This is a genomic window from Paraburkholderia sp. RHO2, from assembly GCF_050955445.1.
Classification (GTDB): domain Bacteria; phylum Actinomycetota; class Actinomycetes; order Mycobacteriales; family Mycobacteriaceae; genus Prescottella; species Prescottella agglutinans_A.
Genome location: NZ_CP162617.1, coordinates 3,210,385 through 3,441,070 on the forward strand (window position 1 = coordinate 3,210,385; position 230,686 = coordinate 3,441,070).

At 69.7% G+C, this 230,686-nt stretch carries 220 protein-coding genes, 3 tRNA genes, 1 other RNA gene, 2 pseudogenes and 1 riboswitch (2 of these 227 running past the window's edge); of the genes and pseudogenes, 86 read left to right on the forward strand and 140 right to left on the reverse strand.

Annotated elements, in window-relative coordinates:
* The 22 genes from ileS to ABTV10_RS15005 all read right to left on the reverse strand — a co-directional run.
* Positions 1-2,524: the 5' portion of an isoleucine--tRNA ligase gene (ileS, locus tag ABTV10_RS14900; protein WP_499028112.1), read on the reverse strand. The gene continues 662 nt to the left of window position 1, outside the view; only the first 2,524 of its 3,186 coding nucleotides appear in the window; its start codon is at positions 2,522-2,524; its stop codon lies beyond the left edge, outside the window.
* A 252-nt stretch (positions 2,525-2,776) separates the two neighbouring features.
* Positions 2,777-3,055: a hypothetical protein gene (locus ABTV10_RS14905; protein WP_499028114.1), complete on the reverse strand. Its 279-nt coding sequence runs from the start codon at positions 3,053-3,055 to the stop codon at positions 2,777-2,779.
* A gap of 40 nt (positions 3,056-3,095) precedes the next feature.
* Complete coding sequence (gene wag31 / locus ABTV10_RS14910) at positions 3,096-3,920, reverse strand: DivIVA-like cell division protein Wag31 (protein ID WP_433605040.1); 825 nt, start codon at positions 3,918-3,920, stop codon at positions 3,096-3,098.
* Positions 3,921-4,034: 114 nt separating this feature from the next.
* The gene (locus tag ABTV10_RS14915; protein WP_280759057.1) at positions 4,035-4,337 is read right to left on the reverse strand and encodes a YggT family protein; all 303 of its coding nucleotides are present in this window, start codon (positions 4,335-4,337) and stop codon (positions 4,035-4,037) included.
* Positions 4,338-4,441: 104 nt separating this feature from the next.
* The gene (locus ABTV10_RS14920) at positions 4,442-5,047 is read right to left on the reverse strand and encodes a cell division protein SepF (protein WP_433605042.1); all 606 of its coding nucleotides are present in this window, start codon (positions 5,045-5,047) and stop codon (positions 4,442-4,444) included.
* Between the two features lie 129 nt (positions 5,048-5,176).
* Positions 5,177-5,893, reverse strand: a complete 717-nt coding sequence (locus ABTV10_RS14925; protein ID WP_499028116.1) for a YggS family pyridoxal phosphate-dependent enzyme — start codon at positions 5,891-5,893, stop codon at positions 5,177-5,179.
* 26 nt (positions 5,894-5,919) lie between these two features.
* Positions 5,920-6,660 carry a peptidoglycan editing factor PgeF gene (gene pgeF, locus ABTV10_RS14930; protein WP_499028118.1) on the reverse strand — a complete coding sequence of 247 codons (741 nt, stop codon included), beginning with the start codon at positions 6,658-6,660 and terminating at the stop codon, positions 5,920-5,922.
* Entirely contained in the window at positions 6,657-7,895 is a 1,239-nt protein-coding gene (gene ftsZ / locus ABTV10_RS14935) for a cell division protein FtsZ (RefSeq protein WP_499028120.1), read from the reverse strand. Before ftsZ ends, pgeF begins: the two co-directional genes overlap by 4 nt.
* 222 nt (positions 7,896-8,117) lie before the next feature.
* Complete coding sequence (locus ABTV10_RS14940) at positions 8,118-8,945, reverse strand: cell division protein FtsQ/DivIB (RefSeq protein ID WP_499028123.1); 828 nt, start codon at positions 8,943-8,945, stop codon at positions 8,118-8,120.
* Positions 8,942-10,438, reverse strand: coding sequence for a UDP-N-acetylmuramate--L-alanine ligase (gene murC, locus ABTV10_RS14945; protein ID WP_499028125.1), 1,497 nt, complete (start codon positions 10,436-10,438; stop codon positions 8,942-8,944). Before murC ends, ABTV10_RS14940 begins: the two co-directional genes overlap by 4 nt.
* Positions 10,435-11,580, reverse strand: coding sequence for an undecaprenyldiphospho-muramoylpentapeptide beta-N-acetylglucosaminyltransferase (murG, locus tag ABTV10_RS14950; protein ID WP_499028126.1), 1,146 nt, complete (start codon positions 11,578-11,580; stop codon positions 10,435-10,437). Before murG ends, murC begins: the two co-directional genes overlap by 4 nt.
* The gene (gene ftsW, locus ABTV10_RS14955) at positions 11,577-13,070 is read right to left on the reverse strand and encodes a putative lipid II flippase FtsW (protein ID WP_499028128.1); all 1,494 of its coding nucleotides are present in this window, start codon (positions 13,068-13,070) and stop codon (positions 11,577-11,579) included. Before ftsW ends, murG begins: the two co-directional genes overlap by 4 nt.
* Positions 13,067-14,587 carry a UDP-N-acetylmuramoyl-L-alanine--D-glutamate ligase gene (gene murD / locus ABTV10_RS14960; protein ID WP_499028129.1) on the reverse strand — a complete coding sequence of 507 codons (1,521 nt, stop codon included), beginning with the start codon at positions 14,585-14,587 and terminating at the stop codon, positions 13,067-13,069. Before murD ends, ftsW begins: the two co-directional genes overlap by 4 nt.
* A gap of 3 nt (positions 14,588-14,590) precedes the next feature.
* Positions 14,591-15,685: a phospho-N-acetylmuramoyl-pentapeptide-transferase gene (gene mraY / locus ABTV10_RS14965; RefSeq protein ID WP_433605057.1), complete on the reverse strand. Its 1,095-nt coding sequence runs from the start codon at positions 15,683-15,685 to the stop codon at positions 14,591-14,593.
* Complete coding sequence (locus ABTV10_RS14970) at positions 15,682-17,205, reverse strand: UDP-N-acetylmuramoyl-tripeptide--D-alanyl-D-alanine ligase (protein ID WP_499028130.1); 1,524 nt, start codon at positions 17,203-17,205, stop codon at positions 15,682-15,684. Before ABTV10_RS14970 ends, mraY begins: the two co-directional genes overlap by 4 nt.
* Positions 17,202-18,863: a UDP-N-acetylmuramoyl-L-alanyl-D-glutamate--2,6-diaminopimelate ligase gene (locus ABTV10_RS14975; protein WP_499028132.1), complete on the reverse strand. Its 1,662-nt coding sequence runs from the start codon at positions 18,861-18,863 to the stop codon at positions 17,202-17,204. The genes ABTV10_RS14970 and ABTV10_RS14975 overlap by 4 nt, the downstream gene beginning before the upstream one ends.
* A 180-nt stretch (positions 18,864-19,043) precedes the next feature.
* Complete coding sequence (locus tag ABTV10_RS14980; protein WP_499028134.1) at positions 19,044-20,834, reverse strand: peptidoglycan D,D-transpeptidase FtsI family protein; 1,791 nt, start codon at positions 20,832-20,834, stop codon at positions 19,044-19,046.
* 107 nt (positions 20,835-20,941) lie between these two features.
* On the reverse strand, positions 20,942-21,631 hold the full coding sequence (ftsL, locus tag ABTV10_RS14985; protein WP_499028136.1) for a cell division protein FtsL: 690 nt from the start codon (positions 21,629-21,631) through the stop codon (positions 20,942-20,944).
* Positions 21,628-22,644, reverse strand: coding sequence for a 16S rRNA (cytosine(1402)-N(4))-methyltransferase RsmH (gene rsmH / locus ABTV10_RS14990; protein WP_499028138.1), 1,017 nt, complete (start codon positions 22,642-22,644; stop codon positions 21,628-21,630). The genes ftsL and rsmH overlap by 4 nt, the downstream gene beginning before the upstream one ends.
* Positions 22,645-22,917: 273 nt before the next feature.
* Positions 22,918-23,349: a division/cell wall cluster transcriptional repressor MraZ gene (mraZ, locus tag ABTV10_RS14995; RefSeq protein ID WP_348605039.1), complete on the reverse strand. Its 432-nt coding sequence runs from the start codon at positions 23,347-23,349 to the stop codon at positions 22,918-22,920.
* A 518-nt stretch (positions 23,350-23,867) separates the two neighbouring features.
* A complete protein-coding gene (locus tag ABTV10_RS15000; RefSeq protein WP_499028140.1) occupies positions 23,868-24,323 on the reverse strand; it encodes an SCO2097 family morphological protein in 456 nt (151 codons plus the stop codon).
* Positions 24,324-24,498: 175 nt separating this feature from the next.
* The gene (locus ABTV10_RS15005) at positions 24,499-25,044 is read right to left on the reverse strand and encodes an SAV_6107 family HEPN domain-containing protein (protein ID WP_499028141.1); all 546 of its coding nucleotides are present in this window, start codon (positions 25,042-25,044) and stop codon (positions 24,499-24,501) included.
* 152 nt (positions 25,045-25,196) lie between these two features.
* Here ABTV10_RS15005 and ABTV10_RS15010 point away from each other — a divergent pair, with 152 nt between their 5' ends.
* From ABTV10_RS15010 to ABTV10_RS15030, 5 genes are read left to right on the forward strand one after another with little or no spacing between them, the layout of a single operon-like run.
* A complete protein-coding gene (locus tag ABTV10_RS15010; protein ID WP_499028143.1) occupies positions 25,197-25,853 on the forward strand; it encodes a GNAT family N-acetyltransferase in 657 nt (218 codons plus the stop codon).
* Positions 25,853-27,436, forward strand: coding sequence for a phytoene desaturase family protein (locus tag ABTV10_RS15015; protein WP_499035186.1), 1,584 nt, complete (start codon positions 25,853-25,855; stop codon positions 27,434-27,436). The genes ABTV10_RS15010 and ABTV10_RS15015 overlap by 1 nt, the downstream gene beginning before the upstream one ends.
* Positions 27,433-28,248, forward strand: coding sequence for a carotenoid biosynthesis protein (locus tag ABTV10_RS15020; RefSeq protein ID WP_499028145.1), 816 nt, complete (start codon positions 27,433-27,435; stop codon positions 28,246-28,248). The genes ABTV10_RS15015 and ABTV10_RS15020 overlap by 4 nt, the downstream gene beginning before the upstream one ends.
* A 54-nt stretch (positions 28,249-28,302) precedes the next feature.
* Positions 28,303-29,031, forward strand: a complete 729-nt coding sequence (locus tag ABTV10_RS15025; protein WP_499028147.1) for an LppM family (lipo)protein — start codon at positions 28,303-28,305, stop codon at positions 29,029-29,031.
* 11 nt (positions 29,032-29,042) lie between these two features.
* The gene (locus ABTV10_RS15030; RefSeq protein WP_499028149.1) at positions 29,043-30,215 is read left to right on the forward strand and encodes a glycosyltransferase family 2 protein; all 1,173 of its coding nucleotides are present in this window, start codon (positions 29,043-29,045) and stop codon (positions 30,213-30,215) included.
* A 29-nt stretch (positions 30,216-30,244) separates the two neighbouring features.
* On the opposite strand, the gene metF is transcribed toward ABTV10_RS15030, so the two are convergent.
* Positions 30,245-31,216 carry a methylenetetrahydrofolate reductase [NAD(P)H] gene (gene metF, locus ABTV10_RS15035; RefSeq protein ID WP_499028151.1) on the reverse strand — a complete coding sequence of 324 codons (972 nt, stop codon included), beginning with the start codon at positions 31,214-31,216 and terminating at the stop codon, positions 30,245-30,247.
* Positions 31,217-31,389: 173 nt separating this feature from the next.
* Here metF and ABTV10_RS15040 point away from each other — a divergent pair, with 173 nt between their 5' ends.
* From ABTV10_RS15040 to ABTV10_RS15055, 4 genes are all read left to right on the forward strand, one after another.
* Positions 31,390-32,511: a polyprenyl synthetase family protein gene (locus ABTV10_RS15040; RefSeq protein ID WP_433605083.1), complete on the forward strand. Its 1,122-nt coding sequence runs from the start codon at positions 31,390-31,392 to the stop codon at positions 32,509-32,511.
* Between the two features lie 29 nt (positions 32,512-32,540).
* Positions 32,541-34,070, forward strand: coding sequence for a phytoene desaturase family protein (gene crtI, locus ABTV10_RS15045; RefSeq protein WP_499028153.1), 1,530 nt, complete (start codon positions 32,541-32,543; stop codon positions 34,068-34,070).
* A 103-nt stretch (positions 34,071-34,173) separates the two neighbouring features.
* Positions 34,174-35,787: an alpha-(1->6)-mannopyranosyltransferase A gene (locus ABTV10_RS15050; protein WP_499028156.1), complete on the forward strand. Its 1,614-nt coding sequence runs from the start codon at positions 34,174-34,176 to the stop codon at positions 35,785-35,787.
* Positions 35,788-35,800: 13 nt separating this feature from the next.
* Positions 35,801-36,736, forward strand: a complete 936-nt coding sequence (locus ABTV10_RS15055; protein WP_499028157.1) for a phytoene/squalene synthase family protein — start codon at positions 35,801-35,803, stop codon at positions 36,734-36,736.
* 6 nt (positions 36,737-36,742) lie between these two features.
* On the opposite strand, the gene ABTV10_RS15060 is transcribed toward ABTV10_RS15055, so the two are convergent.
* On the reverse strand, positions 36,743-37,111 hold the full coding sequence (locus tag ABTV10_RS15060) for an Rv2175c family DNA-binding protein (RefSeq protein WP_499028159.1): 369 nt from the start codon (positions 37,109-37,111) through the stop codon (positions 36,743-36,745).
* 155 nt (positions 37,112-37,266) lie between these two features.
* Here ABTV10_RS15060 and pknB point away from each other — a divergent pair, with 155 nt between their 5' ends.
* Entirely contained in the window at positions 37,267-39,267 is a 2,001-nt protein-coding gene (gene pknB, locus ABTV10_RS15065) for a Stk1 family PASTA domain-containing Ser/Thr kinase (protein ID WP_499028160.1), read from the forward strand.
* Positions 39,268-39,368: 101 nt separating this feature from the next.
* Here the strand turns inward: pknB and ABTV10_RS15070 are convergent, their stop codons facing one another.
* The gene (locus tag ABTV10_RS15070; RefSeq protein WP_499028162.1) at positions 39,369-40,754 is read right to left on the reverse strand and encodes a class II 3-deoxy-7-phosphoheptulonate synthase; all 1,386 of its coding nucleotides are present in this window, start codon (positions 40,752-40,754) and stop codon (positions 39,369-39,371) included.
* 90 nt (positions 40,755-40,844) lie between these two features.
* Positions 40,845-41,336 carry a polyadenylate-specific 3'-exoribonuclease AS gene (locus tag ABTV10_RS15075; protein WP_433605097.1) on the reverse strand — a complete coding sequence of 164 codons (492 nt, stop codon included), beginning with the start codon at positions 41,334-41,336 and terminating at the stop codon, positions 40,845-40,847.
* 335 nt (positions 41,337-41,671) lie between these two features.
* Between ABTV10_RS15075 and ABTV10_RS15080 the strand changes: the two are divergent.
* A pseudogene (locus ABTV10_RS15080) lies at positions 41,672-42,397 on the forward strand (glycosyltransferase family 87 protein); the annotation flags it as partial.
* Between the two features lie 21 nt (positions 42,398-42,418).
* Here the strand turns inward: ABTV10_RS15080 and ABTV10_RS15085 are convergent.
* The 8 genes from ABTV10_RS15085 to ABTV10_RS15120 all read right to left on the reverse strand — a co-directional run bounded on the left by ABTV10_RS15085 (position 42,419) and on the right by ABTV10_RS15120 (position 48,800).
* Positions 42,419-43,609 (reverse strand): DUF8686 domain-containing protein, encoded by a 1,191-nt coding sequence (locus tag ABTV10_RS15085; protein ID WP_499028163.1) that lies wholly within the window; start codon positions 43,607-43,609, stop codon positions 42,419-42,421.
* 37 nt (positions 43,610-43,646) lie between these two features.
* Entirely contained in the window at positions 43,647-44,309 is a 663-nt protein-coding gene (locus ABTV10_RS15090; RefSeq protein ID WP_499028164.1) for a SanA/YdcF family protein, read from the reverse strand.
* A 14-nt stretch (positions 44,310-44,323) separates the two neighbouring features.
* Positions 44,324-45,061, reverse strand: coding sequence for a lysophospholipid acyltransferase family protein (locus tag ABTV10_RS15095; protein ID WP_499028166.1), 738 nt, complete (start codon positions 45,059-45,061; stop codon positions 44,324-44,326).
* Between the two features lie 167 nt (positions 45,062-45,228).
* The gene (locus ABTV10_RS15100) at positions 45,229-46,191 is read right to left on the reverse strand and encodes an ROK family protein (protein WP_499028167.1); all 963 of its coding nucleotides are present in this window, start codon (positions 46,189-46,191) and stop codon (positions 45,229-45,231) included.
* Positions 46,192-46,240: 49 nt separating this feature from the next.
* Positions 46,241-46,618, reverse strand: a complete 378-nt coding sequence (locus ABTV10_RS15105) for a hypothetical protein (RefSeq protein WP_499028168.1) — start codon at positions 46,616-46,618, stop codon at positions 46,241-46,243.
* A complete protein-coding gene (locus tag ABTV10_RS15110; RefSeq protein WP_499035187.1) occupies positions 46,615-47,877 on the reverse strand; it encodes an ArsA family ATPase in 1,263 nt (420 codons plus the stop codon). Before ABTV10_RS15110 ends, ABTV10_RS15105 begins: the two co-directional genes overlap by 4 nt.
* Positions 47,874-48,308: an SRPBCC family protein gene (locus tag ABTV10_RS15115; protein WP_433605109.1), complete on the reverse strand. Its 435-nt coding sequence runs from the start codon at positions 48,306-48,308 to the stop codon at positions 47,874-47,876. The genes ABTV10_RS15110 and ABTV10_RS15115 overlap by 4 nt, the downstream gene beginning before the upstream one ends.
* 105 nt (positions 48,309-48,413) lie before the next feature.
* Entirely contained in the window at positions 48,414-48,800 is a 387-nt protein-coding gene (locus tag ABTV10_RS15120; protein WP_433605111.1) for a polyketide cyclase / dehydrase and lipid transport, read from the reverse strand.
* 169 nt (positions 48,801-48,969) lie between these two features.
* Between ABTV10_RS15120 and ABTV10_RS15125 the strand changes: the two genes are divergently transcribed.
* The gene (locus ABTV10_RS15125; RefSeq protein WP_499028170.1) at positions 48,970-50,781 is read left to right on the forward strand and encodes an AMP-dependent synthetase/ligase; all 1,812 of its coding nucleotides are present in this window, start codon (positions 48,970-48,972) and stop codon (positions 50,779-50,781) included.
* Positions 50,782-50,849: 68 nt separating this feature from the next.
* On the opposite strand, the gene ABTV10_RS15130 is transcribed toward ABTV10_RS15125, so the two are convergent.
* From ABTV10_RS15130 to ABTV10_RS15145, 4 genes are all read right to left on the reverse strand, one after another.
* Positions 50,850-51,977 (reverse strand): glycosyltransferase family 4 protein, encoded by a 1,128-nt coding sequence (locus tag ABTV10_RS15130; RefSeq protein WP_499028173.1) that lies wholly within the window; start codon positions 51,975-51,977, stop codon positions 50,850-50,852.
* A 43-nt stretch (positions 51,978-52,020) separates the two neighbouring features.
* Positions 52,021-53,388 (reverse strand): peptidase MA family metallohydrolase, encoded by a 1,368-nt coding sequence (locus ABTV10_RS15135; RefSeq protein WP_499028174.1) that lies wholly within the window; start codon positions 53,386-53,388, stop codon positions 52,021-52,023.
* 94 nt (positions 53,389-53,482) lie between these two features.
* A complete protein-coding gene (locus ABTV10_RS15140; RefSeq protein ID WP_499028175.1) occupies positions 53,483-54,508 on the reverse strand; it encodes an NlpC/P60 family protein in 1,026 nt (341 codons plus the stop codon).
* 258 nt (positions 54,509-54,766) lie between these two features.
* Positions 54,767-55,363 carry a C40 family peptidase gene (locus tag ABTV10_RS15145; protein ID WP_499028177.1) on the reverse strand — a complete coding sequence of 199 codons (597 nt, stop codon included), beginning with the start codon at positions 55,361-55,363 and terminating at the stop codon, positions 54,767-54,769.
* A gap of 15 nt (positions 55,364-55,378) precedes the next feature.
* Positions 55,379-55,544, reverse strand: a riboswitch (cyclic di-AMP (ydaO/yuaA leader).
* Positions 55,545-55,999: 455 nt separating this feature from the next.
* Here ABTV10_RS15145 and ABTV10_RS15150 point away from each other — a divergent pair.
* Together ABTV10_RS15150 and ABTV10_RS15155 are read left to right on the forward strand one after the other, a co-directional pair.
* Positions 56,000-57,733: a DEDD exonuclease domain-containing protein gene (locus ABTV10_RS15150; RefSeq protein ID WP_499028178.1), complete on the forward strand. Its 1,734-nt coding sequence runs from the start codon at positions 56,000-56,002 to the stop codon at positions 57,731-57,733.
* 8 nt (positions 57,734-57,741) lie between these two features.
* Entirely contained in the window at positions 57,742-58,017 is a 276-nt protein-coding gene (locus tag ABTV10_RS15155; protein WP_433605125.1) for an Lrp/AsnC family transcriptional regulator, read from the forward strand.
* A 22-nt stretch (positions 58,018-58,039) separates the two neighbouring features.
* Here ABTV10_RS15155 and trpD read toward each other — a convergent pair whose 3' ends face one another.
* On the reverse strand, positions 58,040-59,134 hold the full coding sequence (gene trpD / locus ABTV10_RS15160; RefSeq protein ID WP_499028179.1) for an anthranilate phosphoribosyltransferase: 1,095 nt from the start codon (positions 59,132-59,134) through the stop codon (positions 58,040-58,042).
* A gap of 87 nt (positions 59,135-59,221) precedes the next feature.
* Complete coding sequence (locus tag ABTV10_RS15165) at positions 59,222-59,608, reverse strand: hypothetical protein (protein WP_499028182.1); 387 nt, start codon at positions 59,606-59,608, stop codon at positions 59,222-59,224.
* Positions 59,609-59,839: 231 nt separating this feature from the next.
* Here ABTV10_RS15165 and ctaE point away from each other — a divergent pair, with 231 nt between their 5' ends.
* The 4 genes from ctaE (at position 59,840) to qcrB (ending at position 64,118) form a co-directional block, all read left to right on the forward strand.
* Positions 59,840-60,406, forward strand: a complete 567-nt coding sequence (gene ctaE, locus ABTV10_RS15170; RefSeq protein WP_499035188.1) for an aa3-type cytochrome oxidase subunit III — start codon at positions 59,840-59,842, stop codon at positions 60,404-60,406.
* 63 nt (positions 60,407-60,469) lie between these two features.
* Entirely contained in the window at positions 60,470-61,342 is an 873-nt protein-coding gene (qcrC, locus tag ABTV10_RS15175; protein ID WP_433605133.1) for a cytochrome bc1 complex diheme cytochrome c subunit, read from the forward strand.
* On the forward strand, positions 61,339-62,475 hold the full coding sequence (gene qcrA, locus ABTV10_RS15180; protein ID WP_433605135.1) for a cytochrome bc1 complex Rieske iron-sulfur subunit: 1,137 nt from the start codon (positions 61,339-61,341) through the stop codon (positions 62,473-62,475). The genes qcrC and qcrA overlap by 4 nt, the downstream gene beginning before the upstream one ends.
* The gene (gene qcrB / locus ABTV10_RS15185) at positions 62,472-64,118 is read left to right on the forward strand and encodes a cytochrome bc1 complex cytochrome b subunit (RefSeq protein ID WP_499028184.1); all 1,647 of its coding nucleotides are present in this window, start codon (positions 62,472-62,474) and stop codon (positions 64,116-64,118) included. Before qcrA ends, qcrB begins: the two co-directional genes overlap by 4 nt.
* Before the next feature lie 133 nt (positions 64,119-64,251).
* Here qcrB and ABTV10_RS15190 read toward each other — a convergent pair whose 3' ends face one another.
* Positions 64,252-64,608 (reverse strand): hypothetical protein, encoded by a 357-nt coding sequence (locus ABTV10_RS15190; RefSeq protein ID WP_433605139.1) that lies wholly within the window; start codon positions 64,606-64,608, stop codon positions 64,252-64,254.
* Positions 64,609-65,391: 783 nt separating this feature from the next.
* Here ABTV10_RS15190 and ABTV10_RS15195 point away from each other — a divergent pair.
* A complete protein-coding gene (locus ABTV10_RS15195) occupies positions 65,392-66,822 on the forward strand; it encodes a DUF1254 domain-containing protein (RefSeq protein ID WP_499028186.1) in 1,431 nt (476 codons plus the stop codon).
* Positions 66,823-66,900: 78 nt separating this feature from the next.
* Here ABTV10_RS15195 and ABTV10_RS15200 read toward each other — a convergent pair whose 3' ends face one another.
* Together ABTV10_RS15200 and ctaC are read right to left on the reverse strand one after the other, a co-directional pair.
* Entirely contained in the window at positions 66,901-67,317 is a 417-nt protein-coding gene (locus tag ABTV10_RS15200) for a cytochrome c oxidase subunit 4 (RefSeq protein WP_499028187.1), read from the reverse strand.
* A 36-nt stretch (positions 67,318-67,353) separates the two neighbouring features.
* Positions 67,354-68,418: an aa3-type cytochrome oxidase subunit II gene (ctaC, locus tag ABTV10_RS15205; protein ID WP_499028189.1), complete on the reverse strand. Its 1,065-nt coding sequence runs from the start codon at positions 68,416-68,418 to the stop codon at positions 67,354-67,356.
* Between the two features lie 302 nt (positions 68,419-68,720).
* On the opposite strand from ctaC, the gene asnB reads away from it, so the two are divergent.
* A complete protein-coding gene (asnB, locus tag ABTV10_RS15210) occupies positions 68,721-70,676 on the forward strand; it encodes an asparagine synthase (glutamine-hydrolyzing) (protein ID WP_499035189.1) in 1,956 nt (651 codons plus the stop codon).
* Between the two features lie 74 nt (positions 70,677-70,750).
* On the opposite strand, the gene ABTV10_RS15215 is transcribed toward asnB, so the two are convergent.
* The 3 genes from ABTV10_RS15215 to ABTV10_RS15225 form a co-directional block, all read right to left on the reverse strand.
* Positions 70,751-71,725: a carbohydrate kinase family protein gene (locus ABTV10_RS15215; RefSeq protein ID WP_499028190.1), complete on the reverse strand. Its 975-nt coding sequence runs from the start codon at positions 71,723-71,725 to the stop codon at positions 70,751-70,753.
* A 131-nt stretch (positions 71,726-71,856) separates the two neighbouring features.
* On the reverse strand, positions 71,857-72,207 hold the full coding sequence (locus tag ABTV10_RS15220; RefSeq protein WP_433605149.1) for a HesB/IscA family protein: 351 nt from the start codon (positions 72,205-72,207) through the stop codon (positions 71,857-71,859).
* Between the two features lie 80 nt (positions 72,208-72,287).
* On the reverse strand, positions 72,288-73,355 hold the full coding sequence (locus ABTV10_RS15225; RefSeq protein ID WP_499028192.1) for a glycerate kinase family protein: 1,068 nt from the start codon (positions 73,353-73,355) through the stop codon (positions 72,288-72,290).
* A 108-nt stretch (positions 73,356-73,463) separates the two neighbouring features.
* Between ABTV10_RS15225 and ABTV10_RS15230 the strand changes: the two genes are divergently transcribed.
* From ABTV10_RS15230 to ABTV10_RS15245, 4 genes are all read left to right on the forward strand, one after another.
* On the forward strand, positions 73,464-74,144 hold the full coding sequence (locus ABTV10_RS15230; protein WP_499028193.1) for a DUF3043 domain-containing protein: 681 nt from the start codon (positions 73,464-73,466) through the stop codon (positions 74,142-74,144).
* A 71-nt stretch (positions 74,145-74,215) separates the two neighbouring features.
* Positions 74,216-74,779, forward strand: coding sequence for a bifunctional adenosylcobinamide kinase/adenosylcobinamide-phosphate guanylyltransferase (locus ABTV10_RS15235; RefSeq protein ID WP_499028196.1), 564 nt, complete (start codon positions 74,216-74,218; stop codon positions 74,777-74,779).
* A gap of 25 nt (positions 74,780-74,804) precedes the next feature.
* The gene (cobT, locus tag ABTV10_RS15240; RefSeq protein ID WP_499028198.1) at positions 74,805-75,899 is read left to right on the forward strand and encodes a nicotinate-nucleotide--dimethylbenzimidazole phosphoribosyltransferase; all 1,095 of its coding nucleotides are present in this window, start codon (positions 74,805-74,807) and stop codon (positions 75,897-75,899) included.
* A gap of 2 nt (positions 75,900-75,901) precedes the next feature.
* Positions 75,902-76,663 (forward strand): adenosylcobinamide-GDP ribazoletransferase, encoded by a 762-nt coding sequence (locus ABTV10_RS15245; RefSeq protein WP_499028199.1) that lies wholly within the window; start codon positions 75,902-75,904, stop codon positions 76,661-76,663.
* A 93-nt stretch (positions 76,664-76,756) separates the two neighbouring features.
* On the opposite strand, the gene ABTV10_RS15250 is transcribed toward ABTV10_RS15245, so the two are convergent.
* Positions 76,757-77,860, reverse strand: a complete 1,104-nt coding sequence (locus ABTV10_RS15250) for a branched-chain amino acid aminotransferase (RefSeq protein ID WP_499028201.1) — start codon at positions 77,858-77,860, stop codon at positions 76,757-76,759.
* 51 nt (positions 77,861-77,911) lie between these two features.
* A complete protein-coding gene (gcvT, locus tag ABTV10_RS15255) occupies positions 77,912-79,012 on the reverse strand; it encodes a glycine cleavage system aminomethyltransferase GcvT (protein ID WP_499028202.1) in 1,101 nt (366 codons plus the stop codon).
* A 107-nt stretch (positions 79,013-79,119) separates the two neighbouring features.
* Between gcvT and ABTV10_RS15260 the strand changes: the two genes are divergently transcribed.
* Positions 79,120-80,640 (forward strand): leucyl aminopeptidase, encoded by a 1,521-nt coding sequence (locus ABTV10_RS15260; RefSeq protein ID WP_499028204.1) that lies wholly within the window; start codon positions 79,120-79,122, stop codon positions 80,638-80,640.
* A 60-nt stretch (positions 80,641-80,700) separates the two neighbouring features.
* On the opposite strand, the gene ABTV10_RS15265 is transcribed toward ABTV10_RS15260, so the two are convergent.
* A complete protein-coding gene (locus tag ABTV10_RS15265; protein ID WP_499028206.1) occupies positions 80,701-81,132 on the reverse strand; it encodes a hypothetical protein in 432 nt (143 codons plus the stop codon).
* 212 nt (positions 81,133-81,344) lie between these two features.
* Here ABTV10_RS15265 and sucB point away from each other — a divergent pair, with 212 nt between their 5' ends.
* From sucB to ABTV10_RS15295, 6 genes are all read left to right on the forward strand, one after another.
* Complete coding sequence (gene sucB, locus ABTV10_RS15270) at positions 81,345-83,105, forward strand: 2-oxoglutarate dehydrogenase, E2 component, dihydrolipoamide succinyltransferase (RefSeq protein ID WP_499028207.1); 1,761 nt, start codon at positions 81,345-81,347, stop codon at positions 83,103-83,105.
* 116 nt (positions 83,106-83,221) lie between these two features.
* On the forward strand, positions 83,222-84,112 hold the full coding sequence (locus ABTV10_RS15275) for a TIGR01777 family oxidoreductase (protein WP_499028209.1): 891 nt from the start codon (positions 83,222-83,224) through the stop codon (positions 84,110-84,112).
* Between the two features lie 132 nt (positions 84,113-84,244).
* Positions 84,245-84,745: an SRPBCC family protein gene (locus ABTV10_RS15280; RefSeq protein ID WP_499028210.1), complete on the forward strand. Its 501-nt coding sequence runs from the start codon at positions 84,245-84,247 to the stop codon at positions 84,743-84,745.
* A 143-nt stretch (positions 84,746-84,888) separates the two neighbouring features.
* Entirely contained in the window at positions 84,889-85,698 is an 810-nt protein-coding gene (lipB, locus tag ABTV10_RS15285; protein WP_499028211.1) for a lipoyl(octanoyl) transferase LipB, read from the forward strand.
* 51 nt (positions 85,699-85,749) lie between these two features.
* Positions 85,750-86,763, forward strand: a complete 1,014-nt coding sequence (gene lipA, locus ABTV10_RS15290; protein WP_499028213.1) for a lipoyl synthase — start codon at positions 85,750-85,752, stop codon at positions 86,761-86,763.
* A 60-nt stretch (positions 86,764-86,823) separates the two neighbouring features.
* Entirely contained in the window at positions 86,824-87,579 is a 756-nt protein-coding gene (locus tag ABTV10_RS15295) for a DUF4191 domain-containing protein (protein ID WP_127914026.1), read from the forward strand.
* Between the two features lie 80 nt (positions 87,580-87,659).
* Here ABTV10_RS15295 and ABTV10_RS15300 read toward each other — a convergent pair whose 3' ends face one another.
* The gene (locus tag ABTV10_RS15300) at positions 87,660-88,136 is read right to left on the reverse strand and encodes an RDD family protein (protein WP_433605181.1); all 477 of its coding nucleotides are present in this window, start codon (positions 88,134-88,136) and stop codon (positions 87,660-87,662) included.
* Between the two features lie 237 nt (positions 88,137-88,373).
* Between ABTV10_RS15300 and glnA (ABTV10_RS15305) the strand changes: the two genes are divergently transcribed.
* Complete coding sequence (glnA, locus tag ABTV10_RS15305) at positions 88,374-89,810, forward strand: type I glutamate--ammonia ligase (RefSeq protein WP_499028214.1); 1,437 nt, start codon at positions 88,374-88,376, stop codon at positions 89,808-89,810.
* Between the two features lie 272 nt (positions 89,811-90,082).
* On the opposite strand, the gene ABTV10_RS15310 is transcribed toward glnA (ABTV10_RS15305), so the two are convergent.
* Positions 90,083-90,553: an Imm44 family immunity protein gene (locus tag ABTV10_RS15310; RefSeq protein ID WP_499028216.1), complete on the reverse strand. Its 471-nt coding sequence runs from the start codon at positions 90,551-90,553 to the stop codon at positions 90,083-90,085.
* Between the two features lie 593 nt (positions 90,554-91,146).
* Here ABTV10_RS15310 and ABTV10_RS15315 point away from each other — a divergent pair.
* Together ABTV10_RS15315 and ABTV10_RS15320 are read left to right on the forward strand one after the other, a co-directional pair.
* A pseudogene (locus ABTV10_RS15315) lies at positions 91,147-91,530 on the forward strand (NAD(P)H-binding protein); the annotation flags it as partial.
* A 91-nt stretch (positions 91,531-91,621) separates the two neighbouring features.
* Positions 91,622-92,131 carry an NmrA family NAD(P)-binding protein gene (locus ABTV10_RS15320; RefSeq protein ID WP_499028217.1) on the forward strand — a complete coding sequence of 170 codons (510 nt, stop codon included), beginning with the start codon at positions 91,622-91,624 and terminating at the stop codon, positions 92,129-92,131.
* 80 nt (positions 92,132-92,211) lie between these two features.
* Here the strand turns inward: ABTV10_RS15320 and ABTV10_RS15325 are convergent, their stop codons facing one another.
* From ABTV10_RS15325 to ABTV10_RS15335, 3 genes are all read right to left on the reverse strand, one after another.
* Positions 92,212-92,712, reverse strand: a complete 501-nt coding sequence (locus ABTV10_RS15325; RefSeq protein WP_499028219.1) for a C40 family peptidase — start codon at positions 92,710-92,712, stop codon at positions 92,212-92,214.
* 387 nt (positions 92,713-93,099) lie between these two features.
* Entirely contained in the window at positions 93,100-94,206 is a 1,107-nt protein-coding gene (locus tag ABTV10_RS15330; RefSeq protein ID WP_499028220.1) for an endonuclease/exonuclease/phosphatase family protein, read from the reverse strand.
* A 134-nt stretch (positions 94,207-94,340) separates the two neighbouring features.
* Positions 94,341-94,643: a putative quinol monooxygenase gene (locus ABTV10_RS15335; RefSeq protein WP_433605193.1), complete on the reverse strand. Its 303-nt coding sequence runs from the start codon at positions 94,641-94,643 to the stop codon at positions 94,341-94,343.
* Positions 94,644-94,829: 186 nt separating this feature from the next.
* On the opposite strand from ABTV10_RS15335, the gene ABTV10_RS15340 reads away from it, so the two are divergent.
* Positions 94,830-95,516, forward strand: a complete 687-nt coding sequence (locus tag ABTV10_RS15340) for a GntR family transcriptional regulator (RefSeq protein WP_433605195.1) — start codon at positions 94,830-94,832, stop codon at positions 95,514-95,516.
* 83 nt (positions 95,517-95,599) lie between these two features.
* Here ABTV10_RS15340 and ABTV10_RS15345 read toward each other — a convergent pair whose 3' ends face one another.
* Both ABTV10_RS15345 and ABTV10_RS15350 read right to left on the reverse strand, forming a co-directional pair.
* Entirely contained in the window at positions 95,600-96,688 is a 1,089-nt protein-coding gene (locus ABTV10_RS15345) for an RCC1 domain-containing protein (protein WP_499028223.1), read from the reverse strand.
* 168 nt (positions 96,689-96,856) lie between these two features.
* Positions 96,857-97,096: a LuxR C-terminal-related transcriptional regulator gene (locus tag ABTV10_RS15350; protein ID WP_499028225.1), complete on the reverse strand. Its 240-nt coding sequence runs from the start codon at positions 97,094-97,096 to the stop codon at positions 96,857-96,859.
* A gap of 71 nt (positions 97,097-97,167) precedes the next feature.
* Between ABTV10_RS15350 and ABTV10_RS15355 the strand changes: the two genes are divergently transcribed.
* Positions 97,168-97,317, forward strand: coding sequence for a hypothetical protein (locus ABTV10_RS15355; protein ID WP_499028227.1), 150 nt, complete (start codon positions 97,168-97,170; stop codon positions 97,315-97,317).
* An 82-nt stretch (positions 97,318-97,399) separates the two neighbouring features.
* On the opposite strand, the gene ABTV10_RS15360 is transcribed toward ABTV10_RS15355, so the two are convergent.
* From ABTV10_RS15360 to ABTV10_RS15370, 3 genes are all read right to left on the reverse strand, one after another.
* A complete protein-coding gene (locus ABTV10_RS15360; protein WP_499028228.1) occupies positions 97,400-100,387 on the reverse strand; it encodes a bifunctional [glutamine synthetase] adenylyltransferase/[glutamine synthetase]-adenylyl-L-tyrosine phosphorylase in 2,988 nt (995 codons plus the stop codon).
* Positions 100,388-100,511: 124 nt separating this feature from the next.
* Complete coding sequence (glnA, locus tag ABTV10_RS15365; protein ID WP_499028231.1) at positions 100,512-101,852, reverse strand: type I glutamate--ammonia ligase; 1,341 nt, start codon at positions 101,850-101,852, stop codon at positions 100,512-100,514.
* A 68-nt stretch (positions 101,853-101,920) separates the two neighbouring features.
* A complete protein-coding gene (locus ABTV10_RS15370; RefSeq protein WP_499028233.1) occupies positions 101,921-103,495 on the reverse strand; it encodes an alpha/beta hydrolase in 1,575 nt (524 codons plus the stop codon).
* A 230-nt stretch (positions 103,496-103,725) separates the two neighbouring features.
* On the opposite strand from ABTV10_RS15370, the gene panB reads away from it, so the two are divergent.
* The 4 genes from panB to ABTV10_RS15390 all read left to right on the forward strand — a co-directional run bounded on the left by panB (position 103,726) and on the right by ABTV10_RS15390 (position 107,070).
* A complete protein-coding gene (panB, locus tag ABTV10_RS15375) occupies positions 103,726-104,574 on the forward strand; it encodes a 3-methyl-2-oxobutanoate hydroxymethyltransferase (RefSeq protein WP_499028235.1) in 849 nt (282 codons plus the stop codon).
* A gap of 127 nt (positions 104,575-104,701) precedes the next feature.
* Positions 104,702-105,172 carry a hypothetical protein gene (locus tag ABTV10_RS15380; RefSeq protein ID WP_499028236.1) on the forward strand — a complete coding sequence of 157 codons (471 nt, stop codon included), beginning with the start codon at positions 104,702-104,704 and terminating at the stop codon, positions 105,170-105,172.
* Positions 105,173-105,175: 3 nt separating this feature from the next.
* Entirely contained in the window at positions 105,176-106,132 is a 957-nt protein-coding gene (gene pip / locus ABTV10_RS15385; RefSeq protein ID WP_499028237.1) for a prolyl aminopeptidase, read from the forward strand.
* 44 nt (positions 106,133-106,176) lie between these two features.
* Positions 106,177-107,070, forward strand: a complete 894-nt coding sequence (locus tag ABTV10_RS15390; RefSeq protein ID WP_499028239.1) for a CHAD domain-containing protein — start codon at positions 106,177-106,179, stop codon at positions 107,068-107,070.
* Between the two features lie 12 nt (positions 107,071-107,082).
* Here ABTV10_RS15390 and ABTV10_RS15395 read toward each other — a convergent pair whose 3' ends face one another.
* The 3 genes from ABTV10_RS15395 to rnpB form a co-directional block, all read right to left on the reverse strand.
* A complete protein-coding gene (locus ABTV10_RS15395) occupies positions 107,083-108,519 on the reverse strand; it encodes an RNB domain-containing ribonuclease (RefSeq protein WP_499028241.1) in 1,437 nt (478 codons plus the stop codon).
* Positions 108,507-108,692, reverse strand: coding sequence for a hypothetical protein (locus ABTV10_RS15400; RefSeq protein WP_433605218.1), 186 nt, complete (start codon positions 108,690-108,692; stop codon positions 108,507-108,509). Before ABTV10_RS15400 ends, ABTV10_RS15395 begins: the two co-directional genes overlap by 13 nt.
* Positions 108,693-109,088: 396 nt before the next feature.
* An RNA gene (rnpB, locus tag ABTV10_RS15405) (RNase P RNA component class A) lies at positions 109,089-109,517 on the reverse strand.
* An 86-nt stretch (positions 109,518-109,603) separates the two neighbouring features.
* On the opposite strand from rnpB, the gene ABTV10_RS15410 reads away from it, so the two are divergent.
* Positions 109,604-110,131 carry a DUF1697 domain-containing protein gene (locus ABTV10_RS15410; RefSeq protein ID WP_499028243.1) on the forward strand — a complete coding sequence of 176 codons (528 nt, stop codon included), beginning with the start codon at positions 109,604-109,606 and terminating at the stop codon, positions 110,129-110,131.
* On the opposite strand, the gene ABTV10_RS15415 is transcribed toward ABTV10_RS15410, so the two are convergent.
* Positions 110,115-111,512 carry a dicarboxylate/amino acid:cation symporter gene (locus tag ABTV10_RS15415; protein WP_499028245.1) on the reverse strand — a complete coding sequence of 466 codons (1,398 nt, stop codon included), beginning with the start codon at positions 111,510-111,512 and terminating at the stop codon, positions 110,115-110,117. The two genes, ABTV10_RS15410 and ABTV10_RS15415, sit on opposite strands and share 17 nt — an antisense overlap.
* 321 nt (positions 111,513-111,833) lie before the next feature.
* Here ABTV10_RS15415 and ABTV10_RS15420 point away from each other — a divergent pair, with 321 nt between their 5' ends.
* A complete protein-coding gene (locus ABTV10_RS15420) occupies positions 111,834-112,283 on the forward strand; it encodes a DUF4383 domain-containing protein (protein ID WP_499028247.1) in 450 nt (149 codons plus the stop codon).
* Here ABTV10_RS15420 and ABTV10_RS15425 read toward each other — a convergent pair.
* From ABTV10_RS15425 to cobC, 4 genes are all read right to left on the reverse strand, one after another.
* Positions 112,261-113,382, reverse strand: coding sequence for a bifunctional RNase H/acid phosphatase (locus tag ABTV10_RS15425; RefSeq protein ID WP_499028249.1), 1,122 nt, complete (start codon positions 113,380-113,382; stop codon positions 112,261-112,263). The genes ABTV10_RS15420 and ABTV10_RS15425 overlap by 23 nt on opposite strands.
* Positions 113,379-114,116, reverse strand: a complete 738-nt coding sequence (locus ABTV10_RS15430; RefSeq protein ID WP_499028251.1) for a zinc ribbon domain-containing protein — start codon at positions 114,114-114,116, stop codon at positions 113,379-113,381. The genes ABTV10_RS15425 and ABTV10_RS15430 overlap by 4 nt, the downstream gene beginning before the upstream one ends.
* Before the next feature lie 99 nt (positions 114,117-114,215).
* Positions 114,216-115,361: a Nif3-like dinuclear metal center hexameric protein gene (locus tag ABTV10_RS15435; protein ID WP_499028253.1), complete on the reverse strand. Its 1,146-nt coding sequence runs from the start codon at positions 115,359-115,361 to the stop codon at positions 114,216-114,218.
* The gene (cobC, locus tag ABTV10_RS15440) at positions 115,358-116,416 is read right to left on the reverse strand and encodes an Rv2231c family histidinol phosphate aminotransferase CobC (protein ID WP_499028255.1); all 1,059 of its coding nucleotides are present in this window, start codon (positions 116,414-116,416) and stop codon (positions 115,358-115,360) included. Before cobC ends, ABTV10_RS15435 begins: the two co-directional genes overlap by 4 nt.
* Before the next feature lie 74 nt (positions 116,417-116,490).
* Here cobC and ABTV10_RS15445 point away from each other — a divergent pair, with 74 nt between their 5' ends.
* From ABTV10_RS15445 to ABTV10_RS15460, 4 genes are read left to right on the forward strand one after another with little or no spacing between them, the layout of a single operon-like run.
* Positions 116,491-117,171, forward strand: coding sequence for an HAD hydrolase-like protein (locus tag ABTV10_RS15445; protein ID WP_499028258.1), 681 nt, complete (start codon positions 116,491-116,493; stop codon positions 117,169-117,171).
* A gap of 1 nt (position 117,172) precedes the next feature.
* Positions 117,173-117,634, forward strand: coding sequence for a low molecular weight protein-tyrosine-phosphatase (locus ABTV10_RS15450; protein WP_499028260.1), 462 nt, complete (start codon positions 117,173-117,175; stop codon positions 117,632-117,634).
* A gap of 29 nt (positions 117,635-117,663) precedes the next feature.
* Positions 117,664-118,644 (forward strand): SURF1 family cytochrome oxidase biogenesis protein, encoded by a 981-nt coding sequence (locus ABTV10_RS15455; protein ID WP_499028262.1) that lies wholly within the window; start codon positions 117,664-117,666, stop codon positions 118,642-118,644.
* A gap of 37 nt (positions 118,645-118,681) precedes the next feature.
* Entirely contained in the window at positions 118,682-119,056 is a 375-nt protein-coding gene (locus ABTV10_RS15460) for a hypothetical protein (RefSeq protein ID WP_499028264.1), read from the forward strand.
* On the opposite strand, the gene ABTV10_RS15465 is transcribed toward ABTV10_RS15460, so the two are convergent.
* Positions 119,047-120,042, reverse strand: a complete 996-nt coding sequence (locus ABTV10_RS15465; RefSeq protein WP_499028267.1) for a cobalamin biosynthesis protein — start codon at positions 120,040-120,042, stop codon at positions 119,047-119,049. The genes ABTV10_RS15460 and ABTV10_RS15465 overlap by 10 nt on opposite strands.
* A gap of 70 nt (positions 120,043-120,112) precedes the next feature.
* On the opposite strand from ABTV10_RS15465, the gene ABTV10_RS15470 reads away from it, so the two are divergent.
* The 3 genes from ABTV10_RS15470 to ABTV10_RS15480 are packed head-to-tail and all read left to right on the forward strand — an operon-like array spanning position 120,113 to position 122,616.
* The gene (locus ABTV10_RS15470; RefSeq protein WP_499028269.1) at positions 120,113-120,784 is read left to right on the forward strand and encodes a response regulator transcription factor; all 672 of its coding nucleotides are present in this window, start codon (positions 120,113-120,115) and stop codon (positions 120,782-120,784) included.
* The gene (locus tag ABTV10_RS15475) at positions 120,781-122,046 is read left to right on the forward strand and encodes a sensor histidine kinase (protein WP_499028271.1); all 1,266 of its coding nucleotides are present in this window, start codon (positions 120,781-120,783) and stop codon (positions 122,044-122,046) included. Before ABTV10_RS15470 ends, ABTV10_RS15475 begins: the two co-directional genes overlap by 4 nt.
* Positions 122,047-122,088: 42 nt before the next feature.
* Positions 122,089-122,616, forward strand: coding sequence for a DUF2231 domain-containing protein (locus ABTV10_RS15480; protein WP_499028274.1), 528 nt, complete (start codon positions 122,089-122,091; stop codon positions 122,614-122,616).
* Positions 122,617-122,629: 13 nt separating this feature from the next.
* Here the strand turns inward: ABTV10_RS15480 and ABTV10_RS15485 are convergent, their stop codons facing one another.
* Genes ABTV10_RS15485 through ABTV10_RS15505 form a run of 5 tightly spaced genes read right to left on the reverse strand, consistent with a single transcriptional unit; the run spans position 122,630 to position 126,189 of the window.
* A complete protein-coding gene (locus ABTV10_RS15485) occupies positions 122,630-124,189 on the reverse strand; it encodes a polyamine aminopropyltransferase (protein WP_499028276.1) in 1,560 nt (519 codons plus the stop codon).
* Between the two features lie 2 nt (positions 124,190-124,191).
* A complete protein-coding gene (locus ABTV10_RS15490) occupies positions 124,192-124,698 on the reverse strand; it encodes a DUF350 domain-containing protein (RefSeq protein WP_499028278.1) in 507 nt (168 codons plus the stop codon).
* Positions 124,695-125,105, reverse strand: a complete 411-nt coding sequence (locus ABTV10_RS15495; protein WP_499028280.1) for a DUF4247 domain-containing protein — start codon at positions 125,103-125,105, stop codon at positions 124,695-124,697. Before ABTV10_RS15495 ends, ABTV10_RS15490 begins: the two co-directional genes overlap by 4 nt.
* A complete protein-coding gene (locus ABTV10_RS15500; protein WP_499028281.1) occupies positions 125,093-125,596 on the reverse strand; it encodes a DUF2617 family protein in 504 nt (167 codons plus the stop codon). The genes ABTV10_RS15495 and ABTV10_RS15500 overlap by 13 nt, the downstream gene beginning before the upstream one ends.
* Positions 125,593-126,189 carry a DUF4178 domain-containing protein gene (locus ABTV10_RS15505; protein WP_499028282.1) on the reverse strand — a complete coding sequence of 199 codons (597 nt, stop codon included), beginning with the start codon at positions 126,187-126,189 and terminating at the stop codon, positions 125,593-125,595. The genes ABTV10_RS15500 and ABTV10_RS15505 overlap by 4 nt, the downstream gene beginning before the upstream one ends.
* Positions 126,190-126,340: 151 nt before the next feature.
* Here ABTV10_RS15505 and ABTV10_RS15510 point away from each other — a divergent pair, with 151 nt between their 5' ends.
* Positions 126,341-127,093: a VIT1/CCC1 transporter family protein gene (locus ABTV10_RS15510; protein ID WP_499028284.1), complete on the forward strand. Its 753-nt coding sequence runs from the start codon at positions 126,341-126,343 to the stop codon at positions 127,091-127,093.
* Here ABTV10_RS15510 and ABTV10_RS15515 read toward each other — a convergent pair.
* From ABTV10_RS15515 to ABTV10_RS15535, 5 genes are all read right to left on the reverse strand, one after another.
* Entirely contained in the window at positions 127,070-127,612 is a 543-nt protein-coding gene (locus tag ABTV10_RS15515) for a protein-tyrosine phosphatase family protein (protein ID WP_433605257.1), read from the reverse strand. The two genes, ABTV10_RS15510 and ABTV10_RS15515, sit on opposite strands and share 24 nt — an antisense overlap.
* A gap of 89 nt (positions 127,613-127,701) precedes the next feature.
* On the reverse strand, positions 127,702-128,271 hold the full coding sequence (locus ABTV10_RS15520; protein ID WP_499028286.1) for a hypothetical protein: 570 nt from the start codon (positions 128,269-128,271) through the stop codon (positions 127,702-127,704).
* An 82-nt stretch (positions 128,272-128,353) separates the two neighbouring features.
* A tRNA-Val gene (locus ABTV10_RS15525) sits at positions 128,354-128,425 on the reverse strand.
* A gap of 32 nt (positions 128,426-128,457) precedes the next feature.
* On the reverse strand, positions 128,458-128,922 hold the full coding sequence (locus ABTV10_RS15530) for a peroxiredoxin (protein ID WP_127914073.1): 465 nt from the start codon (positions 128,920-128,922) through the stop codon (positions 128,458-128,460).
* A gap of 88 nt (positions 128,923-129,010) precedes the next feature.
* The gene (locus ABTV10_RS15535; RefSeq protein WP_499028288.1) at positions 129,011-129,463 is read right to left on the reverse strand and encodes a DUF3052 domain-containing protein; all 453 of its coding nucleotides are present in this window, start codon (positions 129,461-129,463) and stop codon (positions 129,011-129,013) included.
* Positions 129,464-129,918: 455 nt separating this feature from the next.
* Here ABTV10_RS15535 and aceE point away from each other — a divergent pair, with 455 nt between their 5' ends.
* From aceE to ABTV10_RS15565, 6 genes are all read left to right on the forward strand, one after another.
* Positions 129,919-132,687, forward strand: a complete 2,769-nt coding sequence (gene aceE, locus ABTV10_RS15540; RefSeq protein WP_499035190.1) for a pyruvate dehydrogenase (acetyl-transferring), homodimeric type — start codon at positions 129,919-129,921, stop codon at positions 132,685-132,687.
* Positions 132,688-132,802: 115 nt separating this feature from the next.
* A complete protein-coding gene (locus ABTV10_RS15545) occupies positions 132,803-134,158 on the forward strand; it encodes a PucR family transcriptional regulator (RefSeq protein ID WP_499028289.1) in 1,356 nt (451 codons plus the stop codon).
* A 128-nt stretch (positions 134,159-134,286) separates the two neighbouring features.
* Positions 134,287-135,204, forward strand: coding sequence for an ACP S-malonyltransferase (locus ABTV10_RS15550; RefSeq protein ID WP_499028291.1), 918 nt, complete (start codon positions 134,287-134,289; stop codon positions 135,202-135,204).
* Between the two features lie 93 nt (positions 135,205-135,297).
* Positions 135,298-135,609, forward strand: coding sequence for a meromycolate extension acyl carrier protein AcpM (acpM, locus tag ABTV10_RS15555; RefSeq protein WP_499028293.1), 312 nt, complete (start codon positions 135,298-135,300; stop codon positions 135,607-135,609).
* 7 nt (positions 135,610-135,616) lie between these two features.
* The gene (locus tag ABTV10_RS15560) at positions 135,617-136,864 is read left to right on the forward strand and encodes a KasA/KasB family beta-ketoacyl-ACP synthase (protein ID WP_499028294.1); all 1,248 of its coding nucleotides are present in this window, start codon (positions 135,617-135,619) and stop codon (positions 136,862-136,864) included.
* A 95-nt stretch (positions 136,865-136,959) separates the two neighbouring features.
* Positions 136,960-138,393, forward strand: coding sequence for an acyl-CoA carboxylase subunit beta (locus ABTV10_RS15565; protein WP_433605271.1), 1,434 nt, complete (start codon positions 136,960-136,962; stop codon positions 138,391-138,393).
* Positions 138,394-138,547: 154 nt separating this feature from the next.
* On the opposite strand, the gene ABTV10_RS15570 is transcribed toward ABTV10_RS15565, so the two are convergent.
* From ABTV10_RS15570 to ABTV10_RS15590, 5 genes are all read right to left on the reverse strand, one after another.
* Complete coding sequence (locus ABTV10_RS15570) at positions 138,548-139,060, reverse strand: DUF3145 domain-containing protein (RefSeq protein ID WP_499028296.1); 513 nt, start codon at positions 139,058-139,060, stop codon at positions 138,548-138,550.
* Positions 139,061-139,203: 143 nt separating this feature from the next.
* Positions 139,204-140,025, reverse strand: a complete 822-nt coding sequence (locus ABTV10_RS15575; RefSeq protein WP_499028298.1) for a serine hydrolase domain-containing protein — start codon at positions 140,023-140,025, stop codon at positions 139,204-139,206.
* Between the two features lie 34 nt (positions 140,026-140,059).
* On the reverse strand, positions 140,060-141,187 hold the full coding sequence (locus ABTV10_RS15580; RefSeq protein WP_433605277.1) for an NDMA-dependent alcohol dehydrogenase: 1,128 nt from the start codon (positions 141,185-141,187) through the stop codon (positions 140,060-140,062).
* A 264-nt stretch (positions 141,188-141,451) separates the two neighbouring features.
* A complete protein-coding gene (locus ABTV10_RS15585) occupies positions 141,452-142,360 on the reverse strand; it encodes a phosphatidylinositol mannoside acyltransferase (RefSeq protein ID WP_499028300.1) in 909 nt (302 codons plus the stop codon).
* Positions 142,361-144,127: 1,767 nt separating this feature from the next.
* Positions 144,128-144,201: transfer RNA gene (locus ABTV10_RS15590), tRNA-Ile, on the reverse strand.
* A 169-nt stretch (positions 144,202-144,370) separates the two neighbouring features.
* Here ABTV10_RS15590 and ABTV10_RS15595 point away from each other — a divergent pair.
* A complete protein-coding gene (locus ABTV10_RS15595; protein ID WP_499028301.1) occupies positions 144,371-145,057 on the forward strand; it encodes a 3'-5' exonuclease in 687 nt (228 codons plus the stop codon).
* Between the two features lie 114 nt (positions 145,058-145,171).
* Here the strand turns inward: ABTV10_RS15595 and ABTV10_RS15600 are convergent.
* Positions 145,172-145,244: transfer RNA gene (locus tag ABTV10_RS15600), tRNA-Asn, on the reverse strand.
* Between the two features lie 136 nt (positions 145,245-145,380).
* On the opposite strand from ABTV10_RS15600, the gene ABTV10_RS15605 reads away from it, so the two are divergent.
* Positions 145,381-145,629 (forward strand): hypothetical protein, encoded by a 249-nt coding sequence (locus ABTV10_RS15605; RefSeq protein ID WP_280761982.1) that lies wholly within the window; start codon positions 145,381-145,383, stop codon positions 145,627-145,629.
* A gap of 18 nt (positions 145,630-145,647) precedes the next feature.
* Here the strand turns inward: ABTV10_RS15605 and dnaG are convergent, their stop codons facing one another.
* Positions 145,648-147,573 (reverse strand): DNA primase, encoded by a 1,926-nt coding sequence (gene dnaG, locus ABTV10_RS15610; RefSeq protein ID WP_499028303.1) that lies wholly within the window; start codon positions 147,571-147,573, stop codon positions 145,648-145,650.
* A gap of 100 nt (positions 147,574-147,673) precedes the next feature.
* Between dnaG and ABTV10_RS15615 the strand changes: the two genes are divergently transcribed.
* Positions 147,674-148,555, forward strand: coding sequence for a hypothetical protein (locus ABTV10_RS15615; RefSeq protein ID WP_499028305.1), 882 nt, complete (start codon positions 147,674-147,676; stop codon positions 148,553-148,555).
* A gap of 14 nt (positions 148,556-148,569) precedes the next feature.
* On the opposite strand, the gene ABTV10_RS15620 is transcribed toward ABTV10_RS15615, so the two are convergent.
* From ABTV10_RS15620 to ABTV10_RS15635, 4 genes are all read right to left on the reverse strand, one after another.
* Positions 148,570-149,859, reverse strand: a complete 1,290-nt coding sequence (locus tag ABTV10_RS15620) for a deoxyguanosinetriphosphate triphosphohydrolase (protein WP_499028306.1) — start codon at positions 149,857-149,859, stop codon at positions 148,570-148,572.
* On the reverse strand, positions 149,856-150,551 hold the full coding sequence (locus ABTV10_RS15625) for a YdcF family protein (protein ID WP_499028308.1): 696 nt from the start codon (positions 150,549-150,551) through the stop codon (positions 149,856-149,858). Before ABTV10_RS15625 ends, ABTV10_RS15620 begins: the two co-directional genes overlap by 4 nt.
* A gap of 230 nt (positions 150,552-150,781) precedes the next feature.
* The gene (locus tag ABTV10_RS15630; protein ID WP_499028310.1) at positions 150,782-151,144 is read right to left on the reverse strand and encodes a hypothetical protein; all 363 of its coding nucleotides are present in this window, start codon (positions 151,142-151,144) and stop codon (positions 150,782-150,784) included.
* A 359-nt stretch (positions 151,145-151,503) separates the two neighbouring features.
* On the reverse strand, positions 151,504-152,340 hold the full coding sequence (locus ABTV10_RS15635) for a hypothetical protein (protein ID WP_499028311.1): 837 nt from the start codon (positions 152,338-152,340) through the stop codon (positions 151,504-151,506).
* Positions 152,341-152,384: 44 nt separating this feature from the next.
* Here ABTV10_RS15635 and ABTV10_RS15640 point away from each other — a divergent pair, with 44 nt between their 5' ends.
* Positions 152,385-154,448, forward strand: a complete 2,064-nt coding sequence (locus ABTV10_RS15640) for a TPM domain-containing protein (protein WP_499028313.1) — start codon at positions 152,385-152,387, stop codon at positions 154,446-154,448.
* Positions 154,449-154,521: 73 nt separating this feature from the next.
* On the opposite strand, the gene ABTV10_RS15645 is transcribed toward ABTV10_RS15640, so the two are convergent.
* The gene (locus ABTV10_RS15645) at positions 154,522-155,913 is read right to left on the reverse strand and encodes a glycine--tRNA ligase (RefSeq protein ID WP_499028315.1); all 1,392 of its coding nucleotides are present in this window, start codon (positions 155,911-155,913) and stop codon (positions 154,522-154,524) included.
* A 188-nt stretch (positions 155,914-156,101) separates the two neighbouring features.
* On the opposite strand from ABTV10_RS15645, the gene ABTV10_RS15650 reads away from it, so the two are divergent.
* Positions 156,102-156,467 carry an ArsR/SmtB family transcription factor gene (locus ABTV10_RS15650; protein ID WP_499028317.1) on the forward strand — a complete coding sequence of 122 codons (366 nt, stop codon included), beginning with the start codon at positions 156,102-156,104 and terminating at the stop codon, positions 156,465-156,467.
* The gene (locus ABTV10_RS15655; RefSeq protein WP_433605301.1) at positions 156,464-156,901 is read left to right on the forward strand and encodes a Fur family transcriptional regulator; all 438 of its coding nucleotides are present in this window, start codon (positions 156,464-156,466) and stop codon (positions 156,899-156,901) included. Before ABTV10_RS15650 ends, ABTV10_RS15655 begins: the two co-directional genes overlap by 4 nt.
* 7 nt (positions 156,902-156,908) lie before the next feature.
* On the opposite strand, the gene ABTV10_RS15660 is transcribed toward ABTV10_RS15655, so the two are convergent.
* From ABTV10_RS15660 to ABTV10_RS15715, 12 genes are all read right to left on the reverse strand, one after another.
* On the reverse strand, positions 156,909-157,316 hold the full coding sequence (locus ABTV10_RS15660) for a hypothetical protein (RefSeq protein ID WP_499028319.1): 408 nt from the start codon (positions 157,314-157,316) through the stop codon (positions 156,909-156,911).
* 28 nt (positions 157,317-157,344) lie between these two features.
* Positions 157,345-158,142: an isoprenyl transferase gene (locus tag ABTV10_RS15665; protein ID WP_433605305.1), complete on the reverse strand. Its 798-nt coding sequence runs from the start codon at positions 158,140-158,142 to the stop codon at positions 157,345-157,347.
* Positions 158,108-158,923: a DNA repair protein RecO gene (recO, locus tag ABTV10_RS15670; RefSeq protein WP_499028323.1), complete on the reverse strand. Its 816-nt coding sequence runs from the start codon at positions 158,921-158,923 to the stop codon at positions 158,108-158,110. Before recO ends, ABTV10_RS15665 begins: the two co-directional genes overlap by 35 nt.
* 42 nt (positions 158,924-158,965) lie before the next feature.
* Positions 158,966-160,087: an aminotransferase class V-fold PLP-dependent enzyme gene (locus ABTV10_RS15675; RefSeq protein ID WP_499028325.1), complete on the reverse strand. Its 1,122-nt coding sequence runs from the start codon at positions 160,085-160,087 to the stop codon at positions 158,966-158,968.
* Positions 160,084-160,488, reverse strand: a complete 405-nt coding sequence (locus ABTV10_RS15680) for a RidA family protein (RefSeq protein WP_499028327.1) — start codon at positions 160,486-160,488, stop codon at positions 160,084-160,086. Before ABTV10_RS15680 ends, ABTV10_RS15675 begins: the two co-directional genes overlap by 4 nt.
* Positions 160,485-161,486 (reverse strand): zinc-binding dehydrogenase, encoded by a 1,002-nt coding sequence (locus ABTV10_RS15685; RefSeq protein WP_499028329.1) that lies wholly within the window; start codon positions 161,484-161,486, stop codon positions 160,485-160,487. The genes ABTV10_RS15680 and ABTV10_RS15685 overlap by 4 nt, the downstream gene beginning before the upstream one ends.
* Positions 161,483-162,826, reverse strand: a complete 1,344-nt coding sequence (locus ABTV10_RS15690; protein WP_499028331.1) for an MFS transporter — start codon at positions 162,824-162,826, stop codon at positions 161,483-161,485. Before ABTV10_RS15690 ends, ABTV10_RS15685 begins: the two co-directional genes overlap by 4 nt.
* Before the next feature lie 86 nt (positions 162,827-162,912).
* Positions 162,913-163,710, reverse strand: coding sequence for an acetoacetate decarboxylase family protein (locus ABTV10_RS15695; RefSeq protein ID WP_499028333.1), 798 nt, complete (start codon positions 163,708-163,710; stop codon positions 162,913-162,915).
* On the reverse strand, positions 163,707-164,711 hold the full coding sequence (locus ABTV10_RS15700) for an alpha-ketoacid dehydrogenase subunit beta (RefSeq protein ID WP_499028334.1): 1,005 nt from the start codon (positions 164,709-164,711) through the stop codon (positions 163,707-163,709). The genes ABTV10_RS15695 and ABTV10_RS15700 overlap by 4 nt, the downstream gene beginning before the upstream one ends.
* Complete coding sequence (locus tag ABTV10_RS15705; RefSeq protein ID WP_433605321.1) at positions 164,704-165,621, reverse strand: thiamine pyrophosphate-dependent dehydrogenase E1 component subunit alpha; 918 nt, start codon at positions 165,619-165,621, stop codon at positions 164,704-164,706. Before ABTV10_RS15705 ends, ABTV10_RS15700 begins: the two co-directional genes overlap by 8 nt.
* An 86-nt stretch (positions 165,622-165,707) precedes the next feature.
* Complete coding sequence (locus tag ABTV10_RS15710; protein WP_499028336.1) at positions 165,708-166,514, reverse strand: IclR family transcriptional regulator; 807 nt, start codon at positions 166,512-166,514, stop codon at positions 165,708-165,710.
* Positions 166,511-167,794 carry a M20 family metallopeptidase gene (locus tag ABTV10_RS15715; protein WP_499028338.1) on the reverse strand — a complete coding sequence of 428 codons (1,284 nt, stop codon included), beginning with the start codon at positions 167,792-167,794 and terminating at the stop codon, positions 166,511-166,513. The genes ABTV10_RS15710 and ABTV10_RS15715 overlap by 4 nt, the downstream gene beginning before the upstream one ends.
* Before the next feature lie 338 nt (positions 167,795-168,132).
* On the opposite strand from ABTV10_RS15715, the gene ABTV10_RS15720 reads away from it, so the two are divergent.
* Positions 168,133-169,434 carry an aspartate aminotransferase family protein gene (locus tag ABTV10_RS15720; RefSeq protein ID WP_499028340.1) on the forward strand — a complete coding sequence of 434 codons (1,302 nt, stop codon included), beginning with the start codon at positions 168,133-168,135 and terminating at the stop codon, positions 169,432-169,434.
* Between the two features lie 8 nt (positions 169,435-169,442).
* On the opposite strand, the gene ABTV10_RS15725 is transcribed toward ABTV10_RS15720, so the two are convergent.
* The 7 genes from ABTV10_RS15725 to ABTV10_RS15755 form a co-directional block, all read right to left on the reverse strand.
* On the reverse strand, positions 169,443-169,955 hold the full coding sequence (locus tag ABTV10_RS15725) for a nitroreductase/quinone reductase family protein (RefSeq protein ID WP_499028341.1): 513 nt from the start codon (positions 169,953-169,955) through the stop codon (positions 169,443-169,445).
* Between the two features lie 24 nt (positions 169,956-169,979).
* Positions 169,980-170,174, reverse strand: a complete 195-nt coding sequence (locus tag ABTV10_RS15730) for a hypothetical protein (protein WP_499028343.1) — start codon at positions 170,172-170,174, stop codon at positions 169,980-169,982.
* A 139-nt stretch (positions 170,175-170,313) separates the two neighbouring features.
* Positions 170,314-171,231, reverse strand: coding sequence for a GTPase Era (era, locus tag ABTV10_RS15735; protein ID WP_499028345.1), 918 nt, complete (start codon positions 171,229-171,231; stop codon positions 170,314-170,316).
* A gap of 2 nt (positions 171,232-171,233) precedes the next feature.
* The gene (locus tag ABTV10_RS15740) at positions 171,234-172,559 is read right to left on the reverse strand and encodes a hemolysin family protein (protein ID WP_499028346.1); all 1,326 of its coding nucleotides are present in this window, start codon (positions 172,557-172,559) and stop codon (positions 171,234-171,236) included.
* A 24-nt stretch (positions 172,560-172,583) separates the two neighbouring features.
* Entirely contained in the window at positions 172,584-173,126 is a 543-nt protein-coding gene (gene ybeY, locus ABTV10_RS15745) for an rRNA maturation RNase YbeY (RefSeq protein WP_499028348.1), read from the reverse strand.
* A gap of 86 nt (positions 173,127-173,212) precedes the next feature.
* Complete coding sequence (locus ABTV10_RS15750) at positions 173,213-174,304, reverse strand: PhoH family protein (RefSeq protein WP_499028350.1); 1,092 nt, start codon at positions 174,302-174,304, stop codon at positions 173,213-173,215.
* Between the two features lie 95 nt (positions 174,305-174,399).
* Positions 174,400-175,065 carry a TetR/AcrR family transcriptional regulator gene (locus tag ABTV10_RS15755; protein WP_433605341.1) on the reverse strand — a complete coding sequence of 222 codons (666 nt, stop codon included), beginning with the start codon at positions 175,063-175,065 and terminating at the stop codon, positions 174,400-174,402.
* A 137-nt stretch (positions 175,066-175,202) separates the two neighbouring features.
* Here ABTV10_RS15755 and ABTV10_RS15760 point away from each other — a divergent pair, with 137 nt between their 5' ends.
* Positions 175,203-176,810, forward strand: a complete 1,608-nt coding sequence (locus ABTV10_RS15760) for an MFS transporter (protein ID WP_499028353.1) — start codon at positions 175,203-175,205, stop codon at positions 176,808-176,810.
* Here the strand turns inward: ABTV10_RS15760 and ABTV10_RS15765 are convergent.
* The 4 genes from ABTV10_RS15765 to hrcA form a co-directional block, all read right to left on the reverse strand.
* Positions 176,801-177,556 carry an alpha/beta hydrolase family protein gene (locus ABTV10_RS15765; protein WP_499028355.1) on the reverse strand — a complete coding sequence of 252 codons (756 nt, stop codon included), beginning with the start codon at positions 177,554-177,556 and terminating at the stop codon, positions 176,801-176,803. The two genes, ABTV10_RS15760 and ABTV10_RS15765, sit on opposite strands and share 10 nt — an antisense overlap.
* A 16-nt stretch (positions 177,557-177,572) precedes the next feature.
* Positions 177,573-178,334, reverse strand: coding sequence for a 16S rRNA (uracil(1498)-N(3))-methyltransferase (locus tag ABTV10_RS15770; RefSeq protein WP_499028357.1), 762 nt, complete (start codon positions 178,332-178,334; stop codon positions 177,573-177,575).
* 18 nt (positions 178,335-178,352) lie between these two features.
* Positions 178,353-179,504 (reverse strand): molecular chaperone DnaJ, encoded by a 1,152-nt coding sequence (gene dnaJ / locus ABTV10_RS15775; protein WP_499028359.1) that lies wholly within the window; start codon positions 179,502-179,504, stop codon positions 178,353-178,355.
* A gap of 108 nt (positions 179,505-179,612) precedes the next feature.
* On the reverse strand, positions 179,613-180,656 hold the full coding sequence (hrcA, locus tag ABTV10_RS15780; protein WP_433605351.1) for a heat-inducible transcriptional repressor HrcA: 1,044 nt from the start codon (positions 180,654-180,656) through the stop codon (positions 179,613-179,615).
* Positions 180,657-180,890: 234 nt separating this feature from the next.
* Here hrcA and ABTV10_RS15785 point away from each other — a divergent pair, with 234 nt between their 5' ends.
* The gene (locus ABTV10_RS15785) at positions 180,891-181,211 is read left to right on the forward strand and encodes a type II toxin-antitoxin system VapB family antitoxin (RefSeq protein WP_433605353.1); all 321 of its coding nucleotides are present in this window, start codon (positions 180,891-180,893) and stop codon (positions 181,209-181,211) included.
* Between the two features lie 12 nt (positions 181,212-181,223).
* On the opposite strand, the gene hemW is transcribed toward ABTV10_RS15785, so the two are convergent.
* Positions 181,224-182,432 (reverse strand): radical SAM family heme chaperone HemW, encoded by a 1,209-nt coding sequence (gene hemW, locus ABTV10_RS15790; protein ID WP_499028360.1) that lies wholly within the window; start codon positions 182,430-182,432, stop codon positions 181,224-181,226.
* A gap of 384 nt (positions 182,433-182,816) precedes the next feature.
* Between hemW and ABTV10_RS15795 the strand changes: the two genes are divergently transcribed.
* The 7 genes from ABTV10_RS15795 to ABTV10_RS15825 all read left to right on the forward strand — a co-directional run bounded on the left by ABTV10_RS15795 (position 182,817) and on the right by ABTV10_RS15825 (position 189,794).
* Positions 182,817-184,526: a nitrite/sulfite reductase gene (locus tag ABTV10_RS15795; RefSeq protein ID WP_499028362.1), complete on the forward strand. Its 1,710-nt coding sequence runs from the start codon at positions 182,817-182,819 to the stop codon at positions 184,524-184,526.
* Positions 184,523-185,236 (forward strand): phosphoadenylyl-sulfate reductase, encoded by a 714-nt coding sequence (locus ABTV10_RS15800; protein ID WP_499028363.1) that lies wholly within the window; start codon positions 184,523-184,525, stop codon positions 185,234-185,236. Before ABTV10_RS15795 ends, ABTV10_RS15800 begins: the two co-directional genes overlap by 4 nt.
* Entirely contained in the window at positions 185,233-186,174 is a 942-nt protein-coding gene (cysD, locus tag ABTV10_RS15805; protein WP_499028365.1) for a sulfate adenylyltransferase subunit CysD, read from the forward strand. Before ABTV10_RS15800 ends, cysD begins: the two co-directional genes overlap by 4 nt.
* Before the next feature lie 2 nt (positions 186,175-186,176).
* Complete coding sequence (locus tag ABTV10_RS15810) at positions 186,177-187,472, forward strand: sulfate adenylyltransferase subunit 1 (RefSeq protein ID WP_499028366.1); 1,296 nt, start codon at positions 186,177-186,179, stop codon at positions 187,470-187,472.
* Entirely contained in the window at positions 187,459-188,229 is a 771-nt protein-coding gene (locus tag ABTV10_RS15815; RefSeq protein ID WP_499028367.1) for a sirohydrochlorin chelatase, read from the forward strand. Before ABTV10_RS15810 ends, ABTV10_RS15815 begins: the two co-directional genes overlap by 14 nt.
* 90 nt (positions 188,230-188,319) lie before the next feature.
* Positions 188,320-189,030: a pentapeptide repeat-containing protein gene (locus ABTV10_RS15820; RefSeq protein ID WP_499028369.1), complete on the forward strand. Its 711-nt coding sequence runs from the start codon at positions 188,320-188,322 to the stop codon at positions 189,028-189,030.
* Positions 189,031-189,275: 245 nt separating this feature from the next.
* The gene (locus ABTV10_RS15825; protein WP_499028370.1) at positions 189,276-189,794 is read left to right on the forward strand and encodes a flavin reductase family protein; all 519 of its coding nucleotides are present in this window, start codon (positions 189,276-189,278) and stop codon (positions 189,792-189,794) included.
* 51 nt (positions 189,795-189,845) lie between these two features.
* Here the strand turns inward: ABTV10_RS15825 and ABTV10_RS15830 are convergent, their stop codons facing one another.
* The 5 genes from ABTV10_RS15830 to ABTV10_RS15850 form a co-directional block, all read right to left on the reverse strand.
* The gene (locus tag ABTV10_RS15830) at positions 189,846-190,793 is read right to left on the reverse strand and encodes a sulfate/molybdate ABC transporter ATP-binding protein (RefSeq protein WP_499028371.1); all 948 of its coding nucleotides are present in this window, start codon (positions 190,791-190,793) and stop codon (positions 189,846-189,848) included.
* On the reverse strand, positions 190,790-191,596 hold the full coding sequence (gene cysW, locus ABTV10_RS15835) for a sulfate ABC transporter permease subunit CysW (protein WP_499028372.1): 807 nt from the start codon (positions 191,594-191,596) through the stop codon (positions 190,790-190,792). The genes ABTV10_RS15830 and cysW overlap by 4 nt, the downstream gene beginning before the upstream one ends.
* A complete protein-coding gene (gene cysT, locus ABTV10_RS15840) occupies positions 191,593-192,426 on the reverse strand; it encodes a sulfate ABC transporter permease subunit CysT (protein WP_499028374.1) in 834 nt (277 codons plus the stop codon). The genes cysW and cysT overlap by 4 nt, the downstream gene beginning before the upstream one ends.
* On the reverse strand, positions 192,427-193,458 hold the full coding sequence (locus ABTV10_RS15845; protein WP_499028376.1) for a sulfate ABC transporter substrate-binding protein: 1,032 nt from the start codon (positions 193,456-193,458) through the stop codon (positions 192,427-192,429).
* 209 nt (positions 193,459-193,667) lie between these two features.
* Positions 193,668-193,862, reverse strand: coding sequence for an Ms4533A family Cys-rich leader peptide (locus tag ABTV10_RS15850; RefSeq protein ID WP_499028377.1), 195 nt, complete (start codon positions 193,860-193,862; stop codon positions 193,668-193,670).
* Here ABTV10_RS15850 and ABTV10_RS15855 point away from each other — a divergent pair.
* The gene (locus tag ABTV10_RS15855) at positions 193,861-194,364 is read left to right on the forward strand and encodes a hypothetical protein (protein ID WP_499028378.1); all 504 of its coding nucleotides are present in this window, start codon (positions 193,861-193,863) and stop codon (positions 194,362-194,364) included. The two genes, ABTV10_RS15850 and ABTV10_RS15855, sit on opposite strands and share 2 nt — an antisense overlap.
* An 81-nt stretch (positions 194,365-194,445) precedes the next feature.
* Here the strand turns inward: ABTV10_RS15855 and ABTV10_RS15860 are convergent, their stop codons facing one another.
* The 3 genes from ABTV10_RS15860 to ABTV10_RS15870 all read right to left on the reverse strand — a co-directional run bounded on the left by ABTV10_RS15860 (position 194,446) and on the right by ABTV10_RS15870 (position 196,147).
* Positions 194,446-195,477, reverse strand: a complete 1,032-nt coding sequence (locus tag ABTV10_RS15860; protein WP_499028379.1) for a sulfate ABC transporter substrate-binding protein — start codon at positions 195,475-195,477, stop codon at positions 194,446-194,448.
* Positions 195,478-195,700: 223 nt separating this feature from the next.
* Complete coding sequence (locus ABTV10_RS15865; RefSeq protein WP_408586374.1) at positions 195,701-195,790, reverse strand: Ms4533A family Cys-rich leader peptide; 90 nt, start codon at positions 195,788-195,790, stop codon at positions 195,701-195,703.
* 132 nt (positions 195,791-195,922) lie between these two features.
* Positions 195,923-196,147, reverse strand: coding sequence for a hypothetical protein (locus ABTV10_RS15870; RefSeq protein ID WP_433605385.1), 225 nt, complete (start codon positions 196,145-196,147; stop codon positions 195,923-195,925).
* A 101-nt stretch (positions 196,148-196,248) separates the two neighbouring features.
* Here ABTV10_RS15870 and ABTV10_RS15875 point away from each other — a divergent pair, with 101 nt between their 5' ends.
* On the forward strand, positions 196,249-198,219 hold the full coding sequence (locus tag ABTV10_RS15875; RefSeq protein WP_499028381.1) for a glycoside hydrolase family 15 protein: 1,971 nt from the start codon (positions 196,249-196,251) through the stop codon (positions 198,217-198,219).
* Positions 198,220-198,269: 50 nt separating this feature from the next.
* The gene (locus ABTV10_RS15880; RefSeq protein WP_499028383.1) at positions 198,270-198,644 is read left to right on the forward strand and encodes a VOC family protein; all 375 of its coding nucleotides are present in this window, start codon (positions 198,270-198,272) and stop codon (positions 198,642-198,644) included.
* A gap of 7 nt (positions 198,645-198,651) precedes the next feature.
* On the opposite strand, the gene ABTV10_RS15885 is transcribed toward ABTV10_RS15880, so the two are convergent.
* Complete coding sequence (locus tag ABTV10_RS15885; protein WP_499028384.1) at positions 198,652-199,584, reverse strand: NAD(P)H-dependent flavin oxidoreductase; 933 nt, start codon at positions 199,582-199,584, stop codon at positions 198,652-198,654.
* Positions 199,585-199,595: 11 nt separating this feature from the next.
* Positions 199,596-201,458, reverse strand: coding sequence for a translation elongation factor 4 (lepA, locus tag ABTV10_RS15890; RefSeq protein ID WP_499028386.1), 1,863 nt, complete (start codon positions 201,456-201,458; stop codon positions 199,596-199,598).
* A gap of 536 nt (positions 201,459-201,994) precedes the next feature.
* Here lepA and ABTV10_RS15895 point away from each other — a divergent pair.
* Complete coding sequence (locus tag ABTV10_RS15895) at positions 201,995-202,552, forward strand: type II toxin-antitoxin system PemK/MazF family toxin (RefSeq protein ID WP_499028387.1); 558 nt, start codon at positions 201,995-201,997, stop codon at positions 202,550-202,552.
* 72 nt (positions 202,553-202,624) lie between these two features.
* Here the strand turns inward: ABTV10_RS15895 and ABTV10_RS15900 are convergent, their stop codons facing one another.
* The gene (locus tag ABTV10_RS15900; RefSeq protein WP_433605397.1) at positions 202,625-203,395 is read right to left on the reverse strand and encodes an aquaporin; all 771 of its coding nucleotides are present in this window, start codon (positions 203,393-203,395) and stop codon (positions 202,625-202,627) included.
* Between the two features lie 326 nt (positions 203,396-203,721).
* On the opposite strand from ABTV10_RS15900, the gene rpsT reads away from it, so the two are divergent.
* The gene (rpsT, locus tag ABTV10_RS15905) at positions 203,722-203,982 is read left to right on the forward strand and encodes a 30S ribosomal protein S20 (RefSeq protein ID WP_433605399.1); all 261 of its coding nucleotides are present in this window, start codon (positions 203,722-203,724) and stop codon (positions 203,980-203,982) included.
* 134 nt (positions 203,983-204,116) lie between these two features.
* On the opposite strand, the gene holA is transcribed toward rpsT, so the two are convergent.
* From holA to ABTV10_RS15960, 11 genes are all read right to left on the reverse strand, one after another.
* A complete protein-coding gene (gene holA / locus ABTV10_RS15910; RefSeq protein WP_499028389.1) occupies positions 204,117-205,094 on the reverse strand; it encodes a DNA polymerase III subunit delta in 978 nt (325 codons plus the stop codon).
* Entirely contained in the window at positions 205,091-207,472 is a 2,382-nt protein-coding gene (locus ABTV10_RS15915; protein WP_499028391.1) for a ComEC/Rec2 family competence protein, read from the reverse strand. Before ABTV10_RS15915 ends, holA begins: the two co-directional genes overlap by 4 nt.
* 16 nt (positions 207,473-207,488) lie before the next feature.
* Positions 207,489-208,364 (reverse strand): ComEA family DNA-binding protein, encoded by an 876-nt coding sequence (locus ABTV10_RS15920; protein WP_499028393.1) that lies wholly within the window; start codon positions 208,362-208,364, stop codon positions 207,489-207,491.
* A gap of 69 nt (positions 208,365-208,433) precedes the next feature.
* Complete coding sequence (locus ABTV10_RS15925; protein WP_499028396.1) at positions 208,434-209,303, reverse strand: DegV family protein; 870 nt, start codon at positions 209,301-209,303, stop codon at positions 208,434-208,436.
* A gap of 4 nt (positions 209,304-209,307) precedes the next feature.
* A complete protein-coding gene (gene octT, locus ABTV10_RS15930) occupies positions 209,308-210,090 on the reverse strand; it encodes a diglucosylglycerate octanoyltransferase (protein ID WP_499028398.1) in 783 nt (260 codons plus the stop codon).
* A gap of 13 nt (positions 210,091-210,103) precedes the next feature.
* Positions 210,104-210,769, reverse strand: coding sequence for a histidine phosphatase family protein (locus tag ABTV10_RS15935; protein ID WP_499028400.1), 666 nt, complete (start codon positions 210,767-210,769; stop codon positions 210,104-210,106).
* Complete coding sequence (rsfS, locus tag ABTV10_RS15940) at positions 210,766-211,185, reverse strand: ribosome silencing factor (protein WP_499028402.1); 420 nt, start codon at positions 211,183-211,185, stop codon at positions 210,766-210,768. The genes ABTV10_RS15935 and rsfS overlap by 4 nt, the downstream gene beginning before the upstream one ends.
* Complete coding sequence (nadD, locus tag ABTV10_RS15945; protein WP_499028404.1) at positions 211,186-211,926, reverse strand: nicotinate-nucleotide adenylyltransferase; 741 nt, start codon at positions 211,924-211,926, stop codon at positions 211,186-211,188.
* A gap of 36 nt (positions 211,927-211,962) precedes the next feature.
* Entirely contained in the window at positions 211,963-213,411 is a 1,449-nt protein-coding gene (locus ABTV10_RS15950) for a vWA domain-containing protein (RefSeq protein ID WP_499028406.1), read from the reverse strand.
* A gap of 13 nt (positions 213,412-213,424) precedes the next feature.
* Positions 213,425-214,336 (reverse strand): AAA family ATPase, encoded by a 912-nt coding sequence (locus ABTV10_RS15955; RefSeq protein WP_499028407.1) that lies wholly within the window; start codon positions 214,334-214,336, stop codon positions 213,425-213,427.
* A 20-nt stretch (positions 214,337-214,356) separates the two neighbouring features.
* Positions 214,357-215,640, reverse strand: coding sequence for a glutamate-5-semialdehyde dehydrogenase (locus ABTV10_RS15960; protein WP_433605417.1), 1,284 nt, complete (start codon positions 215,638-215,640; stop codon positions 214,357-214,359).
* Between the two features lie 71 nt (positions 215,641-215,711).
* Between ABTV10_RS15960 and ABTV10_RS15965 the strand changes: the two genes are divergently transcribed.
* From ABTV10_RS15965 to ABTV10_RS16000, 8 genes are all read left to right on the forward strand, one after another.
* The gene (locus tag ABTV10_RS15965; RefSeq protein WP_499028409.1) at positions 215,712-217,097 is read left to right on the forward strand and encodes an amino acid permease; all 1,386 of its coding nucleotides are present in this window, start codon (positions 215,712-215,714) and stop codon (positions 217,095-217,097) included.
* Between the two features lie 227 nt (positions 217,098-217,324).
* Complete coding sequence (locus ABTV10_RS15970; protein WP_499028411.1) at positions 217,325-218,788, forward strand: MFS transporter; 1,464 nt, start codon at positions 217,325-217,327, stop codon at positions 218,786-218,788.
* Between the two features lie 39 nt (positions 218,789-218,827).
* Positions 218,828-219,700, forward strand: a complete 873-nt coding sequence (locus tag ABTV10_RS15975) for a ribokinase (protein WP_499028413.1) — start codon at positions 218,828-218,830, stop codon at positions 219,698-219,700.
* 50 nt (positions 219,701-219,750) lie between these two features.
* Entirely contained in the window at positions 219,751-220,233 is a 483-nt protein-coding gene (locus ABTV10_RS15980) for an acetyltransferase (RefSeq protein WP_499028415.1), read from the forward strand.
* 51 nt (positions 220,234-220,284) lie between these two features.
* Entirely contained in the window at positions 220,285-222,381 is a 2,097-nt protein-coding gene (locus tag ABTV10_RS15985; RefSeq protein WP_499028416.1) for a RecQ family ATP-dependent DNA helicase, read from the forward strand.
* A 79-nt stretch (positions 222,382-222,460) separates the two neighbouring features.
* A complete protein-coding gene (ectA, locus tag ABTV10_RS15990) occupies positions 222,461-223,042 on the forward strand; it encodes a diaminobutyrate acetyltransferase (RefSeq protein WP_499028418.1) in 582 nt (193 codons plus the stop codon).
* Positions 223,043-223,055: 13 nt separating this feature from the next.
* Positions 223,056-224,315, forward strand: coding sequence for a diaminobutyrate--2-oxoglutarate transaminase (ectB, locus tag ABTV10_RS15995; protein ID WP_499028420.1), 1,260 nt, complete (start codon positions 223,056-223,058; stop codon positions 224,313-224,315).
* Between the two features lie 39 nt (positions 224,316-224,354).
* The gene (locus tag ABTV10_RS16000; protein WP_499028422.1) at positions 224,355-224,771 is read left to right on the forward strand and encodes an ectoine synthase; all 417 of its coding nucleotides are present in this window, start codon (positions 224,355-224,357) and stop codon (positions 224,769-224,771) included.
* A 57-nt stretch (positions 224,772-224,828) separates the two neighbouring features.
* Here ABTV10_RS16000 and ABTV10_RS16005 read toward each other — a convergent pair whose 3' ends face one another.
* Positions 224,829-226,739, reverse strand: a complete 1,911-nt coding sequence (locus ABTV10_RS16005) for a YhgE/Pip family protein (RefSeq protein ID WP_499028424.1) — start codon at positions 226,737-226,739, stop codon at positions 224,829-224,831.
* 155 nt (positions 226,740-226,894) lie between these two features.
* Complete coding sequence (locus ABTV10_RS16010; protein ID WP_499028426.1) at positions 226,895-227,368, reverse strand: VOC family protein; 474 nt, start codon at positions 227,366-227,368, stop codon at positions 226,895-226,897.
* A gap of 70 nt (positions 227,369-227,438) precedes the next feature.
* On the opposite strand from ABTV10_RS16010, the gene ABTV10_RS16015 reads away from it, so the two are divergent.
* A complete protein-coding gene (locus ABTV10_RS16015; protein WP_499028428.1) occupies positions 227,439-228,281 on the forward strand; it encodes an NAD-dependent protein deacetylase in 843 nt (280 codons plus the stop codon).
* Here ABTV10_RS16015 and proB read toward each other — a convergent pair.
* Positions 228,254-229,354, reverse strand: coding sequence for a glutamate 5-kinase (gene proB / locus ABTV10_RS16020; RefSeq protein WP_433605439.1), 1,101 nt, complete (start codon positions 229,352-229,354; stop codon positions 228,254-228,256). The two genes, ABTV10_RS16015 and proB, sit on opposite strands and share 28 nt — an antisense overlap.
* Positions 229,351-230,686: the 3' portion of a GTPase ObgE gene (obgE, locus tag ABTV10_RS16025; RefSeq protein ID WP_433605441.1), read on the reverse strand. 125 nt of this gene lie beyond the right edge of the window; only the last 1,336 of its 1,461 coding nucleotides appear in the window; the start codon falls outside the window, past its right edge; it ends in the stop codon at positions 229,351-229,353. The genes proB and obgE overlap by 4 nt, the downstream gene beginning before the upstream one ends.

The following is a 230,686-nucleotide window of genomic DNA, read 5'->3' on the forward strand; positions in this document are numbered from 1 at the left end:
TCGAACACACGCTGCGCACGTCGTCCATCGCCGCGACCAGCTCCGGATCGGCGGGAAGCTCGGTCTCGGACGGCCAGTCGGCCAGATGCACCGAACGACCACCGGTGAGCCCCCGCCAGATCACCTCGGACGCCATCGGCAACAGCGGCGCCGCCAGCCGGGAGACGACCTCGAGCACCGTGTGCAGCGTGTCGATCGCGTCGCGGTCCTCGTCCCAGAACCGGTTGCGCGAGCGGCGCACGTACCAATTGGTGAGCGCGTCGCAGAACGTGCGCAGCTCGTCGCACGCCCCCGCGATGTCAGTGACCTCGAGCGCGTCGGTGATCGCGTCCCGTGTGGCCGCGAGCTTGGCGAGGATGTACTTGTCGAGCACGTTCGGCGAATCGGTCCGCCACTGGCCGGGCTTGGACGCGTACAGCTGCAGGAAGCTCCACGCGTTCCACAGCGGCAGCAGCGCCTGGCGGACGCCCTCACGGATGCCCTGTTCGGTGACGATCAGGTTGCCGCCGCGCAGGATCGGCGACGACATCAGGAACCACCGCATGGCGTCCGAGCCGTCGCGGTCGAAGACCTCCTTGACGTCCGGGTAGTTGCCCTTGGACTTGCTCATCTTGAGGCCGTCGTCGCCGAGGACGATGCCGTGCGCCGCAACACACTTGAATGCCGGGCGGTCGAACAGCGCGGTCGCCAGCACGTGCAGCGTGTAGAACCACCCGCGGGTCTGGCCGTTGTACTCGACGATGAAATCGCCCGGGTAGTGCGAGTCGAACCAGTCCCGGTTCTCGAACGGGTAGTGCACCTGCGCGTACGGCATCGAGCCGGACTCGAACCAGCAGTCCAGCACCTCCGGAACGCGGCGCATCATCGACTTGCCGGTCGGGTCGTCCGGGTTGGGGCGGAGCAACTCGTCGATCATCGGACGGTGCAGGTCCGTCGGACGCACCCCGAAGTCCGCCTCGAGCTGATCGAGCGAGCCGTAGACGTCGACACGCGGGTACGACGGATCGTCCGACACCCACACCGGGATGGGGCTGCCCCAGTAGCGGTTACGGCTGATGTTCCAGTCGCGCGCACCCTCGAGCCACTTGCCGAACTGGCCGTCGCGGATGTGCTCCGGGACCCAGGTGATCTCCTGGTTGAGCTCGACCATGCGGTCGCGGAACTTGGTGACCGCGACGAACCACGACGGCACCGCCATGTAGATCAGCGGCTGGCCGGAACGCCAACTGTGCGGGTACGAGTGCTCGATCGTCTCGTGGCGCAGCAGCTTTCCGGCGGCCTTGAGGTCCTTGATGATGACCGGGTTCGCATCGAACACCTGCAGGCCCTCGTACGGCGGCACCATCGACGTGAACTTGCCGCCCGGATCCAGCGGCTGCACGATCGCGATGCCGTTGGCCGTCGCGCACTCCATGTCCTCCTCACCGAAGGCCGGTGCCAGGTGGACGACGCCGGTACCGGAGTCGGTGGTGACGTAGTCGGCCGCGAGCACGCGGTGCGCTTCCTCGTGGCCCTTGCCCGGGCCGTGGAAGAAGTCGAACGGCGGCACGTACGACAGCCCGACCAGGTCGGTGCCCTTGTACTCGCCGAGCACCTCGGGGGCCTCACCGAGCTCGCGGGCGTAGTGCCCGACCCGCGCGGCCGCGAGCACGTAGCGCTTGCCGTCGGCGCCGCGCACCAGCACGTAGTCGACGTCGGGGTGGACCGCGATCGCGAGGTTGGAGGGCAGCGTCCACGGCGTCGTGGTCCAGATCAGTGCGTTCGCACCGTCGAGGTCACTGAGGTGCTTCTGGTCGCTCCGCAGGCTCCGCTCCGGCGCGGTGAGCACCATGTCGACGGTGACGGCCGGGTCCTGACGCATCTTGTAGGCGTCGTCGAGGCGGGTCTCCTGGTTGGACAGCGGCGTCTGCTCGTACCAGCTGTACGGCAGTACCCGGAAGCCCTGGTAGATCAGGCCCTTGTCGTAGAGCGCCTTGAACGCCCACATCACGGACTCCATGAAGTCCAGATCCAGGGTCTTGTAATCGTTGTCGAAGTCGACCCAGCGAGCCTGTCGAGTCACGTAGTCGCGCCACTCGTCGGTGTAGCGCAGCACCGACTGCTTGCAGTAGGCGTTGAACTCGGCGAGGCCCATCGCGTCGATCTGCGACTTGTCCTTGATGCCGAGCTGCTTCTCCGCCTCGAGCTCGGCCGGCAGGCCGTGACAGTCCCAGCCGAAACGGCGGTCGACCTTCTTGCCGCGCATCGTCTGGAAACGCGGGACGACGTCCTTGACGTACCCGGTGAGCAGGTGGCCGTAGTGCGGCAGGCCGTTGGCGAACGGCGGGCCGTCGTAGAACACGAAGTCCTCGGCACCGTCGCGGTTCGCGATGCTGGCGCGGAAGGTGTCGTCCGCCTCCCACGCCGCGAGCACCTTCTGCTCGAGCTCGGGGAAGGAGACGGCGCCGGTGGCGCGGCCGCCGACGAGATCGACGCGGGGGTACCCGTCGTTCGTCCGGGGAGAGGTGGATTCGTTACTTGTCACCGCGTGGCTCCTCGTGCCCATCTGCCGGCACGGGGACGACGACGACGCCCTGTGCGTCGCAGCCGCGGTACCACCCCGCTTGCCCGCCGTCGCGCATGCGAGACGAGCCGCTCGATCAAGGCTGTGACGGGCCCACCCGTTCGGGTCTAGTGAGTCGACTGCACATCGCGCGGAGGCGCGACACGCAGAGTCGACCGTTCTTCCGAAAGCTCCCCGGTGATGGCCGGATCAACGCCATGTGTGCGTTTCAGTCTAGCCCTGAGCCGAGTTCCGCCCGGAATCGCCCGGGTCCGACTCGACGTCGCGGCGATGACCGAACGACCGATGCCCGGTCTCCCGGTCCGGTGCCGCGCCGGTCGAATCCGCGGCAGGCGCCGTCCTCCTGCTCGCCAGTGCACTGACGAGCAGGAGGACGGCACCTGCGACGCAGATCGCGATGCATCCCCACGCCCAGACAACGGAGCCCGTCATCAGGGCGACCACCAGCAGTGCGAACCCCACTGCCGCGAGGACCAGCGTCATGACCAGCACGATTCACCCTCTGCTCGAGAGCCGGCCGGCGTCGGCTCGGTCAGTTGTTTCCCTTGGCGAACTGGCCGAAGCCGGACTGCGAACCGGACTGCCCGAAGGCGTCCTGGCCGCCGTCGACCGGCACCGCCGAGCCGCGCTGCTCCAGCTCCTCGAGCTGCGACTCCAGGTACGACTTGAGCCGCACACGGTACTCACGCTCGAACGTCTTGAGCTGCTCGATGCGGCCCTCGAGGACCGAACGCTGCTGGTTGATCGTCGCCATGATCTCGGTGTGCTTCTTCTCGGCGTCCGCCTGCAGCGCGTCGGCCTTCTCCTTGGCCTGGCGCAGCTGGGTCTCCGAGCGGGTCTGCGCATCCGAGAGCAGCGAATCGGACTTCTGCTTGGCGTCCGCGACCATCGTCTCCGACTTGGTGCGGGCATCGGTGACCAGACGCTCCGAGTTGGTGCGGGCGTCGCTGAGCAGCTGTTCCGCCTCGACCTTGGCGTCGCCGGTCAACCGGTCCGCCATCTCCTGCGCGAGACCCAGGACCTTGGCGGCCTGCATGTTGGCGTCCTCGGACGGACGCGGCGCCGCGGCGGGCACCGGTTCCGGCTTGGGCTGCTCGACGACGCGAACCGGCTCGGGCTTCGGAGCCGGCGCCGGGGCCGCCGCCGCGGCCGGACGCGGAGCCTTCTTCGCCTCGGCAAGCTCCTGATCGAGCTCGCCAACGCGCTGACGGAGATCGGCGTTCTCCTCGATGAGTCGCGTCAGCTCCTGCTCGACGAGATCGAGGAAGGCATCGACCTCATCCTCGTTGTAGCCACGCTTCCCGATCGGAGGCTTGCTGAACGCGACGTTGTGCACATCAGCTGGAGTCAGCGGCATGGAAGGATCCCTTCACGCATCATTTGGCGGTCTAGCACGCATTCAGTTCTAGCGCGTTGCGCGTACTCGTTAACCATTTCGTTACTCGTCACACTGTAACTGCGGGTCATTCTGTCACACCAAACCCGAAGGTGACGCCAGTCCCGACACGACCTGCATGAGGATGAACAGCAGAAAAAGCAGCACCATGATCGACAGATCGAGCCGTACCCCGCCGAGCGAGATCGGCGGGATGAGCCGGCGAAGAAGCTTCACCGGCGGGTCGGTGACCGTGAAGATCACCTCCAGGACGACCACGACGAATCCCGTAGGGTGCCAGTCCCTTGCGAATACCCGGATGAACTCGACGATGATCCGTCCGATGAGCAACAACCAGAAGATGAACAGGATCACGTAGATCACCGAGAACACGGCCACACCTTCACTCTGCCTGACGACAACCGGTCGATCAAAACGATTCGACGAGCCGAGGTACGCGTCACACAAGCGGTGCAGTGTGACGCGATTCTCGGCCGCGGGAACTACTTCTGGTTGTAGAAGCCGGTCTCCGCGATGCGGCGCCGCTCCTCGGCGGACACGTCGATGTCGGCGGGCGAGAGCAGGAACACCTTGGTCGCGACCTTGTCGAAGGAGCCGCGGAGCGCGAACGCGAGCCCGGCGGCGAAGTCCACCAGCCGCTTGGCGTCGGCGTTGCTCATCTCGACGAGATCCATGATCACCGGCGTGCCGTCGCGGAACCGCTCACCGATGGTGCGAGCCTCGCCGTAGTCCCGCGGACGCAGCGTCGTGATCTTCGAGAGCGGACCGCCCTCGTCGACCACCGAACGGCGGCTCTCGAGCCGATCCATCCGGGGGTCGACGGCCAGTGCGCCCCGGGTCGCGCCGCGCGCACCCGCGCTGGGCGCCGGACGGGACGGCCGCGCCGGGATCGGCTCGACCCGCGCGGACTGGCGCGGTGCCGGTTCGTAGCGGTCGAAGTCGTCGTCGACCTCGTCACGACGGCTGGACGGGTAACCGGGCTCGGCGTACTCACGGCGAGCGGGCCCGGGCTCGTCGATGTAGTCATCCTCGAATTCGTCGAGGGGAACCATGCCGAAGTAAGCCTTGAACTTGTGCAGAGTGCTCATTGATCGACCTTCCTGGGCGCGGCGGACGGGTACTGATGGAACCTGCGGTCGACCGCAGAGATCTTGGCGGGTGGACTGGCGATCGTTGTGTGGCTGATGTTCATGGTGTGACTGGTGATTATTTCGAGACTACCGGCGGCGGCCGAGGATGGCAGTTCCGACACGCACACACGTCGACCCGTGGCGGACCGCCGCTTCCAGGTCACCGGTCATCCCGGCCGACAACTCGGTGGCGCCCGGATGGGAAACCAGCAGGTCAGCGTGCACGACCTGGAGACGCTCGAACGCCTCGTCGGGATCGGATCCCAGCGGCGGCACAGCCATGAGTCCCCCGAGGGACAGATTCGACGACCCCGCGACGTGATCGGCGACCGCGACCAGCTCCGCGACCGGGACACCGCCGCGGGCCGGATCGGCGTCCAGACTCACCTGGATCAGCGCGCGGAGCGGACCGGACCGCACACCCTCGTCCCGCGCGGCGCCCACCGCGGTGTCGAGGGCATCGGCCAGTCGGACGCTGTCGAGCGAATGCACCGTGTCGGCCCAGCGGCCGACCGATCGGGCCTTGTTTCGTTGGAGACGGCCGATCATGTGCCAGCGAACCGGATCCACGACTTCGGGCGCCGACCGGACCTCGGCGATCTTGTCCCCCGCCTCCGGCTCGCGTGACTCGCCGAACTCCCGGCAGCCGAGCCTGTAGAGAATCCGAACATCCGACGCCGGGAAGAACTTCGTCACCGGCAGCAACATCACCTCGGCCGGATCGCGACCGGCAGCGGAGCAGGCCGCCCCGAGCCGGGCGCGCACCTCCGCCAGCGCCGACGCGATGTCCTCGTGCCTACTCATCGGTGCCATCGTCCAACCAGATCCCGTCACTCGTCTCCGGACGGATCCATCCAGATCACGGCGGCCAATCGGCCGGTGGGGGCACCCCGACGGTGACTGAACAGCGTCGGGTCCTCGATCGTGCACCGCGGATCCTCCGCCACGCCCGAGATCCCTGCCGCGAGCAGCTGCCGACGCAGTCCCGCACGCAGATCCAGTCCGGGCGTGCCCTTGGCGGTCCGTGTCGCGCTGCCGGGCAGGAACTTCTCGACATCGGCCTGCATCGCGGCCGGCACCTCGTACTGGCGGCCACTCGCGGCCGGGCCGAGGAAGGCGCCGATCCGCTCGGGCCGGGCGCCCTGCTCGATCATCGCCCCGATGACCTTGGGCACGATGCCGATCCGGGCGCCGATCCGACCGGCATGCACCGCCGCGATCACACCCGCCTCGTCGTCCGAGAGCAGAATCGGAACACAGTCCGCGCTCAACGTCACGAGCGCGAGACCGGGTTCCTTGGTCACCAGGGCATCCGTCGCCGGCACCGGGCCGTCGACCGGCCCGTCGACCACCGTCACGTTGCGGCTGTGGATCTGTTCCATCCACACCAGCCGCTCGAACGGCAACCCGATGCCGTCGGCGAGGCGACGACGATTGGTCTCCACGGCCGCCGGATCGTCACCGACATGGTCACCGAGGTTGAACGATTCGTACGGCGCCGCGGACACACCACCGGCACGAGTCGTGACGACCCGCCGGACCCGGACACCCGTCACGGAAACCCCGCTCAACGGCGCATGAAGGAAGGAACGTCGACGTCGTCGTCTTCGCCTTCCTCGTTGCCGACCGGCACGACGCGGGGCGCGGGGCTCCCCAGCGGCGGCAGGCTCGACCCGGTGGGCGCTCCCACCGGCTCGCGCGGAGCCGCCGGGGCGGCCGGTGCCACGGGCTCGGCCGGAGCCGCAGCGGCATGTGCAGCCGCCGCGGGACGCTCGGACTGGCCGACCTCGCCGGCACGCCCGGCCCCGATGTTGCCGCGACCGATCGCGGACTGGACCTCGAGGGGACGTTTGACCGGTGCCCCGCCGTCGAAGCCGGCCGCGATGACCGTGACCCGGACCTCGTCGCCGAGCGAGTCGTCGATGACTGTTCCGAAGATGATGTTGGCGTCGATGTGCGCGGCCTCCTGGACCAGCGACGCCGCCTCGTTGATCTCGAACAGGCCGAGATCGGAGCCGCCGGCGATCGAGAGCAGCACGCCCCGCGCACCCTCCATCGACGCCTCGAGCAGGGGCGAGTTGATCGCCGTCTCGGCGGCCTTGATCGAGCGCCCCTCGCCCCGCGCGGAGCCGATACCCATCAATGCGCTGCCCGCACCGGACATGACGCTCTTGACGTCCGCGAAGTCGACGTTGATCAGACCCGGCGTGGTGATCAGGTCGGTGATGCCCTGGACACCGTTGAGGAGCACCTCGTCGGCGCTGCGGAACGCGTCCATCAGGCTCACGGCCGCATCACCGAGCTGAAGCAGCCGGTCGTTGGGGATGACGATCAGGGTGTCGCAGGACTCGCGCAGCGCGGCGATACCGGACTCGGCCTGCGTGCCACGGCGCTTGCCCTCGAAAGAGAACGGGCGGGTGACGACACCGATCGTGAGGGCGCCGAGCTTGCGGGCGATGCTCGCGACCACCGGGGCGCCGCCGGTGCCAGTGCCGCCGCCCTCGCCCGCAGTGACGAAGACCATGTCGGCACCCTTGAGGACCTCTTCGATCTCGTCCTTGTGGTCCTCGGCAGCCTTGCGGCCCACCTCGGGGTCGGCGCCGGCGCCCAGACCGCGGGTCAGTTCACGCCCGACGTCGAGCTTGACGTCGGCGTCGGACATCAGCAGGGCCTGCGCATCGGTGTTGACCGCGATGAACTCGACTCCCTTGAGTCCCTGCTCGATCATGCGGTTGACCGCGTTGACGCCGCCGCCGCCGATACCGACGACCTTGATGACGGCGAGGTAGTTGTGCGGGGGCGTCATGGGCTCTCGCCTTCCGTTGAGTGGGTTTCGCGCTCGTTCTGGGGTCAGTGTCGGAAAACCCTCAACCTCAACCACAGGGTTAAGGTTATGTCAAGTAGTCCAGTGGTGCGAAACGCTATGCAGTGCCAGAGCGTTCCGCCAGCAGGCGCGCCGACACGCGCCAAGTTTTTGCGGGGCGCGAGGCCCCCGAACCGGTATCGGCGCGAGGCTCCGCGTCACCCGTCACTTTACTGTGGGCAACTCGGGACTCGACACATCGAAGATCCGACCGGGCTGTGTCAGAAGCACGGAGACGACCGCCGACTTCCTCTCGGAACCGTCGACACCGCCCCACACCACGACACGGCCGTCCCCCAGCGTAACCGAAACACTCGAAATCGTCGGTGCCGCAACCTCGGAGACCTGCGCTCGAATCGACTCCGGAAGCGCCTCGAGCACCTGCAGCGCAGCCTGCGTCGCGTGGTCATCGTGACCCGGGGTGGGAGTGACCAGCCTCGGCACGCCGAACGGGGGCGGCTCGATCGCGAAGTCAACACCGGTGGTGTCCATCAGGTGCTGCCCGTCCGGGGAATCGAAGTACACCACGGGAATCCGCTCGGTGACCGTGAGCTTCACCGTCGACGGATACTCCCGCTGCACCCGGGCCTCGGCCACCCGCCGGATCTCGGCGACCCGGCGCGCGGCCGCCCCGGTGTCGACCTGCAGCAGCGGCGTTCCCTCCGCGACGCCGAGGACGCTCAGCGCCTCCTCCTCGGTGACCACCCCGTCGCCCACGAACTCGATCTGACGCACCGACATCAGCGGGCTGAACCACAGTGTCGCGAACAGCGCGACCACCACCGTCACACACGCCCCGACGATCAGGAAAACCTTGCGACGCAACGAGCGGGCACGTTCACGCTCGGCCGAACCACGGCCGGGACGGCCGTCACCACCCGCACGCTCCGTCGACGCCGAACGCTCCCGGGTACCCGTCCGGGTGCCGCCGCGCCGATCCCGGCGGGCGTCCGGACGTCCGCCGCGCGATCGACCCCGGCCGTCGGCCGTCACTGCGACCCCGGACCGGATCCCGCTGCCCCGGAACGGCGGACGTGATTGGGCCGGGCGCGCAGCGCGTCGAGGATCTGCCCGCCGAGCATCGTCACGTCCCCCGCCCCCATCGTGATCACGACGTCACCGGGCCCGGCGATGCCCGCGACCTGACGCGGCACCTGGGACCGATCGGGCTGATAGTGAACGGGTTTCGTCATGCCCTGCGCGACCAGCGCACCGCTGACCCCCGGGATCGGCTCCTCGCGGGCGCCGTACACGTCGAGCACCACCACCTCGTCCGCGAGATCGAGGGCCTCGCCGAACTCCTGCGCGAACGTCACCGTCCGCGAGTACAGGTGCGGCTGGAACACCACCACGACGCGGCCCCGCTGCGGATCCTCGGCGACGAGTTCGCGCGCGGCACCCAGCACCGCACGGACCTCCGTCGGGTGGTGGGCGTAGTCGTCGAACACCCGCACGCCCTGCTCCCGGCCGGTGAGCTGGAACCGACGATGGACACCCCCGAAACCCGCGAGTCCCTCGAGCAACTCGTCGACCTGCGCGCCGGAATCCAACGCCGCGAGCAGCGCGGCGAGGGCGTTGAGCGCCATGTGCTGTCCGGGTACGCCCAATCGGAGTGTGCGCGACTCCTTCTCGCCGGCGAGCCGGATCACGGCCACTCCCCCGACGTCCCGCGCCGTCCACGACAGCAGTTCCGCGCCGACCGGAACGCCCTGCGCCGCCGCGACCGCCTCGGAGGTGCCGTAGCCGAGCACCCGGACGTCGCTGCCCGACTCGACCGTGCGACGCGCGAGCGCCGCCGATCCCGGGTCGTCGAGGCACGCCACCAGGAGCCCGCCGGGCGCGATCCGCGCGACGAAGTCGTCGAACACCTGAACGTACGCGTCACTGCTGCCGAAGAAGTCGAGATGGTCCGCCTCGATGTTGGTGACCACCACGACGTCCGGGTCGTACTGGAGCAGCGAGCCGTCGCTCTCGTCGGCCTCGGCCACGAAGACCTCGCCCGAACCGTGGTGGGCGTTGGTGCCCGCCTCGTTGAGCTCGCCGCCGACGGCGAAGGACGGATCGAATCCGCAGTGCTGCAGCGTGACCACGAGCATCGACGTCGTCGACGTCTTGCCGTGCGTGCCCGACACCAGCAGCGTCCGGTGTCCGCGCATCAGCGATGCCAGGACGGCGGGCCGCAGGATCACGGGGACGCCGCGTCGCCGCGCCTCGACGAGTTCCGGGTTGTCCTTCGGGATCGCCGCATGGGTCGTCACCACCGCCGTCGGACCGCCGGGCAACAGGTCGAGTGCGCCGGCGTCGTGCCCGATCCGGACGACGGCGCCACGGGCCCGCAGCGCGAGGACGCCGCGGCTCTCCTTCGCGTCCGACCCGGACACCTGCCCGCCACGTGCCAGGAGGATCCGCGCGATGCCGGACATGCCGGCACCGCCGATGCCGACCATGTGCACCCGCTCGAGACCCGCGGGCAACTGCTCGCTCATCGATTTCCCCTTGCTACGTCTACAACGATCTGCGCGACCGCGGCGGCCGCGCTGCGGTGACCCGCACCGGCAGCGGCACGGCCCATCTCGTCGAGCCGCGCACGGTCACCGAGCAGCGGGACGACGGTGTCGGACACGTACCGCGGCGTCAGGTCGGCGTCCGCGACGATCATCCCACCGCCCGCGGCCACGACCGGCTGCGCGTTGAGTTCCTGTTCGCCGTTTCCGTGCGGCAACGGCACGTAGACCGCGGGCAGCCCGACCGCCGACACCTCGGCGACCGTCATCGCCCCGGATCGGCAGATCACCGCGTCGGCGGCCGAATAGGCGAGGTCCATCCGGCTCAGGTAGGGCACCGCGACATACGGCGCCGCCGGATCGGATGCGACGTCGACCGAGTTCTTGGGGCCGTACGCGTGGAGGACGGAGATGCCCGCGGCGGCCAACTGCGGCGCCGCCCCCACGACCGCCTCGTTGAGCGAACGGGCACCCTGGGAGCCTCCGAAGACCAGCAGGACGGGGCCGTCGGCGGGCAGCCCGAAATGCTCCCGGGCCTTCGCCCGCAACGCGGCTCGATCGAGACCGGTGATCGACGACCGGACCGGGATACCGACGACCTCGGCGTCCTTCCGGCCGCGCGCGGCGACGCCGGACCCGGCGACCGCGGCGAGCACCCGCCGGGCGCGGCGGGCACCGAGCTTGTTGGCGATGCCGGCGCTGGCGTTCGCCTCGTGGATGACGATCGGGATCTTCCGGCGGCGGCCGAACAGTCCCGAACCCGCCGCCAGATAGGCCGGCAGCGCCACGTAGCCACCGAAGCCGACGATCACGTCCGCGTTCGTCCGGTCCAGGACCTCCCGGGTGGCGGCGACCGAGCGACGGATCCGCCCGGGCAGCCGGAGCAGGTCCATCGTCGGCTTACGCGGCAGCGGCACCGGCGGGATCAGCTCGAGCGGGTAGCCGCGCTCCGGCACCAGCGTCGTCTCGAGGCCACGCTCGGTTCCGAGTGCCGTCACCACCGCTGACGGATCGAGGACACGGATCGCATCCGCTACCGCCATCGCGGGCTCGATGTGGCCTGCGGTGCCACCACCGGCCACCACCACCGACAGGGCGGCATTCTCGCGGTTGTCGCCGTTCACCTACGCATTCCTCGCTCTCCCGGACGGGCGTCACGCGATCGTGCCGCCCGCCCACGTTCCGAAACCGGGTCGTATCCCCGGTGTCCTCGATTGTCGTCCACCCGGCGGCCGCCGTCCGACTGCCGCCGGCGGGGGTCGTCGTGGCGCACGCCCCGAGGTTGCGGCCGGGCTGCCCGATCGGCACGCGCCGGTTGCACTCTCTTGCTCTCCGCCCGGCGCACGACGGCCGCACCCCGCGGCCGCGGCGGGATGTACGGGGCCGGCTTCGGCAGCCGCAGCATCCGCGACACGCGGCCGTCCTGGCCGTTGTGCAGCGCCGCCACCGCCTCCGGTTCGTGCCGGGCCGCGTTCGCGACCAGACCGAACATGAGCAGTGTCGTGGCGGTCGAGGTGCCACCTGCCGAGACGAGCGGCAGCTGGAGTCCCGTCACCGGCAGGACACCGACGACGTAACCGATGTTGATGAAGGCCTGGCCAGTGATCCAGGCCGTCGCGGTCGCGGTGAGCAACTGCAGGAACGGATCCGCCGATCGCCTCGCGATGCGCAACCCCGTGTACACGAACAGACCGAACAGGCCGATCACCGCGCCCGCGCCGATGAATCCCAGTTCCTCGCCGATGATCGCGAAGATGAAGTCGTTGTGCGCGTTGGGCAGATAGCTCCACTTGGCGCGGCTCTGCCCCAGCCCCTCACCGAAGAGGCCGCCGTCAGCGAGGGCGTACTTGGCCTGCCGGGCCTGATAGCCCATGCCCTGCGGGTCGTCTCCCGGGTTGAGGAACGCCTGGACGCGCGCGGACCGGTAGCCCGCCGTGAGGGCGAGCGTGACCGCGCCGACGACGCCCGCGCCGAGCACGCTCAGGAACATCTTGAGCGGCAGACCGGCGAACCACAGCAGTGCCAGCAGGATGATCGCGAGCGAGATCGTCGTACCGAGGTCCGGCTGCAGCACGATCAGCACGAACACCAGCATCGCCGCCGGCACCAGCGGGATCAGCATCTCCTTGACCGACGGGTTGTCGCGGCGGCGGGTCGCGAGCAGATGCGCGCCCCACACCGCGAACGCGATCTTCGCCAGCTCGGACGGCTGCAACGAGATCGGGCCGATGACGAACCAGCCCCGGGTTCCCTGCGACTTCGTGCCGATGCCGGGGATGAGCACCAGCACCAGCATCACGATCGTGATGCCGAACGCGGGCAGCGACCACTTGCGCAGCAACCGGACCGGGATCAACAACGCGATGTAGAAGATCACGAAGCCGATGGTCGCGAAGATCAGCTGGGAGACGAACTTTCCGTACGCCGAACCGTCCTGCGCGACGGACTCCACGCTCGACGACGACAGCACCATCACCAGGCCCAGCACCGTCAGCAGGATCGCGATGGTGACGACCAGATGGAACGACGTCAGCGGACGCGCCAGCCACGCACCGATCCGGGTCCGTGGCCCACGGTCGGCCTTCTCGGTGCGGCGCTCGTTCTCGGGTCTCATGGTCGGGATCCGGACTCCCCCGGCGGCGTCTGCTCGTCCGACAACGCGGCGGCGGCCGCCGCGAAACTGCGGCCCCGGTGACCGTACGAGTCGAACATGTCCAGCGACGCGGCCGCCGGCGCGAGTAGAACGACATCACCGGGCGCCGCGAGCGTCGCGGCAGCGCGGACGGCCTCCGCCATCACCGTGTCGGCGTCGGCTCCCGGAAGGTCGAGCCGCACCGAGGCGGGGTTCCCAGCACCCATGGATGCATCGTCTCCCGACCGGACGTGCACGACCGGGACCTCGGGGGCGTGTCGCGCGAGCGCGTCCGCGATCTGGTCCGCGTCGCGCCCGATCAGGACGGCACCGGCCAGCCGGCCCGCGATCTCCTCGACGAGGTCGTCGATGCGCGCACCCTTCAGCAGTCCGCCCGCGATCCACACGACGGACTCGTGCGCGATGATCGACGAGCGCGCCGCGTGCGGATTGGTCGCCTTCGAGTCGTCGACGAACGCCACGTCACCGACAGCCCGCACGAGCTGCGCGCGGTGCGGACCCACCCGGTGCGACCGCAGACCCGCCTCCACCGCCGCCGGTGACACGCCGATCGCGCGGGCCAACGCGGCCGCTGCCAGCGCGTCACACAGCCCGGCCGGTCCGGCAGGACTGATCTCGTCGGCCGCGATCAGCGGGACGGAGTCCGCGAACGCCCGATCGACGAGCATTCCACCGCGCACACCCAGCTCCCCGGTGTCGGGCGCATCGAGCCGGAAGCCGACGGTGTGCCCGTTGCGCGGACGCGACGCCAGTCCCGCGGCGATCTCGTCGTCGAGGCCCACGACCGCGACGTCGCCCGTCAGCGCCTGCGCCTTGGCGTCGATGTAGCCCGGCATGCCGCCGTGCCAGTCCAGGTGGTCCTCGGCGATGTTCAGCACCACGCCGGCGTCCGGGCGCACCGACGGCGCCCAGTGCAGCTGGAACGACGACAGCTCCACCGCGAGCACGTCCGCGCGGGGCTCCTGCGCCCGCAGCGCGTCGAGCACTGGCAGCCCGATGTTCCCGCACGCCGCCGACGGAATGTCGGCAGCCTCGAGGATCGAGTGCAGCATCGACGTCGTGGTGGTCTTGCCGTTGGTGCCGGTCACCACCAGCCAGCGCCGCGGCGGCCCGTACATGCGGGCCCGGTCGACCCGCCACGAGAACTCGATGTCGCCCCAGACGGGGACGCCCGCGTCCGCGGCGGCCGCCAGGACCGGCGCGTCGGGCCGGAAGCCGGGGCTGGTCACGACCAGCGCGAAGCCGGCCACCCGCTGCCGGTCGGCCACCAGGTCGGCGACCGGCACCGTCTCCGCGCCCAGCTCGGCGCACCGCGCGAGGGCGTCGGCATTGGTGTCGGTGACCGTCACCCTGGCGCCGAGGTCGAGCAGTGGGGCGATGACCGCCCGGCCCGAGATCCCGGCACCGGTCACCAGGACGTCCGCGTCCCGCAGCCGGCCCAGGCCGGCCTCGTCGAGGTACGTCTGCTCGAACGGCATGCGTCAGTCCCCGATCGCCGCGAGGTACTCGCTGTAGAACAGGGCCAGGCCGATCGCCGACGCGATGGCGGCCAGCAGCCAGAATCTGATGATCACCTGGGTCTCGGCCCAGCCGCCCAGCTCGAAGTGGTGATGGAACGGCGCCATCCGGAACACGCGCCGTCGGCTCGACCGGAACACCGCCACCTGGATGACCACCGACGCGGCCTCCGCGACGAACAGCGCGCCGATGACGACCATCAGCAGCTCGGTGCGGGTGGTGATGGACAGGCCGGCGAGCATGCCGCCGAGGGCCAGCGAGCCGGTGTCGCCCATGAAGATCTTGGCGGGCGCCGCGTTCCACCACAGGAAGCCGATGCAGGCCGCGGCACCGGCCGCGCACAGCAGCGCCAGGTCCAGCGGGTCACGGACGTCGTAGCAGCCCTTGGCGGGGCCGAGGCTGCCCGGCCCCGTGGTGCACGCGTTGCGGTACTGCCAGAACGTGATGATCACGTACGCGCCGAGCACGAGGCTCATCGAGCCGGCGGCCAGACCGTCGAGACCGTCGGTGAGGTTCACCGCGTTCGACCATGCACTGACCAGCAGGTAACAGAACAGGATGAAGACGATCGAGCCCATGCTCACCGTCGCGATGTCACGCACGTACGACAGGTGCACGCTGCCCGGGGTGAGGCCGCTGCCGCCGCGGAACTGCAGCGCCAGGATGCCGAACGCGACGGCGGCCACCAGCTGACCGACCAGCTTCGCGGTCTTGTTCAGGCCGAGGTTGCGCTGCTTGCGGATCTTGATGAAGTCGTCGAGGAAGCCGACGCCGCCGAGCGCGGTGGTCAGTCCGAGTACCAGCAGACCCGACGCCGACGGGCCCTCCGCGTCGTAGCCGATACCGATCAGGTGCGAGCCCCAGTAGCCGGCCCACAGGCCCGCCAGGATCGCGACCCCACCCATCGTCGGGGTGCCACGCTTGGCCTGGTGGCTGGCCGGACCCTCGGTGCGGATCTCCTGGCCGAAGCCCTGCCTCGAGAAGATCTTGATCAGGACGGGCGTCAACAGGATCGAGACGGCGAGCGCGATGCCCGCGGCGAAGAGAATCTGCCTCACTGCGACGCCTCCTTGTCGGTCGACACCGAACCGGTCACCGGCGCGGCGAGCACAGCGTCCGCGACCTCCCACAGCCCGATCGACTGCGAGGCCTTCACCAGCACGAGATCACCGGCCCGCAGTTCCTGCTCCAACAGAGCGATCGCGCTTGCACCGTCGGGCACGTGGACCGCCTCGTCACCCCACGAACCTTCCATCACCGCTCCCTGGTACATCGCGCGCACAGGACGGCCGGGGCCCACGAGGATCAGCTTGGTCACGTCCAAGCGCACCGCGAACCGTCCGATCGCGTCGTGCTCGACGACTGATTCTGGCCCGAGTTCGGCCATTTCGCCGAGGACCGCCCACGTCCGGCGCGCCGGACCACGCCCCGACTTCGCCATGGACACCAGCGCCTTGATCGCAGCGCGCATCGAGTCCGGGTTGGCGTTGTACGAGTCGTTGACGACGGTGACGCCGTCGGCGCGGTCGCGGACCTCCATGCGGCGCGCGGACACCGGCGCCGCCCCGCCCAGGGCCGCGGCGATCTGCTCGAGCGTCCCGCCGCACTCGAGCGCGACAGCGGCCGCTGCGAGCGCGTTGCCGATGTGATGCTCACCGTGCACCGCCAGGGTGATCGGGACGCTACCGGCCGAGCACGTCAGCGTGAAACTCGCGCGGGCTTGGTCGTCGAGGTGCACGTCGGTGGCGCGGACGTCGGCGTTGCCGGACAGTCCGACCAGCACGACGCGGGCCTTGGTGCGCTTGGCCATCGCGGCGACCAGCGGGTCGTCGGCGTTGAGCACCGCGACGCCCCCGTCGGCCGCCGACGGCAGCGACGCGGGCAGCTCGCCCTTGGTCTCGGCGATCGCCTCACGCGACCCGAACTCACCGAGATGCGCGGTGCCGACGTTGAGCACGACACCGATGCGGGGCGGCGCGGTCTTCGCGAGGGCGGCGATGTGGCCGCGACCGCGCGCCGACATCTCCAGCACCAGGAACCGGGTGTCGGCGTCGGCGCGCAACGCCGTCCACGGGTGACCGAGTTCGTTGTTGAACGACCCGGGCGGGGCCACGACCGGACCGAGCGGCGCCAACACGGCAGCGAGCAGGTCCTTCGTGGACGTCTTGCCCGACGAGCCCGTGACACCCACGACGGTCAGTTCCGACTCGGCCGCGAGTCGGTCGACGCTCGCGCGCGCCAGCTTGGCGAGCGCCTCGAGCACCGCGGCACCGGAGCCGTCGCGGTCGTGCTCGAGCGCCAGCGCCGAACTACCCGACGGGCCCAGCGGCTCGACCACGATGGCCGGGACACCGACGGGGCGGGCCGCGAGCACCGCGACCGCACCAGCAGCGACAGCACCGGCGGCGTGGTCGTGCCCGTCCACCCGCGCACCCGGCAACGCCAGGAACAGTCCGCCCGGCGTGACCTTGCGGGAATCGAACTCCACCGGTCCCGAGACGGTGGCCGACGGATCGTCGACATCGTGGAGCGTCCCGCCGACCGCCTGGGCGATCTGGGCGAGCGTCATCGGGATCATGCGTTTCCTCCGTGTGCGGGGCCTTCTCCGGAAACGATCCGATCGATCGCCTCTCCCAGGACCTCGCGGTCGTCGAATGGGTACTTCACCCCGTGGATCTCCTGGCCGGTCTCGTGGCCCTTGCCGGCGACCAGCACGACATCGCCCGGACGCGCCCAATCGACCGCCGCGGCGATCGCCTCGCCCCGGTCGCCGATCTCGCGGACCTCCCCGCGCTCGGTCGCCGGGACGGCCAACGCGCCCTGGACCAGCGCGGTCCGGATCGTGGCCGGGTCCTCGGTGCGCGGATTGTCGTCGGTGATCACCAGCAGGTCGGCGCCGCGGGCTCCGGCCTCCCCCATCAGCGCCCGCTTGCCGGTGTCGCGGTCACCGCCGGCGCCGACGACGACCGCGATCCGCCCCTCCGTCTGACCACGCAGCGTCGCGATCACGGCCTCGAGCGCCGCCGGCTTGTGCGCGTAGTCGACGACGGCCAGGAATTCCTGTCCACGCTCGACACGCTGCACCCGCCCGGGCACGTCCACTCCGCCGACACCGGCGAGCACCGCATCCACGTCGGCACCGGCCGCCGCGCACACCGCCACGGCGAGGGCCGCGTTGGCGATGTTGTAGTGGCCTGGCAGTCGCAGCGACACCTCGCGCGCTACACCGTCCGGTCCGGTGAGGGTGAAGACCTGGTTGCCCGACGGCTGGGCCTCGGCCGGTCCCGCCGTCCACGTGCCGTCCGCGCGGGTCGACACCGTCGCGACCGCGTCCGAGCGGTCCGGGTGCGCGCGACGCGCGATCTCGGCCATCCGAACGCCCCACTCGTCGTCGACGCAGATCACCGCGCGCTCGGCGCGCACCGTCGAGTCCGCCGCGAACAGCCGGCTCTTCGCGCGGAAGTAGTCGTCGAAGTCCTTGTGGAAGTCGAGGTGGTCCTGGGACAGGTTCGTGAACGTGCCGATCGAGAAGCGGACGCCGTCGACGCGGCCCAGTGCCAGCGCGTGGCTCGACACCTCCATGACCACGGTGTCGATGCCGCGCTCGAGCATCGCCGCGAACAGCGCGTGCAGCTGCGGGGCCTCCGGCGTGGTGAGGGCACTCGGCACCCGATGGCCCTCGACACGGGTCTCGATGGTGCCGACCAGACCGATGCTGCGTCCGGCGGCGGCGAGTCCAGCCTCGACCAGGTACGACGTCGTCGTCTTGCCGGACGTGCCGGTGATACCGATCACCTGCATCTGCTCGGACGGGCGACCGTAGATGGTGGCCGAGACCTCGCCGAGCACGCGGCGCGGATCGGGATGCACGACCACCGGGAGCGGTGCGACGGAGTCGACGGACGCGAGACGCGCTGTGATGGAAGCGAGCCCGGCGTCGTCGGTGAACACGGCTGCAGCGCCCGCGTCGAGCGCGGTCGAGACGAACTCCGCGCCGTGGGTGTGCGCCCCGGGCAACGCCGCGAACAGGTCGCCCGGCCGCACCGCCTGCGCGCGCAGCTCGACACCGGTGACGGTCGCCGGCTCACCTGCGCGGGCCGGCCCCGACGGCACCCATTCGATCCGGGCGCCGATCCTCGCCGCGAGCTCCGCGAGATCGGTCAGCGGCGGATTCGTGGGGCGAAGACCGCTCCCCGGCGCCGTGTCCGGCGTGGAAGGCTGCGGACTCGGAAGCACAGGCGATATGTCCTCTCGGGTCGGTCGGTACGTGCGGGACGGGTTCGATGGTTGTCGCGCGATCCTCGCCGATACGTTCGACGAAGATCGACGTGTCAGATTACCGGCGGTGACGCTCGACGGACGAGCCAGCACGTCCAGCCCGCACATTCACGTGGGAATCGTCACCCCGGCTGGTGGTCAGTCGGCCTGCAGCACCAACCGCCGACCCGGGTCCGGTGACAACGGCACACTCTCCCGCTGCAGCAGCCACGACGCGATGTTGTGGAACAGCGGGGCGGCCGACTGGCCGCCGCCGCCGTCGACGCCGCGCACCGGCGCGTCGAGCATGATGCCGATGACGTAGCGCGGATCGTCGGCGGGCGCGATGCCGGCGAACGTGATCCAGTAGTTCGAGTTCGAGTAGCACTTGCACACCGGATCGACCTGCTGCGCGGTACCGGTCTTGCCGGTGATCTGGTAGCCCTCGACCGCGGCCTGCGGCCCGGTTCCCTGCTGGTAGCCCATCGGGTCCTTCTGGGTGACCGACCGGAACATGTCGCGCACGGTCCGTGCCGTCTCCTCGCTGACCACATACACCGGTTCCGGGCGCTCGGTCTCGGTCCTCGTGCCGTCCGGCGCGACGGTCGCCTTGACGATCCGCGGCGCGATGCGCTCGCCGTCGTTCGCCATCGCCTGGTACATGCCGGTCATCTGCAGCAGCGTCATCGACAGGCCCTGACCGATCGGCAGGTTGGCGAACGTGCCGCCGGACCAGTCCTCCAGTTCCGGGACACTGCCGGCACTCTCGCCGGGCAGGCCGACACCGGTCGTCTGGCCGAGCCCGAACCGGTGCAGCATGTCGGCGTAGCGTTCCTCGCCGACACGCTCCGCCAGCATCAGGGTGCCGACGTTGGACGACTTCCCGAACACGCCCGTCGACGTGTACGGCGCGACGCCGTGCGCCCACGCGTCCTTCACCGACACCCCGGCCATCTGGATCGAGCCCGGCACCTGCAGCACCTCGTCCGGCGTGGTGAGCCCGTACTCGATCGCGGCGGCCGCGGTGACGATCTTGTTGACCGAGCCCGGCTCGAACGGCGAACTCACCGGCAGGTTGCCCATCTGCGCGGTCGGCGGATTGTTGCCGACCCCGATCGCCGGGTTGAACGTGCCGTCGTTGGTCATGGCGAGCACTTCGGAGGTCTTCGCGTCGAGCACCACGACCGAGGCGTTCTTCGCACCGGACAGGTCCTTCGCCTGCTGCGCCTGCTGCTGCACGTAGTACTGCAGATCCGAGTCGATCGTCAGCTCCACCGTGGACCCGTCCACCGCCGGCTGCAGATCGCGCCGACTGCCGGGGATCACCGCGCCGTCCGAACCGCGGTCGTGTGTCTCCTTGCCGTCCTTACCCGCGAGTGTCGAGTCCATCGAGTCCTCGAGCCCGAGCAGACCGTGGCCGTCCCACCCGGTCGCCCCGACGATGTTCGCGGCGAGGGAGCCGCCCGGGTATTCCCGGATGTCCTGCCGCTCGAGTCCGACCTCCGGGAACTCGTCAGCGATGTCGGCGGCCACCGCCGGGTCGACGCTGCGCGCCAGGTAGACGAACGTCTCCTCGCTCTGCAGCTTCGTCAGCAGATCGCTCTCGGGTGCCGTCTCGCCGAGTCGCTCATGGATACCACGCGCGATCTCCTTCAACCGGGTCTCCGGATCGGGAGCGGTCTCGTCCTTGGCGCGCAGTTCTTCCATGTTCTTGCGTTCCCGCACCGGCTGGAAGGTGAGTGACTTCGCATCGAGGGTGTACGCGAGCTTGTTGCCGCTGCGGTCGACGATCGCGCCGCGCACGGCGGGCAGCGTGACGGTGGTGGCCCGCTGGTTGGCCGCCTCCGCCGACAGCCGCGGCGCATCGACACCCTGCACCCACAACAACTGCAGTGCCACGATTCCCAACGCGGCGAGCATGGTCGCCCGCCCGTACTTCAGTCGGAACACGAACGAATCGGTGCGCCTCTGCGACGACGTCCGCCCCCGCGACCTGCGCGGGGGCGGTGACGCAGGCCTGCGCCGGCGTGGGGCTGGAGCGCGTCCACCCGGGGACGTCACTGCCGCGCACCTGCCGGGGGCTGAGTGATGACCGTCACGAGAGTCGATTGTTCACCGCGCGCCTGGATTCGACCGTCATTGACGGACTGCGGTGTGGCGGGGGCCGTCGAGGGCGTCGGCGCCGACGGATGCAGCGCCTGCGGCGACGCCTGGGGCTGCGGAGCCGGCGCTGCGGGAGCGGGCGCGGGAGCCCGGTCCAGCGGCGCGACGGGCTTGCCCTCGGCGGGCTTCGGCGTGCCGATCACGTGCACGGTGCCGTCGGCATCCAGGAGCAGCCGCGCCGGATCCTTGGCCGGGATCAGCCCCTGCTCGGCCGCCTTCTCGGCGAGAACGGGGGCGGAATTGCCGGCGGCAACCTCACGCTGGAGTGCCGCCGTCTGCTCCCGCAGGCTCTGGTTGTGCGCCCGGGCGTCGGCCAGCTGGTACGAATCCTCGGCCGACCGGGTCGTCAGCAGCAGCGTCGTCGCGAGCCCCATGCAGAGCAGACCGAGGATCGTGGCCACGAACGGGACACGCGCGACGAAGGTGCGCGACGACGACCCGAACGAGGACCGACTCGCCGCCGGCGACGCGGCACGGGTGCCGACACCGGCGGTCACCGTGGCACGCTGCTGCCGACGCTCGTACGCCCGTTGCGCCGCGGTGGACCGTCGGACCCGCGTGGCGGAAGCCACCTGAACAGTCATGCCGTCTCCCTCCTCGCGATTCGCTCCGCCGCACGCAAACGCACCGGCGCTGCTCTCGGGTTCTCCTCGATCTCCTGCTCGGACGCGCGTTCGGCGCCGCGGGTCAGAATCCGGAACTCCGGTCCCATGCCCGGCAACTCCACGGGCAGGCCTTCGGGTGTCTTGGACTTCGACAGCGGCGTCAGTTCCTGCTTGACGACGCGGTCCTCGAGGGACTGGTACGACATGAAGACGACACGACCGCCGACCGCCAGGGCGTCGAGGGCCGCAGGGACGGCCGCACGCAGCGAATCGAGTTCGCCGTTGACCTCGACCCGCAGCGCTTGGAACGTCCGCTTGGCGGGGTGGCCGCCGGTGCGGCGGGTAGCCGCCGGGATGGCGTCGTAGATGAGCTCGACCAACGCGGCGCTGGTGGTGAACGGCTGCTTCTGCCGGCGCCGCACGATCTCCGACGCGATCCGCCCCGCGAAGCGCTCCTCGCCGTAGGTGCTCAGGATGCGGGCGAGCTCACCGTGGCTGTACGTGTTCAGCACCTCGGCGGCGGTGATGCCCGTCGTGGGATTCATTCGCATGTCCAACGGCGCGTCGACGGAGTATGCGAATCCGCGGTCTGCCTCGTCGAGCTGCATCGACGACACACCGAGATCGAAGAGGATGGCGTGCACGGTGCCGGTCGAGTCGAGCCCGGCCTGGTCGAGCGCATCGACGATGCCGTCGTACCGGGTGTGCACGAACGTGGTGCGGTCGGCGTAGGGAGCGAGCCGCCCGGACGCGATACGCAGCGCCTCCGGGTCGCGGTCGAGCCCGATCAGGTGCAGGCCGGGATACGTGCGCAGGAAGTACTCGGAGTGTCCACCCAGACCGAGGGTGGCGTCGATCATCACCGCGCCGTCGCCGCGCGGGTTGTCGGCGGTGATGGCCGGTCCCAGCAGTTCGTCCGCGCGGTGCAGCAGAACCGGGACATGACCGAACTCGCCGGGGACGGACTGGTTGTCGTCCTCGCCGTCGACCATGATTCCTCCGGCTCCTGCTCGATAACTCTTGCGGGTGTGCGTTGTGCGGGTGTCGGAGGGGTGGGTTCGCGAATCGTCGGCAGCGGGTCTCCTGCAACGAAACTCGCGAACGTCACTTCTCCGGGGAGAGCGAATGCCTCGAGGTCCCTGTCCGATCGAGGAACCTGGCGCTGGGGAAGAGCGTCAGGGTCCCGGTGGTGAACCTGGCGCTGGGGAAGTGCGTCAGGGTCACACTCGGGCAGAGGCCTCGCGGCACTCGCCGGCGTCGGTGGGCTAGAAGATCCCCTCGAGCGCCTCGTCTCTGGCTTGTGAGTAGCTTTCTTCGTGCTCCGCGAGGTAGGACTCCCACGCTCGGGCGTCCCAGATCTCGAGGAAATCGACCGAACCGATCACGACGCAGTCCTTGGACAGCCCCGCATAGCGGCGATGGTCCGCGGAGAGCGTGATCCGCCCCTGGGCATCGGGGTGCTGTTCGTCGGTTCCCGACGCCAACCCGCGCACGAAGGCACGTGCCTGCGGATTGCTACGGGAAGCCGCGGCTGCACGACGCGCGAGTGCGGTGAACTCCTCACGGGGATACACCGCAAGGCTGTGGTCCTGCCCTTTCGTGACCATCAACCCTCCCGCCAACGCGTCCCGGAACTTCGCGGGCAGCGTGAGCCGCCCCTTGTCGTCGAGCTTCGGCGTGTAGGTACCGAGAAACATCTCGACACCTCCCACCGGGGCCCTGTGGCGAACGTGTGGGTCGATACCGGTTGGTACCGTCCCGCATTTCTTGCGGGTCGCTCACACGATCCGCTGCCCGCCACTTTACCCCACTTCCCTCCACTTTCAATCCGATCAGACCCCGGATTTGACAACTTTCGCCCGATAAGTGCAGCTCACAGCCGCGAGGCGAGGTGGGGGAAGCTGCTGCGCGTGACGGCGAACACGCACGTTGGGCGCCATTGCAAGACCCGGCCGCAGGGCTTCAAGATCAACAAAGGCCCAGCTCGAGCCTTCGCCGGCAGCATCGACCGAACCGGCGAACACCGCCGCGGGGGGCGTTCGATCTCAGCGGTGGGGAGCAGTGGGGAATTCGGGTGGGGAACGGTGGGGAATCACGGTGCGGCGATACGGATGACGCGTGTCGCACCCGGCGGGCCGACACGAAAGGGAGACGAAAAAACGGTGATGGCGCGACCCCGGGGCCACGCCATCACCGTTTTCCGAAAACTTACGACCTACTCCTGTTCGAATCTCCGACGGAATCGGTCTTCCATGCGAGACGAGAAGCCACCTGATTTCTTCCCACCATGGGACTTACGCGGATGCGATCCGCCCGACCCGCCCGGAGTGCCGTCCCCGTCGGGAACCGCCGCCAGATGACTCTTGCCTCCACCGAGGAGAAAGAGGATTCCGGCACCGAACATCACGACGAATCCGATCAAACTGATGATCGGGAATTCGCCCAACCTCACATTCACAGCCACGCCCACGACGAGGAGGACGAGACCCAATACGAAGAGGGCCACTGCCTGCAATCGACGCTTCCCGGAGGGGGCACGCATTCGCCCGCCCCTCACTGTGGACGCGAACTTGGGATCCTCGGCGTAGAGCGCGCTCTCGATCTGGTCGAGCATGCGCTGCTCGTGCTCGGAGAGTGGCACGGTACCTCCCCCGGCACTAAGAGTTGGCACCTCATCCGCGGTGCGGTGAGGTGGGTAACGGACTGACGGTTACCTGAATTCAATAATACGAGGAGAGTCGGCCCCTTACCACCTACTCCGCGGACGAGTTGTCGACGAATCCGTGACGATCTGGGACGGCGCGACCCGCCGCTCCGCCAACGTGTCGGGAATCACCCGCCGGACGCTACGCGGAGGCGCCTCGATCACCGGCATTCAGGTCTACCTCGGGCAGGAAATCTTCCACCGCGGTGAGGAACCGACCCACGTTTCTGTAGAACCCGTCGGCGTCGCCATCCGCCACCACCCGTGTGACGCCGGCCTCGATCGACGCACGCAAGGCGGAATGCCCGGCGAAGTAGTCCGCCCATGCGGCGAATTCCGGCGCCGCCCGGGCCATGAGCACCCACGCGCTTCGTGAACGCGGCCGCCGTGACGCCGCCGCGCGGGCCCGCCCCTCCGACGCGGCCAGGACAGCCGCGGCGCCGCGCAGGGCGGCAAGATAGGCGCAGCGGAAGCGCTCGGTGGGCTCCCCCGCACCCGCCGCCTCGGACAACAGCCTGTCCGCGCGGTCGAGCAATGTCGTCGCCTGCACCAGCACTGGCCGCCGACCGGACGACCCACACCCGGCCGCGATCCGCGACATTCCCGGCGCGGCCACCGACGCCGCCCGGGGCCGCATCCCCGATGCGACCGATACAACCGGCTCGACCTCCGGCCCGACTTCAAGCACCCCCACGCACCTCCCACCGCTCCGAAGTTTCAGGGCCGACGATCCGGCGATGATTCGCTTCCCTCGAACATCACCGGATCGCCGATATCGAACACGTGTTCGACCTATTCAATATAGCTGGCCCCACCGACACGTCGTCAAGGGAGAAGAGGGTGAGCCCGAGCATGGACAGCACCGGCAGCTCCGGCAGCCCCGGCGAGAGCCCCGGCCCGACCCCTGGCCCGACCCCTGGCACGCCGGTCGTCGTCGATCTGTCGGTGTCCGAGATGCGCGCTCGGCTGCCGGAGGCGCTGGCCATCTATGTGGCCGCGATGGGCTATCCACGCGGGACCGAGTACCACCGGGCGCCGATGTGGACCGAACACACCGCGCGGCCCGGCTGGCGGGCGGTGGGCGCAGTCCAGCCCGATCCCGCTCATCCGGACCGGCCCGCTCCCCTCGTCGCGATCGCGTACGGCTACCGCGGCGCACCCGACCAGTGGTGGCAGCAGCAGGTCCGTCACGGCATGCAGTCGACGGGCTGGAGCCGCGACCAGATCGAATACGTCCTGGGCAACTACTTCGAGCTGACCGAACTGCACGTCCATCCGAGCGCACAGGGGCACCGGCTCGGCGAACAGCTCCTGCGCCGGCTCCTCGCGGACCGCCCGGAACGAGGTGTCCTGCTCTCCACCCCCGAGGTGGATCGGGAGGACAATCGGGCATGGCGCCTGTATCGGCGCACCGGGTTCCGGGACGTCGTCCGCCACTTCACCTTCGCGGGCGACCGCCGCCCGTTCGCCGTGCTCGGCCGGGGGTTGCCGCTGTGATGGACGTGATCGTCGTCGGCTCGGGCCACAACGCCCTCGTGTCGGCCTGCTATCTCGCCCGTGCCGGCTGGTCGGTGGAGGTCCTCGAACGTGACACCGTGCTCGGCGGCGCGGTCTCGACCGTCGAGCGGTTCCCCGGTCACCGCGTGGACCGCGGCTCGTCGGCGCACATCATGATCCGACACACCGGAATCATCGAGGAGCTCGATCTCGCCGCCCACGGTCTGCGCTACATCGACTGCGATCCGTGGGCGTTCGCACCCGCCCCGGCCGGTTCGGACCGACCCGGAATCGTCTTCCATCGCAGCCTCGATCGCACGTGCCGGTCCATCGAGGAGTCGTGCGGCGCCGCCGACGCGGCCGCGTACCGGCGCTTCGTGGAGACGTGGGGCCCGCGCACCGCACGCGTCATGCGCGCCTTCTCCGCCCCACCGACCGGCGGGCACCTGCTGCGCTCGTTCTGGGGTCTGGACACGTCCGGCGGCGGCAGCGAGATCTCCCGCGAGTTCCTCACGACGGGCGACGCATTGCTCGACGAGTACTTCGACAGCGAACCGCTCAAGGCGGCTCTCGCGTGGTTCGGCGCGCAGTCCGGTCCGCCGATGTCGGAGCCGGGCACCGCCCCGATGGTCGGGTTCGCGGCGCTGATGCACACGCTGCCGCCGGGCCGCGCGGTGGGCGGCAGCGGCGCGCTCACCACCGCGTTGGCCTCCCGTCTCGCGTCCGACGGCGGCACCGTCACCCTCGGCGACGGCGTCACCGAGCTGCGCCGCGACGCCGACGGGTGGACCGTCGTGACGGAGTCCGGCCGGCGCGTCCGGGCCCGCGCCGTCGTCGCCGGCTGTCACGTGCTGACCACGCTCGACCTGCTCGAACGCGGCGGATACGACCGGGACACCGTCGCCGGGTGGCGACGCCGGATCCGCGTCGGCCCGGGCATCGGCATGGTGCTGCGGCTGGGCACCGACGCGCTGCCGTCGTACCCGAGCGCACCCGCCGGGGAGACCGCGACGTCGGGGCTGCAACTGCTCGTCTCCGATCGCGCGCAGCTGCGGGCGGCGCACGGTGCAGCGCTCGCCGGGGAGCTGCCGCCGGAACCCGCGGTTCTCGCGATGAGCTTCAGCGGCATCGACCCCACGATCTCCCCCGCCGGCGAGCATCAGGTGACGTTGTGGTCGCAGTGGCACCCGTACGCGCTGTCCGGCGGCCGCCGCTGGGCCGATCTCGGCGAACGCGAGGCCGACCGCATCGTCGCGAACGTCGATGCCCTGGCGCCCGGGTTCGCCGACAGCGTCCGCCACCGGCACATCCAGACCCCCGCCGACATCGAACGCGAGATGGGCCTGCTCGGTGGCAACGTGATGCACGTGGAGATGTCGCTGGATCAGATGTTCATGTGGCGGCCGATCCCGGAGCTGGCCGCGCACCGGGTCCCGAACGCCGACACCCTGTATCTGACGGGTGCGTCGACGCATCCCGGCGGCGGCGTGTCCGGATCGAGTGGCCGCAGCGCGGCCCGGGTCGCGCTCGCGGACGCCGGCGGTGGACGGCTGCGTCGAATGCTGCGCAAGACCTTCCGGTGAGCACCGTGACGCCGCTCGTGCGCGCGTCCGCAGTCGTCGCGGCGACCGCGATCGCGGCACAGATCGCGTATCCCCTCGTCGACGGTCGGTCCCGGGACGCCGTCACCGTCGCCGTGGTCGCGCTGCTGGCGGCCGCAGCGATCGTGCATGCCGTGGCGGTCCGAGGCGGCCGGTGGGCGTCGGGCATGGTGCTGGCCACCGCCGGGATCGGGCTGGCGTCGGAAGTGGTCGGGGTCGCGACGGGGATCCCGTACGGCTGTTACGAGTACGCGTCCGGACGACTCGGGCCGTCGATCGCGGAGGTGCCGCTCGTGGTGCCGTTCGCGTGGACCGCCGGCTTCTACCCGGTGTGGTGCGCCGCGTCGCTGCTCACCCGCAGCAGGCCGGCGCGCATCGTCCTCACGACGATCGGAGTCGTCGGCTGGGACCTGTACCTGGATCCACAGATGGTGGCCGACGGGCAGTGGCGGTGGTGTGTGACCGACGCCGGGCTGGTCGGGATCGAGCACATCCCGCTGACCAACTACGCGGGCTGGGTGGTCGTGGCCGCGGCGATGACGGTTCTCGTCGATCTGCTCGACCGTCGCGTACGTCCCGCGCCGGCATCGCCGGCCCGCGACGCCGTGCCGATCGCACTGTTCCTGTGGACGTGGCTCGGCTCGGCCCTCGCCCACGCGGTGTTCCTGGACGCGCCGGAACTGCGGTACTCGGCGGTCTACGGGTTGGTCGCGATGGGCGTCGTCGGCGTTCCGCTCCTGCTGCGGCTGGCCGGTTCGCGCCGCGCCGAATCGGACACCACACCCGCCACCTGACACGAATACCCGTGCCTTGCACGATGATCTCGCCATACCTGGCACCATGTTCCCGTGCAATCGTCCACATCCGGCCCCTCGGTCCGTTCCCGTTCCCGCCTCCGCGTGTTCGCCACCGCAGCCCTCGCGCTGCTCCTCGTACCGCTGCTCGCCGGGTGCCTGCGGGTCCAGGTGTCGATGGGCGTGTCCGCCGACGACAAGGTCTCCGGCCAGATCGTCGCGGCCACCGTGCCGAAGGACGAGAACGACAAGGGCCCGCAGCTGACCCCGCCGGACTCGCTCTCCAACCGCATCCGGGTGCAGGAGTACCGCAAGGACGGTTACGTCGGCTCGCAGGCCTTCTTCAGCGGCCTGTCGTTCGGCGACGTCCAGAAGCTCGGTTCGATGTACAGCGAGACGGGCACCGCGCTGCAGTTGTCGCTGCGGCGCGCCGGCGACCTGGTGAGCCTGGACGGCCGGGTCGACCTGGAGAACGTCCCAGCTCAGGGCACCGACGTGCAGTTCACGATCGCCTTCCCCGCCCGCGTGGCCACGACCAACGGCACCCGTGAGGGCGAGTCGACCGTCACGTGGAAGCTGCCGGCCGGCGACGTCAGCACGCTGCGCGCCGAGGTCCGCTACGCCGACCCCAGTACCCGCAGCTTCGCCGGCTGGGCCGGGATGGCCGCCGGTGTCGCGGTCGCCGTCGCCGCGATCGTCGGCGTCATGGCGTGGGCGACGCGCAATCGCACGCGGCCGCCGGGACCCCCGGCCGAGCAGCCGGTCGCGACGTCGTCGCGGTGACCCTGCACCGCGTGGCTCCACCGCTCCACCGCTTCGACCCCCTGGCCGCCGCCACGCGCATCGGGGCCGGCCTGGCGATCGGCGGCGCCGCCGTCGCCGCCGCGAACGCCGCCGCGCTGCCCCGCCTGCACGCGGCCCCGGTGACCGAACCGGTCACCGTCGTCGTGCCCGCCCGCAACGAGGCCGCTCGGATCGGCGAGCTCGTCGCGGATCTGCGCGCCCAGCGCGGACTCGGCACGCTGCGGGTCCTCGTCCTCGACGACGACTCCACCGACGGCACCGCGGACGTCGCCCGACGGGCGTTCGACGGCGACGGCCGCTTCGCCGTGATCAGCAGCACCGGCGCGCCGGCGCCGGGCTGGCTCGGCAAGACCGCCGCGTGCCGCCGCGCCGCCGAGCATGCGACACGCCTGATGGATCCGCGGCGGCCCGGCGCGCTCGTCTTCCTGGACGCCGACGTCCGGCTGGCCCCCGACGCCCTCGCGGCCGCCGTCACCGAATTGCGGCGCACTGGCGCCCACCTGGTGTCGCCATGGCCCCGGCAGGACGCGGAGTCGGCCGTCGAGCGGCTGATCCAGCCGCTGCTGTGTTGGTCGTGGTTCGCGTCGCTGCCGGTCGCGGTCGCGGCCCGCAACACGCGCCCGTCGATGGTCGTCGCGTGTGGGCAGTTCCTCGTGTTCGACGCCGCCGCGTACTACCGGCTCGGCGGCCATGTCGCCGTCGCGGACAGTTTCACGGAGGACCTCGACATCGCCCGGGCGCTGCGGCGGCGCGGTGAGCGGACCGCCGTGGCCGCCGGACAGCACCTGGCGTCGTGCCGGATGTACACCAGCGCGACGGCCCTGCGCACCGGATACACGCGGTGGTTGTGGACGGCGTTCGGCTCCCCTGCCGGCTCGGCTGCGGTGTCGGCCGCCGCCGCGCTCGCGTACCTGCTGCCCCCGGCCGCCGCACTGTTCGGGCGCGGACGCACCCGGGCGTGGGGTGCGGCGGGGTACGCCGCCGCAGTCGCGTCGCGGCTGACCACGCGCACCGTCGAGACCGGGGCCGGCCCGGGCGTCCGCGACGTGGTGGACGCGGTCGCCCATCCTGCGTCGGTCGTCGGGCTGATCGGTCTCACCGCCGCTTCGCACCGCGCGCACCGGCGCGGACGGCTGCAGTGGAAGGACCGGGCCGTCACCTGAGCTGGGACGGACCGGACGGTGTCACACCGTCACACCGCGGCCGACGCCGACATTCCCAGGTTCGCGAGCACCTCGCTGGTGGCGCGCGCGAAGTTGAGGGTGATGAAGTGCAGGCACGGTGCGCCCTCGGCGATGAGCCGCTCGGCCATCTCGGTCGCGATCTCGATGCCGATCTCGCGCACCGCGGCGCGGTTCTCCTCGGGGCCGTCGCCCGCGGCACGCCGTAGCCGCTCGTCGAGTTCGGCAGGCAACCGCGAGCCGGACAGCTCGAGGCTGCGGCGGGCCGACCGCAGCGACGTGATCGGCATGATCTCGGGGATGATCGGCTTCTCGGCCTGCTCCGGGTCGTACGCCGCGACGCGGTCACGCAGCCGCAGATAGTCCTCGACGTCGAAGAACATCTGCGTGATCGAGTACTCGGCGCCGGCGCGCAGCTTCGACACCAGGTACTTGGTGTCGTGGTCGAGGTCGGGGGCGCGGTAGTGACCCTCCGGGAAGGACGCGACGCCCACGTGGAAGTCACCCATGTCGCGCACCAGGCGGACGAGGTCCTCGGCGTACTCGACACCGTCGGGATGCTTGACCCACTCGCCGAGCGGATCCCCGGGCGGGTCGCCGCGCAACGCGAGGATGTTGCTGATCCCGCGGTCGGCGTACGCGCCGCACATGGCCCGCAGCTCGTCGATGCTGTGGCCGACCGCCGTGAGGTGCGCAACGGGCAGCAGGGTGGTCTCCTCGGCGATCTGCCCGGTCACGCGGACGGTGCGGTCGCGCGTGGACCCCCCGGCGCCGTACGTCATGGACACGAACGCCGGATTGAGCCGCTCGAACGCACGCACGGCGCGCCACAGCCGCTCCTCGGCGGCCTCGTCGCGCGGCGGCGAGAACTCGACGGAGAAGGGGATCCGACCGCTGTCGGAGGAGCGGATACGGTCCACGATCGAAGGGGTCTGGGTCACCCAACCTGCGCTGCTGCGCCCCCGAACGGCATCGAATGTCACCGAACAAGCATAGGTTGACCAGCGCCGGTCGCCCTCATCGCGTCGATGCTCGCGCCTCGGTCACCGCTTCGGGGAGCATCGACGACGCCCACTAAGGTGGGGGCAAGGCTTTTTCCGCGCGGGCCTGGCCGCCGCGCAGCAGTCTGTGCTCGACATCGAGTCCTCGAGTCAACTTGGAGGCAGTCCTGTCCGCCGGAGCCGGTGAGTCCACTCGCCTGACCCAGTCCACCCCACCGCTCACCGATCTGGTCGAGGAGTCGCTCCGCGAGTTCTTCGCATCCCGTGCCGACACGGTCCGGGAGGTCGGTGGCAGCTACTCCGATGCCGTCGCCGCGCTCGAGAGCTTCGTTCTCCGCGGCGGCAAGCGGGTGCGTCCGGTGTTCGCATGGACCGGCTGGCTCGGCGCCGGCGGCGATCCACAGGGCACGCAGGCTCCCGCCGCGCTGCGCGCGGCCGCGGCCCTCGAGCTGGTCCAGGCGTGCGCGCTGGTGCACGACGACATCATCGACGCGTCGACGACGCGTCGCGGGTTCCCCACGGTGCACGTGGAGTTCGCCGACCAGCACAGCGCGCAGCAGTGGAGCGGCGGCTCGGCCGAGTTCGGGCGCGCCGCGGCGATCCTTCTCGGCGATCTCGCGCTGGCCTGGGCCGACGACATGGTCCGCGAGGCCGGGCTGGACCACGAGACCCTCATCCGCATCTCCCCCGTGTGGTCGGCGATGCGTACCGAGGTGCTCGGCGGCCAGTTCCTAGACATCAGCAACGAGGTGCGGGCGGACGAGTCCGTGGAGTCCGCGCTGCGGGTCAACCGGTTCAAGACGGCCGCCTACACGATCGAGCGTCCCCTGCACCTGGGTGCGGCGATCGCCGGCGCCGACGCCGCCCTCGTCGACGCGTACCGCACTTTCGGCACCGACATCGGCATCGCGTTCCAGCTGCGCGACGACCTGCTCGGCGTGTTCGGCGATCCCGACGTGACGGGGAAGCCGTCCGGGGACGACCTGCGGGCCGGCAAGCGCACCGTGCTGTTCGCGGTCGCGCTCCAGCGCGCCGACGAGACCGATCCGGCGGCCGCGGCGGTCCTGCGGGAGGCGATCGGCACCGACCTGTCCGACGCGCAGGTCGAACGGCTGCGGTCGCTGATCACCGACCTGGGCGCGGTCGACGATGCCGAGCGCCGGATCGCCGAGCTCACCGACAGTGCGCTCGCGGCCCTCGACGGCAGTACCGCTACCGACGAGGGCAAGCGTCGGCTGCGGGAGATGGCGATCGCGGTCACCCGCCGGGACGCCTGATCGACGTGGGCGTTCGTACCGTCCGCGGGGTGACCGACCGCGTCGTCGTGGTGGGCGCCGGGCTCGCGGGACTGTCGGCCGCGCTGTACCTGCGCGGCAGCGGCCGCGAGGTCACGCTGCTCGAGCGCGCCGACCGGCCCGGTGGCCGCGTCGGGACGTATCGCGGGCCCGGGTACGTCATCGACAACGGCGCGACCGTCCTGACCATGCCGGAACTGGTCCGCGACGCCCTCGCCGCGGTCGGCGCCGACTTCGACACGACGACTCCCCCGCTGCGCCTGCACCGGCTGGATCCGGCGTATCACGCGCGGTTCGCGGACGGTTCGACGATCGACGTGCATTCGGACCCCGAGCGGATGGTCGCCGAGGTGGCGCGCGTGTGCGGAGCGGAGGAGGCGCGCCGCTACCTCGACCTGCGCCGCTGGCTGGCCCGGGTGTTCGACGCCGAGTTCGACACGTTCATCGACGCGAACTTCGATTCGCCGCTGGACCTGTTCTCGACGCGGAAGTCGGCGACCGACCTGGCGCGCCTGGCCACGGCGGGCGGGTTCGGCCGGCTCGGCAGGCAGGTGGGCCGGCGGGTCACCGATCCGCGGCTGCGCCGGATTTTCACGTTCCAGGCGCTGTACGCGGGTGTCGCGCCGGCCAAGGCGCTCGCGGTGTACGGCGCGATCGCCCACATGGACACCTCGCTGGGGGTCTCGTTCCCTGCGGGCGGCATGCACACGATCGCTGCGTCGATGGCCGACGCGTTCACGTCGGCGGGCGGCCACCTGCACCTCGGCGCCGACGTTGTCCGAGTGGAGCGATCCGGTGAGCGGGCCCGCGCGGTGCACACCGCCGACGGTCGGATCTTCCCGTGCGACGCTCTCGTGCTCACCCCGGATCTGCCGGTCGTCGACGATCTGCTGCGCACGCGGCGGCAGCGTCGGCAGCGGATCTCCCCGTCCGCGGTGGTCCTGCACGGGACCATCCCGCGGGCGACGACGGCGCGTTGGGGCGCCGCGCACCACCACACGATCGACTTCGGTGCCGAGTGGGAACGCACGTTCGCCGAGATCGCGGCCCGTCCCGGTCACGGCCGACTGATGAGCGATCCGTCACTGCTGATCACCCGGCCCGCGGTCACCGATCCGGCACTCGAGCTCACGCGGGACGGCCTGACCCACGAACCGCTGTCGGTGCTGGCGCCATGCCCCAACCTCGACAGTGCCCCGCTCGACTGGGCAGCGCTCGCCGACGCCTACACCCAGGAACTGCTGCAGACCCTCGAGCGCCGCGGCTATCACGGGATCACCCGCGACTTTGTCGTCGATCACACCGATACACCCGCGACGTGGGCCGCCCGCGGCATGGCGGCCGGCAGCCCGTTCGCCCCGGCGCACGTCTTCCGGCAGACCGGGCCGTTCCGGCGCCGCAACCTGGCCTCGCGAGGGACGAACATCGTGCTGGCCGGATCGGGGACGACGCCGGGCGTGGGAGTGCCGACCGTCCTGATCTCGGGGAAACTGGCCGCGGAACGCGTCTGCGGCCGCTCGGAGGCAGGGCTTGCCGGATAATCGCGGACGACCCACTAAACTGACTACCCGTCCCATGCTTCCCGGCCGCCACGACGCGACCGGGCATCACCGAACGCTTCTTCCGGGGGAGGAACCTGCACCGATGTCGGCCTCTTCCGGAATCCCCGACGCCTCGGTCGACCGCCGGTCGTGGCTGCGCGCGAGCGCCGACTACCTGCGGACCCCCGAGGGACATGCGACGATCCTCGGCTTCGCCGGTGCGATCATGATCACATTCGGCGGCTTCGGCGCCGGCAGCGTGCGCCGGCACGACCCACTGCTCGAGGAGCTCCGCCTGTCGTGGCTGCGGTTCGGCCACGGCTACGCATTGTCGACGATCATCATCTGGGCCGGCGTCCTGTCCATGATCATCGCGTGGGTGCGGCTCGGTCGCTCCACGATCAAGGGCCGTGTCGGACTGCGCTCGCTGCTGTGGACGGTGCCGCTGTGGACCGCCCCGATGCTGCTCGCCGTCCCGATGTTCAGCCGCGACGCGTATTCGTACCTCGCGCAAGGCGCGCTGCTGCGCGACGGCTTCGACCCGTACGCGGTGGGCCCGGTGGTCAACCCGGGCATCCTGCTCGACAACGTCAGCAACGTGTGGACGACCACGACGGCGCCGTACGGCCCGATCTCGCTGCTGATCGGCCAGGGTGTCACCACCATCACCGGCGACAACGTCATCGCGGGCACCATGCTGCTGAGGGTGGCGTTCCTGCCCGGTCTGGCGCTGATGATGTGGGCGCTGCCGCGACTGGCCCGACAGTTGGGCGGCAAGCCCACGATCGCGGTGTGGCTCGCGGTGCTCAATCCGTTGGTGCTCATCCACCTCATCGGCGGCGTGCACAACGAGTTGCTCATGGTCGGTCTGATGGTCGCCGGCATCACGCTGGCCCTGGACCGCAAGCACATCGCGGCCATCGCGATCATCGCGCTCGGCGTGGCGGTCAAGGCGATGGCCGGGATCGCACTGCCGTTCATCGTGTGGATCTGGATGATCCACGAGCGGGAGCGCGCCCTGGCCGAGGGCCGGGAGCCGGCGACACCGGTGGCGTCGTTCGTTCGGGCGGCGGGCATCGGAGTTGCTGTGTTCGCGGCCATCTTCACGGCCGCGTCCGCGATCGCCGGTGTCGGTCTCGGCTGGCTGACGGCGCTCTCCGGATCCGCGAAGATCATCAACTGGCTGTCGTTGCCGACGATCATGGCGCACATCGTGACGGTCGGCACCGGATGGTTCACAGGCCTGAGCCTCACCCCGGTCCTCGAGGTCACACGCAGCATCTGCGCGGTCGCCCTCGCGGGCCTGCTGGTGTGGATCTGGTGGCGGTTCCGTAAGACCGAACGCGACGCCGTGATGGGCATCCTGGTCGCCCTGGTCGTGATCGTGATCCTGTCCCCCGCCGCGCTGCCGTGGTACTACTCGTGGCCGCTGGCGATCGCCGCCGGCTTCTCGATGTCGACCCGGACGCTGCAGGTCCTCGTCGGTCTCTCGACGTGGCTGATGCTGGTGTTCCAGCCGGACGGCGGCCTCGGCATGTACTCCTTCTTCCACGTCGCGCTCGCCACGTTCGTCGCGGTGGTGGCCGCGGTCTCGCTGAAGACGGTAGATCCGCTACGGCTGCGGTCGGTGTCGGAGAAGGTGGTGCCCGAGGCGACGGCACGCGTCGCCGAGCATCTGACGGCGCAGGCCCCCGAGCGACGTTCCGCCCCGCTGTGACCCGTCCCGTGCCGTGACCACCACCGTTCCGCTCGACGATCTGCCTTCGGCGTACCGCCGCTGTCGACGCCTCGCGGCCGAGCACGGCCGGACGTACTACCTGGCCACCCGCCTGCTGCCGGTCGAGCGGCGTCCGGCCGTGTACGCGCTGTACGGATTCGCTCGCACCGTCGACGACGTCGTCGATGTGGACTGCGCCGGGCGGGCGCCGGCGGAGCGGGCTGCCGCGTTGGACGTCGTCGAGGCGCAACTGGACGACGCGCTGGCGGGTCGCCCGGTGAGCGACGCGCGTACCGGGCCGGTGGTCCGCGCGCTCGCCGACACCACCCTGCGGTACGCGATCCCCGTCGAGTATTTTCGGGCGTTCCTCGACTCGATGCGGATGGACATCCCGGGTACGCCGGGCTTCCGCGCGGAGTACCCGGACATGACCGCGCTGCGCCGGTACATGTACGGGTCGGCCGCGGTGATCGGGCTGCAGATGCTCCCGGTCCTGGGCACCACCGTGCCGCGGGCGGTCGCGGAACCGTATGCGGCCGCGCTGGGCGAGGCGTTCCAGCTGACCAACTTCCTCCGCGACGTCGGCGAGGACCTCGACCGCGGACGGGTTTACCTTCCCGCCGACGAGCTCGGCGTGTTCGATGTGGATGTCGAGCTGATGCGCCACTGCCGCCGCACCGGCACCGTCGATCCGCGCCTGCGCCGAGCGCTGGCGCACCTCGTCGCGGTCACCCGGGCGCTCTACCGCCGGGCTGAACCCGGGCTCGACATGCTCGAGCCTCGGGTCCGACCGGGCATGCGCGCTGCATACGTGCTGTACGCCGAGATTCTCGACGAGATCGAGAACGGCGGGTTTCGGGTGCTCGATCGCCGGGCGACGGTGCCGCGGCACCGTCGCCTGGCCGTCGCGCTGCCGCTGCTCGCCCGGACGGTCACCGGGCCGCGGTAGGACCCGTCAGAAGGCCATCGACTGGGCGCGGCGGACCACCTCACGGGCCTGGTGCCCGTGCATCGCGTCGATCGGGGTTCCCGGGAGCGTGTCGTCCGCGGTGAACAGCCAGCGCAGGATCTCCTCGTCCTCGTATCCGCCGTCGCGCAGGACGATGATCAGCCCGGACAGCAGCCGGACGGGCTGGCCGTCGTCGCCGAAGAAGGCCTCGGGGATGCCGAGCACGCCGTCACGTTTGACGGCGATCAGGTGGTGGTCGCGCAGCAGCTGGTGCACGCGGGTGACCGCGAGACCCATCCCCTTCGACACGTCTGCCAGCTGCAGCAGCGGAATCGACCGGTCCAACACGTCATCGCAGTAAGGGATAGCACTCACTCCCGTAACGTTATCCGGTCGACGCCGCCGGTACGACCACGGCCTGCATCGCGGAATCGGGACAATGGCCGCGGCTGACTACGATCGAGATGAATCTGTGCACGGAAAGGCTAGGGGGCGCGAGCTTGAATCCCGGAGGTCGAGGGTTGATCGGTGTGGTGCTGGATCGGCGCTATCGCATCGATGCACCGATCGCGCGCGGTGGCATGTCCACCGTCTACCGCGGCATGGACCTGCGACTGGATCGTCCCGTCGCGATCAAGGTGATGGATCCGCAGTTCGCGGCCGATCCGCAGTTCCTCGCCCGTTTCGAGTTCGAGGCGCGCGCGGTGGCCCGGCTCAACCATCCGGGTCTGGTCGGCGTCCACGACCAGGGCAGCGACGGCGAGCACGCCTTCCTGGTGATGGAACTGGTCGAGGGCGGCACGCTGCGCGAACTGCTTCGTGAGCGTGGCCCGATGCCCCCGCACGCGGCGGCGGCCGTTGCCCGGCCGGTCCTCGAGGCCCTGGCCGTCGCGCACCGCGCGGGCCTGGTGCACCGCGACATCAAGCCGGAGAACGTGCTGATCTCGCACGCCGGCGACGTCAAGATCGCCGACTTCGGGCTGGTGCGCGCGATCGCCGCGTCGAACACCACGTCGCGCAGCGTCATCCTGGGCACCGCCCAGTACCTGTCCCCCGAGCAGGTCACCACCGGCACCGCCGACGCGCGCAGCGACGTCTACGCGGCGGGTGTGCTGCTGTTCGAGATGCTCACCGGCGCCACCCCGTTCACGGGAGACACGTCACTGTCGATCGCGTACCAGCGCATCGACAACGACGTCCCGGAGCCGAGCACGCTCATCGAGGGCGTGCCACCGGAGTTCGACGAGCTCGTCGTCCGGGCCACCGAGCGCGATCCCGACGCTCGCTTCGCCGACGCCGGCGCGATGGCGACGCAGTTGCGGTCGGTGAGCACCGAACTGCAGTTGCCGGCCTACCGGGTGCCCGCGCCGCGTCGCACGGCCCAGCCGGCGGCTGTCCCGAACGTCGCGAACAGCCCCGCACCGAACAATGCCGCCACCCGCGCCCTGTCGCCCGCCCCGCAGCCGGAGGCTCCGCCCGGTCACGATCCGACGACCGTGATGGCGACGCCGGCACCCGACACGGGTGGGCCGCACGCGGTTCAGCACACCAAGGTCGTCACGACCGTCACGCCACGGCCGCCGGAGGCGCGGGCCGACGCCACCGACCGCCCCCCGGCGCAACCGCTGGGCGGCATCGAGGCGCGCCTGCGCGGGTCCCGGCGGACGGTGCTCGTGTGGCTGCTGGTGGTGCTGCTCGTCGCGGTCGCCGTCGGATTCGGCGGGTGGTGGCTCGGTTCCGGCCGGTACGCGGCGGTCCCGGTGATCGACGGCCAGGACACTGCCGCCGCCACCGAGACCATCGAGGCCGCGGGACTGACCGCCGAGACGAAGGGCGCGTACTCCGACACCGTCGCGGTCGACGCGCTCGTCGGGACCGATCCGGGCAGCGGCGAGAAGGTGCGACGCGGGTCGGTGGTGACGCTGCTGGTGTCGCTGGGCCGACCCACGGTGCCCGAGGTGACCGGCCGCGGCGACGTCGCCGCGGTGGAGGCCGGGCTGCGGGAACGCACGTTCGTCCCCGTCGACGGCGGAGAGGCGTTCAGTGCGCGGGTGCCGGTGGGCGCGGTCGCGGCGCTCGAACCGACGCCCGGCACGATGCTTCCGGTGGGCTCGCAGGTCCGCATGATCCGCAGCAAGGGCGCCCCGCCCGTGGACGTGCCCGACGTGTCGGGCCTGTCGGAGGACGCGGCCCGCAAGGCGCTCGATTCGGTGGGGATCACGGTGCGCGAGGTGCAGCAGGTCTTCGCCGACGAGATCGACGCGGGCGACGCGGTGGGAACCGATCCGGCGGTGGGTACCACCGTCAAGGCCGGCGCCAGCGTCGTGCTGAAGGTGTCGAACGCGGTGAAGGTGCCGTCTCTGCTGGGCCGCTCGGTGGCGGCCGCGAAGGCCGAACTGGACCGTCTGGGCCTGCCGTACGAGGTGCGGCAGATCGTGAGCTCGGACCGATCGTTGATCATCTCGCAGACCCCCGGCGCCGGCGACCGGGTGGCGCCCGGTAGCACCGTGACGCTCACGTCGCTGCTCTGATCGTCGGGGCGTCGCTGCCCCCGCGATCCCCGGAGACGGCGGAAGGGTCCCTTCACGCGCTGTGTTGCGCCCGAAGGGACCCTTCCGTGGCCGTCGTGGGGCTAGTCGCGCAGCATCTCCGCGACCAGGAACGCCAACTCCAGCGACTGCTGGGTGTTCAGGCGCGGGTCGCACGCGGTCTCGTAGCGACCGGACAGGTCGACGTCCGAGATGTCCTGTGCGCCGCCGAGGCACTCCGTGACGTTCTCACCGGTGAGTTCGACGTGGATGCCACCCGGGTGGGTGCCGAGGCCGTTGTGGATCTCGAAAAAGCCCTGCACCTCGTCGACGATGCGGTCGAAGTGGCGGGTCTTGTAGCCGGTGGTGGCCTCGTGCGTGTTGCCGTGCATGGGGTCGCACTGCCAGATCACCTGGTGCCCGGTGGCCTGCACCTTCTCGATGATGGGCGGGAGCAGGTCGCGGACCTTCTGGTTGCCCATGCGCGAGATGAGCGTCAAGCGGCCCGGCTTGTTGGTCGGGTCCAGACGCTCGACGTACTCGACGGCCTGCTCCGGCGTGGTGCTCGGACCGATCTTGAGGCCGATCGGGTTCGACACCAGTTCGGCGAACGCGATGTGCGCGCCGTCGAGCTGACGGGTGCGGTCGCCGATCCACAGGAAGTGCGCGGACAGGTCGTACAGCTTGGGGTGATCGTCCGAGTTGTCCAGCCGCAGCATGGCGCGCTCGTAGTCGAGCACGAGGGCCTCGTGGCTGGCGTAGATCGGCGCGGACTGCAGGTTGGGATCGGTCACGCGGCACGCGTTCATGAACCGCAGGCCGCGGTCGATCTCGGCGGCGAGGGCCTCGTAGCGGGCGCCGGCGGGCGACGACGCGACGAATTCGCGGTTCCAGTCGTGGACCTTGTGCAGGTCGGCCATCCCGGAACCGGTGAGCGCGCGAACCAGGTTCATCGCGGCGCTGGCGTTCGCGTAGGCGCGGACCAGGCGCGACGGGTCGTGCACGCGGACGGACTCGTCGGCGACGAGCGAGTTGACCATGTCGCCGCGGTACGACTGCAGGCCCAGCGAGTCGGTGTTCGACGACCGCGGCTTGGCGTACTGGCCGGCGATACGCGCGACCTTGACCACCGGCAGGCTCGCGCCGTAGGTGAGCACGACGGCCATCTGCAGCAGCGTGCGGATGTTGCCCTTGATGTGCGGTTCGGTGTTGTCCGCGAAGGTCTCGGCGCAGTCACCGCCCTGCAGCAGGAAGGCCTCACCGCGCGCCACCTCGGCCAGCTTCTGCGCCAGCGCCTCCACCTCGCTCGCCACCGTGATCGGCGGCACGCTCTCGAGGACGGTGCGCATGGCGGCCGCCTGGTCGGCGGGCCACTGCGGCTGCTGTGCGGCCGGCTTGGCGAGTGCGGCGTCGAGCTGCTCACGCATGGCGGCGGGCAGCGGCGGCAGTTCGGGCAAGCGGTCGATCGGAACGTCGACAGTCCAGTTCACGACTACAGGATATTCGCCTCGCCCGCTCCGAGTGAGCGAAGGCCCCCATTGACAGGGAATCGTTGCACCGGCTGCGGCGCGTGATTCCGCTCACCGAACGGCGCGAAACGCCTCGATCGCCTCGAACTTCGCGAGGTTGTGCCGGGCGTCGGCGAGCGCGTCGTGCGCATCGTCCGGTACCGGCGGCAGCGGCGGGCACCCGTGGTAGTCCCAGTGTTGGCGCAGCTCGCGGGTGTAGCGGGGCATGTTCGACGGCAGTTCCGTCATCGCACCCCACAGCTGGCACAGCGCGACGTGGTCGTATGCCGCGACCCACGCCCACAGTTCGGGTTCGATGCCGGGGCGCGGGACGAGGAACTTCATCAGGTCGTCGCGGATCCGCGCGCGGCTCTTCCACAGCGGCGACGCCGGCGGCGGCAGCTTGGGCAGCACGTTGCGGCGCACCCACTTACCGGCCCGTTCCGGATCGAACTCGGTGGACACGGCGTAGAACTCGCGCCCGTCCTCGCAAACCACACCGATCGAGACGAGCTCGATTGTGCGACCATCCTCGATGAACTCGCAGTCGTAGAAGTAGCGCACGGGGGGAGCCTATGCCCGCGCGCCGGGGCACTCGACACCGCGCCCCCTGTTCGTAGAAGGATGGATTGGTGCGCACCCCTACTGACGACTCGGCCGACTCGGCCGGCAGTCCCCCCACCGAGGGCAGCGACCCTACGAATCAGCCGTCCTGGTGGCGTTCACCGCTCGGCGTGGCCGCGGGGATCGTGATCGTCCTGACCTGCGCGTTCGGTGCCACGTACCACCTCGTCGGGATTCCGGGGCTGCGCGACGTCGGCTTCTACTACCGCATCGACCTGGACGTCTACCGGCTGGGCGGGTCCGTGTTCGCCGACGGCGGCCCGCTGTACGGCTCGATGCCGCCGACGCTGTCGGGCGTGGGCCTGCCGTTCACGTATCCCCCGCTCGCGGCGGTGGTGTTCAGCCCGATGTCGGCGATCTCTCTCGAGGCGGCGGGGATCGTGCTGACCGCGCTGTCGCTCGTGGCGCTGTTCGCGACGCTGGTGCTCACGCTCGCGTCGATCGGTGTCGCGCCGCGCACGACGCTGCTGTGGACGGCGTTGGCCGCCGCCGGGGCCGCGCTGACCCTCGAGCCGGTGTACTCGACGCTCGACTACGGCCAGGTGAACATCCTGCTGATGGTGTTCGTCGCTGCGGACTGCCTGCTGAAGAAGACGCCGTGGCCACGGGGCGTGCTGATCGGGTTCGTCGCCGCGGTCAAGCTCACACCGGCAGTGTTCGTGCTGTTCTTCCTCGTCCGCAAGGACGTCCGCGCCGCGGTGACGACAGGGCTCAGCTTCGTGGCGTTCGGCGCGCTCGGGTTCCTGCTCACGCGGGAGGATTCGTGGCAGTACTGGACCGACACGCTGTTCGATTCCGGGCGGATCGGTGGGCCCGCGTACCCGGCGAACCAGAGCATCACCGGCGTCCTCGCACGCCTCGGTCTGGATCCGTCGCTGCGCAGCGTGCTGTGGCTGGCCCTGAGCGCCGCGGTGCTCGTGCTCGCGGCCGTCGCGATGCATCGCGCCTTCTCGGCCGGCGCGACGGCGCTGGCGCTGTGCGTGAACGCGTTGCTCGGGCTGCTGGTGTCGCCGGTGTCGTGGTCACACCACTGGGTCTGGGTCGCCCCGCTGCTGCTGCTCGTCGGCGTCGAGGCGTACCGACGGCGGAGCATCGTCCTGGGCGCCGGCGTCATGGCCAGTTGGGCGTTGTTCGTGATCGCCCCGCACTGGCGGCTCGGACACGGACGCTGGGAGGGCACCGGCTGGCCGTGGTGGGACCAGTTCCTGGCGTCGGCGTACGTGTGGTGGGCCGTCGCGGTGATCGCGGCCGTGGCCGTGTGCCTCCGACGGCGCGGTGCCGCCGTCGGCAACAACGCCGACGGGCCGGTGAAGCTGTCTCCCGTGGCCTGACGTGTCCTCCGCGGCGGTGTCGCGCCACCAGCAGTACACGTACACCGCGAGCGCGCAGACGAGGGTCACCACGACCCACAGGGTCACCGCGATGTCGACCCACGAGCCGATCGGCGGGTTGCCGGGCAGGATGCCGCGCATCGGGACCACCGCGAACAGCATCGCGGCCATCCACCCGAGCATGTCGGTGTGCACCAGTCGACGACGGCGCGCGGTCTGTATCGCGACGAAGGCCGCGAGCACCGCCAGGACGATCATCATCACCAGCAGGATGAGCGCGTAGACGAGGGTGCCGGCCGATCGGTGCACGCTCACGGCCAGGCCGTTGCCGGTCAGCGCGAGTTCCTCGTCGACGACGACGGGGTCGTAGCTCAGCTGCCACCCCTCGATCCGTTCGTCGAGCACCACCCGGGTGCGGTGGACCTCCACCCCGTCCCCCACCCCGCTGTACGCCTCGACGACGAGCGGTTCGATGCCGAACAGGTCGAACGGCCACTTGCCCGACTGCCCGTCGACGATCAACTGCACGTCGCGCGTGGTGGGGGCGGATCCGGCCGGGAACACCAACTCCGACCGGGCCGTGGTCGGCGACATGTGCAGGCTGATGGGCGCCGCCAGGGTGTCGCCGCGCGGGGTGCGAAAGTTCGTGCCCGGCACGATGCCGACCTCCGCGTCGAGCCGATCGGCGGTGGGATGCATCGCCTTCGGCGTGACGACGACGACCACCTCGTCGTCCGCGACCGATTCTGTCGAATCACCAGCACGTTCGTGGTCGGTCAGCCCGTACACGAGCAGGGATCCGGCGTACAGCGTCACCATCACGGCCGCCACGAACGACCAGAACAGGCGGGGCCGGGTGCGTGCGAACGATACGGCTGACACCACTGGGAAGATACCGGGCGCCGGAGCGCCGGGGCCGCTATCGAGCGAGCGCGTCGGCCACCGAATCCACCGGCGGCGACACCACTTTCGGGTCCCGTCCGCGCAGGACGTCCCGCGCCGCCTTGGGGTACGAGAGCAGTTCGCGGATCGAGTTCTTCACCAGCGTCGACCGTCTGCCACCGGCGCGCCCCGCCCGAACACCGTCGGCGTCGATGCCGGCGTGGCGCGCGAGCGCGACGGTGCGGGGCAGGTGGAACGGCTGGGTGACGACGAGGGCCCGCCGGATCCCGAAGGTCCGGGCGGCGCGGACGCTGGTGTCGTACGTGTCGAGGCCATACGGGTCGGCCACGATCCGGCGCGGGTCCACCCCGGACTCGACGAGGTACCCGGTCATCGCCGCGATCTCGTCTCCGGACCGGCCGCGGGCGTCACCGGAGACGAGCACGACGGACACCGCACCGGCCCGGACGAGGCGGGCGGTGGTGTCGAGGCGGCCGCGGAGGAACTTCATGGGCCGTCCGGCACGTACACGGGCGCCGAGCACGATCGCGACCGGCGCGTCGGGTGCGCCATCCACGTCGTACAGGTGCCCCGCGGCGGTGATCCGGATCCACACGGTGGGCGCGGCGAGAACGACGAACGCCGCCGATCCGGCGAGCAGTGCGCTGCCGCGCAGCGCGCGGCGGCCCGGCCGTGGCACCGCGGGCGTCAGGGCTAGCCGGCCTGGGTGTCGGGCATTCGGGCGACGTCGGCTGCCGACTGGGCCGGGTTCGCGTCCGTTCCCTGGTTCTTCACCGTCGCCGCGTAGATGTCCACGTATTCCTGCCCCGAGAGGCGCATCAGCTTGTACATCACCTCGTCGGTGACGGCGCGCTCGACGAACCGGTTGCCGCCCATGCCCTCGAAGCGGGAGAAGTCGATCGGTTCACCGATGCGGATGGTGACCTTCGCGGGCCTCCACATGCGCGAGCCGATCGGGTTGACCTTGGCGGTGCCGATCATCGCGACAGGGATGACCTTGACGCCGGACTCGAGAGCGAGCCGCGCCATGCCGGTTTTGCCCTTGTACAGGCGACCGTCCGGCGAGCGCGTGCCCTCGGGGTAGATCCCGAGCAGCTTGCCCTGCGACAGGACCCGCAGTCCGGCGTCGAGGGCGTCCTTCGCGGCGGACGCGCCGGTGCGGTCGATCGGCACCTGACCGACGGCGGAGAAGAACCACTTCTGGAAGGCACCCTTGAGACCGGTGCCGGTGAAGTACTCGCTCTTCGCGAGGAACGTGATGCGCCGCGGGCACCGCAGCGGGAGGAAGAAGGAGTCGAGCACCGCCTGGTGATTGCTGGCCAGGATTGCCGGGCCGTCCGCCGGAATGTTCTCGGCGCCTTCGAGTTTCGGCCGACCGAGGAGCCACATCACCGGACCCAACAACACGTACTTAAACAGCCAGTACCACATGGCGTCCTTCCGTCCGAGTGCTCCGCCCCCCTGGCCCGTCCGGGCCCCGACCCGCACTCGCCATGCACAAGACTGTACTCAGCAGTCTCGACCACTGCCACAGGTGGCCGGGTCACGCCCGGTTCCGCGCGGACCCGCGGCCGCGGGTTCGGCTGCCGCGCGCGAAACTAGTTCCGCAACGCCGCCCGAGCCAGATCCGCGGCACCGATCATCCCGGCGGCCTCGCCGAGCAGGGTGTGCCTGATCCGGGCGAGCGGACGGTGTCCGGAACCGGTGACGAGCCGCGCATAGTGCTCGCGGGCGTCGTCGAGGAACAGCGGCGCGGAGCTGCCGACGCCGCCGCAGATCACGATGAGGTCGGGGTCGAAGACGTCCGAGACCGTTGCCAGGCCCACCCCGAGCCACTTCGCGAAATCGGCAAACGTGGCCACCGCCAACGTGTCCCCGTCGGACGCGGCCACCGCGATCCGGCGGCCGGTCAGTGCGCCGGGATCGACCGCGACGTCCCGGGCCAGGACCGTCGACGCCGACGGATCCGCCGCGAGCAACTCCAGCGCCGTGTCGACCAGGGCTGTCCCGCTGCAGTACCGCTCCCAGCAGCCACGCTTGCCGCACGCGCAGGCGCGGCCGTCCGGGACCACCTGGAGGTGCCCCAGTTCCGGCGCCACGCCGAAGCTCCCGCGGTAGAGGTGGCCGTCGATCAGCAGGGCCGCCCCGATCCCGGTACCGATCGCGACGACCACGACGTTGCGCCCGCCCGCGGCCGCACCGAAACGCCATTCCGCCCACGCCGCAGCGTTCGCGTCGTGCTCGAGGACGACCGGCAGGCCGAGTCGGTTCCCGAGGCTGCGCGCAACGGGTGCGTCGACCCACGGCAGGTGCGGGGCGAACCGGACCGTCGTGCGGTCGGAGTCGAGGAACCCCGCCACCGCGAGGCCGACCGCCGCGATGTCGTGGCGGCCCGCGAGTTCCCGGACGGCCCGGTCGATGCCGTGTTCGAGGGCGTTCTCGGAGTGCGGCGTCGGAACGTGTGTCGTGTCGAGCACCTCACCGTCACCGTCGACGACGGATGCCCGGATGCTCGTTCCTCCGACGTCGACACCCACGGTGAGAAGTTCGGCGCTGTCCACCTCGCTGATTGTGCCGACTCGGACGCAGAGGCGGTACGCCGGGTACCGCCTATCTCGGCCCGGGGTCCTTGATCGTCACGTCGATCGGCACGAACGCCGACGTCGGCGCCGACGCGGTCGACGACTCCCCCGCGCCCTGGTCCGCTGCGCGGTCGTGGGCGTCGAGCGCCTCGCGCAGCGCCGCCAGCAACGTCGACGCCTGCCCCGCGAGCAGCGTCACGAGGTCGTGCTGTTCGCCGCGGATGAGCGCCGCCAGCGCGCACAGCGGGCACCACGAGCAGGTGCTACAGGTGGCCGCGCCGCCGTCGCCGGCCTCCTCCGCGCGCACCGGCGCGGCAACCTTCTGCAGGATCGGTTCGAGCCGTTCCAGGACGGTTTCCGCGAGCGCCCGCAGTTCCGCGGTGAGTTCGGCGTGCTCTCCGGTCACTGCGGCCACACCGCCGGGTCGGGGACGAACCTCACCACCAGGTCGGACCCGTCGAAGTCCGCGCCCTGCACGATGCACCGGCGCAGCACCGACGCCAGGCGCACACGACGACGTCTGCCGTCCGCCCCCACCAGCAAGTCGTCCTCCACTCGTCCCAACGTCAAGGTCCCGGGGTCGACGAGCGGCAAGTGCATTCGCATCGCGTACACCGATTCCAGGTCGCCCGAACCGGATTCGAGCGCGACCCGCACCGGTGTGCTGTCGCTTCGGGACTCCTCCGACGGATCGACAGCGTCGCCGGCCGAGTAGACCGCGCGCCCCAGTCCGTCGAGGGCATCCCACCCTATCGGCTCGGCGGCCAGATGGGCGGCCGAGAGGACCGCGGCCGTGTCCGCCGACGCCCGGACGGCGGCGACGGCGTCCTGCTGTGCGGTACGGCGCGCGGCGTACCAATTCGCGACGCCACCCGCTTCCCCACCCGAATCGAGTTGCGGCAGAATCTTGTTCACGACGATCGCATCGACGCGCAGACCCGCGAGCGCGGCGGCGGACAGGACGCGCCGGGTCTCGGCGAGACTGACGCGTTCGGCCGACGTCACCACCCGCACCGCGGTCCGGGACCGGTCGGACAGCAGCGCCGAGACCGCCGCGGTCGCGTCGAGGATCCGGTCGAGCATCGCGACCGCGAAGGCCAGGCGCGTGTCCGCCGACGACCCGGCCGTCGCCGCCGTGATGCGCCGGTGTTGCGGCCATACCCGTTCGACGTACCCGGACACCGTTTCCGGGAGCGCCAGCGTCCGCAGCGCATCCGCCGTGGGCGGGCAGTCCACCACGACGACGTCCCAGCGTCCCTCCGCGGCGAGCCGAACGATCTCGCCGAGGCCGAGCAACTCCTCGACGCCGGGCAGCCCGGTCAGTTCCTCCGGGGCGAGATCGCCGATCTGGGCACCGTGATCGTGGGACCCGCCGAGCGCGAGCACCGCGACGAGCCCGCGGTAGCGCTCCTCGAGGAGCGCGAGCGTGTCGATCTCGACGGCGTCGAGCCCGGCCGCCACCGGGGTCTCGTGTCCGCGGCCGACGGGCCGGTCGAGCACGTCCGCCAGCGAGTGCGCCTGGTCGAGCGATGCGAGGAGCACCTTCCGCCCCGTGCCGGCGAGCGCGACGGCCGTCGCGGCGGCCATCGTCGTCCGTCCGGTCCCGCCCTTGCCGAGAAACAGCCGGACCTGGGCACCGCCGCGGCCGGATTCGGCGGCGCTCAGCCCTCCACCCGCTTCTTGAGCTCCTTGAGCGCGGTGTCGGTGATGACCTTCTCCGCCTTGCGCTTGAACAAGCCGATCATCGGGATGGTGAGGTCCACGGTCAGCTCGTACGTGACGCGCGTCCCGACGTTCTCCGGTTCGAGCGTGTACGAGCCGAACTGGGCCTTCTGGATCTCACCGGAGACCAGCTCCCAGCTGACCGACAGCCCGTCGGGCGCCCAGCGGTAGCGCAACACGTACGTGTCCTTGACCATGCCGGCGTCGAGCACGAACCGGACCTGTTCCGCCCGGCCGTCGGGCCCGGACGCGAGGACCTCGACGGACTTCGCCGCCTCCACCCATGCCGGGTAGGAGTCGAAGTCGGCGATCACACCCATGATCTGCTCGGCGGGTGCGTCGATGGTGATCGACCGCTTGGTCTTCTCGGCCATGCCTCGGACGCTTCCTTTCAGAACGGCTCACAGCGACTGGAGGGACGCACCACGCGTCTCACCGCACGTTCATCTCACACGATTGCCGAGCGGGTGCACAATTCCCTACGCGGGTGGCTCGCCCGCAGGTCGCCCGGCCTCGAGGTGCCGCTTGAGTTCGAAGGTCATCTCCTTGCCGGCGAGGCGCCGCGCGTGGTTCATCCCCGCGAGGTCGAGCGACGCCAGTCCCTCCGGGCTCACACCGGTCGGCTCCGCGTGCAGGAAGTAGTGGACGATGGTGCCGTCCATCACCGGCTCGAGCCACACCTCCATCGTCCCGGTGAGCGGTCCTGCGACGGTCCATCGGACGCCCTTCTCGGCCCGGTCCTCGCGCACGTCGAGAACGAGATCCGGCCACCACGCGCGCCAACGCGCGGGCACGGACACGCGGGCAGCCACCTTCTCCGGGGCTGCTGCTACGAAAGTCTGGTCGGCGACCTGAATGCTGCTCACTCTCACAGCTTCACACACGGCCGTCACGGTCCGTGATCTGGACTACACCTGGACGGATGCCCATCTGGCAAGCCGCAGGTAGGTGGCAGTGCCGCACGTCACGCTGCGCCGGTCTATCGTGATGACCAGCAAACCCTACTCGTCAGTATCTGCAGTGTCGGAGGTCGTCGTGCCCGAGTTCAGCGTTCCTGCCACGTTCACCATCCCGGAGGACGCATCCGCGGTCGACTCCGTCTTCACCTACGCGGATACGAAGCCCGGGCACATCGTGTACCGGCGCCTCGTGAACGGCTCCTGGGTGAACGTCACCGCCCGCGAGTTCGCCGACCAGGTCACCGCGGTCGCCAAGGGACTGATCGCGCGCGGCGTCCAGCCCGGCGACCGGGTCGCGCTGATGTCCGCCACGCGCTACGAATGGCCGCTGCTCGACTACGCGATCTGGGCGGCGGGCGGCGTCACGGTGCCGATCTACGAGACCTCGGCGGCCGAGCAGGTGCGGTGGATCCTCGAGGACTCCGGAGCCATCGTCCTGGTTGTCGAGACCGACAAGCACTCGAAGACCGTCGCCGAGGTCGCCGCGGCCGCACCGGATCTGCGCGCGGTGCTCCAGATCGAGCCCGCCCCGGGGAACGAGGGCGCGGTGGCGATCTTCACCGCGGACGGAGCCGACGTCGCGGACGACGAGGTGCGGGCGCGGGTGAAGGCGCTGAAGGCGAGCGACCCCGCAACCCTGATCTACACCTCGGGAACCACAGGACGACCCAAGGGCTGCCAGCTCACGCACTCGAACCTCATCGCCGAGTCGAAGGGCATCGTCGTGTCCAACCTCGGCGAGCTGCTCACGTCGCCGGGCGTGAGCACCCTGATGTTCCTGCCGCTCGCGCACGTGCTCGCCCGCGCGGTCAGCATCGCCGCGTTCGATGCGGGCGCGACGCTCGGCCACACCAGCGACATCCCGAACCTCGTCCCGACGTTCGGCGAGTTCAAGCCGGACTTCATCCTGTCGGTGCCGCGCGTGTTCGAGAAGGTGTACAACACCGCGCGGCAGAAGGCACACAACGAGGGCAAGGGCAAGATCTTCGACGCCGCCGCGAGTACCGCGGTCGCGTGGAGTGAGGCGAAGGACAACGGCGGACCAGGCCTGGTGCTCAATCTCAAGCACGCCGTCTTCGACAAGCTCGTCTACTCCAAGCTGCGCGCCGCGCTCGGCGGCAAGTGCCAGCTCGCGATCTCCGGCGGCGCACCCCTCGGTGCCCGTCTCGGCCACTTCTTCCGCGGCATCGGCGTCACGATCTACGAGGGCTACGGCCTGACCGAGACCACGGCCGCGTTCGCCGTCAACACGATCGGCAACCAGAAGGTCGGTTCCGTCGGAAAGCCGTTGGCCGGCAACTCCGTCCGCATCGCGGAGGACGGCGAGATCATGCTGCGCGGCCCGGTCGTCTTCACCGGCTACTGGCGCAACGAGGCGGCCACCGCGGAGGCCATCGAGGACGGCTGGTTCCACACCGGCGACCTCGGCACCGTCGACTCCGACGGCTACATCACCATCACCGGCCGCAAGAAGGAGATCATCGTCACCGCGGGCGGCAAGAACGTCGCCCCGGCCCAGCTCGAGGACCACCTGCGCGCCCACCCGCTCATCAGCCAGGCGATCGTGGTCGGCGACCAGAAGCCGTTCATCGGCGCGCTCATCACGATCGACGCCGAGGCACTGCCCGGCTGGAACGAGCGCAACGGCAAGCCGGCCGGGACCACGGTCGCGGAACTGCTGGCGGACGCCGACCTCACCGCCGAGATCGACGCGGCCATCGCCGAGGCCAACAAGCTCGTCTCGCACGCCGAGGCCATCAAGAAGTACCGCATCCTGCCGGTGGACTTCACCGAGGAGACCGGCGAGCTCACCCCGACGCTGAAGCTCAAGCGCAACGTCGTGCACCAGAGCTTCGCGGACGACATCGAGCAGATCTACAGCAAGTAGTCCGCCCCCGCCGAAGCCGGCGCGACGCGAGCGCCCGCGGTCCGAAAGGATCGCGGGCGCTGCGCGTTTCAGGCCAGGAGGTTGCGGAGCTTCGCCCCCAGCACATCCCATCGCCAGTGGGCCTTCACCCATTCGCGGCCGGCGGCCCCCATCGCGGCGGCCCGCCCCCGGTCGGACAGCACGGTGATCACCGACTGCGCAACCGCGTCGACCGACGTCCCGTCCACCACGAGCCCGGTCTCGTGCTCGACCACCGTTTCCGGCGCTCCCCCGGACCGCCCGGCGATCACCGGCACCCCGGTCGCCGACGCCTCGAGGTAGACGATGCCGAGCCCCTCGACGTCCAGGCCCGCGCCCCGCGTCCGGCACGGCATCGCGAACACGTCCGCGATCGTGTGGTGCGCGGCCAGTTCTGCGGCCGGCACTCCACCGGTGAACACGACATGGTCGCCGACACCCCATTCGTGGGCGAGTGCCTGCAGGCGTTCGGCGTACGGGCCGCCACCGACGATCACCAGCACCGCGCCGTCGATGCTGCGGCGGATCGCGGGCAGCGCCCGGATCAGCTGGTCCTGCCCCTTGCGGGGCACGAGTCGCGACAGGCACAGGATCGTCGGGCGGTCGCCGAGACCGTAGCGGGCGCGCAACTCGGCCCGTGCCGCCGGGTCGGGACGGAACACGTCCGTGTCGACGCCGGACGGAAGGTGCTCGAGCGCCGCATGCGGCCCGAACGCCGACGCGAACCTGCCGCGCGTGTACTTGCTGACGTACGTGACGGCGTCGGTGTGCTCACCGATGCGCCGCAGGGCCTGCCGCGCGCCGGGCAGCATCGACCAGCCCACCTCGTGGCCGTGCGTCGACGCGAGCACCCGTCGGGCGCCCGCCCGACGGACCGTGGGCGCCAGCAGCGCCAGCGGTGCGGCGGCGCCGAACCACACGCTGTCGCACTCGTACTTCTCGACGAGCTTCGCGGCACGGCGGGCGACGAACGGGGTCGGCACCATCAGAGTCGTCGGGTGCCGGACCACCTCGTAGTGTTGCTCGGCGTCGAAGCGGATGTGACTGTCACCGCGCCAACGCGGCGCGTAGACCACCAGCTCTTCGGCGGGCAGCTGGGCGGCAAAGGTCTGGAGATACGACTGGATTCCACCGGGCCGTGGTGGAAAATCGTTCGTCACCAACAAAGTTCGACGCATGTGTCCACCGTATGTGCCGGAGCCGCCACGCCGGGAGCCAGGGTCACGCGAGCTGCTTCTCGACCCAGACGCCCCACGCCTGCACCAGTTCGTCGGCGCCGATCCCCAACGCGTCGTGGATCCGGCCGTCGAGCTGGTCCGTGGTGGCCTTTCCCTTCGCCAGCTCCCGGTACAGGGAGTCCAGCCTCTCCTCGCCGTACTCGCTGGCGACGAAAGCCGCCAGCGACCAGGAGGATTCGTACGCTCGGCGGGCGGTGTCGCCCCCGGCCCCGAAGTCCGCGTCCGCGGGCAGGGACGACGGCGGACCGTTCTCGGTCACCGCCGCCGACAGGGTCGGCGCCAGGGCGCCGAACGTCGCCTCGATGCCCCGGTACCCGACGTAGTCGGCGTAGCCCTCGAGGATCCACAGCGGCGACCCGTCGGACGTGACCGCGCGCGCCGCCACGTGCGTCAACTCGTGCCGCAGCACCGACACACGGGTGAGGTCCGTCAGCCGGTCGGCCGACCCGGGGCTGAACACGATCCGCTGACCGGACGCGGTCCGCGACCGCTGGTCGACCGCGTCCGACACGGACACCGCGGCGATGTCGGCCCCGCTGTGCGCGGCACCGACGAGCGACGCGAACTCCTCCTGGGACCCGGCGACCAGCACGACCGCCCGACGGGACCAGTCCTGCCCCCACACGTCGGTGACGTGAGCGACGGCCTCCCCGAGGTCGTCGGCGAGGCGGTCCACCATCGCCGACTGCGCCGGGTGCCCGAGGACGATCGACGACCGACCCTCCACCCCCTCCACGGTACGCACGATAACCGGACCGAAATCCCAAGGCCCCCGCCATGTTTCACGATCCGATCCGGGTACGCCGGAGTCGCTGACGAGCTTCCACTCGTCCCCGCGGCGCGCCAGCAGGAGCGCGACGGGCTTGCGCGTCGGCTGGGCGTCGGCACCGGCGATCGCGTACCGGAAGTAGACCGTCGGTGCCCACACGTCCGACGCACCGAGTTCGTCGGCCACGCCGGACGGAACCGGGGACTCGGGGTCGAGCCCGATGTCGTAGCCGAATTCGGAGAACGGCACCTGCGACGCGTTGTTCGCACGCCGGATCTCCGCGTCCAGGAACCCCGGCGCCGCAGCGGGATCGAACAGCCCCGGTAGCGCCGCGGTGTCACCGGAGCGCACCGCGCGCGCCCACTCGTCGAGCACGGCCTGCGCCCCCGCCCGTCGCCCGTCCTCGTAGGGGTTGGCGACCGGCGACGCGCCACGGACGTCGGGCACGTCGCCCTCGTGATCGAACGCCGTCAGCGACAGGACGAGCGCGACGGCGATGCCGAGGCCCGCGAGCCCCACCCACTCCCAGCCCCGCACACGCCGCTTCGGCGGGGGGCTCGAGGTGTGATCGTCAGCGGGCACGTCCGAAAGTGTAGGAGTCGAATACGCGAATGGACCCGATACCCCTGGATATCGGGTCCATTCGCGGACCGTGTATCGGACTGTCGCCGACGAATCAGTAGCGACGCGCCCCGTAGAACGGCATCGATGCCATCGAATCGACCTTCACGGGCGTGCCGTACGTCGACGCGTGCAGGACGTTGCCGTCGCCGGCGTAGATGCCGACGTGGGACGCGTCGTTGTAGAACAGCACCACATCACCGGGCTGCAGAGCGCTCCGGTCGACCGGGATGCCGCCCTCCGCCTGCGCCTGACTCGACCGCGGCAGCGTCTTGCCGATCTGCTGATACGACCACACGACCAGACCCGAGCAGTCGTAGGCGTCGGGTCCTGTCGCGCCCCAGCTGTAGGGCTTGCCCACCTGGGTGAGGCCGGCCTGCAGCGCCGCCGATCCGGATCCGGGAGTCAGCCCCGCCAGGATGCGACCGGCGTCGAACCCGGAGGGGAACGACGTGCCCGCGAGCTGCGCCCGCTCGGCACCGGTGAGCCGGTCGTACGCCGCGGTGACCGAGTCGATCTGCTTCTGCAGTTCGCTCTGCTTGTTCTGCAGCTCGTCGCTCACAACCTTGGCCTGCTCCGTGGCCGCGCGCGCGGCGTCCGCCGACACCCGCGACGCCTCCGCGGCCGCCTCGGCGTCGGTCGCGGCCTGCTTGAACTGCGCGACCGCCTTCGAGGTCTCGTTCGAGATCGCGTCGAGCGCCGACATCTGGTCCAGGAGTTGCTGCGGCGAGTCGCTGACCATCACCGCGAACAACCGGTTGGTGCGGGCGCCCTGGTAGCTCGCGGCCGCCAGCTTGCTCACGGTGGGCCGGAACTGATCCATCCGGGCCTGCGCGGCGGCGAGGGCGTCGCGGTCACCCGCAAGGCGGGCCTCGGCGTCGCGCTGCACGGCCTGCTTGCCGTCCAGGTCGATCTGCGCGTTGTGCAGCGCCTCGGTGGTCTGTTCGGATTCGCGGGACAGCTCGGCGAGCCGCTCCAATGCCTCGGTCGGGTTGTTCACGACGGGGTCTGCGCCGGCCGAGGCGGCGGGCAGTCCGACGAGGGTCAGGGAGAGGACTCCCGTCGCCAGGGCAGTACACATCGAGCGCTTCATCTTCTGCGAGGGCACAGCAGCGCGACTCTCCGTTTCTGGATTCGTCTCCACCGCACAGACCGGCGATGGCTTCCGCAAGGTCTCGAACAGGTTACGGAACGGCATATGTCCGTGTCTACCTGAGAGTAGGACAATTCGTGCATGTCGTGAATGCCACAAACCAGTCGTTACGGACACCCGTGAAATGCACGCGGGGCGGCCCCGACCGAAGTCGGAACCGCCCCGCCTGTAAGTAGTCCTAGCGCATCACGCGTAACGACGCGCGCCGTCGAACGGCATCGACGACACCGGCGCCAGCTTCACGGGCTGACCCGCGGTCGACGCGTGGATGACGTTGCCGTTACCGGCGTAGATGCCCGAGTGGCTGCCGCCGTAGAACGAGATGACGTCGCCGACCTGGAGGGCGTCGCGCGAGACCGGCACGCCCGCGACGGCCTGGTCGTAGCTCGTGCGCGGCAGGTTCAGTCCGGCCTGCTTGTAGGCCCACTGCACCAGACCCGAGCAGTCGAACGCATCCGGGCCGGCCGCGCCGTACACGTAGGGAGCGCCGAGCTTGCTCTCGGCGGCCTTGAAAGCCTTCTCGCCCATGCTGATCACGGGGGCGGGTGCGGCGACCGGCGCAGGCAGGGCGGCGGCACTGCCCGTACCGATGCCCTGCGTGACGGACGCGATCGCGGCGTCGACCTGAGCCTGCGTGACACCGGGAACCTCGACGGTGCCGACACCCGGGACGTTGATCGGGTCGGCCAGCGCCGGCGCTGCGGTGACCGTGACTGCTCCGACGGCAAGTGCGCCGGCAACGGCTGCGCGTCGCGCGGAACGCTTGAAAGTAGATGACGCCACGAGAAAGAGATCTCCGTTTCTTCCGTTCGTCCGCCGACCGAGTTAGCTGACGGGTTCGGGCTGGGAAGATCAGCCCTACCCGCCGACACCGCAGAGCGGCTTCGACGGGATTCACCCCAGAGAAAACTTGGGTTCCCGGCACGTCGCCTCCGGAGAGGCTTCGATTAGGCGGGCCCAGCGATGCCGCTCCGGGTGGGGCGGCAGACTCCGCTAGGTCTCGAGAAGATTACGAAAGCGCATCCGTGATGTCGATTCGAACGCGCGGAATTCGCCGCTTTGGTCCGTTTTGTCCGCCGTCGACGTGAGCCGGACCGCACGAGATCACAGCCGGATAACGACCGGTTGGACTTCCCCGCGATTCGCGGCGCCGTGCCGGCACCCCGGCGGTCGGCGCCCGACCGACACCGCGCGGTGTCGTCACTGGTCACCACCGCTTCCGCGCGCGCGGCCGGTACGGGTCCACCGCTCGGACGGAGCCCGATCCGGGTCCCGCGGAAGCTGCCGAAACCGCTCTCGCACAACGGAGATCGTCACGCGTGCGCACGACGGCCGAAACCGCGAAATGTGACGCTCGTCTCTTCTCCCCGGAACGGGGTACAAAGTCCCTGTCGGTAGCCGGCCCTAGTGTCTCCGAACGTGAGTTCACCGCGCACCGCCCGCTCGACCGACGACGGTCAACTGACCTTCGACGAACTGGACGCCCCGCTGCGCGACACCACTTTCGTGATCGTCGACCTCGAGACCACCGGCGGCAGCGCCGAGACGGACGCCATCACCGAGATCGGGGCGGTCAAGGTCCGGGGCGGCGAGATCCTCGGCGAACTGGGCACCCTCGTCGACCCTGGACGCGCGATACCGCCGTACATCGTGGAGATCACCGGAATCACGACCGCGATGGTGCGCGGGGCCCCGCGCATCGACTCCGTCCTGCCGGCGTTCCTCGAGTTCGCGCGCGGGTCGGTGCTGGTCGCGCACAACGCCGGATTCGACGTCGGCTTCCTCAAGGCCGCGGCCGCACGCGCCGGAATCCCCTGGCCCCGCTTCCAGGTGCTCTGCACCGTCAAACTCGCCCGCCGGGTCCTCAGTCGGGACGAGGCGCCCTCGGTGAAGCTGTCGGCGTTGGCATCGCTCTTCGGCGCCGACACCACGCCGACGCACCGCGCCCTCGACGACGCGCGGGCCACCGTCGACGTCCTCCACGCCCTGATCGGCCGCGTCGGAAACCAGGGCGTGCAGAGCCTGCCGGAACTCCTCGACTACCTGCCGCGGGTGTCGTCGGAGCAGCGCGCCAAGCGCACGCTCGCGAGCCATCTGCCCCGCACCCCCGGTGTCTATCTCTTCCGCGGACCGTCCGACGAGGTCCTCTATGTCGGTACGGCCGTCGATCTGCACCGACGCGTCCGCACCTACTTCACCGGCTCGGAGACGCGCGGGCGGATGAAGGAGATGGTCGCGCTGGCCACCCGGATCGACCACGTCGAGTGCGCCCACTCGCTCGAGGCCGGGGTCCGCGAATTGCGCCTGCTCCGGGCGCACGTGCCGCCCTACAACCGGCGATCGAAGTTCCCCATGCGCGGCTGGTGGGTCACGCTCACCGCGGAGGCGTTTCCCCGGTTCTCCGTGGTCCGCACGCCGACCGCCGACGCGCTGGGACCGTTCCGGTCCCGGACCGACGCGACCGACGCCGCACAGACGGCCGCCGAGGTCTGCGGCGTCCGCACGTGCACGACGCGAATCCCCAAGGGGCACCGGCACGGCCCGAAGTGCCCGCCGCGCGATCTCGGGGGGTGTCCCGCGGTCGCCGACGACGAGGACGGGTACCGCGTCGCGCCGGAACTGGTGCGGGCACTGGTCCGGGGCGAGGACGACGCCCCACTCCGCCGCCTGCGATCGCGCATCGAAGAGCTCGCCGCGAACGAACTGTTCGAGAGCGCGGCCCGGTTGCGCGACCGCACCGCCGCGCTCGGACTGGCGCTGCGCCGTATGCAGCGCCTGGCGGCGCTGGCCGCGGTCGACGAGTTGATCGCCGCCCGCCCGGCAGCCGAGGGCGGCTGGGAGTTCGCCGTCGTCCGTTCCGGGCGCCTGGCGGCGGCGGGCGTCGCCCGGCGCGGAGTCGCACCCATGCCGGTCGTCGAGGCCCTCGTCGCGTCCGCAGAGACCGTTCTCCCCGACGAGACACCGCTACGCGGGGCCTCCCCCGAAGAACTGGGACTCGTCGCCCGGTGGCTCGAGGGCGACGGCGTGCGGATCGTGCGGACCAGCCACGGGTACTGCGAACCCGTCCACGGAGCCGGATCGTGGGAGGAATGGTGCACGCTCGCCCGGGCCGCGCAACCGCCTACTGTGTTGGTCGAACGTCAGCACAGTTAAGGAGCGACATGATCAACGCCATCGTCCTGATCCACGCCGAGGCCGACCGGATCCCGGAGACCGCGCAGGCGGTGGCCGACCTCGACGGCGTGGCCGAGGTCTACTCGTGTGCAGGCGACATCGACCTGATCGCAATCGTGAAGGTCCGTGACCACGCGCAGATCGCGGAGGTCGTCACCGAACGCATCAACAAGGTGCAGGGCGTCCTCAAGACCGCCACCCACATCGCGTTCCAGTCGTACTCGAGCGCGGACGTCGAGGCGGCGTTCTCGATCGGCGAATAGGTCCACCCCCGCCGGGCGTCGCTCAGCGGCGGGCGGCCGCCAGCTCGACCGTCAGTGCCGCCCACCGCTCGAGCAGGGCCGCCGCCGCACCCGAGTCGATCGCGCGGGCGGCCTTCTCCATTCCGGCGGCCAGCGACTCCTCGAGGCCCCTCTCGAGTCCGTCGAAGGCGGCGATCGCTCCGGCAGCGTTGAGCAGCACCGCGTCCCGGACCGGGCCCGCGTCACCGGCGAATATCCCGCGCGCCACCGCCGCGTTGTCGGAGGCGTCACCGCCCCGCAGCGCGTCCAGCGGCACCCGGGTGATCCCGAGGTCGGTCGGATCCAGCTTCCGGGTGGTGACCGTGCCGCCGGTGACCACGTGCACAACCGACGTCGTCGACGTCGTGAGCTCGTCGAGGCCGTCGTCGCCGCGAACCACCAGCGCGGAGTTGCCGCGCTCGGCGAGGACACCGGCGATCACCTCGATCAGGTCCTCGAACGCGCAGCCGATCAGTCCGGCGCGCGGACGGGCCGGGTTGGTCAGCGGGCCGAGGACGTTGAACACCGTCGGGATGCCGATCTCCTTACGCGGCGCACCCGCGAACCGCAGCGCCGGGTGGAAGACCGGCGCGAAGCAGAAGCCGATGCCGACCTCCTCGACGCAGCGCGCCACGTCCGCGGCGCCGAGGTTGATGTGCACACCCAACGCCTCGAGCACGTCGGCGCCGCCGCTCTTCGACGACGCCGCCCGATTGCCGTGCTTGACCACGCGGATACCGGACGCCGCCACCACGACCGACGCCATGGTGGAGATGTTGACTGTGTGCGAGCGGTCGCCACCGGTACCGACGATGTCCACGACGTCGGGCGACACCGGCACCGAGCGGGCGTGTCCGAGCATCGAGTCGGCCAGACCCCGCAGTTCGGCCGGCGTCGGGCCCTTCATCTTGAGGGCGACGCCGAACGCCGCGATCTGCGCCGACGTCGCGTTGTCGGACATGATCTCGTCCATCGCCCACGCCGTGTCGTCGGCCGTCAGGTCACGGCCGTCGGTGAGGGCGCCGAGGACCGCGGGCCAGCTCCGGTCGACCGCGCCCGCCACTCGATCCGTGCCTTGCGCTGCCGACTGCCGCACCATCTCGATCCCTTTCGCTGCCCGTGGTCTCACCCGATGCCCGGTGGGCACCGCCGCACCGCAGCTTAGTGCGCGTCGGCGCGGCCTTGATCACTCACCGGCCGCGGCCGGCTGCAGCCCTTCCCAGCCCAGCGCGGTGCCGCCCAACCGCTGAGCCAACCCGGCCATCCGGGAGCGCTCCTGCGAGCAGTGCAGGGCGTCGAGGATCTGCACCCGCTCGAGCCGCAGGATCACGGCGGTGTCCTCCACCGCCTCGGGATCGCCCGCGGGCGCATACCCGTCCTGGGCCGCGATATCGACGGCCTGTGCGACGGCGTCGGCGGGCAGGCGGAGATGGTGCCGGAGGACGGCGTCGGCGTCGGCCGTCCACGCCGGGTCACCCGCGGCGCCGCGCTCCAGCGCCGTCGAGCAGGACTCCACGTCGTCGAAGCCGGACACCACCACGACGAGGTCCGTGCGGGTCCGATCGAGCGGCACCGGCGCGCGCCTGGACAGAATTCCGCCTATCCAACGAGCGACTCCACGCCTGAGTTCCATGTGCCTACTTTGTCACGTCCACCGACGGCCGCCTCAACCGCGGAGGAATGGCCTCTGACGTGCATCGACGCGCCGAGACAGGACCCGGGTGGCTTTCCTTTACGACGAAGCGTCATACTTCTCAGCGTGACGAGCGCAGTAGGGACTTCAGGATCGGCAATCACCCAGCGCGTGCACTCGCTGAACCGGCCAAACATGGTCAGCGTCGGCACCATCGTGTGGTTGTCAAGTGAGCTCATGTTCTTCGCAGGGCTCTTCGCCATGTATTTCGTTGCACGAGCACAGGCGAATGGGAACTGGCCACCGGAGCCGACCGAGCTCAATCTCGGCTTGGCCGTGCCGGTCACTCTGGTGCTGATCGCGTCTTCCTTCACCTGCCAGATGGGTGTCTTCGCGGCAGAGAAGGGTGACGTCTTCGGTCTCCGGCGGTGGTACCTGCTCACCCTTGCCATGGGCACGTTCTTCGTGCTCGGCCAGGGCTACGAGTACTACCACCTGGTGCACGAGGGCACGACGATCTCGAGCAGCGTGTACGGATCGGTCTTCTACATGACGACCGGCTTCCACGGCCTGCACGTCATCGGCGGTCTGATCGCGTTCGTCTTCTTGATCGTCCGCACCAAGGTCAGCAAGTTCACGCCTGCCCAGGCCACTGCGGCGATCGTCGTTTCGTACTACTGGCACTTCGTCGACATTGTGTGGATCGGCCTGTTCGCCACGATTTATTTCATCCGTTAGCCAGCTGAACGACCAGGCAGCCCCCTGACGCTTCAGTCGTCCCGACATACCAAAGGGATACAGATGAGTTCATCCCCCCCTCCCGCAATCGAGGGTGACATGCCCAACCGCACCACAGCAGGTTCCGCCGCCAAGGCGCGCCGCCAGCGCAAGCTGCGTCGTCGCGTCACCGGCGCGCTGATCCTCATGCTGGGACTCGTGAGCGCCGGATTCCTCGCCTCCGCTCTGACGCCTGCACCGCAGGTCGCCACCGCGAGCGACGACTCCGCAGCGCTGATCCGCGAAGGCAAGCAGCTCTACGACACCTCCTGCATCACGTGCCACGGCGCGAACCTGCAGGGTGTCCAGGACCGCGGCCCCAGCCTGATCGGTGTCGGCGAGGCAGCCGTGTACTTCCAGGTGTCGTCCGGTCGTATGCCGGCCGCTCGCAACGAGGCGCAGGCTGCCCGCAAGCCCGCCAAGTTCGACGCCCGCCAGACCGACGCCATCGGCGCCTACGTCCAGTCGCAGGGCGGCGGCCCGACCCTCGTCCGTGACGAGAACGGCGAGATCGCCCAGTCCTCGCTGCGTGGCGGCGACGTCGCGCGCGGTAGCGAGCTGTTCCGCATGAACTGCGCGTCGTGCCACAACTTCACCGGTCGCGGCGGTGCGCTGTCGTCCGGCAAGTACGCCCCCGTTCTGGATCCGGCCAGCGAGCAGCAGATCTACGCCGCCATGGTCACGGGCCCCCAGAACATGCCCAAGTTCTCCGATCGTCAGCTGACGCTCGAGGAGAAGAAGGACATCATCGCCTACGTCAAGCAGTCGGGTGAAGCCAAGAGCCCGGGTGGTTATGGTCTCGGCGGCATCGGACCGGGGTCCGAGGGCCTCGCCATGTGGGTCATCGGCATCGTCGCTGTCGTCGGCGCAGCACTGTGGATCGGAGCAAGGTCATGAGCGACGCCGGCAGCGGCGGCACGCCGAAGAAGTACACGGACGACGAGCTCGACCGGATGAGCCGGGACGAACTCGTCAAGCTCGGTACCAATCTCGACGGCGTCGATGTGGCGTTCCAGAAGGACCGCTGGGCTGTCGAGGGCACCAAGGCCGAGAAGCGCGCTGAGCGCTCGGTGGCGTTCTGGTTCATCCTCGCCGGCATCTCGGCCATCGCCTTCATCGGCATCTTCCTGTTCTGGCCGTGGGAGTACGCGGGCGAGGGCGACGACACCTACTGGGCGTACAACCTGTACACCCCGCTGATCGGCTTCACCATGGGTCTGGCGATCCTCGGTGTCGGCGTCGGCGCGGTGAAGTTCACCAAGAAGTTCGTCCCTGAAGAGGTCTCGATCCAGGACCGCCACGACGGCGGTTCGGCGGAGGTCGACAAGCGGACCCTCGGGGCCCAGCTGAGCGACACCCTCGACAAGTCGACGATCGGCCGCCGCAAGATGATCAAGCGCAGCCTGATCTTCGGTGGCGTCGGTGTCGGCGTCATGTCCGTCATGCCCCTCGGCGGCATGATCAAGAACCCGTGGGCCAAGGGCGACAACTCCCCGCTGTGGGTGTCCGGCTGGACCCCCCGCTACCCGGGCGAGACGATCTACCTGCGTCGCGACACCGGCCGTCCGCACGACATCGTGCTGGTGCGCCCGGAGGACCTGGACGCCGGCGGCATGGAGACGGTGTTCCCGTTCCGTGAGTCCGAGCGTGGCAACGACGAGGAGCTGTTCAAGGCGCTCCGCGGCATCCGCAACGCCGTCATGCTCATCCGTCTGCGCACCGAGGACGCTCAGAAGGCCGTCAAGCGCAAGGGCCAGGAGAGCTTCAACTACGGCGACTACATCGCCTACTCGAAGATCTGCACCCACCTCGGCTGCCCCACCTCGCTGTACGAGCAGCAGACCAACCGGATCCTGTGCCCCTGCCACCAGTCGCAGTTCGACGCGCTGCAGTACGGCAAGCCGATTTTCGGTCCCGCCGCTCGTGCTCTTCCGCAGCTGCCTATTACTGTGAACGAAGAGGGCTACCTCGTCGCCAACGGTGACTTCATCGAAGCCCTCGGCCCGGCATTTTGGGAGCGTCGACCGTGACCACTACCACTCCATCCAGAGTTGCCGCCCAAGCAGAGGCAGTCGACTCTCGGTACCACCTCGCGGCCGGAATGAAGCGGCAGATCAACAAGGTCTTCCCGACGCACTGGTCGTTCATGCTCGGCGAGATCGCGCTCTACAGCTTCATCATCCTGCTGATCTCGGGCGTCTACCTGACGCTGTTCTTCGACCCGTCGCTGGCCGAGGTCACCTACAACGGTGCATACGAGCCGCTCCGCGGCGTCGAGATGTCCCGCGCGTACGAGACCACGCTGAACATCTCCTTCGAGGTCCGCGGCGGTCTGTTCGTCCGACAGATCCACCACTGGGCCGCGCTGATGTTCGCCGCGTCGATCATCGTGCACCTGCTGCGCATCTTCTTCACCGGCGCGTTCCGTCGCCCGCGTGAGGCGAACTGGGTCATCGGCTCGCTGCTGCTGATCCTGGCGATGTTCGAGGGCTTCTTCGGCTACTCGCTGCCGGACGACCTGCTGTCCGGTACGGGCCTGCGCGCCGCGCTGTCCGGCATCACCCTGAGTGTTCCGATCGCCGGCACCTGGCTGCACTGGCTGATCTTCGGTGGCGACTTCCCCGGCACCCTGATCATCCCGCGCCTGTACGTCGCGCACGTGCTGCTGGTCCCCGGCATCCTGCTGGCCCTGATCGCCGCGCACCTCGCGCTGGTCTGGTACCAGAAGCACACACAGTTCCCCGGCCCCGGCCGCACCGAGCAGAACGTTGTCGGCGTCCGGATCCTCCCGGTGTTCGCCCTCAAGGGCGGTGCGTTCTTCGCGTTCACGTTCGGCATCCTGGCGATCATGGGCGGCGTCCTGCAGATCAACCCGATCTGGAACATCGGCCCGTACAACCCGTCGCAGGTGTCGGCTGGTTCGCAGCCCGACTTCTACATGATGTGGACCGACGGCATGGCGCGTCTGTGGCCGGCGTGGGAGATCTACCTGTTCGACCGGTACACGATCCCCGCCGTGTTCGCTGTCGCCCTGATCATGGGCATCGTGTTCGCACTGCTCATCGCCTACCCGTGGATCGAGAAGAAGTTCACGAAGGACGACGCACACCACAACCTGCTGCAGCGTCCGCGTGACGTCCCGGTCCGCACCGGCATCGGCGCGATGGCCATCGCGTTCTACCTGGTGCTGACGATCTCCTGCGTCAACGACATCATCGCGTACCACCTGGACATCTCGCTCAACGCGATGACCTGGATCGGTCGTATCGGCATGGTGGTCCTGCCTCCGATCGCGTACTACGTCACCTACCGGTTCTGCATCGGTCTGCAGCGCAGCGACCGCGCGGTGCTCGAGCACGGCATCGAGACCGGCATCATCAAGCGCCTGCCGCACGGTGAGTACGTCGAGATCCACCAGCCGCTCGGCCCGGTCGACGATCACGGCCACCCGATCCCGCTGGAGTACCAGGGTGCTGCGATTCCGAAGAAGATGAACAAGCTCGGTTCCGCCGGCAAGCCCGGTTCCGGCAGCTGGGTCACCCCCGACCCGGTCGAGCAGAGCCAGGCTCTCGACGCGGCGCATCACGCAGCCGAGCACGAGCAGCTTCGGATTCTCACGGAGTACCAGGACCGCAACCGCGGAAACGGCTCCGGCGACGGCGAAGCACACTAGTTCGCCGAGACTGACGGGAAAGGCCCGAACCCTCACGGGTTCGGGCCTTTCCCGTTTCGGTGTGCGCGGAGGCGCCGCTCCCCTCCCCCGCCAGGGCTCCTCAGCTGGTCGTCCAGCTGCGGGGTGTTTCGAACTAGGGGGTGTTCAGGTACGTTTCGATGGCCTGCTGGGCCTTCGGGTTGCCGTTGCCGATACCGATGAGGCCTCCGATGACGGCGCCGGTCGGGCCGCCGATGATGCAGCCGGCGAGGCTGCCGGGGAACATCGATATGCAGCCGATGCCGAGGCCTATCGCGGAGCCTGTCGCGGCCCCCGCGGCGCCGCCTTGCTCCCAGCCGATGCCCAACTCGTTCAACATGTTGTCGAGTGCCTGCTGTTTGGTCAGTGGCGGCTGGGTGGTCGGCGGCGGGTCCGCGTGCGCGGTCCCGGCTCCGACGAATACCGCTCCGGTGACGAGCGCTGATGCTGCCACCTTTTTGATCAGGTTCATCGCGATCCCCACCTTGCGGTCGAAGGACGAGTCCGGCCGACTGTAGTCCTGCCGTATCCCGGCCGTCCGGCTAACGGTCCGCACTGTTACCCGGCTGCTGCCATGACGATCTACCGGTCGTCGAGTTGAATGTTCCCGTCGAGGACCTCCACCGGGGTCAGCCACCAACTCGCAGCGCCGTAGGCGTCCCTGTCGACCTGGAGGCAGCGGTTCGCGTGGCGGACGACGTCGTGGATCTTGTGTCGCTGGGTGTCGAATCTCAGCGGCGCTGCGGATCGCTTCGCTGGTAGGCGCCAGGATTCGGGCGACCTCCTTCGAGTCGATCATCTCGCTGGTGCCGGGGCCTAGCTCACTGGGGCAACCGGCGAGATGCAGCGAAGACTAGCGGAACACGCCTCGCTACTTTGACGGATCTCGGGCGCGTCGGCTGGCGTCGCCGATCTAGCCGGTATGCCAAGTTCGATGCTTGCGCTGCACCTCCGAGCGATCGGAGCCTACGAAATGTCCACGGCCCGGATGAATCTCAACTCACGCGATCTTCGTGTGCCCCAGCCAGTTGGCTCGCGAGACTTCCGCAGGGCCCTCGATTCGGTACACCGCCGCGCCCCATCACGACTGCTGGCGCGTGGTGGGCTCGGACGATCGGTCCGGCGCATTCGACGGACCTCCGCATCCTGGACGCCCAGCCGCTGGAGGATCAGTGTCACCCCGTAAGGGTGAGGAGGCGGCGGTGCTGCGGAGCTAACGTCACGCTGACCGACCCATGTCGTGCGAGGAGGAACATTGGAAGAACACGGCACTGCGCTAACACCCGAAGCCTTCGGCGTCGGCGTCCCGGACCGCATCGAGACCCCCATCGGCACGTTCGAGTTCTTCGACGGTGTGCCGCTTCCCGACAGCACGCGACGTCTGTACGACGGACTCGACTTCCTGCGCGGAATCGAGGTGTTCCTCAACGCGGTGCCCGGTGCGTCGCTGGTGGCGATGCGCAGGGGGTTCCGCAGCATCGGCTTGGACGGCCTGGGGACCGTGGCGTACACCGACCCCCGCGCCAACTCGGGCAGCTATTTCCTCACCCCGAACACCGAGACCACCTACGGCACGATGTTCATCGACCTGCGCGCCGGTCCTGTGGTGATCGAACCGCCCACCCAGTCGCTGTGTGTGGTGGACGACTTCTGGTTTCGCTATGTCGCCGACATGGGTATCGCCGGACCGGACAAGGGGGCGGGTGGCAAGTACCTGTTCCTCCCGCCCGGTTACGACGGCGCGGAGCCCGACGGCTACTACACCTACCGGACACCCACCTACACCAACTGGGTCGTGCTGAGAGCGCTCGGCGGCGTCGAGGCGATCAAGCAGACCCGTGTCTACCGGCTCGCCGACGCGGCAGATCCGCCGCAGACCACGTTCGTCAACATCGCGGACAAGAGGTTCAACACGGTGCACGCCAACGACTTCTCGTTCTTCGAGGAGATCGACGAACTGGTCCAGGAGGAACCCGCCGACGCGATCGACCCCGAGCGTGCTGGGCAACTCGCCGCGATCGGAATCCAGCACGGCCGCAAGTTCGCTCCGGACGAGCGTGTGCGCGGCGTCCTGGACGCCGCCGCGAAGACGGCCGCCGGGATCAGCCGGGCGTTGGTCTACGCCCCCCGCAACCCGGACAGCTTCGTGTTCGAGGGAGCCTCCTGGAAGGAGGCATTCGTCGGCGGCAGTTATGAGTTCCTCGACCAGCACGCCCGCCTGCTGGACGCACGCACCCAGTTCCACTACTTCGCCACGGTGATCACGCCGGCGATGGCACACGCGCAGGTGGGCGCCGGGTCCGCGTACACCTACACCGCCGAGGACTCGGAGGGCCGAATCCTCGACGGCGGCAAGACGTATCGGCTCACCCTGCCACCGAATCCGCCGGCGAAGAACTTCTGGTCCGTCGACGTCTACGACACCCAGACCAGATCGCTGCTGCAGACGGACAACCCGTATCCCAGCCTGATGAGTCTGACGGGAACCGTCGAACCCGAATCCGACGGGTCGCTCGTACTGTGGTTCGGACCGACCCCGCCGGCGGGCAGGGAAGCGAACTGGATCCAGACGGTGCCGAACAAGGGCTGGTTCCCGATACTGCGCCTCTACGGCCCCCTCCAGCCGTGGTTCGACAAGATGTGGCGGCCGAGCGAACTCGAGGAGACCCCGCTCCCCCACGCGTGATCCGCTCCGACGCGAGAACGCCGAAGGCGCCGAACCCGGCTGGGGTTCGGCGCCTTCGGCGTCGTTCTGGTGTGAGACCTAGTGCTTCTCGGGTCCGAGGTGGTACTCGAAGACCAGTCCGGCGGCGGCCGCGAGGACGAGCACCACTGCGATGACGATCATCCACGGCTGGAAGAAGGCCAGCGAGATCGCGGCGAACCCGGCGGCACCGGCCAGCAGGATGGGCCAGAAGCTACCCGGGCTGAAGAAGCCCAGATCGCCGGAGCCGTCGGAGATCTCGGCCTCCTCGTAGTCCTCGGGGCGGGTGTCGAGACGACGCGCCACGAACCGGAAGTACGTTCCGACGATGAGGCTCAGACCCGCCGACAGGACGATCGCGGTCAGGCCGGCCCACTCGATTCCGGTGCGCGACATGGCGGTGAAAACGCCGTAGACGATCGCGACGAGAATGAAGAACACCGTCAGGATCTCGAAGAGCTTGGCTTCGATCTTCATATCAGTTGTTGTCCTTGGTCAGGGGGGCTCGGGCGGTCAGTTGCCGTTGGCCGATGCCTCGCGCACGGTGCGGTCGGTGTTGAACGGCGAGGTGGAAGTCGCGGTCGGCGACTCACCGATCGACGCCAGTGCCTCAGCGGTGTTCAGGCCCTTACCGCCTTCCTCGACGGACTTACGAGCCTCGATGTACTTCTCGAACTTCTCCGGCGTCACCGCGCGGACCTCGAAGTTCATCATCGCGTGGAACGTGCCGCACATCTCGGCGCAGCGGCCCACGAACGCGCCTTCCTGCTCGATCTCGCTGATCTGGAAGACGTTGTCCGAGTGATTCTCCTTCGGGTTCGGGTTCACGTCACGCTTGAACAGGAACTCCGGAACCCAGAAGGAATGGATGACGTCCGAGGACGCGAGCACGAACTCGACACGCTTGCCGGTCGGCAGGACAAGGATCGGAACCTCGTTGCTGGTGCCGACGGTCTCGATCTTGTCGTACGCCAGGTAGGACAGGTCCTGGGTGTTCTTGCCGTGGATCGGGCCGACCTTCTCGTTGCCGTGCTCGTCGACGCCCTCCGGCTTCGACGCGGCGAGAGCGGCTGCAGTGGCGGCCTCGTCGGTGCCCTCGTACTTGGCGGTGCCGTCGCCGAGGTCGATGGTCTTGTAACCGAACTTCCAGTTCCACTGGTACGCCGTGACATCCACGACGACGTTCGGGTTGTCCTTCTTCTCGGTCACGTAGTTCTGGACGACCACGGTGAAGTAGAAGAGCACAGCGATGATCACGAACGGCACGGCCGTGTAGAAGAGCTCCAGCGGCACGTTGTATGCCGTCTGACGCGGGAACTCAGGCGAGTCCTTCTTCTTGCGGTGGAAAACGACCACCCAGAAGGTGAGGCCCCACACGATGACACCCATGACGAGGGCGGCGACTACCGACCACGTCCACAGTTCGCGCATACGTTCGGCCTGCGGGGTAACTCCCGATGGCCACCCGAAGCGAAGCACCGAATTGTCGATTGAACAACCCGACAGCAGCATGGCAGCTATGCCCAGAGATGCTGCCAGCCCGGCTCGCCGAAGGATCCGACCTTGCGCCACGTTCACGCCTTCCTGATCGCCGCAATTCCACTAGGGCACACCCGAAGGGAAGGCCCAATTACTACGCAGCGTAGACCAAAGGCGTCGATCCTCCACTGTCGGGTCGGCACCCGTGTTGCAGTCAGGACCAATGACCCTCCACAGTACGCGTCCCACCTGGGATTCAGCTGAGATCTCGACGCACACGTACGGTCCGCCGACGGTCCCGCCTCGAAAACTGCGGCATACTTCCCTGGGGAATTCGCCGCCGCTACGGTGGCGGTCGCGTTCCGACCGACAATCGACTCTGAATCGAGGTATTGGACGCTGTGTGCGGACTGCTCGGACTACTCACCACCGACGGCACCAGCGACGACGCGGTCGCGCGCGTCGATGCGGCCATGCACTGCCTGCGCCATCGCGGCCCCGACGAGCACGGGACATGGCACGACGACGACCTGATCTTCGGCTTCAACCGGCTGTCGATCATCGACCTCGAGCACTCCCACCAGCCGCTGCGCTGGGGTCCGCCGGAGAACCCGGAGCGCTACGCGCTCACCTTCAACGGCGAGATCTACAACTATCTCGAGGTCCGCGCCGAACTCGCGAAGGATCACGGCGCCCAGTTCCGCACCGAGGGTGACAGCGAGGCGATCGTCGCCGCGTACCACTACTGGGGCGCCGACGCGGTCCGCCGGCTGCGCGGCATGTTCGCGTTCGCGGTGTGGGACACCGAGACCCGCGAGCTGTTCGTCGCGCGCGACCCGTTCGGGATCAAGCCGCTGTTCATCGCGACCGGCACGGGCGGCACTGCGTTCGGCAGCGAGAAGAAGAGCCTGCTCGAACTGGCCGACGTCATCGGCATCGACACCGACCTCGATCCGCGGGCGATCGAGCACTACACGGTGCTGCAGTACGTGCCCGAGCCGGAGACACTGCACGCGCGGATCCGCCGCCTCGAGTCGGGCTGCTACGCGCGCCTGTCGCCGGGGAAGGATCCCGAGGTCACCCGCTACTTCACGCCGAAGTTCCCGGCCGTGCCGTTCGCCCCGGGAGCGGAGCAGTCCCGCTACCGGGAGATCGCGGAGGCGCTCGAGGACTCCGTCGCCAAGCACATGCGCGCCGACGTCACCGTGGGCTCGTTCCTGTCGGGCGGCATCGACTCGACCGCGATCGCGGCGCTCGCGATGCGTCACAACCCGAACCTGATCACGTTCACGACGGGCTTCGAGCGCGAGGGCTACTCCGAGGTGGACGTCGCGGCCGAGTCCGCGGCGGCGATCGGTGCCCGGCACGTGGTCAAGGTGGTCTCCCCCGCCGAGTTCGCTGCCGCGATCCCGGAGATCATCTGGTATCTCGACGACCCGGTCGCCGACCCGGCGCTGGTGCCGCTGTGGTTTGTCGCGAAGGAGGCCCGCAAGCACGTCAAGGTGGTGCTCTCCGGTGAGGGCGCCGACGAGCTGTTCGGCGGCTACACCATCTACCGCGAGCCGCTGTCGCTCAAGCCGTTCGAGTACCTGCCGAAGCCGCTGCGCCGGGCCGCGGGCAAGCTGTCCGAGCGCATTCCCGAGGGCACCCGCGGCAAGAGCCTGCTCAACCGCGGCTCGATGACGCTCGAGGAGCGCTACTACGGCAACGCCCGCAGCTTCAACGACGCGCAGCTGCGCGCGGTGCTACGCGACTTCCGACCCGAGTGGACGCACCAGGACGTGACGGCACCGATCTACGCGCAGTCCCGCGACTGGGATCCGGTGGCGCGCATGCAGCACCTGGACCTGTTCACGTGGCTGCGCGGCGACATCCTCGTCAAGGCCGACAAGATGACGATGGCCAACTCGCTGGAGCTGCGGGTGCCGTTCCTCGACCCCGAGGTCTTCGACGTCGCGTCGCGGGTTCCGCTGGATCAGAAGATCACGACCAGGCGAACGAAGAGAGCCGCATCCGCGCCGCATACCACCAAGTACGCGCTGCGGCAGGCGCTCGAGGGCATCGTCCCGGCGCACGTGCTGCACCGCGCGAAGCTGGGCTTCCCGGTGCCGCTGCGGCACTGGCTCGCCGGTACGGAGCTGTTCGACTGGGCTCACCAGCAGATCGCCGAGTCGGGCACCGACCACATCTTCGACAAGGCCGCGGTCACCCGGATGCTGAACGAGCACCGCGACGGCACGTCGGATCACAGCCGCCGCCTGTGGACCGTCCTGTGCTTCATGGTGTGGCACGGCATCTTCGTCGAGAAGCGCATCGTGCCGCAGATCCAGGAGCCGGTGTACCCCGTGAGCCTCTGACGGCGACATAGCCCCGCAGACACGTCCGCCCGGATTCCTCGTCGAGGAATCCGGGCGGACGTGTCTGCGACGCCTTACGGCAGCAGCGTGGCGATCTCGTCGGCGGCGTCCTTGCCGTACGCCTCGGTGAGCCGCTTGATCGCGTCGTCGCGCTGGAAGGTCCACTCCTGGGTGCCGACGGTCTCGAGGACGTGCACGGCGACCAGCGAGCCGAGCTGCGCGGAACGCTCGAGGCTCAGGCCCGCGGAGTGCGCGAGCAGGAAGCCGGCGCGGAAGGCGTCGCCGACACCGGTGGGATCGACCTTGCCGCGCTCGGGCACGACGCCGACGCGGACCCAGTTGCCCTCGGCGTCGACGATCTCGACGCCCTTGGCTCCGAGCGTGGTGACCCGCAGCCCGACCTGGGCGCGGATCTCCTCCTCCGACAGCCCGGTCTTCTGCTGCAGCAGGCCCCACTCGTACTCGTTGGTGAACAGGTACTCGGCGCCATCGATGAGCTTCTTGGCGTCGTCGCCGGACAGCCGCGCGAGCTGCTGGGACGGGTCGGCGGCGAACGGGATGCCGAGCAGGCGGCACTCGTCGGTGTGGCGGAGCATCGCCTCGGGGTCGTTGGCACCGATCAGCACCAGGTCGAGGCCGTCGTGTGCCGCCACGAGTGCTGCCAGCTCTATGTCGCGGGCCTCGCTCATCGCGCCCGGGTAGAACGAGGCGATCTGCGCCATGTCCTCGTCGGTGGTGCAGACGAACCGCGCGGTGTACGCGCTGTCGGACACGCGGACCCCGCTGCAGTCCACGCCACTGGCCTCGAGCCACTGGCGGTACTCGGCAAAGTCGGCACCCGCGGCACCCACCAGCAGCGGCGAGCCACCGAGCACACCCATCGCGTATGCGATGTTGCCGCCGACGCCACCGCGGCGGATCACGAGGTCGTCGACCAGGAAGCTCAGCGAGATGTGCGCGAGCTGATCGGCAACCAACTGCTCGGCGAAGCGGCCCGGGAACCGCATCAGGTGGTCGGTGGCGATGGAACCGGTTACCGCAATAGTCACGCGCGAGTGCCTTTCAGCTTCGGTGGCGTTGTTCAGTTCGGATGGTGAGAAGGGTGCGCAACGCAGTCTGACGCGGAGCCCGCCGGTGAGGCCGACTCCGCGTCAGGATGCGTGATGAGGTTGTGCGGGACTCAGTTGAAGGAGTCGCCGCAGGCACAGGACCCGGTGGCGTTCGGGTTGTCGATCGTGAAGCCCTGCTTCTCGATGGTGTCGACGAAGTCGATGGAGGCGCCCTCGACGTAGGGAGCGCTCATCCGGTCGACGGCCAGGTTGACGCCGCCGAAGTCGACGACGAGGTCACCGTCGAGCGTGCGATCGTCGAAGAACAGCTGGTAGCGCAGACCCGCGCAACCACCGGGCTGCACGGCGATGCGCAGCGCAAGGTCGTCGCGTCCCTCCTGATCGAGCAGCGCCTTCGCCTTGGAGGACGCGGCCTCGGTCATCGTGACGCCGTGCGTGGCGGTCTCGTTCTGCACAGTCATGGGCTCTCCCTGTCGCTCGTGCCAAACCCGTGATCGCTTCAACGGTACTCTGCGTCCCGCTATTCCTCACGTGTCGGGCCTTACTGTGCGAACCCCGACGCACCCCGCCAGTCACCCGCGACGCACGACGTCAACGCCTCGAGCCGCGGCGCCGCCTCCGACATGGCTCGGTCGACGGAGCCGGCGAAGTCCGCGACCGAGAACGCCGCCACGATCCCGGCTGCCCGGACCGTGTCCCGGTCGACTGCGACCTGGCCGGCGATCACGACGGTCGGCACCCCGGCGGCGGTGGCGACCCCGGCCAGTGCGGTGACGAGCTTGCCGCGCAGTGACTGGTGGTCGAACTTTCCTTCGCCGGTGAGCACGATGTCCGATGTCGCCACCTGCCCGGCCTGGTCCGTGCACCGCGCGACGACGGACGCACCCGATTCCCGCACCGCCCCCAGCGCGAGCAGGGCGGCGCCGAGCCCACCGGCGGCGCCCGCCCCGTCGAGGTCGGCGACGTCGTGGCCGGACGCGTCCCGCAGTTCGGCCGCCCACGCCGCGTTGCGTCGTTCGAGGACCTCGATCGCGGCAATGTCGGCGCCCTTCTGCGGCCCGAAGATCCGCGCGGCGCCGTGCTCGCCGAGCAGCGGGTGTTCGACGTCGGTCGCCGCGACCAGGTCGACCCCGGCGAGCCGCGTCCGGGCCCGGTCGAGGCCGCCGAGCGCGGCCACCATTCCGCGGCCGCCGTCGGTGCAGCAGCTACCGCCGAGCCCGACCACGATCCGCCGCGCGCCGGCGTCGACGGCCGCAGCCACCAGCTGCCCGACGCCGCGGCTGTGGGCGCGGAGCGCGCTCTCCGGGGTGGGTGGGCCGCCGAGCAGTCCGAGCCCGACGGCCTGCGCCGATTCGATGTACGCGACGCCGTCGGCGAGCACCCAGCGCGCGTCGGTGACGTCGTCGAGCGGTCCGTCGACCCGCGTGGTGCGAAGACCACCGACCGTGCCGGAAATCACGTCGACGAAACCAGGGCCGCCGTCGGACTGCGGCGCCAGGGCGATGTCGTCGTCGGGCCTGGCGGCGGACCAACCGGAAGCCATCGCGGCGGCCGCCTCTACCGCGGTGAGAGTTTCGCCGAACGAGTCGGGGGCGATCAGCACGCGCATCAGCGCAGTGTATGGCGGCCACTCGACCTCGGCATTTCGACCGTCGTCCTGGAGGTTCGAACCGTGGTCGGTTTCGCCAGGACGTCGGTTATCCCATAGCCTGGTGACGTGAAGCTCCTACGCCGAGGCGACTCCGATAATTCCGACAAGCGCGACGTCGAGGTCATCGAGTCGTCCGCGGAGACCACCACTGGCCGGTCCGGGACGGCCGACACCGGCACGGCATCGACGCCGGGCAAGGGACGCCCGACTCCCAAGCGCCGCGAGGCCGAGGCCAAGCGCCGCGGCCCGGTCGCGCCCGCGCCGCTCACCGCCAAGGAGGCCCGCGCCCGCCGCAAGTCGACCCGCGGTTCCAAGGAGGAGCGCAAGGCCGCGGCCGCAGTGCGTCGCGCCGAGTCGGCCGACCGTCGCGCCCGCATGCTCGCCGGCGAGGACAAATACCTGCTGCCGCGCGACAAGGGCCCGGTCCGCGCGTACGTGCGCGACCTCGTCGACAGCCGCCGCAACCTGGTCGGCCTGTTCATGCCGCTCGCGCTGATCCTGATCATGGCGATGTTCCTCAGCCCCGTCATCCAGAGCTACGTCACGCTGGGCATGCTCGTGATGATGCTGTTCATGGCCGGCGAGGGGTTCTTCCTCGGCCGGATGATCAACAACCGTGTCCGCGAGCGCTTCCCGGACTCGACCGACGGCGGCTTCCGACTCGGCTGGTACGCGTTCGTGCGCGCGTCGCAGATCCGCAAGATGCGCGCCCCCAAGCCCCGTGTGGGCCCCGGCGACGCCGTCTGACCCATGCTCCGTATCGGGCCGGTCCTCGCACTGCGGGGACCGGCCCGACGCGGTTGGTAGCGTCTACCCCCGTGCCCTCCCCCGTTTCGCTCCGCCCACGCCGCACACTCGTGCTCGGCGGCGCCCGATCCGGGAAGTCGGGACACGCGGAGGGCCTGCTCGGCGCCCTCGACGACGATCGGGTTCGCTACGTGGCCACCGCGCGCCGCTACCCCGGCGACGACGACTGGGAGGACCGGATCGATCTGCACCGGCGCCGCCGCCCGGCCTCGTGGACGACGGTCGAGACCGGCGCCGACGGCAGCCTCGTCGACCTGCTCACCGCGCCCGGCGTCCATCCGCCGACGCTCGTCGACGACCTCGGCACGTGGCTCACGTGCGAACTCGACGACGCCGCGGCGTGGGACGCCCCGCGCGGCACGATCGCTCCGCGCGCGGACGCCCTCGTCGACGCGGTCGCCGGATTCGACGGCCGGCTGCTGCTCGTCAGCCCCGAGGTCGGTCTGGGCGTGATCCCCGAGACCCGTTCGGGCCGGTTGTTCCGCGACGAGATCGGCGCCCTCAACTCCCGCCTCGCCGAGGTGTGCGACGACGTCGTCCTGGTGGTCGCCGGTATCGCCCTGACGCTCAAATGATCGGTGCAGAAATGAAAGGTCAAGCGTGACAAGCGAAACCGTGAGTCCGTCGGCTCCCCACTTCGAGCCTCTCGTCCCCCCGGACGCCGAGGTCCGAGCGCAGGCGCAGGCTCGCCAGCTGATGCTGACCAAGCCGACCGGCTCACTCGGCCGGCTCGAGGAACTGTCGGTGTGGGCGGCCTCGTGCCAGGGCGAGTGCCCCCCGCACGTGTTCGCGCGCCCCCGCGTCGTCGTGTTCGCCGGCGACCACGGCATCGCGCAGGGCGGTGTGTCGGCGTACCCGCCGGAGGTCACCGCACAGATGGTCGCGAACATCCGCGCCGGCGGCGCCGCGGTCAACGTGCTCGCGTCCATCGCGGGTGCCGGGGTGCGTGTGGTCGACATGGCGGTGGACACGGACACGGATCCGTCGGTCTCGACTTACAAGGTGCGCCGGTCGTCGGGGTCGATCGACCGCGAGGACGCGATGACCCACGAGGAGACCCTGCGCGCGATCGCGGCGGGGCGTGCGATCGCCGACGAGGAAGTCGACTCCGGAGCGGACCTCCTGATCGCCGGCGAGATGGGCATCGGCAACACCACGCCCGCCACCGTCCTGGTGGCGGCGCTCACCGACACCGAACCGGTCGCGGCCGTCGGGCGCGGCACCGGCATCGACGACGCCGCCTGGATGCGCAAGACCGCCGCGATCCGCGACGCGCTGCGCCGGGCACGGCCGCACGTGCGCGACGCCGTCGGCCTGCTCCGTACGGTGTCGGGTGCGGACCTGGCCGCGATGGCCGGCTTCCTGGCGCAGGCCGCGGTCCGCCGGACGCCGGTGATCGTCGACGGCCTGGTGGTCACGGCGTCGGCGCTCGTGGCGGAGGAGATGGTGCCCGGCGCACGCGAATGGTGGGTGGCCGGGCACCGGTCCACCGAACCGGCGCACACTCTCGCGCTGCGACACCTGGGCCTCGACCCGATCCTCGGGCTGAACATGCGCCTCGGCGAGGGGTCGGGCGCGGTGGCGGCGCTTCCGGTGCTCCAGGGCGCGGTGGCGACGCTCGCGCACATGGCGACCTTCGACCAGGCGGGCGTGAGCAACAACACCGCACCCGAGTCCGAGCCGGAATCGGACTGACGGTGCGGGGCGCGGTCACCGGGCTGTCGCTGGCGCTGTCCTGGCTGACGGTGCTGCCGGTCCGCGGCCCACAGGACATCGGCCGACCCGAGGGGCGCCGCGCGATCGCCGCGGCTCCCGTCGTGGGCACTCTGCTCGGAGCGGTCGCCGCGGGCCTGCTGTGGCTGCTGCTGCGCGGCGATCTCGCAGCCGCGCTCGCGGGCCTGCTGGTGGTCGGGGCGTTGGCCCTGTTCACCCGCGGCATGCATGTCGACGGCCTCGCCGACACCGCGGACGGGCTCGGCTGTTACGGACCGCCCGAGCGGGCGCGGGAGGTCATGCGCAGCGGCGGCGCCGGCCCGTTCGGCGTGGCCGCGCTCGTCGTGACGATCGGCGTCCAGGCCGTGTCCCTCGGCACCCTCGGCGCGGTCGGGGCGTGGTTCGCCGCCGCCGTCGCGGTCGCGGCCGGGCGGGTGTCGGCCGTGTTCGCGTGCCGCCGCGGCATTCCCGCGTCGAGCACGCGGGGTTTCGGCGCGCTGGTGGCGGATTCGCAGCCGACGTGGGTGGCCGCGTCGTGGGCGCTGGTCCTGGCGGTCGCGGCGGCGTGGGCGGTTCCCGAGCGGTGGTGGCAGGGTCCGGTCGTCGTCCTCGTCGCGCTCGCGGCGGCCACGCTGCTGGTGCGACACTGCGTCCGCCGGTTCGACGGCATCAACGGCGACGTGCTCGGCGCGGCAATCGAATTCACGGTTGCGGCGACCGCGGTCGGCTTCCTGCTCGGAGGCTGATCCCGACGATCGCCGTTCCGGTGGCACGGCGAAAGCGCGCGGGCCCTCCCGCCGGAAGCGGAAGGGCCCGTGGGGATTCGTCGGTGCGTGCGCTCAGCGCAGCTTGGTCATCCACTCGTGGGTGTCGGCGAAGGTGCCGCGCTGGATGCCGGTGAGGGTGTCGCGCAGGGCCATCGTGATCTTGCCGGGCTCGCCGTCGGCGATGGTGAACTCGCCCTCGGCCGACTTCACGCGGCCGACCGGGGTGATGACCGCGGCGGTGCCGCACGCGAACACCTCGGTGATCTCGCCCGAGGCGGCCTTCTCGCGCCACTCGTCGGTGCTGATCTTGCGCTCCTCCACCGCGAAACCGGCGTCGGTCGCCAGCGTGAGCAGCGAGTCGCGGGTGATCCCGGGCAGCAGCGAACCGGACAGCGACGGCGTCACCAGGCGCGCGTCGGGTCCCGAGCCGAAGACGAAGAACAAGTTCATCCCGCCCATCTCCTCGACGTACTTGCGCTCGATGGCGTCGAGCCACACCACCTGGTCGCAGCCCTCGTCCGACGCCTGCGCCTGCGCGAGCAGCGACGCCGCGTAGTTGCCGGCGAACTTGGCGGCACCGGTGCCGCCCGGTGCCGCGCGCACGTACTCACGCGAGAGCCACACGCTGACCGGCTTGACGCCGCGCGGGAAGTAGGCGCCGGCCGGGGACGCGATCAACAGGTAGCGGTACTCCTTGGCCGGACGGACACCCAGGCCCGCCTCGGTGGAGAACATGAACGGGCGCAGGTACAGCGAATCCTCGCCGCCGGCGGCGGGCACCCACGCCTCGTCGACGTCGAGCAGCGCATCGATCGAGCCGACGAACAACTCGTCCGGCAGCTCCGGCATCGCGAGACGGCGGGCCGACTGACGCAGACGCTCGGCGTTCGCGGTGACCCGGAACGACGAGATGCCACCGTTGGGCTGGCGGTAGGCCTTGAGGCCCTCGAAGATCGCCTGCCCGTAGTGCAGGACCATGCCGGCCGGATCGAGCGCGATCGGTCCGTAAGGCAGCACCTCGGCGTCGTGCCAGCCACGACCCTCGGTGTACATGATCGACACCATGTGATCGGTGAAGTACCGACCGAACCCGGGCGCCTCCAGAACCTTGCGCCGCGCCTCGTCGGTAGCGGGGGAAGGATGCTGGGTACGCACGAATTCTAGGCCGTCATTCATAAGCCGTGATCCTATCTAACGGAGTTTCGCCGATTGTCTGGTGTCGGCGTGTTACTTGGTGTGGACCGGCACGAACGGCGGCGTGACGACCTCGCAGCGGAGGGTACGCCCGCGCACGTCGACGGTGATCTCGTCGCCTGCCGCGACCCCGGATGCGGTATCCAGCAACGCCAGGGCGATACCTACCTTGAGGGTCGGCGAGAAGGTGCCCGACGTGGTCTCTCCGATCACGGTCCCGTCCTTCGACACGGACTGGCCCTGGCGGAGCACGCCGCGGTCGAGGGCCTTGATCCCCCACATGCGCCGCGCCGGTCCGGCCGCCTTCTCCGCGACGAGCGTCTCGCGTCCCCAGAACTGCGGCTTGTTCCAGCCGATCGCCCACCCGCAGCGGGCCTGCAGCGGCGAGATCTCCAGCGACAACTCGTGACCGTGCAGCGGGTAGCCCGCCTCGGTGCGCAGCGTGTCGCGCGCGCCCAGGCCCGCGACCTCACCGCCCTGAGCGCGGACGGCGTCGACCAGTGCCCGGAACACCGTCTCGCCGTCGGCCCAGCGAGGCAGCAACTCGTAGCCGCGCTCACCGGTGTAGCCGCTGCGGCACACGCGCACCGGCACGCCGTTCCAGTCGGCGTCGACGAAGCCCATGTATTCGATGTCGGTCGGCAGCCCCAGCGCCGCGAGTATGTCGGCGGCCTGGGGTCCCTGCACCGCGAACACCGCGTAGTCGCGGTGCTGATCGGTGATCTCGATCCCGGCCGGCGCGGCGGCCTGCAGGCGGGCGACGACGTCCGCGGTGTTGGCGGCGTTGGGCACGAGGAAGATCTCGTCGTCGGCGACGTAGTACGCGATCAGATCGTCGACGACGCCGCCGGTCTCCGTGCAGCACAGCGTGTACTGGGCCTGGCCGGGTCCGATCTTGCCGAGGTCCGCGGTGAGGGTCGCGTTGACGAACTCCGCCGCGCCGTCGCCCTTGACGAGCGCCTTGCCCAGGTGGCTCACGTCGAACAGGCCCACCGACTCGCGCACCGCGGTGTGCTCGGCGACGGTGCCGGCGTACGACACCGGCATCTCCCAGCCGCCGAACGGGGCGAAGGTGGCGCCGAGGTCGACGTGAACGGAGTGGATGGGGCCCTGCAGCAGCTGCGCGTCGCTCATGAGGCACAACGCTAGCCGACGCCGGCGGGGCATCAGTACGGCAATCCGGGCACTAACATCGGAATTCGGCTACCAACTTCCCAATTGCCCCATCGCAGGAGATGCCCGTGCCCGCAACCTCTTCCCCCACCCGCAACCTCGGACCCGACCTGGTGCTCGCCGGCTCGCTCGGCAAGCGGGTCGACGTTCTGGTGATCGGTCTGACGACCGGCTCCGACGGTCCCGAGGCGCTCGTGGGCGCCGGCGTCGACGAGGAGGTGCTCGCGGGTCTGCTCGACGATCTGCAGGCCGTCGGCGCGACCGGCAAGGCGGAGGAGCTCACCCGCGTGCCGGCGCCCGCCGCGCTGTCCGTGTCGAGCGTGCTGGCCGTCGGCCTCGGCGCCGCCGAGAAGATCGACGCCGAGCAGGTCCGCAAGGCGGCCGGTGTGGCCGCGCGGGCCCTGTCCGGTGTCGCGACCGCCGCGACGACGCTGGCATCGGTCGACCTCGGTGCCGCCGCCGAGGGCTTCTTCCTGGGCGCGTACGCGTTCAGCGAGTTCAAGGGCAAGTCCGCCCCCGCCGCCGACGCGCAGCCGCTCGCCCGCGTCGAACTGCTCGTCGAGTCGCCGCGCGCGAAGGCGTCGAAGGACGTGCTCGCCCGCTCGGCCGCGATCGCCGAGGCCGTCGCCACCGCCCGCAAGCTCGTCAACACCCCGCCGAGTCACCTGTTCCCGGCCGAGTTCGCCGCGCGCGCCAAGGCCCTCGGTACCGCCGCCGGCCTGACGGTGAAGGTCCTCGACGAGAAGGCCCTCGCGAAGGCAGGCTTCGGCGGGATCGTCGGCGTCGGCCAGGGCTCGTCGCGGCCCCCGCGCCTGGTGCAGATGACGTACTCGTCCGGCAAGCGCCGCGGCGTCAAGAAGGTCGCGCTCGTCGGCAAGGGCGTGACGTTCGACACCGGCGGCATCTCGATCAAGCCGGCCGCGGGCATGGAGAACATGACCTCCGACATGGGCGGCGCGGCGGCCGTCGTCGCGACGGTCGTGCTCGCCGCCAAGCTGCGCCTGCCCGTCGACGTCACCGCATGGGTGCCGATGGCCGAGAACATGCCGTCCGCGACCGCGCAGCGGCCCGGCGACGTGCTCACCCAGTACGGCGGCACCACCGTCGAGGTCATCAACACCGACGCCGAGGGCAGGCTGATCCTCGCCGACGCGATTGCCCGCGCCTGCGAGGACAACCCGGACTACCTCATCGATACCGCGACGCTGACCGGCGCGCAGATGGTCGCGCTCGGCAACCGCACCGCCGGTGTCATGGGCACCGACGAGTTCCGCGACCGGGTCGCCACGATCTCACAGGAGATCGGCGAGAACGCCTGGCCGATGCCGATGCCGGCCGAGCTGCGGGCCGACCTCAACTCCCGGGTCGCCGACCTGGCCAACGTCACCCCGCACCGCTGGGGCGGCATGCTCGCGGCCGCGATCTTCCTGAAGGAGTTCGTCGCCGACGGCGTGGAGTGGGCGCACATAGACGTCGCCGGTCCGGCCTTCAACACCGGCGGCCCGTTCGGCTACACCGGCAAGGGCGGCACCGGCGTCCCGGTCCGCACGATGATCTCCGTGATCGAGGACATCGCCGCCCACGGCTAGGGCTGTCCACGCCCCGTGCGTCTCCTCCGTCCGGACAGGCCGGGGAGGCGCACGGGCGCGTCAGTCGAATTCGCGGGCGCGCTCGCGCTTGCGTTCGATCCGGCGTCGGGCGTCGTAGTCGCGCATCCGCTGCGGGTATCCGGTCTTGCGCACGTCGTAGACCGGGATCCGCAGCTCCTCGCCGAGCTTCCTCGCGCCGCGTTCACCGCCGACCTTGCGTCGGGTCCACTCCCCGTCCGCCGCGACCAACACGACCGTCAGCTCGGTGACCGTCGTCCGGGGTTCGACGTACGCCTCGACGCCGTGGTGCGAGCGCGCCCAGTCCGCGAGGTGTCGCGCGTCGGATGCCGCGGCCGGGTCCTGCCGCGATCGCCCGCGAGTGAAACGGTCGAACAACCCCACGTGACTCTCCTCCCGGTGCGCCGCGGACGACTCCACGACGATGTGCCCGATTTTGCCAGCCGACGCGATCGACGACGAGGAAACGCACATGACGCGCCCCTCGCAGGACACGCTCCGGGCATCAATGAAAGGATGGGCGGGGCGGGCAGCACGACGGGTCCGAAGCGCAGCACACCCACCGGAGTGAGGCGCCTCGGAAACGTCGTACACCGCCGCCGGAACCGTGCTTCTCGAGCACAATGGTTTTCGACCACAAGTCGACACTCAACAACACGAACACAACCGTCGAGGAGTCAAAAGAAATGGCCTTCTCCGTCCAGATGCCAGCTCTCGGTGAATCCGTCACCGAGGGAACTGTCACGCGGTGGCTCAAGCAGGAAGGGGACACGGTCGAAGTAGACGAGCCGCTGCTCGAAGTCTCCACCGACAAGGTCGACACCGAGATCCCGTCCCCCGCTGCCGGTGTGCTGACGAAGATCGTCGCGCAGGAGGACGACACCGTCGAGATCGGTGGCGAGCTGGCCGTTATCGGTGAGGCCGGCGAGGCTCCCGCGCCCGCTGCCGCTCCCGCCCCGGCGGCTGCACCCGCCGCTCCCGCGCCCGCCCCGGCCGCCGAGGCCGCCCCGGCTCCGGCCGCGGCACCCGCCCCGGCCGCGGCGCCCGCCGGTTCCGCGTCCGGCACCCCGGTCACGATGCCGGAGCTCGGCGAGTCGGTCACCGAGGGCACCGTCACCCGCTGGCTCAAGGCCGTCGGCGACGAGGTCGCCGTGGACGAGCCGCTCCTCGAGGTCTCGACCGACAAGGTCGACACCGAGATCCCGTCCCCCGTCGCCGGTGTGCTGCTCGAGATCACCGCCCAGGAGGACGACACCGTCGACGTCGGTGGCCAGCTCGCCGTCATCGGTTCCGGCGCTCCCGCCGCTGCTCCGGCTGCTCCCGCGCCGGCGCCCGCTCCCGAGCCCACCCCGGCTCCGGCTCCGGCTCCGGCAGCCCCCGCCCCTGCCCCTGCCCCGGCTCCCGCCGCGGCCGCTCCCGCTCCGGCTCCCGCCGCGGCCGCTCCCGCTCCGGCTCCCGCCGCCCCGGCTGCGCCTGCCGCTGCTGCCCCGTCCGCCGACGCCGCTCCGTACGTCACGCCGCTGGTCCGCAAGCTCGCCGCGGACAACAACGTCGACCTGTCCACGGTGAACGGCACCGGCGTCGGTGGCCGCATCCGCAAGCAGGACGTCCTCGCCGCAGCCGAGGCCGCGAAGGCTCCCGCCGCCGCACCGGCCGCTGCTGCTCCCGCGGCAGCCGCTCCGGCTCCGGCCGCCACCGCCGGCGTCCGCCCCGAGCTGGCCCACCTGCGCGGCACCACGCAGAAGGCCAACCGCATCCGCCAGATCACCGCGGTCAAGACCCGCGAATCGCTGCAGACCACGGCGCAGCTGACCCAGACCTTCGAGGTCGACGTCACCAAGATCGCGGCGCTGCGGGCCCAGGCCAAGGCCGACTTCGCCGAGCGCGAGGGCGTGAACCTCACGTTCCTGCCGTTCTTCGCGAAGGCCGTCGTCGAGGCGCTCAAGGTTCACCCGAACGTGAACGCGAGCTACAACGAGGGCTCCAAGGAGATCACCTACCACGCGGCCGAGCACCTGGGCATCGCGGTCGACACCGAGCAGGGCCTGCTCTCGCCGGTGATCCACAACGCCGGCGACCTGTCGCTGGCCGGCCTGGCCCGCGCGATCGCCGACATCGCCAAGCGCGCCCGCTCCGGTGGCCTCAAGCCGGACGAGCTGGCCGGTGGCACGTTCACCATCACCAACATCGGCAGCCAGGGCGCCCTGTTCGACACCCCGATCCTGGTCCCGCCGCAGGCCGCGATGCTCGGCACCGGCGCGATCGTCAAGCGCCCGGTCGTGGTGCAGGACGAGAACGGCAACGAGTCCATCGGCGTCCGTTCGATGTGCTATCTGCCGCTCACCTACGACCACCGCCTGGTCGACGGCGCGGACGCGGGTCGCTTCCTGACGACCATCAAGCAGCGCCTCGAGGAGGCGTCGTTCGAGGCCGATCTGGGCCTGTAAGGGTCGACGACGTCACGAACTCGACGTGAATCGTCACCGAGGGGCACCATCTCCACGAGGGATGGTGCCCCTCGGCGTTTGTCCGAGCGTCGTTCCCGAGATCGAGGAGGATTCCCATGCGCGTGGTCGTCGCCGGATCGTCCGGCCTGATCGGTAGTGCCCTCGTCGAGGCGCTGCGCCGCGACGGCCACGACGTCGCCCGCCTGGTCCGTCGCCATCCGACGGGCGGCGACGAGTTCGAGTGGAACCCGCAGGCAGGGACTCTCGATGCCACCGCCCTGCGCGGCGCCGACGCCGTCGTGAACCTGTGCGGCGCGGGCATCGGCGACCGGCGCTGGTCGGGCGCGTACAAGCAGGCCCTCCGCGACAGCCGCCTCACCACCACGGATGTACTCGCTCACGCCGTCGTGGATGCGGGCGTCCCGGTGCTCGTCAACGGCAGCGCCGTCGGGTACTACGGCGACACCGGGGACCGGATCGTCGACGAGCGCTCCCCGACGGGCGGCGGGTTCCTGGCCGAGTTGTGTCGTGACTGGGAGGCCGCGACCGCGCCGGCGCGTGACGCCGGCGTCCGCGTCGTGTCGCTGCGCACCGCGACCGTGCTGTCGCCGAAGGGCGGGATGCTCGGTCGGCTGCGTCCGTTGTATTCGGTCGGGCTCGGCGGCCGCCTCGGCAGCGGTCGGCAGTACATGTCGTGGGTCTCGCTCGACGACGAGGTCGCGGCCATCGAGTTCGTCCTCACGCACGACGGGGTGCACGGCCCGGTGAACGTGTGCGCGCCCGAACCCGTCACCAACGCGGCGTTCAACAGCGCAATGGGCCGGGCCCTGCATCGCCCGGCGCCGTGGATCGTCCCAGGCTTCGCCGTGTCGGCGCTGATCGGCGAGTTCGCCCGGGAGGCGGTGCTGATCGGGCAGCGAGCCGTCCCCACCGCCCTCGAGCACGCCGGGTTCACGTTCCGACATGCAACCATCGACACCGCACTCGGGTATGCCCTCGGACGGTGAACTGTCGCGATGCTGCGCATGCGCATGTCACGATGCGTTGAATCCAGCACTGTTGACGTAGGCCAGACTCCGATGCGCGTCCGGTGTGGGCGCCGCACTGACCGGCCTTGCTGCCCGCGCTAGTCTCGAGTGATGTCCACCACGGTCGTCGTCGAGCAGTCCCGCGCGATTCCGATCACGCTCCAGCGAGCCTTCGACGTGACCCTGCCGATCCCGCTTACCGCGATATTCTCCCGGCGCTACGGCCTGCTGCCGCCAATCAAGCGGGTTCGCGGGCAGGACGGGATCTGGGGCCGGGTCGGACAGTCGCGCACCGTCGTCACAACTGACGGCGGAACGATGCGAGAACTGCTGACCGAGATCGATGCACCACACTCGTTCAGCTACCGGCTGAGCAACATCACCGGTCCGCTGAGACCGCTGGTCAACAGCATCGACGGATCTTGGGAGTTCACGCCCAAGGGCACCGGAACCCTCGTCACCTGGCGATGGGTCCTGCACCCCAAGGGTCTCGGCCGGCCCGTGATGCCCCTCGTCGTTTCGATGTGGCGCGGCTACGCCAGGCAGGCATTGGAGTTGCTGTCCGAGCAACTGCTCACGCCGGATTCCGCCGAGCGCCCGCCGGGCGCCTGAGCCGCGGTCCGTCATGTGGATCGGCGAGCAAGGGAGCGGCAGTCCATCTGTCCGGCCCGCCTGATCTGCGCTGCATCTCGACAGAATGTCCCGTCCGGCCCACCGCGCCGGTCCGGGTGCCGTCAGGCGTAACGTCTGGAGCCATGAGCAGTGCCACCGCATCGGCCCGATTCAGTTCCCAGCCGATGGCCGTCGAGGATCTCGGACGCGTCGACTACATGGAGGCGTGGGAGCAGCAGCGCGTCCTCGCCGAAGCCCGTGCGGACGACGAGGGGACCGACACGATGCTCCTTCTCGAGCATCCTGCCGTGTACACCGCCGGCCGGCGGACTGCCCCGGAGGACCGCCCGATGGACGGCACCCCCGTCATCGACGTCGACCGCGGCGGCAAGATCACGTGGCACGGCCCCGGTCAGCTGGTCGGCTACCCCATCGTCAAGCTCGCCGAGCCCGTCGACGTGGTCAGCTACGTCCGGCGGATCGAGCAGGCGCTCATCACCGTGTGCACCGACCTCGGCGTCACCTGTGGGCGGGTGGAGGGCCGGTCGGGCGTGTGGCTGCCGGCCGCGCTCATCGACGGGCAGTGGCTGCCCGAGCGCAAGGTCGCCGCGATCGGCGTCCGGGTGCAGCGCGGGGTCACGATGCACGGCTTCGCACTGAACTGCAACGCCGCCCTCGACGGTTTCGACAACATCGTCCCGTGCGGAATCCGGGACGCCGGCGTGACGACCTTGTCGCGGGAACTGGGCCGCGACGTCACGATCGACGACGTCACCCCGGCGGTCACCGACGCCGTCCGGGCGGCCCTGGACGGGACGCTGCCGGTGACGGTGCACGACATCGAGCGCGTGACGTTCGACACCGCGGCGGTGCCGCGCCTCGACACCGCGGCGGCGCCACGCCTCGATACCGCGGTCCGGACCCCCGAATTCACCACCGTCCGGTTCGGCTGAGGCGCCTGCCCAACCCGGAACGCAAGATCGGTCAGGCGTACGATCGAGGCCGTGAGTGTCGCCCCAGAAGGACGGAAGCTGCTCCGCATCGAGATCCGAAACGCGGAAACTCCGATCGAACGCAAGCCGAATTGGATCCGGACCCGCGCGAAGATGGGTCCCGAGTACACCGAGCTCAAGGGTCTGGTGAAAAGCGAAGGCCTGCACACGGTCTGCGAGGAAGCAGGCTGCCCCAACATCTACGAGTGCTGGGAGGATCGCGAGGCCACGTTCCTGATCGGTGGCGAACAGTGCACCCGCCGTTGTGATTTCTGTCAGATCGACACTGGAAAGCCGGCGGCGCTCGACCGTGACGAGCCGCGCCGCGTCGCCGAGAGCGTCCAGGCGATGGGCCTGCGGTACTCGACGATCACCGGTGTCGCCCGCGACGACCTGCCCGACGGCGGTGCGTGGCTGTACGCGGAGACGGTCCGACAGATCCACGCGATGAACCCGGGCACCGGTGTCGAGAATCTGGTCCCCGACTTCAACGGCAAGCCGGACCTGCTGGCCGAGGTGTTCGAGTCCCGCCCGGAGGTGCTGGCGCACAACCTCGAGACGGTGCCCCGCATCTTCAAGCGGATCCGCCCGGCGTTCCGCTACGAGCGCTCGCTCGGTGTGATCACCGCGGCCCGCGACTTCGGTCTGGTCACCAAGTCGAACCTCATCCTCGGCATGGGCGAGACCCCGGAGGAGGTGCACCAGGCGATGGTGGACCTGCACGAGGCCGGCTGCGACATCATCACCATCACCCAGTACCTGCGCCCGTCGCCGCGGCACCATCCCGTCGAGCGGTGGGTCAAGCCGGAGGAGTTCGTCGAGCACTCCAAGGCCGCCGAGGAGATCGGTTTCGCGGGCGTCATGGCCGGGCCGCTGGTGCGCTCGTCCTACCGCGCCGGCCGCCTTTACGCGCAGGCGATGGCGCACCACGGTCGCGCGCTTCCCGAGGGTCAGGCCCATCTCGCCGAGGAGGGCTCCGCCTCGCAGGAGGCCAGCTCGGTCCTCGAACGTCTCGCCCGCGCCTGACGTGCATGTCCCGTCACCGCGCGCGCGATAGGGCGCGGTGCGGGACGTATCCTGTGAGGTATGGCGAACGGCAGTAAGTCCGGAAAAGCGGGCAAGGCAAGCAAGGAAGCGAAGGCTGCGGCGAAGGCGGCCCGCAAGCAGGCGTCGAAGGAACGCCGGACTCAGCTCTGGCAGGCATTCCAGATGCAGCGCAAGGAAGACAAGCTGCTGCTGCCGCTGATCATCGGCGCCGTGGTGCTGAGCGCGGTTGTGTTCTTCCTGATCGGCCTGATCTTCGGCATCCAGTGGTTCCTGCTGCCGATCGGCATCCTCATCGGTGTTCTCCTCGCCTTCATCATCTTCGGCAAGCGCGTCCAGAAGACGGTCTACGGCAAGGCCGAGGGCCAGGCCGGCGCCGCGGCGTGGGCGCTCGAAAACATGCAGGGCGCGTGGCGGGTCACCAACGCCGTCACCGGCACGACGCAGCTCGACGCCGTGCACCGGGTGATCGGCCGTCCCGGCGTCATCCTGGTCGCCGAGGGTTCGCCGCAGCGCGTCAAGGGTCTGCTCGCGCAGGAGAAGAAGAAGACCGCACGCCTGGTCGGCGACACCCCGATCTACGACTTCGTCGTGGGCAACGGCGAGGGCGAGGTGCCGCTGTCGCAGCTCACCAAGCAGCTCAACAAGCTGCCGCGCAACATCGACACCAAGCGCATGGATTCCATCGAGTCGCGGCTGGCGGCGCTCGGCAGCCGCAGCGGCGCCGCGATGCCGAAGGGCCCGCTGCCTCCCGGCGCGAAGATGAAGGGCATGCAGCGCACGATCCGTCGCCGCTGACCGTCAAAGTTCCACAGCTGAAGGGACCCTTTGTGCGCCGCGAGCGCACAAAGGGTCCCTTCAGCTTGTCGCGGGTGTGCTCAGCGCACGCGGATGAGACCGGTACCAGTCGCGCGGTCGTGCATGCCGCGGCCGTCGACGTCGGTGATGACGGCGGGGACGATGAACACCATCAGTGCCTGGCGGGCCAGCGCCCGGACGAATCCGACCTTGGCCGGGGCGTCGACTCGGGCCACTTGCAGTCCCAGCATGTACTGCCCGGGGGTGAACGAGAACAGCGAGACGCACGCAACGCCCACCACGAACCACAGCATCATCGTGTACGTGCCGAGCCGGGGGTTCTGCAGTGGCTCCTCGCCGATCAGGAGCAGGACGACGCCGGCCGCCGTGAGCCAGTCGATGGCGAGGGCGGCGACGCGGCGACCGGTCGGGGCCAGCGACCCGGGACCTTCGGCCGGCAACCCCAGGAGCTCACCTCGATACGCCTGCGCCGTGGTCTGATTCTTCGGCAGTGCCGCCGAGGGTCCGGAGAGCCAGGAACCGGTCATACGTGCCATGCCGTCCAGGATAGGCGTCGACGTGCACCAACCGGCCCGAGGAGTGGGATCGGTGCTGCTCGTCACACCGCCTGGCCGTGGGAATGCTCACATCGGACCCTGTACGCACGCCGAATACCGACGTGTAACACCGGCGAAACATAGGCTTGATTAACGGGCAACACCGGCTCTCTACCGTCTTGCCTCGACGAAACCGCCGAAACCCGACCGGCAGGTAACCGACTGAAGGAGCACCACGTGGCTTTCACCACGGCCGAAGAGGTCATCAAGTACATCGCCGACCAAGATGTCGAGTACGTCGACATCCGCTTCAGCGACCTGCCGGGCGTCCAGCAGCACTTCTCCATCCCGGCGTCCGCCTTCAACCGAGACGTGTTCGAGGACGGCCTGGCGTTCGACGGTTCCTCGGTTCGCGGTTTCCAGTCGATCCACGAGTCGGACATGATGCTGCTGCCCGACGTCTCCACGGCGCGCATCGATCCGTTCCGCAAGGCCCGCACGCTGAACATGGACTTCTTCGTCCACGATCCGTTCACCCGTGAGGCCTACAGCCGCGACCCCCGCAACGTCGCGCGCAAGGCCGAGGAGTACCTGAAGTCCACCGGCATCGCCGACACCGCGTTCTTCGGCGCCGAGGCCGAGTTCTACATCTTCGACTCGGTCCGCTACGACTCGCAGATGAACGGCGCGTTCTACGAGCTGGACTCGATCTCGGGTGCCTGGAACACCGGCAACGACGTCAACGCCGACGGCAGCCCCAACCTCGGTTACAAGGTCCGCCCCAAGGGCGGTTACTTCCCCGTCGCCCCGTACGACCACTACGTCGACCTGCGTGACGCGATCTCCACGAACCTGACGAACGCGGGCTTCGAGCTCGAGCGCGGCCACCACGAGGTGGGCACCGGCGGTCAGCAGGAGATCAACTACAAGTTCAACACGCTGCTCGCGGCTGCCGACGACCTGCAGCTGTTCAAGTACATCGTGAAGAACACCTGCTGGCAGTACGGCAAGTCGGCCACCTTCATGCCGAAGCCGCTGTTCGGTGACAACGGCTCGGGCATGCACGTGCACCAGTCGCTGTGGAAGGACGGCAAGCCGCTGTTCCACGACGAGGCCGGCTACGCGGGCCTGTCCGACATCGCACGCTGGTACATCGGCGGCATCCTGCACCACGCGCCGTCGCTGCTGGCGTTCACGAACCCGACGATCAACTCGTACCACCGCCTGGTTCCGGGCTACGAGGCCCCGATCAACCTGGTGTACAGCCAGCGCAACCGCTCGGCGGCGGTCCGCATCCCGATCACGGGCAACAACCCGAAGGCCAAGCGCATCGAGTTCCGCGCGCCGGACTCCTCGGGCAACCCGTACCTGAACTTCGCCGCGCAGATGATGGCCGGCCTGGACGGCATCAAGAACAAGATCGAGCCGATGGCTCCGGTCGACAAGGACCTCTACGAGCTCCCGCCGGAGGAGGCCCGCAACATCCCGCAGGCCCCCACCAGCCTGTCCGCCGTCATCGACCGCCTCGAGCAGGATCACGACTACCTGACCGAGGGTGGCGTGTTCACCACCGACCTGATCGAGACCTGGATCTCGATCAAGCGCGAGCAGGAGATCGCCCCGGTCAACCTGCGCCCGCACCCCTACGAGTTCTCGCTCTACTACGACTGCTGAGTCGAGTAGCGCGCTGACCTGCTGCGTTACTGGACGACACCCGCATCCGGCCGCAGCGCGTCCGCAGTAGTTCCCGAGTCGACCCGCTCGGCGATCACCGAACCGATCGCCGAGCGGGTCGACTCGTCTGCATCGGTCCGCCTATGCCCGTAGGTGGGTGTACCCGCGCCCAGCGCTCCCAGCAACCGCCACGTCCACCAGGCTCAGGGACGGCATACGATTCGCTCGCGCGTGCGGATCGACCCGGATCGTGTCGTCGGCGGGGCCCTCGGCTAGTGATGTCCTCGCTGCTCGATCTCGTCGAATCTGTCTCTGAGCAACGGAATGAACGCATCGGCATCGAAGTCTTGGAAGCGGTCCCTGTACTTCATGAGGGTTTGCTCGAGATGACTCACGATATCGTCGCAAAGCTGTGTCCTCGTCTCCCCTTCCGAGAGATGCTCGTACTCGTCTACGACGAGTATCTGATCGACCAGAAGCTTGTCGTCCTTCTTGATATACCGAGCAAGCGACCTCAATCTGCCCTCCTCGACATTGACCTTGTGATAGAAACGCAGGATCAGGCCGAGCGTAATGTGGCTGAACCGGGCATCAAGGTTCCGCAATTGGGGAGCAATTCGATCCTGCCAGGCGTAGTCATTCAGGCTATCGAGCACGTCGTCCAGGATGCCCTGGTTCACAGTGGCCTTTTCCGCCGTTTTCCCTCCTTGCGAGTCATAAGTGATCTTCAAGAAGATTCCCATAATCGAACACCCTTCTACGCCGCCTACCATTGCCTTCGGTTCACCTGTGCGGCGCGAGCGTGTCTGACTTCCCCTTCCGCGTCGTCAGCATCCACGCCCACGCTTCAGGCTGTCGCGCGACAGACCGGACCTAGCAGAACGGACTCCGGTCAGTCAGTCGAAAATGACGCGATTGTTTCGCGCGCCCTGCTGACACGGTCCGGCTCGACCGCGCCAGATGGACTTACGTCAGACTCGCTGTCCGCGCTGAAGCACCCCGCTGGAACACCCTCCGAGCACCAGCACTGAACTGAGCAGCGCAATTGAAGCGACTTTCCGTTTCGTGACGATTCATACCAGACGACGCGTTTCAGATGGGCGGTCCACGCCTGTTTCCACGAGCGACGGGGCTGCTGGGTAACTCACGCACTCACATCAATCAACGAAGCCAACGCCACGACCTGCACAGATCCAGCGGCACAAACGAACGCGCATTTGCGCGGTACCTCCGGACGAGTCCATCCGCGCCGCGGTCCCCGTGATCGGTTTGTGGGTGGACTCGTCTGCGTACGCCGCCGGACACTGGAGTCACCCGTCTGCTCGGAGGATGACCGATGGCTGTCGACGACTTCGTTCTCGTTCCCGGCGCCGGCGGTGTGGGCCGCGTCGTCGTCGGCCAGTTGCGTGCGCACGATGTGCCGGTTCGTGTGATGGTCCGTCACGACGACGCGCGCGCGAACGCCGTGCGCGCGCTCGGGGCGGAGGTGGTGATCGGCGACCTGACCCGCCCGGAGACGGTCGCAGCAGCGCTGGAGGGCGTGCGCCGGCTGTACTTCGCGATGAGCGTCTCTCCGGACCTGCTGCTCGCGACGACCGTGGTGGCCACGGTCGCGCGGGAGTACGGGAAGCTCGAGGCCCTGGTGAACTTGTCGCAGATGACGGTGTCGCAGATGACCGCGACGAGCACCTCGGAATCGCACCAGCAGCGACTGCACTGGCTCTCGGAGCAGGTGCTGAACTGGTCGGGTCTGCCGGTGGTCCACTTGCGGCCGACCGCACCAGCAGCGACTGCACTGGCTCTCGGAGCAGGTGCTGAACTGGTCGGGTCTGCCGGTGGTCCACTTGCGGCCGACCGTGTTCCTGGACAATCCGCTGTTCACCACTCTGGCGGCGCCGTCGATCCGGGAGAACGGCACGCTCGCGCTGCCGTTCGGCACCGGGCGGTCGTCGCCGATCACTGTCGACGACGTGGCGCGGACCGCGGCGACCGTGCTGCGCGACCCGGGCCCGCATATCGGACACGTGTACGAGCTGACCGGGCCGCACTCGCTCGACATGGACGGCGTCGCGGCCGAGTTCTCCCGGGCCCTGGGGCGGTCGGTGACCTACGAGGACGTGCCGCTGGACCGCTGGCGTACCGATGTGCTCGCCAGGGCCGGACTGCCACCGCACACCGAGCAACACATCGCGACCATGGCGCGACTGCACCGGGAGAACCGCTACGACCGCGCCTCCGACGACGTCGTGCGTCTGACCGGGATACCACCCCGGACCGTCGAGGCGTTCGTCGCCGATCGCAAAGACTTCTACCTCGGCTGAGCCCCCTCCCCCAACATGCGACGAGCCCCGTTCACACGGAGAGTGTGAACGGGGCTCGGGTCTGTCGAGCGAGGCTCGGATCAGTAGCGGCTCGCGCCGGAGAACGGCATCGCGTCGATCGACGAGACCTTCACGTTCTCCCCCTCGGTCGGGGCGTGGACGACCTTGCCGTTGCCGATGTAGATGCCGACGTGCTCGTTGCCGTAGAAGCCGACGACGTCACCGGGCTGCAGGTTGGCCTTGGACACCGAGGTGCCGCCGGAAATCTGGTCGTAGCTGACCCGGGGTACGGAGACGCCGGCCTGCTTGTGGGCCCACTGCACCAGGCCGGAGCAGTCGAAGGTGCTCGGGCCGGTCGCGCCCCACACGTACGGGGAGCCGATCTTGGACTGCGCGGCGTTGGCGACGGCCTGGCCGTGCGAGGCCACCTGAGTCGGCTGGAGCGAGGTGTTGCCCCAGCTCGGAGTGGTGAGGGGCTGTGCCATCGCGGGGGCGACGGGGATCATGAGGGCGCCGGCAGTCACTGCACCGAGCAGCAGGCCACGGGTCGTGCGGGTCAGGCGGGTGTTCTTCAGGGCCATTCGAGGGTCCTCCGGGTCTTGCTTGTGGTCCGACACTTGGTCTGGCATCGGTGTTCGGGCACAACCCAGAGTTCCGGCGTTATCGGATCGAGACATCGGTAGAAGTACCCGGACGGGTACCTGTTCCGGCAACCACGTATACGCACCTGCACCCGACCGAACCCGCGCGCCGCCCCGGATAATCGCTTCTGACCAGGTATTTTTCCCTCACTCACACGGGTCCGGTGGGATCGTCCGCGACTGTTCGGTTCGTGAAACAAAGCACGTCTCTCCATCCGACCCGGCAGGCCGGATAACAGTCCGTGCGCGGAAATGGGCGGCTGAAGGAAGAAACATCACGGCCCCGCAACGTGGATTGCGGGGCCCTGATGTGTCTGCCGGGAAGGCTCAGGAAGCCGATCCGCCGAACGACGGCATGCACCGGTAGGTGGCGATCACCGCCTTGTGGTCAGTGGGCCACGGGAACGGCGACTCGACGAAGTTGTCCTTGGAATCCTCCGCCACCCGCTGGTTGCGGACGATCGACGACCGCGGCCCGACAATCCCCGCGGACCGCAGACGCAGGCGGGTGCTGCCGCCCGCGAACACGTAGTCGATGCGATCGCGTTCGTCGGCCTCGGGCGCCCACGTCAGCTTCGACACCGGGACGTCGGGGTTGTCCGACGGCCACGTGAAGCCGGGATGTGTCGCCGGGTTCGGGTACATCGCGCGGTAGGCGTCGACGAAGCCCGCCTCCTCGAGCAGCCGGGTGGACTCCCACGGCAACACCACACCGTTGTGGTCGAACATGTCGCGGGTCGCGGCGGTCCAGTCGAGGTGCGACGGCTCGTTGAAGTCGCCGCCCATGAGGACGGCGCGCCCCTTGTCCTGCTCGGCTGCCGCGTCGGCGAGGAAGGCGGAGATCACCGCGGGGCGCCCGGACGCGGCGTTGACGCGCTGGACGGTGATCGGGTCGGTGACCGGTCCGGTCGGCATCTTGTTCCAGCCGAACTCGGAGAACTCACCCGGCGCGGGCACACCGGCGCCATATCCGCGGGGCAGGTAGGTGGCGTACCACTGGTACTGCAGATGCGCGGCGTAGGTCGCGATCTCGAGGTCGCCGACGGTCACGACCGCCTTGATCATGTAGTCGAGATTCGCCGTCTCCGTGATCGGGAACGCCGAGAGGATCCCGGTGTCCGCCGAGGTCGCCGTCTCGAAGCGCAGGCCCTGCTTGCCAAGCATTTCGGCGAGTGCCGTCGTGGCGCCGCCCGCCTCGGACAACAAGACGATCGAGGCGCGCGTCGATCGGATGATCTCGGCGATCCGCTCGAGCCCGTTCGGGATCTGGGACCCGCCGTGCCAGGTGTTCAGCGACAGCACGCGGACGTCGCTCCAGGGCGCGGCGCCGGCGTGCGGGGCGTTCCGGATCGCACCCGCGCCCAGTGCCGCGGTACCTGCCGCCGCCACGGTCAGGACCTTCATCGCTTGCCGTCGTGTCAGTGAACTCGTCACACCGATCTCCTCGTCTGCCACCCTGCACAGCGATGGGATCAGGCGAGAATGAACGAGTCACGAATCGGGCGACACCGGCGCGCGGGTTCGCGGTGACGACAAACCGAACGTTCCCGTGCTGGAACGCGTTCGCCTCAGGCGGGAAGTTTGCTCGCCAGCACGTCGACCTTGGTGATGGTGGGGTGGGTGACGAGGAGTTCGTCGGCGCGCGCCATCAGGGCCTCCGCGACCCGGCCGGCGAGGTGGGCCTGCCGACCGGTCTCGTCCGGGAAGGCGTCGAAGATGCCGAAGGTCGCCGGGCCGAATCGAAGCGCGAACCACGCCACGGTGTCCGGCTCCTGCCGGACCAGGTCCAAGGCGCTCTCGAGGAACTCGGCGACCTGCTGTTCCTTGCCGCGCTTGGCCTCGACTCGGACCAAGAGGGCTGTGGTGACCATGGGACGCCTCCACGATCGACGAGTTCGATACCGGCACCTCCTACTGTTCTCGCGCGCGCCGAGGCCGTCAACGCGACGGGAACGGTGGTCCGCGAACGTATACATGAGTATTCACCTGTTCAGCGATGGCATAATCGGCACGTCAGACGACAGAACAGATCGATGAACAGATAGATAAGGACGCCAATGACGCGCGAGGACGACCTGACGGATCTGGGAGTGCTGCTGCCGGCAGGCGCCTCGGGACGCTCCGATCAGACGTCCAAGCAGTACCTGCGCCTGCGCGCCGACATCCTCGACGGTACGTTCCCCCGCGGCGCCGCCCTGCACGAAACACAGCTCAGCGAGACGTACGGCGCCTCCCGCACGCCCATTCGGGAGGCGCTCAACTGGCTCGCCCACGACGGCCTGCTCGAACGCGCGTCCCGAGGTTTCCGGGTGCGGTCCGGCAGCCCGGAGGATGTCATCGAGATCTACGCGGCGCGCGTGGCCCTCGAAGCCGAGGCGGCCGGCGCGGCAGCCCTGCGCCACACCGATCTCGACATGGCGCGTCTCGAGCGATTGCACTCCTCGTGCTGCCACACCGACGACGACGCCGCGGCCCGCACCGACAATTTCCGCTTCCACGAGGCACTGTGGCAGGCCGCGCACAACACGACGATCATGACGCTGCTCGTGCGCCTCACCACCCAGCTGCGCATCTACGACAGCGGCCCACCGTCGAACTACGGCGAGCCGGACCTGCTGAATTCCGAGCATGAACAGATCCTCGACGCCCTGCGCGCCCGCGACGAGAGAGCAGCCCGCGAGCACATGCGCACGCACCTCGAACACAGCCGGGAGCAGCGAATCCGTCTGTTCGCCAACGGCTGACGTCCAGGGCAGCGTCGGCACCGCGAGCCCGGTCGTGCACGCGAGCGCACGACCGGGCCTGCCGGTGGGCGGGCCCCAGGCTGTCAGCTACCCATGCCGGGGAACAACTGAGACAGCGACCCGGTGATCATCTCCAGCGAACCGGTGCCGGGATCGGGGCCCGGAACCGGGCTGTGGATCGCGATCGTGTTGTCACCGCCCGCCGCGATCGCGGTGTAGATCCGCCCCTCCGGCGGCGTGGGAACGTTCAACTGCCCCTTGTCGTTCTGACCGATGGCGATCACCTGACCGGTCGACGTCAACGCGGCCGAGTGGAACGAACCCGCCGAGATCGCGGTGTAGGTGTTTCCCGACGGGAAGGCGAGTTGCGGGCTTCCGGCGGAACCCCACCCGACGATCTGGCCGGCGGAGGTCAGGGCGAGCGCATGGAACGGACCCGCCGCGATCGCCGTGTACGTCTGCCCGGCTGGCGCCGGCGGCGCAGATGCACCGCTGTTCTTCAATCCCCACTCGACGATCTCCCCGCCCGACGTCAGCGCAATGGAGTTGAACGTGCCGGCAGCGATCGCCGTGTAGGTCTGCCCGGCAGGCGGTGCGGGCACGTCGGTCTGGCCCTGGGCGTTGTTGCCGAACGCGACCACCTGGCCCGCCGAGGTCAGTGCGAGGGTGTGCCCGCCACCCGCGGAGATCGCGGTGTACGTCTGCCCGGCAGGAAGGGCCGGCGCGACGGTTTCCCCGTATCCGCCGTCGCCGACACCCACGATCTGTCCCGCGGACGTCAGCATGAGCGACGCCGAGCCACCCGCGGAGACTGCCGTGTACTTCTGCCCCTCGGGCAGTGTCGGGATGTTCAGCCTTCCGAGCTGGTTGAGGCCGAAGCCGACCACCTGCCCACCGGAGGTCAACGCCAGCGTGTGGAAGTTGTTCGTCGACACTGCGGTGAAGGTCTGCCCCGCAGGCGGGGCCGGCGGAGTGGTGGCGCCATACGTGGTGTCGCCGGCGCCGACGGCGACCCCGCCCGGCAGCACCGGAACACCCGAGGGTGCCGCCCCCACCGTCGCCACCAGTCCCGTCATCGCGGTCACCGCGAGCAACGGCGTGATCACGGCGCGCTGCGTCCACCGGATACGCAGGCCCGCCGGGTGACGTCTTCGATTCGATCCAATCCTCACAGAGCTCTCCTCTCCAATCGGACTCGAATTCCCGCACGAAGCCGTCGACGATGCCGAGGGGCGGGAATGCAGCCATGAAGACACCGCCGATCCCGGCCATGTCAGCGGATTCGAAAAGTCCAGTCCCGCCGAGCCTTCGGCAGCACCTCCGAGTCCTACTCGGCGTGGTCACGAAAGATCTGCCGCACACCGCTCTCCGCGTGGGTCCGAACAATCAGTTGCCGGTGCGTGTTTCGCGGTCGGAACGGCCCAGCGGCACCCGGTGCCGCATCGACCACGCCCGCACCTGTCGCCGCGAACCGAACCCAGCTCGTGCAGCACGTTGCGCAGGTGGAAGTCGACGGTCCTGATCGAGAGGGTGAGGCGCTGCGCCACCTCCCGATTCGTCAGCCCCTCGCGCCGTTCCACCGCGCCGGATCACGTACACGGCCGTCGCCGCCGGACACCAGCACGCGCTGGCCCTGCGCTCGGACGAGTCGGTGGTCGGGCTCGGCCACGACTACTTCGCGAAGGCGACCGTTCCGCCTCTTCCCCAAGGACTCTCGTACACCGATGTCACGGTCGGCGGCAGGCACTCCCTGCTGCTGCGGTCCGACGGCAGCTCGCTGGGAAGTCTTTTCGGCAGCTGATCCCGCCTGCCGAATGCGGCCGAAGGGACCCTCGCACGGTTCGAGGGTCCCTTCGGTCGTCGGTCGCGACGCCGGTCGGCGTTCACTCGCCCCCGAAGACCCGCTGCACCACTGCCTTCGCGCGACGGGTGACCCGCAGGTAGTTGTCGAGGAACTCGTTGGCGTCGCCGCCCGGCCAGCCGGCCACCTGGGCGACCGCCGAGAGCACCTTGCCCGGGCCCGGCAGCTGATCGGTCGGCTTGCCGCGGACGAGCACCAGCGCGTTGCGCGCCTTCGTCGCAGTGAGCCATGCATCGCGCAGGAGTTCGATGTCGGTCTCGCTCAACAACTCCGCGGCCCCGATCGCGTCCAGCGTCTCGAGGGTCGAGGTGTTGTGCAGCGACGGGACCTCGTGCGCGTGCCGCAGTTGGATGAGCTGAACCGTCCACTCGACGTCGGCGAGTCCGCCGCGACCGAGCTTGGTGTGCGTGGCCGGGTCGGCGCCGCGCGGCAGACGCTCCGAGTCGACGCGCGCCTTGATCCGTCGGATCTCCCGGACGGCCTGCTCCGACACCCCACCCTCCGGGTACCGGGTCTTGTCGATCATGTGCAGGAACCGCAGCCCCAGATCGGCGTCGCCGGCGACGGTGTGCGCCCGGAGCAGGGCCTGGACCTCCCACGACTGCGCCCACTGCGCGTAGTACGCCTCGTACGACGTGAGCGTCCGCACCAGCGGGCCGCTGCGCCCCTCCGGACGCAGGCCGGTGTCGACCTCGAGCGGCGGATCGGTGCTGGGCGCGCCCAGCAGGGTCCGCACCCGGTCGCCGACCAGGTTGGCCCACTTGACCGCCCGCGTCTCGTCGACACCCTCGCGGGGCTCGCATACGAACAGCACGTCCGCGTCCGATCCGTAACCGAGTTCCCCGCCGCCGAGCCGGCCCATGCCGATCACGGCGAACGTCGCGGGTGCGGGCTCGCCCGATTCCGCCTCGCTCGCGCGGATCACCGCGGCCAGCGCCGCATTGAGCACCGCGGCCCACACCGACGACAGCGCGCGGCACACCTGCGGGACCTCGAGCATGCCGAGGATGTCGGCGCTCGCCACCCGGGCGAGTTCGTACCGGCGCAGCGAGCGTGCCGCCCCGATCGCCCGCACCGGGTCGACGTACCGCGACGACGACGAGAGGATGCCGCGGGCGACGTCCTCGGGCTGCGGTTCGAGAAGCCGCGGACCGGACGGGCCGTCGGCGAAGAGCCGGATGACGTCGGGCGCCTTGATCAGCAGGTCGGGAATGTACGCCGACGAGCCGAGCACCGTCATGAGCCGCTGCGCCACCGCCGCCTCGTCGCGCAGCAGACGCAGGAACCAGGTGGCGTCGACGAGCGCATCCGACAGCCGGCGGTACGCGAGCAGTCCGGCATCGGGATCCGAGGTGTCACCGAGCCATTCGAGCAGCGTCGGCAGGAGCAGCGCCTGGATCCGACCCTTCCGCGACGCGCCGCTGGTGAGGGCCGTGAGGTGACCGAGAGCGTTTTCCGGGGCCGAGTAGCCGAGTGCGGCCAGCTGTCGGACGGCGGCGTCCGGGCTGAGTCGCAGCGCCTCCTTGTCGATGCGGGCGACCGATTCGAGCAGCGGCCGGTAGAACAGCTTGGCGTGCAGGCGCCGGACCCGGTGGGAGTTGCGCTTGATCTCCGCCTTCAGCACCCCCAACGCGTCGTTGCGACCGTCGGGACGCATGTGCGCGGCGCGGGCCAGCCAGCGCAGCGCCTCCTCGTCCTCCGGCGGCGGGAGCGTGTGGGTGCGCTTGAGTCTCTGCAACTGCAGCCGGTGCTCGAGCAGTCGCAGGAACTCGTACGACGCCGTCAGGTTCGCGGCGTCGTCGCGTCCCACATACCCGCCGGCGGCGAGAGCGGTGAGCGCGTCGACGGTGCTCTTGACGCGCAGCGAGGTATCGGCACGGCCGTGCACCAGCTGCAGCAACTGCACCGCGAACTCGACGTCGCGCAGGCTGCCGCGTCCCAGTTTGAGCTCGCGCTCGCGCAGTTCGGGCGGCACCGAGTCCTCGACCCGACGCCGCATGGCCTGAACCTCCGGCACGAAGTCCTCGCGCTCGGACGCGGTCCACACCATCGGGGCCACCGCTTCCGCGTACTGCCGCCCGAGCTCGAGGTCGCCGGTCATCGGCCGCGCCTTGAGCAGCGCCTGGAACTCCCACGTCTTGGCCCACCGCTTGTAGTAGGCGATGTGCGAGTCGAGGGTGCGCACCAGCTCGCCGCGCTTGCCCTCGGGGCGCAGTGCGGCATCGACGTCGAAGAACGCCGACGACCCGATGCGCATCATCTCGCCCGCGATGCGGCTCGACAGCGCGTTGGACGGCTCGGCCACGAACACCACGTCGACGTCGCTGACGTAGTTGAGTTCACGGGCACCGCACTTACCCATCGCGATCACCGCGATCCGGGCCGGACACGGCTCGTCCGGGCAGACGGCCGCGACGGCCACCGACAGCGCGGCGGTCAGCGCGGCATCGGCCATGTCCGAAAGCTGATGCCCCACAGTCTGGTACGGGATCACCGGCTCGTTCTCGACGGTGGCGGCGAGGTCCGCGGCGGCCAGGACCATCATCTGGTCGCGATAGCACTTGCGCAGCGCCGCAACAGCTTCGGGCCCCGTGACGGCGGCGCGGTGCAGCATGGGTGCGGCGTTGGGCCCCGTCTCGGGGGTGGCCCCGACGCACGCCAGCAGGCGGCGCGTCAGCTCCGCCTTCGACGGCAGCGTAACGTCTCCCGCCAGCAGCTTCCACGACGCCGGTTCGGCGACCAGGTGATCACCGAACGCGCTCGACGCGCCGATCAGTCCGAAGAGCCTGCCCCGTAGTCCCTTGTCGATGCGCAGCGCGGCATCGAGTTCGGTCCACGCGTCCCCGAGTTCCTCCCGCAGCCGACTCAGCGTGCGCAGGGCCAGGTCGGCGTTCGCGGCTCGCGACAGCGCCCACAGCAACTCGACGCCGTCGAGGTTGGACCATCCCAGTGCGTCCAACTCGGCGGGCGCGGTCGGCTCGATCAGTCCGAGCCGTCCCACCCCGGGCACGGCCGACCTCGCGTACGGCGGCTTCACCGGGGGCCCCCGGTCTGGGCGTCGTCACGAATCGAACGTGGACTGGCCGGATGGGGCACGCGGGTCACCTCTTCGGGATCGGTTGCTCGGGTCGGCCTTACAGACCCAGGTAGGCCTTCAGCTCGAAGGGAGTGACCTGACTGCGGTACTCCTCCCACTCACGCCGCTTGTTGCGGAGGAAGAAGTCGAAGACATGCTCGCCGAGGGCCTCGGCGACCAGTTCGGACCGCTCCATCTCGCGCAGCGCGTCCGCGAGGCTGCCGGGCAGCGGCTTGTAGCCCATCGCCCGACGCTCGGCGTCGGTGAGGGCCCACACGTCGTCCTCGGCCTCCGGCGGTAGCTCGTAGCCCTTCTCGATGCCGCGCAGGCCGGCGGCGAGCAGGACCGCGAACGTCAGGTACGGGTTGCACGCGGAGTCGGGGCTGCGGATCTCGACGCGCCGCGACGACGCCTTGTTCGGGGTGTACATGGGAACCCGGATCAGCGCCGACCGGTTGGACGGTCCCCAGGTGGCCGCCGTCGGGGCCTCGCCGCCGTGCACCAGCCGCTTGTAGGAGTTCACCCACTGGTTGGTGACGGCACTGATCTCGTTGGCGTGCTCGAGGATTCCGGCGATGAACGCCTTGCCGGTCTCCGAGAGCTGCATCGGATCGTCGGGATTGTGGAAGGCGTTGGTGTCGCCCTCGAACAGGCTCATGTGGGTGTGCATCGCCGAGCCCGCCTGGTCGCTGAACGGCTTCGGCATGAACGACGCGCGCACGCCCTCGTCGATCGCGACCTCCTTGACGACGTACCGGAACGTCATCACGTTGTCGGCCATCGACAGCGCGTCGGCGTAGCGCAGGTCGATCTCCTGCTGCCCGGGCGCGCCCTCGTGGTGGCTGAACTCCACCGAGATGCCCATCGACTCGAGCGCGTCGATCGCGTGACGGCGGAAGTTCGGGGCGCGGTCGTGGACCGCCTGGTCGAAGTAGCCGCCGCTGTCGGCCGGGATCGGGGTGGTGCCGTCGACCGGACTGTTCTCGAGCAGGAAGAACTCGATCTCCGGATGCACGTAGCACGAGAAGCCGAGGTCGCTGGCCTTGCCCAGCTGGCGGCGCAGCACGTGCCGCGGGTCCGCCCACGACGGCGTGCCGTCGGGCATCGCGATGTCACAGAACATGCGCGCCGAGTGCTGCGCGCCGTCCTTGTGCGCCCACGGCAGGATCTGGAACGTCGACGCGTCGGGCTTCGCGACCATGTCGGCCTCGGAGACCCGGGAGAAGCCCTCGATCGCGGAGCCGTCGAACCCGATGCCCTCCTCGAAGGCACCTTCCAGTTCCGCAGGCGCGATCGCCACCGACTTGAGGTACCCGAGCACGTCGGTGAACCACAGTCGGACGAACCGAATATCGCGCTCTTCGAGGGTGCGAAGCACGAACTCCTTTTGGCGATCCATGTCCGCGAGACTAAGCACACAGCGTTAAATCTGTGTTACATGGTGAAATTCGTCTCGTCCGCCCCAGCTCAGCACGTCAGGTCCGGATCCGGTGTGGTCAGATCCACGAAGTACGCGGTCACAGGGTCGTCCACGCACGCGACGCCGTCGAACGCAGCGGTGTGCTGAGCGCCCCGGTAGGTGATGAGCGATGCGCCCAACTGCTTGGCGAGGTCGACGCCCGCCTGGTACGGGGTCGCCGGGTCCTCGGTCGTCGACACCACTACCAACGGCGGCAGCCCCTGCACGTCGATGCTGTGCGGCGCGCCGGTGTTCGGCACCGGCCAGAACGCACACATGTCGAGCGGCGCATTGCCGGTCCCGCGGCCGTCGTCGAGGAACGGCGCCGCCTGCCGGTACCGGACGTCCGCCTCCCCCGCGACCGCACGGTCGGTGACCGGCGGGTCGTCGACGCACCGGATCGCATTGAACGCGTCGTTGATGTTCGAGTAGCTGCCGTCGTCGCCACGGCCCTCGTACATGTCCGCCAGCAGCAGCAGGGTGTCCCCGCGGCCCTCGGTCAGTTGAGTCAGCCCACCGCGCAGCGAACTCCACAGGCTCGGCGAGTACAGCGCCTGCTGCACACCGGTGATCGCGTCGTCGTAGCTCAGTCCACGCGGATCCGTCGTTGCCGCCGGACGGGTCAGGAGCGGGTCGACCAGCGCCCGGAACCGGGCGTTCGCCGCGGTGGGATCGGTGCCGAGCGGGCAATCCGGGGAGGACGCGCACTCGGCGGCGAAGGCGTCGAACGCCTGCTGGAATCCCGCACCCTGCAGCACCACCTCCTCCACGGGGTCCTGCTCGGGGTCGAGCGCGCCGTCGAGGACCATCGCCCGCACGTTCTGCGGGAACGTCTCGGCGTACGCCGTCCCGATCCGGGTGCCGTACGAGAACCCGAGGTAGTTGAGCTTCGCGTCGCCCAGCACCGAGCGGATGACGTCCATATCCCGCACCACCTCGCGCGTGCCGACGTGCGCCAACAGCGGCAGCCCCGACCGTTCGGCGCAGCGTGCCGCGTACGTGCGGTTCTCCTGCTCCGACTCGGCGATCCCCTGCGGACTCATGTCGACGTCCGGGTCACGACGCTCGGCGTCGGCCTCCTGCGGGGTCTGGCAGCGCACCTGCGGCGTCGACGCACCCACCCCGCGCGGATCGAAGCCGATGACGTCGAACCGCTCGGCCACCTCGGTGCCGTCGGCCACCGAGGCGCTGCTGAGCCCCGACGCCCCGGGCCCGCCCGGATTGACCAGCAGCGACCCGAGTCGCGCGCCCGTCGCCGGTGAGCGGGAGATCGCGATCTGCGCGGTCTCTCCACCCGGGTCGGCGTAGTCGAGCGGGACCGTGACGGTCGCGCACTCGAGCGTCGGGCTGAGCACCTCCCCGCCGGTCGCGTAGCTGTCGCACGACCCCCACCGGAGGTCCTGGGTGTAGAAGGACTCGAGGCCGGACGGGACGACACCGGCCCCCGGCACGGCCTCCGCAGCGACCGGCGTGCCCGTGACGTTCCGCTCGCCGTCACCGGTCACCCCGGAACTGCAGCCGGCCGCGAGCACGGCCACCGTCCCGATCGCGGCGGCCAGGAGCATTCGGGGTCTGCACTGCATGCAGTCGATCGTGCCACGCCGACCCGAAACACCAGGTCCTCCGCGTTTCGCGCACTTGTCGCGACCGGACCCGGCGCCCCACCGCGGTAAGTGCGAAAAACGCGGGGCGCGGGTGTGACGAACGGCACCGAAACGGCCCTTCGCGGCCCCGCGACGCGGTGGCAGACTTGAGCCGTCATCACCCAACCCGGGGACCCGCGCGCGGGCCTCGAGGCCAGAAAGGGACAACGATGTCCGAAACCGCTCCGTACGGTTCGACCGGCTCCGCCCCCTCCCACGCACCCAAGCGCAAGACTCGGATCCATCACCTGCAGGCGATGAAGTCCGAGGGCACCCGCTGGGCGGAGCTGACCGCGTACGACTACTCCAGTGCCCGCCTCTTCGAGGAGGCCGGCATCCCCGTTCTGCTCGTCGGTGACTCGGCCGCCAACGTGGTGTACGGCTACGACACCACCGTGCCGGTCACGATCGACGAGATGCTGCCCCTCGTCCGCGGCGTGGTGCGCGGCGCACCGCACGCCCTCGTGATCGCCGATCTGCCGTTCGGCACCTACGAGGCGTCGCCACAGCAGGCGCTCGAAACCGCCTTCCGCTTCATGAAGGAGGGTCAGGCCCACGCCGTCAAGCTCGAGGGCGGCGAGCGGGTGGCCCCGCAGATCGCGGCGCTGACCGCGGCCGGGATTCCCGTCCAGGCCCACATCGGCTTCACCCCCCAGTCGGTCAACAGCCTCGGCGGCTTCCGGGTCCAGGGTCGCGGCGACGGCGCCGAGCAGCTCATCGCCGACGCCATCGCCGTCCAGGAGGCCGGCGCCTTCTCCGTCGTGATGGAGATGGTTCCCGCCGAGCTCGCCGGCCAGGTGACCCGCAAGCTCACCATCCCGACCGTCGGGATCGGCGCCGGCAACGAGTGCGACGCCCAGGTGCTCGTCTGGCAGGACATGGCCGGCTTCACGAGCGGCAAGACCGCCAAGTTCGTCAAGCGGTTCGGCGAGGTCGGCGGCGCCCTGCGCGATGCCGCCGCGGCATACGCCGCAGAGGTCGGGGCCGGCACCTTCCCGGCCGCAGAGCACAGTTTCTGAGCCACCGACGTCCAGTGCGAGATTCGGGGGCGGCGACCGAGGGAGTCGGTCGTCGCCCCCGAATCTTTGGCACACTCGACATTCCCGACCGCCGCAGCCGGTCCCCGAGAGAAACCCGAGGTGCACCATGACCGAACGCCGAGGACGACTCGCGGCCACCCTCGCCGCGACCGCGGCGAGGGTGGCCGCGACCGCGGCGCTGGCCTCGCTCGCCGCCGGATGCAGCAGCACCGGCGAGTCCCCGACGCCCGGCAACACCGCGAACACCTCCGACGCGGCGGCGTCGGCGGCACCCTCGAAGCCCGGCTCGTCGGGCGGACAGGTCGCCGGCGTCACCGAAGCGCAGGCCGCTCAGCTGTGCTCGGACATCGAAGGACAGCTGCAGAACTGGCGGACCTACACGCCGACGATCGGCAAGGGCGGCCTGAACACCGTCGTGGTCTCGTGGGCCACCGCGAACGGCATGGACCTGTTGAAGCTCGCCGGCGACCGCGGACAGATCGACACGATCACGTCGGCGCAGTGCCCACAGGTGCGCCAGGGCGCGCTGGAGGCGCTCGAGATCCAGAACCTGGCGTCCGGGCTGATCGGGTTCTGACCGGTGCGGACGCTGTATCCCCCGATCGCGCCGCACGCGACGGGATTCCTCGCCGCCGGTGACGGCCAGCGCGTGTACTGGGAAGTGAGCGGCAATCCCGCCGGCAAGCCGGTGGTGTTCCTGCACGGCGGCCCCGGTGGCGGGACCGATCCGGCGCACCGGCAGTTCTTCGACCCCGCCGCCTACCGCATCGTGCTGTTCGATCAGCGCGGGTGCGGCCGGTCCACCCCGCACGTCGCGGACGGCGCCGACCTGTCGGTGAACACCACCGATCACCTCGTCGCCGACATCGAAACGCTGCGTGCGCATCTCGGCATCGACCGCTGGCAGGTGTTCGGCGGGTCGTGGGGGTCGACGCTGGCGCTGACGTACGCGCAGCGATTCCCGGAGCGGGTCACCGAACTGGTGCTACGCGGCATCTTCCTGCTGCGCCGCAGCGAGATCGACTGGTACTACAACGGCGGCGCCGGGCACATGTTCCCCGAGCGGTGGGAGCAGTTCCTCGCTCCGGTTCCGCCGGAGCAGCGTTCGGGCGACCTGGTCGAGGCCTACCACCGGCTGCTGCACTCCGACGACCCCGACGTGGCGCTCGGCGCCGCGATCGCGTGGTCCAGCTGGGAGGGTGCGACCAGCAGCCTGCTGCCCCGGCCCGAGCGGGTCGAGGAGACGTCCGAGCCGAGGTTCGCGTTGGCGTTCGCCCGGATCGAGAACCACTACTTCCGCAACGCCGGCTTCATCGACGAGGGCCAGCTGCTGCGCGATGCCGCGACCCTGGCGTCGATTCCGGGCGTCATCGTCCAGGGCCGCTACGACGTGGTGTGCCCGGCGACGAGCGCGTGGGAGCTGCACCGCGCATGGCCGGCCTCCGAGCTCCACATCGTCGACGACGCGGGGCACGCCGCAGTCGAACCGGGAATCACACACCATCTGGTGGAGGCCACGGACCGCTTCCGCGCGTGACGGTTTCGGTCGACGTGCACCGTCCGCACTGGTAGACCTGAACCGTGGCAGCACGAAAGCACGGCACCGCTGTCGCCGACGTGATCGTCCCGGCGGCGCGGCAGCACTACGAGCGACTGTCGTCGCTCGCCGCCGACGTGCGCGCCGACGCCCCGGACTCGGTGCACCAGATGCGGGTGTCCACGCGACGCTTGCGCAGCCTGCTGGGCTCGTTCCGACACGCATTCCCGCCCGAAGCCACCGCCACGGCCCGGGACGAACTGCGCTGGCTCGGATCGGTTCTCGGCAAGGCCCGCGACGCCGAGGTCCTCGCTGCCCGGTTCTCGGACCTGATCGACGACCAACCCGCCGATCTCGTGGTCGGGTCGGTGCACCAGCGCCTCGTCGGGACGCAGGAGGACCTGTACCGGGCGGCGCACGCCCACGCGGTCGAGGTGCTCGCGCAGGCGCGGTACGCGGCGCTGTGCGCCCTGCTCGACGAGGTCACCTCGGGCGACCACGCCGTCCCCGCGGAGATGACGCTGCGCGGCGGGCTGGACAAGGCGTACCGGCAGCTCCGCAAGGCCGCGAAGAAGGTACGTGCGCTCGAGCACGATGACGGCGCGGACATCGGCCCCGCCCTGCACCGGGTGCGCAAGCGCGCCAAGAAACTCCGGTACGCCGCCGAGGCCGTCGCGGTGGCGGAGCCGTCCGCCGCCGACCTCGGGGCCGCCGCGAAGTCGCTGCAGACCATGCTCGGCGACCACCAGGACGGGGTCCTCGCGCGCGGGTGGATCGTCGACACGGTCGCGCAGGCCCGCGACGACGACGAGGACACGTTCACGTACGGGCTGCTGTACGCCACCGAGGAGCAGGTCGGCGTCCGCGCCGCCGCCGAACTCCCGCGGCACGTCAAGGCGATCCGACGGGCCCACCGGGAACTCGACTTCACGACCTGACGCCGGAACGGCCTACGCCGGGAACGCGAACTGCACCGAGCGACCGACGACGTCGGCGGCGACCAACCGGACCTTCACCTCGTCGCCCTCCGCCGGATCCCCGGCACACTTGGCGATGACCGAGATCGCGGGCACGAAGACCTCGGCACCGCGCTTGTCCCCCGCCGCCCGCAGGACGGTGGCGTCGAACACCTCCCCGACGCGTCCGGCGAGGAGAACCGCCTCGGTGAGGTCGACGCACGCGCGGTCCACCTTGTTCGCGCGGGCGTCCGACGCCCGCATCACGGCGGGCAGGCTCGGTAGCGCCGCCCGCACCCACTCGGGGATCGGGGTACCGGCGGACACCGCGAGACACACCTCGGTGGTGAACCGGTCGGACAGCCGCCGCAGCGGCGCCGTGACGTGCGCGTAGGAGCCACCGATTCCCGAATGACCTGACACTGCGGGCAACTCGCCGTCGAAGGCGACGTAGTCGGCGCCGCGGAGCAGTGTCGTCGCCTCCGTCATCATCACGAGCGACGCCGCCGTGTTCGGATCCAGCGCGGCGAGCACCTCACCGACGCCGCGACCGTCGCTCCACGGCACACCGAGGGCGCCGGCGGTGCGGCGCAGCGACTCCACCGCGGCGCCGGGCGGTGGCGGCATCGTCCGCAGCAGGCCGACCCCCGCGTCGAGCATCAGTCGCGCCGCGCACATGCCCGTCAGCAGGGACACCTCGGCGTTCCAGTCGTCCGCGTCGGTCCGCGGCTGGATCTCCACCTTCCAGCCGTCACCGTGCCGCACGACGCGCTGCTCGGGCAGGCGCAGTTCGATCGCGCCCCGCTCGATCGCCGCGACCGCGCGCAGTCTGCCGAACTCGGGCAGCGACCGGATCGACGGGTGCAGCGTCCCGGTCTCCGAATGCGCCTGCACCGTCGCGTAATCGAAGCGGGCCACCGAGCGGACGAGAGCCCGCGTGACGGCTACCGACGTGGGCCGGGCCCGCCCGTCCAACTCGATCCGCCACAGCGCCGCCGGACGGACGACGTCGGGCAGCAGGCTGGCCGCATCCTCCGACAGCGCCCGCGGGTGGAGCGGCACCGAACCGTCGGGCAGGTAGAAGGTCTGTCCGCGGTCCCGTGTCGCGCTGTCCAGCGCGCCGCCCGGGCGCACGACGGCGGCCACGTCGGCGATGGCGTAGTGCAGCACGAACCCGGAGGCGGTCCGCTCGAGGTGCAGCGCCTGGTCGAGGTCCATCGACCCCGGCGGGTCGATCGTCACGAGTGCGAGGTCGGTCCGGTCCTCGCGCTCACCGTTCCACGTGTCCACCGCACCGGCCACCTCGGCGAGCACCTCCGGAGAGAACTCGTCGAGGAGGGCGAATTCGGCTCGCACCGAGTCGAAGTCGACACCGTGCGCGGTGACCCGGGCCATCCCGACGGCCCGCGGCCTACCGTTCAATCGTTCCACTCGGCGTCCGCGTCGTCCGCTGCCTTGTTGCGTTCCGCCGCCGTTTGCAGCGCGCGCTCGGCGCTCTCCCGGTCCGGATACGGTCCCATCCGGTCGAAGACGTTGGGCGACTTGCCCTGGCTGACCGACCCGTCCGAGATGCTGAAATACCACTGCTTGTCGTCGTCGCTCATGCCCTCAGTGTGCCCCGCTGCCGGCGCCGCCACCATCGCATCGGCGGACGCTACGTGATCGTTGTGTGAAGTCGCCGTGAAGTTGTCGACGTAGTTCTGTGACAAAACCGCTCGGCCTGCTAATCTCTGCGCGTACGGCGCACTCGCGTCGACGCCCACGCGTCACCGAATCGCCGGTGCACCTGTCCCTCATGTACCGACGCGATGCGTCAGAGATCGGAGTCCTGCATGTCCTACATCATCTTCGACACCCTGCTCCCGTACCTCGGCAAGGCTGACGCCGAGTACTGGGCCAAGCTCCTCATCGTGAACCCGCTCGGCGGCTACTTCCAGTAGCGCGCGTACGACGAAGGCCCCCGGATTCTTCCGGGGGCCTTCGTCGTTACTCGGATTGGGCGGACGAGTCGGCGTGTAAGCCGGATCCTGTCCCCGGCGCTCACGCGCCGGGTGGCGACCATCCATCTGGGCACACCGTCGCCGGGTACCTCGAGCGGTTCACCCGCAGGCTCGGGCGAGCAGCCCTCGAACACCTGCGCAGCCGCACACCGCGTCCTGAGAGGACACCGGTGCGGCCTTCAACCTTGCTCCGGGCGGGGTTTACCTAGCCACCCCAGTCACCTGGGGTGCTGGTGCGCTCTTACCGCACCGTTTCACCCTCACCGACGCTCGCGCGCCGGCGGTCTGTTTTCTGTGGCACTGTCCCGCGAGTCACCTCGGGTTGCCGTTAGCAACCGCCCTGCTCTGTGGAGTCCGGACTTTCCTCGGCACCGGGCCTGACATCTCGAGGATGCCGGTTCCCGTCGCCGCGGCCGCCCGGCCAACTCGTCCGCACGACCAGCCTACTGGGTGAGCGGGCCGGGTCCGAATCGGCACCGCCGGACGATGTCGGTGCGCGCCAGTAGGGTCGCCGCATGACCCGATATGTGGCACTCCTGCGTGGAATCAACGTCGGCGGAATCAACATCAAGATGGCGGATCTGCGCCGGGTGTTCACCGGACTCGGGTTCGACGACGTCAAGACGGTCCTCGCGTCGGGGAACGTCCTGTTCACCACGGAGTCGACGGACACCGCGGCGTTGAAGGCCCGCATCGAATCCGCGCTGCGCGCCGCGTTCGGCTACGAGGCGTGGTTGTTCGTCCTCGACCTGGACACGCTCGCGGCGATCGTCGAGGCGTACCCGTTCGATCCGGAGCGCGACGGCTGGCACCCGTACGTGATGTTCACGGCGGAGCCGGCCGTCCTCGCCGCCCTGCTCGAGGTACAGGGCGATCTCGATCCCGCGATCGAGCGCATCCAGGGCGGCGAGGGCGTCCTGTACTGGGAGGTCGAACGCGGCCGGACCCTCGACAGCACGTTCGGCAAGAACACCGGCAAGCCGAAGCTCAAGGCCGTGACCACCACCCGCAATCTCCGGACGCTGGTCAAGCTCCTCGGTTAGCGCCGGCGGGTTCGAGCGACTCGTCGGCGAACGGGTCGCCCTTGCGGGGCGCGTTGTACAGGTCCTCGTCGAGGATCTTCTCCCGCTTCGCGACGATGGTCGGCACCAGCGCCTGCCCGGTGACGTTGACGGCGGTGCGGCCCATGTCGACGATCGGCTCGACCGCCAGCAGCAGACCGACACCGGCGAGCGGCAGTCCCAGCGTGGACAGGGTCAGCGTGAGCATCACGGTCGCGCCGGTCGTTCCGGCGGTGGCCGCCGATCCGATCACCGACACCACGACGATGAGCAGGTAGTCGGTCAACCCCAGGTCCACGCCGTAGAACTCGGCGACGAAGATCGCGGCGATCGCCGGGTAGACGGCGGCGCAGCCGTCCATCTTGGTGGTGGCGCCCAGCGGCACGGCGAACGACGCGTACTCGCGCGGCACGCCGAGGTTGCGCTCGGTCACGCGTTCGGTGAGCGGCAGCGTCCCGATCGACGACCGGGACACGAAGCCCAGCTGCGTGGCCGGCCACACCCCGGAGAAGAAGTTCTTCACCGACAGCCCGTGCACGCGGATCAGGATCGGGTACACCACGAAGAACACGATCGCGAGGCCGATGTAGACGGCGACGGTGAAGACACCGAGCTGGCCGATGGCGTCCCAACCGTAGGTCGCGACGGCCTTGGCGATGAGGGCCGCGGTGCCGATCGGGGCGAGGCGGATGATCCACCACAGCACCTTCTGCACGATCGCGAGGAGCGCGGCGTTGAAGTTCAGGAACGGCTCGGCCTTCTCCCCCACCTTGAGGGCGGCGATGCCGATCGCGATCGCGACGACCAGCAGCTGCAGGACGTTGAAGCTCAGCGACGTCGTCGCCGACAGACCCGACGCGGCGTCACCGGTGACGGTGGTCTTGGCGCCGAGGCCGAGGAAGTTCTGCGGCACGAGGCCGGTGAGGAACGCCCACCACGAGCCGCCGGTCTTGGGCGCGGTCGCCTGCGCGGCGTCGACCGTGGTGTTGGCGCCCGGCTGGGTGATCAGACCCACCGCAATGCCGACGAGCACCGCGATGAACGCGGTGATCGCGAACCACAGCAGTGTCTGGACCGCGAGCCGGGCCGCGTTCGCGACATTGCGCAGGTTCGCGATGGAACTGACGACGGCGGTGAAGATCAGCGGGATCACCGCGACGGTGAGCAGCGCGACGTAGCTGGAACCGATGGTCTTGACGGTGCCGACGAGCCAGTTCTCGTTGCCGTCGGCGGCGTCGGGCATCGACCGGGCGATCAGACCGATGACGAGACCGAGGATCAGACCGGCGACGATCTGGGGTCCGAACGAGGTTGCCCACTTGGGCAGGGCGCGCCGGGGCGCGTCGAGGGTGGGGGCCGACATGGGGGCCTTTCCGGTGGAGATGTGGAGACGGCGGCGCACGACGACATGCGCGCGACCGAGGGGACGCACGGCGGGCTCAGTGGGATGAGCCGGCCCGGGACTCGAGTGGTCTACCGGGTGTCAGGCGTGACAGACCGCGCTCGCCTGCAGACAGTTGTCGACGTAGCGGCGACAGGTCAGCAGGGCGTTCACAGCGCAAGAGGCTACGCCCCCCACTCGCGCGGAATCCAATCGGGCACCCATGAGGTGGGAGGGGCGGACAATGGAGCGCGACTGTGATGTCGCCGACGCGCACCAACCCACCGCCGAGGAGCGATTGCGATGGACGAGGGCCTGGCCCGAACCACCACCCAACTGGTCACGATCGCCGTCTCGGTGACCGTCCTGGTGATCGGCATCCTCGGATTCGTTCCGGGTGTCACGTCCGGCCTGGGCGACATCACCTTGGCCGGGCCCGGCACGGACGCCCGACTGCTCGGCTGGACCGATGTGTCCGTGCTCCACAACGTCGCACACATCACGACGGGAATTCTCGGTCTGGTGTTGTCGCGGACGCTGGCCGCCGCCGAGATGTTCCTCATCGGCACCGGCCTGGTCGCGATCCTGCTGGGCGTGTACGGACTGGTCATCGACGCCGAGACGGCGTCGAACTTCATGCCGATCGACCGTGCGGCCAGCTGGCTCCACCTCGTCGTCGGGGTGACGTTGGTCTTCCTCGGCGTCGCGGTACCGCGCCACGACGACGGCCCTACAGATGCGACGTATCGTTGACCAGCCGCACCGACGAGCCGCCGTCCGGGTAGAACTCGGCGATGCTGAGCGACGCGAGATCCAGGTGCAGGCGGTACAGCAGCGATGGTCCCACGTCGAGCGCCAGCTGCAGCAGCGTCTTGATCGGCGTCACATGGGTGACCACGAGGATGTTCGACCCGGCGTAGGCGGCGGTCAGCTCGTCGCGCACGGCCTCGATCCGCGCCCGGACCTCGTCGAAGCTCTCCCCCTGGGGCGGCCGCACCGCCGTGTCCGACAACCACCGGCGATGCAGGTCCGGATCGCGCTCCGCGGCCTCGCCGAACGTGAGGCCCTCCCACTTACCGAAGTCCGTCTCGGTCAGACCCTCGTGCACCGTCACCGGTAGTCCGAGCGCGCCGGCCGCCGCCTCGGCGGTCTCCCGGGCGCGGCCCAGCGGCGACGACACCACTGCCGCGATCGCCCCCTTGGCTGCGATCCGCTCGGCGGCCGCCCGCGCCTGCGCGCGGCCGACCTCCGTCAGCGGCGGGTTCCCGCGACCGGAATACCGGCGTTCGACCGACAATTCCGTCTGTCCGTGCCGCAGCAGCAGCATCCGGGTCGGTGCGCCGACGGCACCGGTCCAGCCCGGCGCCGCCGCGGCCGGTCGGGCCGGCGCAGCCTGCTCGGCGTCGGCGTTCTCGTCGGCGACGAACCCCGACGTGATCGCGTCCTCGCCGTCCATCGCCTCGTTGGCGAGGCGGTCGGCGTGGCTGTTCTCGCTGCGCGGAATCCACGTGTAGGTCACCCGTGCGAACGAATCGGCCAGTTCCCGCGACCGCTGCGCCAGCGGAATCATGTCGGGATGCTTGACCTTCCACCGGCCCGACATCTGCTCGACGACGAGTTTGGAGTCCATGCGGACGTCCACCTCGCGCGCGCCGAGGTCGCGGGCCGCGGTCAGGCCCGCGATCAGTGCGCGGTACTCGGCGACGTTGTTGGTGGTCACACCGAGGAACTCACGACGCTCCGCGAGGACGCGACCGCGATCGGCGTCGAACACCACCGCGCCGTAGCCGGCCGGGCCCGGGTTGCCCCGCGATCCACCGTCGGCCTCGACGACGACGCGGCTCAGGGTCACAGACCGGATTCCTTGGTGCGCACCATGATTGCGCCGCACTCGGGGCAGCGGACGACGACGTCGGCGGGCGTGGCCGCGATCCGGGCGATCTCGCCGCGGTCGATCTCGATGCGGCACGCACCGCAGCGGCGGGCCTGCAGCAGCGCGGCGCCGACGCCCTTCTGCTCGCGCTGCTTCTCGTAGATGGCGAGCAGGTCGTCCGGGAACTGGCCGATCAGGGCCGCCCGGTCGGTTTCGCACCGCGCCTGCGACTTCTCCAGGTCGGCGACGGCGTCGTCGCGGCGGCGCTCGGCGTCGATCAGCTCGTCCTCGGCCTGGGTCAGTCGCGCACCCGCGTGGTCGTGGTCCGCCTGCGACGCCTCCCGGCGCTCCATCACCTCGAGCAGTTCGTCCTCGAGCACACTTTGGCGGCGTTCGAGGCTGCTGAGCTCGTGCTGCAGTTCCGACAGCTGCTTCGGGGCCAGAGTGCCGCCCCCGAGCAGCTTCCGGTCGCGCGCCTCGCGCTGGCGGACGGCGTCCACCTCGCCCTCGAGCTTCTTGATGTCGCGGTCCAGGTCGTCGAGCACGATCTCCACGGCCACCGACGAGTCCTTCCGGGAGACGCGCTCGGCCTCGAGGCGCTCGACCTCCTGCTGTTCGGGCAGCGTCGAGCGACGGTGCGCGAGCCGTGCCAGCTCGGTGTCCACACCGGCGAGCTGGAGAAGCTTGGACTGCACTGAGGGATCGACGTTCACGCGTGGAAGCTCCTGCTGTGTTCTTGGTCTTCAGGGGTGCTCGGACGGACCGAGATCAGAGGTCAACCGTACCCCCGAAAACCCCGGACACCGACCACATCAGTGACAGGCCACGGTCCACGGGTCGGTGCGCAGGTCCGTGACCCGCACCTCCCAGCCGTCGACGTCCCCGAAGCGGGCGTCGAGCACGTCCTTGGCCTGCGCGCACCACGGCTGCTCGCTGGCCCAGTGCGCGACGTCCACCAGCGCCGGACCGCCCGTGCGCAGGTGCTCGTCGGCCGGGTGGTGTCGCAGGTCCGCCGTCACGTAGGCGTCGGCGCCGAGCGCGGAGACGGTCCCCAGCAGCGAGTCGCCCGACCCGCCGCACACCGCGACCGTGCGGACGATCCGGTCGGGGTCCCCGGCCGCGCGCACGCCCCACTCGGTGCGCGGCAGCGCCGCCGCGACCCGCGCGGTGAACTCGCGCAGCGTCTGCGGCCGCGGCAGCGCGCCGATCCGGCCCAGCCCGCGGCGGCCCGGGAAGTCCGCGGTCTCGAACACGTCGAACGCCGGCTCCTCGTACGGGTGCGCGCCGCGCAGCGCCGCCAGGATCCGCGATCGCGCGGACCGCGGCGCGATCACCTCGATCCGGTCCTCGACGACCGCCTCGAGGTCGCCGACGGCGCCGACCGCGGGGTTCGCCCCGGCCAGCGGCCGGAACTGGCCCTCGCCGGTCACCGTCCAGCTGCACTCGCGGTAGTCGCCGAGCTCACCGGCGCCGGCATCGAACAGCGCCGCACGCACCCGGGCGGTGTCCGTGGTCGGCACCATCACCACCCACTTGTCGGTGACGGTGTCCGGGATCGGGATCAGCGGGCGGGTGTCGACCAGCCCGAGCGCCCCGGCGAGCGCGTCGGACACGCCGGGATCGGCGCGGTCGGCGTTGGTGTGTGCGCTGTAGAGGGCGCAGCCGCCGCGGATCAGCCGGTGCAGCAGCGCGCCCTTGGGGGTGTGCGCGCCGACGGTGTCCACCCCGCGCAGCAGCAGCGGATGGTGCACCAGCAGCAGCTGCGCACCGGAGTCGAGGGCCTCGTCCACCACCGCGGCGGTCGCGTCGACCGCGACGACGACCCTGCGCACCGCGTCCGCGGGGTCGCCGGCCACCAGGCCCACCGAGTCCCACGACTCGGCCAGCGCCGGCGGGTAGGCGGCCTCGAGTGCCGCGATCACATCGGCAAGGCGTGGAGTGGTCGGGGGTGTCGTCACAGCATCTCCCTCGTCAGCTCGCTCATGGCGGCGATCAACTGTTCGGTCAGCGCTCGCGGCCGCACCGCGATGCGCAGGAAGTCCGGACCCAGGCCCGGGAAGGTGTCGCACCGGCGCACCGCGATCCCCCGCGCGCGCAGATGGGTGCGCATGCCTTCGCCGTCGGGCAGGTGCAGCAGCAGGAACGGGGCCGCCGCCGGCACGTGCACGTCGATGCCGGCGGCGCGCAGCAGTCCGACGGCCGCGTCGCGGTCGGCCGCGATCCTTCGCGCCTGCTCGCCGGCCTCCGCGACGGCCGCGGGTTCGCTGCACGCGGTGACCGCCTCGAGCTGCAGGCTGCCGACCGGCCAGTGCGCCCGTCCGTGGCACAGCCGCTCCAGGACGTCGGGGTGGCCGAGGGCGTACCCGCACCGCAGGCCGGCGAGCGCCCACGTCTTCGTCAGGCTGCGCAGCACCAGGACGTCGGGCAGCGACCGGGCGGCCACCGACTCCGGCTCCCCCGGCACCGCGTCCATGAACGCCTCGTCGACCACCAGGATCCGGCCCGGACGCCGCAGCGCGAGCACATCGGCGGCCGGGTGCAGTACCGACGTCGGGTTGGTGGGGTTGCCGAGCACGACGAGGTCGGCGGACTCGGGCACCGCCGCCGGATCGAGCCGGTAGGGGGCGTCGAGCACGACGTGCGTGACGGGGACGCCGGCCTCGCGCAGCGCCAGCTCGGGTTCGGTGAACGACGGGTGGATCAGCGCGGCCTCGCGGACGCCGAGCCGCGGCAGCATCGCGAATCCCTCGGCGCCGCCCGCGAGCGGCAGCACCTCCTCGGCGGCGCGCCCGTGGCGGGTCGCGACCTGCTCGCGCGTGCGCCGCTCGGCGTCGGCGCTCGGATACCGGCCGAGCCCGGCCACCGCGCCGGCGAGCCTGCGCCGCAACCACTCCGGCGGGCCGTCGCCCTGCACGTTGACCGCGAAGTCCAGCAGTCCGGGCAGCGCCTCCGCGTCGCCGTGGTGCCGCAGCCGCGCGAGCGCGTCCTGCGCCGTTCCCGAACCGAATGCCATAGCCGTCGAGCCTACGGCGCGCACGGGCGAGCACCGGACCGGGCGTCCGCGGGCAATGGCAGCACAATGGAGCGGTGACGTCTTCCCCATCCGATCCCCTCGCTCCCGTGATGCTGTTCGACCTGGACGGCACCCTCACCGACTCCGCGCTCGGCATCCACAACGGCTTCCGGCACGCCCTCGCGGCGGTCGGTCGACCCGAGCCCACCGCGGACATGCTCGCGACCGTGATCGGCCCGCCGCTGATGGATTCGATGCACGCGATGGGCCTGGACGAGGCGACGACGACGGCAGCGCTGGCGGCGTACTTCGAGCGGTACGACGCGGTGGGCTGGTCGGAGAACGAGGTGTACGACGGCATCGAGCCGATGCTGGCGCTCGCCCGGGACACCGGGGCACGCCTCGCGGTCGCGACGTCCAAGACCGAGAAGTTCGCGATCCGCATCCTCGAGCACTTCGACCTCGCCGGGTACTTCGAGGTCATCGGCGGGGCCAGCTCCGACGGCTCGCGGCGCGCGAAGGCCGACGTGATCGAGCATGTGCTCGGCGGTCTCGGCATCCCGGCTGCCGCGGGCGCGGTCGCCGACGTCGTGATGATCGGCGACCGCGAACACGACGTCCACGGCGCGGCCCGTTGGGGCATCCCGACGGTGTTCGTCGAGTGGGGTTACGGCACCACGGCGGAGGCCCAGGGCGCCCGCTGGTCGGCGCCGACGGTCGCGGAACTCGCACGGATCCTGACGGGGCCGGCCTGAGATGGACATGATTCACGTCACGTTCGTCTGCACCGGCAACATCTGCCGGTCCCCGATGGCGGAGCGGATCTTCGCCGCGCATGTGCTCCGCGCCGGTCTCGGCGACCGGGTCCGCGTGACGAGTGCCGGCACCCACGGCTACCACATCGGCGACGGCGCCGACCGGCGGACCGACAAGGTACTCGAGGCCGCCGGCTATCCGACCGGCCACCGTGCGGCACAGGTCGACGACGACCACCTGGCCGCCGACCTGGTGGTTCCACTGGACCGCGGGCACGACCGGATCCTCGCCCGGCTCGGCGTGCCCGCCGAGCGCCGTCGGCTGCTGCGCAGCTTCGACCCGGACGCGGACGGCGATTCGGTGCCCGATCCCTACTACGGCGACATCACCGACTTCGAGTTGGTGCGCGACCAGATCGAGGCCGCCGTGCCGGGCCTGCTGACCTGGGTGCGCGAGAACTGAGCTGCCGGCGAGCCAGTACCGTGGTAGTCGTGCGAAGGCTGACGTTTCTGTTGCGACCCGGCTGGCTGGCGTTGGCAGCCGTCGTGGCCGGTTTCGCCTTCATGTGCTTCACGGTGCTGGCGCCGTGGCAGCTGGGTAAGAACACCAAGACGTCCGAGCGGAACGGGCTGCTCGAGCAGTCCATCAACGCCGACGCGGTCCCCATCGACGACCTGATCGTCGGCACCGGTCCCACACCCCAGGACGAGTGGCGGAAGGTCGTCGCGACGGGCACCTACGTTCCCGACAGCGATCTGCTCGTGCGCCTGCGTTCGGTCGAGGACGCTCCTGCCTACGAGGTGCTCACGCCGATACGGCTCGGCGACGGGCAGACCATGCTCGTCAACCGCGGCTACGTGCGCCCGGTCGAGGGCACCACGGCACCGTCGATCCCGGCCGCGCCGGCCGGTGAGGTGACGCTCCAGGGCCGCATCCGCATGTCCGAGGGAACGGTCGTCGGCAAGGAACCGATCAACGAGGCCGGCGCCAACCAGGTGTACTTCATCGACTCGGGCCAGATCGGCCAGTTCATCGGGACCGACCTGGTCAACGGATACCTGCAGCTCGACGAAGACCAGCCGGGCGGGCTCGGCACCATCCCGCTGCCCCAGCTCGACGCCGGACCGTACCTGTCGTACGGCCTGCAGTGGCTCGCGTTCGGCATCATGGCGCCGCTGGGCCTGGCCTACTTCGTTCGCGCCGAACTCCGCGAGCGACGGAAGGCGCGGGACGCCACCGCAGCCGCAGCCGGGGCCGCCGCGGCACCTCCCGAGCCTGCGCCCGGGCCCGATCCGGAGCCTGCGACTCCCACGGCGAGGGTCACCGCGCCGGCGGAACTCGACGCGACGACGCCGAGCGACGACTTCCGGCTTCCCGCCCGCAAGGGACTGCTCAAGAAGTCCAAGGCACAGGACGCTCCGCTCAGCGAGTCGCAGGCCAAGCTTGCCGACCGCTACGGCAGGAACCGCTGAGCACAGTCCCGCCGTCGGGACGCCATATGCTCGCGGCATGAACGCTGCCCGGGTCGTCTCCGCCACCGCCGCGATCGCAGTGGTGCTTCTCCCGCTCGGCATCGGCGTCACGGTCGCTGTGCGGGCAGCGCAGCAGGGCAGGGACCTCCAGGCCTGGCCGCTGGTTCTGCTGTGGATGCTCTACGGATCGTTCGTCGCGGTGGTCGCATTCCGGGTGTTGCGGCGCACCGCGGTGACCGAGGCCGCCGAGGCGCTCGCGCAGGCACGCCGCGACGACGACGCGCGCGTGCTCGATCAGATCCCGGCCCCTGCCAGGACCCCGCGGATCGACCTCGACGACCTCGACGATCCCGAGGCGATGCGCCTGCTCGCCTACAACGACCGACTGGCCCGCCTCCGCGATCAGCGTTGACGTAGCCGGGCCGCCGGGAGGGCGAGGGCGAGGGCAGCGGCCGCGACGGCGGCCCCCACCTGCACCGCCGACGACAGCCGCGCCGCCCGCTCGAGATCCGCGACGACCGGCGCCGGCCCGGAGCCCAGCGTCGGCCGTAGCTCGACGCCGTGCGCGTACTCGGTGCGGCCACCCAACTGCACGCCCAGCGCGCCCGCGGCGGACGCCTCCGCCACCCCGGCGTTGGGGCTCGGATGCCTCGCCGCGTCCCGCCGCCACGCGTCCAGCGCGCCGCGCGCGGACCCGCCGACGACGGGCGCCACGGCTACGGTGAGCGCACCGGTGACGCGGGCCGGCACGAGGTTGACGAGGTCGTCCCAGCGCGCCGCCGCCCAGCCGAATCGCGAGTACTTCGCCGACCGGTAGCCGATCATCGCGTCGAGCGTGTTGGAGGCGCGGTACCCGAGCAACCCCGGCACGCCGAGGACGGCGCCCCAGAACAGCGCACCGACGGTGGCGTCGGAGGTGTTCTCGGCGACCGATTCCAGGCTGGCGCGGGCGAGTCCGTCGGTGTCCAGGACGCTCGGGTCGCGGCCGCACAGCGACGGCAGCAGCGCCCGCGCCGACGCCAGGTCACCGGCCTCGAGGTGCCGCGCCATCGCCCGCCCGGTCCCCGCCAGCGAGGTGCCGCCGAGGACCGTCCAGGTGGCCGCCGCGGTCACCGTCGTCTCGCCCAACCAGCCCAGTCGCGCGCCGAGGCGGTGTGCCACCGCGCCGCCAGCCGCTGTCACGCCGACGAGCACCGCGGTGTGCACGGCGCCCGACAGTCGACGGTCCGCATATATCCGCTGCTCCAATCCCATTGCGGCAAGACCGAATCCGGCCACCGGGTGCCACCGTCGCGGATCGCCGACGACGCGGTCGGCGGCGTAGCCGAGAAGAAGACCGGCCGCCCGGGCGGTGGAACGGGAACGTCGGGCCGGGACTCGGCGGGCAGAGCGCAACACGACCGTATTTCTACCAATCGTCCGTCACTCGGCGCCCACGGAGTCGCCGGGCAGTGGCACCCTCGACACCATGCCGACGAGTCCCGAAGCTCCGACCGTCCTGCTCGTCGAGGACGACGACCGTCTCGCCGACCTGCTCGGCGACCTGCTGTCGGAGGAGGGATATCGCGTCGACGTGGCCCGGGACGGCCAGGCCGGCCTGCACCGGGGCCTGACCCACCGATACGACGTCATCGTCCTGGACCGGGGGCTCCCGGCGTGCGATGGCATCGAGGTGCTCCGCGCGCTGCGGCGGCGCGCGGTCGACACCCCGGTGCTCGTGCTCACCGCGCGCGGAACACTGGACGACCGGGTCGAGGGACTCGACGCGGGCGCCGAGGACTACCTGGTCAAGCCGTTCGAGATACCCGAACTGCTGGCGCGGCTGCGGGCGCTGCGACGGCGGCGGCTCGAGGCGGCGGAGTCCCTGCCGGTGGCGGGCCGCGTACTCGACCTCGCGAGCCGGACGGTGACCGGCACCGACGGCGCCGTCGAGCTGTCGGCCAGCGAATGCGCCCTGCTCGCGGCCCTGGCCCGGTCCCCCGGGCAGGTGTTCACCCGAGGGCAGCTCCTCGATGCCGCGTTCGGCGCCGCCGACACCCCGGGCACGGTCGACACGTACGTCCACTATCTCCGTCGCAAACTCGGCCGCGACGTCGTCCAGACGGTCCGCGGGATCGGTTACCGGCTCGGTTCGCGATGACGGCCCGGACGTTCCGTCGCCGCCCGAGCCTGTCCACCCGGCCGGCGGCAGTGATCGGCGACGAGCACCTGCTGCGGCGCGCCGGACGCGTCGCCGCGCTCCAAGCGTCGGTCGCGCTCGCCGTGGTGCTGTTCGTGGTGGGGCTGGTGGTGTTCGTCGTGGACACGCGCGCCCAGTCGCGGCAGATCGACGCGACGCTGCGGTCGGTCGTCGAGACCACCGAGGACGTCGACGATCCCCCGCCCGGCACGACGCTCGCGCTGCGGACACCCGCCGGCACGACGGAGGTCAGCGCGGGCGCGCCACCGCAGGCCGCGGCGCTGCTGAACGAACCCTCGGGCTTCTCCACCGTCGACGACGGCGACCGGCACTACCGCGTCTTCGTCTCCGACACCGTCCACGGCCGCGCCGCCGCCCTCCTCGACCTCGAGCCGTTCGAGGCCGGACGGGATCGCCTGCTGTCGGCCCTCGTGCTCGCCGAGATCGCGGGGATGGCCGCCTCGGCCCTCGTCATCGTCCTGTTGTCCCGCAGCTCGATCCGCCCGCTGACGCTGGCGTTGTCGTTGCAGCGACGATTCGTCGCCGACGCGTCGCACGAACTGCGTGCCCCGCTGACGGTCCTGCACACGCGCGCGCAGCTGCTCGCCCGGCGGGCGGACCGGCTCGAGCCGGCCGAGGTCACACGCCAGCTCGACGGGATCGTGGACGACACCCGTGCGCTGAGCGAACTGGTCGAGGATCTCCTGCTGTCCGCGGCGCTGGAGACGGGACCGGACACGCGTGAGCCGGTGGATCTGGTGGCCCTGTGCGAGCAGGTTCGTGACAGCGTCGAGGCACATGCCGAATCCGTCGGAGTCACCGTCGACGTCGAGCGGGACTCCGAGTCACTGCTCGTGACCGGCGCCCGGCCGGCGCTCCGGCGCGCCGTCCACGGACTGGTCGACAACGCCGTCACCCACGTGCGCCCGGGCGGACGCGTGACCGTCCGGGTCGACCACGACGACGAGGACGCCCGAATCGCCGTGACCGACACCGGCGTCGGCATCGCGCCCCAGCAGCTGCCGCGATTGTTCACCCGCTTCGCGCACGGCCCCGACCAGCCCGCCGGGGGCCGGCGGTACGGAATCGGGCTGGCCCTGGTCCGGGAGATCACCCGCGCCCACGCCGGCGACGTACTGGTGGAGTCGACCGAGGGCGTGGGGACCACGTTCACGATCGTCCTGCCGCGCGGTTCCCAGAAGCCTCCAAGAAATCGCGCCTAGCGTGGCCACCGGTCGCACACATCCCGACGGAGGCGAGTCATCATGGGCCCCACGACATTCAACGGCATGCCGATCCACCCGCTGTTCGTGCACTTCGTGGCGGTCCTGGTGCCGATATCCGCACTGCTGGTGCTGTTGTCGGTCTGCTGGCCCGCCGCGCGGCGGCGAATCGGCATCCTCTCCCCCGTGGTGGCGCTGGTCACGCTGATCCTGGTTCCCCTCACCACCCACGCGGGCGAGTGGCTCGAGGAGCGGACGCCCAGCGACCCGCTGGTGCGGGTCCACGCCGAACTCGGCGACCAACTGATCTTCTGGTCGGCCGGCGTCTTCCTGGTCGCCCTGGCGTGGTGGGCGATCCACGATCCGCGTGTGTGCACGTGGCGGGAGTCGCGGGGCGGGTCGTCGCGCGGGCAGACGGCCCGGGCCGTGGCGATCGCGTTGGCCGTCGTCGCGATCGCCGTATCCGTCGGTTCGGTCGTGCAGGTCTATCGGATCGGCGACAGCGGCGCGGCCGCGGTGTGGAGCGGATCCGACACCGCGGACGAGGCGCCGAGCGCGCAGTCGCGGTGACCGCGCCCAGCCGTCACCGCTCGAAGCCGCGGCGCATGTCGTCGACGATGTGCGGCCGGTCCAGCGTCGACGGTTCGAGGTCGCGGCGCTGGCGGTCGAGTGGGAACACCGCCGCCGACGCGAGCGTCGCCGGGTCGAGGAACCGGCGCGGGGCGGCGTCCGGCGAGAGCGCCAGCGCGGGCGCGGGTCCCACCTGCGCGAGGACGTATCCCCAGTCCCCGAAGCTGGGCACGTACACGTGGTAGGGCGTCACGCCCAGTCCCACCGATCCGACGGTGGCGACGGTGCGCCAATACGCGTCGGCGGTGGAATACGGGCTGCCGGACTGCACCACCATCAGCCCGCCCGGCGTGAGGGCGGTGGACGCCACCCCGTAGAACTCGGTCGAGTACAGCCGGCCAAGGGTCGGGGTGTCCGGGTCGGGCAGGTCCACGATCACCGCATCGAACTGGCCGCCGGCCCCCTCCCGCAGCCACCGGAACGCGTCGTCGACGACGACGGTCACCCGCTCGTCCTCGAGCGCACCGCCGTTCAGCGCCCGCAACCGAGTGTTCGCCAGGTCGAGCACCGCCGGATCCAGTTCCACCTGGACGATCTCCCGGACGCCGGGGTTGCGCAGCACCTCCCGGGCCGCGAGTCCGTCGCCGCCACCGAGGATCAGCACCCGCGCGGGGTTGCGGGCGAGGACCGGGTATACCAGCGCCTCGGTGTACCGGTGCTCGTCCCGGCTCGAGAACTGCAGGTCGCCGTCGAGGTAGAGGCGCACGTCGTCGCCGCGTTCAGTGACGACGATCTCCTGGTACTGCGACCGCTGTGCGTACACGACCGGGTCGGGGTACAGACGCTGACGGGACGTCGTCTCGATGTCCGACGCCCGCACCAGCAGCCCGCCGAGCAGCGCGGCGGCCAGCAGCAGCGCGAGCATCGCCGCAGCCCGGACCGTCGGACGCAGGTGTCCACGCAGCAGGAACAGTGCCGCGACGGCCGCCGCCACCAGATTCACCATGCCGGTGAGCGCCGTGCCGCGGATCAGTCCCGCCGCCGGGAGCAGCACGAACGGCCACGCCAGCCCGCCGATCAACGCGCCGGCGTAGTCGGCCGCGTTGAGATTGGCGAGCACCTTCCCGGTGTCGGCGGCGTCGCCGTCGCGGCCCGTCTGCAGCAGCGTCATCAGCAGCGGGACCTCGGCGCCGACGAGCATGCCGATCGCCCCGGTCGCGAGGACCAGCACCCACGTCGACGAGCCCAGGAACGTGAACGCCACATACAGCGCGGCAGCGCTGACGCCGCCGACGAGGCCGAGCACCACCTCGACGGCGACGAACGACGGCGCGGCATGCCCCAGCAGGGGTTTGGCGGCGAGCGCACCGAGGCCGAGCGCCGCGACGAAACCCGCCACGATGAGCGAGGTTTCGGTGATGCCACCACCGGTGAGGCTGGTCGAGAGCGTCAGCAGCGCCAGTTCGTACACGAGCCCGCACGCCGCGCACGCCGCTACGGCGGCGAGCAGCACCACCCGCGACCGGCGTCCCAGCGCGGGCGGCGACGCGGGGGGCGCCGCGGGCTCGGTCACTGTCACGACAGTGCGGCGGCGTTGACCAGGCCCACCGAGAACAGTGTCACCGCAACGGCCCACGCGGCGCCGCACATGCGCGGCTCGCCCACCAGCGTGACCAGGCGCCCGGGCAGCAGCACGTTCATGATCGCCAGCGCGGCGGCCTGCAGCACGACACCGACGACGCCGTAGACCAGCGAATCGGTGATGCCCTGGGCGAATCCGTCGGAACTGGTCAGGATCGCGGTGACCACGATGACTGCCAGCGACAGATGGTTGGCGCCGAGCAGCAGCGCCGCGTTGGGATTCTTCTCGATGTACACCTGGTGCCGGAGGTTGCCCGGTGTCAGGGCGTCGAGCATTGCGAATCCGGCGGCCAGCACGCCGATCCCGACTGCGAAGTAGGCGAGCGTGCCGAGGACACCGCCCACGATGGGAAGGAACTCGACGGTTCCGATCTCGGTGGCGGCGGCCAGATTCGTGACGGTCATGTTCGCGCTCTCCGCTAGGTGTGTGATGGCGGTCATTTCGCGGATCCCGATCCGCCCGAGGTGTTGCCGGCGGCCGGTGAGCCGGGGGTGAACCCGGTGCCCAGGTAGGTGAAATGGCCGCTGCGGTAACGGCCGTCGAGGTCCTCGACGTCGATCGTGCTGCCGCCGCCGGGCGCGGGTCCGACGGTGACGATGTCGTCGTTGTACCGCAGGTATTCGTTGTTGCCGTCGGCCTTGCGCGCCGCCGGCACGTCGTCGCGGACAATCCGCTCGACGGTGGTGCCCACCGGATCCGGCGAGTAGTAGGTGGCGATGTCGCCCTGGGTGCCGCGATGTGAGAACTTGTCGGCGATGTGATCGCGCACTCCCCCACCGCATCCGGCGGTCAACAGCATCGTGGCGATCGCCAGGGCGACGACCACCCGGTGCCTCACGGCCGCCACCGGCTCTCGGTCTCGACCACCGTGCCGGTCACCGGACCGGGATACAGATGCCACGTCCGCCAGCGCCATTCGCCGTCGTTCGCGGTCGCCGTCAGCGCGGTGAGGGCGTCACGGTCGCCGGGGAAGGCCCCGCAGATCCAGTCGTCGCCGCCGGCCTGGACGCGCAGCCGCGCGGCCCGTCGTGCCAACTCGTCGGCCGACACCCGCTCGACCCGCGAGACGAACCGGTAGCCGGCCCGCTCGTCGAGTTCCGGGAGGTCGCGGCCGCCGGCCCGCCGCGCGTCACACGAGACCTGCTCGGTGAAGCGCCGGCCCGGCGCGGAGGCGATCACGACGTGCGACGCGCCGAGCACACCGAGCGTGAGCGCTCCGGCCTCGGCGTCGCGCAGGTGAAGTTCCGCGAGCGCCTTCGGGGCCGGGGCATCGACCACCAGCCCGAGGGCGTCCGCGTCGACGTCGGACGGTGCGACGTCGAGCAGGTGCACGCTCACGTGGCAGGCCCGGCGTGGATCACCGTCAGCTCGCTACGGGTGACGGCGCGGCCCGTCGAGACCTCCCACGACGCGGTCTTCGCCCACCGCTCGAACGCGAGCAGGCCGGTCTTGTCCGCGGTCGCGTAGTCCGCGTAGTCCATCGCACCGGACGGCGCCGTGCCGGTGGTGCCCTCGGCGGTGAATCGGGCCGCGCCCGACTCGATCTTCCGGTACACGCGGTCGTCGAGGATCACGTCGCCGCCGGGTTCGAGGCCGGTCGCCTCGCGCCGCATCCACAGCGTCATCTCGAGTTCGCCTTCGTCGTCCTCGACGGTGAGCCAGCGACGCCCGGTGGAACCGTCGAGCAGGTGCTCGCGCCACTGGTAGCCCTCCTCGTCGAGCGTGATGGTGCCGCGCACGACGTGGTCGATACCGGCGTAGGTGACGATGTCGCCGACGCCGATCCGGTGCGGGTCGTAGACCTCCGGGTAGTCGGCGAGCGGATCAACCCGCGCCGATACGGCGGGAGTCCTTGTGCGCCAGACGAATACGACGATCCCCGCGATGAGAACCAGGATCAGCAGGACAATCAGAAGAATCAGGACGGCCATCCGGACAGTATTCCCCCCGTAGTCGACTCGTTGCGCCGCCAGACCCTACCGGCGCGCGGCCTCGGACGGCCACTCGGCCCCGCGCGCACCGCAGCTTCGGCCAGCCTTGCATTGCTGGTGGATCGAACTCGCTCGCAATAACCTTCGGGTTGTGACCGCGAACCAGGAATCACCCGATGCAACCAACGACACCGGCAACGGACTGCACCCCGCCGAGCCCCACGTCGGCGGGCTCTCGTCGCGCCTGAACTGGCTGCGGGCCGGCGTGCTGGGCGCCAACGACGGCATCGTCTCGGTCGCCGGCCTGGTGGTCGGTGTCGCGGCGGCCACCACCGACCGCGGGCCGATCCTCACCGCCGGGCTGGCGGGTTTGGCCGCCGGTGCGGTGTCGATGGCCCTCGGCGAGTACGTGTCGGTCAGCACCCAGCGCGACACCGAGCGGGCGCTGCTGGCGAAGGAACGGCACGAGCTGTCGACCATTCCCGAGGCCGAACTCGAGGAGCTGGCCTCGCTCTACGAGGACAAGGGGCTGTCGCCGGCGACGGCACGGAAGGTCGCCGAGGAGCTCACCGCGCACGACGCGTTCGCCGCGCACGCCGAGGCCGAGCTGGGCATCGACCCCGACGAGCTCACCAACCCGTGGCAGGCCGCGATCGCGTCGGCGATCGCGTTCACAGTGGGCGCGATCCTGCCGATGCTCGCGATCCTGCTGCCGCCGGCCAGCGCCCGGATTCCGGTGACGTTCGTGGCAATGCTGGCGGCGCTCGCGATCACCGGCAGCCTCAGTGCGCGCCTCGGCGGGGCCAGCCGGCCCCGCGCGGTCCTGCGGGTGGTGACCGGAGGCGCACTCGCGATGGCCGTCACGTACGGGATCGGGCAGCTACTCGGCGTCGCCGGCGTCTGACAGGGGCACCGCCGGCGCCCCCAACAGCCAGCCCTCGAAGGCCTCGTTGCACAGGCAGGCCGACGAGCGCCGCGCCCGCAGCAGCGCCACCGCTCCGGCCGGGTCCGCCTCACCGGACAGCACCAGAGCCCGGGCCGCCACCAGGCTCGAGCGGTTGAGGCCCACCTGGCAGTGCACCAGGACCGGACCGGTCTCGCGGCACACGTTCACCCACGCCGCGAGCGCGTCGACCTGCTCGAATCCCTGCTCACCGCTGTCGTACATCCGGACGTAGACCTCGGAATCGATGTTGTGCCGCACGTCGTACTGCTCCCACGGGTACAGCGAGACGACATGGACGACGAAGTCCGGCAGGACCAGTCCGTCCCGGCAGCCGCCCTGCCACAGGTTCGGGGCGATCTCGCTGATGACCGGGACGTCGAACGGGATGTGCCCGTGCGCGGTGATGCCGACCAGGTGCTGGCGCATCGGGTCGATCCGGATGTCGATCGCGGTGGGATCGACCAGGTCGTCGTTCACGCTCGGGTCCGTTCGGTTCGCGGCCAAGAGTTCCTGAGAATTCCAGTATCTCCGGTTTCACCGCGGCGAGGCAGCGGAAAGCGTCAGCTCTACGCGTCCTCACCCCAGATGTACGCCGCGTATCGCGGGCAGGTCTCGTCGTCGTCCAGATCATCGAGACACTTCGACAGCTCCGGCACATGGTGCAGGGCGGCGAAGGACATCAGCAGATACCGAAGGTCACGTTCGTTCCCGATCGGAAACGTCGACTCTTCGGCGGTCAGTTCGAGCGCCCGGACGAGGGCGGCGCGATAGGCGGACTCGATGCGGCGAGATTCATCGAACGACGGATCCGATTCGGCCTCCCAGTCCGCCGCGATGAGACCGAACACGGTGACGTACTCGAAGCGCGCGCCGGGCGGAAGCGATTCGGCGATGCGCACGAGGTACGGGAAGGCCGCGATCGCCGCCGGCCAGGTCGTGCCTTCCGAGCACAGCGCAGGCCAGCCGTCCGCGAAGCGAGTCGCGTCCGCGGGATCCCGGACAAGCTCCGTCAGCCACTGCGGCACCCAGGAACCGTCGCCCTCCCGCGTCTGCAACGACGTCCAGGCGGGGTCATCCAGGGGCAGCGCGGATCGAATCACGTCCTCGCTCTCACGAAAGGTCCGGAATGCGCTCATCGTATTGCTCCCCGATCGGGCGGCGCTGGGCAATGAAAATCCCCCTGGACTGCAGGTTCTCAGTCCAGGGGGATCGTTCCGGTGGGCGCGGAGGGTTTCGAACCCCCGACCGCTGGTGTGTAAAACCAGAGCTCTACCACTGAGCTACACGCCCGAAATCCGGCGACGACTGCCGCCGGAATCGCTTCAGGACTTTAGCGCGGTGAGCGCTTTCTCCCAAGCTGCCTGGTCACGGGGTTCGCCGGGGCCGTTCATCTCCGCGAAGCGGATGATGCCGTCCTTGTCGATCGCGAAGGTGCCGCGATTGGCGAAGCCGAGCTTGTCGTTGAACACCCCGTACGCCTCAGCGACGGCGCCGTGCGGCCAGAAGTCCGACAGCAGCGGGAACGTGTAGCCCTGCTCGGCGGCCCAGATCTTGTGGGTCGGCGACGGTCCGACGGAGATCGCGAGGATCTCCGCATCGTCGTTCTGGTACTTCGGCAACTCGTCGCGCACGCGGCACAGTTCGCCCTGGCACACGCCCGTGAACGCGAGCGGGTAGAAGACGAGGAGGACGTTCTTCTTGCCACGGAAGTCGGACAGCGTGACTTCCTGGTTGTTCTGGTCCTTGAGCGTGAAATCGGGCGCGGTGGCGCCCACCTCGAGAGGCATGCCTGGTCCTAACGTCGGGTACGTCGGCGCATCCGCCACGACAAACCTACGCCGCGCGGATGAACGGAACTGGAATTACGGGGAGCGATCAGCGCTTGGGTGCGCGTGCCTTCGGCTGGACCAACCGGCTACCGCTCCAGGACCCGAGGTTCGCAGCCGACGTCTGCGTCAGGCCGGCGGTGGGTGCGGATTCGGCGATCTCGCTGGGCTCGACGTGGCCGGGGCGACCCGTCTTGGGGGTGAGGACCCACACGAAACCGTCGTCCGACAGCGGGCCGATGGCGTCCATCAGCGCGTCGACCAGGTCGCCGTCACCGTCGCGCCACCACATCAGCACGACGTCGACAACCTCGTCCGAGTCCTCGTCGACCATCTCGCCACCGATGGCCTCTTCCACCGACATGCGCAGTTCGTCGTCGGTGTCCTCGTCCCAGCCCAGTTCCTGAACCACCATGTCGTGGATAACGCCGAGTTTCTGAGCGTAGTTCTGAGCGTCCTCCGCGGCGACCACGGTGGTGTCCTCCTCTGTTCGGTGGGGCACGAAGTTTGCGCACCCCGGTCGGGATCGAGCGTGTGTCGATCAATAGTGGAAAGCGAACATGGTCGAAGCCTTTCGCGCAAGCCGACGAACCAGAAAATCTCGAGAAAGTCCCCGCAGGACCGCCCGTACGGCCCCTATCAGGGCAAATCCCCGACCGAACCCGCAGTCGCGACGCGCCGGGTACCGAACATCAGGAGCGGGGGTGCTCACTTCGTCTGGATGGTGAAAGATGAGTGCTGCGCCATATTCATATGGAAACTCGGTAGGTCCTAACAAGGACCGACCGGATGGAGCGGACGCGACACCGCGCGTCCCACCACAATGAGGAGCACACCTTGTCAGACCTGATCCAGGGGCCCGCGTCTCAACCGAACGCCGACACACCAGGCGTCTCCGGAGGGGCCTCGTCACCCGCTGCGAACGCGCAGCCCGGCACCGACGGCCGGGTCCGCGTCATCCGCGAAGGGGTGGCCTCCTATCTGCCGGACATCGATCCGGACGAGACCAACGAGTGGCTCGAATCGTTCGACGGCCTGCTCGACCGCGCGGGCCACGCCCGCGCCCGGTACCTGATGCTGCGGCTGCTCGAGCGCGCCGGCGAGAAGCATGTCGCGATCCCCGCGCTCACCTCGACCGACTACGTCAACACCATCCCGACCGAGAACGAGCCGTGGTTCCCCGGCGACGAAGAGGTCGAGCGACGGTACCGCGCCTGGATCCGCTGGAACGCCGCGATCATGGTGCATCGCGCCCAGCGCCCGGGCATCGGCGTGGGCGGTCACATCTCGACCTACGCGTCGTCCGCGGCGCTGTACGAGGTCGGCTTCAACCACTTCTTCCGCGGCAAGGATCATCCCGGCGGCGGCGACCACATCTTCGTCCAGGGGCACGCCTCGCCGGGCATCTACGCCCGCGCATTCCTCGAGGGCCGCATCCCGGCCGAGCAGCTGGACGGGTTCCGCCAGGAGGCCAGCCACGCGCAGTCCGGCGGCGGCCTGCCGTCGTACCCGCACCCGCGCCTGCTGCCCGACTTCTGGGAGTTCCCGACGGTGTCGATGGGTCTCGGGCCCATGAACGCCATCTACCAGGCGCGTTTCAACCACTACCTGCACGACCGCGGCATCAAGGACACCGCCGACCAGCACGTGTGGGCGTTCCTCGGCGACGGTGAGATGGACGAGCCGGAGTCGCGTGGTCTCGCACACGTCGCGGCCACCGAGGGCCTCGACAACCTGACGTTCGTCGTCAACTGCAACCTGCAGCGTCTCGACGGCCCGGTTCGCGGTAACGGCAAGATCATCCAGGAGCTGGAGTCGTTCTTCCGTGGCGCCGGCTGGAACGTCATCAAGGTCGTATGGGGCCGCGAGTGGGACTCGCTGCTGCACGCCGACAAGGACGGCGCGCTCGTCAACCTGATGAACGAGACGCCGGACGGCGACTACCAGACGTACAAGGCCAACGACGGAGCCTTCGTCCGCGAGCACTTCTTCGGACGGGACCCGCGCACCAAGGCCCTCGTCGCGGACATGAGCGACCAGGAGATCTGGAACCTCAAGCGCGGCGGCCACGACTACCGCAAGATCTATGCGGCGTACGCGGCGGCGATGGCGCACAAGGGCCAGCCGACGGTGATCCTGGCCCACACCATCAAGGGCTACACCCTCGGCAAGCACTTCGAGGGTCGCAACGCGACGCACCAGATGAAGAAGCTGACGCTCGACGACCTCAAGCGTTTCCGCGACATCCAGCGCATCCCGATCTCCGACGCGGAACTCGAGAAGGATCCGTACCTGCCTCCGTACTACCACCCGGGGCCGGATTCGCCGGAGATCCAGTACATGCTGCAGCGCCGCAAGGCGCTCGGCGGTTTCCTGCCGTCCCGCCGCACCGACGCCGCGCCGCTCGCCCAGCCGGACGACAAGACGTACGCGCCGGTCCTCAAGGGCTCGGGCAAGCAGGAGGTCGCGACGACGATGGCCGTCGTGCGCATCCTCAAGGAACTGTTGCGCGACAAGGAGATCGGCAAGCGCATCGTCCCGATCATTCCGGACGAGGCCCGCACGTTCGGCATGGACTCGTGGTTCCCGTCGCTGAAGATCTACAACCGCAACGGACAGCTGTACACGTCGGTCGATGCCGAACTGATGCTCGCCTACAAGGAGAGCAGCGTCGGTCAGATCCTCCACGAGGGCATCAATGAGGCCGGCTCGACGTCGTCGTTCACCGCGGTGGGCACGTCGTACGCCACGCACGGCGAGCCGATGATCCCGGTCTACATCTTCTACTCGATGTTCGGTTTCCAGCGGACCGGTGACGGCCTGTGGGCGGCGGCGGACCAGATGGCCCGCGGCTTCGTGCTCGGCGCCACCGCCGGTCGCACCACGCTCACCGGCGAGGGTCTGCAGCACGCGGACGGCCACTCGCTGCTGCTGGCCTCGACCAACCCCGCCGCCGTCTCGTACGATCCGGCGTTCTCGTTCGAGATCGCGCACATCGTCAAGGACGGCCTGCGCCGCATGTACGGCGGAACGCCCGGCGTGGACGGCTTCGGCGGCGAGAACATCTTCTACTACCTCACCGTCTACAACGAGCCGTACCAGCAGCCCGCCGAGCCGGAGAACCTGGACGTCGACGGCCTGCTCAAGGGCATCTACCTGTACAAGCAGGCCGAGAACTCGGGCGGCCCGGAGGGGCGCTCCGCAGGCTCCGCACCGCGCGCCCAGATCCTCGTCTCGGGCGTCACCATGCCCGAGGGTCTGCGCGCGCAGCAGCTGCTCGCCGACGAGTGGGGCGTGGCCGCGGACGTGTGGTCGGTGACGTCGTGGGGCGAACTGCGCCGCGAGGGGATCGAGTGCGAGCGCGAGGCGCTGCACAACCCGGGCGTCGACGCGCCGCAGCCGTACGTCACCCAGGTCCTCTCGCAGGCACAGGGCCCGTTCGTCGCGGCGTCGGACTGGATGCGGGCGGTGCCGGACCAGATCCGCCAGTGGGTCCCCGGCTCGTACACCACGCTCGGCACCGACGGATTCGGATTCTCCGACACCCGCCCGGCCGCGCGCCGGTTCTTCAACGTCGACGCCGAGTCCATCGCGGTCGCGGTGCTCTCGTCGCTCGGGAAGTCCGGCGAGCTGGACCGGTCCAAGGCCGTCGAGGCGGCCGCCCGCTACCGGATCGACGACGTGCTCGCCGCGCCGGAGCAGACGTCGGATCCCGGCGTCGCGTGACGCCACGCCGATCGAACTGATCGGCCGCGATAGACACGGAACACGCTGAACGCGCCCGTCGCCGGTGCGAGCGTCCTCGGGACCTCGTGTCGGCGGCGGGCGTAAGTTCCTTTTCATGGCCGCGGATCTGCCCGAGACGTCGAACTCTTCCCCTCCCGCGCGCGCGGAGCAGCCGAGCCCGCCGCAGCCCCGACGCGCGCGCTACCAGCCGCCGACCCCGAACCCGACGGGCAGGCCGAGCCGCGACTCCCTGCCCGACGCGCTACTGCGCCGCGTCAAGCAGTTCTCCGGTCGGCTGTCCACCGAGGCGATCGCCTCGATGCAGGACCAGCTGCCGTTCTTCGCCGACCTCGACGCCGAACAGCGGGCGAGCGTCCAGATGATCGTCCAGCGGTCGGTGGTCAACTTCCTCGAATGGCTCACCGACTCCGACAGCGACATCCGGTTCACGATCGACGCGTTCCAGGTGATCCCGCAGGACCTCGCCCGCCGACTCACCCTGCGGCAGACCGTCGACATGGTGCGGGTGGCGATGGAGTTCTTCGAGCAGCGACTGCCGGCTCTCGCCCGAAACGATCGGCAGCTGGTCGCACTCACCGAGTCGATCCTGCGGTACGGCCGCGAGCTCGGCTTCGCGGCGGCGTCGGTGTACGCGAGCGCGGCCGAGTCCCGCGGCGCGTGGGACACCCGGCTCGAGGCCCTGGTGGTCGACGCGGTGGTCCGCGGCGACACAGGGTCCGACCTGCAGTCGCGCGCCGCGACCCTGAACTGGGACGCGACCGCACCGGCGACGGTGATCGTGGGCACCCCGCCGCCCGAGGAGAGCGTCTCGGTGATCGGCACGGTCCACACCACCGCCCGGAAGCACGGGCGAGCCGCGCTCGCGGTCGTCCAGGGCGAGCGACTGGTCATGGTGGTGAGCGGCCAGTTGCACGGCAGCCGGGGCGGCCACGAATTCATGGTCGAGTTGATGCAGAGTTTCTCGGACGACCCGGTGGTGATCGGTCCGACCACCCCGACACTGGGCGCAGCACACTTCAGCGCGGTCGAGGCGCTGGCCGGAATCGAGGCCGTCGTGGGCTGGCGGGGAGCACCTCGACCTGTGTTCGCCGCCGAGCTGTTACCCGAACGTGCCCTGCTCGGAGATACCGCTGCCGTCGCGGCCCTCAATGAGCGTTTGATACAGCCACTGTCGACCGCCGGCACCGCACTCTCGGAGACTCTCGACGCCTATCTGGACTCCGGTGGAGCCGTGGAGGCCTGTGCGCGGCAGCTGTTTGTTCATCCAAATACGGTTCGGTATCGATTGAAGCGTATCTCGGAGATCACGCGACGGGATCCGACCAACCCGCGCGATGCCTATGTGCTTCGCGTCGCAGCGACAGTCGGCCGACTTGCCCAAACGCGCGTTCAATCCGCGACTTCGGACGCATCCGTCACAAATTTCACATTCCGGAACGTCGGGACGTAACGCTGGAGCGTCCGAATTCGATAGGGCGCGCCGACGTGCCTTTTTGTGGGGAACCTACAAAACACCTGTCCAGAGTTCATCCCCGACAACATCTCGCAGGGACGCCGTGACGGTGTTCTCTTGTAGGCGTGATTTCGTTGCTAGCCCCGGGTCAGGGCTCCCAGACACCCGGCATGCTCAGCCCATGGCTCGAGCTGCCGGGCGCACACGATCGCGTGGCGTTGTGGTCGAAGGCTTCCGGTCTCGACCTCGCGCGCCTCGGTACCACCGCGTCGGCCGAGGAGATCACGGACACCGCCGTGACTCAGCCGCTCGTGGTGGCCGCCGCTCTCCTCGCGTACGAGGAACTCGAACGCCGCGGACTCGTCCCGGCGGACACCGTGGTCGCCGGTCATTCCGTCGGTGAACTCGCCGCCGCTGCTGTCGCCGGAGTCCTCTCCGCCGACGACGCGGTGATGCTCGCCGCGATCCGCGGTGGCGAGATGGCGAAGGCGTGCGCGCTCGAGCCCACCGGAATGTCCGCGGTCCTCGGCGGGGACGAGGACGCAGTCCTGTCCCGGCTCGAGGAACTCGACCTGACGCCGGCCAATCGCAACGCGGCCGGGCAGATCGTGGCGGCGGGCCGTCTGGACGCTCTCGAGCAGCTCGCAGCGAATCCTCCGGAGAAGGCCCGCGTCCGCGCCCTGCCGGTTGCGGGGGCGTTCCACACTCGGTTCATGGCACCCGCGCAGGACGCCGTCGCCGAGGCCGCGTCGCGGATCGCACCCAGCGATCCCGTCCGCACCCTGCTCTCCAATTCGGACGGCGCGCCGGTGGCCTCCGGCGCCGACGCCCTGGCTAAGCTGGCCGCGCAGGTGACCCGACCTGTGCGTTGGGACCTGTGTACCGCGAGTCTGCGGGCCGCTCAGGTCTCGGCGATCGCGGAACTTCCTCCGGCAGGCACCCTCATCGGGATCGCCAAGCGCGAGATGCGCGGCACACCGACCGTGCCGCTCAAGGAGCCCGGAGATCTTTCCGCACTGACCGAATTCACCGAAGACGGTTAGTTCGCCGCGCGCTCACGATGCGCGTGCCGGGTCGGCCCCGGCCGACCCGAACACCGAAGACACGAAACATCGAATGAAGAAGGGAGCCACCTAGTGGCCACCAACCAGGAAGACATCATCGCCGGCCTCGCCGAGATCATCGAAGAGGTCACCGGCATCGAGCCGTCCGAGGTCACCATCGACAAGTCCTTCGTCGACGACCTCGACATCGACTCGCTGTCCATGGTCGAGATCGCCGTCCAGACCGAGGACAAGTACGGCGTGAAGATCCCGGACGAGGATCTGGCCAGCCTGCGCACCGTCGGTGACGCGGTCTCCTACATCCAGAAGCTCGAAGCCGAGGGCGGCGAGGCAGCTCAGACCGTCAAGGCCAAGCTCGAGGCCACTAAGAACGACGACGAGTGAGCCAACCGTGACTTCCGCTTCTACCCGAGGGAATTTCCCCAACATCGTCGTCACCAGCCTCGCGGCTACGACGTCGGTTGCCGGAGATGTGGATGGCACGTGGAAGGGCCTGCTGGCCGGTGAGAGCGGCATCGACGTGCTCGAGGGCTCGTTCGTGGAGGAATTCGACCTACCTGTGCGTTTCGGTGGCCAATTGAAGGTCCCGTTCGACGACGCACTGAGCCGGGTCGAGATCCGCCGGATGAGTTTCGTCGAGCGTCTCGCTCTGGTGCTCGGTCGGCAGGTCTGGCAGAACGCCGGCAGCCCCGAGGTCGACAAGGATCGACTCGGGGTTGTCATAGGCACCGGACTCGGTGGCGGCGAGGCTCTCGTCGACGCCGTGGACAAGCTGCGAACGGGCGGCTACCGCAAGGTGTCGCCGTTCGCGGTTCAGATGGTGATGCCGAACGGACCGTCGGCCACCGTCGGACTCGAACTCGGCGCGCGCGCCGGTGTCATCACGCCGGTATCGGCGTGCTCGTCCGGGTCGGAGGCCATCGCGCATGCGTTCCGCATGATCGCGATGGGCGACGCGGACATCGTCGTCACGGGTGGGGTCGAGGGCAGTATCGACTCCGTGCCGATCGCAAGCTTCGCAATGATGCGCGCGCTCAGCACCCGCAACGACGACCCGAAGGCGGCCTCGCGCCCCTTCGACAAGGACCGGGACGGATTCGTCTTCGGTGAGGCCGGCGCCATGATGGTCCTCGAGACCGAGGAGCATGCCAAGGCACGTGGGGCGACGATCCACGCTCGACTGCTGGGCGCCGGAATCACCTCCGACGGCTACCACATCGTGGCACCCGATCCGGAAGGCACCGGGGCGGCGCGCGCCATGACCCGGGCCATCGAGACCGCAGGTCTCACCAAGTCCGACATCAAGCACATCAACGCACACGCCACCGCGACTCCGATCGGCGACATCGCCGAGAGTCTCGCCATCAAGGCCGCGGTCGGTACGCACGCTGCGGTGTATGCGCCCAAGTCGGCTCTGGGCCACTCGATCGGCGCCGTCGGCGCCCTCGAGGCTGTGCTCACGGTCCTGAGTGTGCGTGAGGGCGTCATTCCCCCCACGCTCAATCTCGACAACCAGGATCCGGAGATCGATCTCGACGTCGTGAAGGGTGAACCCCGCTACGGCGACATCGATTTCGCGATCAACAACTCGTTCGGTTTCGGTGGGCACAACGTCGCGCTCGCCTTCGGCCGGGCATAACCCAGCCGAACTCGCTGGATCGCCAGGTGGGGGCCCCGCACCCGGGGTCCCCACCCCGAACCTTCGCCCCATGTGGGGCTCGCTCAGGAGGAACGATGACCGTCTTGGCTCCCGCGACGCAGTCCGAAGCATCGACCGATCCGCGCGATCCGCTCGCGCGTCTCGCCAAGCTGTTCGATGCCGGCACCGTCGCTCCCCTACACGACCGTGACAAGTCCGGTGTGCTCGCCGCAGCCGGCGAGATCGACGGTGTCCGCACCATCGCCTACTGCTCCGACGCCACCGTCATGGGCGGTGCGATGGGTGTCGAAGGCTGCAAGCACATCGTCACCGCGATCGACACCGCCATCGCTGAGAAGGCACCGGTCGTCGGCCTGTGGCACTCGGGCGGCGCTCGGCTCGCCGAGGGCGTCGAGGCCCTGCACGCCGTCGGCCTGGTCTTCGAGGCCATGGTGCGCGCGTCGGGTCTGGTCCCGCAGATTTCGGTCGTGCTGGGCTTCGCCGCCGGCGGCGCCGCCTACGGCCCCGCACTCACCGACGTCGTGATCATGGCCCCCGAGGGACGCGTCTTCGTCACCGGCCCGGACGTCGTCAAGAGCGTCACCGGTGAGCAGGTCGACATGGCCACGCTCGGCGGACCCGACACGCACAGCAAGAAGTCCGGTGTCGCGCACATCGCCGCGCACGACGAGGACGACGCCTACCACCGCGCACGCCGTCTGGTGTCGATGTTCTGCGAGCAGGGCGAGTTCGATCTCGCCACCGCCGAGCACGGTGACACCGACCTGCGCGCACTGATGCCGGAATCCGCCAAGCGCGCCTACGACGTCCGCCCGATCGTTCACGAGTTCCTCGACAACGTCGAGGGCGAGTCGAGCTTCGAAGAGCTGCAGGGCAACTGGGCCCGCAGCATCGTCACCGGTGTGGGTCGTCTCGGTGGCCGCACGGTCGGCGTGATCGCGAACAACCCGCTGCGCCTGGGCGGTTGCCTCAACTCGGAGAGCGCGGAGAAGTCCGCCCGCTTCGTCCGCCTGTGCAACGCGTTCGGCATTCCGCTCGTCGTCATCGTCGACGTCCCCGGTTACCTGCCCGGTGTCAGCCAGGAGTGGGAGGGCGTGGTGCGCCGCGGCGCGAAGCTGCTGCACGCGTTCGCCGAGGCCACGGTCCCGCGCGTCACGCTGGTCACCCGCAAGATCTACGGCGGCGCCTACATCGCGATGAACTCGCGTGCGCTCGGCGCGACCGCCGTGTATGCGTGGCCCGATTCCGAGGTGGCGGTCATGGGCGCGAAGGCCGCCGTCGGCATCCTCCACAAGCGCGCTCTCGCAGCCGCTCCGGAGGAGGAGCGCGAGGCGCTGCACGAGCGCCTGGCCGCCGAGCACGAGGCCATCGCCGGCGGTGTCGGCCGGGCCATCTCGATCGGCGTCGTCGACGAGACGATCGATCCGGCCAAGACCCGCAGCGTCATCACCGCTGCACTCGCCGCTGCCCCCGCGAACCGCGGACAGCACAAGAACATTCCGCTGTAAGCCTGCAACGATTCGAAGGGCCCCGCGGCGCGCCGCGGGGCCCTTCGCTGATCTCGTGGACAGAGCGCTGGACGTGCGCGGATCCTCCGTCTGTCAACGACTTTCGACAGATGCTCCCGAATCGCAGGGTGCGACAACGTTCTTCGCGGCCGGCCTACCCCACGTTGCGGTGCAGCCAGGTCACTTCCGCCCCTTCGCCGCCGCTGCGGTACGGCTCGAGGACTTCGTCCCAGGGAGTGCCCAGCGCGTGTTCGACGGCGGTGGCGAAGTCGTCTCGGCACTTCGTCAGCAGTGCGCGCAGTTGCATCTCGCCGACGACGACGTCGCCGTTCGCGCTCATGGCTCCTCGCCACAGTCCCAGTCCTGGTGCGTGCCCGAATCGTTCGCCGTCGACGCCGTCGCTCGGGTTCTCCGTCACCTCGAAGTACAGCAGCGGCCACGCCCGCAGGGCGCCGGCGAGTCGGGCCCCGGTACCCACCGGACCGACCCAGTCACAGGTTGCCCGGAGTGTGCCGTCCGACGCTGGCTGCGCGGTCCAGCGCAGGTTGGGGCGGGCGTCGAGGATCGAGGCGAGCGCCCACTCGACGTGTGGACACACGGCGGCCGGCGACGAGTGGACGTAGATCACTCCGGTCGTCGCGTCCGCGAACTGGTTCAACGAGCGCACTGCAACACCTCCAGCCTCGACGAGGGACGTCTTCCCCAACGACCTCGCCCGGGAACCGGAGCCGCGTGTGCCGCAACGCGACACACAGTGCATCAGTGTGCCCTGTGATGCCGCTGTTACGCCAGTGATAGCAGTAAATTGATCTAGCCGCGCGCCCGCAGCTCCCCCAGCACGGCGTCACTGACCTCGGGCCACAGGGGCTTGGCCCAGTCACCGAAGGCCCGGTCGGTGAGCACCACGCACGCCGCGTCGACCTGCGGATCGACCCAGAGGAATGTGCCGGACTGGCCGAAGTGTCCGTAGGTGTCCGACGAGTTGCCGGCCCCGGTCCAGTGAGGGCTCTTGCCGTCACGGATCTCGAAGCCGAGACCCCAGTCGTTGGGGCGCTGCGGGCCGTAGCCGGGAAGCAAGCCCGGCAAGCCCGGGAACTGCACGGTGGTGGCCCCGGCGAGGGTCTGCGGCGAGATCAGCGTGGGCCTCAGCAGCTCGGCGGCGAATCGAGCCAGGTCGTCGGCACTGGCCTGCGCACCGTGGCCGGCCGGCCCGACGAGCGCGGCCGTCGCCATCCCCAGCGGCGCGAACACGGCCTCGGCGACGTAGTCGGCGAAGGGAATGCCGCTCTCGGCCTCGACGACGTCGGCCAGCACCTCGAAGCCGGCGCTCGAGTAGATGCGCTTGGCGCCCGGCTCGGCCTGCACCGTGCGTTCACCGAACGCGAGGCCCGACGCGTGCGCCAGCAGGTGCCGCACGGTCGAACCGGGGGGACCTGCAGACTGGTCGAGGTCGATCGCCCCCTCCTCGACCGCGACGAGGGCGGCGTACGCGCACAGCAGCTTCGTCACCGACGCCAGCGGATACACGCGCCGCCGATCCCCGAAATGCGCGACGCCTCGGCCACCGTCGTAGACGACGGCGGCCGAGGCGTTGTCCACCGGCCATTGCCCGATCCGATCGAGAGTCTGCATCCGATCAGACTACGAGGGCGGCTGGGTCAGGAGTTCACCAGTCCGCTTCGGTGTAGCGGATGACACCACGGATGTTCTTGTTGTCGAGCATGTCCTGGTAACCCTCGTTGACCTGCTCGAGCGAGTAGGTGTTGGTGACCATGTCCTCGAGGTTGAGCAGACCGGCACGGTACAGGTTCAGCAGGTTCGGGATGTCCGCGCGGGCGTTGAAGCCACCGAAGATGTTGCCCCGCAGCTCCTTCTGCAGCATCGAGAACAGGAACGAGTTGAGCTTGACGTCCATGTCGGCCATGTGGCCCATGGCGGTGACGACGCAGCGGCCGTTCTTCGCGGTGAGCGTGAGAGCGGGGTCGACGTACTCGCCCTTCATCTCACCGACCGTGATGATCGTCTTCTGGCACATCCGACCCCACGTGATCTCCATGATCGGCGCGATCGCCTCTTCCATCGACGGGAAGGCGTGCGTGGCACCGAACTTGAGCGCCTGCTCGCGCTTGAACTGCGACGGGTCGATCGCGAACACGTGGCGCGCGCCCGACGCCACCGCGCCCTGCAGTGCGCTCATGCCGACGCCGCCGACGCCGATGATGGCGACCGAGTCGCCCGGCTTGACCTCGGCGATGTTCGTCGCCGAACCCCACCCGGTCGGGACACCGCAGCCGACGAGGGCCGCGAGCTCGAACGGGATGTCCTTCTCGATCTTGACGACGGAGGACTCGTGCACCGTCATGTAGGGCGCGAACGTGCCGAGCAGGCACATCGGGATCACGTTCTGGCCGCGTGCCTGGATGCGGTAGGTGCCGTCGGCGATGGCCTGACCGCTGAGCAGACCCATGCCGAGGTCGCACAGGTTCGAGTGACCCGAGGAGCAGGACGGACAGCGTCCACACGCCGGGATGAACGAGAGTACGACGTGGTCGCCGACCTCGAGATCCTTGACGCCCTCACCGACCTTGGTGATCACGCCGGCGCCCTCGTGGCCACCCATCGCGGGGTAAGACGGCATCGGCGTCGCACCGGTGACGATGTGGTGGTCCGAGTGGCACATGCCGGCGGCTTCCATGCGGATCTGCACCTCGCCGGCGACCGGGTCACCGAGCTCGATCTCTTCGATCGACCACTTCTCGTTGATACCCCACAGCAACGCGCCCTTGGTCTTCATTGCAACCGCCCTTCCATACCTGACTACCGGTGGCTGTGACGATAGCCACAAATCTTCCAAATTGAAACATGTTCTAGGTGCCCGGTAATCAGCCGCCCGCGTCGACCCCGGGTTTACGCAGGTCGCCGCGCTGTAACGCTCGGATACTGCTTGGACAGTCGACCGTTCGGACTGCCGTCCAGACAGTTGTTCCAGGTGCTGTCACCGGTCGAGCGGAGCGCCGGTAGCGCTCCGAGTCCGCCGGTTCCACCGAGGACGGGTCTGTCAGCCGGCGTCGGCGACGTCCCCGGGCCGCCGGTCGGCGTCGAAATCGACGGTCCACACCCGCTGGAGCATGTGCCAGTCGGACGGGTGCGCGGCTATGCCGGCGGCGAACCGGTCGGCCAACGTTTGAGTCGTGTGCTGCACTCCGCCCACCGTGTCGATCGGTGAGTCGACCTCGAAGCCCCAACCGTCGGGGATGAACCAGCAGTTCACCGGCAGCAGTGGCGCACCGGTCTCGATTGCCAGGCGGGCCGGACCGGCGGGCATGCGTGCCGATTCGCCGAAGAAGGTGACCGGCACTCCCGTCCCGGTCATGTCACGTTCGGCGAGCAGCCCCACCATCCGTCCCTCCCGAAGTCGCGCAGCCAGCTGCTCGAATGGCGGATTCGCGGCGCCGGTGAGCGGAATGATCTCGAAACCCAGACTCTCGCGGAATCGTACGAAGCGCCGGAACAGCGCCTCCGGCCTGAGCCGCTCAGCGACGACGACCGGGCAGCCCACTCGCTGCGCCAGCCAGACACCAGCCAGGTCCCAGTTCCCACTGTGCGGCAGGGCCAACACCGCCCCTTTGCCGTGTCCGACCGCCTCGTATATGTGCTCGAGCCCAGTCGCCGACGATTCGACACTCCGAGCCAGCTGCACAGGATCCATCGACGGCAGCCGAAAGGCCTCGCACCAGTAGCGGGCGTACGAGCGCAGACTCGCGCGCACAACGTCGTCGGACACGTGCGCTGGTGTGGTGGAGAGAACCCGCGCCAGGTTGCGCCGGAGCTGGTCGGGCCCGCCGTTTCGGGCCGCATGATCGGCCGCCATCTCGAACATCCGCACCGCCCAACGCTGCGGCAGGACGCGTACCAGCCGCCAGCCGGCCGCGTACCCGAGGTCCCAGACTCGGTCCTGCGGCGTCATCGACCATCACCGGCGTGATCCGTCACGATCCGGCGCCACCGAAGAGACTCGGCCGCAACCGACGTCTACGCGTCATCACCCGAGTGTCCCCCAAGCCCGAGAACGGGACAATTGGCCGATAATTACCGGCACGGGAGCCCAGGGCACGGCGCTCCACCAGCCGAGATGGATCTTCTGAAATTCGTTTCCGACCACGCTGCGCTGCTCTCTTCGGTCTTGCGTCTTTCGAGTCGAATAATCGGGAAGCGCAAGCCGATCGTTTGGTCAACCGTTTGAAATTAGCGTCTACCTGCAGTTACACGCCAAAGTTCCCGCAACTCGAACGTGACTTCCACTGCTTTCACCGACTACGCTCACGGGGTCGCCCTCCCCCGGGACGACAACACCGGTGGCCCCATTCCCCCTCCGTGGGCCACCCGGGTGGCGCCACCCGTACACGACTGATCGCCCCGCCGCCGCTGTGACCAGGCGGGGCGATCAGTTCTGACTGCCTACGCGGCCCGCGAACGGCCTGAACCCCCGATGCCGCAGCGTTTCCGTAACGGGTAGCTACCCGCGTAGTTCTCCCGTGGCGACCGCTTCTGGAGCAGCGCATACTTCTCGATGTCATACCTATCCGACGCTGGGAGGTATCGGTTGTTTCGCCGCCGAAGACGCCACAGCAGTGCTTTCCCACCGACGCTCGCGCCGTCGAGCATGGGATCGATCGTCGCGCTCCGCCCGGTGCCCCACGGACTCCAGGCCTGGAGTCAGGCCGCACGGAGGATGGCCATCGTCGCCTTGGACAGCGGTCCGTGGTGCTACGCGTGGATCATCGGCCACAGCAGCGATTCAGGCGCGCGAGTGCGATTCGTCAGGCGCGACGCCGGGGAGACTTATCCGACCTTCACCACCACCGAATCCGGCCTGGGCCCGGTCGCCAACGAGGGTCCTCCCGCCTGAACGCCTGCGCCGGATCGACGAGCGTCGACGCCGCCGAGGCTCCAGGTGGCGCCGAAAGGTGTTGGCCCGCAGATATAGAAACCCTGGGACGGTCCGGCCCCGGCGACCGCGACCGGTTTCGTTCCGGCGGTCGGCGACATGGGTTGATTGGTGGGGTGAAACCGTCGTGTCCGCGACGTGGGCATGCGGGCGCCCGATTACCGTCAGGCTCGCCGCATCGGCGGAATGCCACTGGGGGATGCGGCACTGGTGGGGCGGGATTCGGGTCCACGACGAGTACAACATCCCGCCCCACCGCGGCGTCCTCCTGCGCCCCGCCGTCACGTGTCGACACAGGACACAGGTAGGCAACCAGGTATTTGTACCGTCGCGGCCCGGTGTGCCCGGGCGTCAGTGTGGACGTGCTCGAGTCAGTCCACTTTCGGGAGCTGTTCACATGCTTGGCGAGAACCTTCGGCCGGTGGCCGACTCATGCACCACGCGTGATCCGTCGAGGACCGGCACTGTCGTGGCCCTTCGACCCGTCCGAGACGTACCGCACTCGTGGGAGCCGGCGCCGCGAAGGATGGCCATCCTTGCTCTGGACAGCGGCCAGTGGGCGTTCGCGTGGGTCCACGGCTGTCGCGACATCGTGCCGGGGCTGAGGGTTCAATTTCGGGAGCATCCCGAAGGAACGCGGTTTGCGACCTTCTTTCCGCTGTCGGCCCGATCGTGACGAGAACGGACCCGGCCACGCCCGACGACCGGCTCGACAGCACCGTCGCCGTCGACAATGAACACAACGATGAATGCCCCTTTCTCGACTGCGAGGAAGGGGCATCGACGTGGGGCGGGCGGGGCTCGAACCCGCGACCAATGGATTATGAGTCCACGGCTCTAACCGACTGAGCTACCGCCCCCTGCCACGGCGGGCTACCGCCGACAGCGGAATCGTACCGCCCACATTCGACAGTCCTCGCCCGCGGGGTGGCGTATGCCGCACGGGAGTCCGGACTGTCGGTGGCTCGCAGCAGACTGACGGGCAGCGCCGGCGAGCACCGATCTCCGGCGACAGCCGAAGGACCGTGAATGAGTAACTGGACCACCCGACCGATCTGCGCGTTCGATCTGGAAACCACTGGCCGAGACCCGCTCTCGGCACGGATCGTGACCGCGTGCGTAGTCACCGTCGACGGCGACCGGCGTCGTCCGCGGAACTGGATGGTGGATCCGGGGGTCGACATCCCCGCGGGCGCGAGCGCCGTGCACGGCATCTCCACGGCCCACGCGCGCGAGTACGGCCAGAACTACCTGTCGGGTTACCGGGAGATCCGGGCGGCCCTCACGGACGCGTGGGCGGCCGGTTACGCCGTCGTCGCGTTCAACGCCGCCTACGACCTCACCGTGATGGACGCCGAGGGGCGCCGCCTCGGCTTCCCTCCGCTCGACGACTACGGCCTCGTCCTGGACCCGTACGTGATCGACCGCGAGGTGGACCGCGACCGCCGCGGCAAGCGCACGCTCGGTGCCCTGTGTGAGCACTACGGGATCGATCTGGCTTCCGCGCACCAGGCGGAGGCGGATGCGCTCGCCGCGGCCGAGTTGGCGCGCCTACTCCCCCAACGGTTCCCCCAACTCGCGGATCTCGACGACATGATGGCCAGTCAGACGACGTGGCATGCCGAGCGGCAACGCGATTTCCTCGAGTATCTGCGACGCGAGGGCCGGGACACGTCCGACGTCGACGGCAGGTGGCCGATCCGCAGCGCGGCTTGAGAGACCGGTCGGTCCTCGCCCGCTGCGCGGATGCAGCGGGCGAGGACCGACCGGAACGTGGGCAGAAAACAAAGGAAGGCCCCCACCCGCGAGGGTGGGGGCCTTCCTTGGGAGCTCCCCCGGCTGGACTCGAACCAGCAACCGTTCGATTAACAGTCGAATGCTCTGCCAATTGAGCTACAGGGGATTGTCCTGCTCGGCGCTGCCCTTTCCGGCGGCGCCTGAGAAACTGTAGCCCATACCCCCACCCAAGTACCAAATCGCCTGAACAATGGCCGATCGGGCAGGATGTACGCAGGCACTTCGACGGGAGGAATCCGGAAATGTTGCGGTTGTTGGTAGGCGTTGCGGCGGGCTACGTCCTGGGCACCCGAGCCGGGCGTGCCCGGTACGAACAGATCAGCAAGGCAGCCAAGGCCGTGGCAACGAGCCCTGCCACCAAGAAGGCGATCGAGGTGGGTCGGCAGAAGCTCTCCGATTCGCTCAGCACGCAGCCGAAGCTCGAGCCGATGAAGCCGATCGACGAGAAGACCACGATCCTGGTCCCGCAGGACCAGTTGCGGCGAAACTAGCGGGTCACCGCGGCGGGGTCACGCGATGCCCTCGCCGCTGGTGTCGCCGATCGCCTGGTCGAGCAGGCTGCGCCGGTACTGTTCGAGAGCCACGAGATCGCCCAGCAGGGAATGGAACTCGTCGGAGTCCGTGGTCGGCGAGACGCGCTGCAGCTTGGACTTGAGCTCGGCCACCTGCTCACCGACCCACACCTCCTGCAGCCGTGCCAGCACGCCGCGGATGTAGCGGGGTGCGGTGTCGTCGTCGGCGGGCAGCGGTTCCACCGCGAGTTCCATCACGATCGACTGCACGACGAGGTCGCCGGCGGCGCGGCCGACGGCGTCGACCCATTCGGCCCCGCCGAGCCCCGCCGACGTTCCGCCGGCGGCACCGACCGCTTCGCGCACCGCGGCGTACGCGGGGTGGGTGAAGGTCTCGGTCGGCAACGAATCGAAGACGGTGCCGGCGATCGCGGGATACTGCAGTGCCGCCTTGAGCGCGTCACGCTGCGGCCACAGCGCCGGGTCGTTCGGCCGCGGCCGTGACACGCCCGGAGCCGGCGTCGGCGTCGAAGCCGCGGGCGCGGCCTCGACGGGGCGACGCCTGGTGGGCGCGCTGCCGCCGCGCGCGAACTTGCGCGCCTCGTCCCGGACCCGGCGGCGCACCGTCGGGATGTCGTCCCATCCGACCCACCCGGACAGCTGCACGGCGTACTGATCGCGCAGTGTCGACTCCTTGATCCGGGCCACCACCGGGACCGTGCGCCGCAGGGCTTCGACGCGCCCCTCCGCGGTGTCCAGATCATGTTCGGCCAGAAGCGATTTGACAACGAACTCGAACATCGGCGTGCGCCTGGCGACGAGGTCACGGACGGCCGCGTCACCCGACTTCTGGCGCAGCTCGCACGGATCCATCCCGTCGGGCGCGATCGCCACGAAGGTCTGCCCGGCGAGTTTCTGGTCGCCCTCGAACGCTTTCATCGCGGCCGCCTGGCCGGCGGCATCGCCGTCGAAGGTGTAGATCACTTCGCCGCGGAAGTAACTGTCGTCCATGAGGAGTCGACGCAGCATCGCGAGATGTTCGTCACCGAACGCGGTGCCGCACGACGCGACCGCGGTCTTCACCCCGGCCAGGTGCATGGCCATGACGTCGGTGTAGCCCTCGACGACCACGGCCTGGTGTCCCTTGGCGATCTCACGCTTGGCGAGGTCCAGCCCGAACAGCACGTTCGACTTCTTGTACAGGATGGTCTCGGGCGTGTTGACGTATTTGCCGGGCATGGTGTCGTCGTCGAAGAGCTTGCGAGCACCGAACCCGATGACGTCGCCCGCGAGATTGCGGATGGGCCACAGCAGCCGCCGATGGAACCGGTCGATCGGTCCGCGCCGACCCTCCTTCGACAGTCCCGCAGCCTCGAGCTCCTTCGCGTCGAAACCCTTCGCCATCAGGTGCTTGGTGAGGGTGTCCCAGCCGTCGGGAGCGTACCCGCAGCCGAAGTGGGCGGCCGCGGCGGCGTCGAAGTTCCGTTCGGTCAGGTAGTCGCGGGCGGCCTGCGCGTCGGGCTCCTTCAGCCGGGCCGCGTAGAACTCCTGCGCGGCGGCGTTCGCGGCCACGAGCCGCGCCCGGGTGCCGCGATCGCGTTGGACCGACGGGCCGCCGCCCTCGTAGGAGATCTGGTAGCCGATCCGGTCGGCCAGTTGCTCGACGGCCTCGACGAAGCTGACGTGCTCGATCTTCTGCAGGAACGAGTAGACGTCGCCGCCCTCGCCGCAGCCGAAGCAGTGGAAGTGGCCGTGATTGGGCCGCACGTGGAACGACGGGGACTTCTCGTCGTGGAAGGGGCACAGCCCCTTCATGGAATCGCCGCCCGCGCGCTTGAGTGAGACGTACTCGCCGACGATGTCTTCGATCCGGGTGCGCTCGCGAACGGCCGCGATGTCTCTGTCAGGGATTCGGCCGGCCACGACGACAGCTTATTCGCTTCGGCCGCGCGGCACGCCCGCCGGTCGGCGACCGACCGTGCAAGGATGCCGGCGGGAGGATCCACTCGAGGGGGAGCAAGACATGCGTGACACCATCCGACGCCCGGCCGACCGTACGCGGAGCCGCTCGGCTCGCCTGTTGCCGACGGGCCTGATCGCGGTCGCACTCGCGGCCACCGGCTGTTCCGCGCTGGACCGCACCGAGGTCGGTGCGGCTGTCGCCGCGACCGAGACCGGCACACCGGCCACCACGCCACCACAGCCCCCGACACCGTCCGCGGCGAGGGAGACTCCCGCGGCCGAGCCGTTGGCCAAGCCCGCCCTTCCCGGAGAAGCATGCGGCACCGCCACCTACCCGCAGACCGGCAGTGCCGTCATTGTTTTCGTCGACAGCGGCAGCATGACCTGTGCGAACGCGTTCACCGTCTTCGACCGGTACCTGCACGACCCGAACCTCGTACACGGCGGCAACACGTGGTTCGCGTCCTTCGACGGCTGGGGGTGCTCGAGCCCGACCGCGGCGCGGGCCCAGGAGACAGGCAACGCCGGAGTGTGCGAGAACCCCGAGAGCGGTATCCGGATCGTCGCGCGACCGGCCGTGGACCGATCGCCCGTCCCGCAGGCGACGGCGGACGGTGACCTCGGTTTGGCCACGCCGATGACGGTGCCGGCCTGCGACGGCACCGGGATCGTCGTCCTCGCCAACGCCACCGAACCGACGTCGTACCGCGCGGAGATCGCGCAGTACCTGGCCGCGTATCCGGGCGCGAGTTATCTGCGGACCGACCGGTCGTGCTCGTCGCTGCGTCAGGCGACGGAGGCAGGCAACCCGATCTACACCGTCTACCGGGTCGCCGGACGTACACCGACGGAAGTGTGCGCAGCGGTGCGCTCGGCCGGCGGTGACTCGTACGGGAAGTGGCTCGACGCGACGTCGAATCCCACGACGTCGATCCCCTGCTGACGCGGCACCGTCCCCTACCCCCAGCTGGCCTGGGCCCCGAGGCTCTGCTTGTCGATCCGCTCGAGCCGGCTCTCGGTGCACGACGCGATCTGGTCGACGATCACCCGAACCCGGGCGGCGTCGTCGTCCGCCGCGTTCCAGGCCGGCAGGAAGAGCGGATCCAGACCGGCCGGTGCCGTCCGCAGCAGCCACTCCGCCACCCGGTGGACCCGGTCCCGCTGCCGGTCCTGACGATTCTTGTGACCGGCGTCGGACATCACGTAGTGCAACGCCACCGTCTTGAGCAGCGCCACCTCGGCCGCCACGATCGGCGGCACCTCGAGATCCGCCTGGTAGCGCGCGAGCGGGCCGGGTCCGGTGACGGCGCGGGTGCCACTCACCGCGGCGGACGCGAATCGGCCGACGAGCTCGCTGGTGAGATTCTTCAGCGCCACCGAACTGGTGAGAGTGCCGTCGTAGTCCCCGACCGCGGCCACGACCGGCAGCTGCGACAGCCGCGCGGCCGCCTCGACCAGCTCGTCGACGATCAGGCCCCGGAACTGGGCGGCCCCCAGTTCGGCGAGCGCACGCACCTCGACGGGGTCGGCCAGGACGCGCAGGTCGATGCGGCCGACGATCACGCCGTCCTCGACGTCGTGGACCGAGTAGGCGACGTCGTCGGCCCAGTCCATCACCTGCGCCTCCAGGCACTGCCGCCCCTCGGGGGCACCGTCGCGCACCCACGCCAGCACCTCCGCGTCGTCGTCGTACGCCCCGAACTTGGCGCCCGGCGCGGGACGCGTCCACGGGTACTTGATCGCGGCGTCGAGCGACGCTCGGGTCAGGTTGAGCCCGACGCTCCGGCCTTGGGCGTCGAGCACCTTGGGTTCGAGGCTGGTGAGGATGCGCAGGTTCTGCGCGTTGCCCTCGAAGCCGCCACACTTCTCGGCGACCTCGTCGAGCGCCTTCTCCCCGTTGTGCCCGTACGGCGGGTGCCCGATGTCGTGGGCCAGGCCGGCGAGGTCGACGAGATCCGGGTCGAGGCCCAGCCCGTCGGCGATGCCGCGGCCGATCTGCGCCACCTCGATCGAGTGGGTCAGCCGGGTGCGTGGGGTGTCGCCGTCACGCGGACCGACGACCTGCGTCTTGTCGGCCAGTCGCCGCAGCGCCGCGGAGTGCTGCACACGCGCCCGGTCGCGGGAGAACGCCGACCGGTGCTGGAAGGCCTCCGCCGCCGGCACCAGCCCCGCGGTCTTGGGTGCCTCCGGCACCTGTCGTTCCAGATCGTGCGCGGTGTAGCCCGCGCGTGCCGCCGGATCGTTCACTGTCCCGCCGTGTACGGGAAGTCCGCGGAGAAATGAGTGAGCTGGTACCACAGCAAAGCACCTGTCTCCCTGGTGATTCCGTGCAGCTGCGATTCGCGCGTGATGACCGCCGGCCCCTGCCGGGTCGGCGCCGTCCACGCCTCGATGCCGGCGTCGCGGGCCATCGTCCGGGTCCGCAGCGAATGCCACGGGTCACTGACGAGCACCGCCGAGCGCATCCCCTGCTGCCCCATCTCGCGGCTGACGGCCTCGACGCTGAGCAGGGTGTCCGAGCCCTCCTCGACCGCGAAGATCGCGTCCGCGGGCACCCCCTCGTCGATCAGGAAGTTCTTGCCCGACGCGGCCTCGGTGTACTCGTCGCCCTCCTGCTTACCGCCGACCGTGATGATGGCCGGGGCAACGCCCTGCTCGTACAGCTTGCGGGCCTGGTCCAGCCGGGCCTCGAACACCGACGACGGCGTCCCGGCGTACTGCGCGGCCCCGAGTACGACGATCGCGTCGGCCGGGGTGGTGTCGGTGATGCGCGCCACCTGCCACACCCGGACCGCGGTTCCACCGACGAGCACGACGCCGATCAGGATCGTGCCCAGCACCAGTCGGCTGACCCACCGCCCTAGCGCGGCACCGAACGAACGGCGCGGCGCGGGACGCGGGTACAGCTCCGGCGGGTCGTAGCTGGGCGCGGTGCTCACTCCCCGATTCTGCACTACACCCCTCCCCGTACGCGGGGTGCGGCGCGCTCCCGACACGTATACGCCATGGGCCACTGCGCGCGGGCTACTCGCAAGACCGCACCACGGCCCGATCGGTCGGCGTCGAACGGTGTTCGAGCACCTCCACCGACAGCCCGACAGTACCGAAGACCTCAGACAACTGCCCCCGCACCCGAACCGGGTGCAGGGGCAGTGGGCAGCTCAGCAGATCACCACTGCTGGATAACGTCGAAGCGGCTGCCCCAGATCGCGGGATCGTTCACGTCGAACTGCACGTAGCCCCCACGAGCCACGGCCTCGTCGATCAACTGCTGAGTCGTGGCATACACGTACGGCAGCGGAGAGTCGTAGAGCGACCCCTCGCCGAGATAGACGGCGATCTGATCCTCGGGCACGACAGCCTCGATCGCGTTGCCGACACCCAGATCACGCAGTACCCGAGTCTCGTTCCGGTCGAACGAGATCCCCTGGTAGCCCTCCCCCGAGCGCAGGGAAGCGGCCGATGCGGTGCCGGTAGCACCCACCATCAGCCCCGCCGCAGCAGCAGCCGGAATCAGTGCAGCAGCGATCATGCGAGTACGAGACATCAAGAATTCCCCTCTAGACACCAGCCGATTTACCGGCCGGTCAGTTCCCTTTGCGGTTCGCATCGTAGCCGCACTCCCCTACGGCCTCAGCGCCGCCCGACCGGACCAGCCACCGTTGCCTGCCAGGGCATGAACGCAGCCCCCGGGCCGGGAGGTGCGCACGGACCGCGGGACGTGCCGTCGCCGCAGCTCAGCACAGCGAAGAGCCCGCACCCATTGGGCGGGGCCCTGGGGGCGGCTCTCGCGGTGGCGAGGCTGCACGTCGGGGTTCGTCGACAATGCCGAAGCGGGCAGAGCGACCAGCGTGCGCTGGTGGCTCTGCCCGCATTCTCTCCTGAGCTGGGTCAGCTCAGGTTGCCGATCACATTGTTCAGGATTCCGCCGACCACGTTGGTGATCGAACCCTGCGGGTCGGTGACAGATCCGAAGACCTGACCGGATCCGGTGTTCACCGATCCGAAGCCCAGATCCTCGAGGCTGCCCGAGCCAGCCTCGACAGGGTTCGGCTGACGGATGGTGACGCACACACCCATCGGGTTGATGTTCCAGTTGCCAGCCGCGAGCACGATATTGGTGCCGGCGCCGCTGTCGAGTTGCGCGCCGACCGTGGCGTTGTCCGGGACCTTGTAGGTGGTTTCCAGGGCGATGATTCCGCCGCCTGCCGTGGTCCACCCACCGCCCTTGACAATGACGGAGTTGTTGCCGACGACGGCGGTACCGGTGACGTCCTCCCACTTCTGATCCCCGATAAGCCATTTGACGTTCAGACGAGCCTTCACCAACTGGAAACCTGCCGGGTGGAAGTCACGGATCTCGTTGACGAGCGCTCCCGAACCGGACACCTTGGTGACGTAGGTGACGGTTTGTCCGGGTGCGACCTTGCCGTCGCCGATCACTTCCTTGCTCACGGTGTACGGCGTCCAGAGGGAGCCAGCCCACTTGGAAGTGACTGACTGGTTGAGCGCGCACGCGGGCGCAGCTTGCGCCACCGAGGCTCCGAGCCCAACGGTGACACCGGCCGTGAGAACGGCCAGAGAGGCGGTTGCGGCCACGGCGTGGCGGAGTGAGCGGCGTGACATGTAGAACTCCGTTCGTTGGGTTGTACAGATCGTGAAAGCCCGGGCAGAACTATAGCCAGATTTCCTGAACGAGTGTCCAGTTTGAGAAACAGTCGCGGCCACCCGAGCCTGCGTCGACGTCGCGCCACACCCGATAGATTCGTCGCATGGCCCTCGCTTCGACTCCGGCACAGCCTCAACACGCCAGGCACGACCGCGCACGCCGCTCGCTGACCGCCACGGTCGTCGGCGCACTGCTCTCACTGGTGATCCTTATCTTCGCTCCCGCAGCCGCGTCGGCCGAGACGCCGATGCGGCTGCCCGAGCACATCACCGATCTGTCCGGCGTCCTCGACGCCGGGCAGCGCGCCGACGTCCAGGACGCTCTCGACACCCTCTACGACGAGCACAAGGTGTCGCTGTGGGTGGTGTACGTGGCCGATTTCGACGGTCTCTCCCCCGACGCGTGGGCCCAGAACACGGCCAAGGCGAGCGGCCTCGGCAACCGCGACGCACTGCTGGCGGTCGCGACCACGGACCGGTCCTACTACTTCGACGTGCCCCAGGCGCTGTCGGAGGTCACCAACGCGGAGATCGATTCGATCAATCAGGACTCGGTGGAACCCGCCCTGCGCGAGGAGGACTGGCCGGGAGCGGCGATCGCCGCGGCGGGCGGACTCGGGGACGCGATGGCCGCCACCCACACGTCGCTGAAGGTGCTCGGCATCGGCGCGGCCGTGCTGGTCGTCGTGGGTCTCGGCGTCTTCCTCTATTCACGCAAGAAGCGTGGCGACCGGCTCGAGCAGTCCGTGGCCACCGCCCGCGAGGTCGACCCCACCGACGCCGACGCGCTTGCCGCGCTGCCCATTCCGGCACTGGACACGCTCGCGAAGGACGCGCTGGTCGACATGGACAACGCGATCCGCACCAGCGAGGAGGAACTGAACCTCGCGGTCGGCGAGTTCGGCGCCGACAACACCGCCCCGTTCACCGCGGCGTTCGAGCAGGCCCGCGCGACGCTCGCGTCGGCGTTCACGATCCGTCAGCGGCTCGACGACGACATCCCCGAGACGCCGCAGCAGCAGCGGCAGATGCTCGTGGAACTCGTCACGACGTGCGCCCGCGCCGACAAGGAACTCAATGCCCGTGTGGCCGAGTTCGACTCGATGCGCGACCTGCTGCTCGACGCCCCGGCTCGGCTCGACGCGCTCACCCAGGCCGTCGTCGCGGCGACGGTCCGGGTACCCCAGGCGGAGGCGACGTTGACCGCCCTCCGCGCGGAGTTCCCAGCGTCCGTGCTCGCCACGATCGAGCACAACCCCGACATGGCGCGCGAACGGATCACGTTCGCCGAACAGAACATTGCGGCCGGGCGTGACGCGGTCGCGCTGCCCGCGGGCAAGCAGGGTCCCGCGGTGGCCGCGATCCGTGCGGCGGAGGGCGCGCTGGACCAGGCCCGCACCCTCCTCGACGCGGTCGACCGTGCCGACGCCGACATCCGGCACGCCATCGCGACGCTGCCGGAGGCGATGGCGGACGTGCAGCAGGGAATCTCGACGGCGGCCACGCTCGCGGCGCAGGGTGGGCAGAAGCTCGCGGACGCGAAGGCCGCGGCGGAGGAGGCGCTGCGGAACGCCCAGGCCACCAAGGACACCGATCCGCTCGGCAGCTTCAGCAAGGTCGTGGAGGCCGACGCGAAGCTCGACGCCGTGCTCGCCGAGGCGCAGGAGGCCAAGCAGCAGGCCGACCGTGCCCGGGCCCGACTCGACCAGGACCTCACGGCAGCCCAGTCGCAGGTGACCGCCGCGGCGGACTTCATCTCCACCCGCCGCGGCGCGGTCGGCGCGGAGGCTCGCACGCGACTGTCGGAGGCGCAGCGCCACCTGCAGGCGGCACAGCAACTGGCCGACGCGGATCCGTCGCAGGCCCTGCAGCACGCGCAGGCGGCGACTCAGCTGGGTTCGCGGGCGCTGTGGGCGGCGCAGGCGGACGTCAACCGCTACCAGGACAACCAGCGCCCGCCGAGCGGCGGCGTGTCCGGCAGCGGCGGCAATGCGGCCGGCGCGATCCTCGGCGGCATCCTCATCGACAGCATGCTCCGCGGCGGCATGGGGCGCGGGGGCAACTGGGGCGGACGCGGCGGTGGCGGATGGGGCGGCCCCGGCCCGGGCTCGTTCGGCGGACCGAGCAGTTCGGACCGCATCGGCCGGGGCGGCGGCGGCCGCTTCTGAGGCACTCCCCCCGAAGGGCCGAATGTCACATGCGTTCAGTCAGTGTGAACGCATGTGACATTCGGCCGGGAAATCAGGCGCCGATCAGACGCTGGGCGAGGTAGCCCTCCACCTGGTCGAGGGCGACGCGCTCCTGCGCCATGGTGTCGCGCTCACGGACGGTGACCGCGTGGTCCTCGAGGGTGTCGAAGTCGACCGTGATGCAGAACGGGGTGCCGATCTCGTCCTGGCGACGGTAGCGGCGGCCGATGGCGCCGGCGTCGTCGAACTCGATGTTCCAGTGCTGACGCAGCGTGGTGGCCAGATCCTTCGCCTTGGGCGAGAGGTCGGCGTTGCGGCTGAGCGGCAGCACCGCGGCCTTGACCGGTGCCAGTCGACGGTCCAGCTTGAGGACGGTGCGCTTGTCGACGCCGCCCTTGGCGTTGGGCGCCTCGTCCTCGGTGTACGCGTCGACCAGGAAGGCCATCAGCGAGCGGGTCAGGCCGGCCGCGGGCTCGATGACGTACGGGGTGTAGCGCTCACCGGAGGTCTGGTCGAAGTAGCTCAGGTCCGTGCCGGACGCCTTCGCGTGCGTCGCGAGGTCGTAGTCGGTGCGGTTGGCGATGCCCTCGAGCTCACCCCACTCGCTGCCCTGGAACTGGAAGCGGTACTCGATGTCGACGGTGCGCTTCGAGTAGTGGGACAGCTTCTCCTGCGCGTGCTCGTACAGGCGCAGGTTGTCCTTGTTGATGCCGAGGCCGGTGTACCAGTCCATCCGGTAGTCGATCCAGTACTGGTGCCACTCCTCGTCCTCACCCGGCTTGACGAAGAACTCCATCTCCATCTGCTCGAACTCGCGGGTGCGGAAGATGAAGTTGCCCGGGGTGATCTCGTTGCGGAAGCTCTTGCCGATCTGGCCGATGCCGAACGGCGGCTTCTTGCGCGACGTGGTGAGCACGTTCGCGAAGTTCACGAAGATGCCCTGCGCGGTCTCCGGACGCAGGTAGTGCAGGCCGGTCTCGCTGTCGACGGGGCCGAGGAACGTCTTGAGCAGGCCGGAGAAGGCCTTGGGCTCGGTCCACTGGCCCTTGGTGCCGCAGTCCGGGCACACGATCTCGGTCATCGGAACGGCGTCCGGGTCGTCGAGCTTGTTCTTCTCGGCGTACGCCTCCTGCAGGTGGTCCTGACGGTGGCGCTTGTGGCAGTTGAGGCACTCGACGAGCGGATCGGTGAACACCTCGACGTGGCCCGACGCCTCCCACACCTGGCGGGGCAGGATCACCGACGAGTCGAGGCCGACGACGTCCTCGCGGCTGGTGACCATGTTGCGCCACCACTGCTTCTTGATGTTCTCCTTGAGTTCAACGCCGAGCGGACCGTAGTCCCAGGCCGACTTGGTACCGCCGTAGATCTCACCGCATGGGTAGACGAGGCCACGGCGCTTGGCGAGGTTGGCGACGGTATCGATCATGGACTTGGGTGCCACTTGGCTGCTCTCCATCTGGGTAATAGATGCGTGGTTCACGTGCGGAATTCGCCCGTCCAGCCTATCGGTAGCCGCGGCCGCGTCCCACGCGCCCGGTTGACATGCATATTCGTGCATATCAAAATGGAATTGATTTGCAATAAGGCGGAGCGGTCCGACCCGTTCGACCGCATGTGAGGAGCTGCACAGTGAGTGTTGCCGACGCGGGCGACCTGCGAGCCGGGACGCACGACCACGGGCCGTGCGCCGAGACCCCCGCGGCCCCCATGCCGTCGAAGGACACCCTCGTCGCGGCCGGTGAGATCCTGCGCGCCCTCGCCGCGCCGGTGCGCATCGCGATCGTGCTCCAACTGCGCGAGTCGCAGCGCTGCGTGCACGAACTCGTCGGCGCGCTCGGCGTCACGCAGCCACTGATCAGCCAGCACCTGCGGGTACTCAAGTCGGCCGGCGTCGTCCACGGCGAACGCATCGGCCGCGAGGTGATGTACCGACTCGTCGACGACCACCTCGCGCACATCGTCATCGATGCCGTCGCCCACGCCGAGGAAGGATGACCGAGAACGTGACGGACAGCACCACCCGAGGCGCCCGCGCCGTCGTCGGCGTGCGCTCCACCAAGCAGCGCAGCGCCATCTCGGCCCTGCTCGACGAGATCAGCGAGTTCCGGTCCGCCCAGGAACTGCACGACGAACTCCGCAAGCGCGGCGAGGGCATCGGCCTGACCACCGTGTATCGGACGCTGCAGACGCTCGCCGACGCCGGCACTGTCGACGTTCTCCGCACCGACACCGGCGAGTCGGTCTACCGCCGCTGCTCGTCCGGACACCACCACCACCTGGTGTGCCGCGGTTGCGGCTACACCGTCGAGGTCGACGGTCCCGCCGTCGAGCAGTGGTCGCAGACCATCGCCGACACCAACGGCTTCACCGACGTCAGCCACACCGTCGAAATCTTCGGCAACTGCCGCGACTGCGCGAAGGCGCAGTAGCGGCGCCCTACGCCAGCAGGCCCTTCCGGGCCTCCTCCGCACCGGACAGCACCAGCAGCAGCATCGTCGCGAGCGGGGCGTCGGCCAGTCCGGTGGCCGGGAAGGTGTACCGCAGCACGACGTCCGCGAGCTTGCCCCGGGCGATCACGCTGATCGTGCCGAACTGCGCCTGCGCGTTGCGCTCCGCCACCCGCTTGTGCAGCGCCGGCTTCAACGTCCGGTCCCATGCCAGCACACCGGTCAGCGACAGCACGTCCAGGCCGTCGGCGAGGGTGACCGCCCGCATCGAACACAGCGCGCCGCCGTACTCGAACCGCAGAGAGCCGTCGTCGTCGGCGGCGACGGCCACGAATCCCTCGAGGGCCGCACGCGTCCGGGCCTGCAGCGCCTCGGCGGGGTCCACGTCAGCGCTCACTGGTACTTCACCCCGCCACTGTGTTGGATCATTTGACTCCGCCAAAGCGACGATCCCGCGACGCGTACTCCACGCACGCGGCCCACAGGTCGCGGCGGTCGAAGTCGGGAAACAGCTTCTCCTGGAACACCATCTCCGCGTAGGCGGCCTGCCAGATCAGGAAGTTCGACGTCCGCAGCTCACCGGAGGGCCGCAGGAACAGGTCGACGTCCGGCATGTCGGGCTCGTCGAGGTACTTCGCGAACGTGGCCTCCGAGACCTTCTCGGGGTCGATCTCCCCGGCGGCCGCGCGGCGAGCGATTTCCCTTGCAGCGTCGGCGATTTCGGCCCGGCCACCGTAGTTGACGCACATCGTCAGCGTCATCACGGTGTTGTCCTTGGTGAGCTCCTCGGCGATCTCGAGCTCCTTGATGACGCTGCGCCACAGGCGAGGTCGGCGCCCCGCCCACCGGACCCGCACACCCATCTCGTGCATCTCGTCACGACGACGACGGATGACGTCGCGGTTGAAGCCCATCAGAAACTTCACCTCGTCGGGGCTGCGCTTCCAGTTCTCGGTGGAGAATGCGTACGCGGACAGCCACTTCACGCCGATCTCGATGCAACCGGCGACAGTGTCCATCAGGACGTCCTCGCCGCGCTCGTGGCCCGCGGTGCGGGGCAGTCCGCGCTCCTGCGCCCACCGGCCGTTCCCGTCCATCACCAGCGCCACGTGGTTGGGGATCAACTCGGGCTGCAGGATCGGCGGACGGGCACCGGACGGGTGCGGGAAGGGCGGGCGGATCTCCCGGTCAGGCTGAGCTTGCGGTTCGCGTCGTCGAATCACGCTCCCCATCCTGCCTGACCGCCTCGGTGTCCCCCACCGCCGCATGCGGTCGGGATCGTTCGATCAGGGGCAACGTGCGAAGCTGCCGTTCGAGGTGCCACTGCAGGTGCGCGGCGATGAGTCCGCTGGCCTGGCCGCGCATCGCGGGGGTCGCGGTCTCGGCGTCCTTCCACAGCCCGTGCGCGAGCGCGTCCATGAAGTCGAGTACACCGGGCGACGGCGTGGCCGCGCCGGGCGGACGGCAGTGCACGCACACCGCGCCACCTGCGGCGACGTGGAACGCGCGGTGCGGGCCCGGCGCCGCGCACCGCGCGCACTCGGTCAGGGCCGGCGCCCAACCGGCGTAGCCCATCGCCCGGAGCAGGTAGGCGTCGAGGATCAGTTCGGCCGGACGGGTCTGCTCTCCCACCGCCCGCAGCGCCCCGACGGTGAGGCTGTGCAGCCGCGGCGCGGGGGCCCGCTCCTCACCGGCCAGGCGCTCGGCGGTCTCGAGGATCGCGCACGCGGTGGTGTAGCGACCGTAGTCGTCGACGATGTCCGCCCCGAACGCGTCGACCGTGTGGACCTGGGTGACCACGTCGAGGCTGCGTCCGGGATACAACTGCACGTCGATGTGCGCGAACGGCTCGAGCCGGGCCCCGAACTTCGACTTGGTCCGCCGCACGCCCTTGGCGACCGCGCGCACCAGCCCGTGCTGCCGGGTCAGCAGGGTCACGATGCGATCGGCCTCGCCCAGCTTGTGCTGGCGCAGCACCACCGCATAGTCCCGGTACAACCTCACGTGCCCAGTCTCCCACGTCGCACCGACGGCGTCGGGCAACCCTCACCGATGCACGACAGGCCCGTCGATCGCCCCCCGCAGCGCCTCGAGGGTTGTATCGACGTCCGATTCGTCGTTGAAGAAGTGGAACCCGACCCTCAGCCTGTTGCCGGTCACCGTCGCCGCGATGCGGTGCCGGTGCAACGACGCGACGACGTGGTCGCCGTTCGGCGTATCGACGGCCACGATGTGCGACGGCGCGCCCGCGTTCGCGTCGACGCACCCGAGCGCCGCCGCCCCGTCCCGGAACCGCTGCGCGAGCCCGAGACAATGCGCCTGCGTCCCGGCGCGGTCGAGACCCGACAAGACCGCCAGCGCCGCTTCGGCTCCGATCCACGACAGCCACGCGGGCGACGTGTCGCATCGGGAGGCGTCGGACGCCTCCCGGTAGCCGCCCCCGAAGTACCCCTGAGGAGAGCCGGTGCTCTTCCAGCTCGGCGCCAACGGACGCAACTCCGCGAGCCGATCCGGCCGCACCGCCAGCCACGCGGTGCCGCGCGGACAGAACATCCACTTGTACCCGTGGACCGCGACGTAGTCCGCCGCGAGCTCGTCGAGTCGGCTGTCGAGCACGCCCAGTGTCTGCGTGACGTTCACGAACAGGCGTGCACCGACGGCGTCCGTCGCCCGCCGCAGCGCCAGCAGGTCGACGCGTTCGCCGTCCAGCGTGATGACCTCGCTCGCCGCGACGAGAGCGGTGTCGGGCCCGATCGCGTCGAGCAGGACGTCGGTGCGCGACCGTCCGGCCACCCGCGGCGCGACGCGGACCCGGACGTCGTCACCGAGAAACCGCATCCACGGGTACAGGTTGCTCCGGAACTCGTCCTCGGCCACCACGATCTCCCCGACGGTGATCGTGTGGGCCACCGTTGCGGCCGCCTCCGAGAGCGACCCGAGCGTGGCGACCGTTCCGGCCGCCACGCCGAGGTAATCCGCAAACTGCTCGCGGGCGCGGGCCGCGGCACCGTCCCAGTGCAGCCAGTCGAACGTCCCCGAGGACCAGTCCTCGAGCGCCCGGGTGAGGGCCGCGGTCACCGGGAGCGCCGCGGGCGGCGCTCCCGGTGTGTCCAGCCAGATCCGTTCGCCCAGTGCGGGAAACAGTGCCCTGAACTCCGAGTGGTTCATTCCGGGATCGCCACCACTGCCTCGATCTCCACGGCGAGTTCCGGTGCCGCGAGCGCGGCGACCACCGCAGCGGAGTGCGCCGGGTAGACACCGTCCGGGTACCACCGGGCGAACACCTCGTCGCGGGCGAGCGCGAACTCGCGGAACGAGTCCTCGCCGACGAGGACGGTGAGCATCTTCACGATCTTGTCCGGCCCCACCCCGAGGGACCCGAGGATCGCCTCGAGATTCTCGAACGTCCGAGCGGCCTGTGCCCGGCATCCGCCCGGCACGATCGCGCCGGTCGCGTCGGCGCCGACCTGCCCGGAGACGAACGCCAGCCGATGCCCGGCGGGCACGACGGCGACGTGGCTGAACTTGCCCATCGGAGGTGCCACGTTCGGCGGATTGAAGTAGTTCACGAGCCGATATTCCTTTCGGTGGAGAAGACAACCTTGCCGAAGCCCGCGGCGTGCGCCATCTCGGCGAGGACTGCAGGCGCATCCGTGAGTGGTCGGACCGAATCGACGACCGGGCGGATCGAATGCCGCACGACGAAGTCGAGCATGTCCGCGAACTCCTCCTCGCTCCCCATCGAGGTACCGATGATCTCGATTTGACGGAAGAAGATCTCCCGCAACGACACCGGCACGTGGGCCCCGGTGGTGGCGCCGAACGTGACGAGCCGCCCGCCCGGACGCAGGGCGCGCACCGCTGCCGGGAAGGCGGCGGCACCGACGCTGTCGAACACGACATCGGCCGACCGACTCAGCGCCGAGTCGAAGTGCTCGTTGCCGACCACGGCGTGGGCGGCGCCCAGTTCCAGCGCACGATCCGCGGCGGCACGGCTGCGGCTGGTCACCGTCACCTCGGCGCCCGCGGCGACCGCCATCGCCAGCGCGATGGGAGCGACGCCACCGCTGATCCCGGTGACGACGACGTGGTCGCCGGCGCGCAGGCGCGCCCGCGAGAAGAGTCCACGGTAGGCCGTCAGCGCCGCCAGCCCGAGCGCCGCCGCTTCGGGCACGGACAGGTGCGGCGGCACCGGATGGACGTTCCGCTCCGGCACGCACACGTACTCCGCGAACGTTCCGGGTCGTGGGCCCCCGAGAATCTCCGGAACCTCCGGGACCTCGTCGGTGCGGGGCCAGCCGAGGCACGGGTTGATCAGCACGGAACGTCCCCGGAAGCGGTCGTCGACGCCGGCCCCGACCGCGTCGACCCTCCCCACACCGTCGGCACCGATGACGAGCGGCTCGGATCCCTCTTCGCGCCGATCGATCAGGAACAACTCGTGCCGGTTGAGTCCGGCCGCCGCGAGCGCCACCCGCACCTCCCCGTCACCCGGGCTCGGAGTCGGCAGTTCGGTGACGGACAGCCCGGCGACGCCGGGCCGTCCGGCGTGGGTGACGGCGATCATGCCGTCACGTCCTCGGGCACCTTGCCGGTGCGGAGCGAGACGCCGAGCGTCTCGGGTGTGACGAGCGCTGCAAGCAAGCTGATGAGCGCACCCGCGGCGAGATACGCGGCCGGCGCATACGTGGAATCGGTGTAGTTGACCAGAGCCGTCGCGATGAGGGGCCCGGCGCCGCCGAACAGGACGACGCCGAGGTTGTAGCCGATGGCGAGGCCGCTGTAGCGCCGGGAGGTCGGGAACAGTTCCGAGAACAGCGCCGGCTGGGGCGCGAGCATCATCGCATCGCCGATCAGGATCAGGACGACGCCGACGAGGATCGTCACGAACGAACGCTGGTGGATCAGAAGGAAGCCGATCGGAGTGGTGACGACCACCCAGGCTGCACCCCAGAGCAGGAAAGGCCTGCGGCCCACGCGATCACATACTCGCGCGAAGGTGACGACCATGACGACCAGGAAGAGCATGGCCACCAGGCAGGCGCCCCGGGCCGTCGACGATTCGATGTCCAGCTCGGCGATGAAGAAGGTGGGACCGTACACCAGCAGGACGTAGGTGCACATCGTGGGCGCGCACACGAGGCCGCACACCAGCAGGATCGAGCGCCAGTTCTCCCGGAGCGCGCTCAGGAGAGGCGACCGCTCCTGGGTGCCGCCGGCCGCCATCTCGGTGTATTCCTCGGACTCCTCGAGCTTGAGGCGCATGTACAGCCCGATCATGCCGAGCGGCAGCGCGAGCAGGAACGGGATCCGCCAACCCCAGGACTGCAGGTCGTCGGCGCTGAGGCTCGCCGTGAGGATCAACGAACTCAACGCGGCGGTGAACATGCCGAGCGAGATGGTGATCGTCTGCCAACTGCCGTAGTAGGCGCGGCGGTGTGCGGGAGCGGATTCTACGACGTACGCCGCGGCGCCCATCCATTCGCCACCGGCCGAGATGCCCTGGATGCATCGCAAGATCAGGATCAGCAGCGGCGCCGCGACACCGATGCTCGCGTAGGAGGGCACGACCGCCATGAGCGCGGTGGCGCACGAGATCATCAGGATGATCGCGGACAGCGTCACCTTCCGGCCGAACCGATCGCCGATGTAGCCGAAGAAGATACCGCCGAGGGGGCGAACGACGAAGCTGATGCCGAAGACGAGGAACGTGAGCATCAACGAGACCGCGGGATCGCCCTTGTCGAAGAACAGGACCGAGAACGTAGCCGCGAAGTAGCCGTAGAGGACGAACTCGTACCACTCGAGGAAGTTGCCGATGCAGGCGGCGACGATCGCCTTGCGTTTGGCCGGGGACAGAACCTCCGGATCCGGTTGTGCGACGGAGGGGGCGGCAAGTTGGGACATGGGTCACTCCTGGGTCGGGGACGACGCGGGGATGGGAGAAGACGTAGGGGTGCGATCGGTGTGAACACGGTGACCGAGAGCCGCGACTACCAGACGGGAGAGCCGAACGTCGGGATGTCGGTGACGTGATCGAGGTAGGTGCCGTAGTCGATGTCGAGGCGGGCGAATCCGTACGCGGCCCGGACATCGCTCGCGACGGTGAACAGCTGCACCGGATCGCTGCGGCACGGTTGGTGCGCCAGCGTCGCCGCGCCCGCGTGCGGGGAGCGTTCGACGTCGAACTCGAACGGAATCCGGACGAGACGGCTGATGTCGAATCCGTGTCCCTCCGCGCTCGGGATGAGCTTGAGGGTGTAGTGGGTGGAGAACCACTCCGGCACCAGTTCGGTTGCCACGCGGGCGCCGTCGAGCGTCACCCGTCCCGCGACCAGGTCGATCCCGGCGGCGTTCGTCATCGAGTACTCGATGCCGCCCGGGGTCTCGTCGAGCCGCACCCGACGCGCCTGCTTCTTGGGCAACCCGAACAGCTCGCGACCGAGTATTCCGTGGTTCAACCCCTCGACGTAGGTGCCGACGGCATAGGCGCCGTCGGCACCGTCGGCGTGACGGCACCGGACCGAGATGCCACCCTGCATGTAGGCGGGGCGCACCTCCTTCGCTCCGTCCGCAGCGGAGAACTCCGCCCCGATGAACTCCGCGATCCACACCGCGACCTGCGGGCGACCGCCCGGGCGGAGCGGCGCCGGCAGGACCGCGTCGAGCACCTCGCCGTCCGTCTCGTACACCAGCGACAGCCAGCGAACGCGGACCGATTCGGTTCCCGCCGCGAACAGGGGCGCGAAGGCCGGCATGGCGGTGGCGGCCGACGTGCGCGGGGGCGTCATGCGTACACGCCCGAATTCTCGACGATCAGCGCGGCTTCGATCTCGGCGACGATCCGCTCGACGGTGGGAACGATGGCGTCGACGAGGCTGGGTGCGGCCGGGATTCGGGCCGGCCGAGCGCCGATGCGCACCGGCGGGTTCCGGAGCTCGACACCCGAGCACACCACGTCCGCAACGACTTCCGCACCGAGACCGGCGAAGGTGTGCGCCTCGTGCACCACCGCGAGACGACCGGTGCGCTGCACGGATCGCTTGATCGCTCCGGTGTCGAGGGGACGCAGCCATCGGGCGTCGATGACCTCGAGGTCGATCCCCTTGGCCGCCAGGGCGTCCGCCGCCTCGAGCACACGGAACTGCATCGAGCCCCAGGTGACCACCGTCATCGTGGTTCCGGGCCGACGGGTCACGGCGCCGCCGAGCGGCAGGACCGGACCGCCCAGGGTGACGGGCACCTTGGCACCGTGGTAGAGCGTCCGGTTCTCGATGACGATGGTGGGATCGTCGGATCGGATCGCGGTCAGCAGAAGATCGTGGGCGTCCTGCGCCGTGGCGGGCATGCACACCTGGAGTCCCGGCACGTGCGCGAAGAGCGCCTCGAGGCTCTGCGAGTGCTGTGCACACGCTCCCGGAGCACTCCCCTGCTGCGTCCGCACCGTGATCGGCGCGGACAGCACGCCCTCGGACACGTACCGGACGTTGGCAGCCTGGTTCACCAACTGGTCGAGCGCGACCAGGGAGAAGTCCGCCCACATGATCTCGACGACGGGCCGTCGACCGAACAGCGCCGAACCGATCGCGCCGCCCAGAATCGCCGACTCCGAGATCGGGGTGTCGAACACCCTGTCGCCGAAGGCTTTCCGCAGACCCTTGGTGACCCCGAACACCCCGCCGGGGGCGGCGACGTCCTCACCGAAGACCAGAGTGGTCGGGTCCTCGGCGAGGGCGCGGCGCAGCGCCTCGTTGACGGCGCCGGCATAGGTCAGGTTCTTGATGTCAGGCATAGAGGTGCTCCAGTGCGGTGTCGGGGTCGGCAATCGGATCCTGCAGCGCCCGTGCGGACGCGTCGGCGACCTCGCGGGCGACGTCGGCCACCACCGCGTCGAGATCTGCCTGCGTCACCCCGGACTCGAGGAGCGCCCGCGCGGCGCGCACCAGCGGCTCGTCGGGGGTGACCTCCTCGACCTCACCGTCGGGCCGGTACTGCTGGGCGTCCCCGATGTAGTGGCCGACGAGGCGGTGCGTCATCGCCTCCAGAAGGACGGGCCCCTTGCCTTCTCGCGCATGCTCCGCGGCGCGGGACATGGCTTCGGCCACCTTTTCGGGGTCGTTCCCGTCGATCCGCGCGCCGGTGAAGCCGTAGATGCCGGCCCGCTTGAACAGGACCTCGTTCTTGACCATGTCGACGATCGGCGTCATCTCCGAGTAGTGGTTGTTCTCGACCACGAAGATCACCGGAAGGTTGCGGATGGACGCGAAGTTCATCGCCTCGTGGACGGCGCCCTGATTCAGGGCGCCGTCCCCGAAGGCCGCCACCGCGACCCGGCCCGACCCGTCGAAGGTAGCGGCGAGAGCGGCACCTGCGGCGATCGGCGCGCCCGCCCCGACGATCGAGTTCTCGCCGTACATCGCATGTGCCGGTGTGGAGAAGTAGGCCGACCCGCCGCGACCACCGTTGGCGCCGGTGCTCCGGCCGAGGAGCTCGGCGAGCACTTCGTGCACCGAGGCGCCGAGCGCGAGCGCCCAGCCGTGACCACGGTAGGTCGGAAACACCGCGTCCCGTGAAAGGTCCAGTCCGGCAGCGCCACCGACGTAGATGGCCTCCTGCCCGTTGCACAGGTGGACCGATCCCACGACGTCACCCGCCTTGCGCAACCGGAGAATCTCGTTCTCGGTCGCGCGGATTCTGTGCATCTCGCGGAAATATCGGAGCAGAACTCGAGACATGTGTCCTCCACAGTCTGGTGATGAAACGTGAGTGTGCTGACGGCAGCGCGGCGTCAGCGGCCGTCGCCCACCGCGCGCAGCGGTGTGGGCGAGGTGGTGCGAAGGTGGGCCGTGGCCCGGTGCGCGACGTCGCGCACGTGTGTGCTGAGCGAGCCCAGGTCACGGGTGAATCGGGCGGTCGGCGCCGACACGGCGTAGGCGCCCGACGGCCTGCCGTCCACACCGAAGAACGGTGCGGCCACGCACGACACGCCGATCTCGTACTCCTCGGCGTCGATCGCGTAGCCCCTCTGGGCAACCAACTTGAGCTCGGTAGCCAGTGTGTCGTGGTTCGGGATCGTGTTCGGGGTCAGCCGGGTGAAGCTGTCGTCGGGCAGCATCGCCTCGACGTCGCGCGCCGGCAGGTGCGCAAGGATCGCCTTGCACGACGCACGGGCGTGCATGTTGCCGGTGTAGCCGACGTCGAGGTTCCCGACGTTCAGCATGTGCAGTCCGGCGATCCACTCCTGGAGCGTCACGGTGCCGTGATACCAGCCGGAGATGTACACCGTCTCCCGGGTCAGTCGATGCAGCCGGGACAGCAGCGCCGACAGCGTCGGGTCGGGCCGAGTGTGATCGGCGACCGTCTTGCTCAGTCGTGCGGCACGACTGCCCACGATGTAGGTGCCTTTCGGCAGCCGGGTGACGAAGCCGTCCTCCTGCAGCGTCCGCAGGATGTGGTAGCAGGTGCTTCGATTGAGATCGAGCTGTCGCGCAAGGCTTTTCGCGGATGCGGTGCCGTCCGCTGCCGCGATGGCCTCGAGCACTTCCAAACCCCGCGACAGGGTCCGCAGCGTCGTTCCCGTATTCGAGGAAGTCACGACGTCGTCCGCGACGCGAGAGCGAGCACGGTCCGTGCCAACACCTGTGCCGACGCGACGACCTCGTCCTCCTCGATCGACTCGTCCGGGCTGTGCGCCAGTGCCGTGTCCCCGGGACCGTAGATGATCGTAGGGATGCCGCGGGGACCGTACTGTGCGGCGTCGGTGGCGGCCGTCAGACCCACCAGAGGGGTCGCCGATCCACGCACCGCATCGATGCTCTGCTGGACCGCCCGCACGAGAGGCTCCGCGGCATCGGTCTGCCATCCCGGCAACTCGTGCTGCCAGACGACCCGGCTCGGTCGCGCCCCCCAGCCGGCATCGGCGTCGACCTTCGCCACCAGCGACTCGATCCGCGCACGCATCTCGTCGAGATCCTCGCCCGCGGCCACTCCCCAGCGACCGGCCATCTCGGCCGTATCGGGCACTGCCGCCCGCCACGTCCCCGCGCGCACCGTTCCCATGACGAACGGAACAGGGGTCGGGATGTCCGCGAAGTACTCGCTTCGGTGCTCCTCGGCCCTCGAGTCCGCGAGGTCGGTGAGCGCGGTGTGGACGCGCATCAGATGCAGGAAGGCATCCTGGCCACGCCACGGTGCCGACGTGTGGGCCGACACCCCGTCGATCTCGATGCGGAAGAACAGCAACCCGGTTCCCGCCGGCGCGGCAATTCCGCCCGTCGGTTCCAGGACGACCGCGGCCGCCGGTCGCTCGATCCGCTCGAAAGCCGCGCGGGTGCCGATACCCGTCGTCTCCTCCGCGACGACCAACTGGACGGCAACGTCGAAAGGCAAGTCCACGTCCAGCTTTCGCAGCGCATGCAATGCGAAGATCCCGGACGCGATGGGCCCCTTCGTGTCGACCGATCCGCGCCCGTGCACGCGTCCGCCGCGGCGCGCACCGCTGAACGGGGACAACGTCCACGAATCGACATCGCCGGGTGGGACGACGTCGATGTGCCCGTTCAGCACGACGGTCGGCACGCCCTCGCGCGGCGGCCGGGGCCACGCGACGATGTTGCGCCGGTGCTCGAGCCGCGGCTCCGTGGCCGGATCCGCCGCGCGACCGGCGGCGGTGAGGTGCAATTGCTGGGTCTCGTGGGTCCAGTCGTTCGCGTCGAACCACGCTGTGAGAAACCCGTGGATCGTGTCCTCGTCGCCGCTGACGCTGGGGCATCGCACACTGCCGGAGAGGAACTCGAGCATCGGCTCCCTCAGTTCCTCGACCGTCTCGTGCAGCCGGCCCACCGCCTGTTCGGTGGTTTCGGTCGTCCGGGTCATCGCAACACCTCGTTCGGTCATCCGTTCGTTCGGTGGACCCACGATGAACTCCGAGCAATGGTTGGGCAACGAGGACGCCGATCGAGTGTCACTATATGAACTTTCGGCTGGCCGGACTACCCGGGCGGACGTGGAAGCCCCTGCCGTAGGCGCATACGTACCGGTCAGTACAGAAGGTCTGTCGAGAACGCTCTCGCGGAATTTCAGATACCCGGACTCGGGACCGTGCGATCTCGATGCCGACGCCGATCGCACCTATCGTGACGCACCTGGACAACCGTGCCGCGGGATGCACCGGTCCGCGGCCCCCCGACGAGACCCATGGCAGGAGCTTCAGAATGACGGAGGCCACGCTGTTCGACCGGCACCGATCCGTGATGCCCGACTGGATGTCGCTGTACTACCCCGATCCCCTCGAACTCGTGTCGGGGAACGGACGTCGCGTCACAGGCGGGGACGGACGCACCTATCTCGATTTCTTCGGCGGTCTCCTGGCAACCATGGTCGGCCACGACATCCCCGAGATCACCGAGGCGGTCCGTGCCCAGGCCGGCCGCATCATGCACTCGTCGACGCTCTACCTCATCCGCGCGCAGGTCGAGCTCGCCGAGAAGATCGCCGCGCGCGCACCGGTCGACGATCCGCGCGTGTTCTTCGTCAACTCGGGCTCGGAAGCCGTGGAGACGGCGTTCCTCCTCACCAGTTGCGCCCGGTCCTCGAATCAGGTCATCGCACTGCGCGGCAGCTACCACGGTCGCTCGTTCGGCACCGTCGCGGCCACCGGCATTCGTGGTTGGTCGGCAACGTCTCTGAGCCCTCTGCAGGTGACGTACGCGCACAGCGGCTACAAGTATCGGAGCCCGTTCGGGCATCTGGACGACGACGCCTACACCGCCGCGTGCGCCGACGAACTCCGCACGATGATCGAGACGGCCACGTCCGGGAACGTCGCCTGCTTCATCGCCGAACCGGTGCAGGGGGCGGGCGGATTCGCCACTCCCCCGGACGGATTCTTCCTGGCGATGCAGGAGGTGTTGCGAGAGTACGAGATTCCGTTCGTCTCCGACGAGGTGCAGTCGGGCTGGGGACGAACGGGCAGAAGCTGGTTCGGGATCGAGCACTACGGCGTCCGGCCTCAGGCGCTCACCTTCGCCAAGGGCCTGGCGAACGGGATGAGCATCGGCGGAGTGGTGGCCGAGGAGTCCCTCATGAACTCGCTGACCGCGAACTCGATCTCCACCGCCGGCGGCAACCCCATGGCGATGGCCGCCGGGAATGCGGTGCTGGACTACATCGCAGACCACGACCTGCAATCCAACGCGGACCGGATCGGCGCCCTCCTCGCCGGCGGTCTGCGGGCCATCGCCGCGCGTTGCCCGCTGGTCGGTGAGGTCCGCGGCGTCGGGCTGATGATCGGCGTCGAACTCGTGCTGCCCGGCACCAAGACCCCCGCCGTGTCCGCGACCACCGCCGTCCTCGAGGAGGCGCGGGCGGCAGGTCTGCTCATCGGGCGGGGCGGACTGCACGGCAACGTCCTGCGCGTCACGCCCCCGATGACGGTCACCGCGGACGAGGCCACCGAGGCCCTCGCGCTCCTCGAAGCGGTCCTGATGACGGTGTCGGCCCAGGTCGACGCCTGACGACGCGGTCAGTCCCGGTCGGGTTCGAGGACCAGCACCGGGATCCGTCGACCGGTGGCCCGCTTCTCGTAGGCCGCCCACGCCGGATAGATCGACAACCCGAGCCGCCACAGCCGCTCGCGCTCCGCGCCGTCCACCTCGTGCGCCCGCACTTGCTGCGCCGCACCGCCGGCCACCGAGATCTCGGCCCGCGGGTGGGCACGCAGGTTGTAGTACCACGACGGGTTCTCCGCCTGGCCGTAGTTGGAGGCGATGAGCACGATCCGACCGTCGTCGGGCAAGCCGAGCAGCGGGACGACGCGGCGGACACCGCTGCGCGCGCCGGTCGTCGTGAGCATCACCACCGGCAGACCCGAGAGCATGCTCGTCAGGGTCCGCCGCCGCCTGGTGATCCGGAAGACCGGACGGTCGATGTGGTGCAGGGTGCGCGCGAACACCCACGACACCGGTGCCAGGCCGCCCACCGACCGCATTCCACGCTGAATCGGGTTGGCCTGACGATACGTTCGTGCCTGCGCCATGATCGTTTCCTTCCGGACGAGCCGTCAGTCCCAGGCCGGCGCGAGCCGCCGACCGGTCGCGGCCCGCGAGGTCCGCCGGAACAGCACCAGGAACACCAGCGCCACCAGCGGCTGCAGGAAGTCGGTGAGGAGGGTGCGCCGGTCCGGGTGCCGGTCCAGCGCGATGTGCGCCGCCGCGCCGACGAGGAGAACGGCCCACTGGGTCAGGAAATACCCCATGACATCACCTTCTCGGTCCGAGAGGCTCCCACGTGTCGAGAGGTCAATCGTGGCATGCGGACCACGCCGTCGCACCGAAAACGGTCGTGCCGCTCCCCCGATCGGAGAAGCGGCACGACGAGAACCGGAGCGACGGACCCTAGAAGCCCAAGCGGCCCAACTGCTTCGGGTCGCGCTGCCAGTCCTTGGCGACCTTGACGTGCAGGTCCAGGAAGATCTTGACGCCGAGCAGCTTCTCGATCTGCTTGCGGGCCACGGTGCCGACCTCACGCAGCCGGGCGCCGCCCTTGCCGATCACGATGCCCTTCTGGCTGGGACGCTCGACGTACAGCAACGCGTGGACGTCGAGCATCTCGCCCTGCTTCTCCGTGCGGCCCTCGCGTTCGCGGATCTCCTCGATGACGACGGCGAGCGAGTGCGGCAGCTCGTCGCCGAGGCCCTCGAGCGCGGCCTCGCGGATCAGCTCGGCCATGAGCGTCTCCTCGGGCTCGTCGGTGAGCTCGCCGTCCGGGTAGAACGCCGGGCCGGGCTCCATCAGGCCGGCCAGGACCTTCACCAGCAACTCCACCTGCTCGCCGGAGACGGCGGACACCGGGATCACCTCGGCCTCGGGGCCGAGGAGCTTGGAGACCGCCATGAGCTGCGAGACGAGCGCGTCCTTGCTCACCTTGTCGATCTTGGTGACGATGCCGACGAGCTTGGTCTTGGGCGCCATCTGACGCACCTGCTCGAAAATCCACCGGTCGCCGGGGCCGATCTTCTCGTCCGCCGGGATGCACAGGCAGATGACGTCGACCTCGGAGTACGTGTCGCGAACCAGGTCGTTGAGGCGCTGGCCGAGCAGCGTGCGCGGCCGGTGCAGGCCGGGGGTGTCGACCAGGATCAGCTGGGCGAAGTCGCGGTGCACGATGCCGCGGATCGTGTGCCGGGTCGTCTGCGGCCGCGACGACGTGATCGCGATCTTCTCGCCGACCAGCGCGTTCGTCAGCGTCGACTTGCCCGTGTTGGGCCGTCCGACGAAACAGACGAAGCCGGAACGGAATTCGTTGTCGGTCATATTCACTCCTGGTTCACGTTTCCGTCTGCGTTCGTGTCGTCGGCGGCGGCCGACTCCTCGCCGAGCACGCGCTCGACGTATACCGTGCTGATCCGCACGCGGCCGCGCACGTCGGCACCGCCCTCGCCGCGCAGCAGCAGGCCCGCGGTGACGACCTCCGACCCGGGCAGCGGTACACGTCCGAGTTCGTAGCCGAGCAGTCCGCCGACCGTCTCGACCTCGTCGTTCTCGATCTCCACGTCGAACAGTTCGCCGAGGTCCTCGACCGGCAACCGCGCCGAGACGCGGTAGCTGCCGTCGCCGAGATCCTCTACCGGCGGGGTCTCGTCGGTGTCGTACTCGTCGGCGATCTCCCCGACGATCTCCTCGATCACGTCCTCGATGGTCACCAGCCCGGCGATGCCGCCGTACTCGTCGACGAGGACCGCCATGTGGTTGCGGTCACGCTGCATCTCGGCGAGCAGGCTGTCGAGCGGCTTCGAGTCGGGCACGAACACCGCCGGGCGCATCACCTGCGACACCGTGACGCTCCGACCGCCGTCCGACGAGTAGTAGGTCTGCTGCACGAGGTCCTTGAGGTAGACGACGCCCAGCACGTCGTCGACGTTCTCGCCGATTACGGGAATGCGCGAGTGTCCACTGCGCACCGCGAGCGACGTGGCCTGGCCGGCGGTCTTGTCGGCCTCGATCCACACCATCTCCGGGCGCGGCACCATCACCTCGCGGGCGGACGTGTCACCGAGCTCGAACACGGACTGGATCATCCGGCGTTCCTCGTCGGCCACCACGCCGCGTTCCTGCGCCAGATCGACCAGCTCGCGCAGCTCGATCTCCGACGCGAACGGCCCGGCCCGGAAGCCGCGACCCGGCGTGAGCGCGTTGCCGACCAGGATCAGCAGGCGGCTGACCGGGCTGAGCAGGGCGCCCAGCGCGACCAACGGCACCGCGGCCGCGAGCGCGATCGGGTACGCGTGCTGGCGGCCCAGGGTGCGCGGGCCGACGCCGATCGCGACGTAGTCGACGAGCACCATCACCACGATCGTGACGACGACACCCCACACGGGGCCGATCAGTTCGATCAGCGCCCCGGCGAGCAGGACCGCCGCCGCGATCTCGCACAGGATTCGCAGCAGGACCATGAGATTGACGTAGCGGGGACGGTCGGAGACGATCCGCACCAGCCGCGCCGCGCCGGGGCGTTCGTCCTTCGCCAGCTCCTCCACCCGCGCGGGCGAGAGCGTGTTGAGCGCCGAATCGAGGGCCGCGAACAGGCCGCCCAGTGGCACCAGGACGACCGCGAGAACTATGAGGACGACGGGGTCACTCACCGGCCGATCACCGTCCGCCGGGTGTCACTGTTCGGCGCCATCGACGAAGCCGGTCTTGCCGAGCAGCCGCTGGTCACGCGCCGCGAGCTCGGCCTCGCGCTCCGCGCGCCGCAGGTTCTCGTACCAGTCGGCCAGCAGCTGGTTCTGCAGGCCGAACATCTCCTTCTCCTCCTCCGGCTCGGCGTGGTCGTAGCCGAGGAGGTGCAGGACACCGTGCACGGTCAGCAGCGCCAGCTCGTGGTCGAGCGAGTGACCCGCCTTCTGCGCCTGATCGGCCGCGAACGACGGGCACAGCACGATGTCGCCGAGCATCGACGGTCCCGGCTCCGGCGCGTCGGGGCGCCCACCCGGCTCGAGCTCGTCCATCGGGAACGACATGACGTCCGTGGGTCCGGGCAGGTCCATCCACCGCATGTGCAGGTCTGCCATGGTCGCCGAATCGACCAGCACCATCGACAGTTCCGCCGCGGGATGGACGTCCATGCGGGCGATCACGAATCGGGCGACGCTGATCAGGTCCTCGTCGGAGACTTCCATCCCCGATTCGTTGGAGATCTCGATGCTCATCTACGTCGCTCTTTCGTCGGTCGCGCGCCGGCACGTGGCCGGAGCCGTGCACGCTGTCGTGCGGGAACTGTGGGGCGGGAACAACCCTACCGCCGGTGCGAACGCGACTGGACCGCCCGCCGCTGTGCACGGTTCCCGAGCGGCACCTCGCCGGTCCGCGACGCCTCGAACCGGTCGTACGCGTCGACGATGTCGGAGACCAACCGGTGCCGCACGACGTCGCTGCTGTCGAGGATCGCGAAGTGGATGCCGTCGATGGCGTCGAGGATCTCGGTGGCGGCCCGCAGACCCGAACGCGCGCCGCCGGGCAGATCCACCTGGGTGACGTCGCCGGTGACGACGATCTTGGAGCCGAACCCCAGACGGGTGAGGAACATCTTCATCTGCTCGGCCGTGGTGTTCTGCGCCTCGTCGAGGATGATGAACGCGTCGTTGAGGGTGCGGCCGCGCATGTAGGCGAGCGGGGCGACCTCGATCACGCCGGCCTGCATGAGCTTCGGGATCGCCTCCGGATCCATCATGTCGTGCAGGGCGTCGTGCAGCGGACGCAGATACGGGTCGATCTTCTCGTGCAACGTGCCCGGGAGGAAGCCCAGCCGCTCGCCCGCCTCGACGGCCGGACGGGTCAGGATGATCCGAGTCACCTGCTTGCTCTGCAGCGCCTGCACGGCCTTGGCCATCGCCAGGTACGTCTTGCCGGTACCGGCCGGGCCGACGCCGAACACGATGGTGTTCTCGTCGATCGCGTCGACGTAGCGCTTCTGGTTGAGCGTCTTGGGGCGGATCGTCTTTCCGCGCCGGGACAGGATGTCGAGACTCAGCACGTCGGCCGGCGACTCGGAGAGTCCCTGCGTGAGCATGCCGACGGTCCGCCGGACCGCGTCGGGGGTGATCGGCTGATTGCGGCGCACCAGCGCGGCCAGCTGCTCGAAGACCCGCTCGGCCAGCGCGACGTCGGCCGGAGTGCCGGTCAGCGTGACCGCGTTCCCGCGCACGTGGATATCGGCGTCGAGGACCTGTTCGAGAGCGGTCAGATTCTCGTCGGAGGACCCGAGCAGGGGCGGCACCACCTCGGGTGGGAGTTCCATACTCGAGCGGACAGTGCGCTCGGCCGGCTGTGCGGGATCCTGCGGGGCGCCGCGGTACCGCGGCGAGCCGTTCTCGACTTGTTCACTCACGTGAGGGCTATGGCCTACTTCCAGGTCCGACGTGTCCGCGACGGGGTTGTCGCGTGCCCAAAGTCTAGCGCCCGACAGCGACACCGCCCACCGAGTTACCCAGCCGAACCCGTGTTCGATTTGCCCGAATCGGCCAGCCACTGCCCGGCCCGCTCGACCACCTCGCCGGCCCGCGCAGGGGGCAGACCGAGCAAAACGAGCCCGGCGGTGGCGAACGTCTCGCCACGGTCGACGATCGCACCCCGGTTCGCGTGCTCGAGCAGCGTCAACGTCATACCCTCGAACATCGCCACCAGCAGATCCGCCGGTAGGTAGTCCGAGAAGACGCCCTCGCGCTGCCCCCGCTCGACGTTGTCGACGCTCGTGGCCCGCAGCGGCGTGAGGAGGTCGTGGATCCGCTCGTCGCCGAGTTCACGGCGGGCGAACGAGAGCAGGACCCGGAACCGGTCACCGATCGGCCACGTCCGAAGGGCCAGCACCGCCACACCGAGCTCCGGCGCCTCGGGCGCAGGCGGACCGGCCGCGAGCGTCTCGGCAATCGCGGTCGACGCCTCTGTGACCAGACCCTCGATCAGCGCGTCGCGGTTCGGGAAGTGCGAATACACGGTGCGCCGCACCACGCCGGCCGCCCGCGCCACGTCGTCCATGCTCGCGTCCGGGTCGGCAGCGAACGCCGAAATCGCGGCCTCGAGAATGCGGGCGCGGTTAGCGCGTGCCTGGGCGCGGAGCGGGGGCAGAGGAGGACGTGTCTCGGGAGTCACCGGTACATCCTCCCCCGGACCTGGGATGTGATCTACGTCATGCCGTCCTTGCACACCGATGTGCAGGTAACTAACTTGCACATCAATGTGCAAGATCCCCGGTGGAGTCCACCGGGCCGCGGGGAGGGCTCGAGACCATGACCATGACGCAGTCGCAACTACCGGGGATCGCCAATACCCCCGTCGACCGGATGGATCGGCCGTACCCGCGCCGGTGGGCAGCCCTCGGGGTGCTGTGCCTGAGTCTGCTGATCGTCGTCATGGCGAACACCGCACTCATCGTGGCCGCGCCCGACATGACGCGGGATCTGCGGCTGACCAGTTCGGACCTGCAGTGGGTCATCGACGGCTACACCGTCCCGTATGCGGCGCTGATGCTGCTGTTCGGCGTCGTCGGCGACAAGTACAGCCGTCGCGGAGCGCTGTTCGCCGGCCTGGTCGTCTTCGGCGCCGGCGCCGTGTTCGGCAGCCTCGCCGACACCACCACCGCCGTCGTCGCGGCCCGCATGGTCATGGGCGTCGGCGCGGCGATCATCATGCCCGCGACCCTGTCGCTGCTCGTCGCCACGTTCCCCGCCGCCGAACGCGCCCGCGCCATCGCGGCGTGGGCCGCCACCTCCGGTCTCGCGATCGCCCTCGGCCCGTTGCTGGCCGGATGGCTGCTCGAAAGTCGTTCGTGGCACTCCACTTTCCTCATCAACGTGCCGATCGCTGCACTCGCGATCGTCGCCGCGCTGGTGCTCGTGCCACCGTCGAAGGCGCACGGGCTGGGCCGCATCGACTGGCTCGGTGGGCTGCTGTCCGTCGTCACGATCGGGTGCCTGGTGTTCGCGATCATCGACGGCTTCCACTTCGGCTGGGGCACAACTGCGCTCACCGCGGCCGCGGTCTCCGTGGTCGGGCTCGCCCTGTTCGTGGCGTGGGAACTGCGGCATCCGCAGCCCCTGCTGAACGTGCGCAAGCTCGGCGAGCGCGCGGTGGGCGGTGCGTCGCTCGCGGTGATGCTCGTGTTCCTCGCGGCGTTCGGGGCGATGTTCTTCATCGCCCAGCAGTTCCAGTTCGTGCTGGGATTCGGCCCGCTCGACACCGGCGTCCGACTGCTGCCGCTCGCGGCCGCCGTGTCGGTGGGTGCCGCCGCGAGCGCGCGCCTCGCCCCGCGCATCGGCACCCGGGCGATCGTCGCCGGCGGGATGCTGGTTGCTGCGGCGGGCATCCTGCTGCTCGTCCGTGTCGACGGCGGCTCGAGCTACCTCGACTTCGTTCCGACCCTCGTACTCCTCGGGATCGGGGTCGGACTGGCCGTCTCCCCCGCCACCGACGCGATCATGGGCAGCTTCCCGGACAAGGACCTGGGCGCGGCCGGCGGACTCAACGACACTGCGATCGAACTCGGCGGTTCCCTCGGCATCGCGATCCTCGGCTCGGTCCTCGCGTCGGCCTACAAGGACGGGATCGCCGGCTTCCTCGCGTCACTGCCGATCCCGAAACTGACCGGGCCGCAGGCCGATCTGGTGGCGCAGGGGCTACAGGCTTCGGGCGAGTCGGTCGGCGGCGCCGCGATCGTGGCCGACGAGATGTCGAAGAACATGCTCGCCGCCGCGCAGGCACAGCCGCTGATGGACGCGGCCACCGTCGCGTTCGCCGACGCGATCTCGCGCGCCAGCCTGGTGGGTGGGCTGGCCCTCGCAGTCGGCGCGGTGGTCGTCGCGGTCGTCCTGCCCAGCGGCGGATCCGGTCAGGACTGACCGGCGACGAGGGCCTCGCGCGAGAGCTTCCAGCTGCGCGTGTTCGGGTCGAGGAACGCGAAGTGGTCCTCGCCCTCGATCAGGTGCAGTTCCACCGGATCCCCGGCGGCCCGGGCCGCATCCCGGTATCGGGACGCGACCTTGGCCGGCACCTGGACGTCCTCGGTACCGTGCAGGACCACGACGGGAACCCCGATCGGAAGCCGATGCTGCGGCGACGCCGAGCGGTACAGGTCGGGATCGTCCTCGAACCGGACCCCGAACAGGTCCTCGATGTAGCTGACCCGACGTCCCCGCTCGGCCGCCGACGCCAGGTCGAGCGCGCCCGCCTGCGACACCACCAGCTCCGGGCGGACGGTCGTGTCCCGTTGCCCGGCCAACCACACCGCGAGCTGCCCGCCGGCCGAGTGCCCGACGACACGCACCCGGTCCAGGTCCAGCGGTACCGGCGACGCCGCAGCCACCGGTCCGGCGATCGCCTCGAGTGCGGCGACGACGTCCGCCGACATCTCCGGCCACCGCCCGCCCGCGCCGATGCGTCGGTACTCGACGTTCCACACCGCGACCCCGCTGCGGGCCAGTTCGAGCGAGAACGACGTCCCGAGGTTGAGGTGGTACTGCCCGCTCCAGTAACCGCCGTGAATGACCATGACGACCGGAACCGGCTCGCCCGCAGGGTTTTCCGGGGCGTAGAAGTGGCCGAACTGTTGCGACTCGGGACCGTATTCGATACGTGTCCTGGGCATATCCATCGCTCCTGAGTCAGTCGAGGGGGGCCGCGGACCAGCGGTCGGTGAGCACGCCGATGGCGCCGAGCGCCACCGCGGCCGCCGTCGACGTCCGCAGCACCGTCGGCCCCAGCAGCACCGCGGTCGCGCCGACCTCGGTGAGCGCGCCGACCTCGTCGTCGGACAGTCCGCCCTCGGGGCCGACCACCAGCACCACCTCGGAGACGTCCCGCAGCGGCAGCGACGCCAGCGGAGCCTGCGCCGACTCGTGCAGCACGCCCACGACACCGCCGCGGCCGACGACGTCTCGGACCAGGTCGAGCACCTGCGCGGTGTGGTGCAGGTCGGCGACGTCGGGCACGAACGAGCGTCGCGACTGCTTGGCCGCCGCGATCGCGGCGTTGCGCCAGCGCGCCACGCCCTTCTGGGTCTTGGCGCCCTCCCACCGCGCGACGCACCGCGCCGACTGCCACGGCACCACCGCGTCGACACCCGCCTCGGTGGCGAGTTCCACGGCCAGTTCGGATCGCTCGGCCTTGGGCAGGGCCTGCACCAGCGTCACCGCCGGCGTCGGCCGCTGCTGGTCGCGGCGGGCCGTGACCTCGAGGTCGAGTCGGTCCTTGGCCGCCGCGGTCACCGTCGCGTCCGCGATGCCACCGCGGCCGTCGGCGAGCAGCAGACGTTCACCCGGTTTGATGCGGCGCACCGTCGCGGCGTGCCGGCCCTCGGGGCCGTCGAGCACGGCCGGCTGTCCGACGTCGGGCAGAGGATCCAGATAGAAGACCGTCGCGGCCATCAGTGCGCCCGGCGCCCGTCAGCGGCCACTGAACGCGTCACGAAGCCGGGAGAACAGCCCCCCGGTGTTGTGCGAACCGGTCGACACGACCTCGGCCTGGTCGCGGTCGCGGTGGTTCTTGAACTCCTGCAGCAGCTTGCTCTGCTTGCCGTCGAGTCGGGTGGGGATGACCACCTCGAGGTGCGCGTGCACGTCGCCGCGGACGCTCGATCGCAGCTTCGGCATGCCGTGGCCGCGCAACACGGACACCGAGCCGGGCTGGGTGCCGGGGTCGACCGTGATCTCGGTGGGTCCGTCGATGATCGTGTCGAGCGTGACCGTGGTGCCGAGGGCGGCGTCGACCATCGGCACCCGGATCGTGCAGTGCAGGTCGTCGCCGTCGCGCACGAAGACCGGGTGCGGCTGCTCCAGGATCTCGACGTAGAGATCGCCGGGGTGACCGCCGCCCGGACCGACCTCGCCCTGGGAGGCCAGCCGAATGCGCATGCCGTTGCTGACACCGGCGGGCACCTTGACGTTGATGTCGCGGCGGGCGCGGACACGGCCGTCGCCGCCGCACTTGTGGCACGGGTCGGGGATGGTCTCGCCGGCACCGCGGCACGTCGGACACGGGCGCGACGTCATGACCTGGCCGAGGAAGGAGCGCTGCACCGACTGGACCTCGCCGGCGCCGCCACAGGTCTCGCAGCGCATCGGCTTGGAGTCGCCGTGCGTGCCCGCTCCGGCGCAGCCGTCGCACAGGATCGCGGTGTCGACGGTGATGGTCTTGGTGACACCGGTCGCGCACTCGTCGAGCGTGAGCTTGGTGCGCAGCAGCGAGTCGGCGCCCGGCTGCACGCGGCCCTTCGGCCCGCGCGCCCCGCCGCCACCGCCGCCGAAGAACGCCTCGAAGACGTCACCGAGGCCACCGAAGCCGGCGCCCGCGAATCCGCCGCCGGCACCGCCGCCACCGGACTCCATCGGATCGCCCCCGAGGTCGACGATGCGCCGCTTCTCCGGATCCGACAGCACCTCGTACGCGGTGGAGACCTCACGGAAACGGGCCTGCGCGGTCTCGTCCGGGTTGACGTCCGGGTGCAACTCCCGGGCCAGCTTGCGGTACGCCCGCTTGATCTCCTGATCGGTCGCCTTCGGCCCGACGCCGAGTGTGCCGTAGTAATCCCGTGCCACTTTGGGTATCTCGTCCTTCTCTACTTCGTTCGCACCACGCGGTGAACCGCTCCGACGCCGCGACGGCCGGGTCCTGCACCCTCTCCGGCGCGGCCGCCCGGCCACACGTTATCGCTCGGCGAGCACCTCGCCGATGTACCTGGCAACGGCAGCCACCGAGGCAATTGTTCCCGGATAGTCCATCCGGGTGGGCCCGAGGACCCCCACACCACCGAACACCGTCCCGGCGGTGCCGTAGCCGGTGGAAATCACCGACGTGCCCCGCATCTCCTCGACCTGCGTCTCCTCGCCGATCCGGACGGTGACCCGACCGGCGTCCTGAGTCGCCGCCAGCAGTTTGAGGACCACCACCTGCTCCTCGAGAGCCTCGAGAACTGAGCGTAGTGAGCCGGGTAGCCCGGCCTGGGTCGTGAAGTCGCCCGCGTTGCGGGTCAGGTTCGCGGTACCGCCCAGCACGAGTCGATCCTCGGGATGTTCGACGAGCGTCTCGACCAGCACCGTCGCCGAGCGGACGACCGCGTCGCGGATGCTCTCCGGCGCATCCTCCGCGAGTTCGGAAACCGCGATGGACGCCGCGGCCAGGCGCTTGCCCTCGAGCGCACCACCCAACAGCGCGCGCAGCCGCGACAGATCGTCGTCGTCGACGACGTCGCCGAGTTCGACGATCCGCTGGTCGACCCGACCGGAATCCGTGATCAGGACCAGCAGCAGGCGGGCCGGCGTGAGCGCCACCACCTCGAGATGGCGTACCGACGACGCCGACAGGGTCGGGTACTGCACGATCGCGACCTGACGGGTCAGCTGCGCCAGCAGGCGCACCCCGCGCCGCAGGACGTCGTCCAGGTCCACCCCGGACTCGAGGAACTCGAGGATCGCGCGACGTTCGGCCGACGACAGCGGTTTGACGTCGGCGATCCGGTCGACGAACTGGCGGTACCCCTTGTCGGTGGGCACCCGCCCCGAACTCGTGTGGGGCTGGGCGATGTAGCCCTCGGCCTCGAGAACGGCCATGTCGTTGCGGATCGTCGCGCTGGAGACACCGAGATTGTGGCGCTCGACCAGTGCCTTCGACCCGATCGGCTCCTGCGTGGCGACATAGTCGGCGACGATCGCGCGGAGTACCTCGAACCGCCGTTCCTCCGTACTCGACACCACTGTCCACCTCCACTTCGCCACGAGACCGGGATTTCTCGCTCTCACCCCCGGGGCAGTGCACCCCGAGGACGGCGCCCACCTGGATACCCAGTCTAATGGCCGGTCCTGCGACCAACTCCGCAGGCCGCGCCAGGCATTCGGTCGAGCCGGACAGCCCGGTCAGGCCGTAGGGTTGTCGCCGGGTCGGCGTGCCGGCCCGACCACCGACGAGGAACACAGGCGGAACACAGGATGATCTTCAAGGGTGTCCGGGACGGCAAGCCGTACCCGGATCACGGATTGACACTGCGGGACTGGTCCCAGATTCCCCCGCGCCAGGTGCGCCTGGACGAGATCGTGACCACCACGAAGGTCCTCGAACTGGATCGCCTGCTCTCCGAGGACTCCACCTTCTACGGCGACCTGTTCCCGCACGCGGTGCTGTGGCAGGGCGTGATCTACCTCGAGGACGGCGTGCACCACGCGGTCCGGTCGGCGCTGCGCAATCGCGTCGTGCTGCACGCACGGGTCTACGACTACGACGCGGCCGAATCGGGCAGCCCGACCGACTGACGTCGGGCATCGTCAGTCGAGGATGTCCCGAACGACAGCGTCGGCGAGCAGGCGTCCACGATCGGTCAGCACCAGGTGGTCGGCCGCCAGCACCGCGAGACCGTCCTCGACGACGCGCGCGGCGGCCGCGCGTTCGCCGTCCCGCAGGTCCGCGAGCGGCAGACCGGTCCGCAACCGAACCGTCAGCATGACCCGCTCGACGTGGACGTCCTCGGCGGTGAGCGTCTCGGACCCGCCGACGGGAAGCTCACCGGCGGACAGGCGGTCGGCGTACCGCGCCGGGTGCTTGACGTTCCACCACCGCACGCCGCCGACGTGGCTGTGCGCGCCCGGTCCGGCGCCCCACCAGTCGCCGCCGTCCCAGTAGCCGAGGTTGTGCCGGCAGCGGGCGTCGTCGTTCGCCGCCCAGTTCGACACCTCGTACCAGCGCAGCCCGGCGTCGGCGAGGCGCGCGTCGATCCGCTCGTAGCGGGACGCGAGGACGTCGTCGTCGGGTGCGGGCAGTTCGCCGCGGCGCACCTTGCGGGCCAGCGCGGTGCCGTCCTCGACGATCAGCGCGTACGCGGAGACGTGGTCCACGCCGGCGTCCAGCACCGCGTCGAGGGACTGGTCCAGGTCGGCATCGCTCTCGCCGGGCGTGCCGTAGATGAGGTCGAGATTGACGTGGTCGAATCCGGCGGCACGCGCCTCCCGCGCCGCCGCGACGGCCCGGCCGGGGGTGTGGGTGCGGTCGAGTACCTTCAGGACGTGTTCGGCCGCGGACTGCATGCCGAGCGAGATCCGGGTGAACCCCGCGTCCCGCAGCGTCGCGAAGAACTTCGGCGACGTCGACTCCGGGTTCGACTCCGTCGTGACCTCGGCGCCCTCGGCGAGCCCGAAGCTCGACCGCACCGCGCCGATGACCTCGGCGAGCCCGTCGCCGCCGAGGAGCGACGGCGTGCCGCCGCCGACGAAGACGCTGTCGACCGCCGGCGCGCCGGTGATCTGGGCGGCCCGCGCGAGCTCACGCTTCAGCGCCTCGAGCCACGACTGCGGGGACGCGGACGTGCCCAACTCGCCCGCGGTGTACGTGTTGAAGTCGCAGTATCCGCACCGCGTCGCGCAGAACGGGACGTGGACGTAGATGCCGAACGGACGCGCGCCCACCCCGGCCAGGGCCGAGGCGGGAAGTTCGAACGGCGTCGAGGCGACGGCAGGGGTCGAGGCGGCGGATCCACTCACGACTCCAGTGTCCCAGTCGCCCGAGTTCACGCCACGATCCCCTCGCCGATCAGGAGATTTCCCGGGATTTCGGGGGAAATATGCTCCCGATGGTCGGCAGAGCGGGAATCGCATGGCAGAATGGCCCGCATGACAGATACCGGGGTGCGATTGGTGGCGCGGCGCCACGTCGACCTCAAGCGTGTCTGTAGCTGTTGTTGTCTGCCCTGCGGCGTGTAGCGGCCAGCGTTTCCCTGCCCTGAGTGCAGCGGCGCTCGCCTGCGTTCGTCTCCCCCCGTTAGGCCCGTAAACCGGCCGGCCGAGGACGACCCCGCGAGGAAGCAGCCCTCCTCTCCCCTGTCTTCGACCGGTGCACCGTGAGATTCACGAAATTCAGGAGCACCCATGACGTCGACCACCGACGCCGAATCTGCTGTGAGCCCGCCGGCGCGTGCCGCGCGCCCGAAGAAGCGTGTCTCCGAGGGACAGTGGGCCCTCGGCTACCGCGAGCCGCTCAACGCGAACGAGCAGATCAAGAAGGACGACAACCCGCTCAACGTCCGCGCCCGCATCGAGAACATCTACTCGAAGCAGGGTTTCGACAGCATCGACAAGGCCGACCTGCGCGGGCGGATGCGCTGGTGGGGCCTGTACACGCAGCGTGAAGAGGGCTACGACGGCACCTTCACCGGCGACGAGAACATCGATCTGCTCGAGGCCAAGTACTTCATGATGCGGGTGCGCTGCGACGCCGGCGCCCTGAACGCCCAGCAGCTGCGCACGATCGGCCAACTCTCCACCGAGTTCGGCCGCGACACCGCCGACCTCTCGGACCGTGAGAACGTCCAGTACCACTGGATCGAGATCGAGAACGTCCCCGAGATCTGGCAGCGACTCGAGGCCGTCGGCCTCAAGACCACCGAGGCGTGCGGCGACTGCCCGCGCGTCGTGCTCGGCTCGCCACTGGCCGGTGAGTCGTTCGACGAGATCCTCGACCCGACGCCGGCGATCGACGAGATCGTCCGCCGCTACATCGGCGATCCCGAGTACTCGAACCTGCCGCGCAAGTTCAAGACCGCGATCTCCGGGCAGCAGGACGTGGTGCACGAGATCAACGACGTCGCGTTCGTCGGCGTGAACCACCCCGAGCACGGCCCGGGTCTGGACCTGTGGGTCGGTGGTGGCCTGTCGACGAATCCGATGCTGGCGCAGCGCGTCGGCGTGTGGGTGCCGCTCGACGAGGTCCCGGACGTGTGGGAGGCCGTGGTGTCGATCTTCCGCGACTACGGCTACCGCCGGCTGCGCGCCAAGGCGCGGCTGAAGTTCCTGATCAAGGACTGGGGCATCGAGAAGTTCAGGGAAGTTCTCGAAACCGAGTACCTGAAGCGCAAGCTCATCGACGGCCCCGCACCGGAGAAGCCGGAGCGCCCGATCGACCACATCGGAGTCCAGAAGCTGCGCAACGGCCTCAACGCAATCGGCTTCTCTCCCATCGCCGGTCGCGTGTCGGGCACCATCCTGACCAAGGTCGCCGACGCGGCGGAAGCCGTCGGCTCCGACCGCATCCGCTTCACGCCGTACCAGAAGCTGATCGTGCTCGACGTGCCCGACGACAAGGTCGAGGAGCTGATCGCCGAACTGCAGCCGCTGGGCCTGCACGCCCGGCCGTCGCACTGGCGCCGGAACCTCCTGGCGTGCAGCGGCATCGAGTTCTGCAAGCTGTCGTTCGTGGAGACCCGCAAGCGGTCCCAGGTGCTGGCACCGGAGCTCGAGGAGCGACTCGCGGACATCAACGCGCAGCTCGACGTGCCGATCACGATCAACATCAACGGCTGCCCCAACTCGTGCGGCCGGTCCCAGATCGCCGACATCGGCTTCAAGGGCCAGTTGGTCGACGACGGCGAGGGCAACCAGGTCGAGGGTTTCCAGGTGCACCTGGGCGGCAGCCTCGGTCTCGACAGCGCCTTCGGCCGGAAGCTGCGTCAGCACAAGGTGACCAGCGACGAACTCGGCGACTACATCGACCGGGTGGTGCGGAACTTCGTGAAGCACCGCAACGAGGGTGAACGTTTTGCACAGTGGGCAGTTCGAGCAGACGAGGGGGATTTGCGATGACGGTTGATCTGACGACGGCGACCGAGGACGAACTCCGCGCGATCGCGGCACAGGGAGCGGCCGACCTGGACGGCGCGTCCGCGCAGGAGTTGCTGCGGTGGACCGAGGACACCTTCGGATCCGACTACATCGTGGCGTCGAACATGCAGGACGGGGTCCTGGTCCATCTTGTGGCGCAGGTACATCCCGGCGTGGACGTACTGTTCCTCGAGACCGGCTACCACTTCCCCGAGACCATCGGTACCCGCGACGCGGTGGAGCAGGTGTACGGGGTCAACGTCATCAACGCGCAGGCCGAGGCCTCCGTCGCCGAGCAGGACGCGGCCGAGGGCAAGGATCTGTTCGCCCGCGAGCCCAACCGCTGCTGCGCGCTGCGCAAGGTCGCGCCGCTGAAGGCCACGCTGAAGAACTACCGGGCCTGGGTCACCGGCATCCGCCGGGTCGAGGCCCCCACCCGGGCGAACGCCCCGCTCATCTCGTTCGACGAGGCGTTCGGGCTGGTGAAGATCAACCCCATCGCCGCGTGGTCGGACGACGACATGCAGGCGTACATCGACGAGCACTCGATCCTGGTGAATCCGCTCGTCGACGAGGGGTATCCGTCCATCGGGTGCGCTCCATGCACCGTCAAACCACTCCCCGGCGCCGATCCGCGTAGCGGTCGGTGGGCCGGTTCGGCCAAGACAGAATGCGGGTTGCACGCGTCATGACAATCGACATCTCACTCTCCGAGCCGCGGCTTCAGCTGGACGGCACCAAGTTCGACACCCTCGACGCCCTCGAGTCCGAGGCCATCCACGTCTTCCGTGAGGTGGCCGGCGAGTTCGAGCGGCCCGTGATCCTGTTCTCGGGCGGCAAGGACTCGACGGTGCTGCTACACCTGGCGATCAAGGCCTTCTGGCCGGCCCCGCTGCCGTTCGCGCTGCTGCACGTGGACACCGGTCACAACCTGCAGGAGGTGCTGGACTTCCGCGACCACGTCGTCGCGAAGTACGACCTGCGCCTGCACGTCGCCAAGGTCGAGGACTACCTCGCCGACGGCCGGCTCACCGAGCGCCCGGACGGCATCCGGAATCCGCTGCAGACGGTGCCGCTGCTGGACGCGATCTCCGAGAACCGCTTCGACGCGGTGTTCGGCGGCGGTCGCCGCGACGAGGAGCGTTCCCGCGCCAAGGAGCGGATCTTCTCGCTGCGCAACGCCTTCGGGCAGTGGGATCCCAAGCGACAGCGCCCCGAGCTGTGGAACCTCTACAACGGCCGGCACGCGCCGGGCGAGCACGTGCGCGTGTTCCCGTTGAGCAACTTCACCGAGCTCGACATCTGGCGCTACATCGCCCGCGACAACGTCGAGCTCGCCAGCATCTACTACGCGCACCAGCGTCCGGTGTACCGGCGCGACGGCATGTGGATGACGCCGGGCGTGTGGGGCGGCCCGGCCGCGGGCGAGGAGCTCGAGGTCCGGTCGGTGCGCTACCGCACCGTCGGCGACGGCTCCACCACCGGCGCGATCCTGTCCGACGCCGCCGACAACGACGCCATCCTGGCCGAGGTCGCGGCGTCCCGACTGACCGAGCGCGGCGCCACCCGTGGCGACGACCGCGTGTCCGAGGCGGCCATGGAAGACCGCAAGCGAGAGGGCTACTTCTGATCATGAGCGACCTGTTGCGCCTGGCTACGGCCGGCAGCGTCGACGACGGCAAGTCCACCCTCGTGGGCCGGCTGCTGTACGACACTAAATCCGTTCTGGCCGATCAGATCGACGCCGTCACGCGCGCGTCGGTCGACAAGGGCCTGTCCACCCCGGACCTGTCGCTGCTCGTCGACGGCCTGCGCGCCGAACGCGAGCAGGGCATCACGATCGACGTCGCGTATCGCTACTTCGCGACCCCGCGCCGCTCGTTCGTGCTCGCCGACACCCCGGGCCACGTGCAGTACACCCGCAACACCGTCTCGGGCGCGTCCACCGCCCAGTTGGTGATCCTGCTGGTGGACGCGCGCAAGGGCGTCATCTCGCAGACGCGTAAGCACGCCGCGGTGTTGGCGCTGCTCGGGGTGCCGCGACTGGTGCTGGCGGTCAACAAGATCGACCTCGTCGAGGATCCGGGGCAGGTGTTCGCCGACATCTCGGCCGAGTTCCGGTCGCTGACCGGATCGCTGGGCTGGGACGACGCCGACGTCCAAGCCATCCCGGTGTCCGCGCTGCACGGCGACAACGTCGCGGTGGCGTCGGACAACACGCCGTACTACGACGGGCCGACGCTGATCGAGCATCTCGAATCGGTGCCCGTGGACAGCGATAACGAAGGCAAGCACGCTGTGGGCCTGCGGTTCCCGGTGCAGTACGTGATCCGCCCGCGCACCGCCGAGTTCCCCGACTACCGCGGCTACGCCGGTCAGGTGGCGGCCGGGTCGGTGGTGCCCGGCGACGAGGTGGTCATCCTGCCGTCCGGCACCCGGACGACGGTGTCCCGCATCGACACCGCCGACGGCGAACTCGACGTCGCTCACGCGGGCCGCAGCGTGACGCTGGTGCTCGCCGACGACGTCGACGTCTCCCGCGGTGACACCATCGCCGCGCCGTCGGGCGCCCCGGAGCCGATCGACCAGTTCGACGCCACCGTGTGCTGGCTCGCCGAGAAGCCGCTGCGCCCGGGTGCCCGTCTGCTGCTCAAGCACGGCACCCGCACCACGCAGGCGATCGTCGGCGCGCTGGTCGAGCGTCTCGACGAGCAGGAGCTGACGTCCGAGCTGTCGCCGGAAACCCTCGAGCTCAACGAGATCGGCAAGATCTCGGTGCGCGTCGCGGAGCCGATCGTGGCCGACGACTACACCGTCAACCGGCACACCGGCAGCTTCCTGCTGATCGACCCGGCGGGCGGCAACACGCTCGCGGCCGGTCTGGTCGGTGATGCGATCGCCGCCGTCGAGCTCGGTGAGCGGGTCTGAGACCGTGACTCCGCTGATCGCCGTCGCACACGGCAGTCGTGATCCCCGATCCGCTCGGGTGGTCACGGCTGCCGTGGCGGCGATCCGCGCGCAGCGGCCGGACGTCGACGTCCGGCTGTGCTTCCTCGACCTGAACACGCCGTCGGTGGATCAGGTCGTCGACGCCGTTGCCGCCGAGGGTCACTCCGCGGCGGTCGTGGTGCCGCTGTTGCTCGGCAGCGCCTTCCACGCCCGGGTCGATCTCCCCGGCATCCTCGCCGCCGCCCGCGCGCGCCACCCACGGCTGACGCTCGTCCAGTCCGACGTCCTGGGCCACGACCACCGACTCGTCGACGCGGTCCGGGAGCGGATCGAGGCGACCGGCGTCGACACCGATGATCCCGCAACCGGTGTCGTGCTCGCCGCCGTCGGATCGTCCGACGCGCGGGCGAACGAACGCACCCGTGGTCTCGCCGCCGTCCTCGCCGCGGGCACCAGGTGGGCGGACACGACCACCTGTTTCGCAACGTCCGCCGAACCGTCCGTGGGACACGCCATCTCACTGCTGCGGTCGCGAGGGGTCGAGCGCATCGTGATCGCACCGTGGTTTCTGGCGCCGGGACGTCTGACCGACCGCCTCGGTGCGGCGGCACTCGACGTCGCCCCCGACGCGGTCCTCGCCGACACGATCGGCGCGCACCGGCACCTCGCCGACGTCGCGGTCGACCGGTACCGCGCGGCCCTCGTCGCGGCGACGCGGTGGAGGCTGTCCGCCTGACCCTATAGTGGGCGCGTGACCAGTGGCAGGGCCGCCAGAAAACGTACGGAAAGTGCTGCGTCACTGCGACGCAGGTGGAGACCGGAGGACGTGACCGGCATCGGTCGACAGGCGGTCGACCAGGCCCGGTTCGTCGGCCGCACTCACGTGATCACGTCTTCGCAGGGGGCCACCGAGGACGGTCACGTCGACCTGCGTGGGTTGGAGACGGGTCGCGGACAATCGCTCTCTGTCAAGTATCTGACGCTGGAGCGGCTCGACCTGAGCCACGCGCGAGGCCCGCTCCACATCTTCGAGACCGAGGTGTCCGACAGTCGCTTCGACAAGATCTCCGCGGCGAACAGCGTGCTCGACCGCCTGTTCGTGCGGTGTAGCTTTCGCTCCGCGCGCCTCACGCGGGCGCGGATCGGCCGGCGGATCGTCGACTGCGACTTCACCGGCGCGTCGCTGCGCAAACTCACGCTCGGCGAGAACACCGTGTTCGAGCGATGTGTGTTCGACGGGGCGGACCTCGCCGACGCGAGGCTCACCGGCGGCCGATTCGTGGACTGCACGTTCGACGATGTCGCGCTCTCCGCGCTGACGATGTTCGACCGGTGCGACTTCCGGGGCGCCCTGCCGGACCTGGGCATCGCACGGCTCGTCCGGTGCACGCGCGACGGCTCTCCCCTGCCCGACGGTTGGACGGGCCGGGCGCAAGCCGAGGAACTCGAGCGTGATTACCTCGACCGCTACGTGCGCGCGGCGCGCGAAGGGGATACCGACTCGATGCCGCTGGAACCCGAGTCACCACCGCGCTGACACGCCCCTCGGACGGCGGATGCCGGGGTCAGGCCCGGAACGCCGACCCGCGCTCCCCGAGTGCCTCCGCAGGCAGCGGCGCCCTCGGGCAGGGACGTGGCGGCGTTGCGTATTTGACGGAGCGTCGTCATGGGGCAGATCGTAGGGGTCCGCGACCATGACGTCGACCACAACTCCTTCACCTCGAGTTAACTCGAGGTTCTAGCGTCGGGGGTGCACCCGACGCACCGACGAAGGATCCCGTGTTGACCACCGCAGCACCGACGACGCATCTCGGCGACGACTTCCGTCGAGCCTTCCGCAGCCACCCGGCCGGAGTCACGATCATCACGGCGCACAGCCGCTCCGGCCCGGTCGGTATCACGTCGTCGTCCGTGTCGTCGGTGTCCGCCGACCCGCCGATCCTGTGCTTCTCACTCCAGTCGCTGCGCGGATCCGCCGCCGCGATCGCGGACGCGTCCAGCCTGTTGGTCCATCTGCTCACCGCGGAGAATGTCGCCCTCGCGAGCCGGTTCGCGGCACCCGGCACCGACGGGCGGTTCGGGCCGAGCACGCTCTGGTCGACGCTGCCGACCGGCGAGCCCTTCGTGCACGGCACCGGCGCAGTGCTGCGCTGCACCCCGTTGGCGACGGTCGCGGCCGGACCCGCGCTGGTCGTGACCGCGGCGGTCGACGCCGTGCTGGCCTCCGAATCGCTGGCCGACCCGCTCGTCTACCAGGATCGCCGGTACCACTGTGTGAGCCCCTGGACCGCGCTCGACTGAACATTCGCTTCCGCTCCGGTCGGGATCGGCACACGAATGTCGGGGTACGAGCTACCCGGTGACGTGGGCCGGACGGACGTACACCGTCTCGCCCTCGCGCAGCCCCAACGCCTCGGCATCGCTGCGCGTGATCTGTGCCGACAGTTCCTGCGCACCGGTCTTGGGCCGCAGCTCCACCCGGACCTCGAATCCGAGGTGCACGACCCGGGACACCGTGGCCGCGAACGACTGCGGGAGCTGGTTGCGATCCAGTCGCAGGTCGTGCGGGCGCACCAGCTGCCCGTTGAGTCGGGCGACCGGGCCGAGGAACGACATCACGAAGTCGTTGGCCGGGGTGTCGTACAGCTCCTGCGGGGTGCCGACCTGCTCGATCCGCCCCTTGTTGAGCACCGCGATCCGGTCGGCGACGTCGAGCGCCTCCTCCTGATCGTGCGTGACGAGCACCGTCGTCACGTGGACCTCGTCGTGCAGCCGACGCAGCCAGGTCCGCAGGTCGTCGCGCACCTTCGCGTCGAGGGCGCCGAAAGGCTCGTCGAGCAGGAGCACCTGCGGATCCACCGCGAGGGCCCGCGCGAGGGCCATGCGCTGACGCTGACCACCCGACAGCTGGGCCGGGTAGCGGTGCTGGAAGCCGTCGAGTCCCACGATCTCGAGGAGGTCGTCGACCTTCTTGGCAATCTCGGCCTTGGGACGCTTGCGGATCTTGAGCCCGAACGCGACGTTGTCGCGCACCGTCATGTGCTTGAACGCCGCGTAGTGCTGGAACACGAACCCGATGTCGCGCTTCTGCGGCGGCACGCCGGTGACGTCCTTGCCGGCGATCGTGATGGTCCCCGAGTCGGGCTGCTCGAGCCCGGCGATGGATCGCAACAGCGTCGACTTGCCCGAGCCGCTGGGCCCCAGCAGCGCCGTCAGCGACCCGGACGGGATGTCGAGGGTGACGTCGTCGAGCGCGGCGAAATCGCCGTAGTTCTTGCGTGCCCCGGTCACGGTAATCATGTCGTGCTCCTCTTGCGGTCGAGCAGAGTCATCAGCAGCAGGGTCACGAGCGCGATCGACATCAGCAGTGTCGCCGCGGCGTAGGCCCCGAAAGTGTTGTGGTCGTCGATGTATCGGGAGTGCACGAGCAACGTCAGGGTCTGCGACTGGCCGGGAATGCCGGACGAGACCATGATGACCGCCCCGAACTCACCGAGCGCGCGGGCGACGGTGAGGACGACTCCGTACGTCAGACCCCAGCGGATGGCGGGCAACGTGATGCGCGAGAACGTCTGCCACTTGGACGCGCCCAGCGTGGCCGCGGCCTGCTCCTGCTCGTCGCCGATCTCGTGCAGCACCGGCTCCACCTCGCGCACCACGAACGGCAGTGTCACGAAGATCGTCGCGAGCACCATGCCCGGCAACCCGAAGATCACCTTGAATCCGAGCGATTCGACCCCGCCGAACCAGCCGTTGGCACCCCACAGCAGGATCAACGAAACGCCGACGACGATGGGCGACACCGCGAACGGCAGGTCCACGACCGACTGCAGCAGGCCCCGCCCGGGGAAGCGCCCACGCACGAGCGCGAGCGCGGTGACGATGCCGAACACGACGTTGATCGGCACCACGATCGCGACGATGAGCAGCGACAGGTTGAGCGCCGAGATCGCCGCCGGGGTGCTGATCGCCTCGTAGAACGCGACGAACCCGTCCTCGAACGTGCGATACAGGATCACGCCGATCGGGACGATCAGCAGCACGAACAGGTAGGCGAGGACGACGGTGCGGATGCTGATCCGCGCCCACGGGGAAACCTTCACTGCGCCTGCTCCTCTCGACGCTGGTTGCGAGCCGCGAAGATGCGCAGGACGAACAGCGTCACGAACGCGATCGCCAACAGCGTCACCGACACCGCGGCCGCGCTGACCGGTCGGTCGATCTCGATCTGCTGCTGGATGTACTGCGAAGCCACCTGCGTCTCGCGGGGAATGTTGCCGCCGATGAGGACCACCGAGCCGTACTCGCCGATCGCCCGGGCGAAGGCCAGTCCGGCGCCGCTGATGATCGCCGGACTCAGGGTCGGGAGCACCACCTGGCGGAAGATCGTCCAGTTGCTCGCGCCCAGCGACGCCGCCGCCTCCTCGACCTCTCGGTCGGCCTCCATCAGCACCGGCTGTACCGACCGGACCACGAAGGGCAGCGTGACGAATGCGAGCGCCACGATCAGCCCCGGCTGGGTCGCGTTGAGGTGCACGTCGATCGGGCTCTGCGGTCCGTACAGCGACAGCATCACGATGCTGGCGACGATCGTCGGCAGCGCGAACGGAAGGTCGATGAGCGCGTTGACGATCCGCTTGCCCGGGAACTCGTCCCGCACCAGCACCCAGGCGATCATCGTGCCCATCACGACGTTGATGAGCGCGACGATCACCGACACCGTGATCGTCACCCGCAGGGACGCGAGCGCACCGGGCGCGGTGATCGCGTCCCAGAAGCCGCTGACGCCGTCCTCGAGGGAGGTGACGGTGAGCGCCGCGAGCGGCAGCAACACGATGATGCTGAGCCACAGCGCCGCGATGCCGATCCCCAGCGGGCCGACGGTTCCGGTGACGGCGAGCCAGTTCTTCCGGCGAGTCAGTGTCGTTGCCATTTACTTGGTCGCGTTGTCGTAGATCGCGGCAATACTGCCGCTGCCCTGGGTGAACAGTTCCTCGTCGACCCCGGTCCAGCCGCCCAGATCCGCGACGGTCCACAGCTTCTGCGGCTGCGGGAAGTCGGCGGCGAACTCCGCCGCGACCGCGGGATCGACCGGACGGAACCCGGCCTCGGCCCACAGACGCTGCGCCTCGGTCGTGTACAGGTAGTCACGGAAGGCGGTGGCCGCCGCGACATTCCGTCCGGTGGAGACCACCGCCACCGGGTTCTCGATCTTGAACGTCACCGGCGGGGTGACGTGCTCCACCGGATCGCCCTTGCGCTCGGTGAACAGCGCCTCGTTCTCGTAGCTCAGCAGCACGTCGCCGGTACCCTGCAGGAACGTCTCCGTCGCCTCGCGACCCGACTTGGGCTGCACCTTCACATGCTCGCCGACCAGCTTGTCGAGGTAGTCCAGGCCTGCCTGCGGATTCTTCCCGCCCTCGCTCTTGGCGGCATACGGCGCCAACAGGTTCCACTTGGCCGAGCCGGAGCTGAACGGATTGGGGGTGACCACCTCGAGTCCGGGCTGGAGCAGGTCGTCCCAATCCCGGATGTTCTTCGGGTTGCCCTCGCGGACCACGATCGTGACCACCGAGCCGAACGGAATCCCGTTGTAGGCGCCGCTGTTCCAGTCCTCGTCCACCAGACCCGCGTCGACCAGTCGAGTGATCTCGGGCTCGACCGAGAAGCTCACGAAGTCGGCCTGGGCACCGTCCTTGACCTTGCGCGACTGGTCACCCGAAGCCCCGTAGGACGGGTTGAAGGTGACCCCCTCGCCCTCCTCGGTCGCGGCGAAACCCGCGGTCACCTTGTCGTAGCCGGGCTTGGGAACACCGAACGCGAACATGTTGACGGCGCCGGCTCCACCACCCGCACCGGTGTCGGAGCCACCCACGACATCGCTCGAACCGCCGCTGCACGCGGTCAGCGCCACTGCGCCGATCGTGGCGAGTGCGGTCAGAAACAATCGAGAGCGGTGCTTCATTACTGATTACCTTCCTACCGGGCTGGCAAGTGCAGAGGATCACATACGGAATCAACCCGGCAACATCGGGTCTACGCGTGTGGAACTCGCGCGGAGTTCCGGGGCGAAGCGGCGTTCGGAAGAAGCGCGCGGTGCGCGACCGACCGGTCCCCTGGAAATCGAGACAGCCGGGTGCCCCGGCTATGCGAGCGCGAACGCCGAGATTCGAATCAACAACAGTGAATGTCTGCGACTGCAAGTCGGCCGACAGCGATCAACGCCAGTTCATGGCGGACCTGGTGAGCGGCGACTAACGACACGCGGCAGACTTTAGCAGAGGCCCGCCGGCGCCCCGAATTGCAAGATCGGATATGGGGTGTGGCGGCGTGCGGCGATGTCCCCGACGGATGGCACGATCGGACCATGACTCATCTGACCAGCCGGTTCGCGGGGCAGCTCGATTTCGGCGACGACTCGATGGCGGGAGCCGTGCTACCGGAGGGAGTGGACGGCTTCGGACAGGGTGCGTGGTATTGGGTTCACGGTGGTGAGACTCTGACCCAGAGCGAACTCGACACAGCAGAAGCCGCTCTCCGCGAGATACGGACCCTGGTCGCTGCGGCCTTCGCCGCCTTCGCCGCCGAGCTGACCGATCATCAGTCGACGACGTCATTCTTCCGCGAGTTCCATCTCGACGACATCCCCGAAGAGATGGTGTGTGCCTTGTTCGACGTGGACACCCGCGAGGTGGTGACCGACAAGATCTTCTTCGACCATCTCGTTCTCGTCGGCATCGCGATCAATCCGGCGGCGACGGACCGTGTCCTCGCACTCGACTTCGCGATCGGCGCCGACAAGCCCACCGACCAGTTGCTCGTCGCCGCGTGGGATCGGAACGGCAGCGTCACCGTTCACCACGAAAGCTGAGCGCCGCCGCCGGGAGCAGTCCCACCCACGACAGCAACGATCCCGCAGGGCGCTCCGCCCTGCGGGATCGTCGACGTGCCGCTACTTGGTCGCGTTGTCGTAGATGACGGCGATGCTGCCGCTGCCCTGCTTGAACAGTTCGGCGTCGACGGTCTTCCAGCCGCCGAGGTCGGCGATGGTCCACAGCTTCTGCGGCTGCGGGAAGTCGGCGGCGAACTCCGCCGCGACCGCGGGATCGACGGGACGGAAGCCGGCCTCGGCCCACAGACGCTGCGCCTCGGTCGTGTACAGGTAGTCACGGAAGGCGGTGGCCTGAGCGATGTTCGGGCTGTTCGAGATGACCGCAGCCGGGTTCTCGATCTTGAACGTCACCGGCGGGGTGACGTGCTCGACCGGGTCGCCGTTGCGCTCGGTGAACAGCGCCTCGTTCTCGTAGCTCAGCAGCACGTCGCCGGTGCCCTGTAGGAACGTCTCCGTCGCCTCGCGGCCCGACTTGGGCTGCACCTTCACGTGCTCGCCGACCAGCTTGTCGAGGTAGTCCAGGCCTGCCTGCGGATTCTTCCCACCCTCGCTCTTGGCGGCGTACGGTGCCAGCAGGTTCCACTTGGCCGAGCCGGAGCTGAACGGATTGGGGGTGACGACCTCGAGTCCGGGCTGGAGCAGGTCGTCCCAATCCCGGATGTTCTTCGGGTTGCCCTCGCGGACCACGATCGTGACCACCGAGCCGAACGGAATCCCGTTGTAGGCGCCGGTGTTCCAGTCCTCGTCCACGAGGCCGGCGTCGACCAGTCGAGTGATGTCGGGCTCGACCGAGAAGTTCACGAAGTCGGCCTGGGCACCGTCCTTGACCTTGCGCGACTGGTCACCCGAGGCGCCGTAGGACGGGTTGAAGGTGACACCCTCGCCCTCCTCGGTCTGGGCGAACGCCGCCGTCACCTTGTCGAATCCCGGCTTCGGGACCGCGTACGCGAACAGGTTGATGGTGCCGCCGCTTCCGTCGGCGGCGGTTTCGGCGCCGCCCGCGACGTCGCTCGAGCCGCCGCTGCACGCGGTCAGCGCCACTGCGCCGATCGCGGCGAGTGCGGTCAGGAACAAACGGGAACGATGCTTCATGATGTCGGACTACCTTCCTACAGGTCTGGCAAGTGCAGATCACATACGGAATCGACCCGGCGCACAGCCGGGCATCGGAAGACGGAACTCACGGCGAGTGCCGGGATGACGTGGCGTTCGGAAGGATCGAGCACAGGAGAGGTCCGCCGTCGACATGGGACGACGATACGACGACCGGTATGCGGATACCGGGCTCAGGAGAGAACGAACGCCGAAGTGCGATTCAGCAACAGTGAATGTCGGCAACTGCCAGACCACCGACAGCGATCAACGCCAATTCATGGCGGATCCGGGGCGCGGTGACTGGAGACACGCGGCAGATGCTAGCAGACGATCGGACGATCGTCGGGAAACCCGATCGTCGGGCTCAGCGGGTGAAGTACCAGGCGATGACGACCAGGATGATCAGTGCAATCAGCGCAATGGTCACGCGTGAGCGCGGCATCTAAGAACCCTCCACCTTCGTTTGCCCGTCCGGGTGGCCGCCGGAATCGACGACCTCGGCGCGCCCCAGCAGCGCGAACACTGCCGACAGGGCGCGATCGAGCAGCCACGCGATACCGAAACAGCACGGGATCATCACCGCGAGAACCAGGACGACCTGGGGGATGAACGGCAGGCCGGCCACCCACAGTTCGGCGCCGTCCCACCAGCTCGCGAGTTGATCCACCCGACCACCCTAGCCGCTGCCGCGACCGGCACCGAACAGGGCGACCGTCGCAAGTTGGCGAACTGTGGACGGTGAGCAAGGCACGGGTCGATGATGAGGTGATGACGTCCACGACCGAGCAGCCCGTCACGACGCCGGCAGGGGACTCCGACGAGGTGGCACCGAGGCGTCGCAGCGTCTTCCCGCCGATCGACGACTACGCATTCCTCTCCGATTGCGAGACGAACTGTCTGGTCGCCCGCAACGGCGCCGTCGAGTGGATGTGCGTCCCGCGCCCGGACTCCCCCAGCGTGTTCGGCGCGATCCTCGACCGGAGCGCCGGGCACTTCCGGATCGGGCCGTACGGCCAGAACGTGCCGTCCGCGCGCCGCTACCTGCCCGGTGGGCTGATCCTCGAAACCACGTGGCAGACCCAGACCGGCTGGCTGATCGTTCGCGACGCGCTGGTGATGGGCCCGTGGCACGCCAACGAACAGCGCTCCCCCACCCGCCGGCGCACCCCGTCCGACTGGGACGCCGAGCACATCCTGTTGCGGACCGTGAAGTGTGTGAGCGGCACCGTCGAGTTGGAGATGAGTTGCGAGCCGGCGTTCGACTACCACCGCGCCCCGGCCGACTGGCGGTACACCGGCAAGGTGTACGAGGAGGCGACGGCCACGTGCCGCTGCGCGTCGGACGGCGACCATCCGACACTCCGCTTGACGTCGAACCTGCGCCTCGGGCTCGAGGGGCGCGAAGCCCGGGCCCGAACCCGCATGGTGGAGGGGGACAACGCCTTCGTGGCGCTGTCGTGGTCGGAGCTGGCTGCACCACGGACGTTCGCCGAGGCCGCCGACAAGATGTGGCAGACCACCGAGTGCTGGCGACAATGGGTGACGATCGGGCGTTTCCCCGACCATCCGTGGCGGAGCCACCTGCAGAGCAGTGCGCTGACGCTCAAGGGTCTGACCTACGCACCGACCGGCGCCCTGCTCGCCGCGCCCACCACGTCGCTCCCGGAAACCCCCGGCGGCGAACGCAACTGGGACTACCGATACGCCTGGGTGCGGGATTCGACGTTCGCGCTCTGGGGCCTGTACACCCTCGGGCTCGATCGGGAGGCCAACGACTTCTTCTCGTTCATCTTCGACTCCGCGCAGTCCGACAACGGCGATCCGGCCCCCCTGCAGGTGATGTACGGCGTCGGCGGCGAGCACACCCTCGTCGAGGAGGAGCTCGGTCATCTGAAGGGGTACGACGGGGCCCTGCCCGTGCGGATCGGCAACGGCGCCTACAACCAGAACCAGCACGATATCTGGGGCACCCTGCTCGACTCGGTGTACCTGCACGTGCGCTCCCGCGACCAGGTCCCCGAGACGTTGTGGCCGCTGCTCGAACGGCAGATCGAGGAGGTCATCGAGCACTGGCGCGAGCCCGACCGCGGGATCTGGGAGGTGCGCGGCGAACCGCAGCACTTCACGTCGTCGAAGATCATGTGCTGGGTGGCGCTCGACCGCGGGGTCAAACTCGCTGTGCTGCACGGCGAGAAGGCCTATGCGGCGCACTGGGCGCAGATCGCCGAGGACATCAAGGCCGACATCCTCGAGCACGGTGTCGACGAGCGGGGCGTGCTCACGCAGCGCTACGGACACCCGTCCCTCGACGCATCGCTGCTATTGGCCCCACTGCTGCGGTTCCTGCCCGCCGACGACCCTCGGATCCGCGCCACCGTCCTCGCGATCGCCGACGAGCTCACCGAGGACGGACTCGTGCTCCGCTACCGAGTCGAGTCCACCGACGACGGCTTGTCCGGCAAGGAGGGCACGTTCACGATCTGCTCGTTCTGGCTGGTGTCCGCGCTCGTCGAGATCGGGGAGGTGAAGCGGGCCAGGGACCTGTGCGAGCGGCTCCTCGCGTTCGCGAGCCCCCTCAAGCTCTACGGCGAGGAGATCGATCCCAAGACGGGCCGACACCTCGGCAACTTCCCACAGGCGTTCACCCACCTGGCGCTGATCAACGCCGTCGTGCACGTCATCCGCGCCGAGGAGTCCGGCCACACCGGGACCTTCCAGCCCGCGCACGGCCCGTCCTGACGCATCCGCGAACACGCGCGAATGTCGGCGGTCTGTGTCACGATCGGCACATGCTGGATCATCTGGGAATCCAATGCACCGACACCGCCGCGAGCGCGGCGTTCTACGACAGGGTCCTCGCGCCGCTCGGCGGGGTCCGGATCAAGGAGTACGGGCCGATCATCGGCTTCGGCGTTCCGCCGCACCCGGACTTCTGGATCAGCCCGCGGGTGCCGGCCGACGCGGGATTCCGCGAGAACCACATCGCGTTCCGCACCGAGACCCGGGCCGCGGTCGACGCGTTCTTCGCCGCGGCCGTCGAGGCGGGGGCCGAGGTGCTGCACGAGCCACGCGAGTGGCCGGAATACCACCCCGGCTACTACGGCGCGTTCGTCCGTGATCCCGACGGCAACAACGTCGAGGCGGTCTGCCACCACCCCGTGTAGTCCGTCGTCAGTAGCTCCGCCGGAGCAAGCGCTCCGCGTCGACAGCGATGGACCGCACCACGTCACCGGCGGGGCGCTCCGACGTCACCAGACCGGCCACCTCGCCCGCGTACACGACCCCCTGGTTCGGGTCGGCGGGATCGTATGCAGCCGAGAGGGTTTCGTTGTCGGCACCCTGCGCGTGCCACTTCGCGGTGTAGTCGTTGGCGAGGGCGCGACCGCCCCAGCGGGCGGGCCACGGCTGATCGCGGGCCTGATCGAACACCGACGTGTAGACGGTGTCGGCGCTGCCGGCCTCGATCAGCTTGGCACGCGCGTACGCGGGGCCGATCGTCTCAGGGCTGGCGAGCAGCGCTGTGCCGATCATCGCGCCCTCGGCGCCGGCGGCGATGACGGCGGCCAACCCACGACCGGTGCCGATGCCGCCGGCCGCGAGCACCGGCAGGCTCGTCGCGTCGAGCACTTCCTGCAGCAGCGGCAGCATGCCGATGCGTCCGGTGTGGCCGCCCGCCTCACCGCCCTGCGCGATGACGAAGTCGACCCCGGCCCGCTCGACCACCCGCAGGTCGTCGACCGTGTTGACCTGTGAGACGGCCAACGCCCCGGCCGCGTGGACCCGCTCGATGTACGGCGCGGGGTCCCCGAACGACAGCGACACCACGCGCGGCTTCTCGGCGAGCGCTGCGTCGAGCAGGGTGTCGTCGACATCGAGGGACCACGTCATCAACCCGATGCCGAGCAGTCCGCCGCCGATCTCGCGGGCGATCGCGGACTCCTCGGCGATCCAGTCGGGGGTGGCGTAGCGGGCGGCACCGAGCAGACCCAGGCCGCCGGCCCGGGTCACCTCTCCGGCGAGCTGGCCGCCGGCGCGCCCACCCATGGGGGCACCGAAGATCGGCACATCCAGCCCGAGCTCACGGGTCAACCAGGTGCCGATCATCGAGTGTCCTCCTACTTGCCCTTGGGCTTGTCCGCCACCGACTCGTTCGACAGCGCCGCGACGAACGCCTCCTGCGGGACCTCGACACGACCGATCGTCTTCATCCGCTTCTTGCCCTCCTTCTGCTTCTCGAGCAGCTTGCGCTTACGGCTGATGTCGCCGCCGTAGCACTTGGCGAGGACGTCCTTACGGATCGCGCGGATGTTCTCGCGCGCAATGATCTTCGAGCCGATCGCGGCCTGGATCGGCACCTCGAACTGCTGACGCGGGATCAGCTCGCGCAGCTTGGTGGTCATCTTGTTGCCATAGGCGAACGCGGCGTCCTTGTGCACGATCGCACTGAACGCGTCGACGGTCTCGCCCTGCAGCAGGATGTCCACCTTCACCAGCGCGGCCTGCTGCTCACCCGACTCCTCGTAGTCGAGGCTCGCATAGCCCTTGGTCCGCGACTTGAGGGCGTCGAAGAAGTCGAACATGATCTCGCCCATCGGCAGCGTGTAGCGCAGCTCGACGCGAGTCTCCGAGAGATAGTCCATGCCACCGAGCTCACCGCGTCGGGACTGACACAGCTCCATGATCGCGCCGGTGAACTCGCTCGGCGCGATGACGGTGCACTTGGCCATCGGCTCGTACACCTCGCGCACCTTGCCCTCCGGCCAGTACGACGGGTTGGTGACCTCGTGCTCGGAGCCGTCCTCCATCACCACTCGGTACACCACGTTCGGGGCGGTGGAGATCAGGTCGAGGCCGAACTCCCGCTCGAGCCGGTCCCGGGTGATCTCCATGTGCAGCAGGCCCAGGAAGCCACAACGGAAGCCGAAGCCGAGGGCCACCGAGGTTTCCGGCTCGTAGGCCAGCGCCGCATCGTTGAGCCGCAGCTTGTCCAGGGCGTCGCGCAGCACCGGATAGTCAGAGCCGTCCATCGGGTACAGGCCGGAGTAGACCATCGGCTTGGGGTCGCGGTATCCGGTCAACGGCTCGGACGCGCCGTTGCGCGCGGTGGTGACCGTGTCGCCGACCCTCGACTGCCGCACGTCCTTGACGCCGGTGATCAGATAGCCGACCTCCCCGACACCGAGGCCGGCGGTGGCCTTGGGCTCGGGCGAGATGATTCCCACCTCGAGCAGTTCGTGCGTGGTGCCGGTCGACATCATCGTGATCTTCTCGCGGGGACGGATCTTGCCGTCGACCACACGCACGTAGGTGACGACGCCGCGGTACGCGTCGTACACGGAGTCGAAGATCATCGCGCGCGCCGGACCGTCCGCGTCGCCCTCCGGGGCGGGCACCTGCTTGACGACCTCGTCGAGCAGTTCCTTCACACCGACACCGGTCTTGCCGGAGACCTTCAGCACGTCCTCGGGCTCGCACCCCACGATGTGCGCGATCTCGGCGGCATACCGCTCGGGGTCGGCGGCGGGCAGGTCGATCTTGTTGAGCACCGGGATGATGGTGAGGTCCTTCTCCATCGCCAGGTACAGGTTGGCCAGGGTCTGCGCCTCGATGCCCTGGGCGGCGTCGACGAGCAGGATCGCACCCTCGCAGGCCTCGAGCGCGCGGGACACCTCGTACGTGAAGTCGACGTGGCCGGGCGTGTCGATCAGGTGCAGGACGATCTCTTCGGTGGTGCCGTCCTCGTTCTCGACCGTCCACGGCAGCCGCACATTCTGCGCCTTGATGGTGATGCCGCGCTCGCGCTCGATGTCCATGCGGTCGAGGTACTGCGCGCGCATCGCACGCTCCTCGACGACACCGGTGAGCTGCAGCATCCGGTCGGCCAGCGTCGACTTGCCGTGGTCGATGTGCGCGATGATGCAGAAGTTCCGGATCTTCGATGGATCCGTGAACGTCTTCTCCGCAAAGTTGCTGCTCAAGCCCAATTCCCTCGTCTCACTCGCGCACTGACATCGACCCGGTCCGGTCGCCCGTCCCGCACTGGTCCCGCACCATGATCGCATCGACCGCGTCCCGTGCCCTCCCATCATCCCCTGGACAGAGCAGTGCGTACACATCCAGGGTCGCGCGGGCGACTACGACCTCAGGCTCGGCATGCCCACCCGTCGACCGAATCGTCGAGTACCCGACACAATGCGCACAGCGAGTACGGAACCTCGGACGGGCCTCGCCCCGACCGACGATCGAACGCGGGGATGCGACTTCCCCGCGGGCAGTCAGCGAAGACGTGGAAGACCATCCGATCGGGCCGGGTCGTCGAGAAGTACGGCAGCGCCTTCCTCATGAAGCATTTCAGTCCATCCTCCCCGAGATTCGGAATCCTCCGCGACGACCCGGTCGAACCGAGTCCGTCTCCGATTCATCGCTATTTCCCGGCGCGTGAGTTACATCGCTGTGACACCCGCCGCATCGGCGTCCCGAACCGGACCCCGCATCGCAACTAAGCTCGGATGCCATGGCGAGCACGTGGGGCAGTATCGGCAGGAAGCTCGGCACCTTCGCCGTCCAGCAGGGCCCGAAACTGCTTCGGCAGCTTCAGAACACCGGGCCGGTCAAACGCGCGACCGAAGCGCTGGCCGGGCCGCCGCCTCCCACGGTCGCGCCCGGCCGGCCGGTCTCGCGCAGCTCCGCTCCCACCGCCCACCGCGCGCGTCGGATCGAGTACGCGCCCAGCCTGGACGGTCAGGCCGATCCGGGCGAGATCGTGTGGACGTGGGTCGCCTACGAGGACGACCCGAGCCAGGGCAAGGACCGCCCCGTCCTGGTCGTCGGCCGCGACGGGCACACGCTGCTGGGGTTGATGTTGTCGTCGAAGAGCGGGCGGGACGACGACCGCAACTGGCTGCCGCTGGGCGCCGGTTCCTGGGACGCCGAGAACCGCCCCAGCTGGGTGCGACTGGACCGGGTGCTCGACGTCCCCGAGGCCGGCATCCGCCGCGAGGGCGCCATCCTCGACCGCGACCGCTTCACCGCGGTCGCCGACCGCCTGCGCTCCCAGTACAGCTGGACTTGACAGCGGCACCCGCACAACGCGAGGGGCCCGGCACACGGATGATCGTGTGCCGGGCCCCTCGCGTTGGCCGCGTCAGTCGTTGAGTCGGTTGAAGCGTCCGAAGAGGGCGCGGTAGATGACCGCACCCAACGCGCCGCCGATCAACGGGAAGACGATGAACAACCACACCTGCGCCATCGCGCCGTCCTGGTAGGGCGCGACCGCGAAGCTGCGGGCCGGGTTGACCGACGTGTTGTCGATCGGGATCGAGATCAGGTGGATCACCGCGAGCGTGAAACCGATCGAGACACCCGCGAGCGGAACGTCCGACAGCTGGTCGGTCGATGCCAGCACCACGAAGACCAGCAGCGCCGTCAGCAGGATCTCCACCGTCATCGCGGCACCGATGCCGTAGCCCGGCAACACGAGCTGGCCCAGCGGGCCGGTCTCCGCCGAGGGGCTGTGCACACCCCAGCCGTTGGCGGCGAGGCCGTCCTCGGCACGGTTGTAGGTGGGCAGGCTCTGGGCGATCGTGTACACCGCCAGACCGGCGACGAGACCGCCGACCACCTGGGCACCCATGTAGATGCCCGCCTTGGCGCCCGAGATCCGGCCGAGAATGAAGTGGCCGAGGGTCACTGCCGGGTTCACGTGGCAGCCCGAGATGGGACCGATCGAGTACACCAGGAACATCAGCGTCAGACCGAACGCGAGCGCGATCCCGAGCTGTCCGACCTTGGCCCCGGCGAAGACCGCCGTTCCGATCGCAGAGAAGACCAGGACGAAAGTGCCGATACCTTCCGCCAAGTACTTCTTGAGATCCGAAATCTCTTCCTTTTCCGCAATTTCCTGTGCTGTCGACATACATCCACCTCCTGAACCCGCTGTTGTGTGCACTGTCGGTCGGGACTTTACGTACAAGCTGGTCTGTTTGCGCGATTTGGAGCGTGTCGGCTTCCGAATCGGTATGTCCGAGTTTCGGTTCCGTGGGCCGAGTAGATCGCCGATCGAAAACGGCCCGCAGGCTGCAGACTCGGCGCCCGAGCGGCGGATCGTCGACGGCGCGCGCCGCGCAGCGGTCGGCCGCCGGTTTGAGATCGCGACACCGGTGCTGGTAGTGTCGTCGGTCGGTACATACGTGTGCCCAGAGCTTTTCGACAGAAACCAGCAAAGACGACAGGATTTTACGCGTGGCCAACATCAAGTCCCAGGTGAAGCGGATCCGCACCAACGAGCGCAACCGACTCCGCAACCAGTCGGTCAAGTCCTCGCTGCGTACGGCGATCCGTTCCTTCCGCGAGGCCGCGGCAGCCGGTGACAAGGACAAGGCCAGCGAGCTCCTCGTCACCACCAGCCGCAAGCTCGACAAGGCAGCCAGCAAGGGCGTCATCCACGCCAACCAGGCTGCCAACAAGAAGTCGGCGCTCGCGAAGGTCGCCAACTCTCTCTGACAAGTTTCTGACGGTTCCACCGTCGCAAGCTCTGTAGAACTAGCCCCCCGATCCACGATCGGGGGGCTAGTTCTTGTCGCGGTCCGGTGGTCGAGCCAAACAGGCGAGGCCGTCGCCCGACGTCGGTGCAGCGGTCAGCGACCGGCGTGGAGCGACGCGACGCGCTGCACCGCCCACTCGACGGCGTAATCCGCGTCCGCGGCCTGGCCCTTCACATCGGCGTTGAGCTTGGCGACGACCTGCAGGGCCTCGCCGATCGACGCGGGATCCCAGCCCCGGGCCTGCCCCTGCGCCTTCTTGATCTTCCACGGCGGCATGCCCAGTTCGGACGCCATCCGGAACGGGTCGCCGCGGCCGGCCGAACCGACCCGGGCGATCGTGTGCACGGCGTCGGCGAGCGCGTCGGCGAGCAGAACGTGCGGCACCCCGCGGTGCATCGCCCACCGGAGGGCTTCCATCGCACCGCGCCGGTCGCCAGCGACCGCCTTGTCCGCCACGTCGAAACCCGACACCTCGGCCTTGCCGGAGTAGTACCGCTGCACCGCCCCGGCGTCGATCTTCCCGCCGGTGTCGGCGACCAACTGCGAGCAGGCCGCCGCGAGTTCACGCAGGTCGGATCCGACGGCCTCGACGACCAGTTCGATCACCTCCGGGGACACGCGCACGCCCGCGGCCCGGAACTCGCCGCGCACGAAGTCCACGCGTTCGCCCGGCTTCAGCTTGGCGCACTGGTGCACGGTGGCGCCGGACTTCTGCAGGACACCCGCCATCGCCTTGGCGCGGCCAGCACCGGAGTGCAGCACGACCAGCACCACACCCTCGGGCAGGTCCGCGGCGGCGTCCTGCACCAGGGTGACCGCGTCCTTGCCGGCCTCCGCGGCCGCCTCGAGCACGATCACCCGGTCCTCCGCGAACAGCGACGGACTGAGCAGCTCGGCCAGCTCGGGGGCGCTCGCGTCGCCGGCGCGCAGCCGCGAGACGGGGATGTCCTCGCCGGCCGGGCCGGCCGCGGCACGCACCGTGCCGATCACCGACGCGACCGCGCGCTCGACCAACAACTCCTCGTCGCCGAGGACGAGGTGGAGCGGATCGGGTCGCGTAGAGGTGCTCACCGGACGATGGTGCCATGCGAACGCCCTACCACCGCAAGTGCCCCGGACCCGGATCGGATCACCGCGACGTCGCCGTCCGTGTCGGTACGCATCGTCACGGCCCCCAGCGCAGTGACGCGGTCGACGATGCCGGGATTGGGATGGCCGAACGGGTTGTCGGCGCCGACGCTGATCACCGCGAGGCGCGGCCGCACGGCGGCGATGAATTCCGGTGCCGTCGTGCGTGATCCGTGGTGCGGCAACTTCAGTACGTCGGCCCGCAACGACACCCCCGACCGGAGCAGCGCACGCTGACCAGCCTCCTCCACGTCACCGGTCAGGAGAATGGTGCCGGCCGGTGTGTGCGCCTTGATCACCAGTGAGGTGTCGTTGGCTGCGTCGTCGGCCGCCTCCTCGGTGCGCGGCGGCGGCAGCAGCGGACCCAGCACCTGCAGACGCAGTCGTCCCATGGTCAGCTCACGCCCCGGCGCCAGACGCACCAACGCGACGTCGGCGCGCGCCGCCGCTGACGACACGAACCGGGACCCGCCGCCGGGCAGATCGGATGGGCCGATCGCGATCGCGCCCACCGCACGGCCGCCGAGCACACCGTCGAGCCCCCCGTAGTGATCCGCGTGCAGGTGCGTCACGATCACCAGCGCGATCTCGGCGACGCCGAGGCGTCGGAGGCAGCGGTCCATCGGTCCTGGATCGGGACCCGCATCCACCACCACGGCACGGCCGTCGCCGGTCGACAGGACCAGGCCGTCGCCCTGCCCGACGTCGCACGCGACGAACGACCAACCGTCGGCCGGCCACCCCGGCGAGTACACCCGGGTCGGCACCCAGACTGCGGCCGCACCGATCACGACTGCCAGCAGGATCCGGCGCGACCACCGATACCGCGCCGCGACCGCCACGACCGCCAGACCCACCGCGACCAGAACCGCGCCCGCCAGCCCGTTGCCGACCGCCACCGTCGCGCCCGGGACGGCCGCCGCCCGGTCGGCGACCTCGAGCAGCCACCACAGCGGCGGACCCGCGATCCGCACGACAAGCGCTGCGGCCGGCGCCCACACCGCGGCGAGGACCGCGGTCACGGCGCCGACGACCGTGATCGGCGCGACGACCGGGGCGACGACGATGTTCGCGACGATCGACACGACGCTGACGGTGCCCGACATGGCTGCCACCAGCGGCGCCGTGACGACGAACGCCGCGACGGCCACGGCGCACATCTCCGCCAGCCACCGCGGCCAGCCCCGCGCGCGCAACCGGTCCACCAGGACCGGCGAGACCACGACCAGCCCGGCGGTCGCGGCCACCGACAGCGCGAATCCGAAATCGACCGCAAGCGACGGGAACAACGCAAGGAGCACGATCACGGAACCGGCCAGCGCGGGGATCGCCTGTCTGCGACGACCGGTCACCAATGCCAGCAGGGCGACGCTTCCCATCGCGGCGGCGCGCAGCACGCTGGGCGACGGCCGGGCGACGACGACGAAGGCGGCCAGGGCCACCCCGGCCAGTGCAGCCCCGGTGCGGGGACCGATCCCGGCTCCGCGGACCAGCAGCAAGACGGCCCCGAGCACGATCGAGACGTTCGCGCCGGACACGGCAGTGAGGTGCGAGAGTCCGGCCGCGGTGAACGCGTCCTTCGTCTCCTGCGGCAGCCCGGACGTGTCGCCGACGACGAGACCGGGCAGCAGCCCAGCCTGGTCGGGCGGCAATGCCGAGGCGGCCGCGGACGCCAACCGCTCGCGGAGAACGCCGGCCCAGCGTTGGATCGTGGGGGGTGGGTCGACGCGGCCCGGCGGGCCCGTGGCCCGCACCACCGCGACCGTGAGATCGCTGCGCTCGGGCGCCGCGAGTCGTCCGCGCAGCGTCACCTGCTGGCCGGGCAGCAGGTTTTCCCACTGCGGCGCATCGGCGAACACCAGCACCGAGCCGCCCACGTCGGTCGTGCCCCCGGCGTCCGTCACGGACCGCAGCGACGCTCGGATCATCAGCTGCCGACCGCCTCCGAAACCGGTACTGCGCAACGGCTTCGGACCATCGTCGAGGACCACGGTCAGCGTGGCCGAGGAGCCCGTGGTGACTTTCTCGGCGAGCGGGTGGACGGCGAGGGCGTGGGCGCGCACGGCGATGGCCGCGGCGAATCCCGCACCGAGGAAGGCGGCCGCCACAGCCGCCGCACCGACCCCGATCACGATCGGCGACGCAGCGCGGCGGCGTCCCCACACCACGGCGACCCCGGACGCCATGCCCAGCCCGACCAGCCCGACGCCGAGGACCGCGGCGGCCCGCGATCCGGCGAGCATCCCGACCGTCGTCGCCGCCCAACACATCGCCGCCGACGGCACGAGACGCAGATCGCGCGGACGATCCCTGTCGGTCACGGGTGGGCTCACCGCGTCACACCGTCACCAGGTCGCGCAGTTTCGCGAGCCGGGCGGGTCCGATGCCGTCCACCTCGCCCAACTGCTCGACGTCGGTGAACTTGCCGTTGGTCTGCCGCCACGCCACGATGGCGGCCGCCGTGACCGGCCCGACACCGGGCAGCGCGTCCAGGTCCGCCTCCGCGGCGGTGTTCAGGTCCACCTTCCCCGCCGCCTTCGCGGGGGCACCGGCGCCGTCGGGCACCCCCGTCCCCGATCCCACGCGGGCGCTGCCGACGGTGGTGGGCCCGCCGTCGGGCGGCACCACCCCGACGAGGATCTGGTCACCGTCGTCGACCTTCTCGGCCATGTTGAGCCCCAGCACATCGGCGCCGGGCCGCGGACCGCCCGCGGCCGCGAGCGCGTCGGCGATCCGAGACCCGGCCGGCAGGCGCACCAGCCCCGCCTGGTTGACCAGTCCCACGACACTGACGACGAGTTGCGTGTCAGGTTCTGCAGGCACCCCTCGAGGAGCCGGCGGCGCGGAGGGATCCACCGCCCCGGCGTCCTGCTCCCGGACCTCCACGGCCGGCAGCGGCGGAACCGCCTGCGCGGTGGGGCGATCCCGCCACACCGACACCGCCGCGATGCCGGCCGCGACCACCCCGACCACGACGAGGGCGGCCGCCCCGCGTCGTCCCGGGTTCAGTCGTGTCCCCCACCGCCGCGGCGAATCCCGCAGGCCGTCCGGGTCGTCCCGTGAATCGTCCTGATCGGACAGCCATCCCGGCGCCCACGTCGGAGTGTCGTCGTCATCGACGGCGTCGCGAACGCCGGGACGCATCGGCGTCGGCATGGTGGACGCCGCCGCGAGCCGGCTCCGCACCCTCGCTCGATCCTGATCGGTACCCATGGCGCCGACCGTAGGGGCCGAGGACGACGCAGGACCGCCCGCGAGCGCGTCAGGGAAGAAGTCTGTGGATCAATCGCGGGCTGTGGATGAATCCCCGGACGGGTCCTGGGCATCCGCACCGCCCGGGCACACCACGACACCGACCGCGCCCGGGCCGACGTGCACGCCGAGCACGCTGCCGATCCCGGTGACGACCATCTCGGTGACCGCGGGGATGCGTTCTTTCAATTGCGCGGCAACCTCTTCCGCGCGCTGGGGCGCGTCCAGGTGCTGCACGGCGACGGCCGTCGGTTCCGCGCCGACCTGTTCGACGGCCGCGTCGACCAACTTGGCCAGGGCCTTCGTCGACGTGCGGGTCTTCTCCCGCAGCACCAGCTTGCCGTCGACCAGGTGCAGCACCGGCTTCATCGCCAGCGCCGTGCCGAGCAGCGCCGCGGCCGTGCCGATCCGCCCGCCACGCCGCAGATGGTCCAGTCGGTCGACGACGATCAGGGTGCGCCCGCGGGCGGCCACCTCGACGGCCTTCTGGTACACCGCCTCGAGCCGGCCCCCGGCACGCGCAACCCGGGCCGCGGCGAGCGCCGGAAAACCGAGGCCCATGCCGGTCGACGCGGAGTCGACGACGCGCACCTTCTCCCCCAACGTCTCCGCCGCCCGACGACCGGCCTCCCACGTCCCCGACAGCTGCCGGGAGATGTGCACGGCGACGACACCGTCACCGCCGCTGTCGGCCAGCGCGGCCGCGTAGGCATCGCCGAGCTCACCGGGCGACGCCCCCGACGTGGTCACCCCGGACAGCCCGTCCGGGACGTCGTCGACACCGTCTCGATAGTCGTGCCCGTCGTGGAGCACGTGCAGTGGCACGACGCGGATGCCGAGCCTGTCCACCAGCTCGGGTGACAGGCAGGCGGAGGAGTCGGTGACGACGACGACAGGCACGCCCCTACCCTATTTCGCTCTCGGCGGGGGCTGCAGTGCGACGGACGTTCTTGATCGCGTCGATCATCGCCGCCGCGACCTCCTCGTGCGCGTCCCAGCCCCAGTGGATGCCGTCCGGGTTGGCGCGGTCGGAGAAGATGTTCTCGCGCACCGCGGCCGCGAGATCGACCATCGGAACGCCCTTCTCGGCCGACCACGCCTCGAGCGCGCGCACCGCCGGGCCGCGCCCGGTGTGTACCTGTGCGTACGCGTCGCAGCGGTGCACCGAGGGATACGTGCCGATCACCGGCAGGTCCGGCCGGATCGCGGCGAGTGCGTCCCGGCAACTCTCGAGGTACTCGACCGACAGTTTCGGCGGCAGCGCCACCGGACGGCCGAGCTTCGACAGCCGCGGCTGCAGCCACTGGTAGCCGGAGCGCACCACGCGCCGCAGCGCCGGCGGACGGATGTAGCGCAGCTGCTCACGCAGCGCCGTCGGCAGCGGGGACGGCAGAGAATCCATGCCGCCGACCGCGAACACCACGGCACCGGCCTGCGGCACCGCCGCCCACACCCGCGGGTCCTGGGTGATCGCCCACCACGCGTCCCGACTGGTCCAGCCGATGCGCGCGACGAGTTCCACGCGCCAGCCCAGTTCCTTCGCCACGAGGCTCGGCCAGATCCGCGGATGGTCGGCCGGGAGCCCACCCTTGGGCCCGTAGTACGCCAGCGAATCCGCGACCACGAGCAGGACGGGCTGCTGCGTTTCGGCGGACGTCGCGACGGCCTCGCCGTCGGGGGACGTCACGACGGCACCACCGTCAGAGCACGTCGCTCGCTACGCTCGACGACGCGTTCCACACATCCAATCGCCATACCGGTTCTGGTCCCTCCCCATGTCCGCTGAGCTGCACCCAGCTGGTGTTCCCGAGTCCTCCGAGCACCGGCCACCGATCCACCGGCAGGTCGAGCAGCCGCGCGGTGAGCGCGGCGATGAGGCCGCCGTGTGCGACGAGCACCAACGGATCCGAGCCCCAGTTCTCGTGCCGCGCGAGCAGTTCCTGCACGACCGGCAGGCTGCGCTCGGCCACGTCGATGCGGCTCTCCCCGGCCGGCGGCGCCCATTCGGCGTCGGTGCGCCATCGGACCCGCGCGCCGGGCGACAGCACGTCCACGTCGCCGTGGGTGAGACCCTGCCACTCCCCGAGGTGCGTCTCGCGCAGCCGGCTGTCCGTCTCCACCGACAACCCGACGTGGTCGCCGAGCGCGAGCGCCGTGTCGTACGCGCGCCGCAGATCGGACGACACGATCGCGAACGGCCGCTTGTCGGCCAGGGCCTGCGCGACATTCTTGGCCTGCGTACGGCCCAGATCGGACAGGTCGGTGTCGAGCTGACCCTGCATCCGATCCGTCGCGTTGTACTCGGTCTGCCCGTGCCGCAGCAGGATCAGACGCCGGACCGCGGGCAGCGCCGCGGCCGCCGTCACAGCTCCGGCTCCCCCGCGTCGTCGACCGGGTCCGTATCGATCGGCAGCTGCCGCGGCTCGATGCCCTCCACCGGGACCTCCGGGCAGTCCTTCCACAGCCGGTCCAGCGCGTAGAAGTTGCGCTCGTCGGTGTGCTGGACGTGGACGACGATGTCGACGTAGTCGAGCAGCGCCCACCGCCCCTCACGGGTGCCCTCACGACGCACCGGCTTGTGCCCGGTCTCGCGCAGCTTGTCCTCGATGTTCTCGACGATCGCGTTGACCTGACGCTCGTTGGGCGCGGACGCGATGACGAAGCAGTCCGTGATCACGAGCTGCTCCGAGACGTCCAACACCACCACGTCGGAGGCCAACTTCTCGTCGGCCGCCAGTGCGGCGGTGCGTGCCATGGCGATGGCCTCGTTCGATGCGCTCACTCAGTGTTCTCCCGGTTCTGCTTGTACTGAAGATTGTGAAGGTTCGGTCGGCGCCTGTCGCGCCGGGACCGGCTCGGACATCGTCGCCTCACCGTCGAGCCGCGCCGTCCCGTGCGGCCGGTACAGGTTGCGCTTGCTGATGTACTGCACCACGCCGTCCGGCACGAGGTACCAGACCGGCCGGTGTTCGGCCGCCCGCAGGCGGCACTCGGTCGACGAGATCGCCAGGGCCGGGATCTCGATCAGCGTCACGGCGTCGAGCGGGAGCCGGTCGAGGTGGGACGAGAGATGCTCGGTGTGCAGCTCGTACCCGGGGCGGGAGACGCCGACGAACTTCGCGAGTGCGAACAGCTCCTCCCAGTCCTGCCACGACAGGATGCTCTCGAGCGCGTCGGCGCCCGTGATGAAGTACAGCTCCGCGTCGGGGTGCTGGGCGCGCAGGTCGCGCAGCGTGTCCACCGTGTAAGTGACCTTGCCGCGGTCGATGTCGACGCGGCTCACCGCGAACCGCGGATTCGACGCGGTGGCGATCACCGTCATCAGGTAGCGGTCCTCGGCCGGGCTGACCTCGCGGTCATCCTTCTGCCACGGCTGACCGGTGGGGACGAAGATCACCTCGTCGAGGTCGAACCGATCCGCGACCTCACTGGCGGCGACGAGGTGCCCGTGGTGGATCGGGTCGAAGGTGCCACCCATCACGCCCAGGCGGCGCCGGTGGGTGTTCGATGTCCGCTGCTGCACGAGAGTCCAGCTTACGGGCTGGCGCAGGGCGCCGATTCACACAGGCAGCAAACCGGCGACGACCGCGGCGAGCTGCTGGGCCGATCGACACTCGTGCATGTCGATCACCTCGTTGTAGACGAGCGCGGCCGAGTCCCCGGTTCCCCACTGGCCGCGGGGCTCCGGGTTGAGCCAGTGCGCGTGCTTGGCGACCGAGACGAGATGTTCGAGGGCCGGCAGCCCCGCATCGCGGTAGTTGTTGCGCGCGTCGCCGAGCACCAGCAGCGAGCTGCGGCTGGTGAGGCTGTGCGCGTACCGTTCGGCGAACACGCCCAGCGAGTGCCCGTAGTCCGAGTGGCCGTCGTAGGTGATCAGCTCGGCCTCCCGGATCATCCGCGACATGGCGACGCCGAGATCCGATCCGCTGTCGAAGAAACGGGTCACCTCGTCGGTCGTGTCGATGAACGCGAACACCCGCACCCGCGAGAACTGTTCCCGCAGCGCATGCACCAGCAGCAGCGTGAAGTGCGAGAACCCGGCGACCGATCCGGAGACATCGCACAGCAGGACCAGTTCGGGACGGGCCGGTCGCGGCTTGCGCTGCACCAGATCGATCGGCACCCCGCCCGTGGACATGGATTTGCGCAGGGTCCGGCGCAGGTCGATCGCGCCCGCACGGGCGCGGCTGCGGCGCACCGCCAGCCGGCTCGCGAGCAACCGTGCCAGCGGCGTCACGCTGCGCCGCAAGGCCACGAGTTCGGAGTCGGACGCCCGCAGGAAGTCGACCTCCTCGGCGAGCCTCGGCACCCCGTAGTTCGCGACGCGTTCCTTGCCGATCTGCTCCGCCGACCGACGCCGCGTCTCGGAGTCGACCATCTTCCGGAAGTCCATGATCCGCTGCAGGGCAGCCCGCTTGGCCACCTCGGACGCGTAGTCGCCGCCGGGCTTGCCCTCGCGCGACTGGTTGCCGAGCAGTCCGGAGAGGATCTTCTCGAGCAGCTTGTCCGGCGCCACGTTGCGCAGCGCCTGGTACGCCGAGAACGACGGCCCGTTGGCCGAGTCGTACCGGCCGATCTCCTCGACCATCTGCGCGACGACCGCCTCGAGCTGTTCGAGCGCCTCCGGCGAGTCGTCGGAGAGCAGCTCGGCGAGCAACTCCTGCAGCGCGTCGAAGTCGATCTCGCCGTCCGGGGTCCGAGGGATCGTCGGGGCGTCGTCCGCGCTCTGAGCGCGCAGGCCCACTCCGGCCGGGAACCACAGATCGAACAGCGCGTCGAACGTGGCGCGATGCGTGGGGCGGCGCAGCAGCGCGCACGCGAGCCCCTCGCGCAGCGCCTCACGGTCGAGCAGGTCGAGCACGGACATCACCTGACCGGCGTCGACCGTCTCGGACGGGCCGACGGCGATGCCGCGTCGACGCAACGCCTCGACGAAGTCGACGAGATGCCCGGGCAGGCCGTACGGCGCGGGCGGGCCTCCACGACGGTGCGCGGGCGAGGTGACCATCGACTCGGTCCCCTCAGTTGAGGCGCAGCTCGGCGGCGGCGCGCTGCTGATCGGCCCGATGCTTGAGCACCACACCCATCGTGGCGCGGACCGCGTCGTCGTCGAGGGTGTCGAGGCCCAGGGCGAGGAGCGTGCGGCCCCAGTCGATCGTCTCCGACACCGACGGCACCTTCTTGAGCTGCATCGCGCGCAGCACGTTGACGGTCCGGACGAGCTGCTCGGCGATCGCCTCGGGCAGCTCCGGGACCCGGCTGGCGAGGATTCGGCGCTCGAGTTCGGCGTCCGGGAAGTCCAGGTGCAGGAACAGGCAGCGACGCTTGAGCGCCTCCGACAGCTCCCGGGTGGCGTTCGAGGTGAGCACCGCGAACGGCTTGCGGGTCGCGGTGACGGTGCCGAGCTCGGGAATCGTCACCGCGAAGTCGCTGAGCACCTCGAGCAGCAGACCCTCGATCTCGACGTCGGCCTTGTCGACCTCGTCGACCAGCAGCACCGTCGGATCCTCGCGGCGGATCGCGGTCAGCAGCGGACGCGACAGCAGGAACTCCTCCGAGAACACGTCCTGCTTGGTCGCGTCCCAGCCGTGATCACTGCCGTGTCCATTCCCCGTCGCTCCGCTCGCCCCGGTCTGGATACGCAGGATCTGCTTGGCGTGGTTCCACTCGTACAGCGCGCGGGACTCGTCGACCCCCTCGTAGCACTGCAACCGCACCAACTCGGCGTCCGAGGTCTGCGCGACGGCGCGCGCCAGCTCGGTCTTGCCGACGCCGGCCGGACCCTCGATCAGCAGCGGCTTGCCCAGCCTGTCGGCGAGGAACACCGCGGTCGCGGTCGCCTTGTCGGCGAGGTATCCGGTTGCGGCGAGACGCTCGGCGACGTCGTCGACGCTCGCGAACAGCGGCGGTGCAGTCGGCAGTGCCCGGTCCACACTCGCTCCTTTCGGGCCGTCTAGGCCGGTCGGGTATGACCGTCTCCCCAGACAGTCCACTTGGTCGAGGTGAGCTCGCCCAGGCCCATCGGGCCGCGGGCGTGCAGCTTCTGCGTGGAGATCCCGATCTCCGCACCGAACCCGAACTGCTCACCGTCGGTGAACGCAGTCGAGGCGTTGACCATAACCGCGGCCGCATCGACCCGCGCGGTGAACTCGCGCGCAGCGGACAGATCCGACGTCACGATCGCCTCGGTGTGGCCGGTGCCGTAGCGGTCGATGTGCTCGACCGCGGCGTCGATGCCGTCGACGACCTTGAGCGCGATGTCGAGGGTCAGGTACTCCTCCGACCAGTCGTCCTCGGTGGCCGGGACCAGGCCGGGGAGGTCGCCGTGGACGGTGACGCTGTGCATCTGCAGCGCGGCCAGCAGCTTGGGGACCGCGGTCTCGGCGATCGCGGCGTCCACCAGCAGCGTCTCGGCGGTGTTGCACACGCTGGGCCGGCGGGTCTTGGCGTTGATGACGATCTTCTCGGCCATCTCGAGGTCCGCCGCGGCGTGCACGTAGACGTGGCAGTTGCCGACACCGGTCTCGATGGTCGGCACCGTCGCGTCGCGCACCACCGCGTTGATGAGGCCTGCGCCACCGCGCGGGATGACGACGTCGACCAGCCCGCGGGCCTGGATCAGGTGGGTGACGCTGGAGCGGTCCGCGCTCGGCAACAGCTGGACGGCATCCTCGGGCAGACCCTGCTCGGCCAACGAGGCACGGAGCACGGTCACCAGCGCGGCGTTGGAGCGGGCGGCCGACGACGATCCGCGCAGCAGGGCCGCGTTGCCGGACTTCAGGGCCAGGCCGAAGGCGTCGACCGTGACGTTGGGACGCGCCTCGTACACCATGCCGACCACGCCGAGCGGGACCCGGACCTGCCGGATCTCGAGCCCGTTGGGCAGCGTCGAGCCGCGGACGATCTCGCCGACCGGGTCGGCGAGGCCGGCGACCTGACGCAGACCCGACGCGATGCCCTCGACACGCGCGGCCGTCAACCGCAGTCGGTCGAGCAGGGACTCCTCGGTACCGGTGGCGCGGGCCGCCTCGATGTCCTCCGCGTTGGCCGCGAGGACCGCGTCGGTGGCGGCGACGACCGCGTCGGCCGCCGCGTGCAGCGCAGCGTCCTTCTGCGCGGTGGTCAGCAGCGCCAGGACACGCGATGCGACGCGCGCGCGACGGGCCGCCTCATGCACCTCCTGGCGGGTGTCCCCGGAGTCGCTGGCGGCCGGTGTGGTGTGCGTCGCGGCAGTCATATCTACAGATTAGCGACCGGTGGGCGCGCATAATCGTTCTGCCCACGCGCCGTCGGCCGAAGGAATAGTCAGTGTCGCAACGCGAGACGATTTATCAAGCCCCCTCCGAGGGATACAGTCGCGGCCTCAACGCCCGCACCGTGCAGATGATCGCGCTCGGTGGCGCGATCGGTACCGGCCTCTTCTACGGTGCCGGCGGCGCCATCGAGGAGGCTGGGCCGTCGCTCATCCTCGTCTATCTGGCGGCCGGCCTGGTGATCTTCGTCATCATGCGGGCGCTCGGCGAACTGCTCACGTACCGGCCGATCTCCGGCAGTTTCGCCGAGTACGCGGAGGAGTTCCTCGGGCGGTTCTTCGGTTTCGCGACGGGGTGGGCGTACTGGGCGGTGTGGGCCGCCACGTGCATGGCCGAGATCACCGTCGCCGGTAAGTACGTCGAGTACTGGTGGCCGAGCGTGCCGGCGTGGCTGACCGCGCTCGTCGTCCTGGTCGTCCTCTTCAGCGCCAACCTCATCTCGGTGAAACTGTTCGGCGAGGCGGAGTTCTGGTTCTCGGCCGTCAAGATCACCGCGATCCTCGGCATGATCCTGATCGGCATCGGCGTGCTCACCCTCGGCTTCGGTCACGCCACCGATCCCACCGTGACGAACCTGTGGGATGACGGCGGTGTGTTCCCGAACGGCTTCGGCAGCGCCCTGATGACCCTGCAGGTGGTGATGTTCGCCTATGTGGGCGTCGAACTGGTCGGCGTCACCGCGGGCGAGGCCGAGGATCCCAAACAGACGCTCCGCAAGGCGATCAACACCCTGCCGTTCCGCATCGGCCTCTTCTACATCGGCTCGCTGGTCGTGATCATGTCGGTAGCCAGCTGGCAGGACTTCCACGCCGGCAAGAGCCCCTTCGTCGAGGTGCTCGAGCAGATCGGCATTCCCGCCGCCGCCGGGATCATGAACTTCGTCCTGCTCACCGCGGCGCTGTCGTCGTGCAACTCGGGCATCTACTCGACAGGCCGGATGCTGCGCAGCCTGTCGCTGCGCCGCCAGGCACCGGCCGCGCTGGGAAAGCTGAGCGGACGCCAGGTCCCGTACGCGGGCATCACCATGTCGGCGGCGGTCATGGTGATCGGCGTGGTCGTCAACGTGCTGTCGCCGGACCGCGCCTTCGTCTACATCACCTCGGTGTCGACGATCGGCATCATCTTCGTGTGGGGCGTCATCCTGCTCTGCCACCTGCGGTACCGCCGTTTCGTCAACCGCGGCGCACTGCCGGCGTCCGACTACCGACTGCCCGGCGCGCCCTACACGAACTGGATCGCGTTGGCGTTCCTGGCGCTCGTCGTCGTGCTGCTCTTCTTCACCGACGCCGGCCGGATCGCCCTCGCGGTGGGTGCGGTGTTCGGTGCCATGGTCGGCCTCGGCTATTACACGATGCTCGGGCGGGCGTCGTCGCGGTACTGACATTCGTTCCCCGGCAACGCCGCCGGAGCTCTGTTACGTTGGCGACGCTATCGCTGGTTGCCCGTATCGGGCGTGCCGCGTGCCAGAGCCGTTCGGTGGGGGCCGAACAGAGCCAGAGGGCCGCGGACAGTGTTCCCGACCAGCACGCCTGATGGGCGGGCGACGACAAGTGGCGTGCATCCGGTACGCGCCCCGCCCGGACGGCACCGCGCTGGGGAGCGCATGAGATGACATCTACGGACCCCGCGTCGACCCCCGTCACCGATCCGGTGCTCACGTCCTCCGAGGTGACCGTGACCGACGACGCCGCCGTCCGGCGGGCAGTCCAGGCCACGATGCTCGGAAATGCGATGGAGTGGTTCGACTTCGGCGTGTACGCCTACCTCGCGACGACGATCGGCAAGGTCTTCTTCCCGGAGGCGAGCGGGACGGCGCAATTGCTGTCGACGTTCACGATCTTCGCGGCGGCGTTCGTCGTCCGACCGCTCGGCGGCCTGCTCTTCGGGCCCCTCGGGGACCGGGTCGGACGTAAGAAGGTCCTCGCCACCACGATGATCCTGATGGCGGGCAGCACCTTCGCGATCGGGCTGATCCCGAGCTACGGGGCGATCGGCATCGCCGCACCGATCCTGCTCGTCGTCTTCCGGCTGCTGCAAGGCTTCTCGACGGGCGGCGAGTACGGCGGCGCCAGCACGTTCGTCGCGGAGTACGCGCCCGACAAGCGGCGCGGATTCCTGTCGAGCTTCCTCGAGTTCGGCACGCTGGCCGGGTACGTCGCGGCGGCCGGCCTGGTGACGCTCATCTCGGCGGTCGTCACCCCCGAGGCGCTCGTCGACTGGGCGTGGCGCATCCCGTTCCTGATCGCCGGGCCCCTCGGGCTGATCGGGCTGTACCTGCGGGTCCGACTGGAGGAGACACCGGCGTTCCAACAGCACGAGGCGTCGGAACGACGGGTCGAGTCGTCCGAGTCGCTCGCGGGGCGACTGCGGGACACGCTCGTGACGAACTGGCGCCCCCTTGTGCTGTGCATCGTGCTCGTCGCGACGTACAACATCGCGCACTACGGCCTGCTCAGCTACATGCCGACGTACCTGTCGACGACCCTCGGCTACGACGAGAAGCACGGCCTGGTGCTGATGATCGTGGTGATGGTGCTGATGATGGTCGCCGTCACGTACGTCGGCCGCCTGTCCGACCGGGTGGGACGGAAACCGTTGCTGCTCACCGGGTTCGTGGGATTCTTCCTGCTATCGCTGCCCGCCTACCTGCTCATCGGAGTCGGCGAGTACGTCACTGTCTTCCTCGGTCTGGCGATCCTCGGGTCGCTCCTGCTGCTGTTCGTCGGCGTGTTCCCGTCGGTGCTCCCGGCGCTCTTCCCCACCCGCGTCCGGTACGGCGGCCTGGCGATCGGCTACAACGTCGCGGTCTCACTCTTCGGCGGCACGACACCGCTGGTGCTGACCGCGCTGCAGGACGCCACCGGCAGCAACCTCGTCGCGCCGATGTACATGATGGTCGCCGCGGTCTTCGGCGGTGTCGCCGTGCTCCTCGTCCCGGAGACCGCCCGCCGACCCCTCGCGGGCAGCCCACCGGCGGTCTCGACCCGAGCCGAGGCGGTTGCGGTGCTGCGACGTGTCCAACGGAACGCCGGAGCGGCCCGGCCGAATGTCACATCCTTTCAGTCGGACTGACCCGATGTGACATTCGGTCGAAACGACTACCCTCGGCGCATGGCGGAGAACAGTGTGGTCGTCGTCGGCAGCATCAACATGGATCTGGTCGCCTTCGCGCCGCGCCTGCCGGCTCCCGGCGAGACGATCCTCGGGACGTCGTTCACCACGACGCCGGGCGGCAAGGGTGCCAATCAGGCGATCGCGGCCGCGAAGGCCGGCGCGGAGGTCGTGTTCGTCGGCGCCGTCGGCGACGACACGTTCGCGCTGGACCTGCGGCAGGCGCTCGTGGACGCGGAGGTCGACGCCGAGCGGCTACGTGAAGTGTCCGGCCCCAGCGGGATTGCGGCGATCACCGTCGACGGGGACGGGCAGAACTCGATCATCGTCGTCTCGGGCGCCAATGCCCGCGTCACCTCGCTCACCGACGACGAACTCCGGGCGATCGCCGACGCCGACGCCCTGCTGTGCCAGCTGGAGATTCCCCTCGACACCGTCACCTCCGCGGCCCGGCACGCGTCTCGCTCGGGCACGACGGTGATTCTCAATCCGTCACCGGCACAGATACTTCCGTCCGACCTGCTCGAATCGATCGACGTCCTGATCGTCAACGAGACCGAGGAGCGGCAACTCGGCGAGGACGCGCTGGCGGCGGTCCCGCACGTCGTGACGACGCTGGGCGCCGCCGGCGCGCGCTACCGCGGACCGGACGGCGAACGGCTGAGCGTCGACTCCCCGACCGTCGACGCGGTCGATACCACCGGGGCGGGCGACGCCTTCGCGGGCGCGCTCGCTTCGGCGTGGAGTCGCGGCCGCCGGGAGGCGCTGACGTTCGCCTGCGCGGCCGGCGCGCTCACCACGACGCGGCCCGGCGCGAGTGCCGCCTCGCCGACGCGCAGCGAGATCGACGCCCTGCTGACGGCAGACCGCTGACGCCGAAAACCGGTTGGCACCCACCCGCACCCATCCGTACGGTCCACTGCATGAGCTCATCGACGGACCCCGTCCTGCGCGCGTGCCGTGGCAGGGAGGACTGGCCGGCGCTCGTCCGTATCTGGCGCAGCGCGGTCGACGCCACCCACGACTTCCTCACCGCCGAGGACGTCGTCTTCTACGAGTCCCGAATGGTCAGCGACTATCTGCCGGCAGTCGAGGTGACCGTGGCGGAGGTCGACGGCACCCCCGCCGGCTTCTCAGGCCTGGTGGGCAGTTCCCTCGAGATGCTGTTCGTCGCCGACACGCACCGCGGTCACGGCGTGGGATCCGCGCTCCTGCGTCGGGCGGTCGCCGACTACCCGGATCTGCGCCTCGACGTCAACGAGCAGAATCCGCAGGCCGTCGGGTTCTACGAGCGCCACGGATTCGTCGTCCTGGGCCGCTCGGCCACCGACGCCGACGGGCGGCCGTACCCGATCCTGCACATGGGCCGCACGACGGCCGGGACCCACACCTCGCCCGCACACTGACCCGGGCCACCGCCGCCCGACCTGTCGGCCCCCTCGGGCACGATGGACCCCATGACGACCGCCACCACAGCAGATCTCCGCGACGAGGCCGAACGGTTGCTCCGGGAACTCGCGGGGCCGGACGCCCGGCTGCGTGAGGACCAGTGGACGGCGATCGAGGCGCTGGTCGTGGGCCGGCGGCGGGCACTCGTCGTGCAGCGCACGGGCTGGGGCAAGTCCGCCGTGTATTTCATCGCCGCGAAGCTGCTGCGGGCGCACGGACACGGCCCCACCGTGATCGTGTCGCCGCTGCTGGCGTTGATGCGCAACCAGGTGGCGTCGGCCGAGCGGGCCGGCGTCCGCGCGGCCACCATCAACTCGGGCAACGTCACCGAGTGGGACGAGATCCACCAGCGCGTGGCGGCCCGCGAGCTGGATGTGCTGCTGGTGAGCCCCGAACGGCTCAACAATCCCGACTTCAGGGACCAGGTGCTGCCGTCCCTCGCCGCCGATGCCGGCCTCGTCGTGGTCGACGAGGCCCACTGCGTCTCCGACTGGGGGCACGACTTCCGTCCCGACTACCGCCGGATCCGCACCCTCGTCGAGGATCTCGGCGAGGGCATCCCGGTGCTCGCGACCACGGCGACGGCGAACGACCGCGTGGTCTCCGACGTCGCCACCCAGCTGGGGGTGGGCGGCGCCGAGACGCTGGTGCTGCGCGGCACCCTCGAGCGCGACTCGCTGAGCATGTCGGTCGTACGGATCGCGGAGGCGACGCAGCGCGCGGCGTGGCTCGCGGAGCATCTCGACGAACTCCCGGGCTCCGGCATCATCTACACGCTCACCGTCTCCGCCGCCCGCGACCTCGCGAGCCTGCTCGCCGACCGTGGACACCAGGTGGCCGCCTACACCGGTCAGACCGACGCCGCCGAGCGCGAGGTGCTCGAGAACGACCTGCTGAACAACCGGGTCAAGGCGCTGGTCGCGACCTCCGCTCTCGGGATGGGCTTCGACAAGCCCGACCTCGGGTTCGTCGTGCACCTGGGCGCCCCGTCGTCGCCCATCTCCTACTACCAGCAGGTCGGTCGCGCCGGACGATCCACCGACAGTGCCGAGGTGGTGCTCCTCCCCGGTCACGAGGACCGGCAGATCTGGAGCTACTTCGCGTCGGTGTCGTTCCCGCGCGAGCACATCGTCCGCAAGGTCATCGACGTCCTCGACACCGAACGTCCGCAGTCGACGATGGCGCTCGAACCACTCGTCGAACTGAACCGCACCCGCCTCGAACTGGTGCTGAAGGTGCTCGACGTGGACGGCGCCGTCCGGCGCGTTCGCGGCGGCTGGGTCGCCACCGGGCAGCCGTGGACGTACGACGCCGACCGCTACGGCCGACTCGAGGTTGCGCGGGAGGCGGAACAGCAGGCGATGCTCGAGTACGAGCGCACCGACGAGTGCCGGATGACGTTCCTGCGCCGCCAACTCGACGATCCCGGACTCGACGGCGACAGCCGCTGCGGACGCTGCGACAACTGCGCCGGCCCGAAGTACAGCGCCGATGTCGCCGCCGACGCCGTCGCCGACACCCGCCGCCGGCTCGAGCGACCCGGAGTCGACCTGCCGCCGCGCAAGCAGTGGCCGACGGGCATGGCGAAGCTCGGAATCAGCCTGTCCGGCAAGATCACCGACGGGCCGGAGCCCGGACGCGTGCTGGGTCGACTGTCGGATCTGGGTTGGGGACAACGCCTGCGCGCACTGCTCGACGGCCCCGACGCCACTGTGCCGGATGCGATCGTCGACGCCTGCATCTCGGTGCTCGCGGCGTGGGACTGGGCCGAACGCCCGGGCGCGGTCATGTGCGTGGAGTCGCCCACCCATCCGCTCCTGATGCGGTCGCTCACCGGTCGACTCGCACAGGTGGGGCGGCTGTCCGACCTGGGTGTTCTCCACGAGCGCCCCGGCCATCCCCCGGTCTCCGCCGCGAACTCCGCGTACCGGGTCGCGGGCCTGGCCGATGCCTGGGAGGAGCCGGACCTGTCCGGGATCGACCGTCCGGTGCTGCTGCTCGACGCGGTCACCGACACCGGTTGGACGCTGACGATGGCGGCCCGGACTCTGCGTCGGGCAGGGGCGCCCTCTGTCCTTCCCTTCGCTCTAGCCACACCCAAGTGATACACGATGTGACCAGCCTCACATTCACCGTCTCACCTGCACGGCTACCGGGTCTCCTCTGCCCGATTTCCACCGATCCGTGAAATCGGGCGACGTGGTTGTTACGTTCGAGTCACGAAGAACGGCAACAACAATGACGCCAACACAAACGAGAACTACCCCAACCACCGCGCCGGACGCGGTGGAGTTACGTAAGCCCCAGGTCTCAGACGGAGTCCGGCTCTGGGAGATCGCCAAGGATTCACAGGTGCTCGACCTCAATTCGAGCTACTCATACCTACTGTGGTGCAGAGACTTTCAGGACACCTCGATCGTCGCCGCCGCCGACGGCCACGTCGTCGGATTCGTGACCGGATACGTCCGCCCCGACGCCCCGAACACGCTGTTCGTGTGGCAGGTCGCGGTGGACATCGAGCAGCGAGGCCAGGGAATGGCCGGGAGGATGCTCAACGCCCTCCTCGACCGCCTTGCGCTCCAAGGCGTTTGGAATCTCGAAACCACGATCAGCCCGGACAACACCGCGTCCATCGCCCTGTTCACCTCGGTGGCGGGACGGCGAGGATCCACCATCACGAGACGAAACCTGTTCGATCCGAACGACTTTCCCGACGGGCATACGGCCGAGGATCTCTACACCATCTCGCCGCTGCCCGTTTCCTGAGGAAGGACCACGCATGACCACTGTCGAGACCAGCATTTTCGAGTCCCTCGAGTCGGGGGTCCGCAGTTACTGCCGGAACTGGCCCACCGTCTTCGAGTCGGCGTCGGGCGCCTGGATGCGGGACGAGTCCGGCCGCGAGTACCTGGACTTCTTCGCCGGCGCCGGTGCCCTCAACTACGGACACAACAATCCGGTGATGAAGAGCGCGCTCCTCGAGTACCTCGCCGGCGACGGCATCACCCACGGCCTGGACATGTCCACCGTTGCCAAACGCGAGTTCCTGCAGAGCTTCCAGCGCACCGTCCTCGAGCCGCGCGGCCTCGACTACAAGGTCCAGTTTCCCGGTCCGACGGGCACCAACGCCGTCGAGGCCGCCCTCAAGCTGGCCCGCAAGGCCACGGGCCGGGAATCGATCATCAACTTCACCAACGCATTTCACGGCATGACGCTGGGCTCGCTGTCAGTCACCGGCAACTCGCTCAAGCGCGCCGGCGCCGGTGTGCCGCTCGTGCACGCCACCCCGATGCCGTTCGACAACTACTTCGGCGGCGCCACCGACGACTTCCAGTGGTTCGAGCGCGTGCTCGACGATTCCGGCAGCGGCCTCAACCGCCCCGCCGCCGTCATCGTGGAGACCGTGCAGGGCGAGGGCGGGGTCAACGTGGCGCGTCCGGAATGGCTGCGCGCGCTGTCCGAACTGTGCACCCGGCACGACATCCTGCTGATCGTCGACGACGTCCAGATGGGTTGCGGCCGTACGGGTCCCTTCTTCTCGTTCGAGGTCGCCGGGATCACCCCCGACATCGTGACGCTGTCCAAGTCGATCGGCGGTTACGGCCTGCCGATGGCACTGACCCTGTTCAAGCCGGAACTGGACCTGTGGGCGCCAGGCGAGCACAACGGCACCTTCCGCGGCAACAACCCGGCCTTCGTGACCGCGACCGCGGCACTCGACCACTACTGGTCCGACGACGTTCTCCACCGATCCACGCTCGCGAAGGGCGAGCGGATCAACCAGATCTTCGCCAACCTCGCGGACACGTTCGAGGGTGTGAGCACCCGCGGCCGGGGCATGGTGCAGGGTCTCGTGTTCGACGATCCCGGCATGGCGGTGAAGGTGTGCGGGCTCGCGTTCGACGACGGCTTGCTCGCCGAGACGGCCGGCCCCTCCGACGAGGTGGTCAAGCTGCTGCCGCCGCTGACCATCACCGACGCCGAACTCGACCACGGCCTGAGCATCCTGGCGGAGGCGACCGCCAAGGTCTTCGCCTGACGCTCGGCCGTCCGCACCCACGATCCGAGGAGACACAGCATGATCGTTCGCACCACCGACGAGATCACCGACACCGACCGCGACATCACCAGTGAGGACGGCAACTGGCGCAGCAAGCGGATCGTTCTCGCCGGCGACGGCGTCGGGTTCTCGTTCCACGAGACCACGATCCGCGCCGGGTCGGTCAACGAGTTCCACTACGCGAACCACGTCGAGGCGGTGTGGCTCGTCGAGGGTGACGGCATCCTCACCGACCTCGACAGCGGCGAGGTGCACCAACTGCGGCCGGGCACGATGTACCTGCTGAACGGGCACGAGCGCCACCGGGTGGAGCCGGTCACCCCGATGCGCATGCTGTGCGTGTTCAATCCCCCGGTGACCGGCCGCGAGGTCCACGACGAGAACGGCGTCTACCCGCTGATCACGCTCGACGACTCCGAGCGCGCCGCCTCGTAGGTCCGAACAGCGTCAGGGCCCGGTCGTTCCTTCGGCCGGGCCCTGATGCTGCTGCGGTCAGCCGACGGGCTGCATCTCGATGGTTGGCTGATCGTCCAACGGCGGCGGGGTGTCGGCCGCGGGCTCCTGCCGGCGCCGCCACCAGATGGTGAACCCGACCGCGACGACGGTCAGCGCGGCGAGCGCCGCGACCGCGGTCCAGAAGCGCGGCCCGTAGTAACCGACGAGGACCATCCGCATCGCGTTGCGGGCCCACGTCAGGGGCATGAGGTCGTGCAACCACTGCAGCGGTGCCGGCATCTGCTCGATCGGGTACACGGCACCGAACGCGAAGATCTGGATCATCAACGCGCCCAACGCCAGGAACGTGCCGTTGACCGGACCGAAGACGACGGTGAAGAGGCGGCCGAGGGCCACCGCGGCGGCGCCGACGAGGATCATGACCGCGGTCATCGCCAGCGCGCTCGGCGGGTCGGCGTCGGCGACGACGAGCGACACCGCCGATGCCACTAGCGCGGCGACCAGTGTCACCGCCGTGGGAATCCGGTAGCGGCGCACGCCCTCCCGGACGACGTTGCCGTGCACACGCTGGGGTCGGCCGCGACGCGGGCGGACGATGAACCAGATCAGGATGCCGCACAGGAACAGCAGCACCGACATGACGGCGGGGACGGCGCCCGGACCGAACCCGGCGGCCGGGTAGTCGTACTTCTCGTCGACCGCGACGGGCGCCGCCAGCAGGCCCGCGGTGGTGGCCCGCTGGGTCTCGTCGAACTGCGGAACCTGCGCGGCGCCCTCGGTCAACCCGGTCGCGAGTTCGGTGCTGCCGGTGTCGAGCTGCCCCATGCCGGTGGCGAGCTCGCCCAGACCGTTGCGGAGCTGGATGCCGCCGGCGTCGAGCTGACCGAGACCCGACGACAGCTCGTTCGCGCCCGCGCTCAGCTGGTGCGCGCCCTGGGACAGCTGCCCGAGGCCGGTGTTCAGTTCGGCCGCACCGGCGGTCGCGGCCAGCAGACCGCCCCGGTAGTCGGCGGTCGGGTCGGTGAGCTGACGGGCGAGCTCGCGCGCACCGTCACGCAGCTGGACGAGCTGGGACGCGATGTCTCCCTGCTCGCCGATGATGCTCAGCACCGGGCCGGTCACCATGTCGACGACCTCGCTGATCTGCCGGGCGCCGTCCGCGAGCTGGTCGGTGCCGCCGACGAGCTGGTTCATTCCGGCACTCAGCTCGCCCGAGCCGGCCACGGCCTGGTCCGCACCGGTGGCCAGCTCCCCCGCACCCGCCGCGAGTTCCTGGCCGCCACGGTTGGCGTCGCCGAGCCCGGTCGAGAGCTCCTGGCTGCCCGCGTAGAGCTGGTCGGTGCCGGTGCGGGCCTCCTTCGTGCCGTTCGAGAGCTGCTGGGCGCCGGTGGCGGCCTCGCCCATGCCCTTCCCGAGGTCGCCGAGCCCGACGAGCACCTGGTCGACGGACTGCTCGCCGATGGACTCCGAGACCGCCGAGCGCACCTGCGCGACGACGCTCTCGCCGACCGGCGTCGCCACCAGGCTGTTGTAGTCGTTGTAGACGACGTCGAGTTGAGCCTTGCGGCCCGCCCCGCTCGCGGCGCTGGCGACGTCGGCGCTGAACGTCTCCGGGATCACCACCGAGAAGTAGTAGGTGCCGTCGTCGACGCCGTCGCGGGCCTGTTCGGGCGTGACCACCTTCCAGTTCACGTCCCCGCTCTCGACCAGCGCCGCGACCACCTCGTCACCCGCCTCGATCCGGGTGCCGTCGACGTCCGCCCCGGCGTCCGAGTTCACGATCGCCACGGGCAGCCGGTTGACGGTGTCGCCGGGATTCCACAGCGCCCACATGTAGAAGGCGGCGATCGCGAGTGGCGCGATGACCAGCACGGCGAGGATCGTGCGGACGACGTGGGCGCGGCGCGTGGATGCGCCGGACCCACCGGAAGCGGTTGTGGGCACCATGAAGAGCTCTCTCGTCGGGGACCGGAGCGCGGTCGGCGCACGAGACGCCGCCACCAGAGCTGGACGTAGGTCCAACTTGGTCACGATAGAGAGTGCCGGTCCTCACCGTGAGGGTTTTGCCACAAACTTCGGCGGAGAGGCCCAGCGGCCGGCCGTCAGGACACGGGATCGGGGAAGAACAGCTCTCGCGCACGTCGCGCCACCTCCGCCGGCGGGACGTCCTCGATCTTGGTGCAGACGGCCCAACGGTGGCCGAACGGATCGAGGAACACCCCGTGCCGGTCCCCGGAGAAGGTGTCCGCGACCGGCGTCACCAACGTCGCCCCGGCGTCGACCGCCCGGGCGACGAACGCGTCGGTGTCCTCGACGTAGACGACGAGGGAGGAGTGCACCCAGCCGCGCTCGGGCGCCTTGAGGCCGAAGTCGGGCATCTCGTTCGACAGCTGCAGCATCGAGTCGCCGATCCGGATCTCGGCGTGCATGACGGTGCCGTCGGGCGCGTCCATGCGGTCGACGACGACCGCGCCGAGACCCGCGACGTAGAAGTCCAGCGCCGCGGCGCCGTCCGGGACCGCCAGGTACGGCGTGAGGGTCCGGTATCCGTCGGGAATGGGGTTCACTGTAGTCATGTCGTCCAGTGTCGGTCGCGAGGCGGCACCGAGGATTGAACGGATCGGACACGCGCCTACCCTGGATCGGGTGATCGACCGGATACTCGAACTGCTCGGCGGTCGGCGCGTCTGCGTGCTGACCGGCGCCGGTATCTCCACCGACTCGGGCATCCCCGACTATCGCGGCCCCGACTCACCACCCCGTAATCCGATGACCTACCAGCAGTTCGTCGGCGACGCCTCCTTCCGCCGGCACTACTGGGCCCGGAACCACCTCGGCTGGCGGTACATGGACGCCGCCCGCCCCAACGCCGGGCACCGCGCCCTCGCCGCGCTGGAACGCGCCGACGTCGTGCACGGGGTGATCACCCAGAACGTCGACCTGCTGCACACCAAGGCGGGCAGCCGCCGCGTCATCGACCTGCACGGCAGCTACGCCCAGGTGCGCTGCCTCGACTGCGGGCACCGTATCTCCCGGATGACGCTCGCCGAGCGCCTCGACGCCGCGAACCCCGGCTTCGCAGACACCGTCGCCGCGGCCACGGGCGTCGAGATCGCGCCGGACGCCGACGCCGTCGTCGAGACCACCGACCACTTCCGGATGGTCGACTGCGACCGGTGCGGGGGCATGCTCAAGCCCGACATCGTCTACTTCGGCGAGAGTGTCCCGAAGCCGCGGGTCGCGGCGGCGTTCGACATGGTCGCCAGCGCCGACGCGCTACTGGTCGTCGGCTCCTCGCTGACCGTGATGTCCGGCCTGCGGTTCGTCCGCCGCGCCGCCCGCGACGGGATGCCGATCGTCATCGTCAACCGCGGCACCACCCGCGGCGACGAGTTCGCGGCGATCAAGGCCGAGCTGGGCAGCTCCGAGGTCCTCACCCACCTCGCAGGCGCCTTCGGCACCTACAGCGGAACCAGATCGTCCGCGTGAACGACGGGGCGCTGCATGTCCACCGGCAGCTCCGTCGTCGAGTGGCCGAGCATGTCCTCGATCTCCGACGAGTCGTACGCGACCACACCCCGGGCCACGACACGCTCGTCCGGTCCGACGAGGGAGATCACGTCGCCGCCGTAGAAGCGGCCCGCCACCGCGGTGATACCGGCCGGCAGCAGCGAGCGCCGCCGCTCCACCACCGCCCGCACCGCACCCGCGTCCAGGTGGATCGCACCCTGCGTGTCGGCGGCGTGCCGAACCCAGAACTTGCGCGCCGACATCCGGTGTGGCCGCGCCGCGAACACGGTGCCGACGTCCGCCGTCGTGAGCGCGGTTGCGGCATCCGATGCAGCCGCCAGCAGCACCGGCACACCCGAGTCGGCCGCCAGCCGCGCGGCCGACAGCTTGGACGCCATGCCGCCGGTGCCGAGCGCTCCGCCGGAACCGGCGACCACGCCGTCCAGGTCCTCGGGGCTGTTCACCTCGGGAATCAGTGTGGCCCCGCCCTTTCGAGGATCACCGTCGTAGAGGCCGTCGACGTCGGACAGCAGCACCAGCGCGTCGGCACCCACCAGGTGCGAGACGAGCGCGGCGAGGCGATCGTTGTCACCGAACCGCAGCTCGGTGGTTGCGACGGTGTCGTTCTCGTTGACGATCGCGACCGCGTGCAGCGCCCGCAGCCGGTCCAGGGTGCGCTGCGCGTTGCGGTGCTGGGTGCGGCGGGCGATGTCGTCGGCGGTGAGCAGCACCTGGCCGACGGTGCGGCCGTACCGTGCGAACGACGTGCCCCACGCGTGCGCCAACGCCAACTGGCCGACACTTGCCGCGGCCTGCTTGGTTGCGAGATCCCTTGGGCGACGGGTCAATCCGAGCGGCGCCAGACCTGCACCCACGGCCCCTGAGGACACCACGACGACGTCGGACCCCGCCCGCATGCGCGCCTCGAGGGCGTCCGCGAGCAGATTCAACCGGCCGACGTCGAGTCCGCCGACGAGACTCGTCAGCGCCGAGGATCCGATCTTGACGACGATGCTGCGTGCGGACGCGATGGCCGCTCTGGTCTCGCTCACTTGTCTTTGGGATCCTCGCTGTCGAGTCCTCGGCGGACCCGACGCGCGTGCTTGCGCTCGGCCGCGCCGATGCGCTCGACCTGGTCGAGACGGGCGTCGGTGCCACGACCGGTGCGCACGATGTCGACACCGGCCGCAGTCTGCGGCTCCCACTCGAATCCGACGTCGCCGATCGTGACGAACGCCCCGGGTTCGGCACCCTGCTTGACGAGTTCGTCCTCCACGCCGAGTCGGGCGAGGCGGTCCGCGAGGTAACCGACGGCCTCGTCGTTGTCGAACGCCGTCTGCCGCACCCAGCGCTCCGGCTGGACGCCGCGCACGATGAAGCCGCCCGGATTGTCCGGATCGGCGATGACGTCGAACCCGGTCTCCTTGGCCGCGATCGGACGGATCACCTGACGCTTCGGCTCCGCCGGCGGATGCGCCTCGCGGTAGTCGGCCACCATCTTCGCGAGCGCGAAAGTCAAGGGCCGCAGTCCGTCCCGGCTCACCGCGGAGATCGTGAACACCGGCCAGCCACGCGCCTCGAAGTCGGGCGTCACCATCTCGGCGAGTTCGGCCGCCTCGGGAACGTCGGCCTTGTTGAGGATCACGATGCGCGGACGGTCGGCGAGGTCCCCGAGCCCGGCATCGCCCTTGAGCGCGGGCTGATAGGCCGCCAACTCCGCCTCGAGGGCGTCGACGTCGGAGATCGGGTCCCGTCCCGGCTCGAGGGTGGCGCAGTCCACGACGTGCGCGAGCACCGCGCAGCGCTCGAGGTGGCGCAAGAAGTCCAGCCCGAGACCGCGTCCCTCGCTGGCGCCCGGAATGAGGCCCGGCACGTCGGCGACCGTGAACGTCGTGTCACCGCTGGAGACGACGCCCAGGTTGGGCTGCAGGGTCGTGAACGGGTAGTCGCCGATCTTCGGCTTCGCGGCTGACAGCACCGACACCAGCGACGACTTACCGGCGGACGGGAAGCCGACCAGCCCGACGTCGGCCACGGACTTGAGTTCGAGGATCAGGTCGCCCGCCTCGCCCTCCTCGCCGAGCAGCGCGAAGCCGGGGGCCTTGCGCGCCTTGGACGCCAGCGACGCGTTACCGAGGCCGCCGCGGCCGCCGCGGGCCGCCACGAACCGGGTGCCGATCCCGATGAGGTCCGCCAGGACCTCCCCGTGCTTGTCGACGACGACGGTGCCGTCGGGCACCTTCAGGATCAGGTCGGAGCCGTTGGCGCCTTCCCGGTTGCCGCCCATTCCCTGGGTTCCGTTGGTGGCCTTGGCCCGCGGGTGGAAGTGGAAGTCGAGGAGGGTGTGGACGTTGCCGTCCACCTCGAGCACGACATCCCCACCG

What these genes read in the sequence shown, in the direction of transcription:
- ABTV10_RS15885 (WP_499028384.1), bottom strand. Translation starts at nt 199,584, where the DNA reads ATGATCGGCACCTGGTTGACCCGTGAGCTCGGGCTGGATGTGCCGATC.
- ABTV10_RS15725 (WP_499028341.1), bottom strand. Translation starts at nt 169,955, where the DNA reads ATGGCGCAGGCACGAACGTATCGTCAGGCCAACCCGATTCAGCGTGGA.
- sucB (WP_499028207.1), top strand. Translation starts at nt 81,345, where the DNA reads ATGGCCTTCTCCGTCCAGATGCCAGCTCTCGGTGAATCCGTCACCGAG.
- ABTV10_RS15460 (WP_499028264.1), top strand. Translation starts at nt 118,682, where the DNA reads ATGAACGCTGCCCGGGTCGTCTCCGCCACCGCCGCGATCGCAGTGGTG.
- ABTV10_RS15450 (WP_499028260.1), top strand. Translation starts at nt 117,173, where the DNA reads ATGGACATGATTCACGTCACGTTCGTCTGCACCGGCAACATCTGCCGG.
- ABTV10_RS15565 (WP_433605271.1), top strand. Translation starts at nt 136,960, where the DNA reads ATGACCGTCTTGGCTCCCGCGACGCAGTCCGAAGCATCGACCGATCCG.
- cysT (WP_499028374.1), bottom strand. Translation starts at nt 192,426, where the DNA reads ATGGCAACGACACTGACTCGCCGGAAGAACTGGCTCGCCGTCACCGGA.
- ABTV10_RS15155 (WP_433605125.1), top strand. Translation starts at nt 57,742, where the DNA reads ATGATCAACGCCATCGTCCTGATCCACGCCGAGGCCGACCGGATCCCG.
- ABTV10_RS16010 (WP_499028426.1), bottom strand. Translation starts at nt 227,368, where the DNA reads ATGACTACAGTGAACCCCATTCCCGACGGATACCGGACCCTCACGCCG.
- ABTV10_RS15140 (WP_499028175.1), bottom strand. Translation starts at nt 54,508, where the DNA reads ATGTGTACTGCCCTGGCGACGGGAGTCCTCTCCCTGACCCTCGTCGGA.
- ABTV10_RS15920 (WP_499028393.1), bottom strand. Translation starts at nt 208,364, where the DNA reads ATGGGTACCGATCAGGATCGAGCGAGGGTGCGGAGCCGGCTCGCGGCG.
- murC (WP_499028125.1), bottom strand. Translation starts at nt 10,438, where the DNA reads ATGAGCGAGCAGTTGCCCGCGGGTCTCGAGCGGGTGCACATGGTCGGC.
- ABTV10_RS15480 (WP_499028274.1), top strand. Translation starts at nt 122,089, where the DNA reads ATGGGCCCCACGACATTCAACGGCATGCCGATCCACCCGCTGTTCGTG.
- ABTV10_RS15715 (WP_499028338.1), bottom strand. Translation starts at nt 167,794, where the DNA reads ATGACCCGGACGACCGAAACCACCGAACAGGCGGTGGGCCGGCTGCAC.
- cysD (WP_499028365.1), top strand. Translation starts at nt 185,233, where the DNA reads ATGACAATCGACATCTCACTCTCCGAGCCGCGGCTTCAGCTGGACGGC.
- ABTV10_RS15950 (WP_499028406.1), bottom strand. Translation starts at nt 213,411, where the DNA reads ATGGTCACCTCGCCCGCGCACCGTCGTGGAGGCCCGCCCGCGCCGTAC.
- ABTV10_RS15340 (WP_433605195.1), top strand. Translation starts at nt 94,830, where the DNA reads ATGACGCGCGAGGACGACCTGACGGATCTGGGAGTGCTGCTGCCGGCA.
- ABTV10_RS15310 (WP_499028216.1), bottom strand. Translation starts at nt 90,553, where the DNA reads ATGGGAATCTTCTTGAAGATCACTTATGACTCGCAAGGAGGGAAAACG.
- ABTV10_RS15015 (WP_499035186.1), top strand. Translation starts at nt 25,853, where the DNA reads ATGGACGTGATCGTCGTCGGCTCGGGCCACAACGCCCTCGTGTCGGCC.
- lipB (WP_499028211.1), top strand. Translation starts at nt 84,889, where the DNA reads ATGAGCAGTGCCACCGCATCGGCCCGATTCAGTTCCCAGCCGATGGCC.
- ABTV10_RS15275 (WP_499028209.1), top strand. Translation starts at nt 83,222, where the DNA reads ATGCGCGTGGTCGTCGCCGGATCGTCCGGCCTGATCGGTAGTGCCCTC.
- ABTV10_RS15575 (WP_499028298.1), bottom strand. Translation starts at nt 140,025, where the DNA reads ATGCAGACTCTCGATCGGATCGGGCAATGGCCGGTGGACAACGCCTCG.
- ABTV10_RS15960 (WP_433605417.1), bottom strand. Translation starts at nt 215,640, where the DNA reads ATGACTGCCGCGACGCACACCACACCGGCCGCCAGCGACTCCGGGGAC.
- trpD (WP_499028179.1), bottom strand. Translation starts at nt 59,134, where the DNA reads ATGGTGCGGCAGTCGGCAGCGCAAGGCACGGATCGAGTGGCGGGCGCG.
- ABTV10_RS14970 (WP_499028130.1), bottom strand. Translation starts at nt 17,205, where the DNA reads ATGATCCCGATGACGCTCGCCCAGATCGCCCAGGCGGTCGGCGGGACG.
- ABTV10_RS15850 (WP_499028377.1), bottom strand. Translation starts at nt 193,862, where the DNA reads ATGGTCCGATCGTGCCATCCGTCGGGGACATCGCCGCACGCCGCCACA.
- ABTV10_RS15765 (WP_499028355.1), bottom strand. Translation starts at nt 177,556, where the DNA reads ATGCCCAGGACACGTATCGAATACGGTCCCGAGTCGCAACAGTTCGGC.
- ABTV10_RS15130 (WP_499028173.1), bottom strand. Translation starts at nt 51,977, where the DNA reads ATGCGTCGAACTTTGTTGGTGACGAACGATTTTCCACCACGGCCCGGT.
- ABTV10_RS15655 (WP_433605301.1), top strand. Translation starts at nt 156,464, where the DNA reads ATGACCGAGAACGTGACGGACAGCACCACCCGAGGCGCCCGCGCCGTC.
- ABTV10_RS15795 (WP_499028362.1), top strand. Translation starts at nt 182,817, where the DNA reads ATGACGTCGACCACCGACGCCGAATCTGCTGTGAGCCCGCCGGCGCGT.
- ABTV10_RS15400 (WP_433605218.1), bottom strand. Translation starts at nt 108,692, where the DNA reads ATGAGCGACGACGACAAGCAGTGGTATTTCAGCATCTCGGACGGGTCG.
- ftsZ (WP_499028120.1), bottom strand. Translation starts at nt 7,895, where the DNA reads ATGACGCCCCCGCACAACTACCTCGCCGTCATCAAGGTCGTCGGTATC.
- ABTV10_RS15220 (WP_433605149.1), bottom strand. Translation starts at nt 72,207, where the DNA reads ATGACTGTGCAGAACGAGACCGCCACGCACGGCGTCACGATGACCGAG.
- ABTV10_RS15875 (WP_499028381.1), top strand. Translation starts at nt 196,249, where the DNA reads ATGACGTCCACGACCGAGCAGCCCGTCACGACGCCGGCAGGGGACTCC.
- ABTV10_RS15695 (WP_499028333.1), bottom strand. Translation starts at nt 163,710, where the DNA reads ATGACGCCCCCGCGCACGTCGGCCGCCACCGCCATGCCGGCCTTCGCG.
- ABTV10_RS15370 (WP_499028233.1), bottom strand. Translation starts at nt 103,495, where the DNA reads ATGCAGTGCAGACCCCGAATGCTCCTGGCCGCCGCGATCGGGACGGTG.
- ABTV10_RS15585 (WP_499028300.1), bottom strand. Translation starts at nt 142,360, where the DNA reads ATGACGCCGCAGGACCGAGTCTGGGACCTCGGGTACGCGGCCGGCTGG.
- murD (WP_499028129.1), bottom strand. Translation starts at nt 14,587, where the DNA reads ATGCCGTTCGAGCAGACGTACCTCGACGAGGCCGGCCTGGGCCGGCTG.
- ABTV10_RS15420 (WP_499028247.1), top strand. Translation starts at nt 111,834, where the DNA reads ATGGACGAGGGCCTGGCCCGAACCACCACCCAACTGGTCACGATCGCC.
- ABTV10_RS15900 (WP_433605397.1), bottom strand. Translation starts at nt 203,395, where the DNA reads ATGTCGACAGCACAGGAAATTGCGGAAAAGGAAGAGATTTCGGATCTC.
- ABTV10_RS15970 (WP_499028411.1), top strand. Translation starts at nt 217,325, where the DNA reads ATGACATCTACGGACCCCGCGTCGACCCCCGTCACCGATCCGGTGCTC.
- ABTV10_RS15690 (WP_499028331.1), bottom strand. Translation starts at nt 162,826, where the DNA reads ATGTCCCAACTTGCCGCCCCCTCCGTCGCACAACCGGATCCGGAGGTT.
- ABTV10_RS15675 (WP_499028325.1), bottom strand. Translation starts at nt 160,087, where the DNA reads ATGAACCACTCGGAGTTCAGGGCACTGTTTCCCGCACTGGGCGAACGG.
- ABTV10_RS15810 (WP_499028366.1), top strand. Translation starts at nt 186,177, where the DNA reads ATGAGCGACCTGTTGCGCCTGGCTACGGCCGGCAGCGTCGACGACGGC.
- ABTV10_RS15280 (WP_499028210.1), top strand. Translation starts at nt 84,245, where the DNA reads ATGTCCACCACGGTCGTCGTCGAGCAGTCCCGCGCGATTCCGATCACG.
- ABTV10_RS15855 (WP_499028378.1), top strand. Translation starts at nt 193,861, where the DNA reads ATGACTCATCTGACCAGCCGGTTCGCGGGGCAGCTCGATTTCGGCGAC.
- ABTV10_RS15505 (WP_499028282.1), bottom strand. Translation starts at nt 126,189, where the DNA reads ATGGCCGTCCTGATTCTTCTGATTGTCCTGCTGATCCTGGTTCTCATC.
- ABTV10_RS15760 (WP_499028353.1), top strand. Translation starts at nt 175,203, where the DNA reads ATGACCATGACGCAGTCGCAACTACCGGGGATCGCCAATACCCCCGTC.
- ABTV10_RS15475 (WP_499028271.1), top strand. Translation starts at nt 120,781, where the DNA reads ATGACGGCCCGGACGTTCCGTCGCCGCCCGAGCCTGTCCACCCGGCCG.
- ABTV10_RS15325 (WP_499028219.1), bottom strand. Translation starts at nt 92,712, where the DNA reads ATGGCCCTGAAGAACACCCGCCTGACCCGCACGACCCGTGGCCTGCTG.
- ftsL (WP_499028136.1), bottom strand. Translation starts at nt 21,631, where the DNA reads ATGACTGTTCAGGTGGCTTCCGCCACGCGGGTCCGACGGTCCACCGCG.
- ABTV10_RS15800 (WP_499028363.1), top strand. Translation starts at nt 184,523, where the DNA reads ATGACGGTTGATCTGACGACGGCGACCGAGGACGAACTCCGCGCGATC.
- ABTV10_RS15335 (WP_433605193.1), bottom strand. Translation starts at nt 94,643, where the DNA reads ATGGTCACCACAGCCCTCTTGGTCCGAGTCGAGGCCAAGCGCGGCAAG.
- ABTV10_RS15975 (WP_499028413.1), top strand. Translation starts at nt 218,828, where the DNA reads ATGGCGGAGAACAGTGTGGTCGTCGTCGGCAGCATCAACATGGATCTG.
- ABTV10_RS15250 (WP_499028201.1), bottom strand. Translation starts at nt 77,860, where the DNA reads ATGAATGACGGCCTAGAATTCGTGCGTACCCAGCATCCTTCCCCCGCT.
- panB (WP_499028235.1), top strand. Translation starts at nt 103,726, where the DNA reads ATGTCCGAAACCGCTCCGTACGGTTCGACCGGCTCCGCCCCCTCCCAC.
- ABTV10_RS15860 (WP_499028379.1), bottom strand. Translation starts at nt 195,477, where the DNA reads ATGAAGCATCGTTCCCGTTTGTTCCTGACCGCACTCGCCGCGATCGGC.
- ABTV10_RS15490 (WP_499028278.1), bottom strand. Translation starts at nt 124,698, where the DNA reads ATGACCGCCATCACACACCTAGCGGAGAGCGCGAACATGACCGTCACG.
- ABTV10_RS15605 (WP_280761982.1), top strand. Translation starts at nt 145,381, where the DNA reads ATGTTGCGGTTGTTGGTAGGCGTTGCGGCGGGCTACGTCCTGGGCACC.
- ectB (WP_499028420.1), top strand. Translation starts at nt 223,056, where the DNA reads ATGACCACTGTCGAGACCAGCATTTTCGAGTCCCTCGAGTCGGGGGTC.
- ABTV10_RS15410 (WP_499028243.1), top strand. Translation starts at nt 109,604, where the DNA reads ATGACCCGATATGTGGCACTCCTGCGTGGAATCAACGTCGGCGGAATC.
- ABTV10_RS15730 (WP_499028343.1), bottom strand. Translation starts at nt 170,174, where the DNA reads ATGGGGTATTTCCTGACCCAGTGGGCCGTTCTCCTCGTCGGCGCGGCG.
- glnA (WP_499028231.1), bottom strand. Translation starts at nt 101,852, where the DNA reads ATGGATCGCCAAAAGGAGTTCGTGCTTCGCACCCTCGAAGAGCGCGAT.
- ABTV10_RS14925 (WP_499028116.1), bottom strand. Translation starts at nt 5,893, where the DNA reads ATGAGTAGGCACGAGGACATCGCGTCGGCGCTGGCGGAGGTGCGCGCC.
- ABTV10_RS15380 (WP_499028236.1), top strand. Translation starts at nt 104,702, where the DNA reads ATGACCGAACGCCGAGGACGACTCGCGGCCACCCTCGCCGCGACCGCG.
- ABTV10_RS16005 (WP_499028424.1), bottom strand. Translation starts at nt 226,739, where the DNA reads ATGGTGCCCACAACCGCTTCCGGTGGGTCCGGCGCATCCACGCGCCGC.
- ABTV10_RS14920 (WP_433605042.1), bottom strand. Translation starts at nt 5,047, where the DNA reads ATGAGCACTCTGCACAAGTTCAAGGCTTACTTCGGCATGGTTCCCCTC.
- ABTV10_RS15595 (WP_499028301.1), top strand. Translation starts at nt 144,371, where the DNA reads ATGAGTAACTGGACCACCCGACCGATCTGCGCGTTCGATCTGGAAACC.
- ABTV10_RS15615 (WP_499028305.1), top strand. Translation starts at nt 147,674, where the DNA reads ATGCGTGACACCATCCGACGCCCGGCCGACCGTACGCGGAGCCGCTCG.
- ABTV10_RS15720 (WP_499028340.1), top strand. Translation starts at nt 168,133, where the DNA reads ATGACGGAGGCCACGCTGTTCGACCGGCACCGATCCGTGATGCCCGAC.
- ABTV10_RS15415 (WP_499028245.1), bottom strand. Translation starts at nt 111,512, where the DNA reads ATGTCGGCCCCCACCCTCGACGCGCCCCGGCGCGCCCTGCCCAAGTGG.
- ABTV10_RS15265 (WP_499028206.1), bottom strand. Translation starts at nt 81,132, where the DNA reads ATGTGCGTTTCCTCGTCGTCGATCGCGTCGGCTGGCAAAATCGGGCAC.
- qcrA (WP_433605135.1), top strand. Translation starts at nt 61,339, where the DNA reads ATGAGCGACGCCGGCAGCGGCGGCACGCCGAAGAAGTACACGGACGAC.
- ABTV10_RS15845 (WP_499028376.1), bottom strand. Translation starts at nt 193,458, where the DNA reads ATGAAGCACCGCTCTCGATTGTTTCTGACCGCACTCGCCACGATCGGC.
- mraZ (WP_348605039.1), bottom strand. Translation starts at nt 23,349, where the DNA reads ATGTTTCTCGGTACCTACACGCCGAAGCTCGACGACAAGGGGCGGCTC.
- qcrC (WP_433605133.1), top strand. Translation starts at nt 60,470, where the DNA reads ATGAGTTCATCCCCCCCTCCCGCAATCGAGGGTGACATGCCCAACCGC.
- ABTV10_RS15985 (WP_499028416.1), top strand. Translation starts at nt 220,285, where the DNA reads ATGACGACCGCCACCACAGCAGATCTCCGCGACGAGGCCGAACGGTTG.
- ABTV10_RS15685 (WP_499028329.1), bottom strand. Translation starts at nt 161,486, where the DNA reads ATGATCGCCGTCACCCACGCCGGACGGCCCGGCGTCGCCGGGCTGTCC.
- ABTV10_RS15880 (WP_499028383.1), top strand. Translation starts at nt 198,270, where the DNA reads ATGCTGGATCATCTGGGAATCCAATGCACCGACACCGCCGCGAGCGCG.
- ABTV10_RS15115 (WP_433605109.1), bottom strand. Translation starts at nt 48,308, where the DNA reads ATGGCCGAGAAGACCAAGCGGTCGATCACCATCGACGCACCCGCCGAG.
- rsmH (WP_499028138.1), bottom strand. Translation starts at nt 22,644, where the DNA reads ATGGTCGACGGCGAGGACGACAACCAGTCCGTCCCCGGCGAGTTCGGT.
- wag31 (WP_433605040.1), bottom strand. Translation starts at nt 3,920, where the DNA reads ATGCCGCTGACTCCAGCTGATGTGCACAACGTCGCGTTCAGCAAGCCT.
- era (WP_499028345.1), bottom strand. Translation starts at nt 171,231, where the DNA reads ATGACCGACAACGAATTCCGTTCCGGCTTCGTCTGTTTCGTCGGACGG.
- ABTV10_RS15580 (WP_433605277.1), bottom strand. Translation starts at nt 141,187, where the DNA reads ATGAAGACCAAGGGCGCGTTGCTGTGGGGTATCAACGAGAAGTGGTCG.
- ybeY (WP_499028348.1), bottom strand. Translation starts at nt 173,126, where the DNA reads ATGAGCATCGAGATCTCCAACGAATCGGGGATGGAAGTCTCCGACGAG.
- ABTV10_RS15095 (WP_499028166.1), bottom strand. Translation starts at nt 45,061, where the DNA reads ATGTGGTACTGGCTGTTTAAGTACGTGTTGTTGGGTCCGGTGATGTGG.
- ABTV10_RS15705 (WP_433605321.1), bottom strand. Translation starts at nt 165,621, where the DNA reads ATGCACAGAATCCGCGCGACCGAGAACGAGATTCTCCGGTTGCGCAAG.
- ABTV10_RS15300 (WP_433605181.1), bottom strand. Translation starts at nt 88,136, where the DNA reads ATGGCACGTATGACCGGTTCCTGGCTCTCCGGACCCTCGGCGGCACTG.
- ABTV10_RS15545 (WP_499028289.1), top strand. Translation starts at nt 132,803, where the DNA reads ATGGCCGCGGATCTGCCCGAGACGTCGAACTCTTCCCCTCCCGCGCGC.
- ABTV10_RS15200 (WP_499028187.1), bottom strand. Translation starts at nt 67,317, where the DNA reads ATGAAGATCGAAGCCAAGCTCTTCGAGATCCTGACGGTGTTCTTCATT.
- ABTV10_RS15640 (WP_499028313.1), top strand. Translation starts at nt 152,385, where the DNA reads ATGGCCCTCGCTTCGACTCCGGCACAGCCTCAACACGCCAGGCACGAC.
- ABTV10_RS15980 (WP_499028415.1), top strand. Translation starts at nt 219,751, where the DNA reads ATGAGCTCATCGACGGACCCCGTCCTGCGCGCGTGCCGTGGCAGGGAG.
- ABTV10_RS15630 (WP_499028310.1), bottom strand. Translation starts at nt 151,144, where the DNA reads ATGATCGCTGCTGCACTGATTCCGGCTGCTGCTGCGGCGGGGCTGATG.
- ABTV10_RS15770 (WP_499028357.1), bottom strand. Translation starts at nt 178,334, where the DNA reads ATGGCCGCGACGGTCTTCTATCTGGATCCTCTGCCCGACGTCGGACAG.
- ABTV10_RS15190 (WP_433605139.1), bottom strand. Translation starts at nt 64,608, where the DNA reads ATGAACCTGATCAAAAAGGTGGCAGCATCAGCGCTCGTCACCGGAGCG.
- ABTV10_RS15225 (WP_499028192.1), bottom strand. Translation starts at nt 73,355, where the DNA reads ATGCGCGTGCTGATCGCCCCCGACTCGTTCGGCGAAACTCTCACCGCG.
- cobC (WP_499028255.1), bottom strand. Translation starts at nt 116,416, where the DNA reads ATGGCATTCGGTTCGGGAACGGCGCAGGACGCGCTCGCGCGGCTGCGG.
- ABTV10_RS15470 (WP_499028269.1), top strand. Translation starts at nt 120,113, where the DNA reads ATGCCGACGAGTCCCGAAGCTCCGACCGTCCTGCTCGTCGAGGACGAC.
- ftsW (WP_499028128.1), bottom strand. Translation starts at nt 13,070, where the DNA reads ATGAGACCCGAGAACGAGCGCCGCACCGAGAAGGCCGACCGTGGGCCA.
- ABTV10_RS15785 (WP_433605353.1), top strand. Translation starts at nt 180,891, where the DNA reads ATGATCTTCAAGGGTGTCCGGGACGGCAAGCCGTACCCGGATCACGGA.
- ABTV10_RS15700 (WP_499028334.1), bottom strand. Translation starts at nt 164,711, where the DNA reads ATGCCTGACATCAAGAACCTGACCTATGCCGGCGCCGTCAACGAGGCG.
- ABTV10_RS15830 (WP_499028371.1), bottom strand. Translation starts at nt 190,793, where the DNA reads ATGATTACCGTGACCGGGGCACGCAAGAACTACGGCGATTTCGCCGCG.
- gcvT (WP_499028202.1), bottom strand. Translation starts at nt 79,012, where the DNA reads ATGAGCGACGCGCAGCTGCTGCAGGGCCCCATCCACTCCGTTCACGTC.
- ABTV10_RS16000 (WP_499028422.1), top strand. Translation starts at nt 224,355, where the DNA reads ATGATCGTTCGCACCACCGACGAGATCACCGACACCGACCGCGACATC.
- ABTV10_RS15530 (WP_127914073.1), bottom strand. Translation starts at nt 128,922, where the DNA reads ATGCCTCTCGAGGTGGGCGCCACCGCGCCCGATTTCACGCTCAAGGAC.
- ABTV10_RS15050 (WP_499028156.1), top strand. Translation starts at nt 34,174, where the DNA reads ATGTCGGCCTCTTCCGGAATCCCCGACGCCTCGGTCGACCGCCGGTCG.
- ABTV10_RS15295 (WP_127914026.1), top strand. Translation starts at nt 86,824, where the DNA reads ATGGCGAACGGCAGTAAGTCCGGAAAAGCGGGCAAGGCAAGCAAGGAA.
- ABTV10_RS15895 (WP_499028387.1), top strand. Translation starts at nt 201,995, where the DNA reads ATGGCGAGCACGTGGGGCAGTATCGGCAGGAAGCTCGGCACCTTCGCC.
- ABTV10_RS15520 (WP_499028286.1), bottom strand. Translation starts at nt 128,271, where the DNA reads ATGAGCGCATTCCGGACCTTTCGTGAGAGCGAGGACGTGATTCGATCC.